This window comes from Mariniphaga anaerophila, from assembly GCF_900129025.1.
Classification (GTDB): Bacteria; Bacteroidota; Bacteroidia; order Bacteroidales; family Prolixibacteraceae; genus Mariniphaga; species Mariniphaga anaerophila.
Map to the genome: position 1 here is coordinate 173,014 of NZ_FQUM01000005.1, position 230,686 is coordinate 403,699.

At 40.0% G+C, this 230,686-nt stretch carries 172 protein-coding genes and 1 tRNA gene (2 of these 173 running past the window's edge); 99 read left to right on the plus strand and 74 right to left on the minus strand.

Annotated elements, in window-relative coordinates; translation table 11 throughout:
- From BUB08_RS11765 to BUB08_RS11810, 10 genes are all read left to right on the plus strand, one after another.
- A protein-coding gene (locus BUB08_RS11765) for an RNA polymerase sigma-70 factor (RefSeq protein ID WP_083570734.1) crosses the window boundary here: on the plus strand, window positions 1-20 show its end. 547 nt of this gene lie to the left of the window's left edge; the window shows 20 of its 567 coding nt (coding positions 548-567); its start codon lies off the left edge, out of view; it ends in the stop codon at window positions 18-20.
- Between the two features lie 199 nt (window positions 21-219).
- A complete protein-coding gene (locus BUB08_RS11770; RefSeq protein ID WP_073002000.1) occupies window positions 220-1,251 on the plus strand; it encodes a FecR family protein in 1,032 nt (343 codons plus the stop codon).
- 178 nt (window positions 1,252-1,429) lie between these two features.
- Window positions 1,430-4,720 carry a TonB-dependent receptor gene (locus tag BUB08_RS11775; protein ID WP_073002001.1) on the plus strand — a complete coding sequence of 1,097 codons (3,291 nt, stop codon included), beginning with the start codon at window positions 1,430-1,432 and terminating at the stop codon, window positions 4,718-4,720.
- Window positions 4,721-4,745: 25 nt separating this feature from the next.
- On the plus strand, window positions 4,746-6,290 hold the full coding sequence (locus BUB08_RS11780; RefSeq protein ID WP_073002002.1) for a RagB/SusD family nutrient uptake outer membrane protein: 1,545 nt from the start codon (window positions 4,746-4,748) through the stop codon (window positions 6,288-6,290).
- Between the two features lie 114 nt (window positions 6,291-6,404).
- Window positions 6,405-7,661 carry a 3-keto-disaccharide hydrolase gene (locus BUB08_RS11785; protein WP_073002003.1) on the plus strand — a complete coding sequence of 419 codons (1,257 nt, stop codon included), beginning with the start codon at window positions 6,405-6,407 and terminating at the stop codon, window positions 7,659-7,661.
- Window positions 7,662-7,706: 45 nt separating this feature from the next.
- Window positions 7,707-9,011 (plus strand): Gfo/Idh/MocA family protein, encoded by a 1,305-nt coding sequence (locus BUB08_RS11790; protein ID WP_073002004.1) that lies wholly within the window; start codon window positions 7,707-7,709, stop codon window positions 9,009-9,011.
- A 6-nt stretch (window positions 9,012-9,017) separates the two neighbouring features.
- Window positions 9,018-9,932, plus strand: a complete 915-nt coding sequence (locus tag BUB08_RS11795) for a sugar phosphate isomerase/epimerase family protein (RefSeq protein ID WP_073002005.1) — start codon at window positions 9,018-9,020, stop codon at window positions 9,930-9,932.
- Window positions 9,933-10,233: 301 nt separating this feature from the next.
- Window positions 10,234-12,093: an FAD-dependent oxidoreductase gene (locus BUB08_RS11800; RefSeq protein WP_073002273.1), complete on the plus strand. Its 1,860-nt coding sequence runs from the start codon at window positions 10,234-10,236 to the stop codon at window positions 12,091-12,093.
- Between the two features lie 87 nt (window positions 12,094-12,180).
- Window positions 12,181-13,287, plus strand: coding sequence for a hypothetical protein (locus BUB08_RS11805; protein WP_073002006.1), 1,107 nt, complete (start codon window positions 12,181-12,183; stop codon window positions 13,285-13,287).
- Window positions 13,288-13,332: 45 nt separating this feature from the next.
- Window positions 13,333-14,532, plus strand: coding sequence for an MFS transporter (locus BUB08_RS11810; RefSeq protein ID WP_083570736.1), 1,200 nt, complete (start codon window positions 13,333-13,335; stop codon window positions 14,530-14,532).
- A 63-nt stretch (window positions 14,533-14,595) separates the two neighbouring features.
- Here the strand turns inward: BUB08_RS11810 and BUB08_RS11815 are convergent, their stop codons facing one another.
- The 10 genes from BUB08_RS11815 to BUB08_RS11870 all read right to left on the minus strand — a co-directional run bounded on the left by BUB08_RS11815 (window position 14,596) and on the right by BUB08_RS11870 (window position 27,691).
- Window positions 14,596-16,056: a hypothetical protein gene (locus tag BUB08_RS11815; protein ID WP_073002009.1), complete on the minus strand. Its 1,461-nt coding sequence runs from the start codon at window positions 16,054-16,056 to the stop codon at window positions 14,596-14,598.
- A 682-nt stretch (window positions 16,057-16,738) separates the two neighbouring features.
- On the minus strand, window positions 16,739-17,308 hold the full coding sequence (gene efp, locus BUB08_RS11830) for an elongation factor P (RefSeq protein WP_073002015.1): 570 nt from the start codon (window positions 17,306-17,308) through the stop codon (window positions 16,739-16,741).
- 98 nt (window positions 17,309-17,406) lie between these two features.
- On the minus strand, window positions 17,407-18,141 hold the full coding sequence (locus BUB08_RS11835) for a DUF3108 domain-containing protein (protein WP_073002017.1): 735 nt from the start codon (window positions 18,139-18,141) through the stop codon (window positions 17,407-17,409).
- Complete coding sequence (gene tsaB / locus BUB08_RS11840; RefSeq protein ID WP_073002019.1) at window positions 18,138-18,854, minus strand: tRNA (adenosine(37)-N6)-threonylcarbamoyltransferase complex dimerization subunit type 1 TsaB; 717 nt, start codon at window positions 18,852-18,854, stop codon at window positions 18,138-18,140. Before tsaB ends, BUB08_RS11835 begins: the two co-directional genes overlap by 4 nt.
- A 188-nt stretch (window positions 18,855-19,042) precedes the next feature.
- Window positions 19,043-20,701, minus strand: coding sequence for a carbamoyltransferase C-terminal domain-containing protein (locus tag BUB08_RS11845; protein ID WP_073002021.1), 1,659 nt, complete (start codon window positions 20,699-20,701; stop codon window positions 19,043-19,045).
- Between the two features lie 6 nt (window positions 20,702-20,707).
- Window positions 20,708-21,637: a DUF6427 family protein gene (locus tag BUB08_RS11850; RefSeq protein WP_139249687.1), complete on the minus strand. Its 930-nt coding sequence runs from the start codon at window positions 21,635-21,637 to the stop codon at window positions 20,708-20,710.
- A 58-nt stretch (window positions 21,638-21,695) separates the two neighbouring features.
- Window positions 21,696-22,964 carry a phosphoribosylamine--glycine ligase gene (purD, locus tag BUB08_RS11855; protein WP_073002024.1) on the minus strand — a complete coding sequence of 423 codons (1,269 nt, stop codon included), beginning with the start codon at window positions 22,962-22,964 and terminating at the stop codon, window positions 21,696-21,698.
- Window positions 22,965-23,070: 106 nt separating this feature from the next.
- Entirely contained in the window at window positions 23,071-26,154 is a 3,084-nt protein-coding gene (locus tag BUB08_RS11860) for a DUF2723 domain-containing protein (protein ID WP_073002026.1), read from the minus strand.
- Window positions 26,155-26,271: 117 nt separating this feature from the next.
- On the minus strand, window positions 26,272-27,036 hold the full coding sequence (pgeF, locus tag BUB08_RS11865) for a peptidoglycan editing factor PgeF (RefSeq protein ID WP_073002028.1): 765 nt from the start codon (window positions 27,034-27,036) through the stop codon (window positions 26,272-26,274).
- Window positions 27,014-27,691, minus strand: a complete 678-nt coding sequence (locus tag BUB08_RS11870) for a Crp/Fnr family transcriptional regulator (RefSeq protein WP_073002031.1) — start codon at window positions 27,689-27,691, stop codon at window positions 27,014-27,016. The genes pgeF and BUB08_RS11870 overlap by 23 nt, the downstream gene beginning before the upstream one ends.
- A gap of 80 nt (window positions 27,692-27,771) precedes the next feature.
- Here BUB08_RS11870 and BUB08_RS11875 point away from each other — a divergent pair, with 80 nt between their 5' ends.
- A complete protein-coding gene (locus BUB08_RS11875; protein ID WP_073002033.1) occupies window positions 27,772-28,653 on the plus strand; it encodes an ATP-binding protein in 882 nt (293 codons plus the stop codon).
- Here the strand turns inward: BUB08_RS11875 and BUB08_RS11880 are convergent.
- Window positions 28,650-30,695 carry a gluzincin family metallopeptidase gene (locus tag BUB08_RS11880; protein WP_139249688.1) on the minus strand — a complete coding sequence of 682 codons (2,046 nt, stop codon included), beginning with the start codon at window positions 30,693-30,695 and terminating at the stop codon, window positions 28,650-28,652. The genes BUB08_RS11875 and BUB08_RS11880 overlap by 4 nt on opposite strands.
- A 1,023-nt stretch (window positions 30,696-31,718) precedes the next feature.
- On the opposite strand from BUB08_RS11880, the gene BUB08_RS11885 reads away from it, so the two are divergent.
- The 48 genes from BUB08_RS11885 (at window position 31,719) to BUB08_RS12120 (ending at window position 87,708) form a co-directional block, all read left to right on the plus strand.
- On the plus strand, window positions 31,719-31,991 hold the full coding sequence (locus tag BUB08_RS11885; RefSeq protein ID WP_073002035.1) for a transposase: 273 nt from the start codon (window positions 31,719-31,721) through the stop codon (window positions 31,989-31,991).
- A 77-nt stretch (window positions 31,992-32,068) separates the two neighbouring features.
- Complete coding sequence (locus tag BUB08_RS11890) at window positions 32,069-32,593, plus strand: UpxY family transcription antiterminator (RefSeq protein ID WP_073002037.1); 525 nt, start codon at window positions 32,069-32,071, stop codon at window positions 32,591-32,593.
- A gap of 45 nt (window positions 32,594-32,638) precedes the next feature.
- Window positions 32,639-32,899, plus strand: a complete 261-nt coding sequence (locus BUB08_RS11895; RefSeq protein WP_073002039.1) for an acyl carrier protein — start codon at window positions 32,639-32,641, stop codon at window positions 32,897-32,899.
- 6 nt (window positions 32,900-32,905) lie between these two features.
- The gene (asnB, locus tag BUB08_RS11900) at window positions 32,906-34,885 is read left to right on the plus strand and encodes an asparagine synthase (glutamine-hydrolyzing) (protein ID WP_073002041.1); all 1,980 of its coding nucleotides are present in this window, start codon (window positions 32,906-32,908) and stop codon (window positions 34,883-34,885) included.
- A gap of 4 nt (window positions 34,886-34,889) precedes the next feature.
- Window positions 34,890-35,876, plus strand: coding sequence for an NAD(+) synthase (nadE, locus tag BUB08_RS11905; protein ID WP_073002043.1), 987 nt, complete (start codon window positions 34,890-34,892; stop codon window positions 35,874-35,876).
- 36 nt (window positions 35,877-35,912) lie between these two features.
- Window positions 35,913-37,379, plus strand: a complete 1,467-nt coding sequence (locus BUB08_RS11910) for a class I adenylate-forming enzyme family protein (RefSeq protein WP_073002045.1) — start codon at window positions 35,913-35,915, stop codon at window positions 37,377-37,379.
- 25 nt (window positions 37,380-37,404) lie between these two features.
- The gene (gene lhgO / locus BUB08_RS11915) at window positions 37,405-38,649 is read left to right on the plus strand and encodes an L-2-hydroxyglutarate oxidase (protein ID WP_217651607.1); all 1,245 of its coding nucleotides are present in this window, start codon (window positions 37,405-37,407) and stop codon (window positions 38,647-38,649) included.
- 57 nt (window positions 38,650-38,706) lie between these two features.
- Window positions 38,707-39,756 carry an NAD-dependent epimerase/dehydratase family protein gene (locus tag BUB08_RS11920; RefSeq protein ID WP_073002047.1) on the plus strand — a complete coding sequence of 350 codons (1,050 nt, stop codon included), beginning with the start codon at window positions 38,707-38,709 and terminating at the stop codon, window positions 39,754-39,756.
- Between the two features lie 5 nt (window positions 39,757-39,761).
- Window positions 39,762-40,295, plus strand: coding sequence for a dTDP-4-dehydrorhamnose 3,5-epimerase (gene rfbC, locus BUB08_RS11925; protein WP_073002049.1), 534 nt, complete (start codon window positions 39,762-39,764; stop codon window positions 40,293-40,295).
- 51 nt (window positions 40,296-40,346) lie between these two features.
- On the plus strand, window positions 40,347-41,597 hold the full coding sequence (locus BUB08_RS11930; protein WP_073002052.1) for a class I SAM-dependent methyltransferase: 1,251 nt from the start codon (window positions 40,347-40,349) through the stop codon (window positions 41,595-41,597).
- Between the two features lie 10 nt (window positions 41,598-41,607).
- On the plus strand, window positions 41,608-42,459 hold the full coding sequence (locus BUB08_RS11935) for a sugar phosphate nucleotidyltransferase (protein WP_073002053.1): 852 nt from the start codon (window positions 41,608-41,610) through the stop codon (window positions 42,457-42,459).
- The gene (locus BUB08_RS11940) at window positions 42,440-43,078 is read left to right on the plus strand and encodes a PIG-L deacetylase family protein (RefSeq protein ID WP_073002055.1); all 639 of its coding nucleotides are present in this window, start codon (window positions 42,440-42,442) and stop codon (window positions 43,076-43,078) included. Before BUB08_RS11935 ends, BUB08_RS11940 begins: the two co-directional genes overlap by 20 nt.
- A gap of 23 nt (window positions 43,079-43,101) precedes the next feature.
- The gene (locus tag BUB08_RS11945) at window positions 43,102-44,406 is read left to right on the plus strand and encodes a DUF4910 domain-containing protein (protein ID WP_073002057.1); all 1,305 of its coding nucleotides are present in this window, start codon (window positions 43,102-43,104) and stop codon (window positions 44,404-44,406) included.
- 10 nt (window positions 44,407-44,416) lie between these two features.
- Window positions 44,417-45,343 carry an NAD-dependent epimerase/dehydratase family protein gene (locus BUB08_RS11950; protein ID WP_073002058.1) on the plus strand — a complete coding sequence of 309 codons (927 nt, stop codon included), beginning with the start codon at window positions 44,417-44,419 and terminating at the stop codon, window positions 45,341-45,343.
- A gap of 169 nt (window positions 45,344-45,512) precedes the next feature.
- Window positions 45,513-46,493 carry a glycosyltransferase family 2 protein gene (locus tag BUB08_RS11955; protein WP_073002060.1) on the plus strand — a complete coding sequence of 327 codons (981 nt, stop codon included), beginning with the start codon at window positions 45,513-45,515 and terminating at the stop codon, window positions 46,491-46,493.
- Window positions 46,494-46,506: 13 nt separating this feature from the next.
- The gene (locus BUB08_RS11960) at window positions 46,507-47,856 is read left to right on the plus strand and encodes a lipopolysaccharide biosynthesis protein (protein ID WP_073002062.1); all 1,350 of its coding nucleotides are present in this window, start codon (window positions 46,507-46,509) and stop codon (window positions 47,854-47,856) included.
- Window positions 47,857-47,867: 11 nt separating this feature from the next.
- Window positions 47,868-48,281, plus strand: coding sequence for a sugar 3,4-ketoisomerase (locus BUB08_RS11965; RefSeq protein WP_073002064.1), 414 nt, complete (start codon window positions 47,868-47,870; stop codon window positions 48,279-48,281).
- The gene (locus BUB08_RS11970; protein WP_073002066.1) at window positions 48,278-48,700 is read left to right on the plus strand and encodes a sugar 3,4-ketoisomerase; all 423 of its coding nucleotides are present in this window, start codon (window positions 48,278-48,280) and stop codon (window positions 48,698-48,700) included. Before BUB08_RS11965 ends, BUB08_RS11970 begins: the two co-directional genes overlap by 4 nt.
- Window positions 48,679-49,782: a GNAT family N-acetyltransferase gene (locus tag BUB08_RS11975; protein WP_073002068.1), complete on the plus strand. Its 1,104-nt coding sequence runs from the start codon at window positions 48,679-48,681 to the stop codon at window positions 49,780-49,782. The genes BUB08_RS11970 and BUB08_RS11975 overlap by 22 nt, the downstream gene beginning before the upstream one ends.
- A gap of 3 nt (window positions 49,783-49,785) precedes the next feature.
- Window positions 49,786-50,952 (plus strand): DegT/DnrJ/EryC1/StrS family aminotransferase, encoded by a 1,167-nt coding sequence (locus tag BUB08_RS11980; protein ID WP_073002071.1) that lies wholly within the window; start codon window positions 49,786-49,788, stop codon window positions 50,950-50,952.
- A gap of 9 nt (window positions 50,953-50,961) precedes the next feature.
- Window positions 50,962-52,269 carry a CDP-glycerol glycerophosphotransferase family protein gene (locus BUB08_RS11985; RefSeq protein WP_073002072.1) on the plus strand — a complete coding sequence of 436 codons (1,308 nt, stop codon included), beginning with the start codon at window positions 50,962-50,964 and terminating at the stop codon, window positions 52,267-52,269.
- 70 nt (window positions 52,270-52,339) lie between these two features.
- Window positions 52,340-53,650 carry a CDP-glycerol glycerophosphotransferase family protein gene (locus BUB08_RS11990; RefSeq protein ID WP_083570738.1) on the plus strand — a complete coding sequence of 437 codons (1,311 nt, stop codon included), beginning with the start codon at window positions 52,340-52,342 and terminating at the stop codon, window positions 53,648-53,650.
- A 14-nt stretch (window positions 53,651-53,664) separates the two neighbouring features.
- Entirely contained in the window at window positions 53,665-54,102 is a 438-nt protein-coding gene (locus BUB08_RS11995; RefSeq protein ID WP_073002076.1) for an FAD synthase family protein, read from the plus strand.
- A 22-nt stretch (window positions 54,103-54,124) separates the two neighbouring features.
- Window positions 54,125-54,844, plus strand: coding sequence for a hypothetical protein (locus tag BUB08_RS12000; RefSeq protein ID WP_073002078.1), 720 nt, complete (start codon window positions 54,125-54,127; stop codon window positions 54,842-54,844).
- Window positions 54,845-54,939: 95 nt separating this feature from the next.
- On the plus strand, window positions 54,940-56,412 hold the full coding sequence (locus BUB08_RS12005; RefSeq protein ID WP_073002081.1) for a lipopolysaccharide biosynthesis protein: 1,473 nt from the start codon (window positions 54,940-54,942) through the stop codon (window positions 56,410-56,412).
- Window positions 56,390-57,325 carry a glycosyltransferase family 2 protein gene (locus tag BUB08_RS12010; RefSeq protein ID WP_073002083.1) on the plus strand — a complete coding sequence of 312 codons (936 nt, stop codon included), beginning with the start codon at window positions 56,390-56,392 and terminating at the stop codon, window positions 57,323-57,325. The genes BUB08_RS12005 and BUB08_RS12010 overlap by 23 nt, the downstream gene beginning before the upstream one ends.
- Window positions 57,326-57,377: 52 nt before the next feature.
- Window positions 57,378-58,892: a hypothetical protein gene (locus tag BUB08_RS12015; protein WP_139249689.1), complete on the plus strand. Its 1,515-nt coding sequence runs from the start codon at window positions 57,378-57,380 to the stop codon at window positions 58,890-58,892.
- A gap of 25 nt (window positions 58,893-58,917) precedes the next feature.
- The gene (locus tag BUB08_RS12020) at window positions 58,918-60,156 is read left to right on the plus strand and encodes a glycosyltransferase family 4 protein (protein WP_073002087.1); all 1,239 of its coding nucleotides are present in this window, start codon (window positions 58,918-58,920) and stop codon (window positions 60,154-60,156) included.
- Complete coding sequence (locus BUB08_RS12025; protein ID WP_073002089.1) at window positions 60,157-61,008, plus strand: glycosyltransferase family 2 protein; 852 nt, start codon at window positions 60,157-60,159, stop codon at window positions 61,006-61,008. It begins immediately after the preceding gene.
- Between the two features lie 8 nt (window positions 61,009-61,016).
- On the plus strand, window positions 61,017-62,186 hold the full coding sequence (locus BUB08_RS12030) for a glycosyltransferase (RefSeq protein ID WP_175549999.1): 1,170 nt from the start codon (window positions 61,017-61,019) through the stop codon (window positions 62,184-62,186).
- A 37-nt stretch (window positions 62,187-62,223) separates the two neighbouring features.
- A complete protein-coding gene (locus BUB08_RS12035; RefSeq protein ID WP_073002093.1) occupies window positions 62,224-63,471 on the plus strand; it encodes a hypothetical protein in 1,248 nt (415 codons plus the stop codon).
- 15 nt (window positions 63,472-63,486) lie between these two features.
- Window positions 63,487-64,035 (plus strand): acyltransferase, encoded by a 549-nt coding sequence (locus BUB08_RS12040; protein WP_073002095.1) that lies wholly within the window; start codon window positions 63,487-63,489, stop codon window positions 64,033-64,035.
- Window positions 64,036-64,069: 34 nt separating this feature from the next.
- On the plus strand, window positions 64,070-64,867 hold the full coding sequence (locus BUB08_RS12045) for a polysaccharide biosynthesis/export family protein (RefSeq protein WP_083570739.1): 798 nt from the start codon (window positions 64,070-64,072) through the stop codon (window positions 64,865-64,867).
- A 17-nt stretch (window positions 64,868-64,884) separates the two neighbouring features.
- On the plus strand, window positions 64,885-67,251 hold the full coding sequence (locus BUB08_RS12050) for a GumC family protein (RefSeq protein ID WP_073002099.1): 2,367 nt from the start codon (window positions 64,885-64,887) through the stop codon (window positions 67,249-67,251).
- 217 nt (window positions 67,252-67,468) lie between these two features.
- The gene (locus BUB08_RS12055; protein WP_245820199.1) at window positions 67,469-68,215 is read left to right on the plus strand and encodes a WecB/TagA/CpsF family glycosyltransferase; all 747 of its coding nucleotides are present in this window, start codon (window positions 67,469-67,471) and stop codon (window positions 68,213-68,215) included.
- Window positions 68,202-69,245 carry a Gfo/Idh/MocA family protein gene (locus BUB08_RS12060; protein WP_073002103.1) on the plus strand — a complete coding sequence of 348 codons (1,044 nt, stop codon included), beginning with the start codon at window positions 68,202-68,204 and terminating at the stop codon, window positions 69,243-69,245. The genes BUB08_RS12055 and BUB08_RS12060 overlap by 14 nt, the downstream gene beginning before the upstream one ends.
- On the plus strand, window positions 69,245-70,126 hold the full coding sequence (locus BUB08_RS12065; RefSeq protein WP_217651608.1) for a hypothetical protein: 882 nt from the start codon (window positions 69,245-69,247) through the stop codon (window positions 70,124-70,126). The genes BUB08_RS12060 and BUB08_RS12065 overlap by 1 nt, the downstream gene beginning before the upstream one ends.
- 38 nt (window positions 70,127-70,164) lie before the next feature.
- Window positions 70,165-71,103, plus strand: coding sequence for an NAD-dependent epimerase/dehydratase family protein (locus BUB08_RS12070; protein ID WP_073002105.1), 939 nt, complete (start codon window positions 70,165-70,167; stop codon window positions 71,101-71,103).
- 3 nt (window positions 71,104-71,106) lie between these two features.
- Window positions 71,107-72,072: an MraY family glycosyltransferase gene (locus BUB08_RS12075; RefSeq protein ID WP_073002107.1), complete on the plus strand. Its 966-nt coding sequence runs from the start codon at window positions 71,107-71,109 to the stop codon at window positions 72,070-72,072.
- 100 nt (window positions 72,073-72,172) lie between these two features.
- Window positions 72,173-74,131 (plus strand): polysaccharide biosynthesis protein, encoded by a 1,959-nt coding sequence (locus BUB08_RS12080; protein ID WP_073002109.1) that lies wholly within the window; start codon window positions 72,173-72,175, stop codon window positions 74,129-74,131.
- 342 nt (window positions 74,132-74,473) lie between these two features.
- On the plus strand, window positions 74,474-75,241 hold the full coding sequence (locus BUB08_RS12085) for a heparinase II/III family protein (RefSeq protein WP_217651609.1): 768 nt from the start codon (window positions 74,474-74,476) through the stop codon (window positions 75,239-75,241).
- Between the two features lie 122 nt (window positions 75,242-75,363).
- The gene (locus BUB08_RS12090; RefSeq protein WP_073002277.1) at window positions 75,364-75,723 is read left to right on the plus strand and encodes a BT0820 family HAD-type phosphatase; all 360 of its coding nucleotides are present in this window, start codon (window positions 75,364-75,366) and stop codon (window positions 75,721-75,723) included.
- Window positions 75,724-75,763: 40 nt separating this feature from the next.
- Window positions 75,764-76,945 (plus strand): GDP-mannose 4,6-dehydratase, encoded by a 1,182-nt coding sequence (gmd, locus tag BUB08_RS12095; protein WP_073002113.1) that lies wholly within the window; start codon window positions 75,764-75,766, stop codon window positions 76,943-76,945.
- Between the two features lie 14 nt (window positions 76,946-76,959).
- The gene (locus BUB08_RS12100) at window positions 76,960-78,075 is read left to right on the plus strand and encodes a GDP-L-fucose synthase family protein (protein ID WP_262493952.1); all 1,116 of its coding nucleotides are present in this window, start codon (window positions 76,960-76,962) and stop codon (window positions 78,073-78,075) included.
- 86 nt (window positions 78,076-78,161) lie between these two features.
- On the plus strand, window positions 78,162-80,672 hold the full coding sequence (locus BUB08_RS12105; protein ID WP_073002115.1) for an LTA synthase family protein: 2,511 nt from the start codon (window positions 78,162-78,164) through the stop codon (window positions 80,670-80,672).
- Entirely contained in the window at window positions 80,669-82,384 is a 1,716-nt protein-coding gene (locus BUB08_RS12110) for a glycoside hydrolase family 26 protein (RefSeq protein WP_073002117.1), read from the plus strand. The genes BUB08_RS12105 and BUB08_RS12110 overlap by 4 nt, the downstream gene beginning before the upstream one ends.
- Before the next feature lie 162 nt (window positions 82,385-82,546).
- Window positions 82,547-83,944, plus strand: a complete 1,398-nt coding sequence (locus tag BUB08_RS12115; RefSeq protein WP_083570740.1) for a glycoside hydrolase family 2 TIM barrel-domain containing protein — start codon at window positions 82,547-82,549, stop codon at window positions 83,942-83,944.
- On the plus strand, window positions 83,941-87,708 hold the full coding sequence (locus BUB08_RS12120) for a glycosyltransferase family 2 protein (RefSeq protein ID WP_073002119.1): 3,768 nt from the start codon (window positions 83,941-83,943) through the stop codon (window positions 87,706-87,708). The genes BUB08_RS12115 and BUB08_RS12120 overlap by 4 nt, the downstream gene beginning before the upstream one ends.
- A gap of 87 nt (window positions 87,709-87,795) precedes the next feature.
- Here BUB08_RS12120 and BUB08_RS12125 read toward each other — a convergent pair whose 3' ends face one another.
- From BUB08_RS12125 to BUB08_RS12135, 3 genes are all read right to left on the minus strand, one after another.
- A complete protein-coding gene (locus BUB08_RS12125) occupies window positions 87,796-93,603 on the minus strand; it encodes a LamG-like jellyroll fold domain-containing protein (RefSeq protein WP_073002122.1) in 5,808 nt (1,935 codons plus the stop codon).
- Between the two features lie 351 nt (window positions 93,604-93,954).
- Window positions 93,955-98,784 carry a LamG-like jellyroll fold domain-containing protein gene (locus BUB08_RS12130; RefSeq protein ID WP_073002124.1) on the minus strand — a complete coding sequence of 1,610 codons (4,830 nt, stop codon included), beginning with the start codon at window positions 98,782-98,784 and terminating at the stop codon, window positions 93,955-93,957.
- 201 nt (window positions 98,785-98,985) lie between these two features.
- The gene (locus BUB08_RS12135) at window positions 98,986-102,522 is read right to left on the minus strand and encodes a T9SS type A sorting domain-containing protein (protein WP_073002126.1); all 3,537 of its coding nucleotides are present in this window, start codon (window positions 102,520-102,522) and stop codon (window positions 98,986-98,988) included.
- Window positions 102,523-103,180: 658 nt separating this feature from the next.
- Between BUB08_RS12135 and fbaA the strand changes: the two genes are divergently transcribed.
- Complete coding sequence (gene fbaA, locus BUB08_RS12140) at window positions 103,181-104,260, plus strand: class II fructose-bisphosphate aldolase (RefSeq protein WP_073002128.1); 1,080 nt, start codon at window positions 103,181-103,183, stop codon at window positions 104,258-104,260.
- Between the two features lie 101 nt (window positions 104,261-104,361).
- On the opposite strand, the gene BUB08_RS12145 is transcribed toward fbaA, so the two are convergent.
- The 11 genes from BUB08_RS12145 to mtnA form a co-directional block, all read right to left on the minus strand.
- Window positions 104,362-105,081: a hypothetical protein gene (locus tag BUB08_RS12145; protein ID WP_073002129.1), complete on the minus strand. Its 720-nt coding sequence runs from the start codon at window positions 105,079-105,081 to the stop codon at window positions 104,362-104,364.
- Window positions 105,082-105,084: 3 nt separating this feature from the next.
- A complete protein-coding gene (locus BUB08_RS12150; RefSeq protein WP_073002131.1) occupies window positions 105,085-109,806 on the minus strand; it encodes an efflux RND transporter permease subunit in 4,722 nt (1,573 codons plus the stop codon).
- Between the two features lies 1 nt (window position 109,807).
- On the minus strand, window positions 109,808-112,894 hold the full coding sequence (locus tag BUB08_RS12155) for an efflux RND transporter permease subunit (protein ID WP_073002133.1): 3,087 nt from the start codon (window positions 112,892-112,894) through the stop codon (window positions 109,808-109,810).
- Between the two features lie 35 nt (window positions 112,895-112,929).
- Complete coding sequence (locus tag BUB08_RS12160) at window positions 112,930-113,985, minus strand: efflux RND transporter periplasmic adaptor subunit (RefSeq protein ID WP_073002135.1); 1,056 nt, start codon at window positions 113,983-113,985, stop codon at window positions 112,930-112,932.
- Between the two features lie 21 nt (window positions 113,986-114,006).
- Window positions 114,007-115,479, minus strand: a complete 1,473-nt coding sequence (locus BUB08_RS12165; protein WP_073002280.1) for a TolC family protein — start codon at window positions 115,477-115,479, stop codon at window positions 114,007-114,009.
- A gap of 49 nt (window positions 115,480-115,528) precedes the next feature.
- Entirely contained in the window at window positions 115,529-118,861 is a 3,333-nt protein-coding gene (locus BUB08_RS12170; protein ID WP_073002137.1) for a golvesin C-terminal-like domain-containing protein, read from the minus strand.
- A gap of 18 nt (window positions 118,862-118,879) precedes the next feature.
- Window positions 118,880-119,773, minus strand: coding sequence for an ABC transporter ATP-binding protein (locus tag BUB08_RS12175; RefSeq protein WP_073002139.1), 894 nt, complete (start codon window positions 119,771-119,773; stop codon window positions 118,880-118,882).
- A gap of 184 nt (window positions 119,774-119,957) precedes the next feature.
- Window positions 119,958-120,542, minus strand: coding sequence for a hypothetical protein (locus BUB08_RS12180; protein ID WP_139249690.1), 585 nt, complete (start codon window positions 120,540-120,542; stop codon window positions 119,958-119,960).
- A 154-nt stretch (window positions 120,543-120,696) separates the two neighbouring features.
- The gene (pheS, locus tag BUB08_RS12185) at window positions 120,697-121,716 is read right to left on the minus strand and encodes a phenylalanine--tRNA ligase subunit alpha (protein ID WP_073002143.1); all 1,020 of its coding nucleotides are present in this window, start codon (window positions 121,714-121,716) and stop codon (window positions 120,697-120,699) included.
- A 241-nt stretch (window positions 121,717-121,957) separates the two neighbouring features.
- Window positions 121,958-122,701, minus strand: a complete 744-nt coding sequence (mtnP, locus tag BUB08_RS12190) for an S-methyl-5'-thioadenosine phosphorylase (RefSeq protein WP_073002145.1) — start codon at window positions 122,699-122,701, stop codon at window positions 121,958-121,960.
- A gap of 97 nt (window positions 122,702-122,798) precedes the next feature.
- Window positions 122,799-123,905 carry an S-methyl-5-thioribose-1-phosphate isomerase gene (gene mtnA, locus BUB08_RS12195; RefSeq protein ID WP_073002147.1) on the minus strand — a complete coding sequence of 369 codons (1,107 nt, stop codon included), beginning with the start codon at window positions 123,903-123,905 and terminating at the stop codon, window positions 122,799-122,801.
- 50 nt (window positions 123,906-123,955) lie between these two features.
- Between mtnA and BUB08_RS12200 the strand changes: the two genes are divergently transcribed.
- On the plus strand, window positions 123,956-124,579 hold the full coding sequence (locus BUB08_RS12200) for an HAD family hydrolase (RefSeq protein WP_073002148.1): 624 nt from the start codon (window positions 123,956-123,958) through the stop codon (window positions 124,577-124,579).
- Here the strand turns inward: BUB08_RS12200 and BUB08_RS20085 are convergent.
- The 3 genes from BUB08_RS20085 to BUB08_RS12215 are packed head-to-tail and all read right to left on the minus strand — an operon-like array spanning window position 124,576 to window position 127,550.
- Window positions 124,576-125,907: a peptidylprolyl isomerase gene (locus BUB08_RS20085; protein WP_083570743.1), complete on the minus strand. Its 1,332-nt coding sequence runs from the start codon at window positions 125,905-125,907 to the stop codon at window positions 124,576-124,578. The two genes, BUB08_RS12200 and BUB08_RS20085, sit on opposite strands and share 4 nt — an antisense overlap.
- A 1-nt stretch (window position 125,908) precedes the next feature.
- On the minus strand, window positions 125,909-126,721 hold the full coding sequence (locus BUB08_RS12210; protein ID WP_073002149.1) for a peptidylprolyl isomerase: 813 nt from the start codon (window positions 126,719-126,721) through the stop codon (window positions 125,909-125,911).
- Between the two features lie 4 nt (window positions 126,722-126,725).
- On the minus strand, window positions 126,726-127,550 hold the full coding sequence (locus BUB08_RS12215; RefSeq protein ID WP_073002150.1) for a peptidylprolyl isomerase: 825 nt from the start codon (window positions 127,548-127,550) through the stop codon (window positions 126,726-126,728).
- A gap of 122 nt (window positions 127,551-127,672) precedes the next feature.
- Between BUB08_RS12215 and BUB08_RS12220 the strand changes: the two genes are divergently transcribed.
- The 3 genes from BUB08_RS12220 to BUB08_RS12230 all read left to right on the plus strand — a co-directional run bounded on the left by BUB08_RS12220 (window position 127,673) and on the right by BUB08_RS12230 (window position 129,556).
- Complete coding sequence (locus tag BUB08_RS12220; RefSeq protein WP_073002151.1) at window positions 127,673-128,215, plus strand: GNAT family N-acetyltransferase; 543 nt, start codon at window positions 127,673-127,675, stop codon at window positions 128,213-128,215.
- A gap of 178 nt (window positions 128,216-128,393) precedes the next feature.
- On the plus strand, window positions 128,394-128,630 hold the full coding sequence (locus tag BUB08_RS12225; protein ID WP_073002152.1) for a phosphopantetheine-binding protein: 237 nt from the start codon (window positions 128,394-128,396) through the stop codon (window positions 128,628-128,630).
- A 113-nt stretch (window positions 128,631-128,743) separates the two neighbouring features.
- Window positions 128,744-129,556 (plus strand): mechanosensitive ion channel family protein, encoded by an 813-nt coding sequence (locus BUB08_RS12230; protein WP_073002153.1) that lies wholly within the window; start codon window positions 128,744-128,746, stop codon window positions 129,554-129,556.
- A gap of 80 nt (window positions 129,557-129,636) precedes the next feature.
- On the opposite strand, the gene BUB08_RS12235 is transcribed toward BUB08_RS12230, so the two are convergent.
- The 5 genes from BUB08_RS12235 to BUB08_RS12255 form a co-directional block, all read right to left on the minus strand.
- The gene (locus BUB08_RS12235; protein ID WP_073002154.1) at window positions 129,637-131,583 is read right to left on the minus strand and encodes a glycoside hydrolase family 97 protein; all 1,947 of its coding nucleotides are present in this window, start codon (window positions 131,581-131,583) and stop codon (window positions 129,637-129,639) included.
- A gap of 102 nt (window positions 131,584-131,685) precedes the next feature.
- A complete protein-coding gene (locus BUB08_RS12240; protein WP_073002155.1) occupies window positions 131,686-134,433 on the minus strand; it encodes an alpha-amylase family glycosyl hydrolase in 2,748 nt (915 codons plus the stop codon).
- Window positions 134,434-134,632: 199 nt separating this feature from the next.
- On the minus strand, window positions 134,633-135,733 hold the full coding sequence (locus BUB08_RS12245; protein ID WP_073002156.1) for a SusE domain-containing protein: 1,101 nt from the start codon (window positions 135,731-135,733) through the stop codon (window positions 134,633-134,635).
- 25 nt (window positions 135,734-135,758) lie between these two features.
- Window positions 135,759-137,981 carry a RagB/SusD family nutrient uptake outer membrane protein gene (locus tag BUB08_RS12250; protein ID WP_073002157.1) on the minus strand — a complete coding sequence of 741 codons (2,223 nt, stop codon included), beginning with the start codon at window positions 137,979-137,981 and terminating at the stop codon, window positions 135,759-135,761.
- An 18-nt stretch (window positions 137,982-137,999) separates the two neighbouring features.
- Window positions 138,000-140,963, minus strand: coding sequence for a SusC/RagA family TonB-linked outer membrane protein (locus tag BUB08_RS12255; protein WP_073002158.1), 2,964 nt, complete (start codon window positions 140,961-140,963; stop codon window positions 138,000-138,002).
- Between the two features lie 321 nt (window positions 140,964-141,284).
- On the opposite strand from BUB08_RS12255, the gene BUB08_RS12265 reads away from it, so the two are divergent.
- From BUB08_RS12265 to BUB08_RS12285, 5 genes are all read left to right on the plus strand, one after another.
- Window positions 141,285-142,241 (plus strand): DNA adenine methylase, encoded by a 957-nt coding sequence (locus BUB08_RS12265; RefSeq protein ID WP_073002160.1) that lies wholly within the window; start codon window positions 141,285-141,287, stop codon window positions 142,239-142,241.
- Window positions 142,242-142,462: 221 nt separating this feature from the next.
- Entirely contained in the window at window positions 142,463-143,482 is a 1,020-nt protein-coding gene (locus tag BUB08_RS12270) for a LacI family DNA-binding transcriptional regulator (RefSeq protein WP_073002161.1), read from the plus strand.
- Window positions 143,483-143,773: 291 nt separating this feature from the next.
- Window positions 143,774-145,288: an MFS transporter gene (locus tag BUB08_RS12275; protein ID WP_073002162.1), complete on the plus strand. Its 1,515-nt coding sequence runs from the start codon at window positions 143,774-143,776 to the stop codon at window positions 145,286-145,288.
- 122 nt (window positions 145,289-145,410) lie between these two features.
- Window positions 145,411-147,720 carry a family 65 glycosyl hydrolase domain-containing protein gene (locus tag BUB08_RS12280; protein ID WP_073002163.1) on the plus strand — a complete coding sequence of 770 codons (2,310 nt, stop codon included), beginning with the start codon at window positions 145,411-145,413 and terminating at the stop codon, window positions 147,718-147,720.
- Window positions 147,721-147,843: 123 nt separating this feature from the next.
- Entirely contained in the window at window positions 147,844-149,688 is a 1,845-nt protein-coding gene (locus tag BUB08_RS12285; protein ID WP_073002282.1) for a glycoside hydrolase family 13 protein, read from the plus strand.
- Window positions 149,689-150,003: 315 nt separating this feature from the next.
- Here the strand turns inward: BUB08_RS12285 and BUB08_RS12290 are convergent, their stop codons facing one another.
- Together BUB08_RS12290 and rnr are read right to left on the minus strand one after the other, a co-directional pair.
- Window positions 150,004-150,606 (minus strand): TetR/AcrR family transcriptional regulator, encoded by a 603-nt coding sequence (locus BUB08_RS12290; RefSeq protein WP_073002283.1) that lies wholly within the window; start codon window positions 150,604-150,606, stop codon window positions 150,004-150,006.
- Window positions 150,607-150,751: 145 nt separating this feature from the next.
- A complete protein-coding gene (gene rnr, locus BUB08_RS12295; RefSeq protein ID WP_073002164.1) occupies window positions 150,752-152,929 on the minus strand; it encodes a ribonuclease R in 2,178 nt (725 codons plus the stop codon).
- Between the two features lie 168 nt (window positions 152,930-153,097).
- Here rnr and BUB08_RS12300 point away from each other — a divergent pair, with 168 nt between their 5' ends.
- From BUB08_RS12300 to BUB08_RS12310, 3 genes are all read left to right on the plus strand, one after another.
- Window positions 153,098-155,047 carry an Ig-like domain-containing protein gene (locus tag BUB08_RS12300; RefSeq protein ID WP_073002165.1) on the plus strand — a complete coding sequence of 650 codons (1,950 nt, stop codon included), beginning with the start codon at window positions 153,098-153,100 and terminating at the stop codon, window positions 155,045-155,047.
- A gap of 150 nt (window positions 155,048-155,197) precedes the next feature.
- Entirely contained in the window at window positions 155,198-155,695 is a 498-nt protein-coding gene (locus BUB08_RS12305; protein ID WP_073002166.1) for a response regulator, read from the plus strand.
- A 102-nt stretch (window positions 155,696-155,797) separates the two neighbouring features.
- Entirely contained in the window at window positions 155,798-157,237 is a 1,440-nt protein-coding gene (locus BUB08_RS12310) for an MFS transporter (protein WP_073002167.1), read from the plus strand.
- Here BUB08_RS12310 and BUB08_RS12315 read toward each other — a convergent pair.
- Together BUB08_RS12315 and BUB08_RS12320 are read right to left on the minus strand one after the other, a co-directional pair.
- Complete coding sequence (locus BUB08_RS12315) at window positions 157,185-157,742, minus strand: DNA-3-methyladenine glycosylase (RefSeq protein ID WP_073002168.1); 558 nt, start codon at window positions 157,740-157,742, stop codon at window positions 157,185-157,187. The genes BUB08_RS12310 and BUB08_RS12315 overlap by 53 nt on opposite strands.
- Window positions 157,735-160,218: a YfhO family protein gene (locus tag BUB08_RS12320; protein WP_083570745.1), complete on the minus strand. Its 2,484-nt coding sequence runs from the start codon at window positions 160,216-160,218 to the stop codon at window positions 157,735-157,737. The genes BUB08_RS12315 and BUB08_RS12320 overlap by 8 nt, the downstream gene beginning before the upstream one ends.
- A gap of 66 nt (window positions 160,219-160,284) precedes the next feature.
- Between BUB08_RS12320 and BUB08_RS12325 the strand changes: the two genes are divergently transcribed.
- Entirely contained in the window at window positions 160,285-161,769 is a 1,485-nt protein-coding gene (locus BUB08_RS12325) for a lipopolysaccharide biosynthesis protein (RefSeq protein WP_073002169.1), read from the plus strand.
- Between the two features lie 12 nt (window positions 161,770-161,781).
- Here the strand turns inward: BUB08_RS12325 and BUB08_RS12330 are convergent, their stop codons facing one another.
- The 4 genes from BUB08_RS12330 to BUB08_RS12345 all read right to left on the minus strand — a co-directional run bounded on the left by BUB08_RS12330 (window position 161,782) and on the right by BUB08_RS12345 (window position 166,880).
- A complete protein-coding gene (locus BUB08_RS12330; RefSeq protein ID WP_073002170.1) occupies window positions 161,782-162,861 on the minus strand; it encodes a polysaccharide pyruvyl transferase family protein in 1,080 nt (359 codons plus the stop codon).
- A complete protein-coding gene (locus tag BUB08_RS12335) occupies window positions 162,858-164,228 on the minus strand; it encodes a Coenzyme F420 hydrogenase/dehydrogenase, beta subunit C-terminal domain (RefSeq protein ID WP_073002171.1) in 1,371 nt (456 codons plus the stop codon). The genes BUB08_RS12330 and BUB08_RS12335 overlap by 4 nt, the downstream gene beginning before the upstream one ends.
- A 118-nt stretch (window positions 164,229-164,346) precedes the next feature.
- Window positions 164,347-166,005 carry a D-glucuronyl C5-epimerase family protein gene (locus BUB08_RS12340; RefSeq protein ID WP_073002172.1) on the minus strand — a complete coding sequence of 553 codons (1,659 nt, stop codon included), beginning with the start codon at window positions 166,003-166,005 and terminating at the stop codon, window positions 164,347-164,349.
- Entirely contained in the window at window positions 166,005-166,880 is an 876-nt protein-coding gene (locus BUB08_RS12345) for a glycosyltransferase family 4 protein (protein ID WP_175550000.1), read from the minus strand. The genes BUB08_RS12340 and BUB08_RS12345 overlap by 1 nt, the downstream gene beginning before the upstream one ends.
- A gap of 198 nt (window positions 166,881-167,078) precedes the next feature.
- Between BUB08_RS12345 and wecB the strand changes: the two genes are divergently transcribed.
- From wecB to BUB08_RS12365, 4 genes are all read left to right on the plus strand, one after another.
- Entirely contained in the window at window positions 167,079-168,155 is a 1,077-nt protein-coding gene (wecB, locus tag BUB08_RS12350; protein ID WP_073002174.1) for a non-hydrolyzing UDP-N-acetylglucosamine 2-epimerase, read from the plus strand.
- An 80-nt stretch (window positions 168,156-168,235) separates the two neighbouring features.
- Window positions 168,236-169,357: a DegT/DnrJ/EryC1/StrS family aminotransferase gene (locus BUB08_RS12355; protein WP_073002175.1), complete on the plus strand. Its 1,122-nt coding sequence runs from the start codon at window positions 168,236-168,238 to the stop codon at window positions 169,355-169,357.
- Between the two features lie 59 nt (window positions 169,358-169,416).
- On the plus strand, window positions 169,417-169,977 hold the full coding sequence (locus BUB08_RS12360) for an acyltransferase (RefSeq protein ID WP_073002176.1): 561 nt from the start codon (window positions 169,417-169,419) through the stop codon (window positions 169,975-169,977).
- A 142-nt stretch (window positions 169,978-170,119) separates the two neighbouring features.
- Window positions 170,120-171,058: a Gfo/Idh/MocA family oxidoreductase gene (locus tag BUB08_RS12365; protein ID WP_073002177.1), complete on the plus strand. Its 939-nt coding sequence runs from the start codon at window positions 170,120-170,122 to the stop codon at window positions 171,056-171,058.
- Between the two features lie 3 nt (window positions 171,059-171,061).
- On the opposite strand, the gene BUB08_RS12370 is transcribed toward BUB08_RS12365, so the two are convergent.
- The 5 genes from BUB08_RS12370 to BUB08_RS12390 all read right to left on the minus strand — a co-directional run bounded on the left by BUB08_RS12370 (window position 171,062) and on the right by BUB08_RS12390 (window position 176,590).
- Entirely contained in the window at window positions 171,062-172,351 is a 1,290-nt protein-coding gene (locus BUB08_RS12370; protein ID WP_073002178.1) for a glycosyltransferase family 4 protein, read from the minus strand.
- A 108-nt stretch (window positions 172,352-172,459) separates the two neighbouring features.
- On the minus strand, window positions 172,460-173,995 hold the full coding sequence (locus BUB08_RS12375) for a glycine--tRNA ligase (RefSeq protein ID WP_073002179.1): 1,536 nt from the start codon (window positions 173,993-173,995) through the stop codon (window positions 172,460-172,462).
- An 87-nt stretch (window positions 173,996-174,082) separates the two neighbouring features.
- Window positions 174,083-174,361, minus strand: coding sequence for a DUF4834 family protein (locus BUB08_RS12380; RefSeq protein ID WP_073002180.1), 279 nt, complete (start codon window positions 174,359-174,361; stop codon window positions 174,083-174,085).
- Between the two features lie 12 nt (window positions 174,362-174,373).
- Window positions 174,374-175,747, minus strand: a complete 1,374-nt coding sequence (locus BUB08_RS12385) for a DUF5723 family protein (protein WP_073002181.1) — start codon at window positions 175,745-175,747, stop codon at window positions 174,374-174,376.
- A 117-nt stretch (window positions 175,748-175,864) separates the two neighbouring features.
- A complete protein-coding gene (locus BUB08_RS12390) occupies window positions 175,865-176,590 on the minus strand; it encodes a head GIN domain-containing protein (RefSeq protein ID WP_083570746.1) in 726 nt (241 codons plus the stop codon).
- A gap of 281 nt (window positions 176,591-176,871) precedes the next feature.
- Here BUB08_RS12390 and BUB08_RS12395 point away from each other — a divergent pair, with 281 nt between their 5' ends.
- The 4 genes from BUB08_RS12395 to BUB08_RS12410 are packed head-to-tail and all read left to right on the plus strand — an operon-like array spanning window position 176,872 to window position 180,776.
- Window positions 176,872-178,548: a S41 family peptidase gene (locus tag BUB08_RS12395; RefSeq protein WP_073002182.1), complete on the plus strand. Its 1,677-nt coding sequence runs from the start codon at window positions 176,872-176,874 to the stop codon at window positions 178,546-178,548.
- Window positions 178,549-178,563: 15 nt separating this feature from the next.
- A complete protein-coding gene (locus tag BUB08_RS12400) occupies window positions 178,564-179,412 on the plus strand; it encodes a mechanosensitive ion channel family protein (RefSeq protein WP_073002183.1) in 849 nt (282 codons plus the stop codon).
- Window positions 179,413-179,424: 12 nt separating this feature from the next.
- Window positions 179,425-180,354 carry a mechanosensitive ion channel family protein gene (locus BUB08_RS12405; RefSeq protein WP_073002184.1) on the plus strand — a complete coding sequence of 310 codons (930 nt, stop codon included), beginning with the start codon at window positions 179,425-179,427 and terminating at the stop codon, window positions 180,352-180,354.
- The gene (locus BUB08_RS12410; RefSeq protein ID WP_073002185.1) at window positions 180,351-180,776 is read left to right on the plus strand and encodes a nucleoside 2-deoxyribosyltransferase; all 426 of its coding nucleotides are present in this window, start codon (window positions 180,351-180,353) and stop codon (window positions 180,774-180,776) included. The genes BUB08_RS12405 and BUB08_RS12410 overlap by 4 nt, the downstream gene beginning before the upstream one ends.
- Before the next feature lie 141 nt (window positions 180,777-180,917).
- Here the strand turns inward: BUB08_RS12410 and BUB08_RS12415 are convergent, their stop codons facing one another.
- Window positions 180,918-181,532 carry a hypothetical protein gene (locus BUB08_RS12415; RefSeq protein WP_073002286.1) on the minus strand — a complete coding sequence of 205 codons (615 nt, stop codon included), beginning with the start codon at window positions 181,530-181,532 and terminating at the stop codon, window positions 180,918-180,920.
- Between the two features lie 216 nt (window positions 181,533-181,748).
- On the opposite strand from BUB08_RS12415, the gene BUB08_RS12420 reads away from it, so the two are divergent.
- The 7 genes from BUB08_RS12420 (at window position 181,749) to BUB08_RS12450 (ending at window position 188,802) form a co-directional block, all read left to right on the plus strand.
- The gene (locus BUB08_RS12420) at window positions 181,749-182,012 is read left to right on the plus strand and encodes a PqqD family protein (protein ID WP_073002186.1); all 264 of its coding nucleotides are present in this window, start codon (window positions 181,749-181,751) and stop codon (window positions 182,010-182,012) included.
- 7 nt (window positions 182,013-182,019) lie between these two features.
- Window positions 182,020-183,066, plus strand: coding sequence for an ATP-grasp domain-containing protein (locus tag BUB08_RS12425; protein WP_073002287.1), 1,047 nt, complete (start codon window positions 182,020-182,022; stop codon window positions 183,064-183,066).
- Between the two features lie 2 nt (window positions 183,067-183,068).
- Window positions 183,069-184,403 carry an alanine racemase gene (locus tag BUB08_RS12430; protein WP_073002187.1) on the plus strand — a complete coding sequence of 445 codons (1,335 nt, stop codon included), beginning with the start codon at window positions 183,069-183,071 and terminating at the stop codon, window positions 184,401-184,403.
- A gap of 72 nt (window positions 184,404-184,475) precedes the next feature.
- Window positions 184,476-186,701, plus strand: coding sequence for an urea transporter (locus BUB08_RS12435; protein WP_073002188.1), 2,226 nt, complete (start codon window positions 184,476-184,478; stop codon window positions 186,699-186,701).
- Window positions 186,680-188,008 (plus strand): tetratricopeptide repeat protein, encoded by a 1,329-nt coding sequence (locus BUB08_RS12440; RefSeq protein WP_073002189.1) that lies wholly within the window; start codon window positions 186,680-186,682, stop codon window positions 188,006-188,008. Before BUB08_RS12435 ends, BUB08_RS12440 begins: the two co-directional genes overlap by 22 nt.
- Window positions 187,996-188,628: a tetratricopeptide repeat protein gene (locus BUB08_RS12445; RefSeq protein WP_073002190.1), complete on the plus strand. Its 633-nt coding sequence runs from the start codon at window positions 187,996-187,998 to the stop codon at window positions 188,626-188,628. Before BUB08_RS12440 ends, BUB08_RS12445 begins: the two co-directional genes overlap by 13 nt.
- A 100-nt stretch (window positions 188,629-188,728) precedes the next feature.
- Window positions 188,729-188,802, plus strand: a tRNA-Ile gene (locus BUB08_RS12450).
- A 460-nt stretch (window positions 188,803-189,262) separates the two neighbouring features.
- Here the strand turns inward: BUB08_RS12450 and BUB08_RS12455 are convergent.
- The 25 genes from BUB08_RS12455 to BUB08_RS12575 form a co-directional block, all read right to left on the minus strand.
- A complete protein-coding gene (locus BUB08_RS12455) occupies window positions 189,263-190,825 on the minus strand; it encodes a calcineurin-like phosphoesterase C-terminal domain-containing protein (protein WP_073002191.1) in 1,563 nt (520 codons plus the stop codon).
- A gap of 122 nt (window positions 190,826-190,947) precedes the next feature.
- Window positions 190,948-192,450: a RagB/SusD family nutrient uptake outer membrane protein gene (locus BUB08_RS12460; RefSeq protein WP_073002192.1), complete on the minus strand. Its 1,503-nt coding sequence runs from the start codon at window positions 192,448-192,450 to the stop codon at window positions 190,948-190,950.
- A gap of 41 nt (window positions 192,451-192,491) precedes the next feature.
- Entirely contained in the window at window positions 192,492-195,641 is a 3,150-nt protein-coding gene (locus BUB08_RS12465; RefSeq protein WP_175550001.1) for a TonB-dependent receptor, read from the minus strand.
- Window positions 195,642-195,905: 264 nt separating this feature from the next.
- Window positions 195,906-196,922, minus strand: coding sequence for a FecR family protein (locus tag BUB08_RS12470; protein WP_073002193.1), 1,017 nt, complete (start codon window positions 196,920-196,922; stop codon window positions 195,906-195,908).
- 66 nt (window positions 196,923-196,988) lie between these two features.
- Window positions 196,989-197,570 (minus strand): RNA polymerase sigma factor, encoded by a 582-nt coding sequence (locus BUB08_RS12475; protein WP_073002194.1) that lies wholly within the window; start codon window positions 197,568-197,570, stop codon window positions 196,989-196,991.
- Window positions 197,571-197,985: 415 nt separating this feature from the next.
- Window positions 197,986-198,678 (minus strand): hypothetical protein, encoded by a 693-nt coding sequence (locus BUB08_RS12480; RefSeq protein WP_073002195.1) that lies wholly within the window; start codon window positions 198,676-198,678, stop codon window positions 197,986-197,988.
- Window positions 198,679-198,696: 18 nt separating this feature from the next.
- Window positions 198,697-199,632, minus strand: a complete 936-nt coding sequence (locus BUB08_RS12485; RefSeq protein WP_073002196.1) for a relaxase/mobilization nuclease domain-containing protein — start codon at window positions 199,630-199,632, stop codon at window positions 198,697-198,699.
- On the minus strand, window positions 199,622-199,984 hold the full coding sequence (locus tag BUB08_RS12490; RefSeq protein WP_073002289.1) for a plasmid mobilization protein: 363 nt from the start codon (window positions 199,982-199,984) through the stop codon (window positions 199,622-199,624). Before BUB08_RS12490 ends, BUB08_RS12485 begins: the two co-directional genes overlap by 11 nt.
- Before the next feature lie 112 nt (window positions 199,985-200,096).
- Window positions 200,097-201,017, minus strand: a complete 921-nt coding sequence (locus BUB08_RS12495; protein WP_083570750.1) for a toprim domain-containing protein — start codon at window positions 201,015-201,017, stop codon at window positions 200,097-200,099.
- A 67-nt stretch (window positions 201,018-201,084) separates the two neighbouring features.
- Window positions 201,085-201,423: a helix-turn-helix domain-containing protein gene (locus BUB08_RS12500; protein WP_073002197.1), complete on the minus strand. Its 339-nt coding sequence runs from the start codon at window positions 201,421-201,423 to the stop codon at window positions 201,085-201,087.
- A gap of 222 nt (window positions 201,424-201,645) precedes the next feature.
- Window positions 201,646-202,053 carry a helix-turn-helix transcriptional regulator gene (locus BUB08_RS12505; protein WP_073002198.1) on the minus strand — a complete coding sequence of 136 codons (408 nt, stop codon included), beginning with the start codon at window positions 202,051-202,053 and terminating at the stop codon, window positions 201,646-201,648.
- 119 nt (window positions 202,054-202,172) lie between these two features.
- A complete protein-coding gene (locus tag BUB08_RS12510) occupies window positions 202,173-203,837 on the minus strand; it encodes an RNA-binding domain-containing protein (protein ID WP_073002199.1) in 1,665 nt (554 codons plus the stop codon).
- A 12-nt stretch (window positions 203,838-203,849) separates the two neighbouring features.
- Window positions 203,850-205,082, minus strand: a complete 1,233-nt coding sequence (locus BUB08_RS12515) for a site-specific integrase (protein WP_073002200.1) — start codon at window positions 205,080-205,082, stop codon at window positions 203,850-203,852.
- Window positions 205,083-205,282: 200 nt separating this feature from the next.
- A complete protein-coding gene (locus BUB08_RS12520) occupies window positions 205,283-206,884 on the minus strand; it encodes a recombinase family protein (protein WP_073002201.1) in 1,602 nt (533 codons plus the stop codon).
- 69 nt (window positions 206,885-206,953) lie between these two features.
- Complete coding sequence (locus tag BUB08_RS12525; protein ID WP_073002202.1) at window positions 206,954-207,139, minus strand: hypothetical protein; 186 nt, start codon at window positions 207,137-207,139, stop codon at window positions 206,954-206,956.
- Window positions 207,140-207,311: 172 nt separating this feature from the next.
- Entirely contained in the window at window positions 207,312-207,593 is a 282-nt protein-coding gene (locus tag BUB08_RS12530) for a hypothetical protein (RefSeq protein ID WP_073002203.1), read from the minus strand.
- A gap of 96 nt (window positions 207,594-207,689) precedes the next feature.
- On the minus strand, window positions 207,690-211,421 hold the full coding sequence (locus tag BUB08_RS12535) for an nSTAND3 domain-containing NTPase (protein ID WP_073002204.1): 3,732 nt from the start codon (window positions 211,419-211,421) through the stop codon (window positions 207,690-207,692).
- Window positions 211,422-211,557: 136 nt separating this feature from the next.
- On the minus strand, window positions 211,558-211,839 hold the full coding sequence (locus BUB08_RS12540; protein WP_073002205.1) for a helix-turn-helix domain-containing protein: 282 nt from the start codon (window positions 211,837-211,839) through the stop codon (window positions 211,558-211,560).
- Between the two features lie 13 nt (window positions 211,840-211,852).
- Window positions 211,853-212,131 (minus strand): DUF3876 domain-containing protein, encoded by a 279-nt coding sequence (locus tag BUB08_RS12545; protein WP_073002206.1) that lies wholly within the window; start codon window positions 212,129-212,131, stop codon window positions 211,853-211,855.
- Window positions 212,132-212,139: 8 nt separating this feature from the next.
- Window positions 212,140-212,415, minus strand: a complete 276-nt coding sequence (locus BUB08_RS12550) for a helix-turn-helix domain-containing protein (RefSeq protein WP_073002207.1) — start codon at window positions 212,413-212,415, stop codon at window positions 212,140-212,142.
- A gap of 269 nt (window positions 212,416-212,684) precedes the next feature.
- Window positions 212,685-213,596: a DUF5712 family protein gene (locus tag BUB08_RS12555; RefSeq protein ID WP_073002208.1), complete on the minus strand. Its 912-nt coding sequence runs from the start codon at window positions 213,594-213,596 to the stop codon at window positions 212,685-212,687.
- 19 nt (window positions 213,597-213,615) lie between these two features.
- Entirely contained in the window at window positions 213,616-214,203 is a 588-nt protein-coding gene (locus tag BUB08_RS12560) for a BfmA/BtgA family mobilization protein (protein WP_073002209.1), read from the minus strand.
- A 301-nt stretch (window positions 214,204-214,504) separates the two neighbouring features.
- Window positions 214,505-214,837: a helix-turn-helix domain-containing protein gene (locus tag BUB08_RS12565; RefSeq protein WP_073002210.1), complete on the minus strand. Its 333-nt coding sequence runs from the start codon at window positions 214,835-214,837 to the stop codon at window positions 214,505-214,507.
- Window positions 214,838-215,006: 169 nt separating this feature from the next.
- Entirely contained in the window at window positions 215,007-215,429 is a 423-nt protein-coding gene (locus tag BUB08_RS12570) for a hypothetical protein (RefSeq protein ID WP_073002211.1), read from the minus strand.
- A complete protein-coding gene (locus BUB08_RS12575) occupies window positions 215,404-215,631 on the minus strand; it encodes a hypothetical protein (protein ID WP_217651611.1) in 228 nt (75 codons plus the stop codon). Before BUB08_RS12575 ends, BUB08_RS12570 begins: the two co-directional genes overlap by 26 nt.
- A 552-nt stretch (window positions 215,632-216,183) precedes the next feature.
- On the opposite strand from BUB08_RS12575, the gene BUB08_RS12580 reads away from it, so the two are divergent.
- The 5 genes from BUB08_RS12580 to BUB08_RS12600 all read left to right on the plus strand — a co-directional run bounded on the left by BUB08_RS12580 (window position 216,184) and on the right by BUB08_RS12600 (window position 219,776).
- Complete coding sequence (locus BUB08_RS12580) at window positions 216,184-216,840, plus strand: hypothetical protein (RefSeq protein WP_139249692.1); 657 nt, start codon at window positions 216,184-216,186, stop codon at window positions 216,838-216,840.
- The gene (locus BUB08_RS12585; RefSeq protein ID WP_073002214.1) at window positions 216,830-217,576 is read left to right on the plus strand and encodes a ThiF family adenylyltransferase; all 747 of its coding nucleotides are present in this window, start codon (window positions 216,830-216,832) and stop codon (window positions 217,574-217,576) included. The genes BUB08_RS12580 and BUB08_RS12585 overlap by 11 nt, the downstream gene beginning before the upstream one ends.
- A gap of 276 nt (window positions 217,577-217,852) precedes the next feature.
- Entirely contained in the window at window positions 217,853-218,320 is a 468-nt protein-coding gene (locus BUB08_RS12590) for a hypothetical protein (protein WP_073002215.1), read from the plus strand.
- Window positions 218,321-218,382: 62 nt separating this feature from the next.
- On the plus strand, window positions 218,383-219,171 hold the full coding sequence (locus BUB08_RS12595; RefSeq protein ID WP_073002216.1) for a WG repeat-containing protein: 789 nt from the start codon (window positions 218,383-218,385) through the stop codon (window positions 219,169-219,171).
- 197 nt (window positions 219,172-219,368) lie between these two features.
- Complete coding sequence (locus BUB08_RS12600) at window positions 219,369-219,776, plus strand: hypothetical protein (RefSeq protein ID WP_139249693.1); 408 nt, start codon at window positions 219,369-219,371, stop codon at window positions 219,774-219,776.
- Window positions 219,777-220,039: 263 nt separating this feature from the next.
- On the opposite strand, the gene BUB08_RS12605 is transcribed toward BUB08_RS12600, so the two are convergent.
- Window positions 220,040-220,810 (minus strand): response regulator transcription factor, encoded by a 771-nt coding sequence (locus tag BUB08_RS12605; protein ID WP_073002218.1) that lies wholly within the window; start codon window positions 220,808-220,810, stop codon window positions 220,040-220,042.
- A gap of 819 nt (window positions 220,811-221,629) precedes the next feature.
- Between BUB08_RS12605 and BUB08_RS12615 the strand changes: the two genes are divergently transcribed.
- The 6 genes from BUB08_RS12615 to BUB08_RS12640 all read left to right on the plus strand — a co-directional run bounded on the left by BUB08_RS12615 (window position 221,630) and on the right by BUB08_RS12640 (window position 230,015).
- The gene (locus tag BUB08_RS12615; RefSeq protein WP_073002220.1) at window positions 221,630-221,845 is read left to right on the plus strand and encodes a helix-turn-helix transcriptional regulator; all 216 of its coding nucleotides are present in this window, start codon (window positions 221,630-221,632) and stop codon (window positions 221,843-221,845) included.
- Entirely contained in the window at window positions 221,842-223,173 is a 1,332-nt protein-coding gene (locus tag BUB08_RS12620; protein ID WP_073002221.1) for a TRM11 family methyltransferase, read from the plus strand. The genes BUB08_RS12615 and BUB08_RS12620 overlap by 4 nt, the downstream gene beginning before the upstream one ends.
- A complete protein-coding gene (locus BUB08_RS12625) occupies window positions 223,166-225,619 on the plus strand; it encodes a sensor histidine kinase (protein WP_073002222.1) in 2,454 nt (817 codons plus the stop codon). Before BUB08_RS12620 ends, BUB08_RS12625 begins: the two co-directional genes overlap by 8 nt.
- Before the next feature lie 2 nt (window positions 225,620-225,621).
- Entirely contained in the window at window positions 225,622-227,430 is a 1,809-nt protein-coding gene (locus BUB08_RS12630; RefSeq protein WP_073002223.1) for a hypothetical protein, read from the plus strand.
- A 343-nt stretch (window positions 227,431-227,773) separates the two neighbouring features.
- Window positions 227,774-228,934, plus strand: a complete 1,161-nt coding sequence (locus BUB08_RS12635; protein WP_073002224.1) for a glycoside hydrolase family 88/105 protein — start codon at window positions 227,774-227,776, stop codon at window positions 228,932-228,934.
- An 88-nt stretch (window positions 228,935-229,022) separates the two neighbouring features.
- Entirely contained in the window at window positions 229,023-230,015 is a 993-nt protein-coding gene (locus BUB08_RS12640) for a DUF4861 family protein (protein ID WP_073002225.1), read from the plus strand.
- A gap of 30 nt (window positions 230,016-230,045) precedes the next feature.
- On the opposite strand, the gene BUB08_RS12645 is transcribed toward BUB08_RS12640, so the two are convergent.
- Window positions 230,046-230,686, minus strand: the end of a protein-coding gene (locus tag BUB08_RS12645; protein ID WP_139249694.1) for a T9SS type A sorting domain-containing protein. It continues 1,072 nt past the right edge of the window; only the last 641 of its 1,713 coding nucleotides appear in the window; its start codon lies beyond the right edge, outside the window — the gene reads right to left on this strand; its stop codon occupies window positions 230,046-230,048.

The following is a 230,686-nucleotide window of genomic DNA, read 5'->3' on the forward strand; positions in this document are numbered from 1 at the left end:
TGGTTTCCCTGTTAAAATAAAGCACAGCGTTGGATCAAATAGTGGCTTCCTACGTTACACCAAGTTCCCATCCCCCTTTTGGATGTAACTTCATTTTCCAAAGCAAGTTATTCTCCAGAAAAAAATAAGCCACAAAAAAAATCAATTTCTAATATGTGTTTGTCTCCCCCCGATCGTCTAACTAATATAAAATGTGAAAAAACGCGGAGACAGCGATAAATGAAAAACAGCAATATAGAAAAATTACTCCCTCTTTTGTTCGAAGGCACTTTAAGCCCGGAAAAACAACAAATAGTAGAACAGTGGAGAATGGCAACCGAAGAGAATCAACAAATTTATACCGATTCTCGTAGAGCCTGGGAAAACCTGGAGCAGTTACGTTCCATGAGAAAATACAACCCGGCACAGGCCATTCTTCAGGTAAACAAAAAAATCGAAAAACAACACAAAAACAGGATACTTTATATTTTCCAGAAAGTAGCCGCAATTCTCATTTTTCCATTAATCGCAGCTTCGTTGTATTTTGCGTTAGACCATTCAGAAATAGAGAAACCGTTTATCGCCTGGCACACATTGGAAATTCCGGCCGGTATGCGTTCCGAATTTTATCTTCCCGACAGCACAAAAGTTTACCTCAACTCAAAAACAAGCCTGAGTTATCCTTTAACTTTCAGCAGCGATATTCGTGAAGTTAAACTGTCGGGGGAAGCCTATTTTGAAGTCTCAAAAAACAAAAAAGTACCATTTATTGTAAACACAGGGAAAATAAACATTGAAGTTACAGGCACTGAGTTTATTGCATCCAATTACCCGCACGAACAACTCACCGAGATTGTATTGATTGAAGGCGGAATAAATTTATTCAAGGGGAATTACCTTACATCAAAAAAAGAGATCACCCGTTTGTGCCCCGGAGAAAAAGCACTTTACGAAAACAACAAAAAAAAGCTAATTGTTGACAAGGTCAACTCTGACAAATATATTGCCTGGAAAAACGGTATTCTTATGTTTCGTGACGATCCTATGCCCGAAGTAGTACGCAGACTCAACCGCTGGTTTAACGTAGACATTCAACTTCAAGGAGCTGAACTCAGGGACTGGACCTACACCGCAACCTTTGAAGATGAATCACTCGTTCAGATTCTGGAACTTTTAAAGTTATCTGCACCGATTGACTATTCTATTAAAAACAGAAAAATTCAAACCGATAAAACTTTCAGCAAAATGGAAATCGTAATCAAACAAAAATAAACTAAAAAAAGGAAGGCATTGCCCTGCCTCCCTTCTCTACTTTTCTGTCTGTTTTGCCCAACAGACAATGCATTAATAACCAATATTTATTAATTTAAAAGCATGTAAATTTATGAAAATTTTATGTAGTAACCGGCCTACTCTCATTAAACTATGGGCCACAAAAACGTTTCGAACCATGAGGTTAACACTGTATGCACTAATTCTAACCGCGGCACAAAGTTATGCTCTCAGCGGCTACGCCCAGGCAACAAGGCTAAACCTTGAGATGGAAAACACTACTGTGCGCGAAGTTCTGGCAGAAATTGAAAACATGTCGGAATTCCGATTCCTGTTCAACAGCAAAATTGTGGATGTCGACCGTGTGCTAAATGTAGATTTTAACGACCTGACCATCGACAAAGCGCTGGACAGAATTTTCAGGGGAACCGACGCGGCTTACAGAATCATAGACCGTCAGGTTGTCCTCTTCTCCAAAGACGAACCTGTTCTCGGCAGCACAGAAGCAGCGCAACAAGGAGTCATCTCCGGAAAAGTTGCCGACATTGGAGGGCAGCCTTTACCAGGTGTAACCGTAATTATTAAAGGGACTACCAGAGGTACTATAACCGATACTAACGGTTTTTATACGTTGTCAGAGGTACCTGCTGACGCCACTCTGATTTTTTCATTTGTGGGCATGCGCACTCAGGAAATAGGAGTGGGAAACCAAGCTTCAGTCAATGTTACTATGGCAGAAGATGCCATTGGATTAGACGAAGTTATTGTTGTTGGATTTGGTACACAAAAGAAAGCTGACCTGACAGGAGCAGTAAGTTCTGTTCAGGGAGAAGAACTGCTTAAAAGAATTGATGTATCAAATACTGCCGCTGCAATGCAGGGACTTTCTCCGGGCCTGACGATACAAAATTTCGCAGGAGAACCGGGAAGAGAAGACATTCGAATAAGAATAAGGGGTAATGGAACTTTAAATAACTCCGACCCTTTAGTATTAATTGATGGTGTTGAAAGATCTTTATCAACTGTTGAGCCCAGCGACATTGAAACAATGTCTATTCTGAAAGATGCGGCATCGGCAGCAATATATGGATCAAGAGCAGCAAACGGAGTTATCCTCATCACCACAAAACGCGGAACCACCGACGGAACCATCGTCAACTACCATTACAGCGTTGGTTTTCAAAATGTTCTCGGGTACCCTGAGGCTGCCGACATTGAAAGCTGGCTGAATCTGGAAAATGAAGCACAGGTAAATGCCGGAGGGCAACCATTATGGTCACAAGATTATATCAGTAAAGTACTTTCAGGCTCAGACCCGATAAATTACCCCTTTACGGTTTACGAAGATTACTTATTCCATAAAAATTCACCTCAACAACGCCACAGCATCTCTTTAACATCAGGAGGGAAAAACGGAAGAATCTTTGCATCTGTAAACTACCTCGACCAGGACGGTATAATTAACAGGTTCAACAACAAACGTCTGTCTGCAAGAATAAACTCAGACCTGTTTATTACAGATAAATTAACTGCTAATTTCAACCTAAACTATATGAATAAAAAGGCCACAGGCCCTGGTCATACTGCCCAAAGGTTAGTACAGGCTATGCTTCATATGAACAGATCTATTGTTGGCAGGTATCCTGATGGTACGTGGGATTTGATTAGCGGGCAATGGAATGCTGTTGCCATGATGGATAACGGAGAAAGAGTACTAGACAGAAATGAAATTGTAAGCCAGGTTGGACTCGAATATAAAATTTTACCGAGCCTGTCATTTAAAGGCGATGTTACTCTCAAAGCATACGGAGAAAGCGAGAGCACATTTATGAATTCCCTCGCTGGAATGAGAAGTTATAAAACAGGAGAACTAGTAACTGTGGGAGGTTGGTTTGCCGTGAATAATCTTACAGAATCACAAGAAAATTCCAAAGAATGGAGTCAAAGAGCCTATTTGAATTTTAATGAGAATTTTGAAAAACATAACATTGAAGCAACTGTCGGTTATGAAGGAATTACCAGCGACACCTTGAATGTCGTCGGCTACAGACAAGGCTTTTACAACAATGAACTACGTGACCTTAATTCAGGTGGAGCAACAGGGCAAACCGCTACAGGTAGCAGAAAAGAGTCGGCTCTTCAATCATTTTTTGGAAGAGTAAACTACTCTTTTGATTCCAAATATTTATTTCAAGCAAATGTCAGATATGACGGCTCATCGAGATTTGCATCAGGAAAAAGATGGGGTTTTTTCCCTTCATTCTCAGCAGGATGGCGCGTTTCTCAGGAAAGCTTTCTGATTGATAACAAAACAATTAGCAACTTAAGGCTAAGAGCTTCCTGGGGGCAGCTTGGAAATCAAAACATTGGACTCTACAGGTATTTAAATACCTATAATCTGGAACAGCCTTATGCATTCAATGGTGAGTCAGTTTCAGGAGCTGCGATAACAGTAGCCGGAAATCCTTCAATCACCTGGGAAACAACAACCATGACAAACATTGGCTTTGACCTTGGATTAGTTGACAACAGAGTAGAAGTTATAGCCGAATACTTTAACAATTTAACTACTGACATTCTGCTTGACCTGCCAATTGCGCCAACAGTAGGGGTTGAAGCACCTACCCAAAATGCAGCCTCGGTTTCTAATAAAGGATACGAAATTACAGTAAGGTATTTCAGCCCAAAAAGAAATGACGGCGGGTTTCAGTATTCTGTAGGATTAAACTTCTCTGATGTTGTAAATAAAATAGAAGATTTACATGGAACAGGACCGTATTTCCCTGATAAATTCAGTGTTTGGGAAGAGGGTTATTCGATGAACTCACTGCGTGGATTGGTATCTCCCGGTTTATATCGAAATGAATCAGATTGGTCTAAATATCCAACAAAACTTGTACCTCAGGTAACAACCGGAGATATTATTTATAAAGACCTTAATAACGACGGAGTTATTTCGCAGACTCTGTATCCGACAGGAGACCAATTGGTAATCGCAAATGAGGATCCTCGCTATGAATTTGGAATTAATGTAAATGCCAGTTATAAAGCATTCGATTTTACCATGTTCTTGCAAGGAGTATTACAAAAGTGGCATGCGCTTGACGGAGCCCTTATGGAAGGGCCAAACTGGGGGAACTTTATTCCGGCAGTAATGGCAAAAGAAACCTACCATCCAACCAGAAACCCTGAAGGAACATGGCCTCTTGTAACATACGGGAACAGTTGGAACCTTGCACAGTCTGATTTCTGGCTGCAAGATTCGCGCTATATGAGATTGAAAAATATTCAAGTTGGGTATACCATTAAACCCTCAAATTACATTTCTAATTTAAGGGTATATGTTTCAGGAGAAAACCTCGTAACGTTTACACCTTCTGAATTATTTGATCCGGAAACCCCACGCGGAAGGAGTCAATTCTTCCCTCACTCAAAAATTGTAAGCGCAGGGGTTAATATTACCTTCTAACTATTAATATTAAAAACTACACATTATGAAAAAGAATATTTTTCTCTTATTAATAATAACAATATTTGCATTTTTCACGTCATGCGAAGATGCTTTGGAAACGCTACCTACCGGCTCAGTTTCTGAGGTAATCTACTGGAAATCTGAAAACGATGCGATTCTAAGTGTTAATGCAGCATATAGGGAACTAGATGGTACCGGCATGGTCACTCTTGACGCCGTAACTGATATTGCAATGCATGCTCCCTCTTCGTCAGGCTATTTATACGACGTGGCAGTTGGCACGCTTGATCCGACCAACAACAGCATCAGCGACTACTGGAGTCGCTATTGGGTTGGTGTCAGGAAAGCAAACGATCCGATAAATAACATTGATAAAATTGAAACAGGAGACCCTGATTTATTATCAAGATTAAAAGCAGAAGCACGCTTCCTTCGTGCATACTACTATACGATGCTTTCTACATTATGGGGCGATGTTCCACTAATTACCGAGGCTCTTGACATTCAGGCACAAGTCAGTCGTACCGAAAAATCGAAAGTGGTTGATTTCATTATCTCTGAACTGGATGCTATCTCAGGAGTACTCCCGGTAAGTTATACCGGGAATGATATTGGGAGAGCAACAAGAGGGGCTGCTCTGGCATTAAAAGCAAAGGTCGCTTTATACAATGGCAGATACGAAATTGCTCGCGATGCAGCAAAAGCCGTAATGAATTTAAATATTTATGATTTGTATCCGGATTACGAAAAACTATTCTGGTACGAAGGGCAAGGCTGCGAGGAAGTTATTTTTGACCGTTCTTATGCAGTAGGTTATGCGTATACAAACTACATCAGTCGCTCAGCTTCTTCTCTTGGCGGAGGTTCATATATTGATCCGTTAAGGTCTTTTCTGTTAAAACATGAATACAAAGGAGAAACAGACCCGGAGAATGAATATGCGGGGCTTGATCCACGATTCGGATACAATGTTTTATACCCGGGCGCTGTTATGCCCAATGGAGCTATTTATAATTCAGTTCCGACCAGCACTACTCCAGATCGCATTGGAGCCAGTGAAGACGCTACCCAATACGGATTTAACGTAAGAAAAGGAATCGACTGGGCTGCTGACGGAAGTAACCCAACCCAATCAACATTAAATTTCATTTTAATTCGTTATGCCGATGTTCTTTTAATGTATGCAGAAGCAAAAATAGAATTGAATGAAATAGACGATTCTGTTTACGATGCCATCAACAGGATACGCACACGCCCAACCGTCGAAATGCCCGCTATTTCAGCAAATAAAACTCAGGCTGAATTAAGAGAGATAGTAAGGAACGAGCGCACTGTAGAACTGGCATTCGAAGGTCTTCGTTTGTTTGATATGAATCGCTGGAAAATAGGCGCAGAAAAAGCAAATCCGGCGCAAGGGATCAGATATAAAAACGATGCAGGCGAATGGACCATTTTCAGCCGGGGACTTACCCGCAGCTTCAGGGCAGACAGGGACTATCTCTGGCCGATACCACAAGAAGAGGTTGAGGTAAACCCGAATATAGGGCAGAACCCGAATTACATCTAGTATTTCAATTTCTGGTAGAATGGAACTAGCACTTATCCAGAGTGCTTCCTTAATAGTCTCTCAGATTAATGCTGGTTCCATACTCCTTTTTGCTCAATAATAAACTATAATAACATGAAATCCAGATTTTTCTTTATTCTACTACTCCCGTTTCTTACACTCTCCTGCTCTCAAAAATCAAATACCCTTTCGAAAAGTGAAATTTCCGAAGGCTGGGAATTACTTTTTGACGGCCAGTCGTTAGACCAATGGAAAATGTATAACGGAGGGGAAGTAACCGGATGGATAGTTGAAGATAATTGTCTCGTTGCTCTCGGACTCGGAGGCGATATTGGAGGGGACATAATCACGAAAAAACAATATGACAACTTCGAAATTTCGGTTGACTGGAAAGCAGGAGTTGGAGGAAATAGCGGATTAATGTATCATGTTTTGGAAAACAAAAATTTTAATGCGCCGTATCTCACCGGACCCGAATACCAATTTATAGACGAGAAAGGATTTTCAGAGCCGTTAGAAGAATGGCAAAAAACAGGATGCGATTATGCCATGCACCTGCCTGATTTAAGCAAAAAAAAGCTACATCCGGCCGGAAAATGGAACAACAGCAAAATTGTTTTTGATAACGGGCATGTAGAACATTGGTTAAACGGAGAAAAAATTCTTGAATTTGAAGCATGGACTCCTGATTGGTACGAACGCAGAAATAGCGGAAAATGGGAAAACATGCCCGAATACGGGTTGTCGCCAATCGGACATATTTGCCTGCAAGACCACGGAGCTAAATTCTGGTTCAAAAACATCAAGATTAAGCCTCTTCCCAAAAAAAAGAAAGAACCGGTTAACCTTTTTAATGGCAAAGACCTTACCGGATGGAAAATATTCGGCACTGAAAAATGGTGGGTAAACGATGGCCTTTTAATATGTGAAAGCGGACCCGATAAAGAATATGGCTATCTGGGAACAGAGAGATATTATAAAGACTTTGATTTATCACTCGAATTCAAACAGGAAGCCGATGGGAACAGCGGAGTTTTCATCCGGTCTACAATTGAAGGCACAAAAATAGCAGGATGGCAGGTTGAAGTTGCACCCAAGAATCACGATACAGGCGGTATTTATGAATCGTACGGTAGAGGATGGCTCGAACAAATACCAGACGAGAAGGAAAACATCCTGAAAGAAAACGATTGGAATACAATGAGAATTAAAGTAGTGGGAGACGAAATTACAACATGGCTAAATGGAATCCAGATGGTACATTTAAAAGACGCAAAAATAGGGGATGCTGTCGGCCGGATAGCCTTGCAAATTCATTCAGGAGGAGGAATTAAAATCTTATGGAGAAACTTAGAATTAAAAGAACTGTAGCAAATACAATCAACTGTTTTTTACAACAATAAAACTTTATATACTATGGACTTATCAAGAAGACAATTTACAAAGATTGCCGGGCTGGCAACAGTAGGAACGATTGTGTCGTCTAAGGCAGTATGGGCGGCCAATAGTAACACATTAAAAGTTGGCCTCATCGGATGTGGCGGCCGAGGAACCGGAGCTGCAGAACAAGCGTTAAACGCTGATCCTAACGTAATACTTACAGCAATGGCCGATGCTTTCTCAGACCATCTGGAAAGCTCATACAACTCATTGAAAGAAAAATTTGGCGAAAAAATACAGGTTGCCGAAAACAAAAAGTTTGTTGGACTGGATGCCTTCCAGAAACTGATTGACTCTGACGTTGACGTAGTCTTGCTGGCTACTCCCCCCGCGTTCCGCCCAGAACACCTGGAAGCGGCAATAAATGCCGGAAAGCACATTTTCTGCGAAAAACCTTTTGCTGTTGATGCTCCCGGATTACGCAGGGTAATGATGGCTGCAAAAAAGGCAAAAGACAAACAATTATCTCTGGTTTCAGGCTTTTGCTGGAGATACCACATACCAAAACGTGAAACATTTAACCGCGTTTTAGACGGTCAGATTGGCGAAATTGTTGCTGCCGAAGCTACTTACAACACCGGAGAACTGTGGTACAAAGAACGTCAGAAAGGATGGTCTGACATGGAATACAAACTGCGCAACTGGCTTTATTACAACTGGCTTTCAGGCGATCATATCATCGAACAGGCTATTCACAGTATCGATATGCTTTCGTGGGCAATGGGAGATGAAGCTCCTGTAAAAGTAAGCGGAACCGGAGGAAGACAAAAGCGTACAGATAAAAAGTACGGAAATATTTATGACCACTTCGGCATAACCTATGAGTACTCCAATGGAACAAAAGCTTACTTCTTCTGCCGCCAGCAAACAGGAACAACGCCATCTTATGCAGTTGAATTAACAGGGTTAGATGGAAAATGTATTGTAGATTGCAGAACAGGACTACATGAAATAAAGGGCAAAAATCCGTGGAAATACGATGATGATACCAAATTCACCGATGAAAATGCCTATAAAAAGTCTAAAGTAAAAAACATGTACCAGCAGGAGCACGACGAGCTTTTTGCCTCTATTCGAGGAGGGAAGGCCATGAATGACGGAGAATGGATGACCCGCTCCAACCTGTTGGCAATGGCTGGCCGGATGGCTGCATATAGCGGAGAAACCATTTCTTATGAACAGGCACTCTCTTCGATGGAAGTACTGTTCCCCGAGAAAATTTCATGGAAGACAAAATATGACATTCCGGTTGCTGTTCCGGGAATTACAAAATTTCAATAAGTTACCATGAACAGAAAAACTTTTATTCGATCAGCAGCCCTTGTGGCCGGAGCAGCAACAATTGCTCCTCCTACGCTAAAAGCAAATGTATCTCAGGCTAAAGACACCTGCAAAGTTACATTGAAAAAAGGCCTGGGATTTGGCATGATTAAAGAAGACCTTTCGCTAACAGATAAATTCAAGTTAGTAAAAGATTTGGGATTTGATGGGGTTGAACTCAACAGCCCACTTGACCTGAATGTATCGGAAGTATTGGAGGCCAAAGAAAAATCGGGAATTGAACTACCGAGTGTTGTGAATAAAGACCACTGGAAGAAACCACTTTCAGACCCTGATCCTGAGGTTCGAAAAGCTTGTATTCAATCTGTTGCCCAGTCGTTGCAAGATGTAAAAGACCTTGGCGGAGACACGGTTCTGGTGGTTCCCGGCGTGGTTAACGAGAACGTAAGTTACGAGCAGGCCTACAACACGGCCCTTGATTCGGTTCGGGAGTTGATTCCGTATGCTGAAAAAACCGGAATGCAGGTAGCCTTAGAGAATGTATGGAACAATTTTCTGCTCAGCCCGGTGGAAGCTAAACGTTTTGTAGATGACATTAACCACCCGCTGATAGGATGGTATTTCGATATTGGCAATATCCTGCGGTACGGATGGCCCGAGCATTGGATAAAAACACTGAACTCGCGCATTATGAAACTCCACATCAAAGAATTCAGTCGTAAGTTAATGAATGAAAAAGGATTGTGGGAAGGCTTCAAAGTTAATCTTCTGGATGGAGACAACAATTGGCCGGTAGTAATGAAAGCGGTAAGCGAAATCAATCACAGGGGAGGCTGGTTAACTGCCGAAGTCAGCGGCGGAGACAGAGCTCACCTGGAAGATATTTCGAAACGGATGGATAAGATAATTGGGTATTTATAGTCCATTCTCCACAACAGGGAATCGTTCAAATTCCTACTTCTCGTTCGTGAAACAGTGACAAATAAAAACGATTGTTTCGACGAACCGTTTGACAAATACAAAGCTCGTTTTAAAGTTTACTTTGAAACGGGCTTTTTAAATAAATAACGCTATATTTAATCCAACTTCGATTTAAACCAGCATGAAACTAACATGAATTTTCTTCATTCAAAATTTACAAAAAGGGATGATTAAAATTTATGTGAGTTCCTGAATGTCTTCAATTTTTTTTAACATTCAGAAATCAAAAAAATTAATACAGATGAAAAAATTGGCCGTTCTGATCACCTCTTTAGCCCTGCATTTTTCGTCTTTTTCGCAGTCAAGCAATCCCGTCTTTCTCGAAACCGAAAATTTCCAAAATAAAGGAGGCTGGGTAGTCGACCAGCAGTTTATGGATTTAATGGGGTCTTCCTATTTAATGGCGCACGGCATGGGCGTTCCGGTTGCAGATGCCGAAACTACTGTCGAATTTCAATCAACCGGAGAATACACTGTTTTCGTACGTACATTTAACTGGACATCTCCATGGTTTGACGGCGAAGGTCCCGGAAAATTCCAATTGGTAGTAAATGGCAAAAAAACAAAACAGGTTTTAGGCGCCTCGGGGTCTGAATGGCTGTGGCAAAACGCCGGGAAAGTGAATATATCTTCTACAAAAGTAAAAGTCGGGTTACACGATTTGACCGGATTCAACGGCCGGGTGGATGCCATCTGCTTTACCAAAGGAAACACCCCGCCGCCAAATGACCTGGAAGCCTTGGAGACGTTCAGAAAAACACACCTCGGAATTTCCATGACGCCGGAGAAGGCAGGGCACTTCGACCTGGTAGTTGTTGGCGGGGGAATTGCCGGAACAACAGCTGCAATATCAGCAGCAAGACTGGGATTGCAGGTAGCCCTAATCCAGGACAGGCCGGTACTCGGAGGGAACAACAGTTCGGAAGTCCGCGTTCACCTCGGAGGCCGGATTAATGTAAATCCGTTCCCCGCGCTGGGAGATGTGGTGAAAGAGATTGGTCCTACGCGCGGAGGAAACGCCCAGCCGGCGGATTATTACGAAGACGAAAAGAAAATGGAGATGGTGCTGGCAGAACAAAATATTTCGCTATTCACCAATTACCGGGCATTTGCAGTAGAAACAAAAAACTCCCGCATAACCGAAGTACACGCACGCAACATTGAAAATGCAAAAGAGCTGACTTTCTCGGCACCGCTGTTTGCAGATTGTACAGGCGACGGAACAATCGGCTTTCTGGCCGGGGCCGATTATGCCATGGGACGCGAAGGGCGCAGTGAGTTTGAAGAACCCACAGCTCCAGAAATAGCCGATAAAATGACCATGGGCTCTTCTGTACAATGGTATTCAGTGGAAGAAAGCAACCCCGTAGCATTTCCTGCTTTCCGGTATGGCGTTGAGTTCAACAGCAGCAATTCCGAAAAAGTAACCATGGGCGAATGGACCTGGGAAACAGGTATGAATTTCGACCAGATATATGACTTTGAACGCATCCGCGACTACGGGCTGCTGGTGGTTTACTCCAATTGGTCGTTTCTGAAAAATTTCAGTCCGAATAAAAATGAATACACCAACCGCAGGCTGGAGTGGGTTGCATACATCGCCGGGAAACGCGAATCGCGCCGCCTGCTGGGCGACCTGATTCTGAAAGAACAGGACATTACAAACTACGTGGTTTATCCCGATGCTTCGGCGCCTACCACCTGGACAATTGACCTCCACTACCCCGCCCCGAAAAACACAGAGCATTTTCCGGATATGGAGTTCAAATCCATTGCCGTGCATAAAAAAATTCATCCCTACCCCATTCCTTACCGCTGTTTTTACTCACGAAATGTAGACAATCTTTTTATGGCAGGAAGAAATATCAGTGTTACCCACGTGGCGTTGGGAACTGTCCGGGTAATGCGAACTACGGGAATGATGGGCGAAGTTGTGGGCATGGCCGCTTTGGTTGCAAAAAGAAACAATACTACCCCGCGCGGCGTGTATAAAAATCATTTGGATGAACTAAAAAAACTCATGAACAAAGGAGTTGGAAAATACAACGCTGAAAATATGCAGAAATACAACGAAGGATCAACTCTGGGTCCGAAAGAGTGAATTTCGAAGGAAGCTTATTCCCTCTTTTTAAAGCTTTGTACATATTTTTTTCTATTTTAACGCTGATAAAACAGGCATTTAAAGAACATGACAAACTTCAAAAAATACCTTTTTCAGGTTACAGCAACCGTAGGATTTTTCCTGTTTGTCAGCTTTTCCAACACTTTCCCGGAACGCCCCAAAACAGGCTTCTGGGCTATGGAAGGAAAGCTTATTACCCACTATTTCGAAGAAAAGACTGATTCTCTTTCGGGGCCGGAGTTGTTCGAATTGCAGGATAAAAACGGACTTCCCATTTGGTTTGGGCGGCATATTTTTAAAGATGTATGTATTTCCGGAGAATGCAAAATGATTCGCCTGTGGTTATTCTGGGATGGAACAGGAAGTTATCTTGGCATGCAAATACCGGATGGAGAACCGCTTACCAAATCAGACCACACAGAATTTCAGCAGGAAGATTACGTAAAACTGGAAGGAATCCTTCGGGACACTGCATCCATTTTAAAAGCGTTGAAACAGGAGGATTTAATAATTGTGCCCGACTCCATCGACCCATACGAAGTTGACGGATACACCGCTGCTACCCAGCCCACGCTGGCCGAAGTGGTGGTAAAAGATGCGGTGTATTCCTGCCACACCCTTTGGCATACCGTTTATGGCCCGGTTCAAAACGAAATAAATACAGTTTTAGAAAATAACCTGAGCGAAAAATTCCTTGCAAATATGTTTGCAAGCCAAAACCAGGGGTACATTTCACGGGCTATTAAATGTGTAGCCGCTCACCCTGAATACCATTCTGCCTTTTATCCTGAAATAATGCATCTTGTAAAGTCAGATAATTCTGCGCTTGCAAACCAGGCGCTCAGTTATTTCCGACCAGAAATACTTGCTGACACTGTTATTCAGCAACAGCTTGTTTTGGTTATGGCAGACACTTACATGAACATGAAATATGAAATTCTTTGGAAATTCATCGGCCTTGGTAAAGTTAACGAGCAAGTGGTACTGGAACTTTTAAACATGTTTACCAGCCAGGAAATGGGTGTCGGCACATACAATCTGATTTTAAGGTTGGTAACGCCCGAACATATTTCCGGAAACGAACAAATTGCCCGGATTTTAAGCACCCTTTCTCAAGATGAAAACGGATACGTACGAAACCTCACAAAAAAAATACTGAACAAAGAACAATGAACTAATTTCCCGTAAGTAATCAATACTGAAACTAAAAAAACTACTATGCCAAAAATCAAGCTTTCGTTAATGATGTTCCTCCAATATATGATGTATGCCGTTTGGTGGGTTCCGCTTGCTGCATACCTTACAAACCTGGAAGTTGGGAGCACACAAAAAGCACTCATATTAAGTTCGATGGCCATCGGGTGCATGGCTTCACCACTTGTAGGAATGCTGGCCGACCGCTTTTTTGCCGCACAAAAGGTGTTAGCCGGACTAAACTTTATCCACGCGCTTATGCTCCTCTGGGCAGCCGTAACGCATAATCCGGACGTGTTGTTTATTTGCCTGCTTCTGGCCATGTTGGCTTACATGCCTTCGTGGAGCCTTTCGTCTGCTATTGCCATGGCGCACCTTCCCTCGGAAGATTTTCCGAAAGTCAGGGTATTTGGTTCAATCGGATGGGTAACTTCAGGTGTGTTCAGCTTGGTTTTCATCCATGTGTTTAACATCAATTTTGATGGCACTCATGTTCCTTTTTATTGCGGCGCGGGCGTTAGCATGGCGGCAGTTTTACTGAGTTTCACCCTGCCCGACACTCCGCCCCTGGCAAAAGGGCAGAAGCCGCCCCTCGTTGATGCGTTTGGACTGGGCTCGCTTCATCTGATGAAAGATCGGAACTTTGCACTGTTCATTCTCTTTTCATTCCTTTCCATGATTCCTTTTGCCATGTATTACTCTTACTTTTCGGAGTTTCTGCTGAATATCAACACAAAATATATTTCGATCACCATTAACTGGGGCGTGTTGGCCGAAATGGGATTTTTACTACTGGTGCCGGCAGCCATAAAAAAATTCGGATTAAGAAATACAATGACACTGGGTCTTGTTGCACTGTGCATTCGTTATTTATCGTTTTACACGGGAGGATCGATTAGTCAGCCCTGTATGTACTATATCGGCATTTTAATCCACGGATTAATTTTTGGATTCTTTTATGTGGGTGGCCAGATTTACATCGACAAAAAAGCGCCTGCACAATTAAAATCGCAGGCGCAGGGATTTATTTTTCTGGTGACTTTTGGGGCTGGACTGCTGGTTGGCAACTTTTTATGCGCACGGCTGATTCATCATTATAAAACCGAGGCAGGTTACAACTGGAATGCTATTTGGGGAATTACCACACTGGTTTCGGTAGCACTATTAATTGCCTTTGTTCTTTTGTTTAAAGACAAAGAAAAACTGTTAAAACCAACCAACTAGAATACGGCGTATAACAAAATAGTAGTCCCGGGATGTGATACTCCGGGACCTTTCTATTTCTATTTAACCGCCAAAAATAAGCGAAGCATTTCGGGTAATTGACTGTCCGTCGGGCGTGTTTACAACAACAGTAATTTCATCCCTCACTCCCGTTGCAGCACCAACAACTGACATTTTATAGGTTCCGGCTGATTCTTCGGCGCTGCTCACCGTATACTGGCTGTTCTGCGTCCAGCCATCGGTTCCAACCATTGATATGGAGACCGTGCTTCCAACAGGCAAACAAAATACCGATACGGTTATTGTGTAGCTTTGTTTTGCCGCAGGTGCAGCAGGGCTCAAGTTAAGCGAACGGATACTTGGCTTTGCGTTGGCAGATAGTTCCGCATTTAAAATAGCCGACACTCCTTCCCTAACGGTGTAAGCTTTCAGAATTGGAGATGGCAGGCCATGAAACCTGACATAAAGCCGCATCTCTCCTTGTGACTTAAAATCTTCAAGTAACTTTTGCTCGTTTATTTTATCCATAATCGACGGGGATCCCGGAGGGCCGGAAGCGCCTAATGTTGCGCAATAAACAGAGAGTGCTGCAACAACCCCTGTACATGCAACCCCAACTGCCGGCGCCACTTTAATTCCAATTCCTGTGGCAGCAAGCTTTGCTGCTAAATAAACACACATGGTGGGCGACAAAGTCGCAGCATAAATTCCACCTGCATCGCAAATAGGGCCTAAAATTGCAGTCAGCTTTTCTATTGCACCTTGCGGGTCTATTGTCGGGGCTGTTCCGGAGGGTATTGTTATGGAATAAACCCCTTTTGAAACATATTCAGCATACAGCTTTTTTATATGCACATGCCCGGTAATATCAAATACATCAACAGAATAGGGTTGCTGATTGGTTGGTGCTCCGCACGAGGTGGTACGCAAGCTATAAACCGTGCCACTAGCAGTTGCAGATTTCAACATGCCTGCATTCTCCCAATCTTCGGCATCAACAAACGGATGAAATTCAATATCATAACAAAAGTTCCCCGTTTCGCGAATGGGAGCGTTGTAATTTACCCGTGCGCTCTTTTCTGCATCCAGGTCATTCAAATCAATTTCAGTATTAATCTGATTTACTCCGTCATTGCAATCGATAAACAACGCCACTTTTTCACTGCTCAGCCACTCAAAATTAAAAACGGTGCCGTTTGCTGCAATTACCGTTTCAATTTCTTTGTTATCATTAAACAGGAAAACATACTCCTGATCCCCTTCAATGGTAATGTTAATTTGCTTCACCTCGTCGGGCATGCCATTTGCATCCCTGGTGCCAAAAACATTAATTATTTCACCGTCTTTCGTCACCAGTTTAACGAACTCCGGATCTGAAGCATTCGTTGCAATATAAGAGCCTTCGGCAACATTGCTGTCGTCGTCTTTCGACTTAAATAGTTTTTCGCACTGGCAGAAAAAGATAGCAATAAAAACGAGAAGCAGTAGAGAGGGAATTAATCTTCGGATTTTTTTTGGTTTCATTATTATTAATTTACGGTTACTGCTAAATATCTGTGATTTAAATGCTGGCGTCGCTGTGTGTCCTTACGGTTCTTGATGTGTCGTCTTAAAAAAAACAGTAGTTTCAACCATTCCCCTGCGGTCATTCCCTGTAAACGAAACTTTGTCAAACCTGTTTGGAAGAAAAATATTTTCATTCTTTATGTTGGTTAGTTTTTGTGGCAAGTAACATCGGCATACAAAACCCATCGGTATGCCACTCTTTTAATCGGTTTTTGTTTGTTGTTAAACAAATTTACGGTGTCCTCAATTATAAATGATTGCCATATGGTAAAACCAATAAACAAAAGGTAAATATATGTCTGATTAAAAAGAGAAATGAAAGGCTTTTTTCTGCAACCAAACACTTCAAAAAATAACCATATTGCTGTTTTTCATTTGCTTACTTTGAAAATTTCCTTCCTCAAATTTGATACACGAGTAACTGAACGTCTCCATTATCCAAATCAATTCAGCTCCCATAAAGACAAAAATTCTTATGAGCGCCTGCACATTTTCAGGCCACCCCAAAAAACGAAGTTCCTTTAATACTGCCCAATTAAAAGCAATATGCGCCAACGCAATTTCGCTCCCTCCCAAAAATAAAGGCACAAAAAATCCGGTCTGAAAAATCAAACCGGATTCCCTGTATTTTACTATTCTTTTAGTTTTTTACCCGTTCGCTGTATGAACGGTCGCGGGTGTCAACTTTAATTACCTCTCCTTCGCCAATAAACATCGGAACCATAATTTCGGCACCGGTTTCGAGCGTGGCAGGTTTTAGTGCTGTTGAACTTGCTGTGTTTCCTTTTTCGCCTTCGATGGTTGAAGTAACCGTAAGTTCTACGAATGAAGGCATTTCTGCTGTTAACGGAGTTTCAGATTCTGCATGAAACTGGATTTCCACTAACTGTCCTTCTTTCATCAGGTCGTTATTTTCAATCATATTTTCAGGAATGGAAATCTGTTCGAATGTTTCCGTATTCATGAAATTGAAGCCCATATCATCTTTATACAAATACTGATATTGTCGTCTTTCAACTCTCACTTCATCTACCTTAACTCCCGAGGAGAAGGTGTTTTCAATTACTCTTCCTGTTTTTACATTCTTTAGTTTTGTGCGAACAAAGGCCGGACCTTTTCCGGGTTTTACATGCATAAATTGAACGATGGTGTAAATATCGCCTTTGAAATTAAAGCACATGCCATTTCTAAAATCTGCTGTTGTAGCCATGAATTTTCCTTTTACTTTTTTAAAAACGCTGTAAAAATAAACAAATCAGTTAAAAATGAATGTATTCGACGGTTATTTGCGGGATAAAAAATTCCATTTTATTGAGCTTTCTGTGCTTTTCCGTCAATCTCGTACTGTTTTAACTCTGCACGCAAGGCTCCAACCCGCATGTCGAATTCGAGCAAAACCGGCAGGTTCGTCTTCTTCGATATAAAAAATTTCAAACCGTCTGAACGATTCAATAGTTTTCCTTTATTTACCGAAGGAACCAAAACATAACAATCAATTTTTCCAAGATCTGTTTTTATTTCACTGTCGCCAAAATAGGTAACAGTCACATTCTCTATTTTATCGGCATGAAACGTGGGCAAAGTGGTCGACCTTCCGGGTTCCAGGTTGTCAATCAAATGATTGTGGATAAAATAGAAAAATACAGAAACAATATCAACCAGGTTGTCGGGCGCGCTTTTCCACCCCGATTTCTGGCTGTTAATAGAATCAATATCATGGTAATAAAGAGTTTCGTTATACCAACGGTATTTCCCCTCTTTAATGTTCCGAATCGATTTTAGCGGGAGCCTGGATTCAGCATTAACAGTTGTTTCGTAAATGTCGTTTACACCAAACAGCTTATCGGTAATGCCGGTGGTTCTGCCCTGCAAATAGTAATGAATTGCCCGGCCGTTGTTGAAAACAGTATCTGATATCACCAGTTCTGCCTCGCCTCCTTTTATGAAACCAAACTTCAGGTTAAAAATAATTTTCTCCTTTTTGGCTTGCGATGGAAGAGCGAAAACCAGCAAAACTATAATTATGGCACCTAATTTTTTCATTGAATAATTTTATTCTTCGGAATCGTTGCTATAAAGTTTTTCAAATAAAACGGTTCAAAATAGGCAACGTCTTCAAAATCGTTTTTGTTGTATTTTTCTTCAGCAAGATTTACCATAAACCGTGCCGAAGCTTTCTGAGGGCCCAAGAACAGTGCATTTGCATGGGTTAATGCAGTTTTACATTTTTCCGCTCCGTTTCCAAAAAACAGCACCGGATGTTGATCCAGATTTTCCCGGAATGAATTTTCGTCAATAATTTTTGCAGCAACCGGCTCAATTTTCTCACCATTCGCATTAAAAAGAGCTGTGTAAACTTCCATGCGGCGGGCGTCAATCATCGGGCAAAAAAGCGCGTCCTTTCCATTTACAAAATCTGGCAAAAACTCTTCTTTGTTCTGCGCAGCGTACCTTCCCAGTGCATCAAGCGTACCAATTGCAATCAACGGTTTGCCGAGCGAATAGCACAAGCCTTTAGCTACAGAAACACCAATGCGCAAACCGGTGTACGACCCAGGACCTTTACTAACGGCCACTGCATCAAGCTGGTCTTTTTCAAATCCTTCAGACTTAAAAATTTCTTCGATAAAAACCGTCAGAAGCTGAGAGTGGTTCAATCCTTCCCTGCTCTCTTTTTCAAACAACACTTTGCCGTCTCTTGCCAGGTTAACCGAACATACTTCTGTTGCAGTTTCAATATTTAAAATGGTTGCCATTTTTTACGTTTCAATAAATGTCGGGGCAAAAGTACGCAAATGTTTCAAAAAAGGAAGTCGTCTGCCCGGCGGAGAGAATCAACCTGTTCTGTTTCTTAAAATAACACGAAAATTCAATTTAATAGGAATCGTAAAGGAGGATGATAAAACAGTTGCCGGGCAGGAGTTTGCTTATTCAACAAACCAATTTAACCGAATGGAAACAAGCGCAAATTGCCATTCAGAACAACAGCATCCAGGCTCAGCTCTTTTGCAGCATTTAAAGCATCGGTTGTTGTATGAACAATGGGCTCGCCGCGCCGGTTAAAAGAGGTATTAATCAGCGCTTTTACTTCATATTCGTCATTCAAAAAACGAAGCAAATCGAATAAAAACGGATTATCGTTTCTGCTGAAAAGTGTTTGAAAACGCGCCGTTCCGCTAGAGTGAACAACCCCGGCAATCTCCGGCTGTTTTTCCGGCAAAACAGAGTAATCAAGCAACATGTATTTCGACAGCGGATGAATTTCTGACTTCCCTGTAAAATAACGGGTGTTCTCTTCCAGCGCTACCGGTGCCAGCGGACGGTACCACTCACGCCCTTTCTTTTCCATACTTATTTCCCGGGCCAGCTTTTTCGAATTGGCCAGTGCCAAAATACTCCGGTTTCCCAAAGCCCGCGGCCCGGCCTCTCCAAATCCGTTACAAATTCCCACAACCTTGCCACCAGCCAATAATTCTGCAACATTTCGAATAGTGTCCGAATCATAAGAAGGCTTATAATCTTCAATATCCCAGTTATTCAGATAGCTCTCGTGGTATTGAACAGAACCGTGTTTCTGCCACTCGGCAAATGCTGCTGCGCCGAGGGCAAGTCCGCTATCTTCGGTGCATGGAGGAATAAAAACGTTACAAAAAATTCCGGCCTCCAAAATTCTTGTGTTCGCAACAATATTCAGCGCCGAGCCTCCGGTGTAATACAAATTTTCGGCTCCTGTTTTTTCGGCCAGCTGGCGCAACTTTATCAGTATTTGGTCAATAAATATCTCCTGTAACGAAGCTGCCACATCGCGAATAAAAGAGTTCTTCTGACTGAATGACTTCAACTCTACTCCAAAATCAATTTTTGCCCGATTAAAAAACACCGACGTTTTTCCCCAGATATCCTGAAAAAAATTGTGTTTATAAAGCCAATCTTTCAGTTCTTTCCGCGGAACTCCCCAACCGGCAAACCCCATAAATTTACCGGGCACGGCATTTTGTTCGGGCAACTTGGCCCCGATGATTGAAAACACCAGTGCATTTGCGTTGTAGATGGTACTAAAAGGTTTCAAATCCCAGTTGTATTCAACCCAGTTTAACTTGCCATCTTTGAAAACCGCTGCCGAAAAATTACTCAGGCTTGCACCACCGTCGAAATGCACCAGTAAACTATTCTCCCTGAAATTCCCGAAAAACGGAAGGCAGGAAAACATGTGCGCCAGTTCGTGATTCAAACACCAGGCTTCTTTTTCGTGACCATACCACCAGCATTTACCTTTCTCCAGGCCGGTTGCCAGTGTTGAGGTTAACGGAGCCTCAAAACGGGCATCGCCCTGCCGGGATAAAAAAGTGCGACCAACCACGTTATCAACAAACACGAGATCGTAATCGCCTGCCAGCAGTCTTTTTTCTTTCAAAATCTCTTTAATGTGAAGATGAAAAGTGTTATCCCTTTTCCGGCGAGAAATGCGTTCCTGCTGAAGAAACCACTTCACCCTGCCGTTTTCCATCAGCGCGAGGTTATGATCGTGTACGTAAAAAGGATGCTCGTAATCGTCTCTGTCCTGAATACCGTAAATTGCCAACGTTGGTTTGCTCTTGTCCATTTACTCTTACGCTAAAAATTCCAAAGCAACTACTGCAGCAACCAGCAGAAAAAACCAAAGCTCACCCCAAAACCTTCTTTTCAGAAAAACAAAAAAGTTGGTCAGCAAAAAGGTTACGGGAATTGCAGCCAGCACAAATATTTCTACCGAGGTGGCAGGCACCAGAATAAAACTCGCCAAAATGCATGCAAATACAAGAAACAGCACAACAAAAAACCTTCGGGTACTTACTTTTTTTGTATCGTACTGCTGCAGTATTTTTACTGTTCCGAAGAAAATCAAAACAAGCAGCAACCCGAGATAAATCATTAGCGGAATGTTCGTCCAAAGTGTGCTAACCGGCGTAACGATATTCGATTCGAGAACACCTAAAAACTCAGGAACCTGGTCTGAAACAAATGCATAACTAAACGCAAAAACAAACGGCAAAGTAAACCCTAAAAGACAAACCGCCAGTTCCCTCCATTTGGTTTCCCTGGAAAGGATTCCGACTCCTACCAAAAAGGCAGGAAGTAAAACAAAAGCATTAAAATAAAAAAGCGATGCAATCCCCAGAAAAAAACCCGAATCGAAAGCAGGAGAGTACGGCTTTAGCTGATCGAACGCGCTGAAAAGCCTGTAAACAGCCAAAAGTACAAACAACGCTGCAAAATAGACCGGATGCAAAGCATGAATACTCATAAATCCGCTGACAATCAGAACAAACAACGGAGCCGGCAACATTGTCCTGATTCGAATAATGTTGTACTTATTGTTCATTTGAAGCAAAACCAACGCCATTCCGACAACCAGAAAAAGCGTTACAATTATTTGCAGCAAAAGGTAGTCCTTTAACAAATTATGGATAGGCGCATACAAAATATTATCCTGCTCGCCCCGATAAAATGGATATGCCTCAGGAGAAATCAGGCTTTTCAACCAGAAAAGTATTCCCATAAAAGGGAATAGAAAAAAGTTAACTGCACGGTTCGATTTTAATGTTTTAAGTAACATATCACAGGTCGAAACCTAAATCTTTGCGGTAATATTTCTTTTCAAACTGAATGAGTTCTGCATTTCTGTATGATGCGGCAAGTGCTTCAGTTATTGTTTCGCCTAACGAACTAATTGCCAAAACCCGGCCTCCATTGGTTACCACATCGTTCCCTGACATTTTTGTTCCGGAATGAAAAGCAGTGCTGCCGGCCACATTTTCCAACCCCGAAATTACTTTCCCTTTTTCATAATTGCCGGGATATCCGCCAGAAACCATCATCACGGTAACAGCTGTTTGTTCGTCAAATTCAATATCTTTTTCGGCAAGAGTTCCATCAGCAGCGCCTTCCAGCAAATCAACCAAATCAGATTTTACCCGAAGCATAACTGCTTCTGTTTCCGGGTCGCCCATCCGAACGTTGTATTCAATTACAAACGGATTATCTTTTACGTTGATCAACCCGAAAAATATAAACCCGTTGTATTCAATACCATCTACATGCAGCCCGTTTATGGTAGGGCGTATGATGCGTGCTTCCACCTTTTCCATAAACTCCTTATTGGCAAACGGAACCGGAGAAATTGCTCCCATACCGCCGGTGTTCAGACCGGTATTTCCTTCGCCAATTCGTTTATAATCTTTGGCTTCGGGCAGAATTTTGTAGTGTTTACCATCGGTAATAACAAATACCGAAACTTCCACTCCGCTAAGAAATTCTTCGATAACAACTTTGCTGCTGGCCTGGCCAAACATTCCCCCCAGCATCTCTTTCAAAGCACTTTGGGCTTCCTGTAAATTCTCAATAATTAAAACACCTTTCCCGGCGGCAAGCCCGTCGGCTTTTAAAACATAAGGTGCTTCCAACGATTCCAAAAACTCAACTCCTTCTTCGATATTTTTCCGGGTCACCGTTAAATACCTGGCAGTAGGAATGTTGTGTTTACTCATAAAGTCCTTGGCAAAATCCTTGCTCCCTTCTAACATTGCACCGGCCTTTTTGGGGCCTACAACTTTCACATTCGCCAATACGGAATCTGCAGCAAAAAAATCGTGAATGCCTTCTACCAATGGAACTTCAGGGCCTACCAGAACAAGATTGATCTGGTTTTCAAGTACGGCACTTTTAATGCCTGCAAAATCGTTTACTCCGATTTCGAGATTGGTACCCAGCTCTGAGGTGCCCGCGTTACCGGGAGCGAAATAAAGATTCTCTGTTTTTTTGCTTTGTTTTATTTTCCACCCCAGGGCATGTTCTCTGCCTCCCGAGCCAATTACCAAAATATTCATATCACTAAAAATGTTTTTATTACGGTATCATTTAAAACTTGCATAAATTTTAACCATCTCTTTTTGTGAATTTTGAATGAAAAAAATTCATGCTCGTTTCATGCGATTAAATTGCATTATACGTTTCAAAATGTTTCTGCATGGCTTCGCCAATTTTCTTCGACAATTCCGAGTCGTTAAAAGTACGGGCAGTCCGCTCAATGCGTTGCAAGTAGAAAAGATTTCGCTGAATCTCTTCGTTTATACTTTGTGTCTGCAAAAATCTCCTATTCATAGCAAGGAAGTATCCCAACTCGTCGTTAAACGATTCGTAAGCCTCTTCCAATATTTTCTTCCCTTTTTCAGGGGCACCTGCCTGGTAATAACTTTCAGCCAGTTCCAGCGAAAAATACTCATAAGGAACAACAGAATTTGGAATCAAGTCAAAGCAGCGGTCAATTACAGCCACGGCAGAATCGGTTTTCCCTTCGGAGATTAAGCCGGTTGCCAGCCTGTTAAAACTGTTTCTGATGTTAGTCATCATCCGTCCGTTGTTTTCGTCGATGTAAACTTCCGGATCATTCATATTCCCGTACTTGAACTTGTTCATCAGGTTATCGTACATAATATCGGTTGCTACGGTTCCAAATGCCAGCCTGTTAGGATTCGACTCGCCTTTAATGGGAACAAACCGGTAGCCAAAACCTTCAACCTGGAAATAATCCTGCAAGTTCATGTATTTGCTGCTCCCCACAGTAATAGCCCAGTAAACAGGGCGTTCCCAATTATTGGTAGCCAGCAGGTCAAGTATCATCATTTCATCTTTCGAAAGGAAATTCCGGTCGGAAAGATCGATGGTAATTGTATCCACAATTTTGTCGTAATCCTGTGGTCTTACCACCTTATTTCTGATAACCGCATCTTTATCCACTTTAAACGACAGCACTTTTTTGGGAAGATACGCGGCGTTGTCGGCCTGCTGAAGTTTAGTTGCCGGATTATCGTCAGCGATAAAACCAACGGCTTCCTTCAATCCAATTACGTTCCTCGAAATCCGCGGATTGTCCATCAAATAAATAATGTCCCGGGTTCCCTGCCTGTACTGGTCTTCGTTCATCGAGAAAGGCAGCGGTTCAGATTCATAGGCTTTTCTTTTCATCTGGTCGATGTACCAGTCGGTTTGCAAATAACTAAGATTACAAACGCGAACATCAGTCCGGACACCTTCTACCTCCTGATTGTACCACAACGGGAAAGTATCATTATCACCGTTGGTGAAAATAATTCCGTTTGGCTTGCAACTTTCCAGGTAATTTGCGCCCAAATCCCTGGCAGTGTAGCGCCCCGAGCGATCGTGATCATCCCAGTTTTCTGCCACCATAATTCCCGGCACCAAAACCAGAGCTGCCACCCCGGCAATACCTCCGGCAAGTTTTTCCGGCAAAAACTTTCTAAGCGCTTCGGAAATAGCAAGTACGCCAAGTCCAATCCAAATTGTAAACGCATAAAAAGAACCGGCATAAGCATAATCGCGCTCACGCGGCTGGTGCGGGTACTGGTTCAGGTAAATAATAATAGCCAGGCCGGTCATAAAAAAGAGCAGGAACACGACCCACAATCCTTTTTTGCCTTCGTTACCCTTATTATACTGAAAGAACGCACCAAGCAACCCAAGCAGCAACGGCAGGAAGAAATAGGTATTCCGGGCTTTGTTGTTTGCAAACCGATCGGGCAGGTTGTCCTGGCTTCCCAAACGCATTTCGTCAACAAACTTAACGCCGCTTAACCAGTTTCCGTAAAGCACGCCACCATGCCCCTGAATATCATTTTGCCGCCCGACAAAGTTCCACATGAAGTACCTGAGATACATGTGCCCCACCTGGTACCTGAACAAAAAACGCAGGTTTTCGCCAAAAGTCGGCTTTACAATAGTCTCCGTTTGTCCAGCTTCATTTCTGTGCTGAATTCTTTTGCCTTTTATATTTCCCCACTGCTGATAGTCCTGTGCATGAACCGGATCCATGTTGCTCCACATACGCGGGAAAATGGTTTTAAATTTTTCATCGTAATTGGGAATTACCCGCCTGTCTGTTTCCACATATTTACCATCGATTTGCGAATAAACAGGCTTTCCTTCTTTATACCGTTCCTGCGGATTCAGTGGTGAATTGTAGTACTGCCCCTGGAATAACGGACGCTGTCCGTACTGTTCCCGATTCAGATAATAAAGCAACGAGAACATGTCGTTGGGGCTGTTCTGATCCATGGGTGGCTTGGCAGATGAACGGATAATAATCAGTGCAAAAGACGAATAACCGATTAAAATAACAGTGATTCCGAGAATTATCGTATTCCACAAAACCATTTTCTTTTTCATGGTGTAGCGGATGCCGTAAACAATGGCAGCAATCAACGCCACCACGTAGAAAAGCACACCCGATTTAAACGGCAGTCCGAATGTATTTACAAACAACAATTCGAACCACGATGCAACGGTTACTACGCCCGGAATAATTCCATACATTAAAATGCCCAGAAGGACAACTGAAGCAACCAGTGCCCAGAAAATTCCTTTGCGGGTAACTTCATATTTTCTGAAATAGTACACAAACACAATGGCCGGAATTGCCAGCAAGTTCAGCAAGTGAACACCGATTGACAAGCCAATAATATATGCGATAAATATTAGCCAGCGGTTGGCATGAGGTTCATCGGCAATGTTTTCCCATTTTAAAATAGCCCAGAAAACAATGGCTGTTAGCATGGAAGAAAAAGCATAAACTTCGCCTTCAACTGCCGAGAACCAAAAAGTATCTGAAAAAGCGTAGGCCAATGCGCCAACCACTCCGGCTGCCATTATGGAGATGGTGTTTCCCCGGTTAACGTTTTTCTTTTCAACCACAAGCCTGAAGGCCAAATGCGTGATGGACCAAAACAGGAACAAAATGGTAAAAGCACTGGCTAGCGCCGACATAATATTCACCATTTTAGCAGCATTTTCAGGACTGGCAAAAAGCGTAAAAAAACGTCCAAAAATCATAAAAACAGGAGCTCCAGGAGGGTGACCAACCTCCATTTTAAACGAAGTGGTGATAAATTCGCCGCAATCCCAGAAACTGGTAGTCGGCTCAATGGTCATTAAATAAACAACGGCTGAAACCATAAATACGGCCCAGCCAGTCAGCTTGTTAATGAATCTGTATTCTTTCATTTGATAATGTTTTCTTTCTTCCGATACTTTTGTAAACGGTTAATTGTTGCGAAGATAGTTGTTTTGCATAAAACAGAAAGAAGAGAATTGCAATTTAAAGATTTTTAAAACGCAGGCCTAAACCAGCATAATCCCCGAAACCAGCCTCCCGGTTTCAATGCCTTCTCTGCGGGCAGAATAATACTTGTTGCTTTCCTTAAAAGTACATTCTGCCAGCACTTCAATATTATCAGGCAAAACCCCCAAGGCCATTAAAACCTGCCGGTTGGCTTCCCAAAGATCAAAATGGTATTTTCCGGAAGAACTCTCACGCAGTGTTTTTTCGAAGTTAGGAATAGCGCCCCGCGCGGCGTCAGCCACTTCTTCTCCCACCTCGTAAACATCTGGGCCAATTGACGGGCCAACAACTGCTAGAATATCTGCAGGGACAGAACCAAAAGAAGCCTCCATTTTTTGAACTGCCTCGCCAACAATTTTTTTCACAGTGCCACGCCACCCGGCATGAACCGCAGCAACGGCTTTTGTTTTCGAGTCGAACAACAGCACAGGAACGCAATCGGCAGTTTGAATGCACAGGCAAAGCCCGGGCTGATTGGTAACCAAAGCATCCGTTTCGCGCATTTCTTTTTCGGGAAGTGTCTGAACTTCTGCAACGCAGCAGGAGTGTGTTTGCCGCGGAAAAATCAATTGGTTCTCCCGAATTTTCAAAAGCCCGGCAAGTTGCTTCCTGTTTTCTGTGGCATTTTGGGCAGCATCTCCGGTAAAACGCGGTGCTTTATTTTCAGAAAAAACCCGCTTGGTGGTTGTAAATGCTTTTACATTTTCAAACGGTTCAAAAAGCCGGTACGAGATAAACAAATCATCCATTTCGTAAAATATCATTTAATCGTTTTTTATCCAATAATGTAACTGTCCGCTTCTCTATTGCAAACAGTTTTTCTTTTTGCATTTCGCTTAAAACACGTGCCAACGACGGGCGGGTCACGCCGAACAACTCTGAAAGCTGTTGCTGCGTTGACTTCAGCGGAAAAGAATGCAACCTGTCGCCGGCCTGTTGCAGAAGGAAATGAGCCATTTTTCCGCGAATGGTTTTAAAACTTAAAAACTGAAGCTTTTGCGATAAAAACTGACTTCGTGAAGAAATGCTGTCCAGGTAATTTTTCAAAACCTGCACATTGTTTTGCAAAAGTTTCAAAAACTCAGGAACATGAATCGCCAACATCCTCACCTCGTTGTTTGCAGTAACAATAACCGGAAACCGGTTTCTCTTTCCGAAAAGAAAAGCAGTAGCCAGCGGGCGGGGCGCTTCAATGTCTTCAATTTTTATTGTTTTTCCAGAATAGTCAACCATTTCCCCTTTAACACTACCCGACAAAACAACGAAAAGATAAACCACCGGTTCGCCGGCCACAACCACAACGTCACCCTTTTTGTACTTTTTCACCTGATAATGAATTCCATTCAGAATATTTCTGATTTCAGATTCAGAAACACCCTCGAAAACAGGACACTGCTCCAACAACTTGTAGTCTATCATTTCTGCGCTTTTTGTAACAATTGGTACAGATTTAGAAACGTACCGCCCCTACTTTTGTTGTAGAAAAAATTAACAAAATTATGATACGAGAAATAGTTAACATTGACGAAGAACTGTGTAACGGATGCGGAGTTTGCGTTCCCAACTGCCACGAAGGCGCGTTGCAGATAATTGACGGGAAGGCCCGCCTGGTTAGCGAACTGATGTGTGACGGACTTGGCGCCTGCATCGGACACTGCCCGCAGGGAGCAATAGCAATAGAAAAACGTGAGGCCGAAGAATATGACGAAACAGCAGTAATTTCACAAATGATAAAAAGCGGGAAAAACACTGTATTTGCGCATCTGAAACATTTGCATGACCACAATGAAGCAGGCTACCTCAAAGAAGCGCTGACCTACATTAAAACCAACCGCGAAAGCATGCCGTTCTCCATCGCAGAAGTACACGAATTGCTGCACGGCGAACAAAAATCGACCCCCGGACACAAGCATGTTGCGGGCGGGTGCCCCGGTTCGGCCTCATCTTCATTTACTGCCACCAATTTTAAAATGGCACCGCAGCAGCAAGAAGCGCATTCCGCCCTCACTCACTGGCCGGTTCAGCTACATCTTATCAACCCGGCTGCATCCTATTTTGGTGGTGCCGACCTGCTTGTTGCAGCAGACTGTGCTGCATTTGCCTACGAAAATTTTCATCAGCGATTTATTTCCGGAAAGAAAATGGTAATTGCCTGCCCAAAATTGGATCAGGGGAAAGACATTTACATCCAAAAACTCGTCCGGTTGATTAATGAAACCAAAGTAAACACCATCACTGTTGTTATCATGGAAGTTCCTTGCTGCGGCGGTTTAATAAACTTAGTACAAACCGCAGTAGCACATGCCGAACGAAAAGTTCCGGTAAAAGTGGTCGTAATCAGCACCCGCGGCGAAATTCTTTCGGAAGAGTGGACAATCTAACGCAAATGGTCAACAGCCTCGCCAGCCGCAGTTAAAATCGGCTCAACAGAAAGCGAATTTCCTACAGCCCGTTTCATCCATTCGTCGGGCGTGAGTTGCCCCAGTGAAAAAATTCGCTCTACCTCCGGAGCAAATGAGTGTGTTTTAAAATGTTCTTCAAGCTGAAAATGAATCAGATGCCCAAATGCATAATTAGGCAGGTACATCGGTGAATTTATCATGTGCGAATAAATGGCCAAAATAGTCTGATCCTCGATGCCAAATACCGGCGCGAAATATTGATTCCACACATTCTTACTTATTTCAATGGTCGCAATTTTTAATTCGCCGGCAGTACAATCCGGATTTTCGTACATCCATTTCCACATCTGCATATCCACCATCGACACTCCCATAATTTCGTAAACCGACCAAAGATTATCAAGTGTTTTAAGGTACTCGGCATCCGGATTTTCGTCCTTCATTCCCAAGAGCAATAAATCCCTTTCTTGAAAAACAAACGCCAACGCCTCAGTAAAAGCAGTATTTGGCACACCGTTCATCATATAATACGGGACGTCGTGCAACGAGATGGTTTGCTCCACATTGTGCCCAAATTCGTGAACCGCGATATTGTACCCTTTATAGTCCATTCCGCCGTCCGGAATCCGTGTTCGCAAATGCGCTTTTTCTGCTTTCATGGAAGCACCCCAGGCATGACCCGAACCACGCGCCGGATCTACCACAATCTTCGAGGCAAGAAACACTGCTCTCTCATCATCGAACCCCAACTTCTTCAAAATATTCCCCAAATCCTCTTCCAAAGAACGAGCATCGGGGTATTTAGCGCGGGTGATTGCGTTAAGCTTCTCTTCAGGAATCGAACTTCGCGCTTTAAATCCATCGTACCAAATATCCCAGGGTTTCAACTCTCGCCCCAACCTGTTCTGAATAATATCACCAACCTGCCTGAGCAAAGGGGCGCTTAAAAACTCATGAAACAACTGTTCGACTTCTTCCTGCGGAATCTGCATATTGCCCGAGAATGACCGTTTAATAGCAGTATTCAACACCGGATGATAAGAATCGAAATCTTTATAAGCCCTAAAATTATTGATTATTTGCTGATAGCGATTATCCAGCTCCGGTTCTGCATCAACAACCTGTCCATTCTGGAACACCTTATTTTCGTATGGCTCCCAGTTGAAATCCCCGGAATTGATCACCTTTTCGGGAATAGACTGATCGATAATTCGCTGCATCACACGATAAATAATGTCTTGCTTTTCCAGACCGTTTTCATGATTTCCGTAATTAGCCTTTATTTCGTCGCGCAAATTCCAATGGCTCAACAACACCATGTTTTCAGGAAAAAGAGATTCTCCTGCCTGGTTCTGCAACTTCCCCATAAAAACGTTATACTCTGCAATGTACGCATCCGAACCTGCCGACACCGCTGCACTTTTCTGCAGAAGCCCTGACGGAACTCTCGAGCTAAAAACGTCACCCATTCTCGCATACGCCCACTCCAAATCCGACCAGCTTTTCCCCAGTTCGTTTTTCTCTTCGGTAGAATAGTACGGAAAATTCAACGCAACCAGAAAAGCAATTTTATTATCATAAAAATCGTTAGTCAGATGAGCCCCTGCGCTATATGCCGAAAACATATAATCAACCGGATGAAGAGAGCCGGTCTGCAAATCAACGTTTTTTCTCAAATCAATTGAAAGCTTATTAAAATGGCCAAAAAGCGACTCAAAATACTCCGACATCCGGGAAAAAACAATTTGTTTCTCCTCCTCATTGCCAATATATTTTTCGACACAGAAATTCACGAACTCACCCGAATTTCCATCGCTATTCCTCCAAAGCGAAGCAGCGTGACGCACTCCTTTTTCCAAATGTTGCAAATCTGCTTTTGGAAACTTTTCGGTAATTTGTTTAATCACTTCCATTATATGGGATTCACTAACGTTGATTTGTTGGACGGGTGTTTCTTCAGCTTTCTGGCTGCACCCCCACAAAAAGACAAAAGCAAAAATAACAGGTAGAACAGATTTCATGGTATTCAAAAATTAATTCTCCGAAAATACAGGAAATCGTTTCAAAAAACAATGTAATTATCAGCCATAAAACATGCAACCTAACCAAAAAGCAGCGGGACCTCTTTTTGCGGCCCAGAAAGACAGCCCTCAAAACACATCTTCTTTATATTAAGAAGTGCAAAGCATCAAAATTTACACTCGCGCCTTCAACCTTTATAAAAACAAACTATGAACTGATAGAATCATTTTATAATTTTCTATTTCAGACCATTTCTCCCTCTTTTTCAACAAAGTGCAAATAAGCAATTAAACAAATGTAAATTTTTGATTAAAAAAGAATTACATCCTCACCTACACTTCCTTTAAAGCTCAACATCATACAAATTCGAAATTAGAAACAATCTATCACCACTAAATAGCAAATAAGATTTTAAAAATAGAAAAAACTGCCAAAAGCCATAAATGTCCCACTTTCGGACAGAAAGTCCTGATTGGATAAAAACTTCAAATAGACTATTAAAGACAACAAGCTCTTTTTGTGTTATAACAAAACACTCACCCACAGTAATATACAAATAAATACAGAAGAAATTTATTAACTTGGTTTCATTTTTGGATATACATATTCCGGTTTTCGCCACAATATTGAGTAATATAGTTATTCATTTTTTTTGTAACTTTTCAATTGTAAAAAAATGGAAACAACTGGTGGAATTCCAACTTTGCAAAAAAGACAGCGAGGTTTATCCAAAATGTGGGTAACAGTAGGGAACCTCTGTTTTTCCAGCAAAGAAAAGCACAAAACAAACACCACCAACACACAGACAATCAAAGACATAAATACCACTTTTAAAATATGAAATTTCTAAATTTCTATTTTGAATTATAAATTGGAGGATAAAACTATTAGATAAATCCCTGTACATTTTTGAGCATTTAACCAACCAATAATTTTCCACACTACTCTAGCAGTGCGTTTTTAATGACTAAGAATTCAGTCTACTACATCAATTAACGTTTTTATTCTAATCAAATTTTTGTATGTCAAAGAAAAGGTTTAAGGAATCAGAGATCCAAAGGATCCTTCAAGAGTACAAGGATGGCACTCCAATTCAACAGATTATTAATAACTACGGAATTAGCCAGGCCACTTTCTACAATTGGAAAGCTAAATACAGCAGGCCCACAATGGCAGACATCCAGTCGTTTAATAAACTAAAAGAAGACCACGACAGGTTGAAAAGGATGTTTGCCGACCTCAGCATGGAGAATTTATTGTTGAAGACACAACTAAAAAGTAAAGAGTCTCAATAATTTATCTACCAGAGTAAAAATATTCAACGTGGTTGTCGTAAATTGTATTTCACTTTTTTCTGTTAAAAACAAAAAATATGACTTTAAAAAAACCGGTATATAACTGGTATGCTATTTACACCAAGCCAAACGCTGAAAAAAGGATTGTAAACTATTTAGACGAAAAAGACATTGAGAGCTACCTGCCGCTAAAAAAAGCATTGAGGCAATGGAGCGACAGAAAAAAATGGATTGAAGAGCCTGTTTTTCGTTGCTATCTTTTTATCAGAGTAAGCCATATTGAGTTTTTTAAAATACTCGAAGTCCCCGGAGTTGTCAAATATGTTTCCTTCGGAGGGAAGCCCCAAACAATCCCGGAGGACCAAATAAAAGATGTAAAAATTCTGGTGGAGCAGCAGGAACGAGAAATATTTCTTTCTCACGAAAACATAAAAAAAGGGAAAAAAGTGGAAGTGCTTTTTGGTCCGTTTAAAGGAATGCACGGAGAAGTCACTCAAATTCACGGGAAAAGCCGCCTTGTTCTTAAAATTGATGCGCTGGGATGTAATTTGTATGCCAACATCAACAAGGACGAGGTGAGAGCAATTACCCAAACGGGATAGAATATTACAGGCGGAAAATAATTTGGTTTTTGAAAATCAGTTATAATGGACACAATAATTACTCAAACAGAACAGCTCAGATCATTTATTTCTGAAATAACATTTAAAGAAATTGACGAAATAACAGAAGATACGTTATTATTTGAAGAAGGCGTTTTCGATTCGTTGGGATTTCTTTCACTAATCAGTTTCATCAGTGAAAACTTTGGGATTGAAGTAGAAAACGACGAATTAAATGAAGAAAATTTCCAATCGATAAAATCGGTGATCTCATTCATTTCAAAAAAGAAAAACGTACTTGAATAGCAATTCATGTGTGGAATAGCGGGCTACATTGACAGAAACAAAAAGGCCAGCCCTTCAATTGTAAACAGTATGCTTACGTTGATTCGGCACAGAGGCCCCGATGAGTGCGGTATTTTCATTAAAGATAATGTAGCCCTCGGAAGTGTCAGATTAAGCATCATTGATATTGCAGGCGGCCGGCAACCCATTCCAAACGAGGATTTGAATTTATGGATTGTATTTAATGGCGAAATTTTTAATTACATCGAGCTCAGAAAAGAGTTAGAAGAAAAAGGGCATCGTTTCAGAACACAAAGCGACACTGAAGTTATCGTTCACCTGTACGAAGAATACGGAGAAAATTGCCTTTCAAAATTAAATGGCCAGTTTGCATTCTCAATATGGGACAAACGAAAACAAGAACTACTTCTGGCACGCGACAGGGTAGGTATCAGACCACTATACTACTACCATTCGCCCGACTTATTCATTTTTGGTTCTGAAATAAAAGCCATTTTCGCACATCCCGAAGTGAACCGAGAAATATCGGCAAAAGGAATATCCGAAACAGTTACCTTTTGGACAACAATTACTCCGGGAACTGTATTTGAAGGGATAAAAGAGTGTCCTCCGGGACATTTCATCCAAGTTAAAAAAGGCAATATATCTGTTAAAAAATATTGGGAACTCAGCTTCTCTGCACCAAATAACTATTTTAGCGGGACTTTTGAAGAAGCACAACATGAGTTTGAAAATCTTTTTCGTGATGCTGTCAAAATACGGTTGCGAGCCGATGTTCCGGTCGCAGCCTACCTAAGCGGAGGAATCGACTCCAGTGTCACAACGGCATTTATAAAAGAAATAGAGCCCGCCATTTTGCGAACGTTTTCGGTCGGGTTTACAGAAAACGAATTTGACGAATCAGATTATCAATATGCAGCTGCAAAATTTTTCGGCACAAAACACACCGGATTTAAATGCTCAGCAAAAGAGATAGCAAACAATTTTCCAAAGGTAGTCTGGCACAGCGAAACACCGCTTTTGCGTACCTCTCCCTCCCCAATGTTCAGTCTGTCAGAAAAGGTAAGAAAAAACAATATTAAAGTAGTAATTACGGGAGAAGGCGCCGACGAATTGCTGGCCGGGTACAACATATTCAAAGAAAACAAAATAAGGCACTTTTGGGCCAAAGATAAAAAATCGAAGCTCCGCCCATTACTTTTAAAAAGGTTGTATCCGTACATCAGCGCTATTCAAAATGCCAATCCGAATGCACTAAAAATGTTTTTCGGGTACAAGCTTGAAGATACCGATTCGCCCATCTACTCTCACCTGTTACGATGGAAGAATACGTCCAACATTAAAAACCATTTGTCCGGCGAAGTACAAAAACAAACTGAGGCATTTGATCCGTACATTGAGTTAATAACAAGCCTTAATGGAAATTTCAAAAACCTGGATCCGTTGGCAAAAGCACAACATATTGAAATAAGCACTTTTTTATCGGGATACTTGTTATCGTCTCAGGGCGACAGAATGGGAATGGCCAATTCAGTTGAAGGAAGGTACCCCTTTCTTGACCATCGAATTATCGAGTTTTGCGCAACATTACCGCCCGATTTCAAACTAAAAGGCCTCAATGAAAAAGTATTACTAAAAAAAATGATGAAGGGCCGGTTACCGGAAGAAATTCTAAACAGATCGAAACAGGCTTACCGGGCACCAATTTTAACCAGTTTTTTAGGAGAAGACGCGCCGGAATATATTCATGATGTACTTTCATCGCAATCGCTCGAGAATGCAGGCATTTTTAATCCTGCTTCTGTAAACAAGTTGCTGGTAAAAATGAAATCAGGAAAAGCATATTCTGAAATCGACAACATGGCACTTACGGCAATTATTTCCACGCAGCTTCTTCATCAACAGTTTATCAAAAACTTCGCCTATTCGTATAAAAATCAGCTTCTAGATTGCACAATTAGGTCAGAAGCAAATTATAATTGTTAATCCGATGAGTCAAAAAGCCAATTTCTCCAGAGATCTTATAAAACTCAAAAATATTGAACAGGTCATTTCTGAAATTACAGAAAGGCTGCAAAATGATGTTTTCAATATACTGCGACGAAAAGGCGCAATTGTTGGCATTAGCGGAGGAATCGATTCTTCTGTTACCCTGGCTCTTGCAGTAAAAGCCCTGGGTGCCGACAGAGTGATTGGAATTATAATGCCGGAAAATGACTCGAGTGACGACAGCAAAAACCTGGCGTTACAACTTGCAGAGAAATTCGGTGTTAAAACAATTGAAGAAAACATGACCCCGGCGCTGGAAGGTTTTGGATGTTACAAAAGAAGGGATGAAGCAGTAAGAAGCGTAATTCCGAAATTCAACCCCGAAACCGACAAATTCAAAATTGAAATCAAACAAAGCATCCTCAACATGAAATTGCCGCCGGTATTTAATGCAACAGTTTATTTTGCAGATGAAACTACCGAAAGCAAGATGCTTCCCATGAAAGCCTACTTACAAATTGTTGCCGCATCAAATTTTAAGCAACGGAGCCGCATGTCTATGCTGTACTACCATGCTGAAGCAAATCATTTTGCAGTAATTGGCACCCCCAATAAACACGAGGTAAAGCAGGGTTTTTTTGTAAAATATGGCGACGGCGGTGCAGATATAATGCCAATCGGGCACCTTTACAAAACGCAAGTTTACGAATTGGCAGAATTTCTCGAGGTACCAAAAACCATTATCGACAGGACACCTACAACAGATACATATCCTGCTGAACAAACTCAGGAAGATTTCTTTTACCAGCTGCCTTTCGAAACCATGGATATTTTGTGGTACGGCTGGGAAAACGGATATTCAGCAGAAGAAGTGGCCAAAGAAATGGGTTATTCACCGGAAGAGATTTCCAACGTTTTCATCAACTTCGAACGAAAAATGAAAACCACCGATTATCTCAGAATGCCGCCTATTCATTTCAGTAAATAAACAGGGTTTATTATTGGAGAACACATACACTGTCCGATGAACGTTACGCAATACCTGTTTGAAAATACGGCTGAATGGCAAAAGAATTTTATTCTGGGGAATAAAGAGGTCATTTCTTTCCATGAGCTTTTCGCACAGAGTTCCCGGCTTGCATCCTACCTGTCGGCAACTACCGGAAGTAGCAATAATATAATTCTGGTTAGCCAAAATAATAGTTTTTTCCTCGTTTGCTATTTGGGAATTATGATGTCCGGGAATGTTTGCATTCCTCTTGACCCGACAACTGAACAGAAAAACTTCGAATACATTATTCAAAAAAGCAAAGCCGATTTTTGCTTCATCGAAACCAGAATACAGCAGAAGCTAAAAATCGCAACACCAGAGGCAATAACAGAAAAAACACTATCGCAACTAACAGCAGGCCAATCCTTATTTTCATTTTCAGAACCTTTTAACGGAAATCTGCCCGCTCAAATTATTTTCACTTCGGGTTCAACCGGTCTCCCCAAAGGAGTAGTTTTAAGCCACAACAATATTATTGCAAACACAGATTCTATTTTACAGTATCTGCATCTCACACCGCACGACATAATAGAAGTGGTTCTTCCGTTCTTTTACTGTTACGGACTGTCACTGCTTCACACCCACTTAAGGGTTGGAGGCTCCATGGTTTTAAACAATAATTTCATTTTGATAGGCTCTGTTTTAAACGACATCAACAAATACAAATGCACAGGTTTTGCTGGCGTTCCAAGTCATTTTCAGATACTTTTACGAAAGTCGAAAAATTTCAGAAACACAAATTTTCAATCGCTTCGGTATGTTACCCAAGCGGGAGGGAAACTGCATAAAATTTTCATCGAGGAATTTACAGATGCTTTTCCTGAAATTGACTTTTTTGTGATGTACGGCCAGACAGAAGCCACAGCACGCCTCTCTTATCTGGCTCCAAATGAGCTAAAAAACAAGCTGGGCTCAATTGGAAAAGGAATTCCATCTGTTCAGCTAAAAGTGGTTAACCAAAAAGGGGAAGAGGTAACAGCGGGAGAAACCGGCGAAATTATTGCCAAAGGGAAAAATGTGATGCTCGGATATTACGAAGAACCGGAGCTAACAGAACAAACCATAAAAAACGGATGGCTCTACACCGGAGATATTGGGACAATCGATAGTGACGGTTATATATATCTGACTGCCCGCAACAAAGAATTCATAAAAGTGGCGGGAAAAAGAGTCAGCCCAAAAGAAATTGAAGAGGTAATTGTATCGTTTCCGCAGGTTGTTGACTGCACCATAAAAGCCATTCAGGACGACATCACCGGAGACGCCATAAAAGCAGTTGTGGTAATTGAAGAAGACCCGGGAAATAACATCACAGAAGAAAAATTAAAATCATATTGTGCAGAAAAGCTTGCACCACACAAAGTTCCGCATCACATCGAATTTTCAAAGAAAATAAACATCAACTCTGCCGGGAAAAAAGTGAAGACACTTAACTCGTGAATTCAAACCGAATCATTCATTCTAAATGATATACGACATTCTAATAATCGGGGGTGGAATTGTTGGATTGGCAACTGCTCTGAAACTCAAAGAAAATAACCAGGACTTAAAAATTGCCCTGGTTGAAAAAGAGAAAGAGCTGGCGACACATCAAACCGGCAATAACAGCGGCGTTATTCATGCCGGCGTTTACTACAAACCGGGCAGTTTAAAAGCGCTAAATTGCCGACGTGGATACGAGTTACTAACAGCGTTTTGCAACCGCGAAAAGGTCAAATACGACCTCTGCGGAAAATTAATTGTAGCCACATCAGAAGAAGAATTACCACGGCTTGAAAACCTTTGGGAACGAGGCCAGCAAAACGGACTGACAAAAATAAAAAAGCTAACCGGAGAAGAAATTTCCGAATACGAACCTCACGCAAAAGGAGTTGCAGCCATTCATGTTCCATACACCGGAATAATCGATTATAAAGAAGTTTGTAAAAAATACGCTGAAATTTTCCAAACCAGATTCGGAGGAGAAATCTTTTTAGGCGAAAAAATCACTGAAATTTTGCCAACAAAAAAAGGGGCCAACGTTTTAACTGAAACCCGAGAACTGACAACAAAACTTATTATTAACACTGCAGGATTATACAGCGACAAAGTTGCAAAGTTAAACCAGCCCGAGCTGAATGTTCGCATTATTCCATTTCGCGGAGAGTACCACGAGGTAAAAGAAGAAAAAAGGCACCTGGTTAAAAACTTGATCTACCCCGTGCCTGACCCAAATTTTCCTTTTCTCGGAGTCCACTTTACCCGCATGATAAACGGAGGAATTGAGGCGGGTCCAAATGCCGTCTGGGCATTCCAACGCGAAGGGTACAAAAAAACAGCCTTTCGCGCCGACGAATTCTGGGAATCACTGGCATGGCCGGGATTCAGAAAAGTTATGGGAAAATACTGGAAAGTGGGACTTGGAGAATATTACCGCTCGTACAACAAAGCCGCACTGGTAAAGGCATTGCAAAAACTGGTTCCCGAAATCCAGCATGACGATATTCATCCCGGGGGTGCGGGAGTTCGAGCACAGGCCTGTGACCGCTCCGGAGGGTTAATTGATGATTTCCTGATTACCGAAGACAAATTCATATTAAATGTTTTAAACGCTCCGTCTCCTGCGGCAACAGCATCGCTGGCCATAGGAGAAACAGTTGCCGCAAAAGCATTGAAAAAGCTGGAGTCATTCAGAACATCTAAACAACATGAATTCATAAACAACAATTAACCTTCACAAAAAACCAAAAACAGGATTACTAAACATTATCAAAAATAGGCATAAAACATGAAAATACTGATAACAGGAAACATGGGCTATGTTGGCCCGGGCGTTGTTTCTCAGCTGAGAGAAAGCTATCCGGATGCTGAACTTATTGGTTTCGATACCGGATTCTTTGCTCATTGCTTAACCAACTCCCCTTTCCTCCCCGAGGTAAAACTGAATCAGCAGATTATTGGCGATGTACGAAACTTCAATCCCGATATTCTCAATGGAGTTGACGCAATTGTTTACCTGGCAGCAATTTCAAACGACCCCATGGGGAACCGCTTCGAGGAAGTCACCATGGACATCAACTACAAATCGGCAATTGAACTGGCCAAAGCCGGAAAAAACAAAGGAGTCAAGTCGTTTGTATTTGCATCCAGTTGCAGTGTTTACGGAGAAGCCGACGATTTTGCCAAGGTTGAAACCGACCGGCTCAATCCGCTAACTGCGTACGCCCGATCTAAAATTGCCGCAGAGCAGGATCTGGAAAAAATCGCTGCAACTGATTTTTCGGTAACCTGCCTGCGTTTTGCAACTGCCTGCGGCTTCAGCAAACGGTTACGCCTCGATTTGGTGATTAACGATTTTGTTGCTGGAGCGGTCACCTCAAAACGCATTGATATTTTGAGCGACGGAACTCCCTGGCGGCCTCTTATAAATGTGCTGGACATGGCCCGCGCCATCGACTGGGCTGTTTCCAGAGAAAACGAAAATGGAGGAAACTTTCTGGCAGTTAACACCGGGAGCAACGAGTGGAATTATCAGGTTAAAGAATTGGCAGAAGTAGTTGCCGAGGTGGTTGATGGATGCAAAGTATCGGTTAATCCGGATGCACCGCCGGACAAACGTTCATACAAAGTCAATTTTGATCTGTTCAAAAAACTGGCTCCAAATCATCAGCCTGTTTTTCAATTAAAACCGACAATAGCAGCCTTGGTTGAAAACTTTACAGAAATGGGTTTTGATGATGCAAATTTCAGAGAGTCAGCACTAATCCGCTTAAACGTAATCAGCAAACTGATTCAGCAAAAAGTTCTAAATGACAGTTTAAACTGGATCTGGAAATAAAAGCCATGATATTCGAAGAAACAAAGCTAAAAGGAGCTTACATTATTAAAATTGAAAAGTTGGAAGATGAACGGGGTTTTTTTGGCCGCTCGTGGTGCGCCAAAGAGATGAAGAAACACGGGCTAAATGCCGGCATCAGCCAGGCCAATGTTTCATTCAACAAATTAAAAGGCACACTGCGTGGAATGCATTTCCAAAAAGCACCACATCAGGAAGCCAAACTTGTTCGATGTTCCAGAGGTAGCATTTTCGATGTGATTATTGATCTAAGAAAAAATTCGCCAACATTTAAACAATGGATTGGTGTTGAATTAACACAAGACAATTATAAAATGCTCTATGTTCCGGAAGACTTTGCCCACGGCTTTATTACGCTCGAAGACAATTGCGAAATCAGCTACCAGATGTCAGAATTTTATGTGCCGGGAGCAGGAGAGACAATTCGCTGGAACGACCCACTCTTCAATATTCAATGGCCGCTAACACCAACTGTTATGTCAGAAAAAGACAAATCTCAGTCCGATTTCAATCTGAACTAATCCATACACACAAAAAAGTTTTTGATGCATTCAATGCACAACTAACAGCAGATGAAAAAAATAGAAACAACAAGCAGGTGCCGCTTCTGCAACAGCAAACTGAAGCACAGTGTGATTAACTTGGGAATGTCGCCACTTTGCCAGAAGCATGTGAAACCTGAAAATGCAAATGACATGGAAAAGTTTTATCCGCTCCATGCATACATATGCGAGCATTGTTGGTTAATGCAACTGGAAGAGTTCGCCACCCCGGACGAAATATTTGCTGACGAATATGCTTACTTCTCCTCGTATTCTGAAAGTTGGCTGAACCATGCAAAAAAATACACCGATCTGATGATTGACCGCTTTTCTTTAAACAGCAATAGTCTGGTTACCGAAATTGCAAGTAACGACGGCTACCTGCTGCAATGGTTCGTACAAAAAGAGATACCTGTGTTGGGAATTGAGCCGGCGGAGAATGTTGCCGCAGTTGCAAAAGAAAAAGGAATACGCACAGAAATAAAGTTCTTTGGAAAGAGCACAGCCATAGAAATGACTAACAAATACGGGAAAGCAGATTTGCTGTTGGGCAACAATGTTCTGGCGCATGTTCCCGACATTAACGATTTTGTTGCCGGGATGAAAGAGATGCTCAACACAGAAGGCGTAATCACCATGGAATTTCCTCATCTGCAACGATTAATAGAAGGAAACCAATTCGACACAATTTACCACGAACACTTTTCATACCTTTCTTTTTCAGCCGTGAACCGCATTTTTGCACATCACGGCATTACGTTGTTCGATGTGGAAGAGTTGCCAACACACGGTGGCTCGCTGCGGATATATGGCAAACATGCTGAAGATGATAAAAAAGAAATAGCAAAAAGCGTTTCTGCCCTTTTAAAAAGAGAAATTGCTCTGGGGTTTGAAACCCTCGAATATTATTCGGCATTCGAAGAAAAAGTAAAGGAAACCAAACGGAAAATTCTCGACTTTCTGATTGATGCCAAACGAAATGGAAAAACAGTTGCCGGTTACGGCGCTCCGGGAAAAGGCAACACCCTCTTGAATTACTGCGGGATAAGAACAGATTTTATTGATTTCACGGTAGATATGAGCCCCCACAAGCAGGGCAATTTTTTACCAGGAACCCACATTCCAATTCTTCACCCGGAAGCCATAAAAGAGTACAAACCTGATTATCTGTTCATTTTACCCTGGAATCTAAAAAAAGAGATTATGAATCAACATAGTTACGTCCGCGACTGGGGCGGCAAATTTGTTATCCCGATTCCGGAATTAACCATTCTCAATTAACTTAAATACTATGAAAGTCGTTCTTTTTTGTGGAGGGCAGGGTGTTCGTCTGCGGGATTATTCAGACCAGGTGCCAAAACCCATGGTTAACGTTGGTTACCGGCCAATTCTCTGGAACATTATGAAATACTATGCCTATTACGGACACAATGAATTTATTTTATGCTTGGGATACAAAGCCGATGTTATTAAAAACTACTTCTTAAATTACGACGAAACCATCTCCAATGATTTTGTATTTACCGACGGCGGCAAAGAAATAGAGCTGCAAAATTCTGATATTCACGATTGGAAAATCACTTTTGTTGATACCGGCCTAAATGCAAATATCGGGATGCGTCTCATGCAGGTACAGAAGTATCTGAAAAATGATGAGATGTTTCTTGCTAACTACAGCGACGGACTATCTGATCTTCATCTCCCTTCGATGATTGATTGGTTCAAACAAAAAGAAGATAAAACAGCAGCTTTTATGTCAACTCCGTCGCACCAGAGCTATCATTTTGTTGATAAAAAAGAAGACGGAACCGTAAATGCAATAAGCCATATCGGCTCATCCCATCTTTTAATAAACGCCGGATATTTTATTCTGAGAAACAGCATTTTCGATTACATGAAATACGGCGACGAACTTGTTGATCAACCGTTTAAAAGGCTAATAAGCCAAAACCAATTAATTTCCTGGGAACACCAGGGATTTTGGATGAGCATGGATACCTTCAAAGACAAAAAAAACATAGACGACATTTACGAAAAAGGAAATCCACCCTGGGAAGTGTGGAAAGAGAAAGCAAAAAAAGAACGAAAAATAAAACGGAGCGAAAAAAAAACTTATACCACCAATGAAGATCCAGTTCAATAAAGAAAAACCGCTGAACATCCTTTGCCTCGGGGCGCATTGCGATGATATTGAAATTGGTGCCGGCGGAACAATTTTAAAGCTGCAGCGAGAGTATAAAATCGGGCAGGTTGTGTGGGTCGTTTTTTCCTCAAATGAAATAAGAAGGCAAGAAGCCAAAAAAAGTGCAGACCTCTTTCTGAAAGAAACGACAAATAAGGAAATTGCAATCAACTCTTTTCGCGATGGCTTTTTCCCATTTCAGGGCATTGAGATAAAAGAATACTTCGAAGAAATTAAACAGAAATTTTCACCAGACATTATATTCACTCACTTTCGCGACGACCGCCACCAGGACCATCGAATAGTCAGCGATCTTACCTGGAACACGTGGAGAAGCCACTTTATTCTGGAATATGAAATTCCGAAATATGACGGAGATTTGGGGAAACCGAACTTTTATGTTTCGCTAGATGAAGAAGATTTGGCAACACGCAATCGCATTTTAATAAAAACATTTAAGTCTCAAAGTTCAAAACACTGGTTCGACGAAAATATGTTCAACGCATTGCCTCGGTTAAGGGGAATAGAATCAGCAACACAATTTGCCGAAGCGTTCTACGCCAGGAAACTATTTATTTGAGGCCAAATTATTCGTACTGCTCAATGTTAGAAAACAATACCCGGGATATAAATTTCCGGCAATCTGGAGAATCGATGTACAAACTGGCGGAACGTTTATTCCCGATTTGCCGAAGCATAACTGGCAACGGAGTCCGCGAGACACTGTCAATACTGCAAGAAACTGTTCCTCTGGATGTAACGGAAATTCCGTCCGGAACCCACGTTCTCGATTGGGAAATACCAAACGAATGGAACATCAGAGATGCATGGATAAAAACTCCGGGAGGCGAAAAAATTGCAAATTTCCGGAAATCGAACCTGCATGTACTAAATTACAGCATGCCGGTTAACCAGGAAGTTGATTTGGCTACATTAAAAGAACACCTGTATTCAATACCTGAACACCCCGAATGGATACCGTATCGAACATCATACTACAATCAGCAATGGGGCTTTTGCATGCCACACAACCAACTTGAAAAACTGGAAGAAGGGAACTACCAGGTAAAAATCGATTCGGAAATAAAACCGGGAGCACTAACTTATGGCGAGTTTATCATTCCCGGGGAAACAGAGGAAGAAGTACTTTTTAGTTGCCATATTTGCCACCCATCGCTTTGCAACGATAATCTGTCGGGAATTGTAATCGCAACCGAGCTGGCAAAATTTTTAAAAAACCTTGATTTGCGCTATTCTTATCGGTTCTTGTTCATTCCGGGAACAATTGGTTCAATAGCCTGGCTAAGCAAAAACGAAGAAAAAGCAAGCAGGATAAAACACGGGTTGGTTCTCACCCTGCTTGGCGACGCGTCACCTTTTCATTATAAAAAAACCAGAAGTGAGAATACGGAGATTGACGAAATAATGGCCTACTTGTTAAAAGATGAAGACGAGGCAAAATTACTGGACTTTTCGCCATACGGATACGATGAAAGGCAATTTTGTTCACCGGGATTCAACCTTCCGGTAGGCAGAATTTCGCGCAAGCCTTTTGGTGAATTTCCCGAGTATCATACCTCCGCTGACAATCTCGACTTCATTAGTGCTGAGAAATTGGGTGAGTCTCTGCAATTACTAGTGAGAGCCGTATCTGTAATTGAAGGAAACCGGAAATGGATAAACAGAAAACCCAAAGGAGAACCCCAGCTTGGCAAACGAGGGCTTTACCAGGCAATCGGAGGAGCGACTAATCAAGAAGATTTTCGAATGGCCTTATTATGGGTGCTTAACTTTTCCGACGGGGAGCATTCGCTGTTGGACATCGCGAAGAAATCAAAAATAGATTTTAGCATACTAAAATTCGCAACCGATAAATTAGTCTCCTCCGGACTGTTAACTTCAAAATAATCTCGAGCAGATGAAGCAATTCTTTAGCAGAAAAAGAGTACTTGTTACCGGAGCAAGTGGATTCATTGGTTCAAAGTTGTGCGAATCCTTATGTGCCTATGGAGCAGAAGTACACGGCATTCATATACACGAACTCAAGCCTTACCACAACAAGCAAATTAAATGGTGGCAATGTGATTTGAAAGATCCCGACTCAATTCATAAAATCATGGAGAACATAAAACCGGATTTAATTTTTCACCTGGCTAGTCATGTGGAAGGGTCTCGTAGCATTGAACTTATATTGCCTACTTTGCATAATAACCTAATGAGTACCGTAAACATTTTGACTGCTGCTACAAAAATTGGTTGCCAAAGAGTAATAATTTCAGGGTCTATGGAAGAATCGACTTCAATTAATACTAATAATATCCCTTCCTCACCCTACGCTGCTGCAAAATATTCATCGAGCATCTATGCTAAAATGTTTCATGAACTATACAAAACCCCAGTAGCCGTTGCAAGATTATTTATGGTTTACGGTCCAGGTCAACGAGATTTAAAAAAGCTTATTCCATATACGATTGTCTCCCATTTAAAAAATCAGAATCCAAACTATACAAGTGGAGCAAGGTTAGTAGATTGGATTTTTATTGACGATGTTATCAACGGCCTATTATCAATGGCATATCATCCACAAATAGAAGGACAGACAATAGATATCGGTTCAGGCATGACTTTGTCAGTCAAAAATATTGTTCTCTTACTATTAAAAACCCTTAACTCCAAGCTAAGCCCCAACTTTGGAAACCTGGCGGACAGGGCTTGTGAATACACCCAAATTGCGAACACTGAAGAAACTTTCAATAAATTGAATTGGGAACCAACAACCGATCTAAAACAAGGTTTAACAGCAACTGCAGATTGGTATAAACAGGAATATTCTTCACTAAAATAGAGAGTTTGTAAAACTATATCAGCAGGAATACAGGCAAGCAATAGCCATGTCCACAAATTCCTCACACATCTCATCACTAGGACGTTTAGTCCAATTATCTTTTATAAACAAAAGTACGGAGCAAAATCTGCGTAAGGATTCTCTCTTATATATGTAAAGCTCGTTATAGATGGACAAATCAATACAAAAAAAGCCTCACACAAACCTTGTAACAATAGCAATGCCCTGTTTTGAACGAAGCGAATATTTCACAGAAGCCTTGAAGAGCGCTATAAACCAGACAGTAAAATGCAAAATAATTGTTATTGACAACTGTTCTTCACATGACTTTTTCAAAAAAAAATGTAAGGAATACAACATTAAGTATTTTAGAAACACATCCAACATAGGCCTGTACCCAAACATAAACAAATGCTTTGAACTAGCAGAAACTGAATACGTTAAAATACTAGGCGATGATGACATATTATCTGACACTTATATTGAATCTTTTGTAGAAGCACAGAAGCAGTATCCAGAAATCGACGTCTACTTTTCTGATTATGTGTTACTAACCCTCAACAAAACCAAAAACCATAGAAATATGCTTCCTTTTGGGTATATGAAAAATGGGAATAAAATAATAGAATATGGTGTAAAATATAACTTAGGGTTTCCGTACATGTCAAGTACAATCAAAAAAAACAAAGCCAAAATAAGTTATCAGCATAGCAATTGGATAGCCGGATATGATTGGATATGGGTATATTCCAATGCTGATCGCCTGATGTTTTACGGAGACACGAAACAGCTTTACAAATTTCGCATTCACAAAAACCAAACTCACAGAAGAGATTGGACAGCACACACTTTAACAGTACCATACATCTACGACAAGATTCTAAAAAAGAAAAAAAATATTTCTACTCTTACGAGGGAAATAGACAAACACATATTTCGCAATCTTGTTTTTATAAAAGCATTTGACAAAAACAACGATTTAAAAAAAATCATTTCATCCAATGATGAATTTGGAGAATTCTTAAACTCTAAACTAAAAGAAAAAAAATCGCTGAAAAAAATATACTATATGCCCAGAAGTCTTGCTAAACTAATTTTTACATTTTTAAGATTAAATACCAAATTAAACCAACTCAAAAAACCTTATTAAAATGAATTTTCGAATGAAATCAATAATTCATTTCTTTAAAGGTCAGACGAGAGGTGCAAAAGCAAAAAGACAAGTCTTATACTCAATATTTATTCAAGGTCTCAACATAATTATTGGATTATTATACGTTCCCTTACTTTTAGATTATCTAACCCAGGAAAAATACGGTATTTGGCTTACTCTCACATCAATATTAGGATGGTTTAGTTTTTTTGATATTGGAATGGGCAACGGACTGCGAAACAAACTCGCAGAAGCCATGGCTCATAAGGATTTAAAACTAGGCAAAAAATTAGTTAGCACAACTTATGCGTTTTTATTTGTAATATTCGGGGTAGTTCTTATTGCTTTTCATATTAGCAACTTTTTCTTAGACTGGAATTCAATTCTTAACACCCACACGATTGACAAACAAGAACTATTTCTGCTGACGTCTGTTGTTTTTACTTTTTTTATCATCCGGTTTGTTGTTCAAATCATTGCAGTAATCTATCTAGCCGATCAAATTCCATCGTTTACAAAACTCATAAATACGTCCGCAAACTTCATATCATTTATTGTAGTTCTTATACTTACCAAGATTACAACAAATGGAAATCTCGTATTAATAGGCACTATAATAAGCGTTGTTCCCGTTGCCCTTTTTATTGTCGCTTCGTTCATTTCTTTTGGCACCAAGTATAAAAACATACGTCCGTCAATAAAAAGTATCGATTTTAAATTAAGTAAAGATATTGTTACACTAGGTGCTAAATTTTTCTTTCTACAAGCTGCTTTCATTGTTTTGTTCACTACTTCAAATATTTTCATTACCCAATTTTACGGACCAGAAGAAGTAACCGTTTACAACATTGCATACAAATATTTTCAAATCCCGATAATGGTTTTTTCAATTTTCATGAGTCCCGTTTGGTCAGCAGTAACAGATGCATATGCAAAAGCAGATTTTGTGTGGCTAAAAAATACTCTTAAATACGCTAATTTATTGGCAATTCTATTTGTATTTGGTGTTATTGTTATGACCATTATAAGCAACTGGGCATATAATATATGGATTGGCGATAAAGTATCAATTCCATTAGAATTAACCATCGCTTTTAGCATCTATTCCATCATTCGCATTATCATAACTCCTTATTCCAACTTTATAAATGGAATGGGGAAACTGAAAATAACAGTTATATCAACCATTATTGAAATTGTAGTATACCTGGTTCTGGTCTTCCTCTTTGGAAAAATTTTTGACAACAGCACAGGGATTGTCCTTGCCATTGTTGGTACAGGAGTCTCTGTTTGGTATTTACAAATTATTCAGGTACACAAGTTGCTTAACCGAACAGCCAAAGGAATTTGGAGTAGATAAACCATCAAAAAATGGCAAATATCAAAAACTGTAGAATCATCGAATTACCCAGGATTAACGACCCCCGGGGGAACCTGTCTTTTGTAGAGGAAGAAAAACATTTCATGTTTGAAATTAAAAGAGCCTACTGGATATATGATGTCCCCGGAGGACAGGTTCGCGGCGGACATGCCTTTAAGAAGCAGCATGAAATGATCATTGCCATTTCCGGAAGCCTGGATGTAATGGTCGACGACGGGACAAACAGCAAAGTATTTTCACTTAACAGATCCTATTACGGACTATGCATCCCATCCGGGATCTGGCGCCAAATGGAAAACTTTTCGACAAATTCATTAGCCATGGTTTTAAGCTCTACAGAGTTCTTCGAAGAAGATTATATCCGAGACTACAACGAATTTTTATCATACTCCAACAAGAAATGACAGCATCAACCGTTTACGACTGCAACGTACTGGAATTAAACAAAATTCACAATCAGGCTGGGAATATTACCGTTATTGAGTCGAACCTCAATATTCCATTCCCAATCAAAAGAGTTTATTATCTGTATGATGTTCCCGGAGGCGAAAGCAGGGGCGGCCATGCACACAAAAACCTCTACCAGCTCATAGTAGCCGCCAGCGGTAGTTTTGATGTACTTCTGGATGATGGCAGAAACAAAAAAATAGTAAAGCTGAACAGGCCTAACTACGGGCTACTTGTAGTTCCCGGTTTGTGGAGAGAGCTTTTTGAATTTTCGTCGGGCGCTATTTGCTTGGTCCTGACTTCCGAGAAATATGATGCCAACGATTACATCAGAGAATACAAACAATTTTCAGAATGGAAAAAAATAAAAAAATAAAATATTTCATCCACCCAACTGCCGACGTTCAATCTTCCAAAATTGGGGTAGATACAACAATTTGGCAGTATTGCGTGGTGCTTCCGGAAGCAGAAATCGGGAGCAATTGCAATATTAACTGCCATGTATTTATTGAAAACGATGTAACCATTGGGAACAATGTTACTGTAAAATCAGGCGTTCAGGTTTGGAACGGAATTACCCTGGAGAGCAATGTATTTATCGGTCCGAATGTTACTTTCACAAACGACCTTTATCCCCGCTCCAAAAGAAGCCAGTTTCCTTTGGTAAGAACAATTGTAAAAGAAGGTGCTTCGATAGGAGGAAACGCTACCATTTTGGCAGGAAAAACAATAGGGACGTATGCGATGGTAGGAGCCGGTTCTGTAATTACCAAAGACATTAACGATTTTGAATTATGGATTGGCAACCCGGCCAAACATGCAGGTTACGTTACAGAATACGGAGAGGTTCTGGATAAAAATCTGCAATCAAAAAAAACAGGCCAGCAATTCACCTGGAAAGACCATAAAATTGAAAAAAATCCTGACTGTAAAATTACCGCAGAAGGCATATCAATGAGGTTGGTGGAAAAATCGGATGCTGAATTCATCCTTTCCCTTCGAACTGATAAAAGGTTAAGTCAGTACATTTCGCAAACCTCTCCGGAGATTCAGGACCAAATCAATTGGATAAAAGAATATCAGGACAGAGAAGCAAAACAACAAGAATTTTATTTCGTCTACGAAGATTCAACCAATAACCCGTGGGGTGTTATTCGCCTGTACAATTTTTCGGATGAAGGTTTTACCATTGGCAGCTGGGTTTGTTATCCCGGAAACGAAGACCATATTGCAGTTAAAGCGTGGCTTTTGGCCGTTGAATTCGGTTTTGCAGAGCTAAAATTTGACACCTGCTTTTTGGACGTCCGGAAAAAAAATCTTTATGTACTTTACTATTTGAAATTATTCAATCCTGTTCTTATAAAAGAAGATGAGCTGAACTACTACTTCAAATTCAGTAAAGAAGCATTTTTGAAGAGACGACACAAAGTGACAACACTTTTAAACATAAAGCTGTAAAAAATGATCAAATTTTTAGACCTAAAAGCAATTAACGACAGCTTTGAGCCACAGATATCCAATGCCGTAAAACGAGTTTTAGACGCAGGATGGTATCTTTTGGGCAACGAGACAGAAGCTTTTGAAAAAGAATACGCTGAATTTATTGGATCAAAATATTGCATCGGGGTCGCCAACGGGTTAGATGCACTTCGGTTAATACTGAAAGCATATATCGCCATGGGGAAAATGCAAGAAGGAGATGAGATTATTGTTCCGGCAAATACTTTTATCGCATCTTTACTGGCAGTCAGCGACAACCGGTTAGTCCCGGTGCTTGTTGAGCCTGATATAAACACATACAACATTGACCCACAAAAAATCGAAGAAAAACTCACTCTTCGAACCAAAGGAATTTTGCTGGTACACTTGTATGGACAAAATGCCATGTCTCCCGAAATTCAAAAAATAATAGATAAATACAGCTTAAAGCTCATTGAAGATAACGCACAGGCAATTGGTGCATATTACAACCACAATAACTTCATCCCGACAGGATCGCAATCTTCAGAGTATAAATCTAAAAGAACAGGTTCAATTGGACATGCAGCCGGGCATAGTTTTTATCCGGGCAAAAACCTTGGAGCTCTGGGAGATGGAGGAGCTGTTACAACTGATGATGAACAACTTGCCAACACCATAAGGGCGATTGCAAATTACGGTTCTAACGTCAAATATGTAAACGATTTTAAAGGGCTGAATTCCAGACTCGATGAAATACAGGCTGCGATTCTGAGAGAAAAGTTGAAACGCTTAGACGCGGATAATCAGTGGCGGGGAAATATTGCAAAAGTGTATTGTGAAAACATTACTAATCCAGAAGTTATTTTACCTGTATCTGGTGCATACTTTCAAACAAATCAACGCAGGCAAATGACCCATGTGTGGCATTTGTTTGTAATTCGTCACCCACGGCGTGATGAGCTAAAAAAACACCTCGACAAAAAAGGTATTCAAACACTCATCCACTACCCAATACCTCCACACAAACAATTGGCATACAAAGAGATGAATCAAATCAACCTGCCGATAACAGAAAAAATTCACAAAGAGGTGTTGAGTTTGCCAATGAGTCAAATAATGCAAGACGACCAAACGAAAGAAATTTCTGGCATCATAAATAGATTTTGAATAGAAATAATGATCAAAAAATTGTCGTCATTAATTGTTGTCAGACAAATAATATACTGGCTGAGAGAGCTACGTTTCAGGGTTCAAATAAAACTGGCGCCCCGAAATCACAGAAAAGCAATAAAAACAATTAGAAAAAAAGAAAAAATAAAAATCGCATTTTTTATTCTTAAAAGCTCTGTCTGGAAATTTGAGGTATTGTACAGATTACTGAAAAACGATACCCGATTCGAACCAATTATTGTAATTTGTCCATACAACTCATACGGACACAGAACCATGCTTCGGCACATGAAACAGGCCTACTCTTACTTTAAAAACAATGGATACAATGTAGTAAAAACTTTAGACGAAGAATCGGGCAGGTGGTTAGATGTAAAAAAAGAGATTAATCCGGACATTGTATTCTTTTCAGTGCACTGGGACTTAACCAGAAAAGAATACCAAATACAAAATTTCAATAAAATTCTCACCTGCTATTCAACCTATACATTTGTAATTTCACACCTCTACGAAGGTTATTTTAACGGAAAAATGCAGAATCTGGTCTGGAAATTCTTCCTCGAGACCAATCTTCACCAACAACTTGCAAAAAAGCATGCACGAAACAGAGGCATCAATACATATGTTTCAGGTTATCCGGGAATGGATGAACTCATGCAAAAAAGTTTTAAGCCGGTTGATGCGTGGAAAATTAAAGACAGTAAAGTAAAAAGAATTATCTGGTCTCCTCATCATACAATTAACGGACATGAAGCATCCCTGAATTATTCAACATTTCTAAAGTATTCGGAATTCATGTTTGATCTAGCAGCCAGGTATCAAAACCAAATCCAAATTGCATTTAAGCCGCATCCGATTTTAAGATCTAAATTGAGTCTAAATGAAGTTTGGGGAAAAGAAAAAACAGAAACATACTTTCAAAAATGGGCCAACTTACCCAACGGACAATTAAATGAAGGTGAATACATTGATCTTTTTGCAACTTCTGACGGTATGATAAATGACAGCAGTGCTTTTGTCATAGAATATCTGTACACCGGCAAGCCCATGATGTTTTTGGAAAAAGATAAAGATGTGGCCAAAAGGATGAATAATATTGGTGAAATGGCGTTAAATAAATTATACATAGGGAAACACAAAAATGACATTGAACTGTTTATTAACAACGTTATAATAAAGGAATGTGATACAAAACAAAATGAAAGAATACAATTCTTTCAAAGTAAAATTTCTCCTTCAAATAATTTAACAGCATCAGAAAACATTTACAATCACATTAGAACTGAATTATTCGGTCTTTCGGAATTAAGCTAAAAAGCCACAACGGACAACATCCGAGCACATTACAAAAACAATACTAATCAAAAATAGAACAATCATTGAAATGGGTTGGACACCAATAAAATACTTACCCTCAAAATTAAAAAAATGGATAAAAGCCAAATATTCCAATTTTTTGTATCTAGCTCAATTAAAACAAATAAACAAGAACCACAGTAAAGCATTAAAAGCAATAAGAGAGAAAGAAAAAATTAATGTCGCCTTTTTTTTAATACACGAGTCGGTTTGGAAATATGAGGAGTTATACAATTTAATGAGAGAAGATATAAGATTCAACCCAATTGTAGTTATTTGCCCATACATAAGTGTTGGTGACAATGCGATGCATCGTGAAATGAGTCAAACTTATAATTCATTTATAAAAAAAAGATACAACGTAATAAAATCGTTTGACAAGCATACAGGGAAATGGATAAAAGTAAGAAGAGATATCAAACCAGATATTATCTTTTTCACAAACCCTTGGCCCATCACAAAATCAGAGTATCTGATTTCCAAATACGACAAAGTCCTGACGTGCTATGTTCCTTATGGATTCAAGAACTCATATTTGTACAACGACCAATACAATCAGCCTATTCATAATCTGGTTTGGAAATTTTTTCTTGAGACAGAAGTACACAAAAAACTATCAATAAAATATTCCAGAAACAAAAGTGCGAATACAGTAGTAACAGGAGCTCCCGGAATGGACACACTACTCAGAAAAGATTACGTTCCTCTTGATGTATGGAAAATTAAAGACAGATCAATAAAAAGAATTATTTGGGCTCCACATCATACCATCCCGGGAATGGGTGCAAACTTAGATTACTCTACTTTTATAAATTATCACAATTTCATGTTTGAAATTGCGGACAAATACAAGAACCAAATTCAAATTGCATTTAAACCACACCCCTTGCTTAGAGCAAAATTAGCCTCAGAGCAAGTTTGGGGAAAAGAAAAAACAGACAATTATTATAACAAATGGGCTGAGCTTTCTAATGGACAGCTAAATGAAGGAGATTATATCGATCTATTTTCCACCTCTGACGGAATGATACACGACAGTGCCTCATTTATTATTGAGTATTTATACACACAAAAGCCAGTCATGTTCTTAATAAATGACGACTCTGTTTGGTACAGGCTCAATGAAATCGGGAAAATGGCATTGTCAACATTTTACACAGCTGAAAATCAAAAAAATATTCATAAATTCGTTGAAGAGACTATTATTGGTGGGCAGGATTTTAGGCAGCAGGAAAGAGATAAATTCTTCAACTCTGTAATAAAGCCTCCCAATAACAGAACAGCATCCGAGAATATATTCAACAACTTGAAATTAGAAATTTTTGGAGAACATGTTTAACCGAACAAGTAGGGATGAAGAAAAAATATCGCATAGGATATACAATGGGAGTTTTCGATCTGTTTCATATTGGACATTTAAACATTATCAAAAAAGCGAAATCTCTCTGTGATTATTTAATAGTTGGAGTTACTACTGACGAAAGGGCTTTAATGCTAAAAGGCAGTTTGCCCATAATTCCTTTTGACGAGAGAGTTAAAATTATTGAAAGTATAAAATATGTTGACCAAGTGGTTCCCAAAAATTCTCCAGACATAAAAGAAGACTGGGATAATCTAAAATTCAACGTACTAATAAAAGGCAGCGATTGGAAGGGACGTCCTGAAGGCAATACTTTAAAAACAGAATTAAAAAAGCTGGGAGTTAAAGTTAAATACTTCCCTTATACAGAAGATACATCCAGCACCATGTTAAAGGATGCAATCTCAAAATTGAGCAAAAAAATACTGTAAAAAATCACAGCAATTTTAACTTATGCAAAACCATCAACTAATAATAAAAATATCAGCTATCATCCGATTATTAAGTTTAGTAGCGATTGTATTACAACTTATTAGCTTTAGCACAAGATTTATTGTCTGCTTTACAGATTATACTCAAGTAAAAGGACTCGGCTTTTTAATTAACATGTTTTATGTTGGTGCAGAAAGAAACATTCCAACCGCATTTTCTGCATTTATCTTAATAGTTGCGTCTGCCCTGCTTTTTATAATTACTGCGCTAAAATGGAAAAAACCAAAATCGTTCTATCTAATTTGGTTAATACTTTCTTTCGGGTTCTTTTATCTCGCAATGGATGAAGCAATGATTCTGCATGAAACTATCCTCGGACAAAAAGATGGAATCATCTTAGGACGTCAATTCAGTGGTTTTCTGCGCCATGCATGGATAATACCGTTTCTTTTTACCATACCTTTTCTCATTCTACTGTTTTTCAAATTTCTGATGAGTCTTGATAAAAAAACAAAAAATCTTTTCATTTTGTCTGCCGCCTTATTCGTGGGTGGAGCAGTTGGTATTGAGTCAGTTGGTGGATACATAAAAGACACAATAGGAACCGATAATTGGTGGTATTATACAGAGGTCGCTATTGAAGAAAGCTTCGAAATGGCAGGCGTCATTCTTTTCATCTATTCGTTACTTGATTATTTACGTGTCAATTATAAAACAATTTCTTTCCCAATAATAAAGTAGCACTATCTCTTGTTTGTTATGAAATTATTATAGACACAGTATACTGTGTCGCAATAAGAACACATTTATCTGCCTAATAAAAAAGCAAATTTTCAATGACCGACTCCACGCTTAAGACAAAAGCCACAAAAGGAATGTTGTGGAGCGCGGTTGATAAGTTTGCCGCAAAGGCAGGACAATTTATTATCGGGGTTATATTAGCCAGATTGTTAATGCCCGAAGATTTTGGGCTCATTGGCATGTTATCAATTTTTATTGCCATTTCACAGATCTTCATTGACAGTGGAATGGGGTCAGGGTTAATTCAAAAGAAAAGCAGGACTAATACAGATTTTTCAACGGTTTTCATTTTTAACTTCGCTATAAGTTGTCTCTTCTACTTAACCCTGTTCTTTTCAGCTCAGCCAATCGCTCGTTTTTACGACATGCCACAATTGGTAATACTAACCCGAGTTTTAGCGATCAACATAATAATAAACTCTTTAGCAATTGTACAGCGGTCAAGACTAACGATTAATATTGATTTTAAAACCATAGCAAAAGTAAATGTCACCTCTGTATTTGCGGGAGGAATTATTGCAATATTTTTAGCATATCAGGGATGGGGAGTTTGGGCTCTGGTAATTCAACGAATCGTATATTCTTTGACATCTACACTGATGCTCTGGTTCTTGAACAGGTGGAGATTTACAATCCAGTTTTCAAAAAAATCATTTAACCGCTTGTTCTCTTACGGTTCAAAACTTCTAATAGCGGGTCTATATGCACAAACCATGCATGAAGTCTACAATATTGTAATTGGCAAAGCATATTCTGCGTCTGAGCTAGGCTATTATACACGGGCAAAATCATTTGCAGAAATGACAGCAGGTACAGTTTCCGGGATTCTCCATCAGGTTACCTTTCCAATACTTGCCTCGCTGCAAGATGATAAGGATAGAATGGTTTCTGTTTATAGCCGCTTAATTAAGATGGCTGCATTCTTCGTTATCCCCGCAATGACTTTGCTTTCTCTTATGTCAGAACCTTTAATAAGACTGCTATTAACAGATAAATGGATATCAGTTGTTGTTCTTTTACAATGGATGAGTTTTGCCCGCATCTTTCATCCGATAAGTGTTATAAACATGAATATTTTAAATGCGGTAGGTAGATCTGACTTATTTCTGAAAGTTGATTTATCAAAATTTCCGATAACGGTTTTAGCACTTATTATAACAATCCCTCTTGGAGTAAAAGCAATAGTAATTGGACATGTTGTTACCTCATTTATTGCCTTTTTTATCAATGCTTACATTCCCGGAAAAATGTTTGGTTACGGTGGGTTAAAGCAATTAAAAGACCTGCTGCCCGTCGTATTTGCAACAGGAATTATGGCGTTACTGGTGGCAGGGCTAAACCGGTTAATAGATGATCTTTTGGCAAAGCTAATAATTGGAAGCCTTGCTGGCTTGACAGTCTACCTAATTGTATGTTATTTCTTTAAGCTCGAAGAGCTCAATGAATTAAAAGCAATTCTTAACAAAGTTAAACCCAAAATTACCTATGACCGAAAACATAAAAATTAATAAAAATCAGCTAGTTAGTGTAATTGTAGTTACATATAATAGTTCAAAATTTATTCGGGAAACTTTAGAAAGTATCAAGTTGCAATCGTATTCAAACATTGAATTAATAATTTCAGACGACTGCTCATCAGATAATACAATTGAAATTTGTCAAAAATGGCTGGAAGAAAACAAAAGCAGATTCACGACGACTAAGCTAATTACGGTATCAAAAAATACCGGAATTCCTGCAAATTGCAACAGAGGTCTAAATGAGTCCCACGGTTCGTTGCTCAAATTTATAGCAGGAGATGATGTAATCTTGCCCGACTTTATATGCGAAAGTTTAAATGCTTTCCAAACAGACAGTCAAGTTGCAGTAACATACACCAGTTCTAAAACAATAGATGAAAAAGGGCAAGTAATAAAAAGCTTGCCTACAGAAAAATATAAATCAGGATTCATTTTTGAAGAACTTTTTTTTGTTAAATTTTGGCCTGCTGCACCTTCGTTCATGTTTACCCGACAGGCTGTTATGGAGGTGGGAGGGTTCGATGAATCAATTGTCGTGGAAGACTATCTTCTGGTTCTAAAACTGGCTCAAAAATATAAAATACAACACATAAATAAATTTCTAACCTATTACAGAATTCACAGTTCAAACACTTCAAAAAATAATGATTTTCTTTTTAAAGGACATTTAGACACAATAAACAGGTTTAAAAATTACGGTGGTTATAAAAAAAGGATGAGACAATTAAAGGTATCCATGATTAACAGTTACTCCAGAAGGAATAAAAAAGAGGCGTTAAATCTTATTGTCAACAATTTAAATACGATTTCTTTTAAAACTATCTGGGTAATAATATTTTTAAGGTTAATAATTCCTTATAAGTATCACAACAAGGTGTTTAAACGGGAAATAGTCAACTAATTATCAAACAAGAAAGTAACAACTAGGAACTATTAACTTAGGAAAAACGGTTGTGGAAACAAAGTCAGTTTTAATATATCGGCGTCAATTCATATTGTCAGCAACTATTTGCGAACAATTAAACAGTTGGAATACAGAAAGGCTAGGAACCAATTTTCTGTATGTTCACCCTGATTGTGAATTGAATAAATTAACAACAAATGACAAAGAACTTATATTAATTGGCTATTCCATTAATCCCTACTCTATAGGGAAAACCACATTGCAAATTCTTACTGATATTTCGGATTTTTCGTCAATTAACGAAGTCCCTAATCTTATATATAGCTTGTCTGGTAGATTTATTTTAATGATTCGTTACCAAGGAAACATCTACTTTTTTAATGACGCTTGCGGATTAAGGCAATTATATTACACAAAAGATGAAAGTGGTTTTTATGCCGCCTCTCAACCACATTTGTTAAACATGGCCGTTAAACTACAGAAAAGTCCAAATTATGAAAAGTACTACAAATCAAGATACGTTAAAATAAATAAAGAACATCACCTCCCCGCAGGGATTTCTTTATACGACGGGGTTTTTCAACTGCCCCCTAATCACTACTTGGATGCAAATGAATGTAAACAATATAGGTTTTGGCCTAATTCTAAAAAAACAGAAGTCTCAATAGAAGAAGCGATCAAAAAAATCTCATACCTACTCAAACAATCTGTCCTTGAAGCAAACAGGAGATTTAAGCTATCATTATCAATGACATCCGGGAACGATTCCAGAATCATGTTAGCTTCTACAAAAGAGATAATAAACAGTCTATATGTTTACACACTAAAATATAGAGATTTAACAGATATCTCCGCCGACATCCTAATTCCTAAAAAATTGTCTAAGACATTATCTTTCAATCACTATGTTATCGATTGCACAATCCCTGCTGAAAATACTTTTTTTGATATTTACCACCAAAATTCAGACTTGGCTCATTGGGACGACTGGGGAAAAATCGCAAATTCAATGTCTGGACAATATCCTCAAGAAAGAGTTGCAATTAAAGGTAATTGCGTAGAGATTGGGCGCTGTGCCTATTACAAAATTGGAAAGCATAGAAAAATACATTCTATTAAACAGTTTTATCCTTTTTATGATGGAATAGAATTAGAATTTATTAGGAAAAGGTTATCTGAATGGTATGAAGAGATAAAGCATATTGAAGCAGACTACAACTATGACCTTCTTGATTTCTTTTACTGGGAACATCGGATGGGAAACTGGCAGGCTCAAAGTCAACTTGAATGGGATATTGTTCAAGAAGTATTTACACCGTTCAATAACAGAGAAATCATTGATACAATGTTAGCATTAAATCCAATGTATCGTTCAAAACCAAAATATCTTTTTTTTAAATTATTAATTGAAAATTTGTGGGCAGAATCGTTAACTGAACCCATTAATCCTTCTCCCTTTTCCAAAAAATTAAAAAAAGACATTAAGGACACTTTAATTTATTTTAACCTCAGAATAAGCCCAAAAAAAATGGTCCAAAGAATGAAAGATATTTTCAACTCTTAATTTACTATTGAAAAACAAACCAGTTATGAATGTTCTTTGGATTACAAATTCTCCATTTTCAGAAGCATATAAAGGAACAAGGCTCGAAGAAAATGCAAAAGGATGGGTTAACTCAGCCGCTTATGGGTTAATCGAATATAAAAATATCTCCCTCGGAGTAGTCTCATTATATCCACAGAAAGAATTTAATGTTGTTGAAGCAAATAGAATCAGACATTATCTCTTACCAAAAAAACAAAGAAATAATAAGTCATCTTTAAAAAAATATTGGACGGAAATAGCAAATGATTTCAAACCAGATATTATTCATATTCATGGGACAGAATATCCCTTTTTATCCGCTTTCGTGGAATTAAGCGATTTAAAAAAAATCGTTGTATCAATACAAGGCCTGGTTAGTGTAATTGAAAGGTACTACTTAGGAGGAATAAAAAAGTCAGAATTGATGAAATCAACCTCCCTAAGAGATATCATAAGAGTTAACACTATATTTTCCCAACACCTTGATTTACAAAAAAGAGGCAACTCAGAAAAATCATTACTAAAAAAAGTGAATCATGTCATTGGAAGAACTACCTGGGACTATTGCCACGTAAAATCGATAAACCCCAAATTAAGTTATCATTTTTGTAATGAAATTTTGCGCCCGATCTTTTACGAAAAACAATGGGATATTTCAGCTTGCGAAAAGTATAGTATTTTTATTAGCCAGGCATATTATCCCTTAAAAGGATTTCACCAGTTACTCAAAGCTCTGCCTCAAATCATAAAAATATTCCCTGACACAAAAGTTTATGTTGCAGGCAACGACTTCGTCAGAAACCGCGGATTTCGAATTAATGGCTATGGAAGATTTATAAAAAAATTTATTGAGAAAAATAACCTGAAGCGCCAAATTATATTTACCGGATTATTATCGAACGATGCGATACAACAAAGATTTTTGAATTCTCATGTATTTGTCAATCCATCCTCAATTGAGAATAGTTCAAACTCTATCGGCGAGGCTCAGATATTAGGGGTTCCGTGCGTTGCATCATACGTGGGAGGCACCCCCGATTTGATCAAGCATCGAGAAACAGGGCTGCTGTACCGTTTCGAAGAAGTTGAAATGCTTGCAGAAAATGTTTGCAAAATATTTTCTGACGAAAAATTAGCATCGAGGTTATCCCAAAAAAGCAGAATAGTTGCTCAGGAACGTCATAACAAAGAAATAAACACAAAAAGGCTTCTTTCTATTTACCAAAACATTATCGAAAATTAAATGAAAAAGAAAATAGCAACATTAATGACCTGCCATAACCGGAGGGAGCAAACATTAAATTGCATAAAATCACTTTTTGAAGCCACTCTGCCCAAAGATACTTGGTTAAAAGTTTATTTAGTTGACGATGGTTCGACCGATGGAACCACAGAAGCAATAAAAGAGAACTTCCCCAAAATTAAAATAATACCCGGAAATGGGAATTTGTATTGGAATAAAGGGATGCGACTAGCCTGGGAAACGGCAGCAGAAGACGACAACTTTGACTTTTTTTTATGGTTAAATGATGATACGATACTGGATAAAAATTTCTTAGGCGAACTTCTCGGAGACTTTCAAGAAGCTCTCGACCAAGAAAAATCAGAATCAATTATTATTGGTAGTTGCAGAAATGAAATAGAACATGAAACATTTTCTTATGGTGGAAGAGATGAAACAGGCCCCATTATTCCCAATGGGAAAATACAGAAATGTAAATTTATAAATGGAAATTTAGTATTGATTCACCACAAAATCTTCGATTCTATTGGGAACTTATCCCCACTATATACGCATGCAATTGGCGACAACGACTATGGCTTACGAGCAATTAATGCCGGATACAACTGTTTCGTTTCTAAAAACTTTATTGCAACCTGCCCCCAGAATGAATTGGCTCCGTGGTGTAATCCCAGATACTCGCTGGTGAAAAGGTTCAAGAATTTATATTCGCCAAAAGGACTAAACATAAAAGAATACATAGTCTTTTTAAAAAATCACCATAAAAAGAACTGGCTGATTTCCACAATAAAAGTTTACTTGAAAACGCTGTCGCCAAAAACTTATCAGCTGTTCGCTGAAAAACTGACATGAAAAGTATCATGAAAATTGCAAACATCTGTATTTCTGCACCATATATAGAAGGATTTAGTTACCAGGAAAACATTCTGCCAAAATATCTTTTAATGGAAGGAACAGAGCCAGTTATTATAGGCAGCAATATTTTACCAAAGTATTCTAATTTGAAAAAGATAAAACCTGGATACTACTTTGACAAAGGCATAAAAGTAATTCGAGTAAAAAGCTATAAGTTAACAAATGAATTTATTGTTTCATTTGGCTTATATAAACAACTAAAAAAAGAAAAACCCGATGTTGTTTTTCATCACAATTTAAACAGCACTTCACTATTAGTATGCACAATTTACCGCATATTGCATAAGAATACAGTATTGTTTGTAGACAACCATGCAGACTATATCAACCGGAATCAAAATAAATTCTGGCAACTGTTTTATTACAAAATATTAGTCAGGCTAACCGCGAATTTTTCGTCTCTTTTTGTGAAAAAATTTTATGGAGTAACACCGTTGAGGTGTGATTACCTCTCTAATGTGTATGGAATAAATAAAGACAAAATTGATTTTTTACCAATAGGTACAGACGTTGCTGCTGCAGATGAAATTAAAGAGACCAAAACTGAATTAAGAAAAAAATACAACATTCCCTCAGAATCATTTGTTTTTATATCAGGAGGCAAAATGGGCAAAAACAAAGGTACAGTCAAACTAATAAATGCAATAGACGAAATAAACCGAGGTTCTCAAAGTGTAGTTCTACTCTTATTTGGTGCATTCAATGATTCAGAAACGCATGAAGTGGCAAATAAATCAAAGTATACCATATTCAAGGGGTGGTGTAATCATGAGGAGTCTTTAAGCCTGCTCAAACTATCCGATGCAGCAGTTTGGCCCGTTCACCATACAACTCTAATTGAAGATGCAATATCTGTTAACACTCCAATATTGATAAGAAAAACCAGGACCACCGAACATCTGGTCAGAAAAAACGGGGCATTCCTTCATTCTGAAGATTATAACGAACTTTTAAAAGGGTTAAAATATTGTATGGAAAATTATTCTTCTATTGTCCGAGAAAAAGGATGTGAAGAGATGCGAGAAAAGCTGAATTATAAATCAATCGCACGGAAAATAATCGATGATTCATTGTTGCAATCTGAGAGTAAGTCAAACTATAGTTTTGCTAACTAAAACCTTCAATTAATATCCAATTTTCTTCCATAGAAAAATGAATAAAACAATGCTTTCTCTTCGAGAGAATTTACCGATGTTTTTTATGCTTTGCTTTAGTGGAAACCCAATGGTTACCTCGCAAAGCTACTCAAATAGCTTACTAATAGGCTATACTGTTCTTTTACTTTTTTATGTATTCTTTGTAATCGATTTACAAATTTTCAAAAAGTCTCTCGGTATTTTCATTGGGTTATTACTCTCTTTTTCGGTAATTGTCTTTTCCCAGCGAATTATTTTAGGTTTTGTAAGTTACCCGGGAGTTTTGGGAATCATTTTAAAGACGATTCTTGGTTTGGCCACATTACTTTTATATCAAAATCAGAAAGTTGATTTTTTAGATGCATACATAAAGGTAATGACCTTTCTTGCTATTTTAAGCTTGCCCTTTTTCCTGTTAAACCAATTTGGAGTATATGGGCTAGATACCGGAAAAAGCCTGACAAAATCACTTCTAATATACACTTCATTTTATCCATTTCCAGGCGAGGTCGTTGCCAGAAACTCCGGAATGTTCTGGGAACCAGGGGCATTTTCAGGCTATTTAATATTAGCATTACTATTTATTGCCCTGAAAAACAGAAAATTTCAAATTGGCCCTTACAGAAAAGAAATTCCTTGGATTTTAATAGGATTACTAACGACCATGTCAACAACAGGATTTATTGTCTTAGGAGTGATTATCACAATCAATTCATTACAAAATTACAAGTTCGGAAAATTGGTGTTTATGCCTATAGCAATAATCATCATGTACTACTCCTATTATTCATTAGACTTCATGAAGGAAAAGATTGACTATCAGTACTCATTAGTCAAAAACATGAATGAGAACGATGTTTCCAACACAAGAATGGGTGCTTTTTATATGGATTTAAAATATATAAAGTCACAACCAATCATTGGAAATGGATTACATATAAAAACCAGATTCAGGTTTCACCATAATGTTACCGGCGATATTGGTCACGGAAACGGGATGTCAAATTTTATGGCCTCCTGGGGAATTCCTCTTTTTCTTTTTTGGCTTTTCTGTGTATTCAAATTTGCCCTAAAGGTCTCTCGCTCTTATTGGACGTCATTCTCAGTGCTTTTTATAATAATACTACTGCTGCAAGGCGAACAATTTTTAAATTATCCGGTATTTTTATCTTTCTTCTTTTTACCATTTGTATATCAGAATATTCTATCTAAAAAGAATAAAATCCATTTAATAAAAAACTATTTTAACATTAACTTCGGATAGCGTTAATTGCGATTTATGAGAAAACTCCTAAAAAAAATTAGAGATTTCTACTTAGTAAAAGTGAGGTGGTCTAAGTACGAGATTGGGAAAAACTTCCATGCTGGACGCAATGTAATTATTTGGGCAAAAGACAAATTACAGATTGGGGACAATTTTTACATTGGCCGATATTCGTTTATTGAAAGCAATGCAACAATTGGCAACAACGTAATTATTGCCAACTATGTTTGCTTGGTAGGCAGATATGACCACCACTATCAACAAATTGGAATTCCGACACGACTTGCAAGTCAAATACAAGACGATCAATACAATTGGAAAGGACTTCATCTCAAAATTACTATCGAAGATGACGTATGGATTGGAGTTGGCTCAATTATTTTATCGGGAGTGACTATTGGGAAAGGCAGCATTATTGCAGCAGGATCTGTAGTTACAAAGGATGTAGAGCCCTATTCAATCTACGGTGGAAATCCGGCAAAAAAGATTTGTCCCAGGTTTGATTCGGAAGAGCAACAAGCAGAACATATTCGTATGTACGACCTCAACTATTCAAAAAAATAGATCTCATCAATATTGCAAACAAAAACTTTAAAGCATGAAAATATCTAATTCAATTTATTTACTACTCGTAGTAGCGTTTCTCCAAAACTCGTGCTCCAGCACAAAAAACATCCAGATGTTTCAGGAAACCAGAGACGTTCCGCATGAAATCTACAGTCCGCCAGCACCCCCTGAAATTAGAATAGAGCCCTTAGACAATCTTTACATTAGCATAAAAACTCTGGATGAAGAGGTGAACAGAATTTTCAACCCTAGCAATGTAGGGGGGTCCGGATATTCATCGGGAACATCCTCAAACTTTGGCGACCCAACCAGTCAGTATATAAATGGATACAGAGTTTCTGCTGATTCGACAATTGTTTTACCAATCCTTGGTAAAATAACTTTTGCAGGACTCAGTATAAAAGAGGCAAAAGAGAGACTGCGACTCAGAGCTGAAGAATTTCTGCGCGAACCAACGGTCGAAATTAAATTTCTGAATTACAGAATTAACTTAAGTGGAGAGGTAAGAACCCCCGGAGTATATTACAACTACGAAGGAAGTCTGAATATCTATGATGCCATAAGCATGGCAAACGGGATTACTGATTATGCTGATCTTAGGGAAGTTATTGTAAAAAGGCAAAACGACAATAAAATTTATACTCACAAAGTAAATCTGACCGATAATAGTGTATATTTATCAGAAGTATTTTATTTGCAACCTAACGATCTGGTTTATATTCCGCCAGATAGTTTAAAAAGAAGACGTGAAAACAGCGATACTTACGGCAGATTTCTAAGTACCATTTCTACTCTTATTGTAGCTGTTGCTTTCTTTCTGAATTTATAATCCTGGAATTGACAAAAATGGAGAAGATTGACGACATTATTAAACTCATAGACAGTAAAGAAGAAGAGAAAAACCAAAATCTTCTTTTGAAATATTTAAAACACTGGCCATGGTTTTTAGCATTATGCCTGCTCGGGGCATTCGTAGGATATTTCATTTTTAGAAATTCCCCTAGTGCGTATGAAGTTACCAGCAGGTTACTCGTAAAAAATGAAGAGACAGAACTAAGTTCAGTGCAGGCATTTAATAGTCCAAGACCTGACGCTAGAGGTAGTTCAAATATTGAAAAACAAATTGGAATATTACAGTCATATTCGTTGTACAAAAAGGCTCTTGCCAATCTAAACTGGGATTACTCCTGGTATCAAAAAAGGCTTCTTTACTACAAAGATTTATACAACAATGATCCTTTCGAATTAGTTATTCCTCCCAATGCAATAAACGCAAAAGGCGGGGTGATAGAGGTTATTATGCTCAATGATTCAGAATACAATATTCAGGTCACCGGCGAAACATATTTAAATGGCTATGCACAAGAAATTAACATCGATAAAAACCTAAAGTTTGGGGAGCCATTTACTAATGAGTTTTACAATTTTACTCTCAATAGAAAAAATGCAGTTGTGGATGAAACATACATGCTGCTATTTAACAACCTTGATGCCCAGACAGCAAACTACATGGGGAAAACTCAAATCTTCACGGAGCAGGAAAACTCAAATATCATCACTATTTCAATTACAGGCAATGCGCTTCAAAAAGAAGCAGATTTTATAAATGAATTAACAGACGTGTTTATTGAGTTTGGGATGGAAGCCAGATCCTCCAGATCGAAAAGTTCTGAAGATTTTATAAACGAGCAACTTGAAAGGCTAAAAAACTCTTTAACTACATCAGAAGAAAAATTTAGTGACTACCGAAGAAATAACCAGGTTATGAACCTGGGGCAGGAAGCACAATCGGTATATTCCAGGCTCGAAGAGATTGAGCAGGAGCAATACCTGACCCAGCTTCAGCTTGATTATTACAAAAACCTGCAACAATATATTGACGATGCAAACAAGATTGAAGAAATGGTCAATCCCTCGGTTGTAGGAATTACAGATTCAAACCTTTCCGGAATGCTGTCGAAGTTAATGGAACTATACAGCCGGCGAGAAGTTCTATCATATACTGTACAAGAAAAAAATCCCGCCATCCTCATACTCGAAAAAGAAATAAAAGTTGTTCGCGACGGGTTGGAAGAATCTTTGAAAAGCCAGTTGATCGCAACCGAGTCAAAAATGAATAGCTTACAACAAAGATATCTCGAAATACAGGCAAGACTGAGACGACTGCCAGAAACGGAGAAAAACCTGATTAGCATTCAAAGGGAATTTGAATTGAACAATGAAATCTATACCTACATGCTTCAGAAAAAAACAGAAGCATCTATCTCAACAGCTTCCATTGTTCCGGAAATACAGGTAATTGATCCGGCTATTGTTGAAGCGTCGAGAAAAACCGGCCCCAACCTGATTCTAAACCTAGCAATAGGTATAGCAGGGGGAGGCATCCTTCCATTCATTTTAATTACCTTTCTAATAATATTCAACAATAAAATTGAAACCATAACCGAAGTTGAAAAAGGAAGCAGAATCCCGGTTCTTGAAGGGATAATGAAACACAAGTACAAATCTACATTACCAGTGATACAGCATCCGCGTTCGGGAATTGCCGAAAGTTTCAGAGGATTAAAAACAAATATAAATACACTAATAGAAGGAACAGGTTCAAAAGTAATTTCTATCAATTCACTAGTTCCGGGCGAAGGAAAGTCTTTCATCTCGGCCAACCTCGCGGCAGTTCTCTCCAAAACCAATAAAAAAGTATTGCTAATTGGAGCAGATCTTCACAAACCAACCCTACACGAGTTCCTCAAAGTAAAAGAGTCAATTGGACTACGCGACTTCCTTGCAGGAGAAAAAAATATTGATGAGATTATTACATCAACCTCTATTCCCAATCTAAATTTTGTTCAAACAGGAACGGCAATAGAGAACCCTTCTGATTTACTGGATGGTTCAAAATTCGAAAAATTAATTGACTACACAAGAAGCTTATTTGACTATATCATAATAGATAATGCTCCGTTATTGCTGATTCCTGACGCCATTTTAACAAGTCAGTTCTCAGACATCAGTTTGTTCGTTCTAAGAATAGGCTATAGCCATAAAGCCCAAATAAAGCAAATCAACAAAGCAGTTGACTTTAATAGAATTGAGCGTTCTGCTATTGTACTAAATGACACGCCCGAAAGTGGGTACGGTTATGGGTACGGATACCGAAAAAAATACTGGAAGAAAGGATACGGCGAATACAAGATACCCAAAAGCTCTGTCTAAGCTTCCTCAAAAAACAATCCAATTTCGCTAACAACCAAGAAATTACAGCGACAAAAAACCAGAAATTAAGCTCGTCTAATAGCTTTTAATCTTAACTCTTTTATTACGGTTTAAGTCCCGAAATTATTATCGGGAAGGTCACAGTTATGCACTGTTCAGGCAATTCCTGAACAAGAATAGATTCTTTCTACCAACGTATTTTACAACAATGCATCAAATGCCACAAACAGTATCCACAATGGGATATCGGGTATATTCATCGAGCCTTGATGAAATAAACCTTGAGACTTCTCAAGCAAGTTTAATTAATACAATAAGCCCAAATTCCTACGGCATCTCGACTAAAGATGTGTCGTTTAGAGAAGCGCTAAAAAATAGTGATTACCTGGTTCTTGATGGCGTATATTTTGCCCTGTCTTCTATAATTCTGCAAAGGAAAAACATCCGAAAAAACCAGGGGCCTGATGTATTCTTTCATTTTATGCAAAAAGCAAATGAGAAACACGGAAAAGTTTTTTTTCTGGGTGCCGCACCTAAAACCCTTGATAAAATTAAAGAAAGAGCAGCCAGAGATTTTCCGAACATTTCAGTAGAAACTTATTCCCCTCCCTACAAGAATGATTTTTCTGCTGACGACACCAACAAAATGATTGAAGCAGTAAATGCTTTTAATCCTGATGTTTTGTTTGTTGGGATGACGTGCCCAAAACAGGAAAAATGGGCCTATCAAAACAAAACGAAATTAAACACAAAACTAATTTGTTGCATCGGTGCTGTTTTCGACTGGTATGCAGGTAACCAAAAAGAAATTCATCCACTCTGGTGGAAACTGAGATTAGCCTGGCTAAAACGAACAATCGATCGTCCGGAAATATTAAAACGCTATCCAAATATTGGAATTTTTTTTCTACACCTTCTTTTTGCAATCATAGGAATAAAAAAATATAAATATGGCAGATTCTAAAATCAAACTGGCAATTATTGGAATGGGAAGAATGGGAATCACCCATTATTCCATAATCAATAGTCATCCCGATATTCAAATTACAGCAGTTGCAGATACTTCATCATTGGTTTTAAACCTGATAAAAAAGTATTTGAAAGGGACAAACACCTATAGCGATTACAACAAGCTGTTTGAAAACGAAAGTTTAGATGCAATAATTGTTTGTACCCCGCCTACTTTGCACTACCCAATTGCGCAGGAAGCAGCCCAAAGGGGAATTCATGTTTTTTCAGAAAAACCATTTACTACCGACAACCAAAAAGCCGGTGAGTTAGCAGAACTCTTTTCTCAAAAAAAACTAACCAATCAGGTGGGTTATGTAAACCGGTTTAACGACATCTTTAAAACAGTAAAGCAATACATTGAGGATGATGTAATTGGAAATATAATCCGTTTCAAATCGGAAATGTATAGCCGGACTATTACAAAGTCTGAAGATGGAAACACATGGAGAGACTCGCGCGAAAACGGAGGTGGTGCTGTTTATGAAGTAGCATCTCATGCCATCGATCTGGTAAACTTTCTCATAGGCAAACCCGATAAAGTGACAGGGTCAAGCCTTACTAATATTTTTTCAAAAAATGTAGAAGACGCTGTAAACGCAACATTTCTCTTTGAAAACGGGACTTCGGGGACGTTGAATGTGAACTGGAGCGACGAGAGTTTTCGTAAGCCAACCAATAAAATCGAAATCTTTGGTTCTAAGGGAAAAATACTGGCGGATCAACATGGAATCAAAATCTTCATGAAGAACGCCTGCCCCGAAAAAAACCTGCGCGTTGGTTGGAATACATTATACATAACCGACGTTTTTCAGCCTGTGCCATTTTATGTAAGGGGGAACGAATTTACAGCGCAGCTGTATCATTTTGTTGAGTGTATAAACGATAAAAAAATCGAAAACAAATGCACGTTTAGTAACGCAAAAGACACGCTGGACATTATTCAAGCAATTTTTAATGATTACGAACTTAACGGAAAATTCTAATGATGCAACCAATTGATAAAGTAATATTCGGCGACAACCAATTTTTTGGTATCAACCATATGTCGCAGGAAAAAGCACAACAACTGGCGGAAAAGTTCTTCGACAACCCTTCCATATTTAATGTATACAGAATGGCTTTTGACTCGGGGATACGGGCAATAATGCTGAACAGCAACGATAGGGCAAAAGACATTTGTGAACACTTTACATCCAATAAAACTGACTATCCGGAAATCAGCTGGTACCCTTCCATTCCCTATCCCCACAAATATGCTAACCTTATTAGTGAAAAAGGAATTGTTCCCACGCTAAATGAAGTACTTTTCAAAAACAACTCCGCGTTAGGTGTGCTCGGAATGATAACCAAAGGGAGTGCTGCAGTTTTAGGCAAAGACGCCATCAAACTCATGAAAATGCTCATCGACATTGAGATGAAAATGTTTAAAGGGTTAAATGCAAAAGTCATCTTTCTTCAAAACATTATAACAGATCTACTTCTCGGCTTTGGAGTAAAAGAAATTTTTCAGGAATACTGTTATTACATCGAAAAAAAATACAAAGCGCTACCCGGACTGATTACGCAAAACATGCCTTTCCTAAAATCAAAACTCGAAGAATGGGAAATTGAAGGCGTAGTAATCTGTTCTTCGTTTAACAAAATAGGATACCTGATGTCTCCTGACATGGAATCGTATATCAGTGCGGTAAAGGCCAATGACCCGTCGAAGTACCAGTTAATGGCCATGTCGACCCTGGCCTCAGGAGCTATTCCATCCAAAGAGGCTTACGAATTTATAAACCGCCAAAATATTCAGTCAGTAGTTTTTGGAGCTTCATCTAAAAAACATATAGATGAAACAGTTTCCCTAATTGACATTTAAACTTTCGCAAAACGCAACTCAACACACCAGGTTCAAAAATGAACATCCTGATTACCGGCGCATTTGGGTTTGTGGGCACAAACCTTTCAAAAGCGATAAAAGAAAATTCTTCCCACAAAATTATTGCAGTTGATATTGCAGAGCCAAAAGTCCATCTTTACGATGAATTCTTTAACTGGAAATCTCTCGGTTCTATAGATTGGGAAAACACAGATGCAGTCATTCACCTGGCAGGGAAAGCCCATGACACAAAGAACACGACCGACGAGAAGCATTATTTTGACATCAATCTGGGACTTACACAACGCATATTCGAATATTTTTTAGGCTCTGACGCAAAAAAATTCATCTTCTTCAGCTCTGTAAAAGCTGTTGCCGACCAGGTTTTCGGAGAAAAGCTAAGCGAGACAGAAATACCGAATCCTCAAACAGCCTACGGAAAATCGAAACTCGCTGCAGAACAACATATTCTGGGGCATGAATTGACAAAGGAAAAACAGGTCTACATTTTGCGCCCTTCGATGATTCATGGTCCGGGAAACAAAGGGAATCTGAACCTTCTTTACAACATGGTTCAAAAAGGAATGCCATGGCCACTGGGTAGTTTCGACAACCAACGGTCTTTTACTTCTATTGAGAATCTGTCGTTTGTTGTCAACCAAATTCTGTCAAACAACACTGAACCGGGGACATACCAAATGGCCGACGATGAAGTAATTTCGACCAACCGGCTAATCGAATTAATTGCAGAATCAATTGGCAAAAAACCCAGAATCTGGAGAATCAACAAAAAAATAATACAGTCTGCTGCCAAACTGGGCGATGTTATTCACCTTCCTCTAAACACAGAAAGGTTGAAAAAGCTGACCGAGTCGTATGTTGTTTCCAACCAGAAAATAAAAAACGCTTTAGGGATAGAACAGATGCCTGTTGCAGCAGAAGCCGGCATGAAAAAAACACTCAACTCATTTCGCTAAAAAATGACAAATTTTATTATTGCATTTATCATTCTGGCAATCCTATTGCCAGTCTATTTTAAAATTGCTGCCCATTTTAATATTGTTGATAAACCCAACGAGCGGAGTTCGCACTCCAAATTGACTATCCGCGGAGGAGGAATTGTTTTTCCGGCAGCAGCGTTTTTATGGTTCGTGATGTATGGATTCAATCAGCCGTTTATAATTCTTGCGTTGGGATTAATGTCCGTTGTTAGTTTCCTTGACGATATTTTGACGCTGTCTTCAAAAATCAGAATACTTATTCATTTTGTTTCAGTAAGTATTCTGTTTTGGCAACTACACATTTTTGGGTTGCCGTGGTATGGCATTTTCGCCATCTACCTGATTGTAATCGGCTGGATAAATGCATTCAATTTTATGGATGGCATTAACGGGATAACCGCATTTTACGGATTAGTTTCATTAGGCACCATTGCATGGTTAAACAAAACCCTGGAGTTTGCGCCTCAGAACCTGATTATCCTGCTTATCTTTTCTGTACTCATTTTCTCATTTTTTAATGCGCGTAAAAAAGCAAAAACATTTGCAGGAGATGTAGGAAGTGTAAGCATGGCGTTTCTTCTGGCCTGGTTCATAATTTCACTAATAATGAAAACCGGGCGCCTGGAGTACATTCTCCTTGTTTCTGTATATGGTGTCGATTCAGCAGTTACAATTATAATCCGTTTGTTACAGCGCGAAAATATTTTCCAGGCTCACAGAACGCATCTGTATCAATACCTGAGCAACGAAGTTAGATTGCCCCATGTTTTTGTTTCTGCAATTTATGCAACTGCGCAGGCCGGAATAAATATTCTTACACTAATACTCATCTCCGGCAATAAAATGAACCTGCAACTGTGCCTTGTATTTATACTCGTTTTAACCATCGTATACCTAACCATTCGATTAGTAACAATTAGAAATCTGCGTCCCGATATGGGATAATTTGTCAAAAGCGATCAATATTGCTCCTCTAACGAAAGAACATATTGTCATTGAACACAATGATTTACAAACATTTTTCGTACATTTAAGCTAAGCAAAGATGAAAAGGATAATACATTATTTTTCGAAAAACTATTTGCCCAGGTGGCTTGTATTCGCCTTCGACTTAACTGTGGTAATCATATCCTGGTTTATCGCATTTCTTCTAAGGTTCAATTTTGATTTGGGTGATGTAGAAGCTTTCATTTCCATATTGCACCTGGCCATAATCCTCCCGGTTTTTATTACTGCTTTTTGGAGGTCAAAGTCGTTTGCCGGAATTTTGCGCCACAGCACTCCCGAGGATGTTGTTCATATTCTTTCAGCCACTCTGTTTTCTGCCTTAACAATTACTTTCATCTCTTTTGTGAGCAGAAAACTAAATGCTCCTCCAGTTTTAGCCATACCTTATTCAATAATAATTATTCATTTTCTACTGGTCTCTACTTCGCTTGTTATAATGCGACTTCTGGTAAAACTAATTTTTCAGAATTGGCTAAAATCACATAAAGACCCGCAAAAAATAATGATTTACGGCGCCGGCTGGAAAGGGAAAATAACCTTAAGCACGTTGCTAATGGACACAACCATGAACAACAAAGTAATAGGTTTTATCGACGATAACACTTCTTTGTCGAACAAATACATTTCCGGAGTACGAATCTATTCGCCATCAGATGCCTTTAGCAAAATTATTCCTGAGCACGAAGTAACCGAAATTATTCTGGCTATTGACAACTCCAAAATTACAAAAGAGCGAAAAAGAGAAATAACAGACGAATGTTTAAAACAAAACCTCACCATAAAAGAGGTTCCTGCCGTAAAGAACTGGATAAACGGAGAGTTGCAGGCTAAATCTATTCGGCCAATAAGTATCGAAGATTTGTTAGGCAGAAGTTCTATTCTGCTGGACAGAAATAAAATTGAAGGAGGATTAAAAGATTCTGTGGTTTTGGTAACCGGCGCGGCAGGCTCCATCGGCTCTGAAATTGTTCGGCAGCTCATTAGTTTTAAGGTAAAGCGGGTTGTTCTTTTCGATAAAGCGGAATCAGATTTATACAACCTGCAGCAGGAAATTCTGGCAAAAAAAGTGCACAATGATTTTGTGGTTGTCGTTGGTGATGTTACCAACCCGATGAAGCTCAGACGAATTTTCACCGAACACTCTCCTACTATTGTTTTTAATGCAGCAGCTTATAAACATGTGCCGCTGATGGAAGAGTACCCAAGCGAAGCTGTACATGTAAATGTTGGCGGAACAAAAATTCTTGCTGACTTGTCAATCGAATTTGGAGTTCAGAAATTTGTGTTCATCTCAACCGACAAAGCGGTAAACCCAACCAACGTAATGGGCGCAACCAAACGAATAAGCGAGATGTATATCCAATCCCTTGTTCAATCAGAAAAAATTACGACACAATTTATTATTACGAGGTTCGGAAATGTTTTAGGCTCCAACGGTTCGGTTGTGCCGCTATTTAAAAAACAGATCGAGAACGGCGGCCCAATTACCATAACTCACCGCGATATTACGCGCTACTTTATGACAATTCCCGAAGCCTGTCAGCTTGTACTGGAAGCTGGATTTATGGGAAAAGGAGGAGAAATTTTTGTTTTTGACATGGGTGAACCTATTAAAATTTATGACCTCGCAAAAAAAATGATTTTACTCTCTGGCTTCGTTCCCGAAATTGATATTAAGATAAAAACAATTGGCCTGCGCCCGGGAGAAAAGCTTTACGAAGAGTTGCTAAGCGACAAAGAGGCACTGCAACCAACTCACAACGAAAAAATTATGATTGGCAAGGTTATAAAACACGACCTGCAAATTGTGAATGAAATCACCGATTTACTCGTAAATCTGGAAGAAATGAGCAGAGAAGAACTGGTAGAACAGATGATGCGCATTGTTCCTGAATTTATATCGATGAACTCGCACTACAGCAACGGAGAAAAAAAGCTTCCTCCTCCGACAGAACACAGAAAACTCTTCAAAAAAAAAACCCGCCAAATGGCATGATAAATAAATCAGAGCCTGAATACAAAGAAGATTCGTCCGAAAAAAATTGACTTCACAAACCGCCTGTAAACATAAATTGCAACTTTTTCAACTTCCGTTTTTACTTCTCAACAGGCAAAAAACCTTCCTCTCTACTACCCTTCAAACAAAAATTTTCCCTGCACACACTCACATTAAGCAACAAAACACCACATTAACTGGGTCAGCTAAAACTGAAATCAGAGTACTCCAAACATTCTTTATGAAAATTGCCATCAATCTTTTATTGAGATACAAGAGCTAAGATCAATATTAAATTCTTCAAAGCAGAAAATGACAAAACAAAAAGAAATACTGGGGAAAATGAAATTAAAACCGGAATCAGGTTTTCACAAAAAAGGACGACAATTTGTTTTCCGGTCCAATGTTCGGCAAAAAGAAATTAACCTGCATTTTAATGCTGCCTCTTCTGGATATGTTCCAAAAGCAGCCCACGGACATACAGATGCGCTTTCCATCGCAATAAATATTGGGGAGAGCCCTTTTCTTGTAGATCCCGCCGCGGTTACTTATCAATCCGATCCCGGCAGGAGGAGGCACTTTGCAACCATGTTTTCTCATAATACTATAAAAATCAACCAAAAAGTCCAATCCGAAATTACCCGACCTGCCACCTGGCTGAATCGCTATAAAAGCAACATTCTGGAAACAAAATTTGATGAACTGACGATACAGGTAAAAGCCGAACACGACGGATACAAAAACCTGGGAGTGAAACATACCAGAGAGCTTATTTTTGAAAAATCGAAAAATCTAATATGGATAAACGACACTGTTGAATGTTTCAAATCCGGCCAATTCTTTGTCGAACTTCCGTTTCTCTTTCACCCAAATACTTCAGTAAAGCAGAACAACCCTATTAATTTTCAGGCTTCAGACGAAAACGGCCACGTGTTATATATGGTAGTCGACAAAAAGTTTACAACCAAACTTATCAGAGGTCTCATCATTTCCCAAATGTCAAATTCATCTGCAAACGCCAAAGAAATAAAAGAGCCGTGTACAACCGTTTATTGCACCGCTCCGATTGAACACACAACAACTTTTCAAACCATTATTCTTGTAAAATAAGAAGCAGAGAAACACACCAACCCGATTTGTAATTTATCTTGCATCGATTTTCTCATAAATTGGTACAATCAATTCAGAAAGTTTTTGTTGCGCAACAGATAAATTACACTAAAAAACAAATAATGATTATAGCAGTTGATTTCGACGGAACCATTGTAGAACATAAATATCCTGCCATTGGAAAAGAAATTCCATTCGCCATTGAAACACTAAAACTTTTCCAGAAAAAAGGGCATAAACTCATATTATGGACCTACCGCGCAGGCAAAGAGCTTGAAGATGCCGTGGAATATTGCGAGAAAAAAGGCTTGCATTTCCACGCCGTGAACAACAATTTTGACGGCGAAGAATTCGACAACACCTACAGCCGAAAAATATATGCCGATTTATACATTGATGATAGAAACCTTTTGGGCATTCCCGAATGGAAAAAAATCTATGAAATGATATTGGATAAAGAAAAAAAGGAAGAAGAAAAATGAACACAACGCATTACGTAATACACACATAAAAACAAAAAAAATGGCAAAAAAAGTAGCTTTAATTACAGGAATAACAGGCCAGGATGGTGCCTATCTGGCGGAATACCTGATAAAAAATAACTACATCGTTCATGGAATTAAACGCCGCGCTTCGATGTTTAACACCGAACGTATAGACCATATTTACCAGGATCCGCATGTAGATAACCGGAATTTGATTCTGCATTACGGCGACATGACGGACAGCATGAACCTCACCCGAATTATTCAGGAGGTTCAGCCAGACGAAATATACAACCTAGCAGCAATGAGCCATGTTAAAGTAAGTTTTGAAACGCCCGAATACACGGCCAATGCAGACGGGATAGGTACACTAAGGCTGTTGGAGGCAATCCGCTTATTGGGATTGATCAACAAAACACGTATCTACCAGGCTTCAACCTCAGAACTTTACGGATTGGTGCAAGAAGTTCCACAGTCTGAAAAAACGCCGTTTTATCCGCGGTCTCCATACGGCGCAGCCAAATTGTACGCATACTGGATTACCGTAAACTACAGAGAAGCCTACAATATGCACGCTTCAAACGGAATTCTCTTTAATCACGAATCCCCAATCAGAGGAGAGACATTTGTGACGCGCAAAATTACCCGGGCTATTGCACGTATTGCGCTGGGTATGCAGGACACTATTTTCATGGGCAATTTATCGGCACGCCGCGACTGGGGGCATGCAAAAGATTACATAAAAGCCATGCACCTGATCCTCCAACAGGATGAGCCGGACGATTATGTAATTGCAACAGGAATTACCACCTCAATCAGGGATTTTATTCGGATGGCGAGCGAAGAATTGGGGCTGGAAATAGCTTTCACCGGTAAAAATGAAAAAGAAAAAGGATACCTGGTCGGAATTGATGAAAAAAAATTCACTAAAAAAGTTGGCATGCAATATTTTGAGGCTTTAAAAACCCGGGTTCAGAAAGACAACCTGCAGGCAGCCAATAACACACCAATGATTGCCGTCGATCCCCAATATTTCAGGCCAACAGAAGTTGAGCTATTAATTGGAGATCCCACTAAAGCAAAAGAAAAGCTGGGATGGATACCAAAATACGATTTAAAAGGCCTGGTAAAAGATATGATTCAATCAGATATTGAATTGATGAAAAAAGATGCTTATCTGCGTGACGGTGGATATCGCACACTAAATTATTTTGAATAACCCTCAAATAAAAAATGGGAAACAATAAAGTACAAATGAATAAAAACTCAAAAATATATGTAGCCGGACACAAAGGTTTAGTAGGTTCGGCTATATGGAAAACCCTCCAACTAAAAGGATACACCAACCTCATCGGGAAAAGAAGCGATGAATTAAATTTAATGGATCCGGTAGCAGTAGACAATTTCTTTGCAGAAGAAAAACCGGAATACGTTTTTCTTGCAGCGGCAAAAGTAGGCGGAATTATTGCAAACAACACTTACCGCGGGCAATTCATCTACGAAAATCTGATGATTCAAAACAATGTAGTTCACAATGCCTATAAACACCATGTAAAAAAGCTTCTGTTTTTAGGCAGCACGTGCATTTACCCAAGAGAAGCACCGCAGCCAATGCCCGAAGACTGTCTGTTAACCAGCCCGTTAGAATACACAAATGAACCGTACGCTATTGCAAAAATTGCAGGCATAAAAATGTGTGAAAGCTATAATATTCAGTATCATACCAATTTTCTTTCGGTAATGCCTACCAATTTGTATGGCCCAAACGACAATTTCGATTTGGAAAAATCACACGTACTGCCAGCATTAATGAGAAAAATTTATCTCGGAAAATGCATTGAAGAGAACAACTGGGAGGCCATTAGAAATGATTTCAAACAAAGGCCTGCCGGAGGAATAAACGGAGATGCCGCAGAAAGCGACGTTATTAAATTACTGGCAAAATACGGAGTTGTAGTTCAGAAAGGAAGCACCGATAAAGTAACCGTTGAAATTTGGGGAAGCGGCAAACCTTTGCGCGAGTTTCTGTGGAGCGAGGAACTAGCAGATGCATGTGTTTACATCGTAGAAAATGTAAATTTTGAAGACGTGGCCGGTCAAGATAAAAAAGAGATTCGGAATACGCACATAAATATTGGCACCGGAAAAGAAATCAGCATCAAAGACCTTGCTTTTCTGATAAAAGAAAAAATCGGTTTCAACGGAGATTTAATTTTCAATACTGCCAAACCCGACGGCACTTTGCGTAAACTTACCGACGTAACAAAGCTGCACTCACTGGGCTGGCATCACAAAATTGAAATCGAAGAAGGCATCGAAAAGATGTACCGCTGGTACACCGGCCGGTAAAAAACAAGGATATAACATTTGCGGCTCAAAAAAAGCTCTGATTTGAAGTCAGGGCTTTTTGGTTTAAACCTGTAAATATCATCATTTTGAAAACGAGGGTTCAAAGCTCATCTTTCCCCCTGCTGGTTCTGCTGTTTATTTTTGGATGGAGCAACGCTTCAGAAAACATCCGGCAGAACACAACCGGAGATAAAGAATTAATAACAGATTCTGCGGGTTACTCCGAAGGATTTATCGAGCAGCAGATTAGTTATTATGCCCCACAATCGGCATCAGTTTATCTTCTGTGGAAAACTGACGGCTACCCGCTGGAAGAATCTGTTTCGTGGAACGACGAGACCAAATTCAAAGACGGATTTCTATGTAATCCGATGAAAGCTTTTGGCGACACTTTCAACATCAAAATAAAAGTTCCGCACAATTCCACGCTCGAATTCTACTTCTGGATCACAAAAAATAAACAGGGGCATTACCAGGATTTTTGGGATATTGGTTCGAGCGGAAAAACGATTGCTAACGAATCTGTAGCGATAATTAAAACGGCCAACTATTCTAAAGTTGAAGCGCAAAAAGAAATTAATCTGGTAAAAAACGGGTGGTTTATCCTCTTACTATTCACCTTCATTTATTTGCCGCTAAAGTGGGGTCAAAAAAGGTGGCTTCGCAAAATAAGCGCCCCCTCCCCCACAGAAAGCGTTCTGTTTATTGGCGCGAGCATGTTCGCTTTTCATGCACTCGCCCGGTCTGAAATCATTAATATTAACCTGGCCGGCATAATCTACAACTGGCGGCTTATTCCCCAAATTCTCAAAGGAAGCATTGATGATTTTGTTGTTGTTGCGGTGATTGTCTTCACTTTCGCCCTCCTCCTCCGCTGGCCCAAAATCCTAAAAATCAAAAAACTAGTATTCGTTACATTTACTGCTCTTGCCGCACTATCAACGCTCATTGCTTTTATCAACATTAAAACGGTTGTTTATTTCGGAAAGCCGTTTACTTACCAATGGTTGTACTATTCTGACTTTTTAGGGAGCAACGAAGCGAAATCTGCATTTCAGGAAAACCTGGATATCGGGACAGTACTCAATCTGGCATCAATTGTTATTGCGATGTTTCTTTTTGCCGGAATACTGCGAACCGGTTACCAAATTTTCACCCTACGAAAACAGATAAAAATTGCAACTGTCTCTGTACTCGGAGTGGCAGCTATCCTTTTGGCTGTGCTCACTTACAAAGCCGATGCAAGCTGGACAAAAGGCCAATCGGGCAACGCAATAAAAGTAATGGCCGGTTCTATACTTAAAGCCAATTCAAACAATTCGTTTTTTACAGCAAAACTGCCTGCCAACACAAATCCTTTCGACCCGAGGATGGCTGTTCCGGCTGATTTTTTCGTAGACAGTACCAAAAATCAGAATGTTAAAAATGTACTGTTTGTAGTACTAGAATCTGCTGGAGCAGTATATTTTGATGCGTACGGCGGCACATTTCAACTCAGTCCTAACCTCAACAAATACGCTCAACAGGCACTCATTTTTGAACAAATGTACGCGCACGCACCTGCAACCAACCGGTCGCTTGTATCGATACTGGGTTCAATTTATCCCTATTTGTCGTATAAAAGCCTGACACAAGAGGCGCCGAAAGTTGAGCTTCCAACCATCTCGTCAGAACTAAAAGCCAAAGGCTACCGAACATCATTCTTTTCAACAGCAGATCTCAATTTCCAAAATTGCAACCAGTTCCTCTCTAACCGCGGATTCGATGTTATTGAGGATTTTGCCAATATAAAATGTGCGGAGGAGTTTCATTTGGATAATTCTGATTACCTGGAAGGTAACGGGAAAGACGACATGTGCCTTGCCGACAGACTGGCCTCCTGGCTGGATGAAGATACTACCCAAAACTTTTTTTCGATGATGTGGACAGTACAGGGTCACTACCCGTATTTTTTTGGCGATGAAGAAGAAAACTTCGATGTTTCTGAAGTTAATTACAACAGATATCTCAATTGTCTGAAATACAATGACGAGGTAATCGGGAATGTAATGCAAATTCTGGAAGATAGAAACCTTGCAGAAACAACACTGGTCGTTGTTTTTGGCGATCACGGGGAAGCCTTTGGACAACACGGACAGTACGGCCACGCAACTTCGTTGTACGAAGAAAACATCAAGGTTCCGCTCTATTTCATTAATCCGGTTTTGTTTTCGGGCGAACGCAAAAGCGATATTGCCGGGATGAAAGATTTGGCAACTACTGTCTTCCCCATTATCGGCGAAGACTGCCCTTCTGCATGGCAGGGGCGAAATCTTTTAAACACTTATTCGACCGAAGGCTTTTTTCTGGCTCCGTGGTCCGACTATCTTTTCGGATACCGGAACAACAACATGAAATATATTTTTAACGAAACTCTTAATTCAGTTGAAGTTTTCGACCTTGCTTCGGATCCACACGAGACAAAAAATCTGGCTCAACTAATTCCGGAAGAAGAACTGGATTTTGCAAAAAACCGAATAGCTGCCTGGGTTCAATTTCAGGGTAATTTCATTTCCAATCTGATGAAAACAAACGACAAAAAACAAATGGGCAAATGAAAAAAGTACTTCTTCTTTTTTTGACGTTAGCAGGAATTTTGTTGTTAGCCCTGTTCCTGTACAGATATCACAGGCATATTATCAGGCTCATCAAACCTCAAAAAAGCAACACCATCGAATTAAATAACTCCGAGGCGCCACTTGCAGTGTTTTCCTTTCGTCAAGGGGCAAAAAATAAAATTCTTGATTCGTATCTGCATTATACGGTAAAGCTGCATAACACCAAAAAACTGAAAATCAGAAATAGTGAGATACGAAAAATTGAGGAGCGCATTCCCATAATAATCACCATTGAAACATGGAAAACAGTTGGATTGCCTTCTTATACAAACAATGTACTTGCAGCTATTACAAATGGAAAATACGATGACATCATCAAAAAAATATGCACCGATTTTATTGGTGAGCGCCCGAATGTTTACCTGCGGCTGAACCCCGACATGGAAGTGCCGGTAAACCGTTATCCATGGCAACTAACAGGAGGCCAAACCTACATTCCGGCATTTCGGCATTTTGCTACGTTGTGCAAAAAATATGCTCCACAGGCGAAGCTTATCTGGGGGCCGGCCGGGTATCCGGGAGCAATGGAATATTACCCGGGAGACGATGTTGTTGATGTTGCATCTGTAACAATTAATAGCAAATCGGAATCTCCGCTGAATGTTTACCCGAAAAATTACTCCACAGCATACGATGTTTTCAGAAGGGTGCACCGGTTGCGGTTTATCGATAAAACCATCTTCATTTTAGGTTCTGAGCAGGCTAATCGTGATTCTATTAATGAACAGTTGATCTCTTCACTCTCAAAAAAAATCGACAACGAACGAAAAATCATTTATTCCCCGGAAAACTTTGAGCGCCCAAAACAGGAGACAAAAATAACAGGCAGACAAAAAATTGAAATCGGAATATTTGATGAATTTGAAAGGCTCAACAACGAAGAGGCCGTGACCGTAGAGCATCTTTTTGCAGATTTCCGCAAACTTAACGACGGCACATTTGAAAATGAATTCAGAAAAGTGATTGAAAGGGGAAACAGTATTATTGTGACTTTTGAGCCTTTCAGAGGTCCAAACGAAGAACAGGATCGGAACGTGCTTCAGAATATTACTGATGGAAAATACGATAATGAAATAAACCGGTTCTACTCAATAATTTGCTCAACCAATTTGCAGGTTTATTTAAGGTACGCCCACGAAATGGAAATACCAATTACCCGCTACCCCTGGCAAAGCCAGGATCCGATTACCTACATTACGTCGTACCGTTATTTTATGACCTTTAAAAATCCGTTGCCTTCAAACATAAAACGCATTTGGGGCCCCGCCGGCGACAGAGGCTCACTGGAATGGTGGCCGGGCAACGATTTGGTGGATTTTGTAAGCATTGCCATTTACGGACTTCCCGACAAGAATATCACGGATCCGGAGAAGCAGGAATCTTTTGAAAAGATATTCAACCGAAAAATCTGGCGCCTGCGGTTAATCGACAAGCCCGTTTTTATAACTGAATTTGGGGTAAAAGGACCGGAAGAATATCAAACCAAATGGCTTAATGAAGCTGCGGTAATTATCCGCAATAATCCACAGATAAAAGGCATCAACTATTTCAATATGTCAGATACTCCCAAAGCATGGGGGGAAATCAAACCTCCGGACTGGAGCATCACAAAAAACACTTTTTACAATTTTTTAGAAGCTCTGAACGAATAGTTGGCAACACAAGATAATTGTCTTATTTTAGTTTCAATAAACTCAAAACCGGACTAGTAGTAAAAAATACTACTCAAAACTTCGAATAAATTTTCAGATGAAACGGACAAAACTATCGGGCGAGTTAAATGAGTCTCTTTCTGCTTAAACAATATAATTTGAATGAAATTTAAACTGATTATTTATACCAGCTTAACATTTCTAACCCTGATTTTATTGGGATTTTTCTCTCTGCGCAATTTAAACAAAAACAAACCGGTTGATGAAACCAGAAAAGTTTATATAAAAAAAACCAGAGACGGATATCAGTTGTTCAGAAACGGTAATCCCTTTTTTATTCAGGGTGCCGGCGGAGACTCCTATTTTAAAGAACTGGCCGAATGCGGAGGAAATACAATCAGGCTGTATGATACGCTCAACCTTGCCAGCAAGCTGGATGAAGCTCACAAATACAATTTAGCTGTAATTGTTGATTTGCCATTATACCGATTTGAAACCTCATACAATCAATATTTAATTAAAGAAGATGTCGATCTTCTCAAGCAAGAAATCCAGGCAATTGTTAAGCAGCACAAAAATCATCCGGCACTGTTAATGTGGAATCTGGGAAATGAAATTCAGTATCCGGTTGTATTTGCGAAAAACAGGATTGCTCAAAATACAGATGATGTTGTAGAAATATTTCGAGTGCTATTTCAACGCAAAAAATTTATCAGAACATTTAATGAACTAATCGAGTTTATTCATACAGAAGACCCTGAGCATCCTGTCACAACCAGTGTTGCTACAAACAAGTTTTGGAAAAAACTGCTCAACATTCACCTCTATTCTCCAAAAATTGATATTATTGGCTACAACATTTTTGCACCTCCTCAAATAATAAAATCCCAACTGGATAAGCTTTCCAAATTAATTCACCTGAAGCCATTTTACATAAGTGAATGGGGAATTGAAGGCCCCTGGGCTCAGGAAAAAACTTCGTGGGGCGCTCCAATAGAAACAACCAGCACAAACAAAGGCAAACAATACAAAGACAATTATTCTTTCTTTACAAATCATTACAGCCAATCATTAGGCAGCGCTGTCTTCTTCTGGGGGCAGAAACAAGAAAGAACGCACACATGGTTCAATATTTTTGATGAAGATGGTAGAAAATCGCAAGCATACTGCGAACTGCAAAAAATATGGAAAAAAAGTTCAACCAGCTTTGAGCCGCCTGACATAAAATACATGCTGGTTAACAAAAAAGGAGCGAAAGACAATATGGTTTTTCTTCCGAACTCTTTAAATAAAGCAGAAGTTTTGCTAAACTCAAAAATAGACTCAGCCTTACAAATCCATTGGGAAATACACGAGGAAGGTTGGAACTACGAAGGAGGAGGAGCCAAACACAAAATAACAAAAAAAATATCGGTTCGTTTTGAACAAATAAAAAACAACGAAGTCACATTCCTTGCACCTGAGCATGAAGGTCCATACCGGATTTTTGCGTATGTGTACGACAAGGATGGCTATTTTGCCACCACAAATACCCCGTTTTACGTTTTGAAGAAGAAATGAACGAAATCAACATAATAAAAGCACCGTCGCCAAAGAAGAAAGTCACTCTAAGGATATTGATAATCCTTGGGGTGCTGAGCATCATCAATTTTTTCTACTGGTTTCTGAAACCTGAATTAATTGACAATAAGATTCTTTACTGGATGCTGATGGGACCGCTATTGTTCGACAGCTTCAGGCTTATTTATATCTGGTACCATTACTGGAATATTTCTGTTCCTCGAAAACCTGTACTTACAAAAAATTTTTCAGTTGATGTTTTTACGACATATTTTCCCGGCGAACCTTATGAAATGGTCAAAGAGACGCTTCGGGCAATTCAGCGAATGAAATATCCTCACACCACCTATTTATGCGACGAAGCAAACGACCCTCAACTGATAGAATTCTGCAAAATAAATGGGATAGTACATGTAACGAGAAATAACCGAATTAACGCCAAAGCAGGAAACATAAACAATGCACTTAAACAAGCGTCCGGGGATATTTGCCTGATACTGGATCCCGACCACGTACCAAAAGAAAACTTTCTGGATGAAGTTGTGCCCTACTTTGAAGACGAAGAAATCGGTTTTGTTCAGTCGGTTCAGGCATATTACAACATTGAGGAATCGTTGGTAGCCAAAGGCTCGGCCGAGCAAACATTTCATTTTTACGGTCCGGTAATGATGACGATGAACTCCTACGGCACGGTAAATGCAATTGGTGCAAACTGTGTTTTCAGACGGGCTGCTCTGGATTCTATTGGAGGACACGCGCCGGGATTGTCGGAAGACATGCACACAGCAATGCAGTTGTATGCAAAAGGGTGGAAATCTGTTTACGTTCCCAAAATATATACAAAAGGCCTTGTCCCTTCTTCCATCACTTCCTATTACAAACAGCAGTTAAAATGGTCGAGAGGTACTCTGGAGTTGTTGGGTTCTGTTTTCCCTAAACTATTTAGGAAATTTACATGGCGCCAGAAAATACATTTCGGAATCCTTCCTCTCCACTACCTTTCCGGGTTCACCATATTATTGAGTTTTTTAATTCCTGTTATCGCACTATTTACATCAACAACCCCGTGGAAAGGCAACATAATAAACTTCGGACTTATCTTTCTTCCCATTTTAACGTCAACAATGGGCATCCGTTTTTACGTACAGCAGTGGGTGATGGATAAAAGCGAACGGGGAGCGCACCTGCTGGGCGGACTATTGTTGGCTTGCACCTGGTGGATTTTCATTATTGGAGCAATGTACACACTCATTCGCAAAAAAGTTCCTTATTTACCCACGCCAAAAGAAGATACCAAAATCACCAACTGGAAAATACTGATACCGAACATAGTAGTTGGGTTGCTTTCAATTATTGCAGTCATTTATGGGCTGTCTGCTGACTTCACCCCGTTTTCTATATTCATGTCCGGGTTTGCTCTTCTCAATGCGTTTTTCATGTTTTTTACAGTTGTTTTAGCTTACGAAAAGCAAAAGCAGGTAACAGTTTCTCTGGATTTTAAAAAGCAGAAACAATCGATTATCAACACTATTCAGAATGTGGCTTACGCAGCGTGGCATAAAGCAGCACTTCCGGTAATCTTAATAATTTTCATCGTATCCGGTGGTTTCTATTATCAAAAAGAACATGTAAAATGGGGAGGAGTGAAACCTGAAATACAGGAAAAAAACGTAATTAACTACATCGGTATCTTTACTCCGCAAAACGATGATGGAATTACCAGTCTCGAAAATGTAAAAAAGGTATCTGCCCAAATCGGTGAAAACTTTGATATCGTTTCGCTATACATTGCATGGGAAAAGAACATTGAAGCGAGTTTTCCCCGGGCAATTATTGACTCGATTTACCAAAACAACGCCATTCCCATGGTTACGTGGGAACCCTGGCTTAATTCGTTTAGCCAGGAAATAAACGACAGCGCCCATGTTTTCAGCCTGATTGAAAATGGTTTTTTCGACAGTTACATTTTACTGTTTGCAGAAAAGCTGAAAAAGCTGGAGAAACCTGTTTTCTTAAGGTTTGCCCACGAATTTGACAATCCGTTTTACCCCTGGTTCGTTTCAGGCGACAATGCTGTTTCACAGTTTAAAAAGGCATGGACCCACGTTTATGAAATCTTCAAAAACGGAAATGCCCACAATGTAATCTGGATTTGGAATCCCTGGCAGCCCGAAAACCTGTCGACATTTTATCCGGGAAAAGAATACGTTGACTGGGTAGGAATCAATATCCTTAACTACGGCAAATTAAACCGGGATGGAGAATGGCATGATTTCGAAACTTTGTACCAGCCTTTTCATGAACAGATGAAAGACCTGCCGCCAACTCCGGTAATAATTTCTGAATTCGGAACATTAAAAGACGAAGGAGATCAAAATCAATGGATCGAAAATGCTTTTTCTGCAATGCAGGATAATTTCGAAGAAATCAAGTCTGTAATTTATTTCGACAGCAAGGTAGACAATAATTGGCCGAAAGGACTTCAGGCAGACTCACTGCTTGACTGGACTATCCCCGGGAACCAGGTGATAAAAACATCTTTAAAAAACAAAGAAGTGCCGGCTTATGTATTTTCGCCCTTACCAACGCTCGAAAACAACATTACAAAACAAGCAAACGGGTTTAATTTGAAAGAGATAAAAGGCATTAACCTGAAACAAAACCATGATTGGAAAAAAAACTATCATGTTTTGAACAGGAGAAAACTTTCTGAGGATTTTAATAGGATAAAAAGTATTGGACTAAACTCCATTAAATTTGATGGGAATTCTATTTACGATTACAATATTTTAAACATTTCAAAAGAGGTTAACCTCAATGTTTCTTTTGGCTTCTGGATTCCGGCCCACATCGACTTTATGAATGACAAAAAAAAAACGACCCAGCTAAAGAAGAAAATTATCAACGAAGTCAGAAAAAACAGGAAACACAACCACATTATTTCCTGGAATATTCAGAATGATGTGCTATTTAACCAGCAGCACTTTTTTCATAAACCGGAAATACTTTACCAAAACCGCGCATATGTAATTTGGCTAAAAAATCTGGTTTCTGAAATAAAAAAAATTGATCCTGAGCGGCCAATGACAGTCGATCTGGAAGTTAGCCAGCTTTCTGTTTACCATGCTCAATTGCTAACACAAAACGTCGAAGGGATAAACTATTTCGGATTAATTGCAGACAATAACGAATACTTAAATTCACTGATTAGCTTTCTGAAAAAATCGCAGATGAAATTCCTTTTCAGCGAAATAGACACAGAAGACCTTGTCAGCTGCCTGCATCCGGATTCAATCCCGCTCACTTCCTTTTTTGTAACCTCGTGGCAGGATCAGCACGAAAGCAACAAATTAACTTTTGATGGAATTATTGACAGAAAAGGACGAACCAAGACTGAATATTTCACTTTATTGCATTCGCTGCAAAACGCTGATTCAATTACCACAAAGCCCACTGTTAGAATTTTGAAGCCTGCAGTTTTACTGTACGACCACTTAACTCTCGAATACTATTCCATGCTTTATATTGATGGTGAAGGCTGGAAATATGGGTTGGACTTTAACGACCTTTCATTTGAATGGGCGCTTATAAAATGTGACCAATATGGAAATTATCTTGCCATTAAGGATATTGACAGCGGCCCTGTTCTGCGACTCAGAATTCCGAAAAACCACGAATATTTCAAGTTATTACTTACCGTTTCAGACGGGAAATCAGTTACAGAAACTATTACCACCTTAAATACGCCATTAAAGTTCGACTAAAATATTCATGCAACTTCAACACAAAAAAAGAAAATGCCGGAAGCACAGCCTCCGGCATTTTTGGTTTGCATACTAAAACTAGAAATACTACTGTTTAATTAATTTATGCGTGGAGAATTTTTTATCGAATTCAGCCCTCACAAAGTAAACTCCTGAAGGCAGATTACTAATGTCAAACACTTCCTGGCTTGCTGTTACTTCATCGCTCATAACTTGTTTTCCGGTAATATCTAAAATCGAAACGGTTGTGCCGAAGTCCGGCATTTCAGAAAACCGAATGTTTACATTATTACTGGCAGGATTTGGGTAAATATCCACGTCAAAAGAAAGCTCGTCTATCTCGCCAATATTTGTTGTAGCATTTAAAATGGCAACAAACACACTCCCCTGGCGGTTGAAAACCATTTCTCCTTCAACAACCTCGGTTGGCAATTCAAATTCTTCGTTGGTATCGTTCTTCCAGATCCTCAACTGGATGGAATTTCCCTGGGCAAAACCGTTATTCATGTTGTATTCTGAAGCAGAAGCAGGAATGCCAACTGCATCCATATCGAAATTCTGCTCTGTAAGTTTAATAGCGCCAACACACACATTGTTATCAAAAACTGCAATCTCGTCACCAACAGACAACAACGCTTCATCTAATTCACCAATATTAATGTTCATGTGGTCAACACCATTCCCTTCATAATCAACATGGAAATAATCCGATTTTGCATTTTCGGTATACAACTGAGCTGATTTCTTGGTTGTTTCATAAATTGTAAAGGAACCGCTCTTCTTGGCGTAAAACATATAACCTTCACCAGGATTAAAATTACCTATATCATTTATCCAGCGGCTACGCCATTTTTCAATTGACCTTCCTTTTTCATCCTGAACTTTATTCAAGATTCCGGAATCAATCAAAGACTGAACCACCTGCATTGCATCTACTGATTCGCTAAGCGGAAAAGAAACCAGGTTCCATCCGCGTTCCAGTTCAATTGTAAGAGGGAGCTGAACTTTCTTTCCTTTTATTTCAAAGCTGGTAGAGGAATTCACGCGAATTTTATACCCTTCTGTTTTCTTGATATCGCCAATATTGTTAACCCATCCGGTAGCCGGATCCAACTGTTCGTAAGTATTGCTACCCTCGTCCTCAACAACTACCAAGCTGCCGTTATTTCTTAACGGTTCCATTACCGATTCAACATTATCGTCGGAAGGAATCAAGTAAGAAGAAATGATGTTCCAGCCTTCTTCCAATACAATAGTCTGAACTTCGCCTTGCTCAACCGACAGGTTGGTAACCACAACACTATCACAACCTGTTGCCGAAACCAGTGTACGTTCGTAAACTCCTGCTTCGGTCCAGCCGTTGTAACTTTCACCTTCTACTATTGCAACATCTTCAACAGTGTTAGAAACTGGATTAACTGTTAATGTCAGCACTACTGTTGAGTCACAACCGGTTTGCGTTTCAAACACCTCGGTGTATTCGCCTGATTTGCCTAACGCCTTACCGCCGAAGAAGTAGGTTTCCCCTTCACAAACAGAAGCCGCTTCTGTAACATGGTAAGCAAGATTCACCGTCAAACGGGTAACAACAATACTATCGCTTCCCGAAACCGATGTCAAAACACGTTCGTAACTGCCGGTTGCAATCCAGCCGTTGTAGCTTTCGCCTTCACAAATTGTTACTTCTTCTTCGGTAACTACAGTTGCATACACTTTCAAATTGGTAACCACAACACTGTCACAACCTGTTGCCGAAACCAGTGTACGTTCGTAAACTCCTGCTTCGATCCAGCCGTTGTAGCTTTCGCCTTCCGCAATTGCAACATCTTCTACAGTGTTAGAAATCGAATTTACGGTTAATGTCAGCACTACTGTTGAGTCGCAACCGGTTTGAGCTGAAAATACTTCAGTATACTCACCTGATTCGGTTAAAGTCTGGCTACCGAAAGTGTAGGTTTCGCCTTCGCAAACAGAAACTGTTTCTATAACATTGTAAACAGGATTAACAGTCAAACTAGTAACAACGATGCTGTCGCTTCCCGAAACTGATTGTAGAACACGTTCGTAACTTCCAGTTTCAGTCCAGTCCTTGTAGGTTTCGCCTTCGCAAATAGTTACTTCTTCTTCTGTAACTACGGTTGCATACACTTTCAAATTGGTGACCACAACACTATCACATCCTGTTGCCGAAACTAGTGTACGTTCGTAAACTCCTGTTTCGGTCCAGCCGTTGTAGCTTTCGCCTTCTACTATCGCAACATCTTCAACAGTGTTAGAAACCGGATTTACGGTTAATGTCAGCACTACTGTTGAATCACAACCACTCTGAGCTGAAAAGACTTCGGTGTACTCGCCCGATTCGGTTAAAGTCTGACCTCCAAAAGTGTAGGTTTCGCCTTCGCAAACAGTTGCTGTTTCTGTTACCGTGTAACCAGGAGTCACATAAAGTGTGGTAGTTACAACACTGTCTGCTCCGGAAGTGGATGCCAAAATACGTTGCAGTGTACGTTCGTATTCTCCGGCCTCTGTCCAACCCATGTATTCACTGCCTTCGCAAATGGTTACTTCTTCTTCTGTAGCAATTTTATTCAGTTCCCTGTTTACCGGATGGTACAAATCTCCAATTGCTGATACTGTCAGTGCATAATTGTATATTCTTACTTCGTCCAACATCCCTTCGTACAGAAGAGTTGGTACTTCTTCGTCGCGACCTGCGCCAATCAGCAAATTGTATCCGTAACCTGAATCGATAGACCCGGTGGCTGAAATTGTTGCTACTGCTACGTTATCTACGTAAATTACCTTTTCTGAACCATTGTAGGTTACTGCTACGTGGTGCCAGTTGCCATCCCACAATTCTTCTACACCTCCTGCTGAAAACCACGAAGAAGTTGTTCCGCTTGTTTTGAAACCGATAGTTTTTGTATTGGGATATATGTACAATGCATAAGAATCTGTATTTGGGCCTCCATGCATTACAATGCCCTGGTAACCCGAGCTGCTTGTGGCAGGTTTCAACCATGCACTCATGGTTACTTCTTCCTGAACATTTTCCCCAAAGCACTCTCCCAAACTAACATGGCCAGACCCTGAAAATTGCAATCCCATACCGCTGGCGCCTGATGTTCTTACTGCTTCGTTTACCAATACTCCGTCGTTGGAACCTTCGGAATCAATTACATCGTTTCCGGCACCTTCTTCAAATAAATACTCGGAATAAACCGGAGATAAATCAGGTAAAATAACTGTTACTGTTACAACAAACGGCTCGGAAATATTGCCGGCGGAATCTTTTACCCAGGCGTACAATTTATATGTACCGGCGGAAGAAAATGTGTATTCTTCGGGAGAAGTTGAAGTCCAGCCTGCATCTTCTAATGATGGTTCCTGGGAGGTTTCTGTTAACAAATATCCGGCAACTGATACATTATCTGACGCTTCAAACGAAAATACCGGAACTGAGAGCGAAACTGACTCGGAAGGAACCCCGAAAGCAGAAATAACAGGTGAAGTAACATCAACCTTCGGCTCCTCCACCACTGCTCCAATTATTGTTATGGTTATTTCAGCACCTGCCGTCAAAGGACTGGTTGAATTGTCAACAACCTCAACTACCAGGTTGTAGGTTTGGTCGCTGGTTGTTGAAACCTCAGTTGTTGTGTACAATTCTCCGGTAGAAGTATTAATCACAAACAACCCTTTTTCATTTCCCTGTGCGATTGAATAATTAAGCACCTGGCCGGCATCGGGGTCGCTGGCAATAACCTGACCAATAAGGTCATTCGCTTTCAAAGGAGCAGCAACACTAAACACCTGGTTATTTATAACCGGAGCTTGATTAACTTGTGCTGTTTTTGTAGTTTTTACCAAAATTGCAGAAGTAAACGGTTCCAGAACCAATTTCCCGGTAACTTCTTTCCCGTAAATATCTTTATAAACAGTTGTCCCTAAGTTAAAAGTTTTGTTTTGCTTGGTATCATTATAAAACAATTGCTCGGTTTCTCCGATTGAAAGCTTAGCATTTATAAGTTTAGAATTTCCATCCTCTCCTAACTCCTGCCACGATGAAAAATTAACAAAAGTAAAGGTATTCAAATCACGAAAAACATTAGTTCTGTGTCTATCGACATAAACATTATTATCCAAAACTGCTTCGGATGTTGAAGGGTTCAATGTTGCCATTTGAGAACTAAGTGGAGTATCATTATACCAATCCGTTGTTGTCTCAATATTACATACAACATTACCAACAAATTGATTCCCTTTACTGAAGTATTTATTGTGTTTTTCTCTAAAGCCTTTAGGGTTATCAAACAAGATGTTATTTTTAGACACAATATCGATAGTCTGGTGGTAAAACAACGCATGTCCTGAACTTTTGGCTACCGTATTACCTTCAACCAATACACCCTCAGAGGCTTCATCTAAGTATATCCCGTATGTTCCTGCATCATTATTATAAATTTCTTTATAACCGGTACCGTCTCCATTCCCGTTAATTACAATATTTTTTCTGATAACTGAGCCTTTTGAATTAACAGGACGGGGTGCATTGTTTGTTTGCCCAACCCAAGTATAAATGCCTCCTCCATCTGTTAATGTCTGGCAATATCCATCTACAAAATTGTATTCAACTATTGAATTCTGACCATAAAACTGAATTCCTATATAACCGGCATCTAATATCCGATTGTACCGTATTACCGCATCGTTCGCTTTGGTAAATATTGAGTTTCCGTAATACATGCCGGCAACGCCAATGTCAGAAAATTTTGATACATCCTTGATGGTATTATTGGTAATAGTTACCGGTCCCTGGTTAGACTTATTTTCATTGTTTAGGTATACTCCATCGCCAATACTGCCGGTTAATGTGTTGGAATCAATTACCGCATTAAGGCAGCTAACTCCGTATATTCCATAGCCATCTGCATCTTCAACATTGCAATTACTAATAGTTAGATAGTCAGAAGAACGAGCATAAACAGTGTGTGATTTTGACTGAAGTATATTCAAATTATTAATCACAATGTAATCCTTCCCATTTATATAAACAGAGTTTTCAACACTAGAGCCTCTCACTTCGTAATTGGAGGGAGAATCTCCTTTTGGTGTCCATAAAAAAACCGTGTTCGTTCCTTCATCAAAGTACCACTCGCCTGCCTGGGTTAAAAACTCCAGTTTATTATTTAAGAAGAAAGGATTTCCCTGAACCATAGTTCCATATGGGTCGCCTCCCAAATTCAATGTTTTACTACTTGAGGAAGATACGATTTCTTCATCCATACTCCACAAATAATTACGAACGTGACATAATGCACCCGAATAATCAATGCCAGAATTCAGGTCGTCACAGGTGAATGAGGTCTGTGAGTTCACATTGTCGATATAAAAATATCCATTATCGGGATATCTGGCTACGGTAACCCTTACTCCATTTACAAATAACTGGCTAACAGAAGAACCTACTTTCGCTTTATAAATGTTTCCCGAATGCTTTGTCCAGCCTGTAATAACTTCTGAACCATAAAACTTTGGTTTCTCTCCTGTTCCATAAGCTCCATAAACAATAGGGCTGCCTGATGTGCCTGAACCATTGACCTGCAATGTGCCTACCCATTCGTCTCCCTTTTTAAATAATATTTGGTCACCAGCTTTTGGAGTAAAACTATTTACTTTTTCTAAACTGCGCCATGCTGAATTTTCACTGGTACCCGAATTTGAATCGCTACCGGTTGATGAACTTACATAATAAGTTGTAGAGTAACCAACAAACGTTGATAATATAAAAAATACTACTGCTATCAACTTAATACTTCCTTTTCCCAATTGTCCAAACTTATCTGAAGATTTGTTGGACCTCCCTGCCTGAATTAAATTAATTAAATTTTTCACTGTCGTACAAATTTGTTTGTTAATCTGTAGACAAAAGTAAAGCTGGGCCCTGCTTTATCTGTTATTTAAGTTGCTGGTTTCGAAATAGGTAAAATGCTGAAAAGGGGGTAGGAACTTTGTTCCTTTTTGCCTAAAAAAAGGGAGTATAAATAGGCATTTTGTGCAGGCATTTTCTTCGTTGACACTGAATCAGCAGTTCAAAGAAACGGGATCAATTCAGGTTCAGATTAAAACATTTCACGGGGAGCTCTAAACAGAAGCATATAACACTGTATATCAACAAGAAACACAAACAAACATTTCAACTAAAGAAAGTAATTTTTTCTGATAGGGAAAGAAGCCAATTTTCGGTCAGGCAATAACCAATTTGTGCATAGAAGTCCTGTTCCTGACAGAAACCTTCAAAAAATATAATCCTGCAGGGAAACTTTCGACATTCAATTTCTCTAGATTTGAGCTGACAATATGTTTCGAAAGTTCTTTCCCCGACAAATCCAGTAAGGAAATTTGGGCTCCTTCTTCCGGGAGAGCCGGAAATCGGACAAAAACAATATTATTGGCAGGGTTCGGATATATCTCAATATCTTCAGAAAGACTAATTAAATTCTCGAATGAAACAAACAAGCTGGCATATCTGCTAAATTCCAGCTCACCATCAATAACAGAAGGGGAAAACTGAACAGTTTCGTTCTTCCATCCTTTCCAAACTTTAAAAATTATCGGATTCCCCTCATCAAAACCAGCCTCCATAAAATTATCTGACGATGAAGCCGGAATGCTCACAACATTCAACTCGAAATTCCACTCAGCCAGTTTAACAGCTCCCACACACACCGTATTGTCGTATATGGCAACCTCGTCGCCAACGCTCAACCCAGATTCATTTAAACCAATAACATTAATGTTCATATGAGCAAATCCGTTATCCTCGTAATCAACACTAAAAAAAACAGGTTCAGAGTTTGCCGCATAAATATAAGCTAACTTGACAGGAGCCTGGTTGAACCAAATATTTCCATCGTCAGAAACGTGCACAATATAACCTTCTCCGGGAATTAAACTACCGATTCCATTTAACCAGCCAATCGACTTCCAATACTCCAGAGACCGGCCGCTTTCATCCTGAACTTTTTCCAAAATCTGTGCGTCAATCAAAGGTTGAAACACATTCGCTGCATCAGCTTCTACTTCGAACGGAAAAGGGATAATATTCATTCCTTTTTTCAACTTAATTTCCAAAGGGAACGCTACTTTTTTCCCCTCAACTTTAAGTACAGAGGGAGAATGAACCAAAATTTTGTACCCTTCTGTTTCCAATAAATTGCCAATTTTATTACTCCAACCTTCTGTTGAACTCCATTCTTCATATGTGTTTCCAGATTCATCCTGAACCCTAACCAAATTACCCTCCATACGAAGTTTTTCAGTTACGGATTCCATGTTTTTGTTATTTGGAATTACATATGAAGAAAATATGTTCCAGCCTTTCTTCAGCTCAATAAATTGTGTCACCTTCTGTTCTATCGACAGGTTTGTGGTAACAATACTGTCACATCCACCAATTGACTCCAATATTCTTGTATATGTACCCTCAGTATCCCAGCCTTTGTAATTACCCTCTTCTGCAATTGTAATATCTTCAACAATGTTATAAATCGGATTTACAGTTAATGTCAGCACTACTGTTGAATCACAACCACTCTGAGCTGAAAATACTTCGGTGTACTCGCCCGATTCGGTTAAAGTCTGGCCTCCAAAAGTGTAGGTTTCGCCTTCGCAAACAGTTGCTGTTTCTGTTACCGTATAACCAGGAGTCACATAAAGTGTAGTGGTTACAACGCTGTCTGCTCCGGAAGCAGATGCCAAAACACGTTGCAGTGTACGTTCGTATTCTCCGGTTTCGGTCCAACCCATGTATTCACTGCCTTCGCAAATGGTTACTTCTTCTTCTGTAGCAATTTTATTCAGTTCCCTGTTTACCGGATGATACAAATCTCCAATTGCTGATGCTGTCAGTGCATAATTGTATATTCTTACTTCGTCCAATATCCCTTCGTACAGAAGAGTTGGTACTTCTTCGTCGCGACCTGCGCCAATCAGCAAATTGTATCCGTAACCTGAATCGATAGACCCGGTGGCTGAAATTGTTGCTATTGCTACGTTATCTACGTAAATTACCTTTTCTGAACCATTGTAGGTTACTGCTACGTGGTGCCAGTTTCCATCCCACAATTCTTCTACACCTCCTGCTGAAAACCACGAAGAAGTTGTTCCGCTTGTTTTGAAACCGATGGTTTTTGTATTGGGATATATGTACAATGCATAAGAATCTGTATTTGGGCCTCCGTGCATTACAATGCCCTGGTAACCCGAGCTGCTTGCGGCAGGTCTCAACCATGCACTCATGGTTACTTCTTCCTGAACATTTTCCCCAAAGCACTCTCCCAAACTAACATGGCCGGACCCTGAAAATTGCAATCCCATACCGCTGGCGCCTGATGTTCTTACTGCTTCGTTTACCAATATTCCGTCGTTGGAACCTTCGGAATCAATTACATCGTTTCCGGCACCTTCTTCAAATAAATACTCGGAATAAACCGGAGATAAATCAGGCAAAATAACTGCTACTGTTACAACAAACGGCTCGGAAATATTGCCGGCGGAATCTTTTACCCAGGCGTACAATTTATATGTACCGGCGGAAGAAAATGTGTATTCTTCGGGAGAAACTGAAGTCCAGCCTGCATCTTCTAATGATGGTTCCTGGGAGGTTTCGGTTAACAAATATCCGGCTATCCCATTGCTACTTTCAGCGACAAACGAATTAACGGGAATTGTTAATCTCATCACCACGTCCGGAACCACAAACGAATTTATTTGCGGTTTTAATAAGGGCTCTCCTTTTACATACACTACTATTGTTGCGGTATCCGTTAAACCGAACTCCGCATCGTCCTTTGCCTGAACGAGAAATTCGAATAAAATATCGGATGACGTTTGAAAAACGGTATTTGCATAAATCTCACCGCTGATAGAATCAATCGAAAGCCAGTCTGTCTCTTCTCCATTAATAATTGAATATCTGACAACCTGCCCGGGATCAGGGTCACTGGCAACCACATTCCCAATAATATCATCACGCAATACAGGAGAGCTGATATTAAACGATTGATCTAAAATCACCGGATTTTGATTAATACCTAAAAAATCTTTCCCGATTAGAATTTTGGAAGTAAAAGGCTCCAAGATCAATTTCCCTGTGACTTCATTCCCGTATATATCTTTAAAAACTGCCGTTCCCAGGTTAAAAGTTTTGTTTTGCTTGGTATCGTTATAAAACAATTGCTCGGTTTCTCCTTCATCTAAAGGAATTCCAATAAAATCTGAATTACCATCCTGACCCAATCCTTTCCAAGCTTCGAACTCTAGAGATCTATTACTGTTTACATCAAAAAAAACATTACTCTGGTTCCTATCAACATAAACATTACTATCCATGACGATTGTCGAGACTGCTGAATTAGCAACAACCAACTGATCTTCAATCCCGACAAAATTTTCATCATGTTGTCGTTCGTGAATGTTATAAACCGTATTCTTTGTAAACTTATTGTCTTTACTGAACCTTATGTTAGGAGAATCCCTAAAACCTTTAGGGTTATCGAACAAAACGTTATTTCTGGCTACGATACCAATAGTCTGATGATATAGCAACGCATGACCAGAACTCCTGGCCACTGTGTTTTCTTCAACCAATACATCTTCCGATGCTTCGTCTAAATATATTCCGTATGTTCCTGCATCGTTATTATAATTTTCCTGATAGCCAGTGCCGTCCCCATTTCCGTTTATTACGATATTACGCCTTACTACGGATCCTTTTGAATTTACAGATAGTGGAACATTGTTTGACTGCCCAACCCACGAATAAATTCCGCCCCCGTCTGCTAACGTCTGGCAATATCCATCAATAAAATTGTATTCAACTATTGAATTTTGACCATAGAACTGAATACCATTATAGCCGGCGTCTAAAATCCTGTTATGCTGTATTACTACATCATCTGACTTGGTAAATATTGAATTTCCATAATATATCCCGGCAACGCCTATGTCAGAGAACCTTGCCACCCCTTTTATTGTATTATTTGTTATTGTTACCGGTCCTTTGTTTGAAATATTTTCGTTACTAACATATATTCCATCACCCATACTCCCGGTAAGCATATTTGAATCAATTAACGCATCAACACATCTAATGCAATGAATGCCATATCCATCAGCATCATGAATATCACAATTACTAATAGACAGGTTGTTTGAAGAGCGTGCATAAACAGAATGTGACTTAGTCTGAAGGATTTCTAAATTATCGATCACAACAAAATCTCTACCTTCAATATAAACAGAGTTGTCAAACGTGGAGCCTCTTACCTGATAATTCTCCGGAGAGCCGCCTTCGGGTGTCCATAAATATACCGTGGAAGTCGCCTTATCAAAATACCACTCCCCTGCCTGGGTTAAAAACTCCAGTTTATTATTCAAGAAAAAAGGATTCCCCCTTTTTATGGTTCCATATGGACTTTTTCTCAAATAAATTGTTCGGTTATTTGAAGTTGACACTTCATCATGGCTCATGTCCCATAAATAATTACGAATATGACATATCGCCCCCGAATAATTAATGCCTGAATTTAGATCATTGCAGGTAAATATTGATTGAGTACTCACATAGTCCACATAAAAATATCCACTATCCGGATACCTGGCCAAAGTTCCCCTTTCCTCGTCAATAAATAGTTGGCTAACAGGAAAAACTGCTTTCGCTTTGTAAATATTTCCTGAATGCAACGTCCAGCCAGTAATTAATTCTGAACCATAAATCTTTGGCTTCTCTCCCGCTCCATAAGCACCAAAAACAATCGGACTACCTTGGGTGCCGGAACCATTTACCTGCAAGGTTCCGCTCCACTCATCGCCTCGTTTAAAAAGAACCTGATCTCCTGGCTCCAACCTAAAAAAGTAGTTTACTTTCGCAAGGCTCTTCCACGGCAGTTCTTCGCTAGTGCCAGAATTTGAATCGTCTCCTGTTGAAGAACTCACATAATATACAGTTGCATCAACAGAAAAAGCCAATATTACAAAGGCAAAAAGAATAATATATTTTAATAAAAACTTCATTAACATTTGGCTGTTTAATAATTCTCTTATGCTACTTCCCTTGAAAAGCGAAGTCAACCAAAAAGAACACTCAAGTTTCACATTAACAATCCTTAATAAGAATTGCTCAACCAGAAACCTTATTCATTTCATTTAGCTCACACAACGAACTTTTACAAATATTCACCTGCTATCTAATAATATTTTCTAAATCAATTTATTTCAAAAAGGATTATCATTCAAAATGATCAACTTTTTAGTGATACTCATCTCTGCATTTACAACTTTTACAAAATAAAGCCCTGAGGACAATTGAGCGACATCTAGCTTTACAGAGCCGGAACTAACCATATAATTGCTAAGTATTTTTCCAGAAGCATCTACAAGCAAAATTCTGGATTTGATTTCTGGAATATACTTTAAACGAACATTCACAAAAGACCTGGCAGGATTTGGATACAAATCAAAATCATCAAATTCCGAGGCACTTCCGGAATTTTCAATTATTTCCAAAAAAGCATTCTCTCCTTTTTCAGATTCTGGAATAGTCGCCTCCTTTAAAACATTTGCAATTGATACGTATGTACAGTATACAGAATATTTATAATCGGCAAAACTAGAGTACCCAAAACTATCCGGCATTCCGGAAGACCATGACTCTAAGGAATGCGCGCGGGAAGGACTACCTACTGAATATCTAACCCCGGGGCTCTTTTCAAATACCCACGACAACCATACTGTAGCACCGGATGCTGCCGAAACCGGATTCAACAATCTTACGGTCTGCCACCCTTCCGTTGAATTTACGGCCGTTGTTGACGTAATGCCCTGCAGTGTCCCCGGAGAACCATTATCATCGGAATAAACCCCGAGCAACACATTTCCTGACCCTCCGTTATGGTAGACCGAAATATTCTCGATAGTCCCTGATTCAGTAAATATTACCGGTTGAGCGCGTCGGTTGGAATTATACGACAGTTGGGCATACACTTCAGTATTACCTGCATTATTAGACGTTACCGAAGGAGCTTCTTCTGTACTATAAGTACAGTAAACAGAATATTTATAATCGGCAAAACTAGAGTACCCAAAACTATCCGGCATTCCGGAAGACCATGACTCCAAGGAATGCGCGCGGGAAGGACTACCTACTGAATATCTAACCCCGGGGCTCTTTTCAAATACCCAAGACAACCATACTGTAGCACCGGATGCTGCCGAAACCGGATTCAACAATCTTACGGTCTGCCACCCTTCCGTTGAATTTACGGCCGTTGTTGACGTAATGCCCTGCAGTGTCCCCGGAGAACCATTATCATCGGAATAAACCCCGAGCAACACATTTCCTGACCCTCCGTTATGGTAGACCGAAATACTCTCGATAGTCCCTGATTCAGTAAATATTACCGGCTGAGCGCGTCGGTTGGAATTATATGACAGTTGGGCATACACTTCAGTATTACCAAATGTACCATTACCACCACCTGATGATAAACTAATAGAAACTTGTTTGCTAACACTATTTGAGATATTTCCAGCGGCATCTTTTGCCCATGCATACAAAGTCACTAACCCCGTTGCACTAAACGTGTATGAATCTGGAGCTACTGTAGTCCAACCTGAATCATTTACATCTGGAATTGCTGAAGTTCCGGTAAGTAAATAGCCTTTGACTCCAATATTATCAATAGCTTCAAAACTATTAACGACAATGTTCTTGGAGCTTGATTCTGCTGGTACAACAAAAGAAGTAATTGTGGGTGGAACATTGTCAGAGCTGCTATCAAATTCTTGTATTGAAGATAGCTTTGTGCCAACAATTATTTTTGAAGCAAAAGGCTGCAACGTAAAACTTGTGGTGATACTATTCCCGTATATATCCTTTGCCGTCGCATCATTCACAAAATATTTCTTTTCCTCTTTTGAATCGTTAAAAAACAGCTCTTCAGCTTCTCCGTACACTAAACCATCACTAATAAAAGCAGAATTATTATCCTTTTTTGATGCAGCTTGCCACTTCTCAAATGTAAGAAATTCAAATGTGTCAGTTCTTCTGAAAACAGAATTCCGATGACGATCAATATAAACATTATTGTCTAACACAAAATCTGATAAGGGTTTATTTGTAACGACCAGTTGTGGGGTAAGAGTTTTAGTTAAATACCAATCTGTAGAAGTTGAGATATTACATACAATGTTATTAGTAATTCTATTCCCTCTGGAAAAATTATCATCATGCGTAATTCTGACGCCTTTAGGATTATCAAAAATTATATTATTAACTGCCTCGATATCTATTGTTTCGTGCAAAAACAACGCATGTCCGGAACTTGACGCAATCGTATTTCCTTCAATATATATACCTTCTGACGCTTCATCTAAATACATTGCGTAAACACCTGACTGATTGTTATGGTTTTCAAGATACCCGGTTCCATCCCCGTTTCCATTAATTACAATATTCTGTCTAATTACTGAACCTTTCGAGTTAATACTATTAGGCACCGTTCCGCTCACCCCCACCCAATTATAAATACCTCCTCCGTCATTAAGTGTTGTGCAATAATTATCAATAAAGTTAAATTCTACCTGAGTATTTTTACCATAGAACTGTATCCCGGTATAACCGGTATTAACGATTCTGTTATATCTGATAATTGCATTTTCTGCTCTCGAAATTATTCCATTGGAACTTCCAATCCCGGTTAGCCCAATCGCATCGAATACTCCGGTGTTTACCACTTCGTTTCCTTCAATAACCAAACCTGAATTATTCGAATCTAAATATGTTTTCGAGTAAGAAATTGCATCATCCATCGCTCCGGTAACATAATTACTTCTCACAACGTTATAATACCCCCGTTTTATGTCAAACCCTTTTAAATCGGGATTTTTAACCGAACAGTTTTCAATAACTAAATAATCAGATTTATTTGCATACAAAGCAGACTTTTTCGAATGTTCCAAACTTAAGTCTCTAATTGTTAGGAAGTCCTTACTCTCCAGATATACACCATTATCAATTTTTGAACCCCTCACACTATGATTTACTGGCGAATCTCCTGCCGGTGTCCATAAATAAACAGTTTTCGAATTAATATCAAGATACCATTCTCCTTCCCGAGTAAGAAATTCCAGTTTATTATTTAAAAAGAAAGCTTTCCCGCTTGAAAATCCATATGTAGGCTCAGAGTCTAACACTAAGGTTTGAGAGCTTGATTCAATTACATTTTTTGTTGACAAAATCCACTGTCTGGTTCTAACATGGCATTTTGCACCTGAGTAGTCGATTGCATACCTTAGGTTTTCATAAGTAAATGAAGTCGGAGAAATTGTCTTGTCAATATACAAATATCCTTCATCCGGATACCTTGCCACCCTTACTCTTTCATCATCCACAAAGAGCTGGGTAATTTCTCCTGTCACCGTAGCTTTATAGATATTCCCCGAATGCCTTGTCCAGCCGGTAATTACTTCAGAACCATAAATTTTTGGTTTGTCGCCTGTACCATAAGCGCCATACACTATTGGACTACCCGAAGTGCCAGAGGCGTTTACTGTAATTGTGCCAACCCAACTATCACCACGTTTAAACAAAATCTGGTCTCCTGGTTTCGGAGTAAAACTATTTACTTTTTCGAGACTACGCCACGCAGAATTTTCACTTGTTCCCGAATTCTCATCACTCCCCGTTGAAGAGCTCACGTAATAAACCGTAGAATAACCGCTAATAGAAAGCGAAAGAAAAACAATAATCATCAACAACTTTGCGCTTCTGATTCTCAAAGCTCCAGTCCGGGACATATTACACCCGGCACTCAACACATTAACCATATGTCCAGTAGTATTTTATTTTATTTGCAAACCGTACCTAAAAACCTTCACAAAGATAAAAAAGTTGTTTTTTGATTGCCTTTTAATATGTTTTCCAGCCTTTGCCTCAATCTGTTCTACTAAAAAAGACTAAACATAAATTCATCTCTTCTTATAGAGGCAAAAAAAAGGTCATTTAGAAAATACAGCGTTTTTTAAGAATCAAAAAGATAGTTTTTCCTATTACAAAATCATTCTCTGACATGCCGATTCAAATTAAGATAGCTTACTATAGAAAACTTATATCGTCTACGAAGAAAAACTACCATTAAAAGCATTAAGTTCTTTTTTAGAATTTTCATGAAAATCTAAAATAAAAACAGCTATGCGAACAAACTTACTAAACAATAATGTACTAAAAACAAAATGAAAGAATATTGCAATTTATAATCTTTCTAAATAATATCTTCGGTTTTAGAGAGCTCCAATATTAAAAAATGAAGAATTCAATCTTTATTAACTACGTGTTTTTGTTGGCTCTGAATCAAAGTTTTTAACTTTGTATAAACATGTAGATTAAGTCAGTAAATTAAAAATAAAAATTATGGAAAGAATAGCTGATGTTGTTAAGCCAGGTGTTGTAACAGGTGCCGACTTGCAGTACATTTTCAAAGTAGCTCAACAAAACAAATTTGCACTTCCTGCAGTAAATGTTGTTAGTTCTTCTTCTATCAACGCAGTAATGGAAGCAGCAAAAGTTGCCAATGCTCCTGTTATGATACAGTTTTCTAACGGTGGAGCCGTTTTCAATGCTGGTAAAGGATTGAAACTTGAAGGCCAGCAAGCTGCTGTATTGGGAGCTGTTGCCGGTGCAAAACATATTAACACCTTAGCTGAAGCATACGGAGTACGGGTTGTCCTTCACACTGACCATGCAGCAAAAAAATTACTCCCATGGATCGACGGCCTTTTGGATGCCGGAGAACAACACTACAAAGAAACTGGAAAACCTCTTTTCAGCTCGCACATGCTCGACCTCTCTGAAGAACCAATTAAAGAGAACATCGAAATTTGCAAAAAATACCTCGAAAGAATGAGCAAAATTGACATGACGCTCGAAATTGAACTTGGTATTACCGGTGGAGAAGAAGACGGAGTAGACAACTCAAATGTTGACAGCTCAAAACTTTACACTCAACCTGAAGAAGTTTGTTTTGCATACGAAGAATTAAGCAAAATCAGCCCTAATTTCACAATTGCTGCTTCTTTCGGTAACGTTCATGGCGTTTACAAACCCGGAAATGTAAAACTCCAGCCAGTCATTCTGAAAAACTCTCAGGAATACATTAAAAACAAACTTAACCTGGATACTGAATTCCCTGTTAACTTTGTATTTCACGGTGGTTCAGGCTCTACTCACGAAGAAATTCGCGAAGCTATCGGATATGGTGTTATTAAAATGAACATTGACACCGATACTCAATGGGCATATTGGGACGGCGTAAGAGCATTTGAAGCCGAAAAACGTGGTTACCTGCAAGCACAAATCGGAAACCCCGAAGGTGCTGACAAACCCAACAAGAAATTTTACGACCCACGTGCATGGTTGCGTAAAGCAGAAGAATCAATGATTGCTCGTCTGCAAAGAGCCTTTGAAGACTTAAATGCAGTAAACAGCTTGTAATAATATATTACATCTATCATCATAAAAAAAGGCTGTCCTAAAACAAAAGGACAGCCTTTTTTATGCGCTTCAAAATTATTACTAGCTGCATCCCAAGCAGACTACACAAACTTCTCCCGCTTCTGTAAATTATAAAGACCGTAAAGTACAAACACTATCATTCCTGCACCTAGGAAAACCCGGTTTTTTGTGATTAGCCCCTGCCAGATAATTTCATTGAAATTATTGGGTATCTGAAACGGATTCAGAAAAACATTCCATTGTGAACGTTCCACTGCATCCTGCAATATTATCAGAGCCACTCCTATCAGCACCATAACAACCGCAGTTCCGTTGCCATTTTTAATCAACGTAGAAAACATAAATGCCATGGAGCCCATAAATACAATGGGATACATCAGCTGATAAGCCATTTCCAACGCATCAACCCGGTATAGCAGAACCGAGGCAACTGCAGAAAACAAAACTGTTATCAGAAAAATAAGCACATAAATCATCAGCAGCCTCACCAGCCAAACTTTGTACCTGTAGTTGGGAATTCCAAACAAAATTTCCAGCATACGGGAGTCGTCATCGTTTTGAATGCCGAAAACCGAAGGGTAAAAAATCAGTAATATTCCCGGGAAAATGAGCAGGTTGTAAACCGTACCATCGGTGAGCGCCTGTCCATTCCAGACAGTCTGAATGGCAAAAAACAGGAAAAAAGCAAATGCAGCCAGCAGAAACCAGAAAAACCGTCCGGCAAAAATGATCTTTAAATTGTAACGTATCATTTTGACCGTGTTTCTCAGGCTGTTTCCTATATCTAATCGTTGTTCCATTTTTTACTTATTTTTTACAAAGTCTTTTAAAAGACACAGGTAGGCATCTTCAAGGTGAGGCGATGCCAACGTGGCATTTTCCGAAGGTTTCTCTTTTGCAAGCACCCGCACTTTAATATTTTCGCCATCGCGCATGTGGTGCACAATAAGCTGTTTGTTGGCAAAATTATCAAACTCCCTGGCCGGCAGGGTCATTTGCCACACAAACCCTTCTCCCATTCTCACCATATCATTTGGTGTCCCGAAATATTTCAGATCGCCCCGGTTAATAACTGCCACCTGGTTGCACGAGCTCGAAATATCTTCAATAATATGGGTTGAAAAAATCACAATCCGTTCACGGCTTAATTCCACCAGCAGATTTCTGAACCGAATGCGCTCACGCGGGTCAAGTCCGGCAGTTGGTTCGTCAACTACCAGAATTCGTGGCAGATTAAGCAGAATCTGCGCAATGCCAATCCGTTGCTTCATTCCGCCAGAAAAAGAGCCGATTTTATCGTCTTTTCGTTCGAACATGTGCACGCTTTTCAGCACATATTCCAGGCGTTCGTTCCGGGTGGGCACATCTTTTATTCCTTTTAAAATGGCCTGGTAATCCAGAAACTCCCATGCCGACATATTTTCGTAAGTCCCAAATGCCTGTGGCAAATAACCGATAAGCCCCTGCAATTCCTCGCGGTGTTTCTGAGTATCAAGTCCGTTAATCCAGATTTTGCCGTAACTCTGTTCCAGAATGCCGCAAATAATACGCATCATAGTAGATTTTCCGGCACCGTTAGGTCCCAAAAGGCCAAACATTCCGGTTTTAATTTCTAAAGAAACACCATTCAATGCACGGAACGGAACCTTATGTTTTCCGATGATCGGAATCTGTCGTACCATGGTAAAGTACCAGCGGCGCAAAGCACCAAATCTTCCTTCGATGCGGGCAATATTCAAATTCTTTTTATGAATGTATTCGCCCGAACTGTAAATTACCAGCAAAAGTGTCCAAATTATCCCCACAAAAATGACCATTCCCAAATTGTTCCATTCCCTGAAAAATAGATACAGGAACAACGCCGGAGTTCCCCAGAAAATCAGGGCTCGGATAACCCGGTTCATTTTCAGATAAAACGGTTTTTGCGTTGCTTCAAATTTGTTGGACAGCACCTGGGCAAAAGGCACATAAAGTACAAAAAGGAAGAAATAGACAAAATGCGACATCGTCCACATCCAGAAGTTACTGTTCAGATAGAAGAAGGTAAAAAACACCAAAAATCCGAACAGCGGCACCTGCCAGATCAAATCGTAAAAATCGCGAATATGCCTGTAGTCTTTCAACAGCCCGGCACGCTCCCTTATTTTTAATCCAGCTTTCCATTCCCTAACAAAGCGGCTGTCGCGATCATAAACTTTCACTAATTTTCTGACAACAATCCGTATTTGCTCTTTCTCGTCAACCACATCCGAGCTGGCTTTTCTCAGGCTTGTCAGCACAAAAGCTGTTACCCCCGGAATGAGTATCACAACCATCATAAACCCGAGCAGTTTCCATACAAAAGTATCCACCTCAAAATAGATGTAAAGAGTGGCAACCACAAAAAGCACCAACTGCAAAAGTTTAATGCCCCAATGCAACGATTTCAGCCAATTTACCGCGTTCTCCATTCCGAAATAAAGCGTAGGAACAAACACCAGTGTAAGTAACGTACTTACTGCAAGCCCGCCAATTACCGTAATGGCAAAAGGAGCGCCAATTGCCCCAACATACTCCGACTGCCCCATGGCCAGCGGCATCATGGCAACAATGGTTGTTATGGCAGTTATTAAAATTGGCCGCACGCGCGAAAGCCCCGCCGTAATCAATGCCCGCGATTTGCGGTAGCCCCGTTTCCGGAGGATGTTCGTGTAATCGATGAGAATAATTCCATTGTTTACCACCACTCCCAACAGAATAAGAAAACCAGTAAGCGTATTGGCGTTGAACAGGCTGTTTCCTGTAAAAATGAGAGCGATGAAAGAACCGATTGCAGCCAGCGGTACAGAAAACATTAAAACGATGGGCGTTGTCAGCGATTCAAAAACAGATGCCAAAATCATCAGGATTAGCAGAAATGCTGCACCAATCAAAAAATAGAATTCTGAAAACTGGTCTTCCTCATGAATTACCTCGATGGCCACTCCCGCCGGCATTTTATAGCTGGCAACCACCTGATCCAGCTCAAGCCGATAAGCCTCCAGCAGGTCTTTCGATTGCTCTGCTTCCTGGGCAAAACGGTAGAACAGTTCTATCTGTTTTTCCTGATTAACCCGGGTAATACTAGCCATTCCATCGGCATAAACTAAATCGGCAATATCCTGAAGCTCGTAGGTCGCACCCTGCCCGTTGCTCACTTTCATTCGCCTCAAATCGTCAATGGTTTTTTCCCTTTGCTCTTCCTCATCAGTAAGCTTTTCTTTTATGATGATTTCATACTCTTCGGTGCCTTGTTTAAAATTAACACCAGAAGTAAACTCCCGGGTGAAAGCGCTCAACTCGGAAGCGATGCTATTCATATTAAGGCCAAACTCGGTTAGCAAAAGTTGTTTAAAGTACAAATGCAGTTCAGGCCGATTACTGGAGACGCTGATATTCACACTCCGAATGGACTCAAGGTTTTCAATGAAATATTCCAAGTCTTCGGCCACCCCGCGCATTGCTTCAAAGTCTTCTCCTTTAATTACAATCCGCTCGCGATTTGTGCCAATACCCAAAAAGCGGCTGAAATTCTCCATTCCGGCACCGCCGCCACCGCCGCCCCTAAACCTCGAGCTGGACGCTGGGGCAGTAAGGCTTATTTCTGCATGAGAAATACTTTTAACCAATCCCTCCACTTCCGATTTGATTTCGGCCATGGTACGGTCGTTAATCTTCTCATAGTCTTCTTGTAAAACAACGGTAATAATTGCATCTTCTTCCTGAATATTCGCAATTACGTCCTGCTTCTCCTGAATTCCTTCCAGCCGGCTTTCCACCTCGGCGGCCACCAAATCGGTTGCATCAAGCGTTGCTCCGGTAGGCATGGTCACATAAATTGAAAACCGCGTTTCCTCCACTTCCTCAAGCGTGTTAACACTTATGGCCATCACAATAAAAACAGTGATAAAAAACAGCACAATTGCCCCCACCACAGTTGCTGCGGGTGCACGCATGCTTGTTTTTAAAAGTAACACATAAATCTGAATAATCCGGTTGTTGGTTGTTACCTTCTCATAAAAAATGTTGTGTGAGTTTTCCCGTTTCAGCAAATAATGGGCCGCCATGGGAATAAGCAAAAGCGCTACAAAAAGCGAAACAGTTAATGTTGAAATTATGGACACTCCCACGTGTGAACCCATCAGTTTAATCATGTATTCCGAAGAAAACAGGAACGGAAGGAAAACCGTAACCGTGGTAAGCGTAGCGGCAACAATCGAGCGCCAAACTTCTGTGGTTCCCTGAACAACGGCAGTATCGGGACTAAACCGTTTCCCGGAAAGGCGGTAAATATTCTCCAGCACCACCACGCTATTGTCCAGCAGCATTCCGATGGCAAGCACCAACCCAACCAAAGTAAGGCTGTTTATGGAAACGTTAAACGCGTAAAACAGGTTGAATGCCGTAAAAACCGAAACCGGAATAGCCAGCGCAATAATAGATACAATACGCAGGTTTTTCAGGAAAATCCATAAAACGAAAATAGCCAGAAGCCCGCCAACCAGCGCCAGATTCATTATCTGGTCGATGTTCTTTTCCATGGTTTCGGCCAGGTTGGTCTGCACTACCATTTCCACATCCTGCGTTGCAAGTTTTTCATTCAGCCTTCCAATGTGTTCCTGTACTTTTTGAGAAAGGTCGATTAGATTAGCCTGTGAATCGCTTACCAACATTATTGAAACGGCATCTAGACCGTTTACGCGACTGATACTTTCTTCCTCTTTCACACCAAAAAACACATCGGCAATGTCTTTCAAATAAATGGGCCCTTCTGCAACAACAATATTCTCAATATCTGTAACCTTGTCGTACTCGGCAGTTACATGCACAAAATATTGCTTCTGATTTTCGTGCAGATAACCGGCAAAAGTACGGTTTGCCGAATTGGACGCAATTGCACTTCTGATTTGCGACGGAGTAATGTTATAGGCATCGCAGGCAGCTTTATCGTAAGTAATTTCTATGGATTTTTCTTTCCCGCCGAAAACTGTAACTGATGCAATTCCATCAATATTTTCGAGCTCGGCAGCAATTTCTTCATCCACAATATTCCGCAACCGGTCTGTTCCGCCGCTTCCCCTCACCTGCAATTCCATAAACTGGTTGGTGAGTTGTTCCACATCCACCCGGTTTACCGACACGGTAAAGTTGTCATCCAAATTGTCGGCAGCCTGCTCAATTTTCTCCTGAAGTTTGAGGAAGGTGTATTTGAAATTGACATTCTGATTAAAGTTAACCTGAATGGATGCCGACCGATTGTTCAAGAACGTCTCCATGCTTTCAATTCCTTCCATGGTTCCGATGGCACCCTCAATGGGAATTACAGCCTGGTTTTCCATGTAAGAAGGATCAACTTCGATCCGGGAGTTGATCTGAACAAAAAGCATGGGAAGCTCTGCATTGGGCATAAGTTCTACCGGCAGTTGTTTATAGGAAACATACCCCAGAAGGGTAAGTCCTGTAAACAACATACTAATGAGTACTTTTCTTTTTATTATAAAATTCATTCTATTTTCTAGCAAACAAGGTTCTTATCCTGTCCAAAATATCGTAAACACACGGAATAACCACCAGCGTTAAAAGGGTTGAAGTTACCAGCCCTCCGATAACTGCCAGCGCCATGGGCGACCGCAACGAAGCGCTTTCGCCAAACCCAAAAGTAAGCGGAAGCAGGGCAAGTACGGTAGTCAGGCTGGTCATAATAATTGGCCGGATACGTTGTTGTCCCGCTTGTAAAATGGCATCCTTTCTTGAATTTCCTTCCCGAATCAACTGGTTTATTCGATCCACCAGAATAATGGAGTTGTTTACGGCAATCCCGGCCAGCATAATTATTCCGATAAGCGCCATAATATTGAAGGTTTTTCCCAGGGCAAAAAAGATGAGAATGCTTCCTACCACTGCCAGCGGAATGGTAAGCAAAATGGTAAACGGATGAATAAGCGACTCGAATTGCGATGCCATTACCATGTAAACCAACACAATGGATAAAAGCAGTGCAAACCCCAGACTACTCATCGACTCCTGCCTTTTTTCTTCTTCGCCGGTAACAAATATTCGATAATTCGGGGGCAAATCAATAGCCGCTGTCTCCTGCCTGATTCTGCTGGCAAGATGATCCAGGGCAAGCCCTTTATCCATTTGTGCAGTGACCCGCCCGATGCGGTTCTGGTTTTTCCGCAATATTTCTTTGGGAGAAACGCCAAATGAAATGTCGGCAACTTCACTCAGCCTGAATACCTGGCTGCCGGAGTTAATCGTGAGGTCATAAATTTCGTTCAATCCCTTTTCCGGAACCTTAATGGTAATATCGCGCATCTCGCCTGCCTTCTCCATCTGCCCGGCATTTTTTCCTTCCAACTGATCCTGAATCTGGGTAATTACGGTATTAATATCCAGGTTGTACATTCCAGCCCTCATTCGGTCAACATGCACTTCCACCTCGGGTGCGCCTTCTTCCACAGATGTTTGAATGTTAAACAGTCCATCCACATTCGTCATTCGTTCTTTCACCTGATTCAGAATCACCTCAATTTCATCCAGCTCTTCGCCTCGTACTTCAACAACAACAGGCGCCTCTTCTGTTCCCAAAATGGATTTTAACGCACTTTGCTCTTCGGCATAACTGATTTCGAGGCCGGGAATATTCGCCGTAAGATTATCCATGGTTGCAATAACCTGACCGGTTGAGATGTTCGATTCGCCCGTCAGAATAACCCTTATTTGCGCAGTATTTTCGCCCTGAAAAACAGCAGAGGCATCGCCCAGAATGCTCGTGGACGGCCCTGAATGAGAATATATTCTATCCAGGTTTTCGCCCAGATATTCAGTAAGGATAGATTCAATATTTTTTACCGTTGATTCGGTACGAACCAGTTTTGTTCCCTCCTGCATTTTCAGGTTCATGGTAAATTCACGGGTTTCGGTTTTAGGCATAAATTCAGTTCCAATTAAAGGCACCAGCATAAACGAACCAATTACAATTAGTGTAGCCACAATTACAACCACCCATTTTATTTTCAAAATCTTATCAAGAAACCGGCTATACCCGCCCATTTTTACTGAGCTCTTTTTTGCAGGCGCCTTTTTGTTTTTATAAAAACGGTGATAAAGAGCCGGAATCACGAAAATTGCAACAAACAACGACGAGATCAGCGAAAACGCCACGGTCCATGCCTGATCTTTAAATAACTCTCCGGAGGCGCCATGCAGGTATACAATTGGCAAAAACACGACAATAGTGGTAAGCGTAGATGCCGTAATTGCTCCGCCAACTTCGGCCGTTCCGTTAATTGCCGCATCTTTAACACTCATTCCGTTTTCGTGGTTTCTGAAAATATTTTCGAGCACCACAATGGCGTTGTCAACCAGCATGCCGGCGCCAAGCGCCAACCCTCCCAATGTCATAATGTTAATGGTCAGGTCATTAAAATACATCAGATTGAAAGTGGCAATAATTGAAATAGGAATGGCGATGCTTACGATAAGCGTAGTTCCCAACCTCCGCAGGAAAAGAAACAACACGAAAACTGCAAGCAAAATTCCCAGAAGCGCCGTGTTTTGAACTTCGCCAATGGCGCTGCTGATAAAACGCCCCTGGTTGGTCACCTGCCGAAGTGTGTACCCCGGCAACGCCCTTTGAATATTCACCAACGCCTCGTTTATCTGGTCCACCGCTTTTACGGTGTTAAACTTGGTTTCTTTATAAACAGCAAGCCCAACACATCTTTCGCCGTTAAAGTGTACAATATTTGAAGGTTCTTTGTTTCCCATGGTAACAGAAGCCACATCGCGCAAAAAAACCGGAGCCATTTCTACCCTGGGGCGTTCCTCTGTTTGCGAGCGTACCGCTTTATAACCTACAATCAGGTTCTCAAAATCTTCGATGCTGTTTAATAACCGCACGCCTTTAACAATGTACTGCATCCCCATTTCGCTGATGCGCCCTCCCGAAACATTCCGGTTGAAATTCTGAATGCGCGAACTCACTTCATCGAGCGTGAGCCCCTGGGCTTCCAGCCGGTAATGATCGGTATTAATAATTACTTCGCTTTCTTCCTGTCCCGACAGTTCCACCTCTGCAACACCTTCTAAACGCACCAGCTCGTTTCGAATATAATTTTCAGCAACTTTCCGGATTTCATTCATGTCGGTAATTTCGTTGTGCGTAACCGCAATAAGCATTACCGGCGCAGTGTTGGGGTCGTGTTGTGTAATCCGCAGCTCATCTATTTCTGCATTTTGAGTAAGCGCATTCAGTGCTTTTTGCAGGTCAAGAAAAGCTTCGTCCATATCTTTATTCCAGGCGTACTCCACAGTTACCTGTGCCGAACCAACGCGGGTGATAGACGAAACCTGAGTTACATCAGACTGCCGGATGGCAAGCGCTTCAATATTCTCGACAAACTGCTTTTCCATTTCCTCCGGCGGCCGTTCGCCCGAGGTAATTTCCACAAAAATGCGGGGAGAATTTAAATCGGGAAAAAGGTCAACCCCCAGCTTGTCAAACGAAATGTAGCCGAGGAGAATCACTCCAAGCACTATCATCAGAATGGTAACCGGGTAATTAACTGAGAATTGGGTTAATTTCTTCATCGTAAAAAATTTCTAATAATTTTCCGGCAGGCCGCCTAGCGGATAATTCTAACTTTCGAATCGTCGCGGAGTGTTTCAAACCCTTTAATAATAAGCCTGTCGTTCACCGAAAGGCCTTCAATTACCTCAACAAAATCCTGGTTTTCTAGCCCGGTGGTAATCCGGCGGTCGTCGGCAGCACTGTTTCGCCCTACAATAAAAACGTATTTTCCACGGTTCCCCGAAAGTATTACGTCTTTGGGAATAACAATAGTACTGTCTTTCCGGGCAGTAATTACATCAGCTTTTACAAACATTCCCGGGCGCAATTTCAGGTCGGAATTATTGATGTCAATCCTTCCCGAAAATGTACGGGTTTCGGTGCTGATTGCCGGCGACATTTCGGTCACTTTTCCACGGAGAGTGTCTTCCGGAAGCGTGTAATTTGTAACCAGCACTTCCTGCCCCAACTGAAGCTCGCCAATATTTTTCTCGGGCAGGTTAATACTCATGTACATCTGGCTGTAACTCATTATAGTTGCCATTTGCGCCCCCGAAGCTATCCTTACCCCGTTGGTGTAATAAGGCAGTTCAACAATTACTCCCGAAAACGGCGCACTGACACTCATTTTTGCCATCTGAATTTGCGCATTTTCATAGTTGTACTGCGCGTTGGTTTTCGAAACTTCGGAGTTACGCAACTCGCGAAGTGTTACGCCGCCTTTTTCATACAATGATTTCTGCTTATCGTATTCCTGTTCCGAAATTTCAAGGTTCAGTTTCACGGCATCGATGGCAAGGTTGTTCACGTATTCCTCATTTTCGAACCGAATAATAGTTTGGCCTTTACTCACTCTGTCGCCCAGTTTAAACGGTCTGCCGGTTGCCGGATTGGTTTGCAGAAAATAGTCGCCTGCCATTTCCGAATTCAGCGTTACTTCAGAAGTTGCATTTACCGTTCCGGTAGTGCTTACAAACTGCTCGATACTTTGCAGCCTGATGTCTTCAACAGAAACGGGAACAGCCAGCTCGCTGCTCTCTGACTGGGTTTGCTGGTTGCAGGCAGCTAATGCAAATAAAATGATGAACGGGAAGAATTTAATATTTTTCATAGTGATACTGTTTTTTCCGAATTAGTTTTTTTGCTCTAAATATAAATCAGCCGGTATAATTGGTTCGTTCTTTTGAAAGTCGTAAAGGCTTTGAATTTTCAGATTTAACAACTCTATTTTATAATTGATGAGCGCCTGTGAATAGGCAATTTTTCGTTCCGAAAGCTGTGTCTGATACAGGTTGAGATCCATCCCGGTGAGGTCTCCGTTTTCGTAACGTTCCAGGTTAATTTCATAAGTAAGCTGTGCGTTGGTTTGGCTTTGCTCTGCAATTTGAATCTGGTTGAGCTGGTTTTGCAGATTACGGTAAGCCTGCCTTATTCCTATTATTATCTGGTTCTGCTCGTCGGTGTAATTTAGTTTTTGCGATTCTATGGCAGCTTCCTGCGCCGCAATTCGCGCTTTCTTTTCTCCCCAATCAAACAACGGAATGCTAAAACTCACTCCAACCGAAGGGCTGTTTGTTGGTGCGTCAAAAATCTGATTCAGGTTTTTATTATCGCCCGAAATACCCAGCCGAAGATTTACATCGCCCCTGAATTCGTTTAACGACCGGGTACGAATAAGTTCGAACTGACTCGACTCGATGTCGATTTCCCGCTGCCTCAACTCCATGCGCGAAGCCAAGCCGTTTTCAATTGCCTTTTCCATATCAATCGGCACAGGATTCATCGACACGTCGGCGAGGATAGAAAAGTCGGTGTACAAATCCATTCCCAAATAAAGCTTCAATTGATCTTTCGCATTTTCAAACGCCACTTCCCTGTCCTGTAGCGATGACTTTGCAGTTGCCAGGTTTAGCTCAGCCTGGTACAACTCTTCCATTGCCGCCAGGCCTGCATCTACTTTATTTTTTATGATTTCGTAGCTTTTCTGAGTGTTGTTCAGCTCTTCCTTTGCAATGTTCAGGTTCATCTGCGACATGTACACATTATAGAAATACTGCGTTACATTCTTTTCCATATTCAGGCGCTGCATAACATAACCCAGGTTTGCATTCTCGTAATTCAGCTCCAGCTCCTTCAACTCCAGCTTTTGCCGGTTATAGGTAAACAACGGCTGGTTAAAATTAAGGTACAGATTGTTGTAAAAAACCTGGCTCTCAATTTCGGTAACGTCTGAATTGCTGCTTTGCCAGCCAAACTCGTTGGTAAGAGAAATGGTTCCGTCGGTTAACAAAATGGGCTGCTCAACCCTGAACAACGCATTGGTCTGAAAATTTTCGTTGGTATACCACTGAGAAACCCTGTTATCGAAACGGCGGTTACGACTGAAATTTACAGGAGCCACATCGAGCGAAAAACGCGATTTAAGAGCCGCGCGCTGTGCTTCCAGGTTTTTCTGGAACCGCTCAAGATTTAACAACGATTGCTGCAAATCGGGGCTACTCGTTTCTGCAATCTGAAACGCCTTGTCGAGCGTAAGAATTTCCTGCGCCCCGACTCCCGAAACAAGCAAAAAAGCCAGTAATAACAAAAAAATTGGTTTCTGCATCGGATTCAATTTTTTATACAACTTCATATTCATGTGTTTCATTAATTTGTTACAATTTGACCAGCCTCACGGCATCGGCAAATACAATGCGCGCATCTGTTTTATTGGTTAATTCGATAAGTGCGGTATCGGGAGAGAAATAGTACGAACCAAGATGATTCCAGCCCTCATCTGCACTCTGAATCCCGAGCAATTGTTCTTCGGTTCCGTCGTCGCCGTGAATAAAAAACTGGTAGTCGCCTTTTTCTTCGTTTCCACCGCGTCCAAATCTTCGGGGTTTGTAAACGTGGTAATACACATCGTAATAACCTGCATCCTCAATGGGAACATTCCATTTGGCTTTCATGGAACCGTCTCCTCCTTTAATGTAGTATGCCGAGCGGACATACTCGCCAAAAAAGTCGGAATTAGTAGTGGCAGTCCAGTTTATAGGAGGACGCCAGTAGTTCATTCCCGAATATTTTTGAACACCTTCGGTATCTTTTGCCAGCCATTTCTCCAACAGGCTGATTTCTTCTGTTACGGTATATTCAAACTGAGGATCTTCGTTATCAACAATAATTTCGCCGGGCATCTGCTTTTGCACCGGGGTATCGGAAACAACCTCTCCTTCCACCGGAACAGCCTTAGGATCCTCTTTAACGTCGCGAAACCCTTCTGTAATCACCTGCGGAATATTTTTGGAAGTCATGGTGTTCACCATTACCATTCGCGGGTCGGTGTCAAACATGTAACTAACATCTTTGGTTTGTTGCGGCCCCAGGTAAACCAGCTTATTTTCCATGTCGTCGCCACCGGGCGGGCGTCCTCTTCCCGGGCCGCCACCTCCCATTCTGAAGCTTATTTTTACAATTCCTTCGGTATCGGAAAAGTTGGTTACTTTAAACGATATTTTGGTTTGCATCCGATCTCCTGTTTTTACTTTAACGGCCTCAATTGGCGAGAACAAAAAACCGGGAAGCGTTTTTGCCTTAAACCACTCATCCATCATTGGAATCAGTTCTATGTCAAACTTCTCTTTTATGGTCTGATCAAACTGTTCAAACGTGATATTTTTAAACCTGTACTCCATCAGTACTTTACGCAGAAACTCCTCAAATTCGTCTTGCCCGGCTGTCCATTGCACCATAGAAAACAGTACCTCACCTTTCAGTTTAATTACATTATCGATAATTTTTTTCTGTTTCGGATCGGCAAGAATTTCCTGGAAAGTGCTATCCTGCAAAGCGATATTTGCAAGTTCGTCGTCACTCATTCCCTGCATATTACGCATCCAGCCCGAACGCATGTCTGTCGACTGGCTCTTCAGGTACGCTTCGAAAATACGATTGGTAATGGCCCATTCGTCAGAAACAATATTATTCTGAAAATTGTACAGCATAGCAAAAGCAAAATACGGGTTGGGAACTTCTGAAACAGTAAAATTTCCGCGGTTATGCTGGAAGTCGGCCGATTGCTCCCGCGTAAAAATCCGCATAAAATCATACAGCAGCCTGATTTCCTTGTCCTTATCGGTCATATTATTGTCGCCGCGGCGACCCCAGCGTTCCATCCTTTTTTTGGAACCTTCAAAATCAGCTTCTCTCAACAAATACCCTTTTTCAGGAATCAGAATCTGTTCCGGCTGAATCAGCTCCTGCCTGCCCGACCAGATGCGTTCGTATGTTTTGAACTGCGCCGGCACTTCCACCAAAAAAAACCGGTTGAATGCATAATCCAGATTATAAGCCCGTTCGAAATCTCCCATTCGCTCATTTACCAACTGAGCCAGTGTATCTTTTGTTTCCGGAAACGATTCCGTAAAATAATCGTGCCCCTTAATGTGCCAGATTCCATATTCCAGACTATCTGTTTCAATATTTTTCTTTTCGTAATTACCAATGGCAAGCGAGAGCTGGGTGAGCGGAACCGAGTTTTTGAATGAAAATTCACCTTCGGCAGTTTTGGTAATTTCACCCTGAGATATTGCCTGAAGCCCGGGGCGGGTTTTTACATCGAGGCTAAACCGGACAAACTCCGGATGATTCCAGCTTACATCATCAGTACTGTACGTTACTCCGGAGCACGGATACCAGTTACTTTCGGGGGTGAGCAAAACATAATCAGGCGTTAAAAAGGCATACCTTTTATCTACATTCAGCACAAACTTCCCGTACTTTTCGGTACGTTCTTCTTCCGGAATATCCAAATAACAAAGCGTTTCATCTACTTTTCCCGAGTAGGTAATTTCTATGTCGGCTTTCTGTGCGGGCTGCAATAAAACATCTTCGCTTACGATGAGATGATTTTTCCGCTCAAACGGTATTTCCTGCCCATTCAGTTTAAAACTTTGTATCTGCAAACCTTCATTTAAGTTGAATATGAGTTTGTTCAGAGGCTCTGCATTATCGTTCTCAACTGTAATTTCTGATGTCGCCTCAATAAAACTCCCGTTGTGATTCAGTTTGATGGAGTGTTCCAACACCGCAGGCAGTTTTTCCTTTACGTAGATATTATTCAGGGCAATTGCTTCACTCCGCAGTTTATCGCTTGTTTTAAACTGATTGATGTGTTCGTAAGCAAAATAACCACCGGCACCGAAAAACAGCAGCGCAAAAATCAAGGAAAACCAAGTCATCCCTTCCGATTGCGGAAGCCGCTTCAACAGAAAAATCGTGAGGAAAATAAAACTCATGCCAAATGAAAAATATATTCCGCGGTGGATGAGTACTTTTTCGAGGTTTCCCATTCCTGCAATGTCCGAAATCAGCATGGGAATATTAAACGCCATGTAGTCGAAAATATAATAAAACCTGGCTTCGAGCAGAAAAAGTGTAATGCCAATGTACCCCAGAATAAGCACAAACGTAATGGCCTGGTTGCGGATAACGCTCATCAGGAAAAACGAAAGCCCCATAATAAAAACCAGCGTGGGAACACTAATAAGCACAAGATAAATTCCGTAGGATGCCCAGTTGATGGCCGTTTGCTGCGAAAGCATATTGAAAATAAGCGCCATGCCCACGACTGCAATATTCAGCACCAAAAACACCTGAAGGTTTCCCCAGGTTTTCCCGATTACATACTCGCCGTTAGTCATGGATCGCATGTAAATTACTTCAGTTGTATCGAGCTTTTTATCGCGCTTCAAAAAATCAGATGCCAGAAAAACAGCAATAATAGCCTGGGCTACATTTAATATAAGCAAGTTAAAATAAGGAATGGCTGCGGGAATACTCCTAACGGCCCATCCCTGGTCGCCTCCTCCCTCAATTATCATCCCGAAATTCAACCCGAAAAGAACCAGCAACGAGAGGATACTAAAAATACGAAAGAACCAGCTTCTCAGCAGTGTTTTTCGCTCGTACTTGGCAATAGAAAATATATTATGCAATGAAATCATTTTTCCAGGTTTTTGGTATTAAGAATTGGACCACTGATTTAGTTTGTTCTCCATAAAATGAACATAAGCATGTTCCAGATTGGGTTCGATCTGCCGCCCGTAGTACCCGTTTATTTCCGGGGCAACTACCTGTACTTCCCAACCTCCATCGGTTGGGATGGTTGAAATTACCGGGTACTTTTCGTTAATTTCCATGTACTCCGCTTCGGTGGCTGAAATGAGCCAGACATTTCCTTCTGCCTTTTTTATAAGTTCTTCGGGCGAGCCGGCAAAAGCGAGTTCCCCTTTATTTAATAACGCCATATCGTCACAAGTACTGGAAATATCGCCCACAATATGAGTTGACAAAATAATAATAACATCGCGGGTACTAATATTGGAGAGCAAATTCCTGAACCGGATGCGTTCTTCGGGATCGAGGCCGGTGGTAGGTTCGTCTACAATAATAATTTTGGGATTATTAATAAGCGCCTGGGCAATGCCGAGCCGCCGCTTCATTCCTCCTGAAAGTTTATTGGCATTACGGTCGCGGGCCTCAAACAGGCCAACTTCCTCAAGCATCTGTTCAACTGCCGATTTACGGGCAGCACTGTTTTTCATCCCGGCCAGCCGCGCCGCATAATCGAGAAATTCGTAGGTTTTCAATTTCGAAAAAAAACTAAAATCCTGAGGAAGGTACCCAAGCATGGCCCTTATTTCCCGCCGGTTTTTAGCCAAATCAAGGTCATTTACCAAAACACGTCCGCTCGAAGGTTTCATCAGAGTAACAAGAATTCGCATCAGCGTTGACTTTCCTGCCCCGTTTGGCCCAAGCAATCCGAACATGCCGTTAGGAATTTCCAGATTTAGATTTTTTAAAGCGTAGTTTCCGTTTCGATAAACTTTGTTCAGGTTTTCGATTTTTATTTGCACTATTTTTCCTCCAGATAAATTAACAATGAGTTGGACTTGAACACTTGGAAATAGTTTAAATATAACCGGTTTAAAATTATTTTTTTGTAAACACGGAAAAAATCATCGGAAAATTATCTTCAAAACAACAAAAAGGCCCCGTAATCACGGAGCCTCTTCACATCTATTTCAACACTCAATCTTCTTACTTTTTCACAATAAACTCATAATCATTATTATTATTGCTCAGAACAACTTCGTAAGTTCCTTTTTCGAGCTTCGACAAATCCAGTGCTTTCTGAATAAACACTTCTTTACCTAGTTTTTTACCGGTAACAAACTTTCCGTCGCGGTAAATATTCAGAAAAACATTTTTCTGAAAGTTATTCAGATAAGAAACCTTTAGCAAATTGTCTTCAAAAGCATAATACGGACAATAAGCCCTGGTTTCGCTACCCACAGCGAGGTGGGTGTCCGAAATAGTAATTTCCCGGGCAAGCCTGCAGTTTCCGTGACACAGACAAACCTTATAGTTTCCATTTTCCAAAAACTTCAGGTCGAAAACCGTCCGAAACTCCTGTACCGGAGAGTCAGACTTTTTCGAAAAAAGAATCTCGCCCCGGTCATTTTTTATTAATAATTCGAAGTTTGCCGGCGACAACGTTTCAAAAGCTATCAGCGCTTTATCATCCTGAACAGGAATTACATTCATTGCAGGGAGCTGAACGGCAAATGCTGTTGCAACAACAAACATTGCCAAAATTGTTAATAGTAAGTTCTTTGTTTTCATGACATTCTGTTTTGTTTTCATTGTACTGATAAGACTCCTAAAGTCCTCATACAGTTACACAAAACAGAAGAATGTCGACGAAAACAACCTACCAGGGGGTGAACGTCTCTCAAGAAAAGACGAACGTAATTATGCTACTAAAAGTACTATTTTACTATATAGCCGACTCAAATTGCTTCAGGAAACGAATATCATTTTCGAAAAAATGGCGAATGTCTTTAATGCCGTAACGCAACATGGTAATACGCTCGATTCCCATACCAAATGCGAAACCGGTGTATTTCTGGCTGTCTATTTTGCAGGATTCCAGCACATTCGGATCAACCATTCCACATCCCAAAATTTCGAGCCAACCGGTGTACTTACAAACGTTACATCCTTTTCCTCCGCAAATAGAGCAGCTTACATCCATTTCGGCGCTGGGCTCGGTAAACGGAAAGTAGCTGGGACGCAAACGAATTTTGGTATTTTCGCCAAACAGCTCTTTTGAAAAGTACAACAACGTTTGTTTCAGGTCGGCAAACGACACGTTTTCATCCACATACAATCCTTCAATCTGATGGAAAATACAGTGAGAACGAGCCGAAATTGCTTCGTTTCGAAAAACCCTTCCGGGAAAAATGGAACGAATAGGCGGCTGGGTATGTTCCATTACGCGAGTTTGAACGCTGGAAGTATGAGTACGCAGCAACACATCAGGATCCTTTTCAATGAAGAAAGTATCCTGCATATCGCGGGCCGGGTGTTCCGGCGGAAAATTCAATGCTGAAAAAACGTGCCAGTCATCTTCAATTTCAGGGCCTTCGGCTACTGTAAAACCAAGCCTTCCAAAAATGCTGATGATTTCGTTTTTCACCAGAGACAGCGGATGCCGTGAACCAAGTTTCAACGGCTCTCCGGGCATTGTTAAGTCAGTCCCGGCATCTTCAGAGCCCTTTGTTTCAAATGAATCACGCAGCGTGTTGATTTTCTCCAAAGCACAGTTCTTTAACTCGTTCAATGCTTTGCCTACTTCTTTCTTTTGCTCGTTGGGTACATTTTTAAAATCAGCAAAAAGTTGATTCACTTTTCCCTTTTTACTAATATACTTTATACGCAACGCTTCCACTTCGTCGATTGACGATGCTGTTGCTGTTTCAATTTCCTGCTGCAAAGCACTGATTTTATCTAACATGGCGTTTCAACCTTTAAATGAAGGTGCAAAGATAATAGTTTCCGCAAAAAAAAGCGGCACCTTTTTCGAAGATGCCGCCGGGAATTAAAAAGCCAACGAAGCTTGATGGCTGAATCTATATAGTACTAACTGAACGGTCTTATGTTTATTTCTTGGCTTTAAGACAACGAATTAGAAATTGCAAAGAATATGCCAAAAGCCGCGGTCACAATATGCCGTTCAGCAGGTTATAGAAAAATTATTAAAACCCGGCAATGGTATGTTTTAAAAGGCGAATTACGTTTTTTACGTTTTGATTAAATACCCTTAAAACTTCTTCCCATGTAACAGGCGCTTCATCAGTTTTCCAGCAGTCGTAATCGGTACTCAAAGCAACGGCTGCGTAAGGAATCTGCATTTCGTTGGCAAGGATACATTCCGGCGCTACCGACATATTAATAATGTCTGCTCCCCACATTCTGAACATATTTGATTCTGCCCGGGTTGAAAAACGTGGCCCTTCAATGGTGATAACCGTTCCTTTATGATGAAAAGCCAAATTCAATTCGCCGGCAGTATCAATCAGTTTTTGACGCAGATTTTTGTCAAAAGGATCAGACATGGGACAATGTTGCAGATTCCCAGCTTCAAAACGTTCAAAAAAAGTAATCTCTCGATGGCGTGTAAAATCAATAAACTGATCGGGAATCACCAAATCACCCCGCTCTATTTCCCCGCGCAAACTTCCGCAGGCAGTGGTAGCCAAAATATGAGAACACCCCAATTCTTTAATTGCCCAAATGTTGGCCCGGCTATTAACCTGTGACGGAGGAATGCCATGATCCCTTCCGTGCCTTGAAAGAATGGCCACTTCAACTCCTTCAATCCGGCCTGTTTTAAAGGACGAAGATGGATTTCCGTAAGGAGTTTCAACTTCGGTTTCGCCTGGATTTTTCAAAATGTCCGGGTCTTCGAGGCCCGAACCGCCAATGATTGCTATTTTCATTTGTATCAAGTTACTATTTTCTAAAGAGTTTGTTGGTAACACTCAAATGCCTCAAACTTCCATTGTGTAAAAAAGGAAATCAGGGGGCAAACCAAATTTATTGTTTGTTTCCTTCAGGGAAAAGCTGCAAAATGCTCTCTTCGTTTGCACGGCAGATTCCCCGTTCGGTAATCAGTCCGGTTACCAGCCTGGCAGGCGTAACATCAAAACCAAAATTAGCTGCCCGACTTTTCTCCGGCGTTAACCTCACAGGCTGTATCGATTCTCCGTTCCACCCTTCAATTAATGTCACCTCGTCAGGATCTCGCTCTTCAATCGGGATCTCCAGAACACCATTTTTCAGTTGCCAGTCGAATGTTGACGAAGGAAGCGCCACATAAAACGGGACGCCGTTGTCTTTAGCAGCGAGTGCTTTAAGGTAAGTTCCTATTTTGTTTGCAACATCTCCGGTAACCGTGGTTCGGTCGCTGCCCACAATTACCAAATCTACCATGTTATGCTGCATTAAATGGCCGCCTGTATTATCGGCAATTACCGTGTGGGGTACTCCCTCCTCGCCCAGCTCAAAAGCAGTTAACCGCGCGCCCTGGTTCCGTGGCCGGGTTTCGTCGGCCCAAACGTGCACCGGAATTCCTTTGTGATGCGCTTTATAAACCGGAGCCGTTGCTGTTCCCCAGTCGATGCAGGCCAGCCAGCCGGCGTTGCAATGCGTGAGAATATTCACCGGTGCCTGCTTCCTTTCATACATGTCTTCAATGAGCTTCAATCCAAACTCACCAATCTTTTCACTAAATTCGATTTCCCGAACTTTCAACTCGGTGGCTTTCTTCAACGAAATTTCTTTCAACCGGGGATGCCCGATGTTCAGTTTCATAAACTTCAGCATCTCATCTACGGCAAAAGCAAGGTTAACCGCAGTTGGGCGGGCTGTTTTTAAATAGGTAGCTTTTTCGTCGAGGTATTCTTCCAAACTGCTTCCCCTAAAATTTAACAATGCCAGGTACATGCCGTAAGCAGCCGTTACTCCAATGAGTGGGGCTCCGCGGACTGCCATGTCGCGAATGGCACAAAAACAATCTTCGGGCGTTTTCAAATCGAGAATTTCAAAAACAAAAGGAAGTTTTCTCTGATCAATGACCTGAACGACTGAAGAATCCGCTTCATTCAGCCAAATGGTGTGGTATGGTTTTCCGTTAATTTGCATTCAAATGAAAGCAAAAATAATATTTATATTCGTGGGCTTAAAGCAAAAAGATGAAACCAAATCTCTCAAATATAAAAAACATTGTATTCGACCTGGGAAAAGTGCTGCTGAATCTTGATTTCAATGCATCCATCGGCGCTTTTACAGAACTTGGATTAAATGCCGAAGTTGTTAACAACAAGCAAGCATACAGTGACCCGATTTTTTATGCGCTGGAAACCGGACAAACTACTCCCGAAAAATTCAGAAACAGAATCCGGCAGGTATTGAAAAAACCAAGTCTTACCGATCTGCAAATTGATCAGGCATGGTGTGCCATGCTGCTCGATATTCCTTCTGAAAGGGTTCAGCTGTTGCAGCAACTGGGAAAACAATACAATGTATATCTGTTTAGTAACACCAACGAAATTCACATCAGTTATTTGCACAAAAACTTTTTCGATACATACCACATTGAATTTCCTTCGCTTTTCGTGAAAGACTTTTACTCGCACGAAATTCATGATCGCAAACCGGAATTAAGTTCTTTCCAGAAGGTGATTAAACTTGCCGGAATTATTCCTTCAGAAACACTGTTTGTTGACGATTTGAAAGAGAACATTGCAGGAGCTGAAAAAGCAGGACTGAAAACTTTGTGGCTGGAAGAAGGGATGGAGGTTTCAGAACTGTTTTAGTTCAAAATCCGGACTCTCTTCAGCCTGATATTTTCGAGAGGCCGCCATTGCCTGTCGGTTTCTACCTGCACAATTTGATCTGCCACTTCCATTCCAGAAATCACTTCGCCAAAAACAGTATATGTACCGTCGAGATGCGGGGCTCCGCCGATGGTTTTATATGCCTGACGCTGTTCGGAAGAAAATTTATAGCCGTTTTCCTCTTCAATTTCATCGAGTTCTTTATCGAAATACTTTCGGCCGGTTACAATGTAAAACTGCGAACCGTCTGAGCGGCGACGCTGGTTTTGGGTGTCCGGTTTCCTGGGCGAACCAATCATCCCCCGCTTATGATAAAGCCCCGGAACAATATGGGCAGGCAACGTGTATCCCGGGCCTTTCCACCCGACCAAATCACCTTCTTCGGCGTAGCGGGTGTCTGCAGCTCCGGTTTGAATGCCAAAGTTTGAAATTACCCGGTGAATCAGCAGGCTGTCGTAATAATTTTCCTTTACCAAACGAATAAAGTTATCGCGGTATTCCGGCGTTTGGTTGAACAACCTGATTGTAATATCTCCCATATCGGTCTCCAGCACCAACCCCTTTATTTTCCGGTTTGCAGCAGCTACCTCTTCGTTTGAAAAAGAACGAAGCGACTCCAATGTTTTAACCGGCTCGTCCTGTTTTTCGAGCAGACGCACAATATATATGGAAGGAATTGCAAAGCTCTGCATTTCGTAACTTACCACATCAGAAAAAGCAATACCAATGGCTTGCCTGTTCGAAACAAAAACAGGAGCACCAAAAGTTGATTTTCGAATCCGGTTGGTAATTCGATAAAGTTTTGTGCCCTGAACCGTGGTCATGTTCAGCATTTGACCGGTAAATAGTTGCAGCGTTTTTCCGGACGAAGCTGAAAGGTACATTGTTTTTGCCGTGTTGGGCGCTGTTCCCTGGAAAAGCTCAACAGGCGCACGTTCCATGCTGTCAACCTTAAGCAGAATAATATCATTTATACGATCAACGGCCACATACTTGCTGCACTTAAATTTCTCATCAGAATCAAGAGGAGAGAAAACGATATTGTCGGCTTTATTTACAAGAGAGTACCTGGTCGCAATCAAATTTTTAGTAACAAAAAAACCTTGGCCCGACTCTAGAATCCGCGTTCCGTCAAACGAGTCGAAAGTAACCACCGACTGCCTGAGTTCTTCCCAGCCAGCTTCGGGTGCCCGGGCTTCAGTTTTTTTCGGCTCGGGTTCTTTTTGATTTTCACCGGTTCCTCGTTCTTTGTTTTTACACGAAAAAAGCAGGGGCACCAGCAAAAACGCGACAACAAAAGTTCTCATTTTAATAATTCAAAACTGTTACAGTTATTTTTACGTCGGTAAAAGGACGATCATTCTCATCGGTTTTAAGGGCGGCAATTTTATCAATGGTTTCCAGCCCCGAAATACACTCACCGAAAACGGTGTACTTTCCGTCTAAATCGGGGTAGCCGCCCACAGTAGCGTATGCTTTGCGCTGGTCTTCGGAAAACTCCAGAACATCTGTTTGCAGGTTGTAATCGGTTTCTATTTGCTGCCGTATCTGACTGGCAAGTTCCCGAAACTCTTCCACTTTCTTTTCTTCTTTCAACTCTTTCAACTGAGCTCGAGCTTCGTCGTTCAGGTACTTATTTACAATTCGGTTCCGGATAGGCCGGTTCACAGCCAGCTCCATGGTATCCAGTTGCCCGGAAGTGTAAACACTGCCCTTTACAACGTAAAATTGTGAGATGTCAGATTGCTGCCACGGATTAACCTCGTCGGGCTGGCGCGGAGCACAAAGTGCCCCTTTTTTATGAAAGTGGTGCGGCAAAATTTCATCATCAACAGTTTTATCCGGATCGCCGTAGCCTATCCGTTTTCCGGGAGCTGCATTCTTCGAACTTTTAGAACCTCCCTGAATCAAGAAATCCTGAATAACCCGGTAAAACAATGTTTCGTTATAGTAACCTTCCTCTGTCAATTGCAAAAAGGCATCGCGATGCTTGGGCGTATCGTCATACAAAACAAAAACCATATCGCCCAAATTGGTGGAAATGCGCACTTTCTTCTGCTGGGCAGAGGCATTCAGCGAAAAAACAAAAACTATAAGTGTAACTATACCTGCTCTAATCATTCTACTATTTTATCGTTTCAATCTTCATTTTCACATCTTGCAGCGGCCGATTGTTTTTATCGGTTTTTACTGCGGCAATTTTGTCAACAACATCCATTCCTTCAACCACCTCGCCAAAAACAGTGTAGTCGCCATCGAGAGAAGGATACCCGCCAACTGTAGAGTATATTTTCCGCTGCTCTTCTGTAAATTTAAAGCCAAGTCCACGGGCTTCAATTAAACTGTCAACTTCAACTCTTATTTCAGCAACCCTGCTATTAAAACCGTCCCTGTCGTTATTGGTTCTATATTGCTCTATCTCTTCCTGGGCGGCGGTCAGTTTCTCTCGCATCATTTCCTGTGCCAGCTGCTGGTTCTTCATTATTTCCAGAGTGTCAAGCGCTCCTTCAGAAAAAACTTTTCCCTGTACAATATAAAATTGCGAAGAACTGGATCGCTTTTCAGGATTTGACGGGCCGCCTCGGCGAGCAGCTGCAACTGCTCCGCGTTTGTGGTAATACCCGGGAAGAATCTCGGCAGGCAGCGTGTAATCCAAAGAACCGCCTCCCAATTGTTTTCCGGGCTCGGCATTTTTTGATTCGGGATCCCCACCCTGAATCATAAAATTCTGAATAACCCGATGAAAAAGCAATCCGTTGTAAAAATCTTCTTCAACAAGCTTTTCTATATTCTTTTTATGTTCTTTCGTTTCGTCGTACAGCTTAATTTTCATGTCTCCATATTCCGTTTTAATCAATATTTGAGCCTCTTCGTTTTGCGGTTTTGCATTTCCGCACGACAGCGTTCCCATCAAAAAAAATGCGAACACAAAAATTCCCAGTTTACTCATCACATTCAACTTTTGTTAACTGATATTAAAAATTTCCGTAAATATAACAAGATGACAAAAAACTTTATTCTCTTTACGGCCTTTCCTGACCCGGAAAATCAGGAACAACACTATAAAACACAATGGAGCACATACAAATTGACTCAAAATTACGGCTTGAAACAATAAAACTCTCTATGGCAAAAATCGTTTTTGATGCCATTGATCAGAACCGGAATTTTCTGAAAGAGTGGCTGCCATTTATTGAAGAGACACAACAAATAGAACACACAAAGGAATTTATTGCAGGAATAGTTTCGCAGCAGGGTAAGAAAAGAGACGAAGTTTTTACCATCTGGTACAACCAGGAGTTTGCCGGACTCATCGGGTTGAAAGATACCGACTGGGTGAACCACAAAACAGAACTGGGCTATTGGCTGATACCCAAAATGCAGGGGAAAGGAATAATTACCAACGCTGTAAACAAGCTGACAAAAATCGCTTTCACAAAACTGGGAATGAACCGGGTTCAAATAAAAGTAGCCTGCGGAAATGCCAAAAGCGCTGCAATTCCCAAACGGTTGAATTTTAGTTACGAAGGAACTGAACGACAGGGAGAATTCCACCACGGAAAGTATATGGATTTAGAAATTTACAGCTGCCTGAGAGAAGACTTTTTCGTGTAAACAAATGCTCAAAAAAAGCCTTATTCAACTGTCTATTAATCTCTTAAAAATGAATTTATCGTTAATCTCTATTCATAAAAATTTGATATTCGAAGAAACTTCATATATTTGACCCGTTAATTCGTTTATTCGGTTTTTTAATTAAATACTACAACAGTATTTCTCGATTACAAAAACTATGGAAGAAAATAAAATTAGAAGAAATCTTTACCGCGTTTTGAGAAAAACGGGGGTACAAAAAAACGACATTCAACTGGAAGCTTCATATCATAACGATTTGAACTTTGACTCGGTTGACTGGAAAATTTTCACTTTCTACCTGGAGGGTATTTTTGACATATCAGTTCGTGACGAAGAGTTACTGAACCTGGGTAGTGTAAACGACACCGTAAAATTTTTAAAACATACGGCATAGCTTTTATTTGGTGATTATTTATTACAAAATAGGAAGAGGGCAAGAACCATTTGCTCTCTTTTTTTGTTCACTCATTTAATTGTAATTTTAGAACAAATTTTAATTTATATCAAATGGAATCGTTGAATACACTTTGGGAAAAACTTCATGATGCTGTTATGATGTTTGGCCCGCGCCTGGTTGGCGCAATTATCACACTTATTATCGGCTGGTGGCTCATCAAAATCATCCAGCGGAGTGTAAGAAAAGCTTTTGAGAAAAGAGAAATGGAACCTTCGCTCAGAGGTTTTTTGAACAGCATGATCGGAATTCTGCTAAAAACACTGCTTATAATAAGCGTTGTTGGAATGGCAGGTGTGGAAATGACATCGTTTATTGCAATTTTAGGTGCTGCCGGTCTTGCCGTTGGAATGGCGCTTTCGGGCACACTGCAAAATTTTGCAGGCGGTGTTATTATTTTGCTTTTCAAACCTTTTAAATCTGGCGACTTTATTGAAGCGCAAGGACATTCTGGTTCGGTTAGTGAAATACAAATTTTCAACACCATTCTGAAAACTCCCGACAACAAAACAATCATTATTCCGAACGGTGGTCTTTCAACCGGCTCAATGATCAATTACAGCACTGAGCCTCAAAGAAGGGTAGATTTTGTTTTCGGAATTGGTTATGGTGACGACGTTGATAAGGCAAAAGCAGTTATTCAGAAATTAATTGACGGCGACAACCGTATTCTGAAAGACCCTGCACCTTTTATTGCAGTTAGCGAACTGGCCGACAGCTCGGTTAATCTTGTTGTTCGCGTTTGGGCCGAAGCTTCAAATTATTGGGGCATTTATTTTGACATGCACGAAAAGGTTTACAAATCATTCGATAAAGAAGGCCTGAATATTCCGTTCCCACAAATGGATGTTCACGTTCACAAATAAAAACTACAGCATTCAAACAAAAAAAGGATGGTTTCAGAATTACAGAAACCATCCTTTTTTTATAGACGATACAATCGTAACTACTTAGAAATAATGGCAGCCCAGCCGCCGCCCGGAGCCATTTCAATTTTAATTTTAGAAGAACTGTTCACGCGTTGTTCTTCCTGTTTAAAATCGATTGCCTGCTTGTCGGCATTCACGCCGTCTTTCCAAACATTCATCGTATAATTTCCATCAGACAGAAAACCAAGATCCAATTCTAACGTACGTGGCGACCAGTCGGTCATTCCTCCAACATACCATGTATCGCCCAAACGACGGGCAATTAATACGTAATCGCCTACTTTAGCATCCAGCACACGGGTTTCGTCCCAAACGGTAGGAACCTTTTCCAAAAATTCCATTGTTTCGGGTTCGCGGTAATAATTCGAAGGGTTGTCGCAAAGCATTTGCAACGGACTTTCAAACACCACATACATTGCCAATTGATGACAGCGCGTTCCGGATGACATTGGTGTGTAGAAAACTTTTCTAAAGTTCTCTTTATTGGCATTAATCATTGCACCCGGAGTATAATCCATTGGCCCGGCTACCATGCGAATAAAAGGCAGCGTTACATTGTGTTCCGGATCGGGCAGTTCAGACCACTTGCTGTTTTCCAGCCCTTTTACGCCTTCGTAAGAAATTACGTTCGGGTATTTGCGTTCCAGTCCTGCGGGTTTATATGCTCCGTGATAATCAACCAACAATTTGTGTTTGGCACACTCACGGGCAATCTTTTCGTAGAAGTTAACCATCCACTGGTCGTCGCGCTGCATAAAGTCAATCTTTATTCCTTTTACGCCCCATGCTTCAAACTGCTGGAGAGCTTCGGCGAGTTTGTCGTCCAGCGCTTTCCAAACCACCCAGAGGATAACACCAACTCCTTTGTCTTTTCCGTAATCAACAAGCTCCTGTACATCAATTTCATCTTTTACATTCATTATGTTATCCAGATGATACCAACCTTCGTCGAGTATGATGTAATCGAGGCCGTATTTGGCAGCAAAATCGATGTAATATTTATAGGTTGCATTGTTTACTCCCGATTCAAAATCAACACCGTAAACATTCAATGCATTCCACCAGTCCCATGCTACTTTACCCGGTTTAATCCAATCGGTTTCTTCCAGTACATTTTGGGGAGCAAGTTTAAAAATCAATTCCGATTCCACCAGTTGTTTGTCGTCGTCGGAAATAACCATTGCCCTCCACGGGAAATTTTTCGGGCCTTGCAGTTCGGCAATGTAATCTGCATATTTTACCGGAGCAACATCGCGGTCGGTACGCTGATCTTCTTCAAGAACCACACCTGCAAATTTTCCTTCGAGCCGATACGGATTTTCCGAAGAGCCTTTCAAAAACATACCGGCATAATCGGTAACTAAATCCGATTCGGAAATATAAACTTTTACATTGTTTCCTGCATCCACAAGTAGTCCGGTTGAAGCGAACCTATCGGGTGTAATTTCCGAAAGTTTTACATTCAGGTATTCGCGTTCCTGGTGCGAAAACATACTTTCTTCTTCAGGGAACCAAACATGATGGTCGGCCGGGAAAGTGAATGTTGCCTGCTCATTCATTACTTTCACAGGCTCTTTTGAGGTTACTTCCCAACGGTAAGCAACACCGTCGTCGTAAGCCCTGAAACACAAATTGTATCCTTTAAAAGAAAGCATCAACTGATTGTAAACATCGGGGATGCGAGCATTTTTACGTGCTACTACCGGAGTAATTTCTTCGTTAACTGAAGTTACTTTGTTTTTTCGCACTCTCGCTTTTTCGCCTAAGGTTTCATTTTCAAGCGTTAAAGAAATAGGCGAGTACGAAATTACCTCTTTATCTTTCAGCAGAACAGAATAGCGGATATCCTCATCAACTTCAACTTTAATAGTTAATCTGTTGGAAGGTGACGTAACAGAATACTCTTTTGCGTTTAGCTGCCCCACAAAAAGCACGGCTAATAATAGATAGATCGATTTCCTCATTGAAAAAAATTTTGATTTGATGCCCGAAAGTTAGCAAGAATTTTTGGGGAGGAAATTCGTAAAGAAAAAAAAGGGTGGCACCGCACAGGGCGGCGCCATCCTTTAAAACACTATCAACTTCTCTGTTATCCGGGTATCGTTCTGAAATGCATGTATAAAATAGACCCCCGGTGTAAAATTATCAACTGCTATTTTAACCCGGTTTTTATTTGCAACATTCACCTGCTGCACCAACTTACCGGTTAACGAATATATTTCGAATTGCGAAAATGGCTTTTCGGAAACAATGGTTACTTCGCTGTTTGCAGGGTTAGGAAAAATTTTAAGGTGTTTCTGCCCCAGCTTTACCTCTTCGGTGTCTGTAATTACATCTGTTTTTAAAAGCTTTCTGGTAGAATAAAGCTTGTATTCGCCTGGCTGCAAAGCTAGGTTCTGAGTTGCATTTTCAACATCAACAGAGGTTTGCGAAAAAAACTCGAACCACTCCCCTGTTTCAGGAAATGTAATAGTTGCGGTGGTTGCCTGTATGCCGAAATTACCAACCGCAAAAACATGATTGCCATTGCTGGTTAGCCGGTACCATCTGAGCTGTCCGTTCAAATTGTACTCGAAATTTTCCGGAGAAAACTCTTCGTAAGTTTGTTTCAGGTAATTGAGCTGCGCCATAACCCGAAACAAATCTGTGCGATTTTCGTCGCCTAAATATTCCCAGCGCGATGGTTTTTCTGAAAGGCGTCCGCCAAAATCATTAATTGAGACATCGTACCCACGCTCGCCAAATTGCCAAATCATTTTTGGCCCTGGCAGCGGCAGCATGAAAACCGAATTAAGCTCCATCCGATTTAACGCAGTGGGCAGTTGCCTGACGTTGTAATCACCTTCAATAAACCCGGATTTCAGCAGGTCAACCATAATTCGTTCCTCATCGTGACTTTCGGCATAAGTTACCAGGTTTGGCTCATCCCAGTTGCGGCTGTCGTACACACCCCAGCTCAAATCAGAAGCGCCGGTATTTCCGCGGCCTGCATCGCGGTAACTGTCGTGCATTATTCCCCATAACAATATCCCAAAGTCAGCCAGTTCTTTTTCTTCCGGATTGTCTGAAAGGTGTTCAAAAATAACCAGTGCATCGTGCTTCCTGTTCCAAATTTCACCGGCCATGCGTTTCAGATTGGCAATGCGGGCAGCATCGTATTCGCTGCCCCAGCTCGATGAAGGGAACGGTGTATTTGAGAACCCTTTGGTAAAATCGAAACGAAACCCGTCTACTTTGTATTCGGTCATCCAAAAGCTGTTGATGCTGTCCACCAGCTCTTTTACCGCATCTGCTTCGTGATTAAAATCGTAGCCCCAGCGCAGATTTTCATTTGCAAAATTGGACTCAACATTGTACCACGGATTTTCTTCGGTAACCGTCCAGTTGTCCATATACATTTGCACAAACGGACTTTGCCCGTAACTGTGGTTCAAAACCATGTCGATAACCACAGCTATTCCGCGTTTGTGGCACTCGTCAACAAGTTTTTTCAATTCGTTTTTAGGGCCGTAATATTTGTCGGGGGCAAAATAAAACGAAGGATTGTACCCCCAACTGCTGTTGCCTTCAAACTCGTTAACCGGCATCAATTCGAGCACATTAATATTTAAATCTTCCAGGTAATCCAGCTTCTCGCGCACCGCTTTAAATGTGTGCTGTTCGGTAAAATCACGAATCAGCAATTCGTAAATTACCAGTTTCTGTTTCTCCGGAACCTGAAAATCTGCCACCTGCCACTGATACTCATCCTGCCCCGGATGCAATACCGAAACAATCCCTTCTGCTTTGTTTTCGGGATAAGAAATCAGACCGGGATAGGTTTCGCTGTTTATATACTGATCATTCCAGGGATCGAGAATTTTTTCGGAGTACGGGTCGGCCACCCGAATTTCACCATCAATTAAATACTGAAACGCATACTCTTTCCCCTTTTCCAAATCTGGAATTTCAAGCCAGAAATAGTCACCGTCCTTTTTCATCTGATATTCGTTCTGAAGCTCCCAGTTATTAAAGTCGCCCGTTACAAATACAAATTCTTTGTAGGGAGCAAACAAAACCAGTGTGGCAGAAGTGTCTGTCGGGTAATTAATACCTTTCCTGCAATTTTCGGGCAACGTTGCTTCAACTGCCTCTTCCCGTACAAAAACCGATACCGAATCTCTCTGAATTTCGTCGTTCGCACCGGCCTCTGCAATAAGCAGGTAATTTCCGCTTTCAGAAAAAGAGTGTGTTGTAGTAATCGTTTGCCCGGTAGTTTGAGCAAGAACCGTTTCGTTCAGGTACAATTTTAAATCTGCTTCTGCCGATGCATGCGCAGAAATACTCACCGACTGATTTTTCATAAAAATGGAGTTTGAAACAGGCTCGGTAATTTCCACAACCAATCCTTCCTGATAGACCGTTACAGAAAGGTTGGAAGTTTGCTCAGTCGCATCAGCCGAACGAAAAACAAACGACATGTTAATTACCTTTTCAGCATCACCAACAGAATAGAAGGTGTTAATGTCGGGAGCAATTTCCAGTTCATAAATTCCATCCCCTTTATTGGTAAGCTTCGGCTGCACATCGTTTTTTCCCCAACTGTTTGCTCCACCAACCACATTTTGCCAATCGCCTTTTCCTTCAATTCCCACTCCGGTGTGGGCATACAAATCTCCGGTAAAATAGCCCAGCCGGGTTTCTTTCGATGAGTCGAAAGTGATAGTTACTTTTTCTCCGGCAACCGGTATTTTGGGGTCGGTAGTAATCTGGCCGCCGGCAAAAAAAGGAATTAACAGGGCAACTATTAAAACAGAAAACCAAAAATATTTCATTACATTTTATTTCTAAACATTACATATAAAAGCAAAAACATCTTCTCAAATAAACAACTCTACACAAGTGATTGTTAGTGGCATGCGTTGCATTTTGAGCAAAAAGAGCCATCAGAAAAAATTCCAATGGCTCTGTATCTTAATTTATTTGCCTGACGAGACTGATTCCACAAAAATCAATCTTTGTGCAACCGGTCATTTATTCGCTAATTTCAATGGTGTTGGTTCTCAGATTCACCACAACATGGTATGTTCCCGAAGATTTCAGAAACTCCCAGTTGGGGTCTGAGTGTCCTTCCATAATATCGATGTAATCTGTGTTGTAATTCACTACCACATCGTACCCGTAGCTTGTCGGTCCCCAATCTTTCTGGGCAAACAACCTGAAAGCGCCACCCTGAGTAAAGTCCACATCGCCTTCCCAGGTTTTGTAAGTTTTGTACTGCAGCTCAGTAACCGGGTCATCCCAGTTCCAGCCGTGAGTAGCATCTCCGGTAAGGAACATTTCCGGTTTGGCAACCGGAGTCATTTCAATTACCTTGGTGTCGGCATTCACTTTTATTTCGTACCAGCCGGCCGTTCCAATAAAATTGAAGTTCGGGTCACTGTCGCCTGTGGCCGGTTCCAGAAGATCTGTCGGATAAGTGGTAAACACATCGTATCCGCCTAAAGAAGCGCCCCAGTCGGGACTGCTAAAGAAACGGAAATTTACTCCGGCAGAAGGATCGAAATTACAAACGGTAATGTATTCATACGGTTCTCCCGTTGAAACTATCTCTACGGCTTTGCTGGGATCCCAGCCGCCAACCACTGCCCCAATCATATAAATTGGCGGGAAGGTTGATGCGTAAAGCGTTAAAGTCATATCCACTGCTTCGGAATAAAGCGACTGCACACCCGGATTCACCGTGGCTTCAACACGAAATTCCACGTCGGTTGGCTTGTTGGTTTCCAAACCAAAAGTCAGCAACTTTTCGTTTAAGGTTGCATGTGAAATAGTTGTTGTAAGCTCTGAAGTATTTACCAAATCCATTGGCGTGGCAAAGTTATTCCCTGCCGAATCAACCTGCAACTTATAGGTTATTGCACTGGGGAAACCAAAATCGGCAGTACTCCAGCTAAATGTTACAGATTCGTCGTTTGCATTCACTTTCTGGAAAACAAGCTGTGTTCCTGCTTGCGGCGCTGACAAAACAGGTGCATCGCCAAGAACAACAACCGGCTCCCTTTCCACTTCTTCGCAAGCATACAACAACGAAAAAGCGAGGAAAACGTAAATTATATTTCTAATATTTTTCATTGCTAAATCATTTTAATTTGATGGATTAATAACCGGTGTTCTGCGTCAGATTTGGATTGGCAATCACATCGGAAGCAGGTATCGGGAAAATATTAAATTTATCGTCAATAGACCTTCCTTCTTTTACTGCGCCTTTCCATTCCCACAGATAATCGCCGCCGGTAAACTTGCCAAAGCGAATAAGGTCTGTACGTCGCTGAGCTTCCCAATAGAATTCACGACCGCGCTCGTCCAGGATAAAATCCAGGGTAAGATCAGCAGCGGTAATGTTTCCGCCCTGGTCGCCGTAAGCTCTTTCCCGAAGCATATTTACGTATGAGAGAGCGGTAGCAGCATCGCCTCCGGTACCTCCGCGCAACACGGCTTCGGCATACATCAGGTAAACATCGGCCAGCCTGAACAGCGGGAAATCGGTATCTACAAATTCGATGTTTGAGCCTGTCTGCCCGTCGCTGGTTACGTTTTTGAATTTGCCAACAGCATAACCGTTGGTAAACTCAAACATGTTATCAATGTCGAGCGTTTGGCCGTCGGAGTACAGCAGATTACGCCCGTCGGAACTGTATCTTTCAATAGAATAAGTATAATCGGGAGTTCCCAAATAAAGCGTTATTAAATACTTTCCGGATTCGCTGATAGCCATATTACTACCTTCGTACTCCAAAATTCCATCGGCATCGTTGTCGCCAAGGTTAATGTCCCATTTGTCGTTTGCGCGGAATTTAAAGCTTCCCGAGCCGAGTTCGGCAATTACGCTCCAAACTTTTGTTTCTGCATCAAACTCCATAGGAGTGCTGTTATCCCAGCCTCCGGGAGTAGCATCGCCAATTAGTCCCCAATTGGTTTTCACTGCAGTGTAACTGTAATTGTTCAGGTTCACATTTATTTTGTACATGCCGGCTTCAGGAATAACCAGGTTGCTTCCGCTTTCTTCCAGAATACCGTCGGCATTGTTGTCTCCCCAGTTTGCATCCCAGTTGGGACCTTCGGTAAATTTGAACTGGGAATTGTCTTCTGCAAAATAGATGTACCCTTCGTAATTATTGTCTGAATTAACAGAAGCCAGGGTTGGAGCTGTTTCCGGAGCCCACTCATTTTCGCTGTAGCCACTGTCGTCCTGGTATCCGCCCGGAACGTAAATTACCGGGTAATCGGCCACACTTTTCAACGGAATGCGTGCACTTTTCAGCGTGTTCAAATCCAAAAATTTTCCAACAAATTGTTTAGTGGTGCGGGCACCTGCCCAACCGCCGTCAATCCCAAACATGTCAGGATCCATATTTCCACCAACACTTGCTTTGATTATAAAAGTAACTCCGCCATAAGTTTTGGTATAGTTACCATCCTGCGTAATCGGGAAAATAATTTCATTTGATTTATGGTTGTCTGCCATAAATAAGTGCTCGTATTCGGGTTCAAGTGAGTAACCGGCATTCAGAATTTTATTACAGTAAGTCAAACATTCAGTGTATTTCGACTGGTTGATGTAAACTTCTGCATTCAGGTACAGTTTGGCAAGAAGCGTCCAAACCGCTGCCTGGTCAGCACGCCCGTATTCAACCTGTCCGGGAGCAGATAGCTGCGATTCGATGTCGAGCAATTCTGTTTCTACGTAATCAAACAGTTCGGCACGTGAAATCTGTTCCGGAAAGAAAGAACCAACTTCGTCTTTTTCGGTAACGAAAGGCACATTTCCAAACATATCGATAGCGTGCCAGTAGCTCAGTGCACGCAAAAAGCGCGCTTCCTTGCGGTACATTTCAATATCGGTACGGTACGTTTCGTCAATTCCCCGGTCACTCAATTTTTCCGGTGAAGTTTCGCGGATGAACTCGTTTGTTAACGAAATCTGGTAGAAAACGCGGTAATACATATTGGAAATGTACTCATTGTTTGAGCTCCAGTCCATTTCCTGATAGTCGCGCAGGTTGCCGTCATTCCATGCCATAACGGCTTCATCGCTCGACAACTCCTGTGCATACCAGTAAGCCCTCAGGTATTGTCCAAATCCTTCATCAAGGCCGCTTAAGTCATTCATCCCGGCAGGGCCTTCCTGACCGCTGACCGCGAGACCGGCATAAAGTTTAGCCAGCACTTTTTTGTAGTTTTCCGGATTGGAATAAACATATTCTGAAGTCACCTCATCTTTATCGAGCGGGATGGTATCCAAATCGTTGATACATGATGAGAAGGTTACCAGACCAGCCAGTCCAACCGCAATCAATATATTATATATTCTTGTTTTCATTGTTACTTTCTTTTACGGTTAAAAATTGACACTTAATCCGAGCATAAAAGTCCGCGGGCGCGGATAAACACTGTTGTCTATACCTTCGCTAACTTCAGGATCGAGTCCTTCGTACCTGGTTATTACAAACACATTCTGAACGGTTCCGTAGAGCCTCATTTTCATCCTTTCGTCAAGATAGTTTGTAAAAGTGTAACCCAGGCTAATATTATCAAGCCTTAGGAAAGAGGCATCCTGAATATAGTAGTCAGAGAAGTATTTCGGATTTTCGAAACCGGTTTCAAATACGTTATTGCTGATGTTGTTCAAATAACCGGCAGAATTGTACAAATTATTATAGGTAGCCTGACCAGACCAAACGTTGTTATAAACGTAGTTATTCAGGTTAACCCTTCCGCTGAAACCAAAGTCCCAACTATTGTAGTACAATTTACTGGAGAAGCCCATAAACACATCAGGCGCAGGTTTTTTGTACCTATATTTATCGTCGTTGGTTATTGCGCCATCTCCGTTTCTGTCCACATAAAGCCCCTCTATTGGCTTCCCGTCAGCATCATAAACCTGTTCGTAAACAAAGAATGAATTTGCCGGGAACCCCACGCTGTGGATCTGAATGTTGTTTCCAACACCTCCCGAAATTCCGCCTGTTTCCACACCAATGTAGCTGGGGTCATCAACGGCAGTCAGCTTCGTAATTTTGTTGTCGTTAAAAGATGCATTGAATCCGACTTCCCAACTCAGATTTTCTTTTGAAATCGGAATTGCATTAATAGTAAATTCAATTCCGCGGTTCTCCAGGTCGCCAACATTTGTAAGAATCATATTGGTCAGGTTGGTTCCTGCCGGTACCGGAATAAAATTGATCAGGTCGTTGGTTACCCGGTAATAGGCATCAATAGCACCAGAAATGCGGTTATTCAGGAAACCGTAATCCAGACCAACATTGTAGGTTGTTGTTTCCTCCCATTTTATATCTGCATCATATCCTTCGGGCCTAATAGTTGAAATGAATGAATCACCAAACTGATAACTTGCGGTAGGTTCTCCGAAAGTATAACGAGCCATGTACGGATAATCGTTATTTGAAATGTTTTGTTGTCCGGTAATCCCGTATCCCAAACGGAGTTTCAGGTCTGACAACGTGCGGGAATCTGTAAGAAATGGTTCTTCAATAATCCGCCATGCCAGAGCCACAGACGGGAACAATCCCCAGCGGGTTTCCGGAGAAAACCTGGAAGACCCGTCGTTACGCAATGTGAACGTAGCCAGGTAACGACCATTGAATGTGTAGTTCAACCTTCCGAAGAAGGAAACCAGATAATTTTCGGTTTCGTAATCTGTATCAGAATGTACGTAATCACCTTTGGCATTGGTGTTTTTTGTTTGCCCGGCTCTCCAAAAGTGTTGCCAGGAGTAACCAGCCATCGCATCCACACGGCTCTTTATGCCATCAAACTCTTTTACGTAATTCAGGTAAAAATCGAGCAAAGAGTTCTTTTTATCCTGAGAATATTGTTTGTCGGTACCACCGCCTTTTTGTTTGTCGTAATCCCAGGGAGCGTATTCGGGCACCAGCGTGTAACCATCACTGTTCGAAATATCGTAGCCCAGATTCAGGTTAGCCCGCAGGTCGGGAAGAAAATGGAACCGGTAGTCAAACTCGGCACTTCCAATACTTCTTTTAACAGTGGACTGGTCGTCCTGCAGTGCCAATCGGGCAACCGGATTCATATTGGCAATCGGAATAGGGTCTCCGTTTTGTTGTACCCAGGTAAAATATCCTCCGTAAGGACTGTCGTTGTATACAGGTTGTGTGGGATCGAAACTGAATGCAGAACCAATTGCATCACGATTTCCGAACCTGTTGTTAATTAACATCCCTTTTACATTCAGGTTAACGCGCAGGTGGTCATCAAAAAACGAAGGATTAAGTCCCAGCGAACCGGTCAGCCTGTCCATCCCGTCAGTTTTCAAAATTCCTTCCTGCTTTGAATATCCGATTGAAGCCCTGAACGGCATATCTTTAATGTTGCCTGTTAATCCGAGGTTGTGATCGTGTCCGTAAGCCACGCGGTAAATTTCATCCTGCCAGTCTGTTTCTGAATTTCCAAGGAGTTTCAGCGCATTGGGATTATTTGCATAACGTTCGTTCACAATCGACCGGAATTCACTGGCCGAAAGCGGATGAATTTGGTTGGAGTGTGTACTCAACGAAAAATACTGGTTGTAAGTAACAGCCAACGGTGCACCTTTGCGTCCTTTTTTAGTAGTAATAATAACAACACCGTTAGAAGCCCGAGAACCATAAATTGCAGTTGCCGAAGCATCTTTCAAAACGGTAAATGTTTCAATATCGCTAGGGTGAATGGCGTTCAACGGGTTTTTCATACCGTCGATTCCATCGTTATCAACCGGAACCCCGTCAATAACAATTAATGGGTCGTTACTTGCAGAAAGTGAAGAACCTCCCCTGATACGAATGGTTGAACCTTCACCCGGAGAACCCCCGCCTGAAGTAATTTGCACGCCGGCAATTTTTCCGGAAACAAGCTCCTGTGGCGAAGTAATTGCGCCAGCGTTAAAATCGTCGGCACTAATGGCTTCTACCGAACCGGTTGCATCTTCTTTTTTCACCTGTCCGTAACCGATAACCACAACTTCTTCGAGCCCCACAACAGATTGAGCCATTTTAATATTGAGAGAAGTCTCATTGTCAATAATAAATTCCTGAGGTGTGTACCCGATAAAAGAAAAAGCGAGCGTCTCTCCTTTTTCCACATCAATAGAATACAAACCGTCGAAATTGGTAATTGTCCCCCTGGTTGTTCCCTTTACAGCAATAGTAACGCCAGGCAACGGGTCTCCACTGTCGGCATCAACAACACTGCCTGTAATTGTTTTTTGTTGCGCCTGCACCAAATTGGTAAAAAGGAATGCAACCAAAAACAAGAACATCTTTGAGTTTTTTCGTATGATTCTCATTTCTTAATGTTATTAATTTGTAATACTTACCCTGTTTAGTTAAAAAATAATTAATGTCTAAAAACAGCACAAAATCAATATGTTACTTACAGCAAATCTGCTTCACCAAGCAAAATCCGAAGGCGAATGTATACAAATTGTTAAGAAATGTTATCGTTTTTTAACAGGCCAAAAACCGCAAACGTTTGCGGTTTCGTTTGCACCGAACATGTTATACAACAGGTCTGATCCGGTGGGTGAATTATCGACCAAAACCGGAAGAAAAAATTCATTTTCTTTCTGAATTTTGTTTTGGTATTTTTACCGCATCATCACAAAAAAATGGGTGCAAATAAATTGTCAGAAAATAGCAGTTCAAATCAAAATCCGGCAAAACCGTTCATGAAATGGGCAGGCGGCAAAAGGCAGCTGTTGCAAACTTTCCGGAATTATTATCCGCCCGAATTAAAAGAAGGGCTGATTGACCACTATTTTGAACCATTTATCGGCGGAGGGTCTGTGTTTTTCGACATTGCCCAAAACTGCGGCATCAAAAAAGCCACGTTGTTAGACACAAACGAAGATCTTATTCTGACGTACCTGGTCATTCAACGCGATGTGGAAAACCTGGTTAACAAGTTATTGCACCTCCAAAAATACTACCTTGAGCTGAGCGAAGAAGACCGCACAACGTTCTACTACACAACAAGAAACGAACACAACCTGGCAAAAAAGAGGATGAACTACTCGCGGTTTTCAACCCAATGGACAGAACGAGCAGCGCAGATTATTTTTCTGAACCGCACCTGTTTTAACGGGTTGTTCCGATTTAACTCCAAAGGGGATTTTAATGTTCCGCAGGGAAGGTACAAAAACCCAAAAATACTGGATGAGCAAAACCTTCGTGAAGCATCTCGTATTCTTTCAGTTGCAGAAATAAAAAGAGCTGATTTCCGGGAGTTAAAAAAAGAAATAAAAAAGAATTCCTTTGTTTATTACGACCCGCCATACCGCCCGCTGAGCAAAACTTCGAGTTTTACGGCATACAGCAAAAACAAATTTGAAGACGCGGAACAAAAAGCGCTGGCTTCTCTTTTTTATGAACTGAATAAAAAAGGCATCAAACAAATGCTTAGCAACTCCGATCCCAAAAACCATAATCCGCAGGACAACTTTTTTGACGATTTGTACAAAGATTTTCAGATTTTTCGGGTACCGGCCCGGCGTGCGATAAATTCTGCCGGACACAAGCGCCAGGCAATAAATGAAATTGTGGTAACAAATTACTCCCCGAAATAAAAACCGGCTGCTCGAAAACATAAAAACAAGTATTTATTTTCATTTGTCTCGAAAAATACCGTTTCTCGATTTAACTTTCTTATTACCAAACACAAGGGAAAAAAGCGAATCTTTACCCCAATATTAAAGGTCTTAAAACCGCTTCGGATTAACTGTTTTGATGGCCGGAAAATGATTTTATTTTAGTACATTTAAGATCTAAATCAACTGTCAGCAGGTGAATGAAAAAAGGATTTACCACCATAAAAGACATTGCCCGAGAATTAAAGGTCTCCCCTTCTACTGTCTCCAGGGCGCTAAAAAATCATCCTGACATTAGCGAGGACACAAAACGTGCAGTAAACGAATTGGCTGAAAAATTGAACTACCAGCCCAACGCCGTTGCGCTCAGCCTCAAACGTCAAAGGAGTAATACCATTGGTGTTATTATTCCCGAAATTGTTCACTACTTTTTCTCGTCGGTTATTAGTGGTATTGAAGACGTTGCATACGAGGCAAGTTTTAACGTTATTATTTGCCAGTCGAACGAAATGGCCGACCGCGAAAAAGCCAACATAAAAACCCTTTTGGCAAACCAGGTTGACGGAATTCTGGTGTCGGTTTCAAAAGCAACAAAAGATTTCAGTCACCTTGAAAAGATAAAAAACAGTGAAGTTCCTCTGGTTTTTTATGACCGGATTATTCCGGGGTTTAAGGCCGACCAGGTTATTATCGATGATTTTGACGCTTCTTACCGGGCGACAAAACACCTCATCGACATCGGGAAAAAAAGAATTGCACATTTTGCCGGCCCTAAAAATCTGCTGATAGGACAACATCGGAAACAAGGATATCAAAAAGCACTTGAAGACGCGGGACTGCCGGTTGAAGAAGAGTTGGTGTTTGATGCCGATAGTTTTGAAAAAGCACGGCTTGCGGTTTTAAAAGTGCTTGAAAGTGGAATTGCAATAGACGGCCTTTTTGCGGTAAACGACTTAACGGCAATTGGGGCCATGCAAACACTTCAGAAAAAAGGGATTAAAATTCCGCAGGAAGTTGCAGTAGTGGGCTTTTCCGACGGACGGTTTTCAGGGATTACTGATCCCACGCTTACTTCAGTTGATCAGCACGGGTACGAAATGGGAACGGTTGCTACCCAATTGTTGCTGAAACGAATTCATTCCAAAGAAGATTATCCTTGTGAAACCAAAGTTCTAAACGCCAATCTTATTATACGAGGCTCTTCTGTGTTTTCACCCTGAGCATTTGCAAAATTAATTTTTGCCTACACATATAACGGGCATCCGCTAAATGCACTATTCCATTTGTATCAGCAAAAAAAAATATTTTTTTACGCAAACGTTTGAAATAACCTTTCCAGCATGAAATGCTCCTATATTCAACACATTAGAGCCGAAAAAAATTTGGAATTTCCGATTTTTATCCGCTATATTTGTTCAGCAAATCAAAAGTTACTTCACAACTGCTTATCTGGCAAACATTCGTTTGTTACAATGTTTTATTGTAGCCAATTAATTTAAAAACATGTTGTTATGGTTAAGAAACCAACTCTTAGCTTTTGGCAGATCTGGAATATGAGCTTTGGTTTTCTGGGTATTCAGTTCGGATTTGCTCTCCAAAATGCCAATGTAAGTCGAATTTTTGAAACACTGGGCGCGCAGGTAGAAAACATTCCGATTTTATGGATTGCCGCTCCGGTTACCGGACTGGTAATTCAGCCGATTATCGGGCACATGAGCGACAAAACCTGGAACCGTTTCGGGCGCCGCCGCCCCTACTTTTTATTTGGGGCTATTCTTGCATCACTCGCACTCATACTGATGCCCAACTCACCGGCGTTGTGGGTTGCTGCCGGAATGCTCTGGATTATGGACGCATCAATTAATGTTTCCATGGAACCGTTTCGCGCTTTTGTGGGCGACATGCTCCCCAACGAACAGCGCACCCGTGGTTTTGCCATGCAAAGCTTTTTTATTGGTACCGGCGCAGTGGTAGGTTCTCTCCTCCCCTACGCAATGACCAATTGGCTCAACATTCCCAATACCGCTCCAGAAGGAGTAATTCCGCCTTCAGTAAAATGGTCTTTCTACATCGGGGGTATAGTTTTTTTGCTGGCTGTATTGTGGACGGTTTTCTCCACAAAAGAATATCCTCCCGAAAAAATGGAAGAATACGAAAAAGCGGAAAAAGGGAATTCTTCGGCCGGCACAGAGTACCACGAAATTCCGGTTCCCAAACAAAAGTTTTCTACTTTGGGAATCATTTTCGGAGTAATGGGTTTGCTGATTGCCGGAGCAACTAAGGGCTTTCATTTAAAAGATGAGCTATACATTTTGGGAGGATTGCTTATTGCATTCTTTGTTCTGATGCTGATTGTTTATCTCTTAAAAGCAAAAAATCGAGAAGAAAATGCGCTGGTTGAAATCTTCTCCGATTTAATACGCATGCCGTCAACCATGAAACAATTATCTGTTGTACAATTTTTTTCGTGGATGGGATTGTTCGCCCTATGGATTTACACCACGGCCGGAGTTACCAGCCACATTTATCATACAACGGATCCCACATCTCTGGAATATAACACAGGTGCCGACTGGGTGAATTTTCTTTTTGCCGTTTACAACGGAGTAGCTGCCCTGGTGGCATTTTTACTTCCGGTGCTGGCAAAATACACCAGTCGAAAAATAACACATGCCATTTGCCTCACTTTCGGAGCTGCGGGCATGGCATCAGTTTACCTGATTGGCAACCCAACTCTTTTAATACTGCCCATGATTGGAATTGGAATCGCCTGGGCCAGTATTTTATCCATGCCCTACGCCATTCTAACCGGGTCGCTGCCTTCCCATAAAATGGGAATTTACATGGGAATTTTCAATTTCTTTATTGTTATTCCGCAAATTCTGGCAGCAACAATTCTCGGGTTTCTGGTACAGGATGTTTTTGGAGGAGAGTCCATTCTGGCACTTGTATTTGGAGGAGCTTCGCTTCTGCTCGCTGCCATCTCGGTACTGTTTGTCAAAGATGTGGCCGCAGGTGAAAAATAAAAAAAATTAAATTGAAACAAGCATGACAAGTTCATCACGCAAAAGGATTAATAATTTAGCCGAAGCTGATCATCCGGTCGTGCAAGTTCCATAAGTTACTTTTGAACATAAAAAAAAGAGGAATGAAAGAGTATATCATTCATAACGAATGGAAAATCATTGAAGAAGGATTCCGGCCTGAAAACAACCGAATCTCCGAAAGCATCTTCAGTATCGGGAACGGGAAGATGGGCCAACGCGCCAATTTCGAAGAAAAATATTCGGGAGACTCACTCCAGGGTGCTTACATTGCCGGAATTTATTACCCCGATAAAACCCGTGTCGGATGGTGGAAAAACGGTTATCCGGAGTACTTTGCAAAAATCATCAATTCCACCAACTGGATTGGGATTAACGTTTTGGTGAATGGCCAGGAACTGGATTTGGGCAAAGCAAAAATCCATTCGTTCAGGCGCGAACTTGACATGCAGCACGGACTACTCTCGCGTAGTTTCGAGGCCGAACTGCCAAACGGGAACCGCGTAAAAGTGACATCGCAACGGTTTGTCAGCATCGACGATACCGAAATCGGGGCAATCCGGTATTCGGTAAAAGCACTTAATTTTTCAGGAGTTATCACGTTCTCGCCGTACCTCAACGGAGATGTAATGAATGAAGACTCCAACTACGACGAAAAATTCTGGGTCGAAGTTGAACGCGAAATCAGTAAAAACGAAGGCTACCTTACTCTTGAAACCCTGAAAACAAAATTTCAGGTTACCACCGGAATGTATTTTCAGAGCTTCAGGAACGGAACGCCGGCCCAGGAAGAAATCGTAAACGCAAGCCATGAAAAGTATGTTGGTGCAACACAAAAAATAGAAGTTGCTGAGGGCGACGAGGCCACCATCGAAAAACTTGCTGCAACGGTTTCCAGCCTCAACTACAAAAACACCGACCTGCTCCAAAAAGCCAAAGCAGCGGTTGCGCGGGCCCAAAAAGCCGGGTTCGACAAACTTTTTGAAAAACATAAAACCAAGTGGCTGCAAATCTGGGAAACCAGCGACATTAAAATTGAAGACGATACCGCGGCTCAGCAAGGAATCAGGTACAACATTTTCCAGTTAAACCAGACATACACCGGCGAAGACGAAAGGCTGAACATTGGCCCCAAAGGTTTTACCGGAGAAAAATACGGCGGAGTAACATACTGGGATACTGAAGCTTACTGTCTTCCTTTTTTCTTAGGAACCTCTTCCATCGAAGTATCCAGGCACCTGTTGATGTACCGGCACAAACACCTTCAGAAAGCCATTGAAAATGCCGAAAAGCTAGGGTTCAACTGCAACGCAGCTCTTTATCCGATGGTTACAATAAACGGAGAAGAGTGCCACAACGAGTGGGAAATAACCTTCGAAGAAATTCACCGTAACGGAGCCATTGCATACGCCATTTTCAATTATATTAATTACACCGGCGATAAAGAATACCTTGCGCCATACGGATTTGAAGTGCTTCTTGCAATCAGCAGGTTCTGGAGTCAACGAGTCAACTGGTCCGAAGAAAAACAAAAATTTGTGATGCTGGGTGTCACCGGCCCCAACGAGTACGAAAATAACGTCAACAATAATTTCCACACCAACTACATGGCGGTATGGACATTAAAATACACCCTCGAGGTAATCGATTACCTCAAAAAGGATTTCCCGTTTTTGTTTGACGAACTGCTAAAAAAATGGAAGTTTAATGAGCTTTCGGAAACAACCCGCTGGAGAAAAATCATCGAAAATATGTATTTCCCGTTCGATGCAAAAAGGCAACTCTTTTTGCAACAGGACGGATTTACAGATAAAGAACTGATTCCGGTTTCGAAGCTATCAAAAAAGCACCGCCCCATTAACCAGAAATGGTCGTGGGACCATATTTTGCGCTCGTGCTACATCAAACAGGCCGACACGCTGCAAAGCATATTTTGGTTTGAAGATGATTTTTCAATGGACCAACTAAAAAGGCACTTCGACTTTTACGAACCTCTTACTGTGCACGAGTCGTCGCTCTCTCCGTGCGTTCACTCCATTTTGGCGGCAAAAATCGGGTACGAAAAAAAATCCTACGAAATGTACCTGCGCACCGCCCGCCTCGATTTGGATGACTACAACAACGACACCGACGACGGGCTGCACATTACCAGCATGGGAGGAACCTGGATGTCTTTTGTTATGGGCTTTGGCGGCATGCGGGTAAAAAATAACCGTCTGACTTTTAATCCGTTTTTACCGGAGAAATGGGGCAGTTGGTCATTCCGCATCAAATTTAGAGGGGTACACCTCGAAGTTACCATGCAACAAAAACAGTTTACCATTGTGAACCATTCTGACCAAACAGCCAGTGTGGAAGTTTGGAACCAGGCAGAAACAGTAAAAGGAAACAGTAAAAAAGAATTTAAAAAATAAACAATGAAACGAACATGAATTTTCTTCATTCAAAATTCACAAAAAGAAATGATTAAAATTTATGTGAGTTCCTGAATGTCTTCAAATTTTTTGAACATTCAGAAATCAAAAAATTTTATACAGATGAAACGACTAATATTTTCTGTAATCATTATTCTTGCGACCCTCAACGCCTTTTCGGCCGACATTAAATTGGAAAGGGTTGAACCCATGTTCTGGTGGGCCGGAATGAAATCGCCCAGCCTGCAACTGATGGTTTATGGCGAAAACATTTCATCGGCCGATGTATCTTTGGAATACCCCGGGGTAGAGTTGGTTTCGGCATCGAAAGTACAAAACCCCAACTACCTGTTTGTCGACTTGAAACTGGCAGAAGATGTTCTCCCCGGAAAGTTTGACATTCAGTTTAAAAAAGACGGAAAACTGGTTGAAGAGTACAACTACGAGTTGAAAGCCAGAAAAAATGGATCTGCAGAAAGAGAAGGATTCAACAATTCGGATGTAATTTATTTAATTACTCCCGACCGCTTTGTAAACGGCAACCCAAACAACGACCAGGTTGAGGGGATGAAAGAAAAGCCCAACAGGAAAGATCGCAACGGGCGGCACGGCGGAGACCTCCGGGGAATAATTAATTCGCTGGACTATTTGCAAAACCTTGGTTTTACCGCAGTATGGCTCAACCCGGTACTGGAAAATAACATGACGCAGGTTTCGTACCACGGTTATTCCATCACTGATTTTTACCGGGTAGATGCCCGTTACGGCAGCAACGAAGAATACGTGGAATTGAACAGGGAGCTGGACAAACGTGGGATGAAATTGATTATGGACATGATTTTTAATCACTGCGGTTCAGAACACTGGTGGATGGAAGATCTGCCCATGGCAGACTGGCTTAACAATTACCCCGATTACAAAATTACAACACACCGCCGCACCGTAAACCAGGATCCGCACGTATCCGAAGCAGACAGAGATGCCATGACGAAAGGCTGGTTTGTTCCGACCATGCCCGACCTGAATCAAAAAAATCCGTTTGTGCCAACCTATCTTATCCAAAACAGTATTTGGTGGGTTGAATACGCCGGACTGGAAGGAATAAGGCAGGACACCTGGCCTTACCCCGACAAAGACATGATGGCAGTGTGGACAGAAAGGGTGCTTGAAGAGTATCCGAACTTCAACATTGTGGGTGAAGAGTGGAGCCTGAATCCCGCCATTGTTTCGTACTGGCAAAAGGGAAAAATAAATACCGACGGATATCATTGCTCGCTTCCCTGCCTCATGGATTTTCCGCTGCAGGATGCAGTAAGCCGCAGCCTTAGCGAAGACGAAGGCTGGGAAACCGGACTGGTAAAACTTTACGAAGCGCTGGCCAACGATTTTCTTTATGCCGATCCGGAGAACCTGGTTGTTTTCCCGGACAACCACGACATGTCGCGCATGTACAAACAACTGGGCGAAGACAAAGACTTGCTTAAAATGGCTCTGGCATATTTTCTGACCATCAGGGGAATTCCCCAAATCTATTACGGCACAGAAGTTTTAATGACACACGAAGGCGATGAAGATGGTGATATTCGTGCTGAATTTCCGGGCGGCTGGGCCGATCACAAAGTAAATGCATTCACCGGAGAAGGGCTTTCTGCCGACCAGAAAGACATGCAACGTTACCTGGCAAATATTCAGAACTGGCGAAAAAACAAAGCGGTTATCCATTACGGTAAACTGATGCACTTTGTTCCGGAAGACGGGGTTTACACATTTTTTAGGTACGATGAAGACGAAACTGTAATGGTGGTGTTGAACAAAAATATAGAAGACAAAACGCTTTCGACAAAACGGTTCGAAGAAATTACAAAAGGCTTTTCTTCCGGAAAAGATATTATCAGTTCAACAGAAATTCCTGATTTGTCGGAAATTCAGGTTCCGGCAAAATCGGCAATGATTATTGAGCTAAAATAAGAAGAGTGAACAGAGGCTGTCTTCGATGAGGATGGCCTCTTTTTTTGATTCAAGAAACACCGTCAACACGGCCTCTCCAGCCACAGAAACATTAATATCAGCAGCAGTATTAAACGCCACAAAGTTCGATCAGAAAAAAAGAAGCATTTTTTTTTATACTCACTAAACCTTTTTTCGAGTATCGTGTTCTATTGTCAAGTTTAATTCAGAACACACAGAAGGTTTGGTTTTTGGTTTAGGTTTAGGTTGATTAGAGGAAAGGTCGGTTGATGAACCGACCTTTTTCTTTTTACCCCCTTTTAAATTTCTTCTGTTTTAACGTTTCATTATTCCGTAGCAAATAATCTTAAGAATAATATCTACGCTGCGCTCCAGGTTTACCGCGCCGTAGTTTCCGGCAGTCAGAGGCATTTCCAGCCCTTTAATAGCAGTTGTTATTCCGGTGGCAGCCAGGTTAAAATCATAAATCTCGAATTCATTTTTGCGCACGCCTTCAATCAAAATACGTTTGATCATTCTAACTTCGTCCTGTTCGTAACGGCGTTTTACTTCCTCAATAAATTCAATGGCCGTCACTTCACTTTCTATCGCGTGATAAAAATTGGCAAGGCTGCGAAAAGTGGTCAGCTTGGTAAGCACGTAATCGCGCAGTTTATCAATGGGATCGGTGTTTCGGTTTATCACAATTTCCAGCTCGTGCGCCAGAATCTCCACCTCTTTCATAATAACTGCCTGAAACAGATCTTCCTTACTGGCAAAATAATAGTAAAGCGAACTTTTTCCTTTTCGCACGGCATTGGCAATGTCGTCGAGTGTTGTTTTTTTGTATCCGTATTTACTGAATATTTCGCGTGCAATTTTCAGGATATTCTCCCGGTTATGATCTCTTTTTGTGCCATTTTCGATGTTGGTCTGCATTTTCAATTCCCTTTTTTGATGCATAAAAAATGTAAACAAATATAAATATTTATTTTACCCGAAACGCCTTTTTATTTATTGGTTCAAAAAAGCGACGGCCTCAAACAACCTCTAAAAACAGCACAACAAACTAATTTCAGCGCACTTACACTTGCTTATCTACATTTTTATCGTTGCTTCCTAATCTGAAATCCAACTGCTTTTTCTCGAGATTAGTGCGCCATATCTTTATCGGAATATCATCGCCCAACTGGTATTTTTTATGATTATGCCGGCCAACCAGTGCATAATTTTTTTCATCGAAAATGTAAAAATCGTCGTCCAGTTCACGAATAGGAATCATCCCCTCAATTTTGTTTTCCAACTCAACATAAATTCCCCAATCGGTAATTCCGGAAATAACTCCCGGGTATTCTTCGCCCACATGCCCCTGCATAAATTCCACCTGTTTGTATTTAATGGAAGCGCGCTCGGCGTTGGCAGCACGGGATTCCATGTCGGAAGAGTGCCTGCACAAATCTTCAAATTTTTGTTCGTTGGCAGAACGCCCGCCTTCCAGATATTTTTCCAGCAACCGGTGCACCATCATATCGGGATAACGACGGATAGGCGAAGTAAAATGGGTATAATAGTCAAACGCCAGCCCGTAGTGCCCAATATTCCGGGTAGAATACTCTGCTTTTGCCATGGTTCGGATTGCCAGCGTTTCAACCACATTTTGCTCCTTTCTCCCTTTCACGTGGGTCAGCAAATGGTTCATCGAGTTAGAAATGGCTTTTGCCGACTGAAGTTCGATTCCGTATCCAAAGCGGTGGATAAAAGAGTTAAACGACTCCAACTTGTCCGGGTCCGGCCTGTCGTGAATACGATAAACAAACGTTTTTGGCTTTTTCCGGCCTTCGGGTTTACCAATAAACTCGGCCACCTTTCGGTTTGCCAAAAGCATAAACTCCTCAATAAGCTGATTTGACTCTTTCGCCTCTTTGAAATAGACAGAAAGCGGCTTTCCGTCTTCATCGATATTGAACTTTATTTCTACTCTTTCAAAAGCGATAGCGCCGTTTTTAAACCGTTGTTCCCGTAGTTTCTTCGCCAGCTCGTTCAGTGTTAAAACTTCTGCGGAGAGCTCACCTTTCCCGGTTTCAATAATTTCCTGGGCATCTTCGTAGGCAAAACGTTTATCAGAATGAATTACGGTTTTACCGAACCATTCATTCACAACCCGGGCATCGTTTGTTAATTCAAAAATAGCAGAAAAACAAAGCTTGTCTTCGTTGGGCCGCAACGAACACACGCCGTTGGAAAGCCGCTCGGGCAACATAGGCACAACCCGGTCTACCAGGTAAACCGAAGTGGCCCGGCTTTGGGCTTCTGCCTCCATTAGCGAGTTGGGTGTTACATAATGGGTAACGTCTGCAATATGAACGCCCACTTCCCAATTGTTGTTTTCCAGTTTACGCAACGAAAGCGCATCATCAAAATCTTTAGCATCGGCAGGGTCGATTGTAAACGTAGTTACGTCCCTGCAGTCGCGCCTCTTTTTATACTCTTCCTCCGGAATTTCGAAGGGAATTTTCTCTGCTACTTTATCTACTTTTTCCGGAAATTTATGCGGCAGTTCAAACTCGGCTAAAATCGAATGCATCTCGGCATCGTTGTTTCCGGTATCGCCAAGCACCTCAATAATTTTTCCAAACGGACTACGGGCTTTTGGCGGCCACTCGGTAATTTCGGCGATGGCTTTCTGTCCGTCTTTTGCACCGTTCAGGTTTTCTTTAGCAATAAATATATCGAACCCGGCTTTCCCGGCCGGAACAAGGAATGCAAAATTCCGGGACATCTCCACGGTTCCTACAAAAATGGTTTTAGCCCGCTCAACAATTTCGGTAACTTCGCCTTCCAAATCATGCTTTTTCCGCCGCGCATACAAATGCAGCCGCACCTTATCGCCATCCATGGCATTTTTCAGGTTGCGGGATGAAACCAGAACCGGACGATCCATCTCATCGCTGTTTACATAAGCAAAACCTTGGGGCTGAAGTTCAACAATACCACACACTGTTCCGGTTTTAGCTTTCAGCCGGTATCTGCCGCGCGAAATTTGTTCGAGATATTCGTCGTCCTTCATCTCTTCGAGAACAACGTTAATAAGATGGCGCCCTTCGGTGTCTTTCACCCCAAGCCATGAAGATATTTGTCTGTAATTAACCACCCTGCCGGGCTCTTCGTATAATGCCGAAAGAATGGCATTTTTTAATTTTTTCTTATTGAATGTGACTGATTTTTTCAGTTTTCTGCTTTCTTTTTTCTTTTTCCTGACCATTGGTTTTTCATTAAAAAACAGTGCCAAGTTAACTTAAATCCTCCAAGTAGACCGAACTTTTCACTTTATCTTTTCTTAATTTTTCAAATCTGTCTTTGGTTTATTTAACAACACCTAACATGCATTGTTTGCAGGAATTTGTATGTTTGTGGTACGTTTTTTTTACCAATGAAAATACTTGACAAATTACCATATTTTATTGTGGCAGGATTTGCCTGGGTCGTGATTGTTTCGTCGTGTGCCAACCAGGGAATGCCCACCGGCGGCCCTAAAGACTCAATTCCTCCGGTATTGGTCGGGACTCAGCCCGAATACAAATCCCTCAATTTTAACGGGAAAGAAGTGCGACTAACCTTCGACGAGTTCATTATCCCCGATCAGGTTTCAGAAATGCTTGTTGTGTCGCCGCCACTGGAAAAACGCGTTACGATTCTTACCAAATCGAAAACGCTGATTGTAAAGTTTAACGAAGAATTGCAGGACAGCGTAACTTATTCGCTCGATTTTAAGAATTCGATTGTTGACAACAATGAAAGAAACCCATACGAAAGCCTGCGTTTTTCGTTTGCAACCGGCGACAGGCTCGACACGTTGAGAGTAGCGGGAAGAGTCGCAAACGGGTTCAATCTCAACCCGATTGAAAACACACTTGTTCTGCTTCACAAAAACCTGCACGATTCGGCAGTGTATACAGTAAAACCAAATTACATTGCCAAAACCGATGAAGAAGGACTGTTCCTTTTCGACAATATTGCATCCGGGAAGTACCATCTTTTTTCGTTTAACGACCTGAACAACGACATGCGTTACAACGAAGGAGCTGAAGAAATTGCATTTCACGACACGCTGGTAATTCCGTCGGCACACTTCCATGCTGAAGCCGATACAATGGCGTCGGGAGCAGATTCGCTGTTAATCGCGGGTCATGTCCATTTCTTGCCGCAACCCATTTACATGAAGCAATTCACCGAAGAGATATTTGACCAGTACCTGAAAAAATCCAAAAGAGATTCGCGTTACCAGGCCACTTTTGTTTTTAACGAGTCGGTTAGCGATTCCTTCGCCATTCAACTTGTTGACACGGTTGTTCCAGACTGGTATGTACTGGAGCCCAACCTGAAGTACGATTCGCTCACCATGTGGATTGCCGATACCACGCTGGCAAAAAGAGAGAACATCAGAATGGAGCTTTCTTATTTTCAGCTTGATTCTGCAATGCAGCTTTATGTAAAAAAGGACACTGTTGATATGCAGTTTGCGCCAAAAGAAGAAGACAAGAAAAAGAGAAGAAGATCGCGTGACGACGAAGAAGAGGAAGGCCCGCCACCAGTACCTCAGTTTAACTGGACAACCAACCTGAGCAGTTCTGCGTTCAATATAAACGAAGATATTTTGCTCACCTCGCCACACCCGATAAAATACATCGATCCGGCGGCCATATCTGTTTACCTTACGGAAGATACGCTTAAAAAAACGCTTCCGTTTAAATTTATTCAGGATTCGGTTGCGTGGAGAACTTACCGAATTGCGTTTCCCTGGGAAGGAGAAACCAGTTACACCCTTGAAATTGATTCGGCAGCATGTATTAACATTTACGGCATTTCGAGCAAAAAGCTGTCTTCATCTTTTAAAACCCGGCCCGATGATTATTATGGCACCATTAACCTGGAGCTAACCAATGTTGACGGACAGGTGCTGATTCAATTGCTGGAAAACAAAGACAGTGAAAAAGTATTGCAGGAAAAAATAACTTCAGAAAACGGCAAAGTAGTTTTCGAATACCTGCCTCCGGATAAATATAAAATAAAGGTAATTTTTGATAGCAACGGCGACGGAAAATGGACCACAGGTAGTTACCAGGATCGAAGCCAACCGGAAAGGGTAGCCTACATTAATGAAGTAATAAAAATTAGGTCGAACTTTGACACCAACCTGAACTGGGATTTGGACATTGCCCCTGATTTTAAAAAGGACATCAGAGACAGAGAGCTTGAAGAGCTACGCAGAAAAGAAGCCGAAGAAAAAGCGCGTAAAGAGAGCGAGCAAAAATTTAACACAGGCGAGCAACAAAACAACAACATGTTTCAGCCGGGCGGTTTATCTCCCACCCGAATGTAAAAAGCAACCAAAATAGAGAAGCGCCGGGGTATTTACGTTTTTTCTCAGATACATAAAGATCTGATTGATTGCAATTATAATTTTCTGTATGTTTGATTTCTGAGAAAATTTGTGGTATTTTTATGACCGTCAACAATTAATCGGGCTGCTATGCAAAAAACGAAGAATCCGCTTATTTACATTGTCCAGGATAGTGTTATTTACAGAGATTTGATAGTTGGTTACCTCAAGCAAAAAAAGTTCACTAATTTAAAAACATTCAAAACAGGAGAGGAGTGTCTGAAAGAGATTTTTCGTAAGCCCGACATCATTGTTTTAGACTACTCTTTCGACGGGATTACCGGCCTTGAACTGATGAAAAGAGTTCAGTTGGATCATCCTGAAATCGACTTTATATTTTTAAGTGGACAGAACGATGTGGAAGTGGCTGTAAACATAATGAAAATGGGCGCTGCCGACTACATCGAAAAAAATGAGAAAGCACCCCAAAACCTGCTGCACTCTATCGAATATATCGTGTCTTCAACACGATCAGAAAAAGTAAAAAAAGGGTTCCAGATTGGGGTTGTTGGTTTTTTCATTATGCTTTTTCTTACCATTATGATTATTATTTTAATGACCATCTTCCTGGAAGATTTCAAACTTTAACGGCTCTCTTCCTTTATTTTTCCCTAAATATTTTAACAACGGGTTTTAATCTTTTACGTTGTTTAACTACCTTGTGCGCTTCAATTCAAAAAGTGAAGAACAATGGGTTTTGTTTCGGTTATAAAAAAATACAATACAACATTCTGGGCGTCGAATGTTATTGAGCTGTTTGAACGTTGGGCCTGGTACGGTTTTTACATGGCATTTGCCCTTTATCTTGTCAATTCCAAAGACACTGGCGCACTCGGGCTCACCCAGGCACAAAAAGGGATAATTATGGGAACCGGTTCGATGTTGCTCTATTTTTTGCCCGTAATAACCGGAGCCATTGCCGACAAAGTAGGATACAAACGCATCCTCTTTCTGTCGTTTACCATCTACATCACCGGCTTTTACATGATTGGCAGCTTTGAAACTTTTGGCTGGATGTTTTTTGCGTTTATTTGGACATGTATCGGAGGAGCACTGTTTAAACCGATTATTTCGGCCATGGTTGCCCGAAACACGACAGAAGAAACCTCGTCAATCGGGTTTGGCATTTTCTATATGATGATTAACATTGGCGGGTTCATCGGCCCTTTTATTGCCGGTGTGTTGATGCAAAAATCTTGGGACTTTGTTTTCCACATGTCAATTATTGCAATGGCTGTTAACTATTTTGTAACGGCATTTTTCTTTCGCGAACCGGTTGTAAAAGAAGAGGGAGGCTCGTTGGGGAAAAGTATTGTTCAGGCTTTTGTTAATATCGGAATCACCCTTCGAAACTGGAAATATGTTTTATTTCTGATTATCATGGTTCTTTTCTGGACTGCATTCAACCAGTTGTATTATTCCTTCCCGGTTTTTGTTGACCAGTGGATTGATACTTCGGCACTTTACAACGGAATACATTCTGTCTGGCCATGGCTGGCAGAGGCAATCGGAACTCCGCAGGGAACAATTACAGCAGTTACACTTGGCAGTATGGATGCCTTTTTTATTATTGTTTTTCAGTTAGTTGTATCGGCATTTGTTATGCGTTTTCGCCCGCTGGCAGCAATGATGGGGGGGATTCTGGTTCTGGCCGGTGGCCTTGGCCTTATGTTTTCCAACCAAAGCAGTTGGCTTATTTTACTTGGCATTCTGGTATTTGCATTAGGAGAAATGGCCAGTTCGCCAAAATTTACCGAATACGTTGGACGCATTGCTCCGGAAGATAAAAAAGCGCTCTACATGGGAACTTCGTTTTTACCCATTGCTGCCGGACACCAGCTGGCAGGATGGCTGTCGGGAGGAGTTTACGAACGCATTGCCGACGATCTTTTTCTGCTGAAGAAGGAAGTGGCGCTAAGAGGAATCTCTCTGCCAGAAATCTCGGCCGAGTTTACAAAGAACGACTACATTGCAATGGCTGCTGAAAAAATGGGGATGACCGGACAGGAACTTACGAATTTTCTGTGGACCAACTACAATCCTTCAGATATTTGGATGGTTTATGCCGGCGTAGCTGTTATGGCTGTTGTTTTTCTGTGGATTTACGACCGGTTTGTTTTAGGGAAGTAGCAACAAACCTCCAGGGTTTGCTCACCCATGGTTCTCCGGCATAATTGATTCCCACGCGGGGAGAAGTGGCATACTCTAATTCTACCTCTGAATCCTCAATCCAGATTCGTTTCGACACAGACAGATTTTCGCCGTAAAACGATTTGTCGAGAAGAAGTTCTTTGCCAACTCTTCCGGGGCCTTCAATGTTTTCCAGCCCGCGAATCAGAACAGCAGACGCATCTTCTTTCCGCCCGGCTACAATATTAAGCATCCAATGAATTCCATAAACAAGGTAAACATAAACCAAGCCTCCTTCGCGAAACATCACTTCTGTTCGCGGTGTTTTCCCTTTGCTGGCGTGGCAGGCTAAATCGCCCTGCCCGTTATAAGCTTCAACCTCAGTAATCACATACCGCGTCAGATTTTCGTCGTCGAATTTCCGCACAAGAACTTTTCCCAGCAGGTCGGGAGCAACATCCAAAACACTACGCCGGAAAAAGGAGGCCGGCAGTCTTCTACTCATCTTCGCCATTGTCTTTCAACAACGCTTTACGTTTTCTGACTTGCACGCCTGCATATCCTAAAATAGCAAGGAGAAGCAGGAATGAACTGGCGTACGAAACTTTATTCCCGGTGTAATACGATTTCGGTTCAAACTTAAATTCGATAGTATGATTACCGGCCGGAACAACTAATGCACGCAGCACATAATTCACCCTGAAATGAGAAACCGGCTTTCCGTCGATATAAGCATTCCAGCCTTTATCATAATAGATGTCCGAGAAAACGGTAAACTGCTCGGTTGCCGCACTATAATTATATTTCAGATAGTTGGGCTGATATTCTGTCAATTCAATGCTCCCCGCCGCATCTTTAGCAACTGTAACTCCTTGCACATGTTGCATAAACCGTTGGTCAACAATAGCCGTTTGTTCGGGATTAAAGCTTTCCATGGCCTTGATTTCGTCATCGGCATTTCCAACCATCTTGAAATCTGAAACAAACCAGGCATTCCCCAGCGGATGCGGGTTGCGAATAGGCGCCTGTTTCAAATCAAAAATAATGTAACGGGCATTAAGCATGTTAATTACCGGCAGTTGACCGAACACCGAATCAATGGAAGAACCGGCCTGCAACCCGGCAACCATGCGCTGCATTTCGGGTTGAATATGATGCCCGATAAGTTCCTGATAACGGCGCAACTTAGCAGCGTGGTAACCGCCAATATCCTTGTGATAATACGAAGTGCGCGCATCCTGAAACGGATTTTGCAACGGAAGAACCCGGTAATACAAGTCCTTGTCTTGCAGAATTGCCTGATCAACCGGGGTAATGGGGAACGGGTTTTCAGCCTGACGACTTGGAACAAAATTATCGTTATTGAGATAACGCTTATCAACAGCCCACAAGTCCACGAGAATAAGAACGCCGACAACCGCAACCAACGGCACTGTTTTTATTTTTTTTGCTTGCCACAAATAGAGCGCTCCGGCAGCAAGTGCAATAAACAGGAATGAACGAAATGCATCGGCACGGAACATGCTCTTCCGGTCGGCAATTACACTATCCATCAGCCACTCGGGAAAACGCATGGCATCCGTTGCATTGGTAAAACTTCCTGAAATACCCGGCATTACAGCAAACAGCAAAGAAACTCCGCCTGTTATTACAAACGACCACTTGAGGCCATTAAGCCAGATTTTTTTGTCAACTTTCCCGGCAAGAATATCATTCAAGCCAATTATTCCGAGTAACGGAATGGTTAATTCAGCAATTACCAAAGTCATGCTTGGCGCCCTGAACTTATTGTAAAAAGGCAAATAATCGAGCAAAAAACTGGTGAGCCACATAATATTTCCTCCCCAGGAAAGCACGATTGAAATCACAGTGGCCGAAACCAACCACCATTTAATTCGCCCTTTTAATACAAAAAGCCCCAGTACAAAAAGGAAAATAACAATAGCACCCACGTACACCGGCCCGGAAGTACCCGGCTGGTCGCCGTGGTACATGCTCACTGCCTGAATGGTCTGCCGTGGATTTTGGACTCCCTGACTTTGTAAAGCCCGGAAACTTTCCGAATCGACTCCTGGATTTATCAGGCTGCCTCCCCCTTTAAAATTAGGGATAAGAAGCGTTAACGTCTCATCAATTCCGTAACTCCACTGCACTACATAATCTTTGTCGAGTCCGCTTGTTTTATTTTCACTATTTGAGGTAAGCTCCGATGGCCCGCGAATTGTCTCTTTAGAATATTCCCAGGATGTGTAAAGCCTCGAAAAGTTCATTCCAATGGCAATAACAGCTCCTGCCAGCAAAAACAACAATGACTTAAAAAAAGCAGGCAACATTTTCTCACGAATGGCAAAAATCAGTTCCACCAGCCCCAGCAGGGCAATCATTAAAAAGCCGTAGTACGTAATCTGAAGGTGACCCGACAGCAATTCCAGCGAAAAAGCCGCCGCAAACAGCAAAGTTCCGGCAACCGGCTTTCCCCTAAAAGCCAGCAATACTCCGGCAATTACCGGAGCCAGCCAGGCAATGGCATTGGCCTTCGACATGTGTCCGGCGCCAAGAATAATCAGAAAATATGAAGAAAAAGCGAATGCGATTGCGCCGGCGACACTCAGCCAGCGGTTCACTTTCAGACTTAAAAGCAGTACATAAAAACCAATCAAATAAAGAATTAGAAAAGAAGCCGTTGAAAAAATCTTTCGAATGGGCTTGGCAACATAACGCCCAAGGTTTCCAGGGTAAACCACAGAAATCATATACCCCGGCATTCCTCCGAACATACTGTTTGTCCAAACCGCCTCCTCGCCTGTTTTTTCACGATAATCGACCAGTTCTTTCGACATGCCTTTGTGGTGTTCAATATCATCCATACGAAGCACTTTCCCTTCGAGGAGAGGCGACAGGTATGCATAACTTAAAACAATAAAAAACAGGATAATTCCCAGATTAATTAAAATATTACGGAAGCCGTTTATCTTTGCCATAGAAATTGTTTTTCTTTAAAAATGGGTCAAACAAAAATAGGGATTAAAAAAAATCTGGCAGCATAAATGGGAATAATCATTAAACAAAGTATTAAAGGAAGTATCTGGTCGTATTTAGGCGTAGCAATCGGCTTTGTTACCACTGCTTACCTTTTCCCGAATTACCTGAGTACTGATACCATCGGACTGTTTGGATTGCTGCTGTCGTGGTCCCTGCTTTTTGCCCAATTCTCATCGCTGGGGTTTCATGGTGTAACTTCCCGGTTATTTCCTTATTTCAGAGATAAAAGCAAAGGACACAACGGATATCTCTTTATTGCTTTTGCTGTTATACTTGTCGGATTTCTGCTATTCTACATTTTCTTCGACTTTTTCAAACCCTACCTTGTTGAAAGCAATCTGGAAAAATCAAAAATGTTTTCAGACTACATCGATCTGCTGATTCCTCTAACCTTTTTCTCATTGTTATTTGTTCAACTCGACACGTTTAACAAGCTGTTATATAACGCTGTTTTCGGCATTTTTTTGCAGGAGTTTTTACAACGAATATTGATTTTCAGCATTACGCTACTCTTTGTACTAGGTGTTCTCAATCTTCATCAGCTCATTTTGGCCTACGCTGGTGCGGTTTGCATAAAAGGGATTGTACTGTTTTTTTACCTGCTAGCCAGAGGTGAAATCAACTTCAGGCCACAGTTGAACTTTATCTATCCTAAATTGCGAAAAGAGATGGTGAGTGTGGCAGCGTACAGCATCCTTTCGGGACTGGGCGGCAGCATTGTTTTCAACATCGATAAAATTCTGGTTAACCAAATGCTCGGGTTAAGCGCCACCGGTATTTACACCATTGCATTCTTTTTCGGAACGTTGGTCATTATTCCGTCGAGACCGCTTTTACGCATTACAGGAACACTAATTGCCGATGCATGGAAAAAAAATGACCTCAAATATATTAGCGATGTGTACAAGAAAAGTTGCCTGAACCAATTTATTATAGGCGCTTTCCTTTTTGGCGGACTTTGGATTAACATTGATAATATTCTCACTATTCTCGGGCCTGATTACGAAGGAGCCAAATGGGTAATTTTCTTTATTGGGCTGGCCTATTTAATTGACATGGCAACCGGAGCAAACGCACATATTATTGCATATTCAAAGTATTACAAAGTGGCGTTGTATTTCATTCTTATCCTTATTGTTCTGGTAGTCGCCAGTATGTTCTTTCTTATCAAAATCTGGGGAATAACAGGAGGTGCAATCGCAATAGCATTATCATTTGCCATTAACAATTTAATTCGATTCGTTTTTTTAAGAATAAAATTCAAACTTCAGCCATTCAACTACAAATTTTTACTGGTTTTTGCTGCTTTTTTCCCGGCGTACGTTGTAAGCGGGTTAATACCAGAACTGCCTCTTGTTTGGAATATTTTAGCAAAAAGTTGTGCTTTTAGCCTAGTATTCGGAGCAATTATTATTGGGCTAAACGTTTCTTCAGAAGCCAACCAAACGGTAAAAAAAGTAGTTGATTCATTGCTGTCCAAATTGAAATAATAAAACAATTTGTTAGCTCATACTTTGTTTTACCGTTTCCAGATTTGTTTTAAGGAAGCCAATAGATTTGTTTTTCTCTTCAGATAAAAGTTTCTCCACTTGCTGGTAGTCGATTCCTGCTTGTAATAATTTTTCATCCAACTGATTAACATCGAATATCAACCTGTTTGAGAGGTGAACCATTTTCAAAAGGTTTTCAAGGCGGGTAACTCCACGGTGTTTGTTTGCAAGGCAAATAAACTTCTTCTTAAATATGATTGAAAACACAGTACAGTGAAAAGAGTCGGTAACAACTATCTCAGCATGCTTGATGTTACTCAACCATGAATTCACACTTTTAAAAAGAAAAAATCCTTTTTTGGGAACCAACTTCTTCCCGTTAATACGGACGAATTTTAAATGATGATTTGCTGCTGTTTCTTTAAAAAAAGCTTCTTTCTCTTTAGAATCATCCAGAAACATGTAAACCAACGCCGGCTTTTCAGAACTTCTGACTGTCTTCTTATCTGCCAGCTCATGAAAAAATTTCGGTTCTAAAAGCAGGGTAGGATCCAAAACACAAACGGATTCAACGCCAAAGACATTTCTACAAATCTCCACACCGGTTTCTTCGCGAACAGAAATTGCACTAAACCTCCCAACCAGAGTTTTAATCTCCCGGGTAACCTCATCTCCGGCTTCCCAGTAATCAACCCCAAAACTTGCAGCATACGCAATTTTGGCCTTCTGGTCGTCTACAAAATCCAGGTAATACCTAAACATCGACTGGGCGTCTCGCCTGAACCTCCAAACCTGATCACTACCCACAATAAACACATCCAAACTTTCATTAAGCTGCTTTAATTCACTTAAGGTATTTGTCTTTTGAAGAATCCCGGGAATATATTTTTTTCTGAACTTTCTAAACTCAGTTCCTAACATTGCAACTACTCCTGCCGCAACTCTTTTTCGGAACGTTGTTGGCTCCGGCGCGTAATTAATAATATGCGACTCATAACCCATTGTTTCTATAAGCTTATAAATGGAGAACGCCTGTAGAACAGCACCATAATTGTAATTAGAATGGTGAAAAGTAAGAATTCCAACTTTCATTGAGGCCTATTTAGTTTTAATTTGTTCAGTGCAGCTTTTTTGTAATGGTAAAATGCAGTTGCAAGTTTTAGCTTTTTTAAAGGGAAACTCATTTTCTCATCAAAAATGGATGCATTGGAATATTTTTCCCACAAGACTAAACTCTTTTTGCGTGTATTCATCCGGAGTTTCTGAACTATTTTAAAATCAAACGAGACTTTTTCCTGATCGAACCTTTTGGGGGCAACCATCACCCCATTTTTTTGCGCACTTCTCATACGAAAAGAAAGCCCCGTGTGCCTATGATTAAAACTACCTTTCTGTGAAAGCAAAAGACTTTCAATATTTAGGTTCTCCAAACTCAGTTTCCCTTGTTGAATACCCTGAACCATAAGACCATCTGCAAAGTGGGAGCGGGTAATTACAAGGTTTGTTCCTTTTCCGTCCAGGTGGTATGGTTTTATCCAGGCATCACCTAACGAAATATCTGCCAATTCACAAGTAACGTCATCACAAAAATCGCAGGCATTTGACTTGAAAAGACCGGTTCCCCACATATCACCAACGGTCTTCATTCGAATCGTTTTATGTGCGTGTGTTTTCACATCGTCACAACCGAAGGAATAGTCTCCGGCGCTGGTTTCAACATTTTTTATTCTATACTGTGGCTGCTGAAACCCGTGAGAAGCGCCTGCTTTTTGCGCCAGATATTCGGTATAAAAACGGCTTTTCAATCCGCCGCAAATTATACCAATCAAAAACGGAATTTTTTCTTTTAAAACAGGGTTTTTGTATTGAGACAAACGAATTGCTTTTACAAAACAAGCCACCCCAACAATTGCCACTTTCCCTTCGAGCTTGTCAAGTTCAGAAAAAATTGTTCCGAGAGTAACCGGATAATATCTTGTTTTTGAAGAAGCGGCAATCTCCTTTTTACTACTGCTAACTGCATATTCGTAGTACCTGCCTTCCGACTGCGATTCTTTAACGGAAAGAATATGATCAACATACCCCTGCTCCAATAACTCAGAACAAACATATGTTGCAAGACCGCCTGAAGATGACGAAAGCCGGTATTCGTTTGCATACCCGGCATAAATTCCCTTATACTTTCCGACTTTCGCATGATGATGAATATCTTCTGCCAAAAACTTTTCGGCAAGCTCATCTTCTGTTTTAACTCCCTCTTCCGGAACAGGATTAAATGGACAAACAGTTAAGCACCTGCCATTGTCATCGCATTCGCCAACCACTTTTGGAACCAGAAAGCCGGATTCATTCCAGCTCATCTCTATTGCTTTGGACGGACATTCAAAAACACAAAGTCCGCATCCGGTACACATTTCATGGTTCACAACCTTTTCAACGACTTTCGGAATATTAGCCATTTATAAATTTATATTTTTTGCTTTTTTCAGCCTTTCGAACTGAATGCCGTACACAAACAAAGATATAAGAATTAAAAGTTTCTGCCGAGGGATTTACAAAAGAGCAATAATACCGGATTTATTTCTGCTCAGAAATCTGTAGTTTTCCCACCATAGAAAGCGGATTTTTCCAATCGTAAACCACCATAAAAGAATAAAACCCGTATTCCGGAGAAATGAATTCACTATTGGGCTTTATTGTATTTATAGCTTTCCATTTGGCATTGGCCAGAGCTTTCTCTGTATGCGCAGATTTATAGAAAATAACAGTTTTTTCAGTGTTGAATACAGGAAGGGAAACCATATACTTCTCCCCCTCTTTTAACCTCATTCCCGGAAATGTGCTATGCGCAAAAAAAGGCTTCTTACTACGCGAGGTATCAAAAAAATCAGTTTGCAAAACAGCCAGGCTAAACGGCTTTCTGTTTTCAACTTTCAGTGCAATCTCAGAAATACTCATCTTTGGAAAAACCAAATAAAGTTCATTGTTATTAAAGAATTTGGTTACTCCAATTGTATCATTTTCAGAGATCCCCCGTGCAGCCCTTCTATGCAGCGTCACTTTATATTCTTTTATTTCACTGTCATTAAAAGTCATTTTAACATAATCGGCACTATCGGAAACAGACGACAAAAACAGGATATATGACAGCTTTGATCTTTCTTTTGTCCTAATGTCCTTCCCTTTGCAAAATCTCCGAATATCCTTTTTTGATTTCAGTTGTAAAACCTCCAACGAATCAGGCATGCGGTTTTGCGCTGGTTTCATTGAAACAGAAAACAAAGAATCGTTCATTTTCTCTGCTTTTTCCGAATTGTAACGATTTACAAACTTTATCTGATCTGCCTTTCTGTTTGCCATCCTACCAGAAAGCATAACTGACCAAATCCTCATCTGATAATCAAAAATGGGCTCCTGAAACATCTCATACAAATGCTTCATCTCATAAATCTGATACCACATATAGTTATCAGCTAACGATCTTCTACTTCTATCGTAATAGCTCCACTTTGACGTATCATAAAGCTCCAAACTTTTTAACATACACTCATAAGCTTCCTCAAAAACTTGCTTGGCAACACTATCTTCGGGAAAGAAGGCGCAATATTCGTATAACCCTATTAAACCATTAATAAATCCGTTTAACACGTGTTTCGATTTCTTTGAATTGGGATACTCCTCTATCCAAGTACACCCTTCTTCTGTGGTTGAGATGGAACCTCCTTCCTCCTGTGGTGCTAAAAGGACAAAGGCTATTTTTTTTATAACCGGCAAAATTGTTTCATCGTGTGTTAGTTGATAATACCTTAGCAGGTAACTTATTGCAAATCCCTGCGTCATGCCGGAGTACCAAGGCGCTTCCAAATCCCAGAATTTAAAATTATACGGCAGCCCAATTCCTTTTCCTTGAAATAATGAATGTACTTTTCTATCGTCTTTAAAATAATCAGCCTGGGTTACACACTTATAAAAATACGCACTATCTCGCGTGTCTTCGAATTTGTAGTAGGCCAGTAATCCAAAACGGGCAATCGACAGCGGATGATATTCCTTATCGGATAAAATAATCCCTTTCTTATCAAATGTTCGCGATGATTCAAACTCTTCAATACTAACCCGGTCTGCCTGGCAGCTATAACGAAATAACTTTTGCGCATGTGCTGTTTCGGTTACAAGCAGAATAAGGGCACTTATTACAAGCATGTAATTCTTTTTGAATGAAGATGCTAACGTCATTACTCAATTTTTATTAGTTGATTCACAACACCTAGCAAACGTTTTTTCCTCGCTTCAAAAAGGAAGGGCTTCAATGCCACCTTAAACAAATCGGAACTAACGGGAGTGTTATTTTGAATGACTTTCTCAATTGTTCCGGATATTTCAGACAGATCTCTTTTTACGACAATGCCGTAGCCTTTAACTATTTCCGGCATACCGCCAACATTTGTCACCAAAGGGAAACACCCCTGATTCATGGCTTCTACAATAGCAACACCAAACGATTCGGAACGTGATAACTGGCAGTATATTTTTGCTTCTTTATAATAATCATTCAATGCACCATGATTTACCGGCTCTGCAACGTGCAAATTAGCAGGCGAATTGCCTAACAGCGCATCCTTAACACGCTTTTCAGCACCTACTATTACAAACTTGTATTGAGGCAAAAGCGCTGCTAATCCAACAAACGTGTCAATGCCTTTTAGATAGTAAGTACGCTCAGAATCAATCAACCCAACAGTCAAAATCAAATCTTTCTTTTTTTCTGAAGAGCCAGAAACCGGCAAATTCACGCAATTGTACAGTAATTTCCGGGTTGACTTTTTTGCAATCCATTTTACTTTTCTATCCACAAAACTTGAAACAGTAAGGTTAAGAGAACAGTTATTCATTGAAAAAATAGCGCAGAATCCCCGTAACCGATTAGAAAAGACCCCGTAGTTTTGTTCAGGAATCCGTGCTACATCATAACCTCCAATCACAACAATTGACTTTTTCTTCAATACTTTTGCAAACAGTACCGGGAGGAAAGAATGAAGATCGGCAAACCAAATAAAAACGGCATCAAACTTCCAAATATTAAAAAGGAAAAAAACAAATTGCCGCGCCATCTGAACTGCAGTTTTCAAAAGTCCTTTTTGTGGCTTAAACCCGTATTTGACAACCTCATATTTTTCAGACAAAATATTAAAATCCGTTCTAACAAATGTCGAAAAGGTTGTGTAAACAAACAGTATATTTTTTTTGCCCTCCATATTAATACTCAAAAATAGTACTTTTGATAATCTTTGAAATAAAGTTCTGAATTTATGCCAAAAATTCTTACCATAGTAGGCGCGCGGCCGCAATTCGTAAAAGCAGCAGCCCTCAGCCGCGCGCTAAAAAAATATAATCTGGATGAAGTGCTCGTGCATACCGGCCAGCATTTCGACGAAAACATGGCCGAAATTTTCTTCCGGCAAATGGAAATCCCCAAGCCTAAATACAATTTGGGCATCCATTCGCTTAGCCACGGGGCAATGACCGGCCGCATGCTGGAAGAAACAGAAAAAGTGATGGTAGCCGAAAAACCCTCTGCAGTTGTGGTTTTCGGAGACACCAACTCCACGCTGGCAGGTGCGCTGGCCGCTGCTAAACTTCATATTCCGGTGGCACATGTAGAGGCCGGACTGCGAAGTTTCAACATGAAAATGCCTGAAGAAATCAACCGCATTTTAACCGACCGAATCTCCAGTTGGCTGTTTTGCCCCACCGAAACGGCTGTGAACAATCTGCATCGGGAGGGATTTGAAAACTTCGACGCAAAAATTGAAAACATCGGCGATGTGATGTACGATGTTGCCCTCTATTACAGCCGGATTTCAAGTAACCGCGCCACTGTTTTCAACACGCTCGAGCGGAATTCAAAACCACTGATACTGGCTACGCTTCACCGGCAGGAAAATACCGATGATTTGAATCGTCTAAGAGCAATTACCGAAGCATTGAACGAATTGAGCAATCAATACCAAATTGTGCTTCCGCTTCATCCACGGACAAAAAAAATACTGGAACGCGAAAACATCAAACTCAGCTTCGAGCCGGTGGAACCGGTGGGGTATTTTGACATGATAGAGTTTTTGAAGCACTGCGCATTTGTGGTTACCGACAGCGGCGGACTGCAAAAGGAGTCCTTCTTTTTTGAGAGACAGTGTTTGGTTACCCGCGATGAAACCGAGTGGACTGAATTGGTTGATTTGGGATACAATCATTTGGTAGGTGCTGAAAAAAACAAAATTCTCGAAAAAGCAACCGAACTGCAAAACTCCATCCTGAATTTTGCAGAGAAACCATACGGTAACGGCAATGCAGCAGAGAAGGTTGCATCGTTTCTAAAAGAAATGTAGCCGTAAAAAGACAGGAAGGCCGGGGAAAAGTTAATTTTGCAAATCAAAATATTCAGCGCCTCTGCGCTAAAAAAGATGTTATGAACAAAATTCACATGTGCGACACCTACGGGCAGTACCTCACCATGAAAGAGGAAATTGACACTGCCATGCAGGAAGTTATAAAATCAACCCAATTTATAAAAAGCGGAAAAGTTCTCGAATTTGAAACCGAACTTTCCGAATACCTGAACACCAACGTAATCACCTGCGGAAACGGCACCGATGCCCTTCAAATTGCTTTTATGGCGCTGGGGCTGCAGCCGGGAGACGAAGTTATTACTACGCCGTTTACCTTTATTGCAACAGTTGAAGTACTTGTATTGCTGGGACTGAAGCCCGTTTTTGCAGATGTACATCCCGGCACATTTAATTTAAATGAAGCGGAAGTTGAAAAGGCCATCACCAAAAAAACCAAAGCGATTCTTCCGGTACACCTTTTCGGGCAATGCGCTCACCTGGAGCCCATGCTGGAACTGGCAAAAAAACACAACCTTTTTCTGATTGAAGATGCTTGCCAGGCACTGGGAACCGAATACATTTTCGATAACGGGTCTAAAAAGAAAGCCGGAACCGTGGGACACATCGGATGCAACTCTTTTTTTCCGTCGAAAAACCTGGGCGCGTTTGGAGATGGCGGCGCTGTTTTTACCGACAATGAACAGCTTGCTGCCACAGTTCGTTCCATTGCCAACCATGGCATGAAAGCAAAATACCAGTACGAAAGAATAGGTGTTAACTCAAGGTTGGATAGTATTCAGGCAGCCATATTAAGTGTAAAACTAAAGCATTTCGCACGGCATATTAAAGCACGGCAGCAGGCAGCCACCTGGTACGACGAGCATCTGACCGGAGTTAAAGAAATCAGGTTGCCTGAAAGAACAACATACAGCACACACACTTTTCACCAATACACCATCCAAACCGAACAGAGAGACGAATTGCAACAGTTTCTGAAAGAAAAAGAAATACCGGCAATGGTTTATTACCCGGGAGTTATTCACCTGCAGGAAGCCTACAAATTTCTGGGGCACAAAAAGGGCGACTTTCCGGTGGCCGAAAAGCTGGCAAAAACAGTACTTTCGCTGCCTATGCACACCGAATTAACCGGCAGGCAACTGCTGCACATTACTGATTCAATTAAAGAATTCTTCAAAAAATAGTTTCAATACCTGCCAATTTATCAAAAGCAAAAACCAATAAAAAGGAAGGAAATACAAACATGAACAATACATTTATCCACGAAACTGCGGTTGTTGACCAAGGCGCTCAAATTGGAGAAGGCACAAAAATCTGGCATTTTTGCCACGTTATGGGAACGGCAGAAACAGGCAAAAACTGTATTTTGGGACAAAACGTTTTTCTGGGAAACAAAACTGTTTTGGGGAATAATGTAAAGGTTCAAAACAATGTTTCTGTATACGAAGGTGTGGTTTGCGAAGATGATGTATTTCTCGGCCCGTCCATGGTTTTCACCAATGTTATTAATCCGCGCAGCGCTGTTAACCGAAAAGAGGAGTTTAAAACCACTCTCGTAAAAAAAGGTACAACCATTGGCGCCAATGCTACCATTGTTTGCGGAACCACTCTCGGCGAATATTGCTTTGTTGGCGCAGGTGCTGTTGTTACAAAAGACGTAAAACCTTTTGCATTGATGGTTGGTGTTCCTGCCCGGCAAAAAGGTTGGGTAAGCAAGTCGGGAGCAATTCTGGGCGACGACCTCATCTGCCCCGAAACCGGCGAGAAATATAGTTTAACCAACGGATTTTTAAGACCTTTATAAAAAACAAAGCGCAGCTAAAAAATAAGAAACGAACATGAATTTTCTTCATTCAAAAATCACAAAAAGGGATGACTAAAATTTAGGTAAGTTCCTGAATGTCTTCAATTTTTTGCGACATTCAGAAATAAAAAAAATTTTACAGATGAAACGATTTGCATTAATAGGTTCGGCAGGTTACATTGCCGACCGCCATATGAAAGCAATAAAAGAAACCGGAAACGATCTGGTTTGTGCTACCGACAGGTTCGACGTAATGGGCAGAATTGACAGCTATTTTCCGGATGCTCAATTTTTCCTCGAAATTGAGAACCTCGACAAATACATGGACGACATCCGCCGGCAGGGAAATCCCATTGACTACGTGAGCATTTGCACGCCAAACTACATGCACCCTTCGCATATTCGGTTTGCTTTGCGAAACGGCGCAAATGCCATTTGCGAAAAACCGCTGGTTATTTACCCTGAAGACATGCACATTATTAAAGATATTGAAGCCGAAACCGGAAAACGGGTTTTCACTGTTCTGCAACTCCGCTACCACCCCACCATTCTGGCACTCAAAAAAGAGATTGACAAAGCCGGAGACAAAATGTACGACATTGATTTAAGCTACATAACCACACGCGGAAACTGGTACCTGAAAAGCTGGAAAGGCGATGTGAAAAAATCGGGCGGCGTGGCAACCAACATCGGCATTCACTTTTTCGACATGATTACCTGGATTTTCGGAGGGGTCAAAGAAAACATCGTTCATCACTACGATGCACACAAAGCTGCCGGCTTTCTTCAGCTTGAAAAAGCCAGAGTAAGATGGTTCCTCAGCCTCGATTACTCCGACCTTCCGCCCCAGGCAACGGAAAAAGGAATGCGCACTTACCGCTCCATTACAGTTGACGGCAAAGAAATAGAGTTCAGCGGGGGCTTTACCGACCTGCATACTGTGACTTACCAAAATATTCTGAATGGCAACGGCTTTGGGATTGACGATGCGCGTGAAAGCATTGAATTAACAGACTATGTAAGGAATGCAGTGCCGCTTGGATTAAAAGGCGATTACCATCCGTTTCTGAAAAAAGCCTGAAACCTATTTTTCAACCAGAGAGATAAACTTTTGAGCCAGGTTCTTTCGTGAATACTTGTCCACCGAAGCAGATTGAACCTGAAGTTTTCCCTCACGAAAAAGCATGAAATAATTGTTCAGAACAGCTTTCATGCCGGAAGAGTCATTAAAACCGATGGCTGCTCCGGCATTTGTTTCTGCAAGAATTTGTGCAAAATCAGAGTCTGTAGGCCCAATGGCCAGGATTGGCCGCCTTAATGCCATGTATTCATACATTTTCCCCGGTAAAATTCCGCGTGCATTGGGAGCATCGTTAATGGGCAAAAGCAAAACCTGCGAACCGGCCAACTCTGCCAATCCTTTTTTATGGGGAAGATGATCCATCTGAATCAGGTTATCTTTCAACCCGTTCTCTTCAATGCTTTGGATAACCGAATCGTCGGTTTGGCCAATCAACCGAATGCGTAGCTTTTCTTTGAAATCGTGGTTCTCGGCAGCAAGCGCCCCAAGTGTTTTCCAGAGAACAGCCGGATTTCTGTCGCGATTAAATGCCCCGAAATGAGTAATCGAAAACTGTTCATCAGGAGAAGTCGCCAGCCCTTCAAAATCTTCCGGGTCGAACCCGTTGTTGATTACTTCAACTCTCTTCCCGGGAACTTTGGTTAAATCATTCGCACAATTGGGGCTTACTGTTACAACATGGTCTGCTTTTTCGAGAACCTCCAGCTCCAGGTTCCGGTGTATTTTATCTGCCCACTTTGTTAACCTGAGTTTGTTGTAAAAATCAATATCGGTCCACGGATCGCGAAAATCGGCAATCCACGGCGTATCAAACTTTTTCTTCAGTTCGAGTGCGATCAAATGCATGCTGTGCGGCGGCCCGGTAGAAACAATTAGATCAACCGGATTTTCTTCCAGGTATTTTGAAAGAAATCTGATGGAAGGTTTTATCCAAAATTTACGTGGGTCGGGAATAAGAAAGTTCCCTCTGATAAAAACCGAAAGCTTGCTTTTCCAATCGCCCGACGAAGCTTCTGAAATGTACCCGGCCTTAAATTTCTCCCCCTTCTTTTTCCGGGTCAGCTTTCTAAAAATTTCGTAGGGTTCCCAAATGGGCGTTTTTACAATTTCTGTTTCGGGATGAATTTCTTTTGCCAGGCTTTCATCAACAACCGATGCATCGGGATTTTCAGGGGTGTAAATAATCGGTTTCCACCCCAGCCCGGGCAGGTACTTCGACATTTTCAGCCAGCGCATTACCCCGCCCCCGCCACTTGGCGGCCAGTAATAAGTTATAATGAGAACCTTTTTCATTTAAACACCAAATTGTAAAAACAACTTTATAAAAAGAAAACCGCGAAAGTGGAGGCAGAGAAAAAAATAAAACTCAGCCTCGAATCACCTCCGCGGAAAAAAATAAAGTTATAACTTTTCGAACAAATTACGCATACTAACTTTTTCGCCGATAATCCTTCCCAATTCAGAAATATTTACCCGCTCCTGCTTCATGCTGTCGCGGTAACGTATTGTTACTGAATTATCTTCTGAAGTTTGATGATCCACGGTAACACAGAACGGGGTTCCAATTGCATCCTGGCGGCGATACCTTTTCCCGATGGAGTCTTTCTCGTCGTACTGGCAGTTGAAATCAAATTTCAGGTTATCAATAATTTCACGTGCTTTTTCGGGCAGCCCGTCTTTTTTAACCAGCGGCAAAACAGCCAGTTTTACCGGGGCCAAAACCGGCGGAAGTTTCAACACCACGCGCGAATCTTTTTCCAGCTCTTCTTCGCAATACGCTGCCGAAATTACCTGCAAAAACATACGGTCTACGCCAATTGAAGTTTCCACAACATACGGCACGTACGATTCGTTCAGTTCCGGATCGAAATAGCGAATTTTCCTTCCGGAATATTTTTCGTGCTGCGAAAGGTCAAAGTCGGTGCGGGAATGAATTCCTTCCACTTCTTTAAAACCAAACGGAAATTTGTACTCAATATCTACCGCAGCGTTGGCATAATGCGCCAGTTTTTCGTGCTCATGAAAACGGTAGTTTTCTTCGCCAAAACCAAGTGCCTGGTGCCATTTCATACGGGTGCTTTTCCAGTTTTTGAACCAATCCAGTTCGGTGCCGGGTCGAACAAAAAACTGCATTTCCATTTGTTCGAACTCCCGCATACGGAAAATAAACTGACGAGCCACAATCTCGTTTCTAAAAGCTTTCCCGATTTGGGCAATACCAAACGGAATTTTCATACGTCCGCTCTTCTGCACATTCAGGTAGTTTACAAAAATTCCCTGTGCTGTTTCCGGACGCAGGTAAATTTTCATGGCTCCGTCAGAAGTAGAGCCCATTTCTGTAGAAAACATCAGGTTAAACTGGCGAACATCTGTCCAGTTTCTGGTTCCTGAAATGGGGCAAGCAATTTCCTGGTCAACAATAATCTGCTTCAGTTCATTCAGGTCACTATCGTTCAGTGCTTTTGTGTAGCGCTCGTGCAAATCGTCGAACTTTTTCTGATTTGCAAGAACCCGCGGATTTGTTTCGCGAAATTGTTTTTCGTCGAAGGCATCGCCAAAACGTTTTTTTGCCTTGGTAATTTCCTTGTTTATTTTTTCTTCGATTTTTGCCAGTTGGTCTTCAATCAAAACATCGGCACGGTACCGTTTTTTTGAATCTTTATTGTCGATCAACGGATCGTTGAATGCATCTACGTGCCCCGATGCTTTCCAAATGGTAGGGTGCATAAAAATGGCAGAATCGAGTCCCACCACGTTTTCGTGCAGCAGAACCATACTGTCCCACCAGTATTTTTTTATGTTGTTTTTCAATTCCACACCATACTGGCCGTAGTCGTAAACGGCGCTCAGCCCGTCGTATATCTCACTCGACTGAAACACATAACCGTATTCTTTACAGTGTGCTACTAATTTCTTAAAGATGTCTTCCTGTGCCATTTATTTAAATTTCAGAATGAATTAAGCGACAAAAATAGAATTAAATTGATTGTTGTAAAAAGAAGAAAAAACCAAGCATGCCGGAAGTTACTCCACTTCCTCAAAATCAACATACTCTCCCTCGTTCCGGTTACGCACATTGCTTTTCGACTGATCGTATTCAATGGTAACATCACCTTCATGCTTTCCGGTGCGCTGTTGCTGTTTCTGCTGATTCTGCATTTTCTGCTGCATCTCCTTAATTTTATTTTCAAGAATAAGCGGCAACACATACCTCGTAAAAAGCCTGATGGCAAAATAGATAACACCAATAATTATCAGCGTTCGAAAAAAATTAACAACATAAAGTGTAACGAAAAGATTCATTTTCTCTGGTATTTACTGAATATCAATTAATAAATTTATGCCAAAAGACAAATTTAATTGTTTTGGTGCCATTGGCTGAATAATCCCTGAAATATTGTTACTTGTAAAGTATATCTGAAGCAGATTATTGGTGTAACTTGCCCCAAAACCAGGCAATAAGCTTTGTGTATTTAGCAAAGTGAGGCTGCCAAAAAATGCGAATCTAGGGTCTAATGTTGCCGTAGCAAATACCGAAAACAAATTAAGCGGCTGAACCCTGTAATATTTAAACTGGTTACTGAACCCGGCAGTCAGTTTTTCAGAAAAAATATATTTACCGGCCAGGTTAATTTTGAAAGGTAAAGAAGAAAAGTTGTGCGAGTCGCTTTTTTCCACGTCGGTCAAAAAAGCAACAGAATCGGCAAAAGCAATTATGGCTTCGCGCGGCTCCAGGTAATTGTTTCCCGCGGGGTCATGCGACTGATATGTTTTCTCCGGCGAATAAATGGCAGGCCGTTTAAAGCGGGCATTGTATGTTTTGTGTTCAAACTCCACAACACCAATATCTACCAGGCTAAAAGATACTTCGGAAAAATTATTGGGTTGAAAAACCACGCCCATATCAAGCGCTACTCCCATGTTCTTCGGTTGAAAAAAATAATCTCCGGGCGAAAAGTCAGCGTAAAACGACGATGATTTACGAAGTGTATCTCTTACGTGAATTAACGGACCGGCCAGAGTAAAACTGCCTTCAGGCTGTACAAGCAGGCGGGCTGCAGCCGCGTCTGTTCTCACCGAGAGATTCAAATCTTCGCCTTCAAAATAAAACTTTCCGAAAAGCACTTTCGGGCGAATTCCAATATTCATTCCTTTCCACAACTGCTTGGAAACGCCCGCTGCCACCTCCCGGTAATGAGTCAGATAAAATGTAGCATCGCCCAGGTTTTCTTCTTTCCCGAAAAAAACTTCGGTACCATCGCGAATCAGACGCACTATTTCCCTATCGAAAATACCTTCGGAAAATGCCCGCTCTGAAACCGAAAAGTTAAACGAATATTCATTGCGTTTCAGACTGACGAAAAAAACTGCTGCCCCTGCAGACGACTGAAAATGGCCGGTTTCATCAAGAGCATCGTAAAACCGGTGAAAACTGTAGCTAAACCCTTTTGAAAACAGAGAATTAAGAGGCACGCTGGAATTCCATTGCGCCGAAACACCGGAAAGAAAAGGAATCCCGATGACCAATTTCCCTGCCTGACTCTGAAAAGCAGGGTTCTCCTTTGAAGTTTGTGGTATTCCCGGCAAATAATACAACGATCCGGATTCCTGGGCCGAAGCGCCAAAAAACAATCCTCCAAAAATGAGAAACGGAGAAATAATCGCTATAAATTTTGCTCTAAACGGCATAATCGAAGTGCTTAAACATGCAAAAATAATTTTAAACCGAAAAGAGCAGGAATAAAAAAGAGTTATTTCAGACCTGTCCCAAAATTATGACTGACTAATTTTGGCTCAATCAGGGGTTTATCGCCCGGAAACATCGCCGCCGCTTGATTCCTCGATATTCTTCACCGGAGGATTTCCGTAGTAGCGGATGTCGCCGCCACTGCTGGCTCCGGCATGAATCTCCTGTTTTGCAAACACTGAAATATCAGCCCCGCTACTGGTATTTGCGTAACAAATTTCGGAAATCAGGTTGCGGGCGTCAATATCGCTTCCACTACTGGCTGCTGCTTTTACGGTTTTGGCTTTCCCGGTCACCCGAATATCGGAGCCACTGCTTGAACTGAGCGACACATCTTTGTAAATTACGTCCAGAACCACATCGCTTCCGCTGCTCGAACTCACATTCAAAGCATCGCCTCTCAATGTATTTTCAGACTTCACATCGCTGCCCGACGATGCTTCAATGCTTTTCAAATCAGAAACCGTCACATATACTTTTCGGGGAGAGGAACTGCTGAAATTAAAAAAGCCGAAGAAATTACTTTTCTTAGAATAAATGCGCAAAGTACCATTTTTCACTTCAGTAATAATATTATCCACAACATCTTCGTCTGCAACAACTTTAACTTCCTTTTCGTCGCCCATTCTCAAAAATAAATCGATGCCCGTTGAAACACTAACGGCATCAAAATTTTTCACTTTCCTGATTTCTGTTTTCTTACTGTTTCCTGCCAATGCAGCATTAAATGCACCAACAAAAAGCATCAGCATTAGAAATAAAACGTGTTTTTTTGTGTTCATCATGAATCGATATTTAAGTTTTCAGTAAATCAAAAGTTTTACACCAATAGTTAATTGACGAACCAAATTACCACAAGTTACAGAAAAGGCTACTATTTTTTCGGTCAACCAACTAATTTTTAAGACGAAACATCATAAACAAAAAACAACGTTTTGCATTAATACATTTTAACGCAATGCAATTGGACCTTTTACCATTGGTTTTGCTTAATATTTTTAATTTTGTCACATCAGTTAAGTATTTTATCTGATTGAATTTCATTTAGGTAATAAAAGGAAAAGACATGAGTTGGAAAAAGTTTTGGATTGGGACGTTGATTGTAATGGTTGCTGGATTGGGTTTTTACAGCTTTAACCGCGATCAGAAGAATTTTGAAATTGCCAAAAACCTCGAAATATATTATAGCCTGTTCCGGGAATTAAACACGTTTTACGTTGATGATGTTAATCCGAACAAGCTGGTAAAAACAAGTATTGACGAAATGCTTCAATCGCTTGATCCGTACACCAATTATATTTCGGAAGATCAGATGGAAGATTTTCGTTTTATGACCACCGGCGAATATGCCGGAATTGGTGCTTTAATCGGGCTACAAAATGGAAAAATTGTAATTTCTGAACCTTACGAAGGTTTTCCTGCTCAGAAATTTGGGTTGAAAGCAGGTGATGTAATTCTGGAAGTTGAAGGAAAATCAACCGAAAAAATGACAACACAGGATGTGAGTAACCTACTGAAAGGGCCTGCCAAAAAGCCGGTAAAAATAAAACTGCAACGCCCCGGAAAAAAGAAACCTTTTGAAGTGGATGTTGTGCGTGAGAAAATCAGCATCGATGCCGTTCCTTATTACGGAATGCTCGACAATAACATGGCGTACATCCGGCTTTCGAATTTTACTGCCAACTGCAGCGAAGACGTTAAAAAAGCATTTCTGGAACTGAAGGAAAACAATCCGGAAGGCCTTGTTCTGGATATGCGCTCGAACCCGGGCGGATTGCTTCAGGAAGCCGTGAAGATTGTAAACTTTTTTGTTCCCGAAGGTTCAGAAATAGTTAGCACAAAAGGCAAAGTAACACAGTGGGACAAAACCTACACTGCAACATCTGCCCCACTCGATACAGCCATCCGCATTGCTGTTTTAACCAACGGGGGGTCTGCTTCGGCATCGGAAATTGTAGCCGGAGCTATCCAGGATCTGGATCGTGGCCTGATTATCGGTTCGCGTACTTTTGGAAAAGGATTGGTACAAACCACGCGCGATTTGGCCTACAATTCAAAACTTAAAGTAACCACTGCCAAATATTACATTCCCAGCGGGCGGTGCATTCAGGCGCTCGATTACTCGCACCGCAATGAAGACGGCAGTGTAGGCATTGTTCCGGACTCGCTGATTTCAGAATTTTCAACAAAAAAAGGCAGAAAAGTTTACGACGGCGGCGGCATTGTTCCCGACATCGTTTTGAAACCCGAACAACTAAGCAACCTCAGCGCTGTATTAATTACTAATTTTCTGATTTTCGATTTTGCCACCAGCTTTACTAACGAAAATGCGTCTATTGCGCAACCGGAAGAGTTTGAAATTACAGACGAAATCTACAATCAGTTTTCAACTTTTGTGAAGTCAAAAGAATTTGAATACGAATCGCAGTCGAAACACATACTCGAAAGCTTAATAGAAAAAGCGAAAGAAGAAAAGTATTACGATTTGGCTTCCGACGAATTTGAAGCGATAAAAACAAGGCTTGAGCCTCATCTGGATAAAGACCTTAATGTTTTTGGAGATGAAGTTAAAAGCTTACTGAAAAACGAAATTGTTTCGCGCTACTACTACCAAAAAGGAGCCATCCGCTCGTCGCTGAACGAAGATAAAGTTATTGAAAAAGCCGTTGACGAACTTGGGTCGCAGATTTCGTACACGTCACATTTCGAACCGGGAATTATTATCACAATGAAACGTCCCTAAAAATATTTTCAGCATATGAACTTCGAAGAACTAATTGGTTTTCAGCTCTTAAAAACAAAAAACGTTGACATTACGGTTTTAAGCGTTCTGATCATCATTTTGGTTCTTCTGGCAACTTTTGTCGGTTTAAAAATAACCAAAGGCTTTTTTAAGCGATTTATTCGGAAACACGAGGCAGAACGACGTTCATACTGGTCGGTTTACCTGATCCTGCGCTATGTTATCTGGGTAGTTGTATTTGTGCTGCTACTGGAAACTTCGGGCGTAAAAGTGTCTGTTTTGCTGGCCAGCATCACTGCACTTTTGGTTGGTATCGGATTTGGTATTCAGCAACTTTTCAGCGACATCGCGTCGGGAATAGTTCTTATTTTCGAACGGAACCTGCAAATTAACGATGTAATTGAGTTGCAGGACAAAACAGTTGGCAAAGTGGTTCACATCGGGCTGAGAACATCCAAACTCAGAACCAGGGACGATGTAATTCTGGTTGTTCCAAATTCCAAGTTCGTAAACGATACAATAATAAACTGGAGCCAAATGGACTACAACACCCGCTTTTCGGTTAAAGTGGGCGTTGCTTATGGTTCCGACACGCAGTTGGTAACCCGGCTGTTGCTCGAATGTGCAACCGGAAACAAAAATATTTCAACACACCCAAAGCCGTTTGTCCGGTTTAACGATTTTGGCGACTCCTCGCTCGATTTTCAGGTGTTCTTCTGGGTGCGCGAGTCGTTTATGGTTGAGAATACCAAAAGCGACATCCGGTACGCCATAGACAACGCCTTCCGGAAAAACGACATTCAGATTCCTTTCCCTCAACGGGATTTGCACCTAAAATCAGGTTGGGTTCAACAGCAACAATAGTATACTGCAATCATGAAACACACCAAGCGTTTTGTTATTCCGTTTCTACTTCTATTAAGCGCCATCTTTTTAAAATACGTTGTAAAACAATACAATATAATCGATGCCGATTTTCACGAAACTCTCAGCATTGTGGGCTCAATCCTGTTTATTGTTTCCCTGGCGTGGGTTCTTATTGTCACGCTCCGAATTTTCAAGCTGATATTTCTTGAAAAATACGACATCTCGCAAGAGAACAATCTGCGTTCAAGGAAACTCCACACCCAGTTTAACATTCTGGAGCGAGTCATCATTTTCCTCATTGTCATTGTCGCTATCGGGCTTATTCTGATGCTTTTTGAAGATGTCAGAAGAATCGGAATCAGCGTTTTTGCTTCGGCCGGTGTAGCAGGTATTATTATCGGACTTGCAGCGCAACGAGTAATTGCGGCGGTGCTCGCAGGGCTGCAAATTGCAATTACTCAGCCAATCAGGCTTGATGATGTTGTTATAATTGAAAATGAATGGGGCCGAATCGAAGAAATCGCACTCACATACGTAGTTGTGCACATCTGGGATAAACGACGATTGATTGTTCCTTCCACCTATTTTTTTGAAAAGCCTTTCCAGAACTGGACACGAACGACATCTGAAATTCTGGGGACTGTTTTTCTGTACACCGATTACCACGTATCTTTTGATGCGTTGCGGGACGAACTTACCCGCCTGCTGAAAAGCACGCCGCTGTGGGACGGAAAAGTAAACGTGCTGCAGGTAACCGATGCCAAACAAAACGGCGTTGAAATACGCGCACTGATGAGTGCAAAAAACTCGGCAACCGCCTGGGATTTGCGTGTTTTTATCCGGGAAAAGATGATTGAGTTCCTTCAAAAAAATTACCCGGAAAGTTTGCCAAAAACAAGAGTTTTAATCGAAAACCCAGAAAAACAGACTGAAAAATGAAAATATACTTTGCAGGATCAATCAGAGGCGGACGGGCAGATGCAGCGTTGTACCTCGAAATAATTGAGTTTCTGAAAACATTTGGAGAAGTGTTAACCGAACACATTGGCGACCCAAACCTCACAAGTGCCGGCAAAGATGGAATAACAGATCGTTTTATTCACGACCGGGATTTGGAATGGCTACTGTCTGCTGACGTTCTGATTGCCGAAGTTACCACCACTTCGATGGGAGTAGGTTACGAAATTGGCCGCGCCGTGGCCGACGGGAAGAAAGTATTATGTCTGTTCCGCCCGGAGACGGAAAAAATTCCCTCTGCAATGATCTCGGGCTGCGCCGATCTTAGGTTTGTTAATTACGAAACAGTAGCTGAGCTAAAAAACATTATCACCCGTTTTTTAGCAGAAAATTTCGACCTGTAATAATAAAACCGATTTTCAGGCAACGCATAAAACTTATAAAAAGCAAAATATAGACATTAACACATTACACAGGCTCCTCTGAGGCACAAAAAAACCGGTAATTTTTGTTACCGGCTTTCTGCTTTCTATATTTTTTTCAGTCTATTTTGGACTTGATATCTCAATCTGGTTGGCTAAATCAATCTTCTGAACAAAGTTCGGTTTTACGTTCAGCGATTTTATCACCATATTGTAGTCATTGGCATCAAAACTTTTTTTAGCAAGAAAATCAGCCGGGAATACTACTATCCGAAAAACCTGCCCCAACGCTTCTGCAGGAAGAAGCGACCCAAAATCGATGGTTCCTTCTAAAAAAACTTTCACATCTTCGTAGGTGTAGTCGTAATTATACTGCAAAACGCTGCTTGTTAAAATTCCCGTTTCGGGATCTTCGTTTTCTAGAACCACTGTTTGAGGCAGCAATCGCCAAACATCCAACAGATCGCCATATTCATTTTCTTCCTGCCCCCAGAGGATGTACACCAAAGCCACATCGGTATCGTAAACCGTAATATCCGACGGAAACTTGAAATACAAGGTGTAATTATTCTCGGAGGTGAAGTCGCCTTCAATTTCAAAAACAGACCCAAAAAAAGACTCGCCGTCCTGTCCGTTCAGTCCGTCATAACCATCTCTTCCCGGAGGGCCGGGTTCTCCAACGCACGAAGCCAGAAGGCCCAGCGCAAAAACTAAAAATATTCCTGTAATTGTTTTCATAGCTACAAGTTTTAAAAATAGATTATGACAAAATAAAACAACATTGATGCCAATAAAAAAAAACAGCGCTTTTTTTTTAATCAAGCGCAAGTTACGTTAACAAAAAGTGTCTTACAGAAAATTTAATTGGCAATGATAATTTATCAGAAAATTTCTAATTTCGATGGGAAAATCCAACGACAAATCCGAAAATTCCCTGGAATAAAATAGTTCAACATGAAAATTTTAAAGGAAGTGAAAATCAGCGACAATGGTTTTGTTTTCAATTCAAAAACCGGCGACTCATTCAGTTTGAATCCAATAGGACTGGAGCTGATAAAAATGATTTCAGAAGAAAAAGAGATGGAAGAAATTAGACAGGAATTTCTTTCAAAATACGATGTAGATGATCTTACCTTCGAAAAAGACTTCTATGAATTCTGCACTTTATTAAAGCATCACCAAATTACGGTGCAGAACAATTCGCTTGAATTCAATTAGAAACAAAATGATAAAAAGAAACATTACTCTGGCTGTAACCGGCCTTAACAATACTGACAATCCGGGTCCGGGAGTTCCGTTTATCCGCGGAGTGAAAGAATCAGAAGAGTTTGAAGTGCGGGTAATCGGGCTGGTTTACGAAAACCTCGAACCGGGAATTTACATGGAAGGACTTTGCGACCGCATTTTCCAAATACCTTACCCTTCTGCCGGCTCCGACGAACTAATAGAACGCATCGAATACATCCATCAACAGGAAAAAATTGATGTGCTGATTCCCAATTTCGATGCTGAGCTTTTTTCGTTCATGAAAAACGAAGAACGCCTGCTGAAACTGGGCATACATACATTTCTGCCCACGTTGAACCAGTACAAGGAACGGGAAAAAAACCGACTGCCGGAATTCGGAAAAAAATATGGAATACGGGTACCGTCGAGCCTTAACCTGGGCAGCCTCGGCCAAATTACCGAAATGGAAGAAAAATTCGATTATCCGGTAATGGTGAAAGGGCAATTTTACGATGCCTATTTATCGGGCAACAACGAACAGGTAAAAACGGCTTTCCTTAAAATTTCAGGGAAATGGGGCTTTCCGGTAATTGCGCAGGAATTTATTTCTGGCACAGAAGTAAACGTTGTGGCACTGGGCGACGGGAAAGGCAACACAGTGGCTGCCGTTCCCATGCGAAAGCAGTATATTACCGACAAAGGGAAAGCATGGGGAGGAATTACCCTGGCCGACGAAAAAATGATGGAGCTCACCCGCTCGCTTATTCGCCAAACCAAGTGGAAAGGAGGAATGGAGCTGGAATTGATAAAAACCAAGGCAAGCGAATACTACCTGATTGAAATCAATCCGCGCATCCCGGCATGGGTTTACCTGGCGGTAGGCGCCGGACAAAACATTCCGGAAGCGCTGGTAAAACTCGCTTTGGGCATGGAAGTTACTCCAATGCAGCAATACAAAATCGGAAAAATGTTTGTGCGTTATTCCTACGACATGATTGTGGATCTGGAAAAATTTGCCGCCATTTCAATGAATAAAGAAATTTAAACATGGAAAAGTTGAAATACGAAAAGCCGGTAATCAGCAAAATAACTGCAGGTGTGCCCAGCAAATTCGGGCTGCCGGCCAAACAGAAAATTATTTCTGAAATTGACGGGACTAAGGTTTCTGACCTGATCGAAGAGTACGGATCGCCACTTTTTGTGTTCTCCGAAAAAACAATCAGAAACACGGTTGCCGAAGCCCGTAGAGCATTTGAAACACGTTACCCTAAAGTGCAGTTTGCCTGGTCATACAAAACCAATTACCTCAATGCAGTGGTCAACATTTTTCACGATGAAGGCTCGTGGGCAGAAGTGGTTTCGGGCTTTGAATTTGAGAAAGCTTTGGCACTGGGCGTTAACGGCTCACATATTTTGTTCAACGGCCCGGAAAAATCAGCTAAAGATTTGGAACTGGCAATTAACAACAACGCCTGCATTCACATCGACCATTTCGATGAACTCTATCTTCTGATAGAAACCGCCCGAAAGCTGAACAAAAAAGCACGGGTTGCCATTCGCGTAAATATGGATACGGGAATTTACCCCATGTGGGACAGGTTTGGATTCAACTACGAAAACGGAGAAGCCTGGAACGCCATCAACCGTATTATGCTGGCCGACAAATTAGAACTGATTGGACTGCACACGCACATTGGTACATACATAATGGCGGCTTCTGCATATGCCATTGCAGCTACCAAACTGGCTAACCTTTTTATGGCAACCCACCGCAAGTTCAATCACTGGCTCAAATACATTGATTTAGGCGGAGGATTTGCTTCGAAAAACACGCTGAAAGGCGCCTACATGCCCGGAGCTGAAACCTGTCCGTCGTTTGATGAATATGCAGAAGCAATCACCAATGCGCTCATCTCGTCGGAAATTCCACACGAAAACCTACCCGCACTATTTCTGGAAACAGGCCGCGCGCTAATTGATGATGCCGGATATTTACTTACCACGGTTCTGGCCAACAAGCGCTCGTCTACCGGCAGGCGCAACATGGTTATCGATGCCGGAGTGAATCTGCTTTTTACCTCTTTCTGGTACAACCTGGGAATACATCCCAGCCAACCAACTTCGGAATACATGGAAGAAACAACTATTTACGGACCGCTTTGCATGAACATTGACGTTATTCGCGATGCCATCAATTTTCCTCACGTAAAAACCGGAGACCAGCTTGTAATTGAACGGGTAGGCGCATACAATGTCACCCAGTGGATGCAGTTTATTACCTACCGTCCGAATGTAATAATGATTGACTCAAACGGCAAAACGCGCATTATTAAGAAGAAAGAAAGCCTGGAAACGTTTAAAAATTCAGAAGCAAAAGATTAGCCAGAAATGATTCAGAATATCCCGGCAATTTGTTCTTTCGGTTTATAAAAAGGGAAACATCAGTTAAAGCCAATGACGAAAAAGAATACTGCAGGAAATCAGATTTTAAGTTCTGTTCTTAACAGCTACTCTCAGGTGTTTTTTTCCACGTCGAAAACACTGGCCGTATTTCTGGTGGTCATCAGCTTTTTCGATTACGGAGCCGGAGTTGGAGGACTGGTTGCAGTACTTGTTGCCAACACTTTGGCCTGGGGACTGGGGTACAACAAATATTATCTGCGCTCGGGATTATACGGGTTCAACGCGTTGCTTGTGGGGCTGGGGGTTGGATTGTATTATCAGCCCTCGCCCGAAGTATATGTGCTGGTTGCCGTTACTGCCATCTTGTGTTTTTTTCTCACCATTGTTTTTCAGGGAGTGTTGGGAAAATACGGATTACCGTTTTTAAGCGTCCCCTTTTTAATTACTATCTGGATTGTAGCACTCTCGGCAAACAGTTTGCAGGCGCTCAACCTGAGCGAGCGGGGTATTTTTATTTACAATGAACTCTATTCGCTGGGCGACAAACAGTTTGTCGATTTTTACAATTTTCTTGAAACAAGTATTCGCTCGTCGTTTATCCGCATCTATTTTCATTCGCTGGGAGCCATTTTTTTTCAGTCCCATTTATTAGCCGGAATAATTATCGCCGTTGGGTTACTTATTTATTCCAGAATTACTTTTACCCTTTCTGTTCTGGGATACGGGGTGGCGTTCCTGTTTTATCAACTGGTCGGCATTGAGTTCGATTCGTTAGGATATACGTTTATCGGATTCAATTACATTCTTACAGCCATTGCGCTGGGAGGATACTATCTTGTGCCGGGGCGGGCCAGTTTCGGCTGGATTATTTTGCTGCTTCCGGCAGTGGTTCTAATTACAACCAGTGCACAGCAGGTATTTCTGCTGTTCCGGATTTCGCCATATTCCCTCCCTTTTAATGCCATTGTTTTAACTTTTTTGTATGCGTTAAAATTGCGGGAAAAACGTCCTCACTACCTCATAGAAACGCCGGTGCAAATGGGCAAACCGGAGAAAAACCTGTATCTCTATTCCGGCAACACCAAACGTTTTCCGGCGGCGTATTCGGTTTCGGCAGCATTGCCTTTTTTCGGGGAGTGGACAGTAAGCCAGGCGCACAACGGAGAATACACCCACAAAGGAGCCTGGCGTCATGCCTGGGATTTTATCATTACTGACAGAACAGGAGAACAATTTTGTAATTCAGGCGATTTTGCTGAAGATTATTACTGTTTCGGGAAAGCAGTTCTGTCTCCCGCCGACGGGACTGTTGTTGAGGTAATCAATAATATTCCCGACAATACAATTGGTGATGTAAACACAAAAGACAACTGGGGAAATACTATTATTATCAAGCACTCCGAATATTTGTACTCAAAACTGAGCCACCTGAAATTTCAGTCGATAGACGTAAAAACCGGAGATGCGTTAAAAAGAGGCCAGTTGCTTGGGAAGTGTGGCAATTCGGGACGCTCGCCCTACCCTCACCTGCATTTCCAGTTTCAGGCCAGTCCGCATGTAGGTTCGGCTACCCTCGATTATCCGCTGGGGCACTATCTGCAAAAGGAAGACAACGGATACCTGCAAAAATCGTTTGAGTTTCCTCAGAAAAATCAGGTACTGGTAAATCCCTCGAAAAATGAAGTGCTGGACAAAGCATTGCATTTCATCCCCGGAAGGCGCATAAACATTAAAGTTGAGGTAGATTCAAAAAATGCAAAATGGAAAAAGCTTGCGGGCGAATTCACGTGGATAGTTGAAACCGATGTTTACAACACAACTTCCATTCGGTGTGAACAAGATAATGCGGTTGCTTATTTGTACAACCAGGGAGATATGCACTTTTTTACCAATTTTGCGGGACGCAAACACTCGCCGTTGTTCTGGTTTTATATTTCCCTGTTTAAGGTTCCGGTCGGATTTCAGGCTAACAGTCAAATTAAAGACTCACTTCCGGTGCACCTGCTTTTTAGCGGAATACTAAAATATCTGCAGGATTTTGTCGCCCCTCTTTTTCTTTTTCTGAAAGCCGATTACGAACTTATCCTGAAAGAATCCGGGGATATTATTTCACAGGATTCTGTAAAAATGGAGGCGGAAATCACGAAACGAATTGCGGGAAAAATGATAAAAAAGAGTACAAACGAAATTGCGATAAACAGCGCGGGCGATTTTGACATTTCAATAAAAACGGAAGATGCAAAGCTGAAAATATTATGCAGAAACGAATTGGATTAACATTGATTTTTATGTTGCTTTTGCTGACAATTCGGGCGCAGCAAACAATGAGTTACCCCGAAGTAGAAAGCACTTCGTACAAGTTTTACCAGGAAGGGAAATGGAATGAGCTAATCAACTACTCAAAAAAAGCGCGACAACAGGGCATCGATTTTTTTTATTTACAGGTTAGAACCGGCATTGCCTATTACAACCTAAAAAAATACAGAACAGCAAGCGAATTTTTTCTGAATGCCTGGGAAAACGATCAATCTTTTGACTGGCTTCAGGAATATCTTTATTACAGCTTGCTCTGGGGAGGACGGGCTCAGGAAGCCTACAAAGCGGCTGGAAATTTTTCTCCTGCCACACAGAAAAAAATCGGTTTTACCAGCAAAAAAATCACACGGGCAGGAATTGAAGCCGGGTACGTTTTTAATCCCGATTTTGATGCATTAACCCAAACTCTACACGGAGAGCAAGCAAGTGTGGGCGAAAATTACGGAGAGGCTTTCTACCTAAAAGATTACCATTTTGAATCGGTTGATTTCAACCATCGCATCTCTCCGGGAATCAGCCTGAATCATAATTTCACGCACATCAACCTGAACCGCGAACAACGTGTCGATTGGATTGAGAAAAATTTATTTTCCACCAACACCAGGCAGTTTCAGTATTTCGTGAGTCCGAATTTGCTGTTGGGAAGAAAGTTTTATTTATCGCCGTCGCTGAACCTGATATGGGGCAACTTCTCTTATGCAAATGGCGTTCTCAGCGGAAATAACCGCTCCTTTGGAAACACAACTGTTTACTTCAAAGACCTTGTTTTTTCAGTTTCCGGATGGTCGCATTTCGGCAATTTATCTCCCGGAGCTGAATACAACTATGCAAATATCAACAATGCGGCCTTTTCTCAATATTCGTTATGGACAACATACTACCCATTCTCAAACACAGGGTTCTACATTACACCGCGCATTTACTTTAAACGCAACAAGCAAGGCAGTTTCGGATATTATGCTTTGGGTGTCTCGGGCGGAATTCAACTGGGGCCGGTTCATTTGTATGGGCAATATATAAACGGCGAAATGGAAAATTTCATCGAGTCGGGCGGGTATCTTGTCTCCAACTTTCCGGGCACTTCAAAGCAAAAAATTGCAGGAAGCATTTATTTTCCGGCAGGCAAAAAATATCAGTTTGTATTGCGCTATATTAATCAGGATGTTACAGAAAAATACAGGGTTTACACCAATCTAACCGAAAGTAATTCGGTAAATTACAACTATGTAAAACATACTTTATCAGCAGGAATATCATGGAATTTCTAAAAATAAAAGCAGTCTTCTTAATCCTCTTTTTGTCAACCTCATCTGCCTGGTCGCAAACCGCACAGGAAGCATTGGAAAAGGCATTTGCCCAAAGTTATAAACTGGAAAAGGAAAAAGATTTTCTGGCGTCAGCCAATGAATTAGAAACAGTGTACGACCAATCGTCATACGAAATTAACCTTCGGCTGGGATGGTTGTATTACAATGCAGGGCAGTTCGATAAATCGATTACTTTTTACTCCACCGCACAAAAACTAAAGCCCTATTCCGAAGAAGCCAGATTTGGTTTGATTTTGCCTCTGGCCGCGCAAGGAAAATGGGACGAAGTTATTGCCATCTACAACAAAATTCTGGAGATTAACCAGAACAATACCGTTGCAATGTATCGGTTGGGACTAATTTATTACCAACACAAAAGCTACGACAAGTCACTGCCTCTTTTCAAAAAGGTAGTAGACTTGTATCCGTTTCATTACGACGGACTACTGATGTTGGCCTGGACATCCTATTTCACCGGGAATTATACACAGGCGACAGTGCTTTTTAATAAGGTAAAACTCTACAATCCGGGAGATGCCTCAGCAAATGAGGGTTTGCAATTAATGCGGGTAAAAAAATAATCTGTTTTATTCGGTTTTCCTCTTGTGTATTTTCGTACAAAGTTGTAAACTTGCACTCCGAAAATCTGACATTGTCAGAACGGATGAAATAAATATTTCCGGGCCTATAGCTCAGTTGGTTAGAGCACCTGACTCATAATCAGGGGGTCCCTGGTTCAAGCCCAGGTGGGCCCACAGGCTGAAAATGAAGCACTTAAGTAGATTTCTAAAGTTGCTTCATTTTTTTATTTGCACACAAATTGCACACAAGTTTAATGCGAATGTAGATGTCTAACTTTATAGATATCGGTGATGAATTTAGACAATTATCAAGTGGGCACAAAAATATGAGTACCATGTAGTTTTTGTTACTAAGTACATGATTCCCATCTTTCTGTTACATTCAGTGACTCCCCCCCTATTGGCTTTTTATTCATCTCCCATCAGACTTTTTCGTACCCGTCCTGTTAAAATAATTTTCGATTCCTGTTGAATTTTTATCCCCCTTTACATTGATTACCCTTTCCTATCAAAGGAACCTCAAAACTCCTTCAGGAGGCATATTTTCACAAAAAACCTGCCGAAGCAGGTTTCTTTTTAATCAAATCTAACCGCGACAGGGTTAATTCTCCTATAGTCTGTAGCTAGAGAACTTTTATTCTACATATAGCAAAGCCATAGATTTAGCATTTAAACCAAATGGATCGGTAGCCTTTATATTTACTATGTAAATTCCTTTTGGGAGATTTTCGGGGATAGCAGCTTTCCATAAATGCCTTGATGGGTATTCTTTTATTTTGTAATCATGGATATTCTTGTTAATGGGAATCCCCATTTTACTTAACTCCATAATCCTATTATAATATGAATCGTACTCCAATACCTTTTCCATTGGAATCCACTTATCCTGTCCTTCAATTTGGACATCAACTTTCGTATTATTGTTTCCGGCATAAATATTGGCATAAATTACTTTATCATCAGGAGAGAATTTTTCAAACACATAATTAAAGGGAACCCAAATGTGCATTTGTCTGTCTGGTATATTCCCTGATAGTTTAAAAACAGGAGCAGGTTTGACTTTATTTGTAATATTCATAACCCAATATCCTTTCGGTGTGCCATCTTTCATAAGTGAATATGGTACGCCAAATACATCTTTTTCACCTTGCCAGTGCGAACCACATATCGCACCGGCGACAAGCTCTGTTAAAGGAGTTTCGTGAGGCCAGCCGTCTTTTTTCTCAATATCTAAATAGTATTGCGAATGAGTATGGCCTGCATATGCTGTAACATTTGGATAATCTTTAAATAGCATTAAAAATTCTTTTTTGTTTTCTAATTGTTCAACAGGAATGTGCATAAACATAAAAATGGGAGTTTCAGGAGACAAGGTCGCCAGGTAATTTTCAATAAATTTCATTTGAGCATCGTCGATACGCGCAATATAATTTGTTGAGCCTGTTGTTGTATCTGGAAAGATATTGTTGATAACAAGAAATGAGTTTTCTCCATAGTTAAAGGCATAATACGAGGGTCCAAAAACTCTCTTAAATGCTTCGTCTCTGAACGATAAATTTTCTGCTTCATAGTTCTGGTCATGATTGCCCATTACAGGATAGATAACACAACCAATTTTTCCCAAAGTTTGCTTTACAGGTTCAAGCAATGACAAATCATTATGTACTATATCGCCAAGAGGAATAACCAAATCAAAATGTTCATCAATCAGCTGCTCAGCTACCAACTTTCCGATGTAAAAAACATCGTCTTTACACTTTGGTTGTGGATCTCCCAATAATCCAACTTTCAGATTATTTTCATTTTTGTTAGGGTAAAAGGCAAAGTTTAGGATCTCAGGCAATTGGGACGGAGCGATCCCGTTTTTGATATACGCAGGAGAACCTTGTGGCTTATTAAAAGCATAGAATTGGGGGATATTGCTTTCTGATAAACGGGATATATACCCACTGGGCTTTATCACAAATATAGAAGCATTTTCAAATAGGGGCAATGTATATTTCCCCGATTTGTCAGTTTGTACAATGTCCACCCCATTTGAAACGGATACATTCATCAGCGGTTTCTCGTTTTTGTCGAATATGCCATTGTTATTTGAATCAATATAAGTGTAACCTGATATTGTTTTGTTTTGAGCAAAAGTGACAATTGTGCCCATGCACAACACAGACATTATAATAATTTTAATTTTTCCCATAATTGATTTTATTTTTCTCCGAATCGGACTAAAGGTCATCCCAGGAGAGTATTATTGTATAATTTTTAGTGGTATTAATTAGCAGAATTGATCTTAAAGATCAATTCCGCTATTATAGAATATTACCTATAACCGTTGTTGGTTGGGTCAGACTCTAACAGTGTAGGATTTTTCATTAACTCTTCTGCCGGTAACGGCCAAAGCGTATGGTATGGCCGAATGTTTTCAGCCATAGGATAAGTTGTATTTTCAAGTTTTTGCACAACATCCAATAATATTCCCCATCGTATAAGATCCATTTTCCTGTGACCTTCTCCTGCGAGTTCCCATTTGCGTTCATCGTACATTGCTTCACGAAATTTTTGTTGACTCAATCCAGATAAGGGTTTATCCGGCTCATAAGCTCTTTCTCTCACTTTGTTAATGTATTGATAAGCATTAGCAGGCCCGTTTAATTCATTTTCTGCTTCAGCAGCCATCAGATAAACGTCCGCCAATCTGAATATGACCCAGTCTTTTCCATGATTACCACGTGGAGAATTAATAAAATCCAATGCCCAATACTTTGGCATATATATGAATTTCAAATCAAACCCCAAATAATTATCGCATATTGTCATAGGTCTTCTTAAATCGTCAAGCGGAAATTTATCACGAAGATCTTGCATTACAACTTCCAGACCTGTTCCATCAAAAACCTCGCCCTGCTCCGTAAGAGCTGCCTCCAAATCATCTCTTTGTTTTGATTTTGCTGGTTCATCCCGCAACCGGGGGCTAAAGTGGTTTCCAAATTTCTGCGGATTAATATCTTTCGTATAAACAATCTGGAAAATATTTTCTTCATGAAATTCATTTAACGGATCAAAAACATCTTTGTAGTTTTCACGCAACTTGTGAGGTGAATTATTAATAATTTCTACAGCTTTATCTCTTGCCGCTTTCCAGTTTTGCTGAATAAGGTTGATCTTTACCATTAATGTCGCTGCTGCCCATTTGCTTGCCCTTCCCCTATCATCTCCTGTGTAAATATCAGGCAGAACATCTTGAGCCTGCTGCAAATCCTCCACGATTTCATTTCTGATATTGTTTTTATCATGACGACCTAAAAACTGAATTTCATCTAATGGTAAATTCTCTCTATAATAAGGGACATCGCCAAATATATTAGTTAGGTGATAGAAAGCAAAAGCCCTATTAAATAAGGCTTCTCCAAGTGCTTGGTTTTTAACAGCCTCACTTATTTGGTCATTATTTGAAATTTGACCGATCAAAACATTTGCATCATATATTATTTTATAAAGCACTCGCCAAGTGACACTTGATGCTTGCTGATCTTCATATAAATTATACATGCAAAGCTGTGCTAATCCTCCTGTACCTGCACGACTGGGTTCTATTTCGTCTGTTCCCCAATTATAAAATCTTAAAATACCATAGTTATTAAACAATTGGTCATCGTACCAATTGTTGTATAATCCATTAACTCCTGCCATAACTTCTTCATCAGTTTGGTAGTAGTTTAGTGGAGATATAATATCTCGGGGGTCTTCCTCTAAAAATTTATCACAACCGGTAAAAACCGATAATAATAAAACAATTATGAATATATTATATATTCTTTTCATCTGTATATATTTTAATAATTTTTTAATTAAATTTCTTATAATTAAAATGATGCTTTCACGCCAAAAGTTAATGTTCTAGCGTGAGGATATTCTCCACTGGCATAACCATAAACCACATTGTCAGTACCATATCTGTTAACCTCCGGATCTCCCAAACGGAAGTTTGAAAGCAAGAATAAATTTGAACCTGAAAAATATACGCTTAAACTTTGAAACTTGTCCAAACCTAATTTTTTCACCGGAAGATTGTAAGTAAAACGCAGATTCTTTAATCTTAAATGAGAACCATCTTCAATATTAACAGTATTACTTCGTGCTGTAGCTAAAGTTAATATAGTTCCTGCTCGGGGAATATCAGAAGTTGGATTATCCTGTGTCCATCTATCTGCCAATTCAGCATATTTATTTCCTTCCGGGCGACCAAAATAGGCCTGTTGGGTAAACGTATTAAACACATCGTTACCATAAGTGCCCTGCAGATAGATATCCAGTTCGAAGTTTTTCCATATAAAAGTGTTGTTTAAACTTCCTATAAAATCAGGTTGAGGGTTTCCAATAATCCCAAAATCCTGAAGATCAATAAAACCATCCTCATTTACATCTTTAAAATGGGGGCCTCCTACAAATTGTCCTGTTTGTTTACTTGCATCTATTTCTTCCTGTGAGTTCCATGTGCCTAAATATTCAACACCAACAAAAACCGGAGCAGGTTGTCCTACTATCAATCTAGAACTTACCCCGCCTGATATAGGAGATTCCAAATCAATAAATTCACTTCCTGCCAGATCTAACACTTTACTTCTATTTCCTGAAATGATCAGAGTACTTAACCACTTAAAGTTTTTTCTTGAGATGTTGGTTGAATTGAAGGTTAATTCTAACCCTTTATTGCTAATTTTACCTAAATTTTGAAGTTTAGAGGTATAGCCGGTTTGATAAGGTATCTCTACATTTAATAATAAGTCTTTTGTTACTTTCTGATAGTAATCTACCTCAAATGATAAACGGTTATTTAATATTGCTAAATCAATCCCTAAATCCAACTGATCAGTTGTCTCCCACTTTAAATCTTCATTGGCAGGTCTTCCACTTACAACTGCGGTAACAGGCAAGTCATTAAAATCTACATTTGTACCATTTAACACAGATAAAGTCCTGTAAGATCCTATTGCCTGACTTCCTGATGATCCATAACTAGCCCTCAGCTTTATTAAATCAAACACATTAAGGTTTTGGATAAAAGGTTCATGATCTAAACGCCAGGCTACACCTGCTGATGGGAAAAATGCATATTTATTTTTAGTGGTAGCAAATTTTGAAGAACCGTCAACCCTGCCTACAAGAGTGAACATATATTTATTTTTGTATGTATAATTAGCCCTTGCCAACCATGATACTAATTTGTGGTCATTCCAACCTGAACCAACAACATTACGTAACGGATCCGAACCTAATGATAAATTATTGTATGTAGTTGCATCATTTGAGAAACCATAGGCACTTGAGGCAAGGCTTTCTGTTTGTTGCTTTTGCCACGTAAAACCTCCAAGCATATTTAATCTGTGATTGCCCATTTCTTTTACATAAGTAACAGTGTTTTCGTTGAGTATATCAAACCTGTTCGATTGCGACACACTACCATCGCCACCTGCATTTGTATAGCTGTTATCAGGTAGAGTACTAGGATTATATACATTTGTTTTATAGAAGTTTAATTCTGGACCAATCGTTGATCGCAAAGTTAACCCATGAAAAAGTTCGTATTCAATAAAAAAGTTCCCAAATAAATTTGTTCTGATACTATGGTCTACTTTTAATTCAACATCAGCAACCGGATTTCTTTGTACAGAACCACTTACCGGATTTAATGCAGTATAATTGCCGTCTTCATCATAAATAGCTTTACTAGTTAAGCCCTGAATAAGTACATTGCTGAAATTAACTTTATTATTTTCTATAAAACTTCTGGATGCATTTAATTTAAACCCTACATTTACCTTTTCTGACAGTTCGATGTTAAGTTTAGAATTAAATGAATATCTATTAAATCCAGAGTTTTTGATTATACCTTCCTGGTTAAAATAATTAGCTGAAACGTAATAGTCACTTTTGGAATTCGGTGACTGACCCGCTATTGAAAGATCAACATTACTCACTGGAGCATCTCGAGTGATTGCCTTTATCCAGTTTGTATTAGGTACATTTTCAATATCTGTAAATGAAGGAGGGTTTCCTACAAATTCATATGCCTCGTTTGCCCATTCGGCGTGTTGTTGACCATCAAGCAACTCTATGTAATTAATCATTTGTTGAGTACCATGATATGCATTAAATGTTACCAATGGCTTAAATATGTCTTTTCCTGTTTTTGTAGTAATCAGAACCACCCCATTTGAACCACGGGTACCATATACAGCAATAGCTGTAGCATCTTTAAGCACCTCAATAGACTGAATGTCACTTGTATTAATATTGTTCAAATTATAGCCAATGCCCATAATATATCCGTCAACTACATAAAGAGGGTCATTATCCCCTTGGATAGAATTTCCCCCTCTGACGCGTATTAAACTAGCTGCTCCGGGGCTTCCGTCAACCTGGGTAACCTGTATACCGGCTACACGGCCTTGTAACATTTGTTCAACCCGAGCTGCCGGAATATTTTCTAACATATCTCCCTTTACAGAGGATACAGCTCCTGTTAGTTCGCCCTTTTTAATAGACCCATAGCCAATAGCAATTACTTCATCAATCCCGATAGTTACTTCTTCCATTTTTACATTAATTGTTGTTTGATTTGTAACAGCTACTTCCAATGTCTTCATCCCGATGAATGAAAATACGAGGACTGCATTAGCAGGAACATTTGCAATGAGATAATTACCATTTATATCGGTAACAACTCCGTGAGAAGTACCTTTTATAACAATAGAAACTCCTGGTAACGGCAGATTTTCTTCGTCAGCTACCCTACCTGAAACAGTTTGTTGTAGAGTTTCAGTTCCCTCTTTGTCCTTAGGTATTAATAGTATTTGGCTTCCCTGTATAGAGTAAACAATTTTAATACCCTTAAATACCTTGTCAAGTACTTCGTTAATACTATTCCCTTTGAAATCAATACTAATGGTTTGATCAAGCTTAAGTTCTTTCGAATTGTAAAAAAAAGAATAGTCCGTTTCTTCTTCAATCATTTCAAGAACCTTAGATAACTTTTGTTCCCTGACTTTTAAACTAATAGTCTGAAAAGAAGAATCTTGTGATGCTTTAACAGAGAAATTGAAAAGTGTAATCAGTAATACGCAGATTGTTACCAAATTAAGAAGCCGTCGGTTTCGTACGAAATGTTCCTGCCGGCACTTCAATGTCTGTAAATAATTCATACTTTTGTTTTTACAAGTGTTAGTTTCCTTTTATTAATTAATGCTTGCGGGTAGTGGCTCCAACACTACCCTTTTTTATTCTGTTTTTTCAAAGTGGATATGTTTTCCGTCAATCGTTGCCCTGGCGTTGGTTGAAAGTTCAATCAAACGACAAATTTCATTTATACTTTCATGCTGAACAGTGAACGTATAAGTCGGATTTTCTTCTGATAATTCAGAGGAAATTGAAATAGTATATCCAAATCGACGTTCCAATTTTTGGGCAACTTCAATAATTCCGGCATTGTGGAAAACCAATTTACCGACAGTCCATGAGGTAAAGTCAGTAGTTTTCACATTCTCCCTTTTAAGAGTTGAGCTAACAATATCAAAAACTGCCTGTTCGCCGGGAACTAACTGTTCCAACTGCTTACCCTGTTTGCTAAATAAAGCTATTGAGCCCTTTTCCAATGTTGAGGATATGGTTTGTTCATCAGGATATGCCGAAACATCAAATGACGTACCTAATACTCTAATATCCATTTGCAGAGTTTGCACAGCAAAAGGACGGGCTGCATCATGATAAACTTTAAAATATGCCTGCCCGGAAAGCGATACAATACGTTGTTTTGTTTTGTTAATATTTTCAGGATAATTTAACCGGCTTTCAGAGTTTAACCAAACTTCAGTACTATCCGGTAGAAAAAAATGCCGGATTTTTGCCCCTGTTGTTTCAACAATCAGTTGACTGGCATTTTCAGTATTATCGGCTTTTATGAAGTAATGAATTCCTACATATGTAAGCACCGGTATCAATAGTGTTGCCGCAATTTGTATAATTTGCCTGCGATTGATAGACCTCCTATGGTTACTGTTTCTTTGAACAGACAATTTCATGTTGGCTTTTACATGAATCTTTGCAAGTACCCTGTTAAGCCGGAAAAAGTCGCTTTCAGATAAATCAGTATTAATGAGTTCCCAGTGTTCCTTCAAAAGTTGCAAGACTTGTTCATTTCCGGGGTTTTCAGAAAGCCATTCCCTTATTTTCTTTTTCAGCTCCTTGTTTGCCGGATTCGAACGGAGCTGGTTCAATAATTCCTGAAATTCGTGCATCGGACATTTTATGTTGATTCGTTAGTTACACACACGAACCACCCTAAATGCCCATCCATTTAAGAATTACTTAATAAATAATGACAGAATTAACATTCCCGTAATCCCAAGACGGCTAATGAAGTGTTTTATTTCAGTTGATGCAGCGTCCATTTGATTTCGCACAGTTTTTATTGAGATTCCCAGTTTTTGAGCAATCTCAGGATAAGACAGGTCATGCGTTTGGTTTAGAACAAAAATTTCTTTTTTACGCGGGCTTAATTTTTCAACGGCCTTTTTATACACGTCCTCTAATTCTTTACAATTTAATTCCTGATCGGACGCCGGATTTAGTTCTGAACTATACTGTTTATATTCAAGGAATATGCGATGATAGTCCATTTTTCGAATATTATTGAGAATTGTATTTCTACTCATAGTAAACAGGTAAGACTCAAAAGAGCCGGAAGGAGAAAGTTCATAGCGTTTGGCCCAAATTTTAAGAAATACTTCCTGTACTGTTTCTTCAGCCTCCGCACGATTTTTTGAAAGCGAAAGTGCAAACGAAAATACCCGGGGGCTAAAGTGTTTGTAAAGACGGTCAAAAGCCTGTTCGCTCCCTTTATTTAACTGTTCTATAAGCACTTGTATTTCCGAATGCCTTATCATTTGCAAATCAGGATTGATTATTTTTCGAAAAAGACAAACTTATTCTATACTAAATACAGTTAGATTACATTACAAATAAATGAATGTTAAAAATATTTCAATGGCATATACATCTACTTCATATATCAAAGCCAATATAAATCAAGCTTACTAATCTGATAACCGCAATTAATTATTCTATCAATCGTATAATATATGAGATTATCTATTCATAAAACTGTATGTCTATCCATGTATCATTAGAGATGTATTCATTTCTTTATCCAGTTCTTCTGGATAATCCGTTTCAATTATATTTACAAACTTTTAGTCAAATGATTGGGCTAATTACCCCAATCATACTCATCGGTAATTTTCATATTGATATTAGATTCTTTGCTATTTAAAACAAAAAAATAAATAACCTTAATGTTTCCTAGTAACTATTCGGTGTTCCCGTATTGAACCTTGCCTGTTCTATTTTTTTAGCCTGCTCTTTAACTAACCGTTCATTAATCTTAACCTGCTCCCTGATAACAAAAATACTATCCCTGTTCCTGCTGTATGTAAAGATTGTTTCTAACCGAAGTAGTTCCTGTGAGCTTGCTTTTCCTTTCATTTTGATATACCGGTATTTTAAGTCGTTATCCTTTAGTTGATTATTATTTCGGAATTGCCATATATTACCGCCCCATGAAAGTAAGATGAGTAAGCCCATTGTAATAATGGTAATAGCAGTTTTACTTCTCCTAAAATCCACAATAAAAATATGTTCCTTGCGAATAACCACGTTTGCTGGAGCTTGCAAATGGTCAAGCTTTTCATTAAGTGGAACAATTATGGTTTTTAATTCAGTCAATACAGTACCAATCTTATCGTTGACTTTCCCCAGAGAGTAGCCCGCAACCTGTGCCAGAATATTCTGTAGCTCCTTTATTTGCTCCTGAGAAAATTGTTTTTGATTAACACGGTTACGTAATTCGTGCATCAATACGACAATTTCCTGAAAATCTACATTTGAGTTTGTTTGATTATCTGAAATTCCGCCTTTGCCCAACTGCTCTATTTTTTGTTTTAATTCTTCGAACAGGGCATAAACTGTTGAAGAATCCATTTTGCCTGTACCCATTGTTATTGATTTTGATATTTATAACCTGCGCCCTTTCTTCCGCCGTTTTTTCTTCATGGCTTCCTGTCTTAAATATTCGGCACGGTCTTCATCATAACCAGATGACGGATTCAGTATGTCGAACAGACCTCCCAAAGAAGAAACCGTTGTTCCAACTGCAGAAAAAAAAACCTCATTATTGCCCTGACTGTTCCAGTGTGTCGGTTCTCGTTGAATTAGCATTTTCCGGTCATTTTGCTGAAGTTGATAACTAATTTTGGAATAACTAAATGCCCTGTCAATTTTGGAGCCGTTGAATTCATATCCGTTTTTGCCAAACCGTACTCCCTGGATTTTGTCTGTACTCCCGTTTCTTCGTAATTCAGTGGTAATTCCTGATTTTCGAAGTTTGGCATCCAGTTCTTTCCAATTTCGGCATTTAGGAATCGCGGTTTGAAGTACCCTGTAAATCTCATATTTGGTTTTATCCGGTTCTTTGAGCCGGTGTTCTTTCACATTTTCTTTCCCCGAAGCAATGTAAAGCCCGTACTTTTTCGTCAGTTCCATACAAATCTTTGTGTTACGCAATTTTTCGTTTTTATCAGAAATCCGGTTCCCTTCATTATCAATCCGGTTTATCACCAGGTGGATATGCGGATGGTCGGTATCGTGGTGCCGGGCAATGATGTATTGTGTATTAGCATATCCCATTTTATCCAGGTACTCATGCGCAACATCAACCATAAATTTATCGGTTAACCGGCCTTTATCCTGTACTGAAAAATCCAGTGAGATATGTGCCACCGGCTTTGAGATTTTGGGTTTCAGTTTACTCTGGGCAATAAAGCTTTGGATGACGGATGCTTTGTCTTTTAAACGTACCCCTTCGGCAAAAAGCAAACGGGCATCCTTTTTATCCAGCAAATAGTTTACCACTCCCTTAAAACCACGTCCCTGGACAATTTTAGCAATCATCTTCTATGAGTTTAATTATTCTGTCCAGGCGTTCACTCATAAAAAGACAATGATTGTGCACTTCAATATATCCGGCGGCATTCGCTGTGCGCGCAATTTGATTGACATTATTGGCCATGCCGGAAAGCTGGCGGATGTGTCCCATCAGTCCTGGGGACAACCGCTGTTTTATCACAGTTGAGCGGATGCACTGACGGATAAATTCGCTGCGGTTAATCCCTACCAAACCAGCTTTGGCTTTCAACGAATAGTATTCTTCTGTAGCCATTTTTACAGTTATTTTATATGCTTTCTTTTCAGAAGGCTTCTTGGCTGGTCTGCCATTAATATTTCTGTTTTTTATCGTTTTCATGTAAGTTTTCATTTTAATCGTTAATGAGACCGGCGGGATGTTTTTAGCCTCGCAGAGCAAGGTTTCGGGCTGACCGAAACACAAACTTGCTCCGCTGAAAAAAGGCCTTCGTTTAGAATCTGAAACCCCGGTTTTTCTTCATTCCTTGAACCTGTTTTTTGCCACACAAACAATCATTCAAATCTTTGTATTCCGCATATTTTACCGACATGTCTTCAGCAGAGAAGCATGATGTTTTTATCTTTTGAAATGCTTTCCGTCCGCCTTCGTCATTGTCAAGAAAGGCGTAAATGTTTTTGTGTTCTTTCAGAAAAGGAAGTGCCTTCTGAATATTGGCAACCGAATTTAAAATAGCAACATCGTATCTCGTCTTATCTGTTTCTTGTATAGTTAAATAGGAAAGGAAATCCCAGAACCCTTCAAAAGCTAAACAGGTTTCATGACCGTTCTTAATGGTCGTAATTTCTTTAGGCGGAATGCAACCTTTGAAGCTCGGCGGACTACTCAACTCATATCCGCCTTTGTCATTTTCGAACCCAACTGAGAAATACATTTTGTCACGAACAGGGTAATGAACTTCCCGACAATATAAATTTGCGAGCGACAAATCAATTTTTCGCGCATTTATCCATTCAGTTAGTTTAGGATGCGAAATTGCGTGGATATCATGAATGATTATTGATGTCTTATTGTTTCCCTTTTTATCCAAAGTATTATCCCGGTGAAAAGAAAATGGATTCAGGTCGGTACCTGAAAAGTCTTTCTCCAATTGAGTTGCGGCTTCGTGAAAAGTACAATTATTCATCTTCATAACTAGGTCGATAATGGAGCCTCCTTCATTTGTACCGAAATCGCACCAGAGATTCTTGCGGTAATCCACTTTAAGACTTGCATTGTGGTCTTCGCGAAACGGACAAAAGTACATCCCGTAATAACTGAAATCTTTCTTTGGAAGAATCCCCATATTCCTCAGATATTCCCTAATACTTATTTGTTTTATGTCTGAAAGTGCCATACTTATTTTTCTTTTCATTGAGATAATTTCTCTGCTAATAATCCATATTTCGCAGAGTATCGTTACAAAGTTTTTGTTTACCAATTCATTTTTTACGTCTGGCACTTCGGGCAAGGGCTAAGCTTACTTTTGTTGAATCATGTTTGGGTTTTGTCTGGTTTTCCGCCCAAAGCAGTACTTCTTTCCGTGAAAAAACCAGCTTGTTCCCGTACGTTTTACAGGGGATTTTACCGGCAGAGGTCAACTTGTAGATTTTTGCTTTTGATGTTGGATAGCCATGTTCCTTTAGCAATTTCAAAGTATCTTTTAAGGTCATGGTATCAATCTGAGGTTGGGTAGAAGCCTGTTTGGGGAAAGCCCCGGAAACCGCTTCATTTACAATAGCCCGCAATTCTTCGGGCGTGGTTACAATAATGTTTGACATAGTTTTCAATTTTATTATTACACACCATGTTTAACTGAATCCAGATGTAAAATAAAATCAAATACAATTGATAATCAAACAGATAAATAACTTTACATAAACAAAACAAACGACGACAATGGTGATAAAATGTCGGATTGTAAAAGTATTATTCTATGAATCTTATTTACTCAGGGGAGTCAAACTATGACAAACGACGACAATGTAAAGCTGAAAACTTTTTTATTTTTTGTTCTTTTGATTTTGAAGTTGTTCCAGAATCAGGTCAGGAGGAAACACCTCCGCATTGGGTAAAACGTTTGATTGAACAGGAGTAATAAATCCATCCCTTATCCATTTATCAAGCGTTGGCCGCGAAATTTTCAGCATTTTGGCAATATCCTTTTTCGACACTATCGCCTCACCATTGACAATTTGGATAAATTCTTTGTTTACTAAAATATATCTTTTCAGGTTATTTATTGCTTTGTCTATATCCCGGATTCGGGGAGTGATTTTCTTTTTAACCGATATTTCTATGGTTTCCATATCATAATCAACCAGTTCAGGGTTTTTCTGAAGTTCTGAGACAATAGCTTCATAAACTGCTGTTTGCCTGGCTGATATTTTGTATTGCTTGCGGCGGGGCATATTACTTGTTTTTTGTCTAAGAATATCTAGTTTATCTATTGTTTAATGCCTCAACTCTCTCTTATTCAGCATTCTAGTAATTCCGGAACACCTAAATCTATCTAAAAGTTTATCTAATCCTATCTTGCATTTTCATTTTTAGATAAACTTAAGATCCAAACCGGATAACGATTTGTCCCAGTATTGATTATGGTTTTATCCTTCTTTGACATTGCATATACAATGTTCCTTACTTTATTCTCCTTTTGTTTAACTTCCAATACTGAGGGTAAGATATCCAAGATCAAATTATCAATGTCCTTTTTAGTGGCTTCCCCATATTTCTTAATAAATTCAATTATCAAGGATTTATAATGGTCATCCTTAAAACCTCTTTGTTTAATATAGTTTGCCTTTTCACCCGTTGCCTCTGCTACTTTAGATGATATATACAAATTAGGCTTACGTCCTTCAATCAGAGAATTTGTTCGAAGTATCTTGATTTCTTCATCGGATAAAGGTTTGCCTTTCTGAATTTTATCAAGAAGGATAATTTCGTCAAGACTTAAATCAGGCATTGAGGCCAATTTCTGCGCATACTTAATATCTAATACTTTCCCAATAATGGTAACAGTTACCTTATTGTTATCGAGATTATATTCAGGTAGCGGGAAGAATTTATTTTTCTGAATGACAAACATCTTCTTAATACCGCTTCCTATGGTATCTATAAGATTCAGATTTACCATTGCATTTGCCAAAAACGGATTCCGGTATTGTTCTTCAGGAGCATCTGCAGTAATAACCGACTCAACCGATTCGGGAATAAAGTGTCCTAAGTTGCTAAATGTAAGAAAACCATCTTCCCTTTCAACAACATTAATCTTTCCTCCTAAAGTATAATCCTGGTGAGCAATACAATTGTTTAGTGCTTCACGAATAATATATGGTTCAAACTGATCGACTTCATCAGGAAACAATGTGCCGGATTTCAGATAACGGTACTTCAGGTTTCTGATTTTTGCATATACATTCTCAACTTCAAGTAATAATGGACAAAAAAAGTGTTCATAATCCTTTTCAATTTTGTCACGGTCGCGTAATATCCAGGTAATCTTTGATGATGCCGGATTTATAAAAGTATCCGATTCCGGATTGCCAAGCAGCAAAATAGCTGCACGCGTTAGTTGTCCGTTGATGGTAATTTTAGCTTTATTCAAAAACGTAATGTCATCCCATGTTGGAATTTCATCCTTCAATTTAGGATGTTTCTCAGCAAATTGTTCTTTTGCCTTTTTTATAGCTTCTGCTGATAAGTTTTTTATTGTTGCATCGGGTACAATTTCGGCACTCCAATCAAGATTCGTTTGTTGATTTCGAATACGTTCAATCTTGTTAATGTTTAATCCCGTTAAACTTTCTCCGTCGCGGGCATAAAACATATTCTTCCATGCAACGGGCATTCCTTTTGGAGCTGCCGGAATCTGAAACATCAGGACATTTTTTTGTGCAACTGCAACCCGATGAACAGCAATAAAACTGAGAGTAGGAGAAGTATTTGTAGCAATTTCCTTTTTATATTCGTTCAGTTGTTTATCCGATATTTGTGTTCCAACAATATTTTTATCATTATTTACTCCAAATAGCAACCAAGCTTCCGGCTTCCCCGTCAGGTTCGCTTCGTTGCTTAATGCTGAAAAGTATTTGCCAAGCTTGTCCTTATCAAACTGATTTTTGGCTTCCTTAAACTCCAAAACCTCTGTTTCGACAGGACTTTGCAACAATTTATATAATAATTCTTCCATTAATTATTCGACTTATTCTCCAAAGTTAGTCAATAAACTCGCATTCTTTACCCGTTCTTCCTTCTCGAAGCATGCTAAATAGTTTTCTGTTGTCTTTAGATCATTGTGCCCCAGGCTTTCTGAAATATAGGCAATGTTCGCCCCCGATCTTTTAAGTACTGTTGCATAAGAATGTCGGGCTGAATATGTGCTTAAGCCTTCAATTTTCAGCGCTTTGCCAATTACTTTTAATCGCTTATTACACCGTTTAGTTACGTCTTTTACTATTCTTTTTTCAGTAAAAACAGTTTCTTTTCCATTCAGATAAGGGAAAATATATTTGTCTTGTTTTCTGGGTTTATTCCCCCATTTCTTTATAATAGCATTCATTTCTGATGTTAGAACTGCACAAATTTCTTTCTTCAGTTTAGATGTTCGGACTGTTTTAGCACGCATAAAGCAAATTTCCCCATTACGAATATTGGAGTATTTGAGTTTTAACATATCCGCAAAATTAATTCCATTACACAAGTAAGAAAAGAACCATAAATCACGATACCTTTCAGTTGTCTCGTTTCCATCAGAATAGCTTACAATTGCTTTTATCTGCTGTAAATTAAGAGCTAGTTTACGCCCCTGACCTGTTGGGATTTCAAATTTACCACTACCAAAAGGATATTGATTTTCTTTTATTACGCCTGCTTTCTTTGCATCATTGACAACGCAACGAATCGCACGACAATACATCCCAATGGTAGTATAAGCATTCCCCTCTTTTTCCATAAATTTCTCGTAACGTTTTAACCAATCTACCGTTACGGATGCAAACAGAATATTCTCTCCTGAAAAATTTTCTACGCTTCTATATGCATTTTGATAAAAAAGGTATGTTCCGACCTGATCATTATCTTTTAATGCCTGAATTTTTAGCTTAAATCCGTTATTCAGAGTATCAGTTGCAGATTTATTTAATCGTGAGTTTAAAGCCTCGAAAGAAAAGCCTCCTTCATATAATAAGGCTTTTATAACAGACTTTACCGTGTCAAAAGTATTCTGAATATCAACTTTTATTGAAATCATTTCTTTCTTCTTGCTGTCCGGTAGACTCTCCCATTCATTAATCGATAAATATTTTCCAGTTGCGTAATATTTTCGAATACGTTGAAATGTTACACGTATTTTGATAGGATATAAGTTATCATTTGTAGCCCTACGGTTATCTAAAACTGAAGAAATTGTAATCCCACTATTTGTATAGTTAAACATAAATGGTAGATTTAAAATGATTTATTTGAGTGCAAATTTCATGGGATTTGCACACAATTTGCACACAAATATAGCTATCCTTTGAAAATAAATACTACTCATGCAAAATGTAAATCGCACAAATATCTGATATGCAGCTATTAAGAAAATATTTATAAAGATATGAAAATATAAAAAAAGATACTGATTAATACTCATAATCAGGGGGTCCCTGGTTCAAGCCCAGGTGGGCCCACCCAAGTGGGGATTTTATCAAATTTGATAGAATCCCTTTTTTTATCTCCTTCCAGAACCCTTGCCAGTTGCGGGATTGAAGAAAAAAAAGAGTTCACACGCATGGTTCGATAATTGTCTAATTCACGATTATAGATAATTCCTTCAGGAAACAGCAAATTTTGAAATATACGTTTGCCATATAAATCTGAACTATCCCATAATAGCAAGGGATTCAGACATATTTTAGTCACTAAATCGATTACTTTTTTCAGGTTCGATGAATACCCACCTGTCTTGTTAAGTTCCCGTTCAATTTCGAAACATTCCTTTTCATATTTTGGCTTGAATTTATTGTAAAGGTTGCGGTCTATTTCGCCAATAACAAACCTTTCTTCCATCGTTTCCTGTTTCGCTTTCAATTCTCCGAGCTTTAATCTGAGTGCCTTTGCATTCTCAATTTGTGATTTGAAGAAGACACCCATTTGTTCTTCCAGTTGCAGCTTAATTATTTCCCGGTCTTCTTTCTCAATCCAGAAATTTTTCAACAGGCTCCTGAATTTTTCGTGCATGACCTTGGCACTCCGGTTTGCTCCACACCCTTTTGTGTTGCATTTGTAGTAATGTAATCCTTTTTTCTTTACCAAATAGCCTGTCATTGTGTTTCCGCATTTATCACATTTTGTGAAAATCTTGAGGGGAAGGTTCTCATTTTCCCTATCGTACACAAAACCATGAATACGTTTTTCGTCTTTAATGTGGTTCACCGTTAAAAAGAGTTCTTTCGTGACAAGAGGCTCATGTTTTCCCTCAATTACCTGACCTGGGATTAGCTTACTGGTAATCAGTCCGCAATAAAAAGGATTTGTAAACAGGTTATTTATATGTTTTTCGGATAATTTGACACCTATTTTCTTCATTTCACGTACAATCTCTGCATTTGATAGCTGCTGATATGCTTTCCATTCAAAAGCTTTTTTCAATAGCCTGCCTTCCTCATTAACGACCAAATTACGTTCAGTCGCTTTCCCCTTGTTTAAATCTTCATAACCGCGAGGAACTGCCCAAACCCAATAACCCTTCATTAACAGTTCCCGCATTCCTGTAACGACTTTGTCCCTTCTTAATTCATTATCCATTTGTCCGAACAGGAACAATATTTTTTGCTGAAAAGAACCTGCAGGGGTTGTTGGGTCAAGTTCTTGTGTGGTTGCCAAAGTTATGACCCCATATTTTTTAAGTAAATCGTCGGCAATTGAAGCCCCGGCAATACCGGAACGGGAAAAACGTTCGTATGAATAAACAATTACATAGTTGATGTTTTTCGAACGTTTTACAAAGGTCAGCATCCGGTTGAACTCTTTGCGGTCGTCTGTCTTTGCTGATTCATATGTTCCACCAAAATAACCTACTACATTCAATCCTTTTTTGTCAGCATACATCTCACAATAACGTTTCTGCGATGCCAAACTGGTATTGTCTTCCTGTTCTGCAGATGATACACGGGTATATATAACAGCATTATTCCCTTCCTGAAATTGTTTGGGCGCTTGCGGTGCAAATCGTTTAAAAAGGCTTAAATCGTTCATGGCAGCAAAATATGTAAAATTAAAGATTCAGGATGAAAAAGCCGTGCAAATATTGAACCAACCGGGTTGCTATTTTTTTGAAAAGAAAGCTTTGAGAATTAGCAGGGCAACGGTTTCTGCATCTTTCATAAGTCGTTCGTAACCTTCGGGGGTAATATCCCTATATTTGGGAATACGCCGGATTTTTTCCAATGGCATCCTTTCTTTGACCCTCTGGGTTGCTTCTTCAATATCCTTGTTTTCACGCTTCTGCATAGGCTGAACTGGCTTTTATCCAGTTCCAAACCTATTAAACACTTTAACTGCCTGTTGAACAGCGGTTGTCGTGTCGTTCCCTGTCTTTACTTGTCATTCCCCATTTCTGTTCATTCTAAATTTAGTAGCAGTTTCATAGAGATTTTCACAACTTTTATGTGCAGGAACAGCATCAATTCAGCCCGTCGATTATCTTCATCATTTCAAGTATAGTGCCTTTGGGTTTGGCGTTCCCTTCGGTATAATCATGAAGTTGCCCGACAATGCTTTCAGGTGTGTAAACAGTCTTAATCTCTCCACTAAAAGAGAATCTCTTTTTTCCTTTTTCATTGAAGAAAAGGGTTATGCTCTCTAGAAATTTATCTGCTGTTTCCTGCTTATCAAAGATAAGGCTTGTTAAACGTTGCTTCTTATAAAAAATGGTCAGTTCGGCTACGGTTTTTTTTTCTTCCATGGCTAAAGTAGATTGGCTTAATTACAATAATACAAAAATTATCAGTGACGTTCGGCAATATTCTCATAGAGAATTAATTAAAGAGATGAAGTATATTTACCAACGTTCTATAAATTTTCTTTTTCTCTCCCAGTCGGCATATTTTAATGCACTCTCTATCCGAGAGTTTATATATTGCTTTATAGGTATCAATTTTATTCCTAAAGAAGATTTTTCTATAATTGAAAGAATATTTCTCCATTCAGATGCCTCCAAGTCACCCAAAATGACATCTCCACTTACAACGCCACTCCCATTTCCTCTCCACCAAATTTTAGAAAACAGTTCTACATCTTGTGTTATTGATATAAATTGTAATAAAATGTCATTGTAATATTCTTTCAGAGAATGTCTCACTATATCAACAACAATATTAATCTTGTCGGAATCCCTATAGTATCTTTTACAGTAATCTAACAAAAATAGCTTTGCACGTATTTTTGCTTCTCCTTGTATATTCCAAAAGAAAGAATTACAAAAATGTTTTAATATCCCCATATATGGTTCTTTCTTATTGGTTAAGTCAAAAACTTCTTCCAAGGGTTGCTCTATATTGTCAATCTGCCAAACAATTCCTAACTCATGATTATCGTCAAGGTAATGCTTTGAAGATTCCTTTAGGTATAAAGCATTTATATACTCAACTAAAAAATGATTGTCTTTAGCTAATATCTTTAAGAGCCCCTTTTTCTCATAGTCAAAATGATTTTGCATTATAACCTGTTGGGTGTAAGCTTTCTTTATCAAATCAATATCATTACCTAAATGCTCGAAATAATCATTGAAAAAGTCCATCCAGATATAAACCTTATCTTCACCAGCATTTCTATCAACAATAATTTGAAGCAATTCTTCAAAGAGTTTTGGCTCAACATTAATAAATCGATGCAAACCTCCAAAATAAATAGAGTTTCCTTGATTTAATCTGATAATACTACTTTTTATGGCAGGAGTATATTTGTTGTTTATTAACTCATCAGCAATATTATTATAAAAAGACAATTCCCATGAAGATTTGCCTTCAAAGTCTTTTTCTTGCAAAATATTCCATACAAAGTCAGCTTTTTCTTTTGTTGTTAATTGGTTGCGAAAAGTGATTCTTGGTACATAATCAATTACATTGTTTGCAATTGTTTCTTTTAAAAGCTGACAACCTAATTCAAAATTCCGGGTACAATTTTCGTCTACTATTATATCGAATACATTGTTGTAATTCCATCTATTGCTTTCTCTTTCAGCATTCTTCAGAAAAATGAAATTTTCATAAAATGATTTTAATTCTGACACAGAATTGAAGATTAAAGAACTTCTTATTTCAGACTCTTTCAGTTTTTCATATTCTCTATGATTATCAAAATCATAGCTTTCTTTATCCCTCAATCTATCCCAATTGACTTTCAAAAACAATTCATACAGAGGATTAATAAATTTTGAATACAGTAAATCAAAATCAGGATGAATGACACTATTTCTTTTGCACCATATAATTTGCTCGTGTACATATCTGCAATGTTCAAAAGAATCCGGCGTTAAATATTTTTCTATTAAATCAACAACAAAAGGTGTATCATATTCCATTATATCCTTTATGACATCGGGGCTTCTTTGGGCATAACTCTGTTGTAACGAAAAAGCACCTGTTGGAAAGTTCAAAAAATTCTTGTCTGTGTTTTCCCAAATAGCCTTTCGGAAGTTTCTAATTTTAGCATTGTTCGGGATAGGATATTCATAAAACATAATGGAATGATTCCTTCCTCCCTTGGTCTGGCGGTATTTAAAAGAAAGAAATGTTTGGGAAAGTTCAAAGAATACCTTAGAGTAAAGTAAATCTTTGTTATTTAGCCCCTTTATTAATATCTGGAAAAGAGTATCTTGCCTTGAAAATCCATATTGTTCATCTTCCCAGTCAAAAGTTAATGACTCTTTAATTTTATGAATTAATTCAGGTAAATGTTTCGGTAATTTCCGGGTATATTCAAAAGACAATTCAATAACATCTTTCAACTTATTCTGAAAGCGGAAAAATTCTCCTAACAATTCTATTATCTTATTCTGTGCAAAAGCAAAATCATTTGTCTCATATTCAACTTCATAAGAAGAAACGGTGCTTTCAGGAAGTGTTTCGACTATATTATATACAAATTCTAAAGCCTCATTTTGCAGGTAAAACCAAAATACGGACAATAGTTTTAAACTTCTCTCCTCATCAAGTTTTATTGTATTCCAATATTTTTGTAAAACCGGTTGGAGTTTCCCCATAACATTTTCATACCCAAATGTATTATTTGCAGGGATAACACAATCGGTAAAACGGGCGGAGTTATTATCAAAATACTTGTCAAAGAGAACCTCAAATGAAAGCAGGCTATCTTTTATAAAGGCTTTGTAGAAAAAATAGGTGGATATATTTTGTTCCGATATTTTTACGTATTCATATTGAACTTCAACCAATTCTAACCTATCTAATTTTTCGATACAATCAAAAAATGTATTGTAATGTATCCCAAAGTTTTCAAGAATCGGTTGGACTGTTTCCCTGTCTTTATACGGAATTGCATAAAAAAAGGCGATTATTCCGAGTGTTTTTATATTTATGGTACTTGCAAATTCTCCTTCATCTTTAATGAAAGTTGAATAATATTTTTCAAAAAGGTCTGAAACATCGGCTAAAGCATATATATTTTGTTTTTCTCTTGCTAATAACGCTGTCATTATTGCGATTCTCGGATTTCCATCCGCAATTCGAATAATCTCTTTATGGTATTGAGAATTTAATATACCAAAAGGTTCTTCTTTTACAATATCTGTTATTTGTTCGTCTGTGAACTTATTTATGGTGTAAGACACAAAATAAAAATCCTTACATAGCATCTCTACTATATAGAAAGCATAATCCCTTACCGTTATTAATATTTTCAAATTACCAGTCCTTTGAGCTTTATAAAAACCAATAATTTGATTAAAAGAATCGATTCGGTTTGCATCGTCAACAAATAGGATATAATCTTTTTCTGTATTTAAATTTTGGTATAAATCTTCTAACAAAGGAGCATTCTTATAAGAAATGCAAAAGGGTGTATATGTAGGGCTTTCTTTTACAAAATCGTTAATGGTTTCGAGTGCAAGTTTAGTTTTCCCTACTCCCGGAGAACCATACAGGATTATCAAGTCATTTTTAGAAATCAGGTTTTTTAAATCTTTTAATTCGGTTTCTCTATGAAGGAAGGGATTATTGAGTGGCGTTGCGATACCTTTGGAAGCCTTATTATATTCCGTAATAAATTTTTCAACAGAAACTATTTGCCCTGTATCCAGTGGCAATCCCAAATAATCATGAACTAAATTTCTATGCTGCAAATGCAACTCTAAAGCTAAAGCATCAAGAGTATAAACTGTCAATCTAATTCTCGTTTTAGATAATAAAGTCTCCAGGTCTTTTATTGCTTTTGCTTTAAGATTAAAGTTGATACAAATTATTATTTCTGCAATTTCCGTTAACGGAATTCCTGTCTTTTTTACATCTATACATTTTTTAATATCTTCTTTCAGTTTGGGTAGTCCTTGTGTGACGTTGGTGGAATATTCAACGAAAATATATTTCTTATTTGGAAGCTGTAAAAAAGTATCAGGAGTTCCTTTAGTTGTTTTTTGCTTTCCAGTTTGGCTTCCTGTTCTTGAGAAAGCCTTATAATTATCATTTCTTAAAATAAGGAAACTATCACATAGTTCTTGAAATACGGTTTCATTAATTGAAACTAAAGCATTTTCTATTGTTTGAAGCCTACTCATCTAATTTTGGATTAATATTATTTTCAATACTTAACGAGTGAAATTTGAGAAAGAAACCTGTTAAGATAAAAATACTCATAAAAAAAGACCTATAAGTAACTTTACAGGTCTTTCATAAATATTCATTTAAAACAATTTATTGTCTCTGGTTCTGTTCCAGCATCTTCATTATCTCCGATTGCCGGTACAAAATCTTCCCTTTAATTCGAATAAACGATATTTTACAGGTATCCCGCCAATTCTGTAAGGTTCGCGAAGAAATATGCAACATCCGGCAAACATCGCGGTTTGTCAGGAATTTTTCGCCGTTCAGGTGCGGAGTACGATTTTTGAGGGCTTGCTGGATGGTGTTTAAAACCTTATCCAATTCCTCAAAAAGAGAGACGATTTCCGTTGATTTTTTGTCCAGTATTTCCATGGTTATCTAATTTTTAGTTTCTTAAATAGTCTCCCAACAATGAGAGGTTTAATATATCCAGTTTCGCATCATAGCTGATAGCCGTTCGTTTCAGGTTATAATTGATAAAAAACCCTTCTTCATCTTCCAGTATTTCATAAGTTGCAGGACTGGCCTGTTTGCTGGTTTCGTTTATATAGATGATGCTTAACAGATAGCTTTCCCCATTCCGGTAAATGAGGACTGTCGGGTTCAGGTTTACGCTTTCCCAGGTTCCGGTTAACCTGTCCAGGTTGATATATTTTGTTTCCATTGCTGCTGTTATTTTGGGGTTTGCGACTGGTTGATGAGATTTTCAATATCGGCTACTTTGTAATAGCATTTTCTACCTATTTGGGAATACGGAAGGATGCCGTTATCCCGGTACGACTGTAAAGTCCGTCTTGATATTTGCAAAAGCTCACAAACTTCATCATTGTCCAGCCATTTGTCCCTGCCACGGCTGTCCCCGCACAGGCTTTTGACCTGTCGGGAAAAATCTTCAAAACACTTGTTTATTTGTTCGAAAGTTTTGCTTTCAATTGCGATTATATCCATAATTCAATTTGTTTAACTGTTTACTAAAACTGTTTTTATTGCAATGATTTTCAAGCGAAGTAAAACAGATTCACAACCTGTTCCCGGAAATTAGCAGCAATGGCCGGTGTTGTCTTAAAGTGGCATAAAAGCCACCGTTAAACTGGCGAAAGTTATTCTCACACCCCGGTTATCCCCGTGGGCTGCCGCCTTTCAAACGGCTGGGTAGCCTTAAGCGGGAGATAAGCGGTAAGGTGCGGGAAATAACTTTTGACACAGTAATTACAATTTTACTTTTTAAAACCTTTTCTGCGTTTTTTCTTCTTTCGGGGCTGTTGTTGCTGCTGGGTTTCGGTAAAAGTATCATCCAATGGAAGAATTGAAAATAGAGAAGATAAAACGTTTTCGCTTGTTTGCTGTGGCTTGGAGATATTTGAGCCTGCTTTTAAATTTGTTTCTGTTTGTACCTCAGTCGTATTTTTCTTTTCACCGCTAAAGGGTATTTCATTGGCTTCTGATTCCCGCTCCTGCATTTTAAGTTGGTCGTTTATGCTGCTATTCTTCATGGTGTTGTAATACTCAAATGATTCGGTTAATGGCCGGTTATGATTAAATAACCTGTCAAAGCCTTTTTCGGCTTGCCGGAACAAGTTTGACCTATCAAAGCCGCCTTTGATTACGCCTCTCTTTGTATTCTTGTGGTTAGTAAGTGGCGATAATTTCTTTTTGTTGTTTTGGTCTTTGCGGCTAACAATTAAATGGCAGTGCATATTCAGTTCATTGTTTGACCTGTCCCTGCTGAAATGGATTTTACCAAAGAATTTAATGTCTTTCGCAGACAATCCTTTATTGAAGTTCCGGGCATATTCGGGGATAAGCACTTCGCGAATATAGCGTTTCATATTTTCTGCCTGTTCCGCTTCGGTGTTTCCCATTCTTTGCAGTTCCTTTTCCGCTGGGCTGACATGGATAGCATAAAACTTGGCATCGGTTTTCATTAACTGACCAATGTTATTGTCTATTTCTTTTATAACCTGCGATTTGTAAATACCGTTTTCTGACAGGTTAAAAAAGCCTTCGGTATAAATGCCTTGTTGCATCCGCTCTAAATCTTCATGTTCGAGGTAATTGGCTAGCTTTCGGCTGCTGCCTGCATTGTTATACACCCCGTTTTTCGATGGCGGTGGAAAGTCGATATTCATGGTTTTCTTAATCTTGTTTTTACTGGCTGTTTATCAAATTAGTGATTTCAGTTTTCAGGGTTTCTTTGCGTTTGCCGTCCATTACCCCGCAATTTGCCAAATCTGTGTAAAGGCTAACCATCTTCAACAGTTTCAAGCTTTCTTTTTGCTGTAACTGATACAGGGCATTGATTTGTCGGGACTGGTTATTTATTGCATCGGCATGTTTGCCAAATTGGTCGCTGATTTTTTGCAGTATGGAATATTGTTTCTCCCGGCTTGCTTCCAGTTGGGAAAGGATGAGGTTTTCCAATGTTTTGGCAATATCGTCAAAACGGGTGGCTATAGAATGGCTTGTCCGTATCATCGGGTTAAGCTGCTGTTCTTCGTAGTGACGGATAAAACGGATAATATCGTCCTGCCGCTTGTTGATTTTGGCAAGCTCCGATTTTACCGATTCGGGGGCATCAGCCGGGTTAATATGGGCTTTCTCCAAATATTGAAAAGCGAGTTTCACTACTTCACCCTTTTTCAGCGAATAGCGTTTACATACTTTTTCAACCAAAACGTTGGTTTCTTTATCTATCCCGATAGTTGTGAATAGGGTTTTCCGGTATTGATTGCCCATCTGTTATAACTATTTTATGACTATTTAGTACGTTAACACCCTGTCAATAAGCGATAAGAAAAAACGGTTATTACAGATGTTATAACAGCGTGTTATTGTAACACGCTAAAGCCGAAGGCTTTCCCCGAAGGGCAAGAGGGAAAGAACAGGACTTGTCCAGTTCCCTCTTGCTTAATTCAGCGGAATAATTAAAGCCGGTGGGCAGGATTGTTCCTGCTGAATGCGGAGCCATTAAACAGGAGGCATAGGATAATAACAACCTCCTTCATTTGCTTCGTTCTGCTTAGACTAAAGGGCAGAATCATTTATCCCCGCGCGTAGCTTTTTCAAACTGTTTGAATTGTTGTAGTTCCATATGTTCACGGACAAATGCCCGGACATCGGAAGTGCGGTAATAGGTTTTATGGCCTATCATAAAATAGGGGAGCTTTTTGCTTGTACGGTAGCGTTGCAGGGTGCGGTAAGATACTTTCAGGAGAAAAGCCAAATCCTGGTTGTCCAGTAATTTATCATTTTCATCCAAAATGTTCACCTCGCCTTTTCCTGTCATTGCTTTTATGTCCTGTCCAATCTCGTTTAGTTTCGTTGAGAGCTTTTCCATCCACTTTTCAAATTCGTCGTTATTGATATACATGATTTTGCTTTGTTTTTAAGTTTTACATTTCCGGTTTTCAATGCATTGACAAAGCAAAGGACGGTAGATGGAAGTAACAGGAAAAGAGGAGTAGTTAACTACTCCTCTGAATAACAATTATAACCACCTCATTAAAAGTATTTTACAAAATCATCCTTTTTAATATTGTTTACCTGTTATTTATGGTGTTGTCTTTCCGATGGATTAAAGACTTTAAAAAGTCCAGGGTTCTGGTGAGATTAAAGGGTTTACGCCGGAACAGGGCATCCTGCTTATCGTAGATACTCCCGAAACTAAAATTGAAAGCGTGCTCAAATGTTTGTGCCAAGAGGGTCAGGGAAACGGCTTTCCCGCTTTTATCCTTCACCTCGCCCGAAAGGAAAAGGCCGACAACAATTTCGGCCATCCCGATAATTCCCAGCCCTTTTGATTTGGGGATAATATACAGGTCTGATTTGAAAGTTTGTTTGGATGGTTGGCAAAACTGTTCGGGATACCGGATTTTAAGATGCAGTAGTTCTGTCTCGGAATCAATAAAAGCCAGTGTTTTTTGAAGGTATGTCTTTTTAAGGACATTTTCCCCCCTGCCCATAAAACGGTAATGCTCCCAGCGCACCAAACTCGATACGGGAAAGATTCAATTTCCGAAAAGCTTCAGTAAAATTCATTTCGGATTGATTAAAGGTTGTTAACTGGCTTACAAATTTTTCATAGGCACTTTGCATTTCCTGTTTTGTTACTTGTGAAGGTTCAGATAATAGGCTGAACAACTTCGTTTTTAATAAATCATTCATAAGCATAAAATTTAAGAGTTAATATTTTGAAAACATACTGAAGTCTTGTTTTATGCCAATAAATGTGGAACATGTTATTACAGTATCATTACTTGTTCGTATTGTTTTCCTTTTATAAAGGATTTTAAAGATATTTTTAATAGTCTGAAGGGCGAAATAAACTATACGAAGGAGTAGTTCTTTGTATTGAAGACTAAACGAAAAGGTACATAGGACAAAAGGAATTTGCTAGGTAAATATATTGTTTCCGCCCCAAGGGAGTAGTCGCATTGTGAATAAAAAAAATTCTTTCATATACTCAAACCTAAAAATACCTACTCTTTGGTGTAGTTAATAATATTTAAGTCGTAAAATTAAGTATCATTATGATTAATTATTAAAAAAACTCGAAGAAGGTGAACCTGATTAGCCCCTATAAGAGGCCTGTTCGCGGCAGAACACATAAACAGCATTAAAATGAATTTGACAAAATATAAAAACAAAATATTTCAGAAAAACCCAATTTAAACATGACCATCCCCTAAGGAGGTGGTTTTAATGACTATAATAAATATGGACAAACTACTCTTTGTTTTTAAAGAAATATATCTATATCAGTTGTGCAAAAAATCCATCCCGGATTTTATCCGGTTTGTTCTAATGACAAATTATTATACCCATCAGGGCAATGTTGATTTGATTGGTATAAACAGAGAATTATCAGAGGCAATAGAAGAAGATATAATTCACTATGATTTAGGCTATTATTTTGCAGTCAAGAATCAAAATAACGAAATAATCGGCGGGATTAAAGCTATTGAAATGGACAAAGTGCTTTTATCCGATTTTCTCTCAAATAGAAACATAAAAACAGACATTGTAACCCTAGATGCTCCGCATGTTTGGTTAATAGGGCGATTTGTTGTTGATTCAAGAGTATTTGCAAAGAATAAGTATCTTTTACCTTATCGAAACAGTGTCTATAAACTGTTAATGTTAGAAGTGATAGGTCTTTTAAAAAACAATCCTCAGGATTTACTTATTGCAGAAATTGACATTTGTCTTTTACGCAAGTTCCGTTTATTAAACATCGTTATGACACAGATAGGAAAACCTCGACTGCTCTACGGTTCATATGCTTCATTGGCTTGTATAAGAATAAAAGATTTAATGCAATTTTACAATGCAAACAGTGACCTAACAAAGAAAATGCAATTCTATGTATCGTAGAAATAGAATCTATATTTCAGGTTCAGAGCAAAAAAAAATACAACAAGTCAAAATTCTGATTGCTGGCTGTGGACTAGGAAGTAATATTGCGGAATGCGCTTTGAGGTTGGGTTTTGAGAATATTTGTATTGTTGATGGGGACAAGGTTGAATTATCAAACCTTAACCGGCAGAATTATACCTTCAGAGACATCGGCAAGTTTAAAGCAAAAATTCTGCGTAAACGATTGTTGGAAATTAATCCCAGGGCAAATATTTTATCCCACACACATTACATTACTCCAGAGAATGTAAATGATATACAAATTCAACAATACAATATTGCTATTAACACACTGGATTTTAGTTCGGATATCTCGTTTCTTTTTGATAGGATATGTTTAATATCTCACATTCCGGTTATCCATCCATACAATTTAGGTTGGGCGGGATTAGTTTTTGTGACAGATGAAGGTTCAGAACAGCTTGAAACTATTTTAGAGAACCACCTAAATGTAGAAAAGACTGTCGTTTCTTTTGTTTTGGATAGGTTGAAGAAGAAAGACATCAGCATAGATTGGTTGACAGAATCGTTGAATAAATATTCTAAAGAAACGAACCGGCTTCCCCCTCCCCAACTCGCAATTGGAAGTTGTATTATTGCAGGCATCGCTACAAATTTGTTATACAATATTTCTACGAATAGGCCTGTTAAGAAATTTCCTGATTTTGATATTTTATTAGTCCCCTGTTTATAGTTATTTCCCTGTAACATCTAATGATTCAGCTAATTTATCCATGACACACTATCTAAAAGGATAGGTCTAATTATCAAAATTCACTGATATCTCGTTTTTAGAATAGGTAAATTTGTAGTGATTAGTTTTTTGCATTAGCCTTTTACAATCTCATAGTAATTAGTGGGATTGCTTGTAAAGAGAAAATAGTTCTATCGCTCTGGCAACCGCAAAACAACTCAGTACATTCTTGCAAGAATCAAATATTCATTTAATTCAATTAAAAATGTAAGCTTTATGAACAACAAAATTAAAGAAAACAAGTATTCAACTCCTAAATTGGTCGCATCGATCGAAAAGGAGATGAAAGAGAAAATGAGTACAAAAGCAAACTATTCTGTTAATACCAATGTCCAGAATCTGATGAGCCAGGTAATACAGCAAAATGGGACGATTATTAGAATAAACGATTATTTATCAATCGGAACGGCAGGTTATCAGGACAGCTATTTTTCTGTTACATTACAGGGTAGAACCATACAATGTAGTGGTATTGACATAGGAAATAACAACCCAAGTGGTGAATATGAATTGAGAATGTACTCCGATGTTCCGACAACTTCTTATGATAATTGGATTGGTTCAACATTTGTCTCACGCAGATACGTATATACAATTTGGGGAGTGAATGGTGTTCCTAGACAAGATTTTTGGTTTATCGTGTTAGCTGAAAGTGTTTCAGACTTTGAAAGTGTTGCCTATTAACATGTATTTGTAAGGGGTCTGTGCTTAGATTAAGCACAGATCCCTTATCTTTGATTGTTATTATGAAACAAAAATTCTTCTTTATCTGCTTATTATTTATTTTTCTTTCTTGCTGCAAGAGCAATGAGAATAATCAAGAGCCTTTCTATTTTCAGACTGGTTCCGAGCTTTTTAGGGTGCGTGCTACTCAGGGAGAGCGACTTTTCGGTTATTGGGATCGTTTTGACCACATTGTCATCCGATTTAAATACAACGAAGCAAGGCAATTTAGTGAAGGGTTGGCTGCCGTATCGAAAAAAGGGAAATGGGGCTTTATCAATCCTAAAGACAGTATTGTCATTCCTCTACAATATGATTGGGCTTCAAGTTTTGGAGAAATGGGGTTTAACGGATTAGCACTTGTAAAAGTCGGTAATGATATGAATAGAATTTGGTATCACTCTGGAGGAAAAACAGGTTTGATAGACCCCGAAGGGAAGGAGGTTTGTCCAATGAAATACATAGAAATCTATTTCGCTTCCAACGGGTTGGCACGGGTTAATGATGGAACTGAAATTATACCAGAAGGAAATGGACAATGGAGCTACAATGGGAAATATGGATTTATAAATAGCGAAGGAGAAGAAATTATCTCTTGCCAATACGATTATGCTAATCCGTTTTATTCCGGCTTGGCTATAGTAACAGTCAAAAAGAAATCAGGTATAATAGATTGCAAAGGCAAGATAGTAATTCCATTTGAATACGATTCTATAAAAGGACCGGGGCTTCAATCTAAAGAAGAAAGCTATCGTCTGTTTAAACATGGTCAAGAGTTTTTGTTTGATGGGAAAAATATCACGAGAATATAATTGTTTCTTTTCATAAAACATGATTCTGAAATACGGTTAAATCTGTTAAAACAAGTTGCACGTAACTTTGGGGGCAAATACAACAGTAGGTGTTCCATTGTATATTTCAAATGACCATATTATGGTCACATTTAGTACAACCGTTTCAAATGAGGGTACTGCAACTTATGAAGGAATTTTTTAAACAAATCAAATCGATGAAGAAAGTTGTTCTATTTATTATTTGTGCTTTTACTTTATCATCTTGTTTTAATAATAGGAGAGAAACGAAAAGTGTTCAGCAAACAACAACCATTGACGCCAATGATGGCACCTCAACGATACATCAGTTAGGCATAGATTCCTTAAAAGGGGATACGTTGTTATTAATAAAAACAATTGCCGAAAATCTTATTGTCGTTGATAACCATTTAAAATTTGCGATTACCAAGGATTCTTTTGTCAGTATAGGACTTTCTGAACATTATTATGATAGATTAATGAAGGACCTCAAAAGTGCAAATCATATGATAGACTCAACCGGGTTAAAAAATATGGACGAAATTCTAAAGAAATCCTATTGGGATTTGTACCAAAAATTTGGAGAACCCGATAGGAGGCCTTAAAAAAATGCCCTCGGATTGAGATAGATGCGAGGGTATTTTATTCTGAATTTTCTTACATTCTTATCTTGTATCATTATCTCCAGCCAGGGCTTGAAGGCCTTGTTACGGTTGTGTTCTCAAAACTCAGGGATTGATTATTGCTTACAAAAAATTGAATGATATGGGCAGAGAATTGAGGGAAGAATGGGAAATATTACTCTTGATACAACTAAGTATTTTTTCTAAAATAAGATTCTTATTTGAATAATTTGCCCCGGATTTATCTACAGATCATTTGAGGGCATCATCAATTTTTGGTTATTCATCCACTGAATGGCTTCTGCAATATTTTTTGTCCCGGTTTTTTCAAAAATTGTTTTTTTATGAAATTTAACTGTGTTAACACTAATCCTCATCAGTTCCGCAATTTCTTTTGCTTTTTTCCCCTGGCTTGCAAACTTTAAAAGTTCATATAATCTTTGAGAAAGTTTTTGGGTGACAACTTCCACAAACTTCATTTTATCCGGCAAAAATTCATAGACTTTTAAAGTATCATTCATCTTTACATAGGCATTTCCAGGAGAGTCACTCGTTGGTTCACTTAAGACACATAAGGAATAAACTATTGCCCCTTCGTTTGTAAGTTGGAGAGGGGTCAATTTATGATTGACAATTTGGTATTTCCCATTTTTGTTTTTTATCCTGAAATTATAAGTTATATAACCATTTTTCCTTCTGGTAATCGGTAAGTTATAAAAGAAATCGAACCCGGTTCTATTTATCTTGATTAGGAATTCAAAGTCTTTAGGATGGACAATCTCTTTGTAATAGTCAAAACCTAATGCATTTGGTACCTTTACTGGGGTACATTTTAGTAACCGACTTCCCGGGGTAATGTATTCAAATGTATTTTCCTTGTAATTTAGTACATAAGCATCAATATCGGATAAATTTGAAATTACAGAAAGCAGTTGCTTAAAATGATTTAAGGTTGCTATATCCTCTTCCCTTGTAGTAAAACGATGTTTCGGGTGATTGAAAATATACTCTTTCATAGTTTAGTATAGATGTTCCTTTCTCCATAAAAGTTGCGTCTATGTATAAAAAGGTACCGTAAAGGTATAGCTTTATGATAACTGAATGAGATATATTTCTTGTATTCATAAGCATGATAAAGTTGTATACCGACATTCCTGGGCTTGAGGGGTAAGGTTACAGATGGAAAAATAAAGAAGAAGAAAGAGTTTTGCTCTTTTCTAACACATTACCTGTTCCGGGTTTGTTTTTTAATCCTTAATTTTGGGGAATAGAGTTATTTGAAAGAATGTAAAACAACGCAAATCAAAGAGCTTCGCTCGTTTCTAAGCCATTACCCGCCTTAAGGACTTTTCCTTAAATTGCTATTTTACAGGCACATGCTATATGGCGTTATAGATGCCTGCGAACTGTGGTTGATTTGTGAGGCGTAAATAAAGTAGCGATTCATAGAACAAAAAATCCATTGGGGATTTATAATTCAGTATAGCAGTGCTCGTAACTCCCTCAAAATTATTAAATAATCAACAGGCTCAAATTGATGTAAAAGAAATCTCAGAAATTTTATTTAATTTTTACAATACTCTAAAGGTTATGCGTAATATTGAGGTTTTCCAATTGAACGGAAACTATTTTTTCAAAGACTATTTTGATGTCTGTGTGATTCATGCTTATGAACTTTAAGATATTCAAAATAATCTTTAATGGGATATTATTATGCTATAGAAGCACAACAAAGGCATTGAAGATGTTTAAATGAATATTCTAAAGCATAATTTTGAGCCAAAAGCGTTTCATATTAAGTCATTATATTTACCTTTAAATCTTGTGAAATAGTAATGGAGAAACAGTTTTATAATCGAATTAAAGCAGTTTTAGCTGAAAAAGGAATAACCAATAATTGGCTTGCAGATGAATTGGGAATGAATAGGACAACTGTTTCCAAATGGTGTAGAAATGAAATGCAACCTAGAGTAGAAACGCTATTTCAAATAGCAGATGTATTGAAAATCGATGTTCGCGAATTACTTGTTTCAACAGCTAATAATAAATGATAGTAACTGAAAATAAAATAAAGGAATCCTTAAGTTTAATTAGCAATGAAATCTTGAATGGTGCTAATTTTAATAGGAGTGAATATGCAAGAAATATTCTAAACTATCCTGCCATGATGGTTCCTTCTGTACAAGAACCTATAATTAAAAGCCTATCAGAAACATTTGAAGGAGAAGTGTCATTGTTAGACCCATTTATGGGTGCTTCAAACACACTAGTTACAGGAATGAAATATGGATTAAACATCTTTGGTCAAGATATTAATCCACTCTCAGTTTTACTAAGTAAAGTTAAAACTAGATATTATTCAAAAGATGCTTTATCGACAAGCGAGGAATCTATAAAAATTAGAGTACAGAACGATACTTCAATCAAAAAAGAAGTTAGTTTTCACAACATTGATAAATGGTTTAAGAATGACGTGCAAATTGAATTATCAAGACTCTATAGGGCTATTAGGCAAGAATCTGCAATAGAGATAAGACAATTTTTATGGGTAACTCTGGCAGAAGTCATTCGTTTAACTAGCAATGATAGAACATCAACTTTTAAAATGCACATTCGTCCAACGGATGAAATTGTGAACAGAAACCTTTCTCCCCAAAAATATTTTTTCTCCATACTAAAAAGAAGCATTTCAGACTTAAATGATTTCTGTTCAATGCTGAGTGAAAATAATTTTATTAGAAAAAATAAATACATTAAAGATGTTGATGTAGTTTGGGGAGATTCGTTAAAAGCTATAAATACAAAAAAGATATTTGATTTATTGATTACTTCACCGCCATATGGAGATAATCAAACAACAGTTACATATGGGCAATTTTCATATTTGCCATTACAATGGATTCCTATTGAGGATATAGATGAAAAAATAACATTCGATTATCTAAAGACCATCCAGCAAATTGATTCAAATAGTTTAGGCGGTAAAATGATTGATAACTTTTCTCAAAAAAAGGAAAATCTATTTCAAAAATCTAAGACTGTTAGGCAACTTTTTGACACCTTCAATTTAGATGAGCAAATAAAAGCCAAAAAGGTCATCAATTTTGTACACGATTTAGATAAAACCATCGATAATTTATTGGCTAAATTAAATAAAGGAGCTTATATGGTTTGGACAGTGGGAAACAGAAATGTGAATAAGCGAGTGGTTCAAAATGATAACATTCTCATAGATTTGTTATCATCGAAAAAAGTGGATTTAATTACGGATTTAGAAAGAGATATTTTAGGTAAGAGAATGCCGGGGAGAAATAATTTCTCAAATACTATGAGCAAAGAAAAGATTCTAATTTTTAAAATCCCTATTAATAATGAGTAAATATCACTTTGATATTACCCCTCATATCGTAAAGCAACTCGGAGAACAACTTGTTTCTGACGAGATAACGGCCTTATTAGAGCTAATCAAAAACTCTTATGATGCAGATGCATCTTATGTCTCTATCGAAATAAATGCAACGGGTAAATACGAAAAAAAACAGCTTTTTTATCAGGCTCATAAAGGATTTATCGTGGTGGAAGATGATGGTTTCGGTATGAGTGAAGAAACTATTATGAAATCATGGCTAATTATTTCATATTCTAAAAAAAGAGCCATGAAAGAAGCCAAAGAAACAACACCTGGAGGCAGAACTCCACTTGGAGACAAAGGGTTGGGTAGATTAAGTACTCAACGGTTAGCAGACATTTGTGAAATTTTCACAAATGAAGAAGATAAAAAAGGAACCCATATTGCTTTCAACTGGAAAGATTTTGAACAAGAAGAAGCATTAGGTGAGGTGAGTGTTCAGGCTGAATCTTATGAACCTCAAAAGAAAAAGGGAACGACATTAGTATTGGCAAATTTGAATCACTCAGAAGTTTGGGAAGGCAAAAATTTGGAAAAATTTAAGGGACAAGTATCCCAAATAATTTCTCCTTACAAAGAAAACAGGCCATTTGAAGTTTACCTTAAAATTAATGGAATTAATATTGACCTTGATAAATCAAATGAAGAACTACGTGATATAGCAATTTCTCGATTCGATTTTAATTTTGATGGAAAAGTAATTAACTTATCAGGGAAAACTAAACTTTCCAAATTCATTGGGAATAATCGAGAAGATTTTCATAATTACGTTGAGATTGACAATGGAAAAAAATTCTTCGAGTTTCTTAAGAAAAAATATAAAGACCTAAAATTTCTATCAGACAAAAATTTCTTTCTTGGATTTGAAAGAAAATTTGAATTTGACAAAGATATTGGTGGCTTAGAAATATACGAAGGCGAAAGAGCAAATCCAGGAGCTTTTACAGGTAAAATAGATGAATTCACCTACGATAATTGGCTTTCAAATGATGAGAATATAAAAGAAATATTTGGTAAACTTTCCAGTTATAGAGATTTTGCACAGAGTCAAGCAGGAATCAAATTATTCAGAAATGGATTTGCTGTAAAACCTTTTGGGATAGATGGAGATGATTGGTTGAGGTTGAGAGAATCTCAAACAACAGGAGGTTCTTATTACCCATTAAGACCAGCTAATGTTATTGGATACATTGCAATTGATGAAGGAGTTAATAATAATCTAAAAGATAAAACCGATAGAGAAGGTTTAGTTTCTAATCCTTATTCAAGAAATTTTTTTACCTTATCATTCTTCATTAAAGATGAAATAAACCGGTACCAAGAGGGAATTAGAAGAGCTTACAACGATTTTTTAAAGACCTATAAGACGGAAAGTCGTGGTATAAAAACAGTGAGCCAAGCATTTAAACAACTAAAAGAAACGAAATTTCAGACAGAAGAAGTAATACAAGAATTTAATGATGCTGTTTCTACTACAGGTAAAGCTATCTCAAGTTCAAAACAACTCGTAAATAAAACTAAAAACAATCTATTATTTGCAACTGACCAGGAAAAAGAAATGGGCAGTCAAATCGAAGAAATTTTGACTGAATTAGAATCAGTTCAGAGTACACTTTTTAAACTTAATAAGGTAATTCTTAAAGCAAATAAATTGAATGAAGTAATTGATATTCTTGAACCTAAAATTAAGATTCTGGAAGACCAGCTAAATAACTTCTCAGAGTTAGCTAGTCTTGGATTAATAACAGAATCTGTAAGTCATGAATTTGCTTCAATTGCAGATAGATTATCGGAGAAAGCAAGTTTCTATTCTCACAAACTTGAAAATAAAAAGTTGACAGAATCTGATATTTATGTCTTGATAGAATACATAAATACAACTGTCAATGGGCTTAAAGTGCAATTAAGGCATTTGGACCCTGCGTTGAAATACAATAGGGAGAAAAAGACAAGTTTCAGATTATCAAAGTTTTTAAATGAAGAAAAAGACTATTATAGAAACCGCTTTGAAAAGCTTGACATTGAGTTTTTGGTAGAAACTGTTGATGATTTTTCTATTCAAGTTAACAGAGGGAAGCTAACACAAATCATTGACAATCTTCTAAATAATTCAGAATACTGGTTAAAAGAAAGAAAAAAGATTGAAAAAGACTTTCAGCCAAAGATTTTTATAAAAATTGAAGCTCCCTGGATTTATGTTTATGATAATGGCTTTGGGGTTGCTCCTGCTGTCGAAAATCAGATTTTTGAACCTTTTGTTACTACCAAACCCAAAGGACAAGGTAGAGGGTTAGGATTATTCATTATTCAACAATTGATAGATTCTTCAGGATGCTCTATTGCTTTAGAGCCCGTTAAAAACGAACATAATAGAAAATTCATGTTTGCCTTGAACCTTTCTAACATTACAATTTAAACATGGCAAGTAACGAAAAACCGACAACTACTGAAACAGAAGTTGAAATTACGAGACGTATAAACAGAACTAATGGACAAGCAAAGAATGCAATTCTTGAATTTCTCATGGAGTTGGGCATTAATAAGATTATTTATGTTGATGACAGGTGCTCAATACAGGAACTTAAAGAAGCATTTATTGCTAAATTGAAAGAAAAATTTACTTCAAAACCGTTAGAGATTGATTTTGTTGATTGGAATGCTCCACAGCCAAGGTTTGAGAAAGCAATAGCTGACTTATGGGAGAGTTCTACGGACGAAATTAAAAGAGACCTCTTTTTAAAGATATTGAAATACGAAGGTAATTTAGATGAAATTGAAAATTCGACTGCACCTTTAAATTTGAAGAATCATCTCAATGATAAGATTGATTTACTTTCTCCTTCTGAATGGGAAGAACGAAAAGACCAAATTATTAGCGAATTAAACACTGAAACAAAAGTTCTTTTTTTGTTTGATATTGAATTTGAACACGCTCCACTGCCAAGTGGTAGAAATGGAATTGATTTGGCCGAAGAATTGCTTAATAACCAGGAGATTAAAGATTTTGTTTATTGTGGAATATTCTCACATCTTTTCGCTGTAAATGAGGAATATGCTAAGAGAAATGAATATCACGATTCACGTCAATTTGAAAAAAACAGGTTCTACACCATTTCAAAGAAAAGATTTCAAAACGATTCCTATCTACCAGGTCTAGCTGAAGGAATTAAAAATACATTGTGGATTAATGAGGTGGAATATTTAAAAAATGAATCTTCAAAGATACTTCGACATTCATTTAAAAATTCATTAATTGAAATAGATGAATTAAACCCTGATTCATTTAATCATGTTATTCAAAAATCATCAAGAAAAGAAGGGATTTGGGAAATAGCAACATTGATTAGAGTAAACAATATAATTACGAAAGACAAAGCATTAAATATTCTTTTATCTAAAACAAAACGGGCTAAGATTAATGAAAGCCTTTCTAAAATCAGAAAGTTAGAGAAAATAAAAACAGGGGGAGAAACTCCTTTTGACAAAACACAAATACAAAAGCTACGGCACAAGGAACTGTATATTGAAAGTTCAGTTTTAAATCAATTACACTTTCCTATCTCTAACGGAGATATTTTTCGAATTAATAATAAGGATTTCATTTTGCTTGGACAGCCATGTAATCTTGCAATGAGAAGTAATGGTAAAAGAGATATTGGTCGTGGAAAAACTTACGAAACAGGTTTTTTGCTTGAAATTGAATCTATATCAAAAGAAGCTTTTCAGAAACTAAAAGGGGGACAACTTTCAACGATTGGGCTACTCGAAAATTCAGATTTAGTATCGGATAATTATTCAATCGTAAGATTTCAAATGTTTCAAACTGTAAGCCTATCTCCTTTAGATTTAACTGTTTTCAATGAAGATGGCAAAGCCATTATAAATCTGAATAAATTAGAGAATGATTCGTCAACTATTCAGGAATCCTGGAAGTTAAGGTATAAGAAATTACATGAAGAATTTTTAGAATATAGAAATAACATTTTAACTTATAGGAAGTTGAGGAGTGCAAGTAAGACAAACTTACAAAACCTAATTTATTACGGAGAAATATTTAAAAATTACAACATCAATAATGAAAATGTTTTAACTCGTTCTGGTAATAAAATCACTCTTAATATTCAACGAACTTCTTATTATCGAGAACCTTATTCAAGTGATTTACTACAGAAGTTTATGCAGTATCTTTCAAGAAATGCTTTTGATATGGATTTCTTAAATGATTAATAATCCCAACTCTATTAGAACATTGCCATCCTAGTTTCTTCGGAGGCAAAAGGGCAAAGCTGCACATATAAAAAAGATGAAAAGCAATAAAAGCTATATTTTGAGTCTTTTCTTCTGCGTCTCAGCATTCATAAAATTCAATATAGCATTATAATCCTCGAATAAATGGTTCGATACTTGCCCAGGCGAGTCCACAGCAATAAAAGCACTTTCAGAAATGGAGGTGCTTTTTATTTTTCCATGTTTTTGGCACCGTTGGGAAAAACGTCACGCAATTTGATACAAATAAACCACCCCTGCATCCACTGGTTATATAGCTTTGTTGCAAATCAAAATAAAACTGATGAAAACTACTTTTTTATTGCTGTTTACAATCATTCTGGGATGCAGCTCCAACACAAAAACAAACGAATTATACTGGGCAACCCGATTTGCAGACGCCACATTACACGAGACCGACAGCCTGATTTACTATCAGCGTGAAAAGCCAAAATACGAATACGATTATGCTTTTCTGGGTGATGCCATTTACAAACTCAGAAATATCGATCCCAAATACGGAACCTACCTAAAAAACTACATCGACTATTTTCTGCAGGACGATGGTTCAATCCGAGGCCATAAGCTTTCCGATTACAATATCGACAGGGTTCGTCCGGGCAACAGCATGATTTCACTTTACAAAGACTACGGCGACGAGAAATACAAGCTGGGGATAGAAACGCTGGTTCATCAGATGGAGGAACAGCCACGCACCAATACAGGCGGTTTTTGGCATAAAAAAGTATATCCTTCCCAAATGTGGCTCGACGGTCTTTACATGGCCTCCCCATTTCTGGCGCGCTACGCCGCAGAGTTTAACGCGCCCAAATGGTTCGATGAAGTGGCATTCCAGCTACAGGAAGTTTACAAACATACACTGGATGCGGAAACAGGACTGGTTTACCACGCCTGGGACGAGAGCCGCGAACAGCGCTGGTGCCAGCCCGAAACGGGCCAGTCGAAACATTTCTGGAGCCGCGGAACCGGCTGGTACATGATGGCACTGGTTGATGTGCTGGAATACCTGCCTGCCGATCATCCGGAGAGGAGTGCGCTTATAAAAATACTGAACGATTTAAGCGAAGCGCTGCTTAAAGTTCAAGATAAAGAAAAAGGGCTGTGGTACCAGGTGCTTGACATGGGAGGCAGCCAGGGAAATTACATCGAAGCATCAGGTTCGGCCATGTTTGTCTATGCTTTTGCCAAAGGAGCGAAAGCGGGTCTGTTAAATAAAAAATACCTTGAGATTGCCAACCGGGCATTTGACAACATCATAAAATACCTGGTGGTTGAAGGAGACGACGGCTACCCTGTACTTACAAATACCTGCGGAGCTTGCGGGCTTGGTGGAAAACCGTACCGCGAAGCCGATTACAACTATTACATCTCAGAGAAAAAAGTTGATAGCGATTCCAAAGGTGTTGCTCCGGTTATTCTGGCTGCAATCGAATTAAACAAATAGCGGCACCGGGCAAATCCGGTTTGAAAATTCACATCAAAAAACGAAACTTATTTCATCAGTCAATACTGAACAAAAATTTTTAAAACGAATGAAAAATATTGTACTCCTGCTAGCCATAGCAGCACTGTTTACTGCATCCTGCGGCAGCAAGTCTAAGTCGAAAAATGAAAACGAAGTATCTACACCTCAAAAAACACAAGCCTACCTTGGCCTTGCTGAAGGCGGGGAATGGAAGTGGGTAACCAAGAAAAACGGAAACGAACAGTGGGAATACCAGGGCGGAGAATTCAAGCCGGTTCAGGCACTAAAAGTAGACGAAAAGCATACCGATCATTCTTTTGACATCCAAATGGAAGGCCCTGCGTGGGAGTCGGACAAAATTGGCTATCGTATTTATCTCGACTGGCGCAACGCCATCGATATTTTCGGGAAGAAAACCGAAGCACCGGTTCTGCACCGTGTCGGGCTCGACGGATTCGATTCTTATCACGAAATAGCGGATTGGGGTGTTGACGTATTAAAAGTCGGAAGTTCATTGGGAATGGGATCTGTGGCTTTCTGGAACGGCGAAAAAGCTGTGCGCGTGGAAAAAACCGACAGCATTAAAGCATCTGTAAAAAACTACGCTGAAAAATCTGCCGTTTCTATTGACTATTTTGGTTGGGAAATCAACAATACTAGAACCGATTTGCACACAACGCTTGAAATTGAAGCGGACGCCTACCTCACAAAATACACCATTAAATCATCAGAAGAAATGCCGAACCTGGCAACCGGAATAGTAGTGCTTCCCGAAACAGAGAGAATGATATTCGAGGACATCAAACCCGGCTGGGACTGTCTGGCAACTTTCGGGAAACAAACCCTTCAGCAAGATTTACTGGGGATGTGTATTTTCTACAAAAAAGAGCAGCTTTTAGAAGAAACCAACGACGGGAAAAGCCATGTTGTGGTATTGAAACCGACAGGCAAAATGCTAACTTACTATTTTGGCGCGGCCTGGCAACAGGATGCTTCCGGAGTAAAAAGCATGGATGATTTCAAAGCCTTGCTGAAAGAACAGGCCGGTTTCATAAAATAATCTTCCCGAAAAATCAGAAACTGATCCTGATTACAGCTTCAGAATCTTTTCTGAGAAAATATGGTTTTCAGCATCGCGAACCAACACAATGTAAACCCCGTTTTTCAAACTTCTGACGTCCACATTGAGGCTGTTTTCATTGTACAATTTGCTTATCAAAAGTTGTCCTGTAACCGCATAAACTTTCACTTCGCGAACAGGGTTAGAATGCACAACAAACAGTTTTTCAATTTTATTATCAATATAAATACTGACTTCCTTTTTATCGTTTGTCGGCACCTGTTTAATTTCAGAAGAAGTTGAAATACCTCCTTCGTTTTGTGCCGCCACAATATCTGCAACCAGACTATTGAGGTAAACTTCAACGTTGGGAAACACCCCGTCAACCGATTTCATCTGAGCATCATCCGGATTGTAAGGATTCAGGTTGTTGGCCACTTCCCAGTCATCGGGCATTCCGTCGTTATCCGAGTCAGCCGGCGGTTGTTCAGCGCTCAGTTCAGGCCATCCTCCTACTGCTTCCTGAGTGTCAACCAGCCCGTTTGTACTGCCAAAACCACCATCCGGATAAGTTACCGTTCCAGTAGCTGTTTCGTCCGCAATGCGCGTATCAACAGGGTCTCTGGCCAGGCTGGCCCCGGCAAATGCAACTACCTTTTCAAGCGCCTGCT

Excerpts from the sequence above, each read along its gene's own strand:
- BUB08_RS12425 (WP_073002287.1), top strand. The coding sequence starts at position 182,020 with ATGATAAAAAGAAACATTACTCTGGCTGTAACCGGCCTTAACAATACT.
- BUB08_RS12315 (WP_073002168.1), bottom strand. The coding sequence starts at position 157,742 with ATGAGTAGAAGACTGCCGGCCTCCTTTTTCCGGCGTAGTGTTTTGGAT.
- BUB08_RS12200 (WP_073002148.1), top strand. The coding sequence starts at position 123,956 with ATGAAACCAAATCTCTCAAATATAAAAAACATTGTATTCGACCTGGGA.
- BUB08_RS12255 (WP_073002158.1), bottom strand. The coding sequence starts at position 140,963 with ATGAGAATCATACGAAAAAACTCAAAGATGTTCTTGTTTTTGGTTGCA.
- BUB08_RS11860 (WP_073002026.1), bottom strand. The coding sequence starts at position 26,154 with ATGAAAGAATACAGATTCATTAACAAGCTGACTGGCTGGGCCGTATTT.
- pgeF (WP_073002028.1), bottom strand. The coding sequence starts at position 27,036 with ATGATATTTTACGAAATGGATGATTTGTTTATCTCGTACCGGCTTTTT.
- BUB08_RS12290 (WP_073002283.1), bottom strand. The coding sequence starts at position 150,606 with ATGCAGACCAACATCGAAAATGGCACAAAAAGAGATCATAACCGGGAG.
- BUB08_RS11910 (WP_073002045.1), top strand. The coding sequence starts at position 35,913 with ATGAACGTTACGCAATACCTGTTTGAAAATACGGCTGAATGGCAAAAG.
- BUB08_RS12285 (WP_073002282.1), top strand. The coding sequence starts at position 147,844 with ATGAAACGACTAATATTTTCTGTAATCATTATTCTTGCGACCCTCAAC.
- BUB08_RS12305 (WP_073002166.1), top strand. The coding sequence starts at position 155,198 with ATGCAAAAAACGAAGAATCCGCTTATTTACATTGTCCAGGATAGTGTT.
- BUB08_RS12155 (WP_073002133.1), bottom strand. The coding sequence starts at position 112,894 with ATGAAGAAATTAACCCAATTCTCAGTTAATTACCCGGTTACCATTCTG.
- BUB08_RS11985 (WP_073002072.1), top strand. The coding sequence starts at position 50,962 with ATGATCAAAAAATTGTCGTCATTAATTGTTGTCAGACAAATAATATAC.
- BUB08_RS11850 (WP_139249687.1), bottom strand. The coding sequence starts at position 21,637 with ATGGGAATACTTTTCTGGTTGAAAAGCCTGATTTCTCCTGAGGCATAT.
- mtnP (WP_073002145.1), bottom strand. The coding sequence starts at position 122,701 with ATGAAAATAGCAATCATTGGCGGTTCGGGCCTCGAAGACCCGGACATT.
- BUB08_RS11895 (WP_073002039.1), top strand. The coding sequence starts at position 32,639 with ATGGACACAATAATTACTCAAACAGAACAGCTCAGATCATTTATTTCT.
- BUB08_RS12555 (WP_073002208.1), bottom strand. The coding sequence starts at position 213,596 with ATGAATATCGACTTTCCACCGCCATCGAAAAACGGGGTGTATAACAAT.
- BUB08_RS12320 (WP_083570745.1), bottom strand. The coding sequence starts at position 160,218 with ATGGCAAAGATAAACGGCTTCCGTAATATTTTAATTAATCTGGGAATT.
- tsaB (WP_073002019.1), bottom strand. The coding sequence starts at position 18,854 with ATGGCAACCATTTTAAATATTGAAACTGCAACAGAAGTATGTTCGGTT.
- BUB08_RS12465 (WP_175550001.1), bottom strand. The coding sequence starts at position 195,641 with ATGATTGAAGAAGAAACGGACTATTCTTTTTTTTACAATTCGAAAGAA.
- BUB08_RS12565 (WP_073002210.1), bottom strand. The coding sequence starts at position 214,837 with ATGTATATCAATAACGACGAATTTGAAAAGTGGATGGAAAAGCTCTCA.
- BUB08_RS11835 (WP_073002017.1), bottom strand. The coding sequence starts at position 18,141 with ATGAAAAAATTAGGTGCCATAATTATAGTTTTGCTGGTTTTCGCTCTT.
- BUB08_RS12310 (WP_073002167.1), top strand. The coding sequence starts at position 155,798 with ATGGGTTTTGTTTCGGTTATAAAAAAATACAATACAACATTCTGGGCG.
- BUB08_RS12080 (WP_073002109.1), top strand. The coding sequence starts at position 72,173 with ATGAAAAGGATAATACATTATTTTTCGAAAAACTATTTGCCCAGGTGG.
- BUB08_RS11970 (WP_073002066.1), top strand. The coding sequence starts at position 48,278 with ATGACAGCATCAACCGTTTACGACTGCAACGTACTGGAATTAAACAAA.
- BUB08_RS12510 (WP_073002199.1), bottom strand. The coding sequence starts at position 203,837 with ATGGAAGAATTATTATATAAATTGTTGCAAAGTCCTGTCGAAACAGAG.
- BUB08_RS12545 (WP_073002206.1), bottom strand. The coding sequence starts at position 212,131 with ATGGAAACAAAATATATCAACCTGGACAGGTTAACCGGAACCTGGGAA.
- BUB08_RS12520 (WP_073002201.1), bottom strand. The coding sequence starts at position 206,884 with ATGAACGATTTAAGCCTTTTTAAACGATTTGCACCGCAAGCGCCCAAA.
- BUB08_RS12030 (WP_175549999.1), top strand. The coding sequence starts at position 61,017 with ATGAAAATTGCAAACATCTGTATTTCTGCACCATATATAGAAGGATTT.
- BUB08_RS12055 (WP_245820199.1), top strand. The coding sequence starts at position 67,469 with ATGCCACAAACAGTATCCACAATGGGATATCGGGTATATTCATCGAGC.
- BUB08_RS12600 (WP_139249693.1), top strand. The coding sequence starts at position 219,369 with ATGAAGAAAGTTGTTCTATTTATTATTTGTGCTTTTACTTTATCATCT.
- BUB08_RS12085 (WP_217651609.1), top strand. The coding sequence starts at position 74,474 with ATGAAATTAAAACCGGAATCAGGTTTTCACAAAAAAGGACGACAATTT.
- BUB08_RS12435 (WP_073002188.1), top strand. The coding sequence starts at position 184,476 with ATGACGAAAAAGAATACTGCAGGAAATCAGATTTTAAGTTCTGTTCTT.
- BUB08_RS12540 (WP_073002205.1), bottom strand. The coding sequence starts at position 211,839 with ATGGAAATACTGGACAAAAAATCAACGGAAATCGTCTCTCTTTTTGAG.
- BUB08_RS12385 (WP_073002181.1), bottom strand. The coding sequence starts at position 175,747 with ATGCCGTTTAGAGCAAAATTTATAGCGATTATTTCTCCGTTTCTCATT.
- BUB08_RS12010 (WP_073002083.1), top strand. The coding sequence starts at position 56,390 with ATGACCGAAAACATAAAAATTAATAAAAATCAGCTAGTTAGTGTAATT.
- BUB08_RS12475 (WP_073002194.1), bottom strand. The coding sequence starts at position 197,570 with ATGATAAGGCATTCGGAAATACAAGTGCTTATAGAACAGTTAAATAAA.
- BUB08_RS11845 (WP_073002021.1), bottom strand. The coding sequence starts at position 20,701 with ATGGACAAGAGCAAACCAACGTTGGCAATTTACGGTATTCAGGACAGA.
- BUB08_RS12365 (WP_073002177.1), top strand. The coding sequence starts at position 170,120 with ATGAAACGATTTGCATTAATAGGTTCGGCAGGTTACATTGCCGACCGC.
- BUB08_RS11960 (WP_073002062.1), top strand. The coding sequence starts at position 46,507 with ATGAAATCAATAATTCATTTCTTTAAAGGTCAGACGAGAGGTGCAAAA.
- fbaA (WP_073002128.1), top strand. The coding sequence starts at position 103,181 with ATGGAAAGAATAGCTGATGTTGTTAAGCCAGGTGTTGTAACAGGTGCC.
- BUB08_RS12360 (WP_073002176.1), top strand. The coding sequence starts at position 169,417 with ATGAACAATACATTTATCCACGAAACTGCGGTTGTTGACCAAGGCGCT.
- BUB08_RS12525 (WP_073002202.1), bottom strand. The coding sequence starts at position 207,139 with ATGCAGAAGCGTGAAAACAAGGATATTGAAGAAGCAACCCAGAGGGTC.
- BUB08_RS11930 (WP_073002052.1), top strand. The coding sequence starts at position 40,347 with ATGAAAAAAATAGAAACAACAAGCAGGTGCCGCTTCTGCAACAGCAAA.
- BUB08_RS12550 (WP_073002207.1), bottom strand. The coding sequence starts at position 212,415 with ATGGATATAATCGCAATTGAAAGCAAAACTTTCGAACAAATAAACAAG.
- wecB (WP_073002174.1), top strand. The coding sequence starts at position 167,079 with ATGCCAAAAATTCTTACCATAGTAGGCGCGCGGCCGCAATTCGTAAAA.
- BUB08_RS11980 (WP_073002071.1), top strand. The coding sequence starts at position 49,786 with ATGATCAAATTTTTAGACCTAAAAGCAATTAACGACAGCTTTGAGCCA.
- BUB08_RS12355 (WP_073002175.1), top strand. The coding sequence starts at position 168,236 with ATGAACAAAATTCACATGTGCGACACCTACGGGCAGTACCTCACCATG.
- asnB (WP_073002041.1), top strand. The coding sequence starts at position 32,906 with ATGTGTGGAATAGCGGGCTACATTGACAGAAACAAAAAGGCCAGCCCT.
- pheS (WP_073002143.1), bottom strand. The coding sequence starts at position 121,716 with ATGTTAGATAAAATCAGTGCTTTGCAGCAGGAAATTGAAACAGCAACA.
- BUB08_RS12390 (WP_083570746.1), bottom strand. The coding sequence starts at position 176,590 with ATGATGAACACAAAAAAACACGTTTTATTTCTAATGCTGATGCTTTTT.
- BUB08_RS11935 (WP_073002053.1), top strand. The coding sequence starts at position 41,608 with ATGAAAGTCGTTCTTTTTTGTGGAGGGCAGGGTGTTCGTCTGCGGGAT.
- BUB08_RS12440 (WP_073002189.1), top strand. The coding sequence starts at position 186,680 with ATGCAGAAACGAATTGGATTAACATTGATTTTTATGTTGCTTTTGCTG.
- BUB08_RS11875 (WP_073002033.1), top strand. The coding sequence starts at position 27,772 with ATGATACGAGAAATAGTTAACATTGACGAAGAACTGTGTAACGGATGC.
- BUB08_RS12460 (WP_073002192.1), bottom strand. The coding sequence starts at position 192,450 with ATGAAAAGAATATATAATATATTCATAATTGTTTTATTATTATCGGTT.
- rfbC (WP_073002049.1), top strand. The coding sequence starts at position 39,762 with ATGATATTCGAAGAAACAAAGCTAAAAGGAGCTTACATTATTAAAATT.
- BUB08_RS12405 (WP_073002184.1), top strand. The coding sequence starts at position 179,425 with ATGAAACACACCAAGCGTTTTGTTATTCCGTTTCTACTTCTATTAAGC.
- BUB08_RS12345 (WP_175550000.1), bottom strand. The coding sequence starts at position 166,880 with ATGGCGCGGCAATTTGTTTTTTTCCTTTTTAATATTTGGAAGTTTGAT.
- BUB08_RS12420 (WP_073002186.1), top strand. The coding sequence starts at position 181,749 with ATGAAAATTTTAAAGGAAGTGAAAATCAGCGACAATGGTTTTGTTTTC.
- BUB08_RS11950 (WP_073002058.1), top strand. The coding sequence starts at position 44,417 with ATGAAGCAATTCTTTAGCAGAAAAAGAGTACTTGTTACCGGAGCAAGT.
- BUB08_RS12410 (WP_073002185.1), top strand. The coding sequence starts at position 180,351 with ATGAAAATATACTTTGCAGGATCAATCAGAGGCGGACGGGCAGATGCA.
- BUB08_RS11945 (WP_073002057.1), top strand. The coding sequence starts at position 43,102 with ATGTTAGAAAACAATACCCGGGATATAAATTTCCGGCAATCTGGAGAA.
- BUB08_RS12100 (WP_262493952.1), top strand. The coding sequence starts at position 76,960 with ATGGGAAACAATAAAGTACAAATGAATAAAAACTCAAAAATATATGTA.
- BUB08_RS11995 (WP_073002076.1), top strand. The coding sequence starts at position 53,665 with ATGAAGAAAAAATATCGCATAGGATATACAATGGGAGTTTTCGATCTG.
- BUB08_RS11870 (WP_073002031.1), bottom strand. The coding sequence starts at position 27,691 with ATGATAGACTACAAGTTGTTGGAGCAGTGTCCTGTTTTCGAGGGTGTT.
- BUB08_RS12570 (WP_073002211.1), bottom strand. The coding sequence starts at position 215,429 with ATGGGCAGGGGGGAAAATGTCCTTAAAAAGACATACCTTCAAAAAACA.
- BUB08_RS12605 (WP_073002218.1), bottom strand. The coding sequence starts at position 220,810 with ATGAAAGAGTATATTTTCAATCACCCGAAACATCGTTTTACTACAAGG.
- BUB08_RS12020 (WP_073002087.1), top strand. The coding sequence starts at position 58,918 with ATGAATGTTCTTTGGATTACAAATTCTCCATTTTCAGAAGCATATAAA.
- BUB08_RS12470 (WP_073002193.1), bottom strand. The coding sequence starts at position 196,922 with ATGCACGAATTTCAGGAATTATTGAACCAGCTCCGTTCGAATCCGGCA.
- BUB08_RS12480 (WP_073002195.1), bottom strand. The coding sequence starts at position 198,678 with ATGGGTACAGGCAAAATGGATTCTTCAACAGTTTATGCCCTGTTCGAA.
- BUB08_RS12240 (WP_073002155.1), bottom strand. The coding sequence starts at position 134,433 with ATGAAATATTTTTGGTTTTCTGTTTTAATAGTTGCCCTGTTAATTCCT.
- BUB08_RS12090 (WP_073002277.1), top strand. The coding sequence starts at position 75,364 with ATGATTATAGCAGTTGATTTCGACGGAACCATTGTAGAACATAAATAT.
- BUB08_RS12335 (WP_073002171.1), bottom strand. The coding sequence starts at position 164,228 with ATGGCTAATATTCCGAAAGTCGTTGAAAAGGTTGTGAACCATGAAATG.
- BUB08_RS12120 (WP_073002119.1), top strand. The coding sequence starts at position 83,941 with ATGAACGAAATCAACATAATAAAAGCACCGTCGCCAAAGAAGAAAGTC.
- BUB08_RS11770 (WP_073002000.1), top strand. The coding sequence starts at position 220 with ATGAAAAACAGCAATATAGAAAAATTACTCCCTCTTTTGTTCGAAGGC.
- BUB08_RS12325 (WP_073002169.1), top strand. The coding sequence starts at position 160,285 with ATGGGAATAATCATTAAACAAAGTATTAAAGGAAGTATCTGGTCGTAT.
- BUB08_RS12045 (WP_083570739.1), top strand. The coding sequence starts at position 64,070 with ATGAAAATATCTAATTCAATTTATTTACTACTCGTAGTAGCGTTTCTC.
- BUB08_RS12580 (WP_139249692.1), top strand. The coding sequence starts at position 216,184 with ATGGACAAACTACTCTTTGTTTTTAAAGAAATATATCTATATCAGTTG.
- BUB08_RS12375 (WP_073002179.1), bottom strand. The coding sequence starts at position 173,995 with ATGGCACAGGAAGACATCTTTAAGAAATTAGTAGCACACTGTAAAGAA.
- BUB08_RS12270 (WP_073002161.1), top strand. The coding sequence starts at position 142,463 with ATGAAAAAAGGATTTACCACCATAAAAGACATTGCCCGAGAATTAAAG.
- BUB08_RS11955 (WP_073002060.1), top strand. The coding sequence starts at position 45,513 with ATGGACAAATCAATACAAAAAAAGCCTCACACAAACCTTGTAACAATA.
- BUB08_RS11815 (WP_073002009.1), bottom strand. The coding sequence starts at position 16,056 with ATGAAACCAAAAAAAATCCGAAGATTAATTCCCTCTCTACTGCTTCTC.
- BUB08_RS12615 (WP_073002220.1), top strand. The coding sequence starts at position 221,630 with ATGGAGAAACAGTTTTATAATCGAATTAAAGCAGTTTTAGCTGAAAAA.
- BUB08_RS12620 (WP_073002221.1), top strand. The coding sequence starts at position 221,842 with ATGATAGTAACTGAAAATAAAATAAAGGAATCCTTAAGTTTAATTAGC.
- mtnA (WP_073002147.1), bottom strand. The coding sequence starts at position 123,905 with ATGCAAATTAACGGAAAACCATACCACACCATTTGGCTGAATGAAGCG.
- efp (WP_073002015.1), bottom strand. The coding sequence starts at position 17,308 with ATGGCTACAACAGCAGATTTTAGAAATGGCATGTGCTTTAATTTCAAA.
- BUB08_RS11890 (WP_073002037.1), top strand. The coding sequence starts at position 32,069 with ATGACTTTAAAAAAACCGGTATATAACTGGTATGCTATTTACACCAAG.
- rnr (WP_073002164.1), bottom strand. The coding sequence starts at position 152,929 with ATGGTCAGGAAAAAGAAAAAAGAAAGCAGAAAACTGAAAAAATCAGTC.
- BUB08_RS12395 (WP_073002182.1), top strand. The coding sequence starts at position 176,872 with ATGAGTTGGAAAAAGTTTTGGATTGGGACGTTGATTGTAATGGTTGCT.
- BUB08_RS12535 (WP_073002204.1), bottom strand. The coding sequence starts at position 211,421 with ATGAGTAGGCTTCAAACAATAGAAAATGCTTTAGTTTCAATTAATGAA.
- BUB08_RS12490 (WP_073002289.1), bottom strand. The coding sequence starts at position 199,984 with ATGAAAACGATAAAAAACAGAAATATTAATGGCAGACCAGCCAAGAAG.
- BUB08_RS12560 (WP_073002209.1), bottom strand. The coding sequence starts at position 214,203 with ATGGGCAATCAATACCGGAAAACCCTATTCACAACTATCGGGATAGAT.
- gmd (WP_073002113.1), top strand. The coding sequence starts at position 75,764 with ATGGCAAAAAAAGTAGCTTTAATTACAGGAATAACAGGCCAGGATGGT.
- BUB08_RS11775 (WP_073002001.1), top strand. The coding sequence starts at position 1,430 with ATGAGGTTAACACTGTATGCACTAATTCTAACCGCGGCACAAAGTTAT.
- BUB08_RS12500 (WP_073002197.1), bottom strand. The coding sequence starts at position 201,423 with ATGTCAAACATTATTGTAACCACGCCCGAAGAATTGCGGGCTATTGTA.
- BUB08_RS12300 (WP_073002165.1), top strand. The coding sequence starts at position 153,098 with ATGAAAATACTTGACAAATTACCATATTTTATTGTGGCAGGATTTGCC.
- BUB08_RS12170 (WP_073002137.1), bottom strand. The coding sequence starts at position 118,861 with ATGATTTCATTGCATAATATATTTTCTATTGCCAAGTACGAGCGAAAA.
- BUB08_RS12380 (WP_073002180.1), bottom strand. The coding sequence starts at position 174,361 with ATGAATCTTTTCGTTACACTTTATGTTGTTAATTTTTTTCGAACGCTG.
- BUB08_RS11975 (WP_073002068.1), top strand. The coding sequence starts at position 48,679 with ATGGAAAAAAATAAAAAAATAAAATATTTCATCCACCCAACTGCCGAC.
- BUB08_RS12235 (WP_073002154.1), bottom strand. The coding sequence starts at position 131,583 with ATGAGGAAATCGATCTATCTATTATTAGCCGTGCTTTTTGTGGGGCAG.
- BUB08_RS12455 (WP_073002191.1), bottom strand. The coding sequence starts at position 190,825 with ATGGGAAAAATTAAAATTATTATAATGTCTGTGTTGTGCATGGGCACA.
- BUB08_RS12245 (WP_073002156.1), bottom strand. The coding sequence starts at position 135,733 with ATGAAAAATATTAGAAATATAATTTACGTTTTCCTCGCTTTTTCGTTG.
- BUB08_RS12505 (WP_073002198.1), bottom strand. The coding sequence starts at position 202,053 with ATGCCCCGCCGCAAGCAATACAAAATATCAGCCAGGCAAACAGCAGTT.
- BUB08_RS12060 (WP_073002103.1), top strand. The coding sequence starts at position 68,202 with ATGGCAGATTCTAAAATCAAACTGGCAATTATTGGAATGGGAAGAATG.
- BUB08_RS12005 (WP_073002081.1), top strand. The coding sequence starts at position 54,940 with ATGACCGACTCCACGCTTAAGACAAAAGCCACAAAAGGAATGTTGTGG.
- BUB08_RS11795 (WP_073002005.1), top strand. The coding sequence starts at position 9,018 with ATGAACAGAAAAACTTTTATTCGATCAGCAGCCCTTGTGGCCGGAGCA.
- BUB08_RS12230 (WP_073002153.1), top strand. The coding sequence starts at position 128,744 with ATGGAATCGTTGAATACACTTTGGGAAAAACTTCATGATGCTGTTATG.
- purD (WP_073002024.1), bottom strand. The coding sequence starts at position 22,964 with ATGAATATTTTGGTAATTGGCTCGGGAGGCAGAGAACATGCCCTGGGG.
- BUB08_RS12145 (WP_073002129.1), bottom strand. The coding sequence starts at position 105,081 with ATGGAACAACGATTAGATATAGGAAACAGCCTGAGAAACACGGTCAAA.
- BUB08_RS12165 (WP_073002280.1), bottom strand. The coding sequence starts at position 115,479 with ATGCAGAAACCAATTTTTTTGTTATTACTGGCTTTTTTGCTTGTTTCG.
- BUB08_RS12275 (WP_073002162.1), top strand. The coding sequence starts at position 143,774 with ATGGTTAAGAAACCAACTCTTAGCTTTTGGCAGATCTGGAATATGAGC.
- BUB08_RS12050 (WP_073002099.1), top strand. The coding sequence starts at position 64,885 with ATGGAGAAGATTGACGACATTATTAAACTCATAGACAGTAAAGAAGAA.
- BUB08_RS12210 (WP_073002149.1), bottom strand. The coding sequence starts at position 126,721 with ATGATTAGAGCAGGTATAGTTACACTTATAGTTTTTGTTTTTTCGCTG.
- BUB08_RS11810 (WP_083570736.1), top strand. The coding sequence starts at position 13,333 with ATGCCAAAAATCAAGCTTTCGTTAATGATGTTCCTCCAATATATGATG.
- BUB08_RS12160 (WP_073002135.1), bottom strand. The coding sequence starts at position 113,985 with ATGAAAAATATTAAATTCTTCCCGTTCATCATTTTATTTGCATTAGCT.
- BUB08_RS12000 (WP_073002078.1), top strand. The coding sequence starts at position 54,125 with ATGCAAAACCATCAACTAATAATAAAAATATCAGCTATCATCCGATTA.
- BUB08_RS20085 (WP_083570743.1), bottom strand. The coding sequence starts at position 125,907 with ATGAGAACTTTTGTTGTCGCGTTTTTGCTGGTGCCCCTGCTTTTTTCG.
- BUB08_RS11885 (WP_073002035.1), top strand. The coding sequence starts at position 31,719 with ATGTCAAAGAAAAGGTTTAAGGAATCAGAGATCCAAAGGATCCTTCAA.
- BUB08_RS12040 (WP_073002095.1), top strand. The coding sequence starts at position 63,487 with ATGAGAAAACTCCTAAAAAAAATTAGAGATTTCTACTTAGTAAAAGTG.
- BUB08_RS12280 (WP_073002163.1), top strand. The coding sequence starts at position 145,411 with ATGAAAGAGTATATCATTCATAACGAATGGAAAATCATTGAAGAAGGA.
- BUB08_RS12225 (WP_073002152.1), top strand. The coding sequence starts at position 128,394 with ATGGAAGAAAATAAAATTAGAAGAAATCTTTACCGCGTTTTGAGAAAA.
- BUB08_RS12065 (WP_217651608.1), top strand. The coding sequence starts at position 69,245 with ATGATGCAACCAATTGATAAAGTAATATTCGGCGACAACCAATTTTTT.
- BUB08_RS11965 (WP_073002064.1), top strand. The coding sequence starts at position 47,868 with ATGGCAAATATCAAAAACTGTAGAATCATCGAATTACCCAGGATTAAC.
- BUB08_RS12640 (WP_073002225.1), top strand. The coding sequence starts at position 229,023 with ATGAAAAATATTGTACTCCTGCTAGCCATAGCAGCACTGTTTACTGCA.
- BUB08_RS12330 (WP_073002170.1), bottom strand. The coding sequence starts at position 162,861 with ATGAAAGTTGGAATTCTTACTTTTCACCATTCTAATTACAATTATGGT.
- BUB08_RS12265 (WP_073002160.1), top strand. The coding sequence starts at position 141,285 with ATGGGTGCAAATAAATTGTCAGAAAATAGCAGTTCAAATCAAAATCCG.
- BUB08_RS11880 (WP_139249688.1), bottom strand. The coding sequence starts at position 30,695 with ATGAAATCTGTTCTACCTGTTATTTTTGCTTTTGTCTTTTTGTGGGGG.
- BUB08_RS12585 (WP_073002214.1), top strand. The coding sequence starts at position 216,830 with ATGTATCGTAGAAATAGAATCTATATTTCAGGTTCAGAGCAAAAAAAA.
- BUB08_RS11790 (WP_073002004.1), top strand. The coding sequence starts at position 7,707 with ATGGACTTATCAAGAAGACAATTTACAAAGATTGCCGGGCTGGCAACA.
- BUB08_RS11800 (WP_073002273.1), top strand. The coding sequence starts at position 10,234 with ATGAAAAAATTGGCCGTTCTGATCACCTCTTTAGCCCTGCATTTTTCG.
- BUB08_RS12415 (WP_073002286.1), bottom strand. The coding sequence starts at position 181,532 with ATGAAAACAATTACAGGAATATTTTTAGTTTTTGCGCTGGGCCTTCTG.
- BUB08_RS11785 (WP_073002003.1), top strand. The coding sequence starts at position 6,405 with ATGAAATCCAGATTTTTCTTTATTCTACTACTCCCGTTTCTTACACTC.
- BUB08_RS12595 (WP_073002216.1), top strand. The coding sequence starts at position 218,383 with ATGAAACAAAAATTCTTCTTTATCTGCTTATTATTTATTTTTCTTTCT.
- BUB08_RS12135 (WP_073002126.1), bottom strand. The coding sequence starts at position 102,522 with ATGATTATTGTTTTTCTTTCGCTTTCTATTAGCGGTTATTCTACGGTT.
- lhgO (WP_217651607.1), top strand. The coding sequence starts at position 37,405 with ATGATATACGACATTCTAATAATCGGGGGTGGAATTGTTGGATTGGCA.
- BUB08_RS12400 (WP_073002183.1), top strand. The coding sequence starts at position 178,564 with ATGAACTTCGAAGAACTAATTGGTTTTCAGCTCTTAAAAACAAAAAAC.
- BUB08_RS12430 (WP_073002187.1), top strand. The coding sequence starts at position 183,069 with ATGGAAAAGTTGAAATACGAAAAGCCGGTAATCAGCAAAATAACTGCA.
- BUB08_RS11805 (WP_073002006.1), top strand. The coding sequence starts at position 12,181 with ATGACAAACTTCAAAAAATACCTTTTTCAGGTTACAGCAACCGTAGGA.
- BUB08_RS12445 (WP_073002190.1), top strand. The coding sequence starts at position 187,996 with ATGGAATTTCTAAAAATAAAAGCAGTCTTCTTAATCCTCTTTTTGTCA.
- BUB08_RS12070 (WP_073002105.1), top strand. The coding sequence starts at position 70,165 with ATGAACATCCTGATTACCGGCGCATTTGGGTTTGTGGGCACAAACCTT.
- BUB08_RS12495 (WP_083570750.1), bottom strand. The coding sequence starts at position 201,017 with ATGAAAAGAAAAATAAGTATGGCACTTTCAGACATAAAACAAATAAGT.
- BUB08_RS12370 (WP_073002178.1), bottom strand. The coding sequence starts at position 172,351 with ATGAAAAAGGTTCTCATTATAACTTATTACTGGCCGCCAAGTGGCGGG.
- BUB08_RS12220 (WP_073002151.1), top strand. The coding sequence starts at position 127,673 with ATGGAGCACATACAAATTGACTCAAAATTACGGCTTGAAACAATAAAA.
- BUB08_RS12025 (WP_073002089.1), top strand. The coding sequence starts at position 60,157 with ATGAAAAAGAAAATAGCAACATTAATGACCTGCCATAACCGGAGGGAG.
- BUB08_RS12075 (WP_073002107.1), top strand. The coding sequence starts at position 71,107 with ATGACAAATTTTATTATTGCATTTATCATTCTGGCAATCCTATTGCCA.
- BUB08_RS12215 (WP_073002150.1), bottom strand. The coding sequence starts at position 127,550 with ATGAGTAAACTGGGAATTTTTGTGTTCGCATTTTTTTTGATGGGAACG.
- BUB08_RS11990 (WP_083570738.1), top strand. The coding sequence starts at position 52,340 with ATGGGTTGGACACCAATAAAATACTTACCCTCAAAATTAAAAAAATGG.
- BUB08_RS12530 (WP_073002203.1), bottom strand. The coding sequence starts at position 207,593 with ATGGAAGAAAAAAAAACCGTAGCCGAACTGACCATTTTTTATAAGAAG.
- BUB08_RS12575 (WP_217651611.1), bottom strand. The coding sequence starts at position 215,631 with ATGAATGATTTATTAAAAACGAAGTTGTTCAGCCTATTATCTGAACCT.
- BUB08_RS12340 (WP_073002172.1), bottom strand. The coding sequence starts at position 166,005 with ATGACGTTAGCATCTTCATTCAAAAAGAATTACATGCTTGTAATAAGT.
- BUB08_RS12150 (WP_073002131.1), bottom strand. The coding sequence starts at position 109,806 with ATGAATTTTATAATAAAAAGAAAAGTACTCATTAGTATGTTGTTTACA.
- BUB08_RS12115 (WP_083570740.1), top strand. The coding sequence starts at position 82,547 with ATGAAATTTAAACTGATTATTTATACCAGCTTAACATTTCTAACCCTG.
- BUB08_RS12630 (WP_073002223.1), top strand. The coding sequence starts at position 225,622 with ATGGCAAGTAACGAAAAACCGACAACTACTGAAACAGAAGTTGAAATT.
- BUB08_RS12635 (WP_073002224.1), top strand. The coding sequence starts at position 227,774 with ATGAAAACTACTTTTTTATTGCTGTTTACAATCATTCTGGGATGCAGC.
- BUB08_RS12625 (WP_073002222.1), top strand. The coding sequence starts at position 223,166 with ATGAGTAAATATCACTTTGATATTACCCCTCATATCGTAAAGCAACTC.
- BUB08_RS11920 (WP_073002047.1), top strand. The coding sequence starts at position 38,707 with ATGAAAATACTGATAACAGGAAACATGGGCTATGTTGGCCCGGGCGTT.
- BUB08_RS12250 (WP_073002157.1), bottom strand. The coding sequence starts at position 137,981 with ATGAAAACAAGAATATATAATATATTGATTGCGGTTGGACTGGCTGGT.
- BUB08_RS11940 (WP_073002055.1), top strand. The coding sequence starts at position 42,440 with ATGAAGATCCAGTTCAATAAAGAAAAACCGCTGAACATCCTTTGCCTC.
- BUB08_RS12130 (WP_073002124.1), bottom strand. The coding sequence starts at position 98,784 with ATGAAGTTTTTATTAAAATATATTATTCTTTTTGCCTTTGTAATATTG.
- BUB08_RS12515 (WP_073002200.1), bottom strand. The coding sequence starts at position 205,082 with ATGTTTAACTATACAAATAGTGGGATTACAATTTCTTCAGTTTTAGAT.
- BUB08_RS12590 (WP_073002215.1), top strand. The coding sequence starts at position 217,853 with ATGAACAACAAAATTAAAGAAAACAAGTATTCAACTCCTAAATTGGTC.
- BUB08_RS12180 (WP_139249690.1), bottom strand. The coding sequence starts at position 120,542 with ATGAAAACAAAGAACTTACTATTAACAATTTTGGCAATGTTTGTTGTT.
- BUB08_RS12485 (WP_073002196.1), bottom strand. The coding sequence starts at position 199,632 with ATGATTGCTAAAATTGTCCAGGGACGTGGTTTTAAGGGAGTGGTAAAC.
- nadE (WP_073002043.1), top strand. The coding sequence starts at position 34,890 with ATGAGTCAAAAAGCCAATTTCTCCAGAGATCTTATAAAACTCAAAAAT.
- BUB08_RS12110 (WP_073002117.1), top strand. The coding sequence starts at position 80,669 with ATGAAAAAAGTACTTCTTCTTTTTTTGACGTTAGCAGGAATTTTGTTG.
- BUB08_RS12035 (WP_073002093.1), top strand. The coding sequence starts at position 62,224 with ATGAATAAAACAATGCTTTCTCTTCGAGAGAATTTACCGATGTTTTTT.
- BUB08_RS11780 (WP_073002002.1), top strand. The coding sequence starts at position 4,746 with ATGAAAAAGAATATTTTTCTCTTATTAATAATAACAATATTTGCATTT.